General features: G+C 63.0%; 213 protein-coding genes, 5 pseudogenes and 1 riboswitch (1 of these 219 running past the window's edge). Of the genes and pseudogenes, 116 read left to right on the top strand and 102 right to left on the bottom strand.

Features of this window, described 5'->3' with window-relative positions; genetic code table 11:
- On the top strand, positions 1–290 hold the final stretch of the coding sequence (locus tag EV560_RS06555; protein WP_131854936.1) for an MFS transporter. 895 nt of this gene lie to the left of the window's left edge; only the last 290 of its 1,185 coding nucleotides appear in the window; the start codon falls outside the window, past its left edge; its stop codon occupies positions 288–290.
- A gap of 1 nt (position 291) precedes the next feature.
- Here the strand turns inward: EV560_RS06555 and EV560_RS06550 are convergent, their stop codons facing one another.
- Genes EV560_RS06550 through EV560_RS06540 form a run of 3 tightly spaced genes read right to left on the bottom strand, consistent with a single transcriptional unit; the run spans position 292 to position 1,509 of the window.
- On the bottom strand, positions 292–915 hold the full coding sequence (locus EV560_RS06550; RefSeq protein ID WP_465246979.1) for a nitroreductase family protein: 624 nt from the start codon (positions 913–915) through the stop codon (positions 292–294).
- 17 nt (positions 916–932) lie between these two features.
- Positions 933–1,244 (bottom strand): hypothetical protein, encoded by a 312-nt coding sequence (locus tag EV560_RS06545; RefSeq protein ID WP_131854935.1) that lies wholly within the window; start codon positions 1,242–1,244, stop codon positions 933–935.
- Positions 1,234–1,509, bottom strand: a complete 276-nt coding sequence (locus tag EV560_RS06540; RefSeq protein ID WP_131854934.1) for a hypothetical protein — start codon at positions 1,507–1,509, stop codon at positions 1,234–1,236. Before EV560_RS06540 ends, EV560_RS06545 begins: the two co-directional genes overlap by 11 nt.
- A 330-nt stretch (positions 1,510–1,839) precedes the next feature.
- Here EV560_RS06540 and EV560_RS06535 point away from each other — a divergent pair, with 330 nt between their 5' ends.
- The 5 genes from EV560_RS06535 to EV560_RS06515 all read left to right on the top strand — a co-directional run bounded on the left by EV560_RS06535 (position 1,840) and on the right by EV560_RS06515 (position 7,430).
- Positions 1,840–3,717 carry an ABC transporter ATP-binding protein/permease gene (locus tag EV560_RS06535; RefSeq protein ID WP_131854933.1) on the top strand — a complete coding sequence of 626 codons (1,878 nt, stop codon included), beginning with the start codon at positions 1,840–1,842 and terminating at the stop codon, positions 3,715–3,717.
- Positions 3,711–4,274: a hypothetical protein gene (locus tag EV560_RS06530; RefSeq protein ID WP_207907961.1), complete on the top strand. Its 564-nt coding sequence runs from the start codon at positions 3,711–3,713 to the stop codon at positions 4,272–4,274. The genes EV560_RS06535 and EV560_RS06530 overlap by 7 nt, the downstream gene beginning before the upstream one ends.
- A gap of 400 nt (positions 4,275–4,674) precedes the next feature.
- A complete protein-coding gene (locus tag EV560_RS06525) occupies positions 4,675–5,100 on the top strand; it encodes a GNAT family N-acetyltransferase (RefSeq protein ID WP_131854932.1) in 426 nt (141 codons plus the stop codon).
- Positions 5,101–5,422: 322 nt separating this feature from the next.
- Positions 5,423–6,217 carry a lytic murein transglycosylase gene (locus tag EV560_RS06520; protein ID WP_131854931.1) on the top strand — a complete coding sequence of 265 codons (795 nt, stop codon included), beginning with the start codon at positions 5,423–5,425 and terminating at the stop codon, positions 6,215–6,217.
- A 265-nt stretch (positions 6,218–6,482) separates the two neighbouring features.
- On the top strand, positions 6,483–7,430 hold the full coding sequence (locus EV560_RS06515; protein ID WP_165923354.1) for a lysylphosphatidylglycerol synthase domain-containing protein: 948 nt from the start codon (positions 6,483–6,485) through the stop codon (positions 7,428–7,430).
- A gap of 61 nt (positions 7,431–7,491) precedes the next feature.
- Here EV560_RS06515 and ppk2 read toward each other — a convergent pair whose 3' ends face one another.
- Positions 7,492–8,457, bottom strand: coding sequence for a polyphosphate kinase 2 (gene ppk2 / locus EV560_RS06510; protein WP_131854929.1), 966 nt, complete (start codon positions 8,455–8,457; stop codon positions 7,492–7,494).
- A gap of 150 nt (positions 8,458–8,607) precedes the next feature.
- Between ppk2 and EV560_RS06505 the strand changes: the two genes are divergently transcribed.
- From EV560_RS06505 to phoB, 7 genes are all read left to right on the top strand, one after another.
- On the top strand, positions 8,608–9,672 hold the full coding sequence (locus EV560_RS06505) for an ATP-binding protein (RefSeq protein ID WP_207907960.1): 1,065 nt from the start codon (positions 8,608–8,610) through the stop codon (positions 9,670–9,672).
- A 138-nt stretch (positions 9,673–9,810) separates the two neighbouring features.
- A complete protein-coding gene (pstS, locus tag EV560_RS06500) occupies positions 9,811–10,836 on the top strand; it encodes a phosphate ABC transporter substrate-binding protein PstS (protein WP_131854927.1) in 1,026 nt (341 codons plus the stop codon).
- 107 nt (positions 10,837–10,943) lie between these two features.
- A complete protein-coding gene (pstC, locus tag EV560_RS06495; protein ID WP_131854926.1) occupies positions 10,944–11,915 on the top strand; it encodes a phosphate ABC transporter permease subunit PstC in 972 nt (323 codons plus the stop codon).
- Positions 11,916–11,929: 14 nt separating this feature from the next.
- The gene (pstA, locus tag EV560_RS06490; RefSeq protein ID WP_131854925.1) at positions 11,930–12,811 is read left to right on the top strand and encodes a phosphate ABC transporter permease PstA; all 882 of its coding nucleotides are present in this window, start codon (positions 11,930–11,932) and stop codon (positions 12,809–12,811) included.
- A 34-nt stretch (positions 12,812–12,845) separates the two neighbouring features.
- Positions 12,846–13,646, top strand: a complete 801-nt coding sequence (gene pstB, locus EV560_RS06485; protein WP_131854924.1) for a phosphate ABC transporter ATP-binding protein PstB — start codon at positions 12,846–12,848, stop codon at positions 13,644–13,646.
- Between the two features lie 41 nt (positions 13,647–13,687).
- Positions 13,688–14,404 (top strand): phosphate signaling complex protein PhoU, encoded by a 717-nt coding sequence (gene phoU / locus EV560_RS06480; protein ID WP_131854923.1) that lies wholly within the window; start codon positions 13,688–13,690, stop codon positions 14,402–14,404.
- A 77-nt stretch (positions 14,405–14,481) separates the two neighbouring features.
- Positions 14,482–15,180, top strand: a complete 699-nt coding sequence (phoB, locus tag EV560_RS06475) for a phosphate regulon transcriptional regulator PhoB (protein ID WP_131854922.1) — start codon at positions 14,482–14,484, stop codon at positions 15,178–15,180.
- A 9-nt stretch (positions 15,181–15,189) separates the two neighbouring features.
- On the opposite strand, the gene EV560_RS06470 is transcribed toward phoB, so the two are convergent.
- Positions 15,190–15,513 carry a YnfA family protein gene (locus EV560_RS06470; RefSeq protein ID WP_465246978.1) on the bottom strand — a complete coding sequence of 108 codons (324 nt, stop codon included), beginning with the start codon at positions 15,511–15,513 and terminating at the stop codon, positions 15,190–15,192.
- Positions 15,514–15,675: 162 nt separating this feature from the next.
- On the opposite strand from EV560_RS06470, the gene EV560_RS06465 reads away from it, so the two are divergent.
- From EV560_RS06465 to EV560_RS06450, 4 genes are all read left to right on the top strand, one after another.
- Positions 15,676–16,878: a TIGR03862 family flavoprotein gene (locus EV560_RS06465; protein WP_131854920.1), complete on the top strand. Its 1,203-nt coding sequence runs from the start codon at positions 15,676–15,678 to the stop codon at positions 16,876–16,878.
- 90 nt (positions 16,879–16,968) lie between these two features.
- Positions 16,969–18,699, top strand: a complete 1,731-nt coding sequence (locus tag EV560_RS06460) for a type VI secretion system contractile sheath domain-containing protein (RefSeq protein ID WP_131854919.1) — start codon at positions 16,969–16,971, stop codon at positions 18,697–18,699.
- A 117-nt stretch (positions 18,700–18,816) separates the two neighbouring features.
- Positions 18,817–19,110: a hypothetical protein gene (locus tag EV560_RS06455; RefSeq protein ID WP_131854918.1), complete on the top strand. Its 294-nt coding sequence runs from the start codon at positions 18,817–18,819 to the stop codon at positions 19,108–19,110.
- A 110-nt stretch (positions 19,111–19,220) separates the two neighbouring features.
- The gene (locus EV560_RS06450) at positions 19,221–19,502 is read left to right on the top strand and encodes a DUF3175 domain-containing protein (protein ID WP_131854917.1); all 282 of its coding nucleotides are present in this window, start codon (positions 19,221–19,223) and stop codon (positions 19,500–19,502) included.
- Positions 19,503–19,536: 34 nt separating this feature from the next.
- On the opposite strand, the gene EV560_RS06445 is transcribed toward EV560_RS06450, so the two are convergent.
- From EV560_RS06445 to EV560_RS06435, 3 genes are all read right to left on the bottom strand, one after another.
- Positions 19,537–20,379 carry an alpha/beta fold hydrolase gene (locus tag EV560_RS06445; RefSeq protein WP_348982204.1) on the bottom strand — a complete coding sequence of 281 codons (843 nt, stop codon included), beginning with the start codon at positions 20,377–20,379 and terminating at the stop codon, positions 19,537–19,539.
- A gap of 387 nt (positions 20,380–20,766) precedes the next feature.
- Positions 20,767–21,237, bottom strand: a complete 471-nt coding sequence (locus tag EV560_RS06440) for a DUF2214 domain-containing protein (RefSeq protein WP_131854915.1) — start codon at positions 21,235–21,237, stop codon at positions 20,767–20,769.
- A gap of 9 nt (positions 21,238–21,246) precedes the next feature.
- A complete protein-coding gene (locus EV560_RS06435; RefSeq protein WP_131854914.1) occupies positions 21,247–21,621 on the bottom strand; it encodes a DUF6152 family protein in 375 nt (124 codons plus the stop codon).
- A gap of 299 nt (positions 21,622–21,920) precedes the next feature.
- On the opposite strand from EV560_RS06435, the gene EV560_RS06430 reads away from it, so the two are divergent.
- Positions 21,921–23,081 (top strand): hypothetical protein, encoded by a 1,161-nt coding sequence (locus tag EV560_RS06430; protein ID WP_131854913.1) that lies wholly within the window; start codon positions 21,921–21,923, stop codon positions 23,079–23,081.
- Between the two features lie 6 nt (positions 23,082–23,087).
- Here the strand turns inward: EV560_RS06430 and uvrB are convergent, their stop codons facing one another.
- From uvrB to EV560_RS06415, 3 genes are all read right to left on the bottom strand, one after another.
- On the bottom strand, positions 23,088–25,772 hold the full coding sequence (gene uvrB / locus EV560_RS06425) for an excinuclease ABC subunit UvrB (RefSeq protein ID WP_131854912.1): 2,685 nt from the start codon (positions 25,770–25,772) through the stop codon (positions 23,088–23,090).
- A 139-nt stretch (positions 25,773–25,911) separates the two neighbouring features.
- A complete protein-coding gene (locus EV560_RS06420; protein ID WP_131854911.1) occupies positions 25,912–26,112 on the bottom strand; it encodes a hypothetical protein in 201 nt (66 codons plus the stop codon).
- On the bottom strand, positions 26,109–27,305 hold the full coding sequence (locus tag EV560_RS06415; protein WP_131854910.1) for a GNAT family N-acetyltransferase: 1,197 nt from the start codon (positions 27,303–27,305) through the stop codon (positions 26,109–26,111). Before EV560_RS06415 ends, EV560_RS06420 begins: the two co-directional genes overlap by 4 nt.
- A gap of 74 nt (positions 27,306–27,379) precedes the next feature.
- Between EV560_RS06415 and EV560_RS06410 the strand changes: the two genes are divergently transcribed.
- Positions 27,380–28,417, top strand: coding sequence for a LysR family transcriptional regulator (locus tag EV560_RS06410; protein ID WP_131854909.1), 1,038 nt, complete (start codon positions 27,380–27,382; stop codon positions 28,415–28,417).
- A 111-nt stretch (positions 28,418–28,528) separates the two neighbouring features.
- Here EV560_RS06410 and EV560_RS06405 read toward each other — a convergent pair whose 3' ends face one another.
- From EV560_RS06405 to EV560_RS06395, 3 genes are all read right to left on the bottom strand, one after another.
- Positions 28,529–28,945, bottom strand: coding sequence for a helix-turn-helix domain-containing protein (locus EV560_RS06405; RefSeq protein ID WP_131854908.1), 417 nt, complete (start codon positions 28,943–28,945; stop codon positions 28,529–28,531).
- 123 nt (positions 28,946–29,068) lie between these two features.
- Complete coding sequence (locus EV560_RS06400) at positions 29,069–29,350, bottom strand: hypothetical protein (protein WP_131855481.1); 282 nt, start codon at positions 29,348–29,350, stop codon at positions 29,069–29,071.
- A complete protein-coding gene (locus tag EV560_RS06395; protein WP_131854907.1) occupies positions 29,328–29,618 on the bottom strand; it encodes a hypervirulence associated TUDOR domain-containing protein in 291 nt (96 codons plus the stop codon). Before EV560_RS06395 ends, EV560_RS06400 begins: the two co-directional genes overlap by 23 nt.
- A 90-nt stretch (positions 29,619–29,708) precedes the next feature.
- Here EV560_RS06395 and greA point away from each other — a divergent pair, with 90 nt between their 5' ends.
- The 4 genes from greA (at position 29,709) to EV560_RS06375 (ending at position 31,279) form a co-directional block, all read left to right on the top strand.
- Positions 29,709–30,176, top strand: coding sequence for a transcription elongation factor GreA (gene greA / locus EV560_RS06390; protein WP_131854906.1), 468 nt, complete (start codon positions 29,709–29,711; stop codon positions 30,174–30,176).
- A gap of 114 nt (positions 30,177–30,290) precedes the next feature.
- Complete coding sequence (locus EV560_RS06385; protein WP_131854905.1) at positions 30,291–30,749, top strand: tetratricopeptide repeat protein; 459 nt, start codon at positions 30,291–30,293, stop codon at positions 30,747–30,749.
- A gap of 109 nt (positions 30,750–30,858) precedes the next feature.
- The gene (locus tag EV560_RS06380; RefSeq protein ID WP_131854904.1) at positions 30,859–31,044 is read left to right on the top strand and encodes a hypothetical protein; all 186 of its coding nucleotides are present in this window, start codon (positions 30,859–30,861) and stop codon (positions 31,042–31,044) included.
- 13 nt (positions 31,045–31,057) lie between these two features.
- Positions 31,058–31,279 carry a hypothetical protein gene (locus EV560_RS06375; RefSeq protein ID WP_131854903.1) on the top strand — a complete coding sequence of 74 codons (222 nt, stop codon included), beginning with the start codon at positions 31,058–31,060 and terminating at the stop codon, positions 31,277–31,279.
- Between the two features lie 84 nt (positions 31,280–31,363).
- Here EV560_RS06375 and EV560_RS06370 read toward each other — a convergent pair whose 3' ends face one another.
- Positions 31,364–31,750, bottom strand: coding sequence for a SpoIIAA family protein (locus tag EV560_RS06370; RefSeq protein ID WP_207907959.1), 387 nt, complete (start codon positions 31,748–31,750; stop codon positions 31,364–31,366).
- 71 nt (positions 31,751–31,821) lie between these two features.
- Positions 31,822–32,544 carry a hypothetical protein gene (locus EV560_RS06365; protein WP_131854901.1) on the bottom strand — a complete coding sequence of 241 codons (723 nt, stop codon included), beginning with the start codon at positions 32,542–32,544 and terminating at the stop codon, positions 31,822–31,824.
- Positions 32,545–32,661: 117 nt separating this feature from the next.
- Here EV560_RS06365 and EV560_RS06360 point away from each other — a divergent pair, with 117 nt between their 5' ends.
- Entirely contained in the window at positions 32,662–33,297 is a 636-nt protein-coding gene (locus tag EV560_RS06360; protein WP_131854900.1) for a glutathione S-transferase family protein, read from the top strand.
- Positions 33,298–33,448: 151 nt separating this feature from the next.
- Positions 33,449–34,687, top strand: coding sequence for a multidrug effflux MFS transporter (locus tag EV560_RS06355; RefSeq protein ID WP_248311923.1), 1,239 nt, complete (start codon positions 33,449–33,451; stop codon positions 34,685–34,687).
- Positions 34,688–34,846: 159 nt separating this feature from the next.
- Here EV560_RS06355 and fdhF read toward each other — a convergent pair whose 3' ends face one another.
- The gene (fdhF, locus tag EV560_RS06350) at positions 34,847–37,621 is read right to left on the bottom strand and encodes a formate dehydrogenase subunit alpha (RefSeq protein WP_131854899.1); all 2,775 of its coding nucleotides are present in this window, start codon (positions 37,619–37,621) and stop codon (positions 34,847–34,849) included.
- Entirely contained in the window at positions 37,618–39,336 is a 1,719-nt protein-coding gene (locus EV560_RS06345) for an NADH-ubiquinone oxidoreductase-F iron-sulfur binding region domain-containing protein (RefSeq protein WP_131854898.1), read from the bottom strand. Before EV560_RS06345 ends, fdhF begins: the two co-directional genes overlap by 4 nt.
- A 244-nt stretch (positions 39,337–39,580) precedes the next feature.
- On the opposite strand from EV560_RS06345, the gene EV560_RS06340 reads away from it, so the two are divergent.
- The 5 genes from EV560_RS06340 to EV560_RS06320 are packed head-to-tail and all read left to right on the top strand — an operon-like array spanning position 39,581 to position 44,287.
- Positions 39,581–40,240 carry a GntR family transcriptional regulator gene (locus EV560_RS06340; protein ID WP_165923353.1) on the top strand — a complete coding sequence of 220 codons (660 nt, stop codon included), beginning with the start codon at positions 39,581–39,583 and terminating at the stop codon, positions 40,238–40,240.
- Between the two features lie 53 nt (positions 40,241–40,293).
- Positions 40,294–41,292, top strand: a complete 999-nt coding sequence (locus tag EV560_RS06335) for a TRAP transporter substrate-binding protein (RefSeq protein ID WP_131854896.1) — start codon at positions 40,294–40,296, stop codon at positions 41,290–41,292.
- A gap of 9 nt (positions 41,293–41,301) precedes the next feature.
- Entirely contained in the window at positions 41,302–41,814 is a 513-nt protein-coding gene (locus tag EV560_RS06330; RefSeq protein WP_131854895.1) for a TRAP transporter small permease, read from the top strand.
- A 5-nt stretch (positions 41,815–41,819) separates the two neighbouring features.
- Positions 41,820–43,094, top strand: coding sequence for a TRAP transporter large permease (locus EV560_RS06325; protein WP_131854894.1), 1,275 nt, complete (start codon positions 41,820–41,822; stop codon positions 43,092–43,094).
- A gap of 11 nt (positions 43,095–43,105) precedes the next feature.
- A complete protein-coding gene (locus EV560_RS06320) occupies positions 43,106–44,287 on the top strand; it encodes an enolase C-terminal domain-like protein (protein WP_131854893.1) in 1,182 nt (393 codons plus the stop codon).
- A 58-nt stretch (positions 44,288–44,345) separates the two neighbouring features.
- Here the strand turns inward: EV560_RS06320 and EV560_RS06315 are convergent, their stop codons facing one another.
- The 8 genes from EV560_RS06315 to EV560_RS06280 all read right to left on the bottom strand — a co-directional run bounded on the left by EV560_RS06315 (position 44,346) and on the right by EV560_RS06280 (position 56,016).
- A complete protein-coding gene (locus EV560_RS06315; RefSeq protein ID WP_165923352.1) occupies positions 44,346–48,776 on the bottom strand; it encodes an Ig-like domain-containing protein in 4,431 nt (1,476 codons plus the stop codon).
- Positions 48,777–48,911: 135 nt separating this feature from the next.
- Positions 48,912–49,808, bottom strand: coding sequence for a LysR family transcriptional regulator (locus EV560_RS06310; RefSeq protein WP_165923351.1), 897 nt, complete (start codon positions 49,806–49,808; stop codon positions 48,912–48,914).
- 376 nt (positions 49,809–50,184) lie between these two features.
- On the bottom strand, positions 50,185–50,394 hold the full coding sequence (locus EV560_RS06305; protein ID WP_131854890.1) for a cold-shock protein: 210 nt from the start codon (positions 50,392–50,394) through the stop codon (positions 50,185–50,187).
- A gap of 219 nt (positions 50,395–50,613) precedes the next feature.
- Positions 50,614–51,369, bottom strand: coding sequence for an SDR family NAD(P)-dependent oxidoreductase (locus EV560_RS06300; protein ID WP_131854889.1), 756 nt, complete (start codon positions 51,367–51,369; stop codon positions 50,614–50,616).
- Positions 51,342–52,385 (bottom strand): ketopantoate reductase family protein, encoded by a 1,044-nt coding sequence (locus EV560_RS06295; RefSeq protein ID WP_131854888.1) that lies wholly within the window; start codon positions 52,383–52,385, stop codon positions 51,342–51,344. The genes EV560_RS06300 and EV560_RS06295 overlap by 28 nt, the downstream gene beginning before the upstream one ends.
- Positions 52,385–53,350 (bottom strand): isoaspartyl peptidase/L-asparaginase family protein, encoded by a 966-nt coding sequence (locus EV560_RS06290; RefSeq protein ID WP_131854887.1) that lies wholly within the window; start codon positions 53,348–53,350, stop codon positions 52,385–52,387. Before EV560_RS06290 ends, EV560_RS06295 begins: the two co-directional genes overlap by 1 nt.
- Positions 53,351–53,684: 334 nt before the next feature.
- Positions 53,685–55,277, bottom strand: coding sequence for an ABC transporter substrate-binding protein (locus EV560_RS06285; RefSeq protein WP_131854886.1), 1,593 nt, complete (start codon positions 55,275–55,277; stop codon positions 53,685–53,687).
- A 196-nt stretch (positions 55,278–55,473) separates the two neighbouring features.
- The gene (locus EV560_RS06280) at positions 55,474–56,016 is read right to left on the bottom strand and encodes a MarR family winged helix-turn-helix transcriptional regulator (protein ID WP_165923350.1); all 543 of its coding nucleotides are present in this window, start codon (positions 56,014–56,016) and stop codon (positions 55,474–55,476) included.
- Positions 56,017–56,115: 99 nt separating this feature from the next.
- Here EV560_RS06280 and EV560_RS06275 point away from each other — a divergent pair, with 99 nt between their 5' ends.
- The 12 genes from EV560_RS06275 to thiE all read left to right on the top strand — a co-directional run bounded on the left by EV560_RS06275 (position 56,116) and on the right by thiE (position 68,740).
- Positions 56,116–56,817 (top strand): creatininase family protein, encoded by a 702-nt coding sequence (locus tag EV560_RS06275; RefSeq protein WP_131854884.1) that lies wholly within the window; start codon positions 56,116–56,118, stop codon positions 56,815–56,817.
- Positions 56,818–56,842: 25 nt separating this feature from the next.
- Entirely contained in the window at positions 56,843–57,814 is a 972-nt protein-coding gene (locus EV560_RS06270; RefSeq protein WP_131854883.1) for an ABC transporter permease, read from the top strand.
- Positions 57,814–58,692: an ABC transporter permease gene (locus EV560_RS06265; RefSeq protein WP_131854882.1), complete on the top strand. Its 879-nt coding sequence runs from the start codon at positions 57,814–57,816 to the stop codon at positions 58,690–58,692. The genes EV560_RS06270 and EV560_RS06265 overlap by 1 nt, the downstream gene beginning before the upstream one ends.
- 130 nt (positions 58,693–58,822) lie before the next feature.
- Positions 58,823–60,529 carry a dipeptide ABC transporter ATP-binding protein gene (locus tag EV560_RS36655; protein ID WP_131854881.1) on the top strand — a complete coding sequence of 569 codons (1,707 nt, stop codon included), beginning with the start codon at positions 58,823–58,825 and terminating at the stop codon, positions 60,527–60,529.
- Between the two features lie 124 nt (positions 60,530–60,653).
- Positions 60,654–61,553 (top strand): polysaccharide deacetylase family protein, encoded by a 900-nt coding sequence (locus tag EV560_RS06255; RefSeq protein WP_131854880.1) that lies wholly within the window; start codon positions 60,654–60,656, stop codon positions 61,551–61,553.
- A gap of 488 nt (positions 61,554–62,041) precedes the next feature.
- Positions 62,042–63,646: an OmpA family protein gene (locus EV560_RS06250; protein ID WP_248311922.1), complete on the top strand. Its 1,605-nt coding sequence runs from the start codon at positions 62,042–62,044 to the stop codon at positions 63,644–63,646.
- 102 nt (positions 63,647–63,748) lie between these two features.
- Positions 63,749–64,033 (top strand): hypothetical protein, encoded by a 285-nt coding sequence (locus tag EV560_RS06245; RefSeq protein ID WP_131854878.1) that lies wholly within the window; start codon positions 63,749–63,751, stop codon positions 64,031–64,033.
- A gap of 56 nt (positions 64,034–64,089) precedes the next feature.
- Entirely contained in the window at positions 64,090–64,287 is a 198-nt protein-coding gene (locus EV560_RS06240) for a hypothetical protein (protein ID WP_131854877.1), read from the top strand.
- A 130-nt stretch (positions 64,288–64,417) separates the two neighbouring features.
- Positions 64,418–64,521, top strand: a riboswitch (TPP riboswitch).
- Between the two features lie 76 nt (positions 64,522–64,597).
- Entirely contained in the window at positions 64,598–66,496 is a 1,899-nt protein-coding gene (gene thiC, locus EV560_RS06235) for a phosphomethylpyrimidine synthase ThiC (protein ID WP_131854876.1), read from the top strand.
- 87 nt (positions 66,497–66,583) lie between these two features.
- On the top strand, positions 66,584–67,303 hold the full coding sequence (locus EV560_RS06230; protein WP_165923349.1) for a CPBP family intramembrane glutamic endopeptidase: 720 nt from the start codon (positions 66,584–66,586) through the stop codon (positions 67,301–67,303).
- 25 nt (positions 67,304–67,328) lie between these two features.
- Positions 67,329–68,075 (top strand): hydroxyethylthiazole kinase, encoded by a 747-nt coding sequence (locus EV560_RS06225; protein WP_131854874.1) that lies wholly within the window; start codon positions 67,329–67,331, stop codon positions 68,073–68,075.
- Positions 68,072–68,740, top strand: coding sequence for a thiamine phosphate synthase (gene thiE, locus EV560_RS06220; RefSeq protein WP_131854873.1), 669 nt, complete (start codon positions 68,072–68,074; stop codon positions 68,738–68,740). The genes EV560_RS06225 and thiE overlap by 4 nt, the downstream gene beginning before the upstream one ends.
- A gap of 3 nt (positions 68,741–68,743) precedes the next feature.
- On the opposite strand, the gene EV560_RS06215 is transcribed toward thiE, so the two are convergent.
- A complete protein-coding gene (locus EV560_RS06215; protein ID WP_131854872.1) occupies positions 68,744–69,637 on the bottom strand; it encodes a hypothetical protein in 894 nt (297 codons plus the stop codon).
- Between the two features lie 465 nt (positions 69,638–70,102).
- On the opposite strand from EV560_RS06215, the gene dnaK reads away from it, so the two are divergent.
- The gene (dnaK, locus tag EV560_RS06210) at positions 70,103–72,031 is read left to right on the top strand and encodes a molecular chaperone DnaK (protein WP_131854871.1); all 1,929 of its coding nucleotides are present in this window, start codon (positions 70,103–70,105) and stop codon (positions 72,029–72,031) included.
- 152 nt (positions 72,032–72,183) lie between these two features.
- Positions 72,184–73,323, top strand: coding sequence for a molecular chaperone DnaJ (dnaJ, locus tag EV560_RS06205; RefSeq protein ID WP_131854870.1), 1,140 nt, complete (start codon positions 72,184–72,186; stop codon positions 73,321–73,323).
- Positions 73,324–73,491: 168 nt separating this feature from the next.
- On the opposite strand, the gene EV560_RS06200 is transcribed toward dnaJ, so the two are convergent.
- Together EV560_RS06200 and EV560_RS06195 are read right to left on the bottom strand one after the other, a co-directional pair.
- Positions 73,492–73,683: a CsbD family protein gene (locus tag EV560_RS06200; protein WP_131854869.1), complete on the bottom strand. Its 192-nt coding sequence runs from the start codon at positions 73,681–73,683 to the stop codon at positions 73,492–73,494.
- A 186-nt stretch (positions 73,684–73,869) separates the two neighbouring features.
- On the bottom strand, positions 73,870–74,682 hold the full coding sequence (locus EV560_RS06195) for a helix-turn-helix domain-containing protein (RefSeq protein WP_131854868.1): 813 nt from the start codon (positions 74,680–74,682) through the stop codon (positions 73,870–73,872).
- A 142-nt stretch (positions 74,683–74,824) separates the two neighbouring features.
- Between EV560_RS06195 and EV560_RS35710 the strand changes: the two genes are divergently transcribed.
- Positions 74,825–75,244, top strand: coding sequence for a hypothetical protein (locus EV560_RS35710; protein ID WP_165923348.1), 420 nt, complete (start codon positions 74,825–74,827; stop codon positions 75,242–75,244).
- A gap of 144 nt (positions 75,245–75,388) precedes the next feature.
- Positions 75,389–77,590 (top strand): esterase-like activity of phytase family protein, encoded by a 2,202-nt coding sequence (locus EV560_RS06185; protein ID WP_131854867.1) that lies wholly within the window; start codon positions 75,389–75,391, stop codon positions 77,588–77,590.
- A 342-nt stretch (positions 77,591–77,932) separates the two neighbouring features.
- Here EV560_RS06185 and EV560_RS06180 read toward each other — a convergent pair whose 3' ends face one another.
- The 5 genes from EV560_RS06180 to EV560_RS06160 are packed head-to-tail and all read right to left on the bottom strand — an operon-like array spanning position 77,933 to position 80,963.
- Complete coding sequence (locus EV560_RS06180) at positions 77,933–78,733, bottom strand: MetQ/NlpA family ABC transporter substrate-binding protein (protein ID WP_131854866.1); 801 nt, start codon at positions 78,731–78,733, stop codon at positions 77,933–77,935.
- Positions 78,734–78,778: 45 nt separating this feature from the next.
- Positions 78,779–79,444, bottom strand: coding sequence for a methionine ABC transporter permease (locus EV560_RS06175; RefSeq protein WP_131854865.1), 666 nt, complete (start codon positions 79,442–79,444; stop codon positions 78,779–78,781).
- On the bottom strand, positions 79,434–80,540 hold the full coding sequence (locus EV560_RS06170; RefSeq protein WP_131854864.1) for a methionine ABC transporter ATP-binding protein: 1,107 nt from the start codon (positions 80,538–80,540) through the stop codon (positions 79,434–79,436). Before EV560_RS06170 ends, EV560_RS06175 begins: the two co-directional genes overlap by 11 nt.
- Positions 80,541–80,547: 7 nt before the next feature.
- Positions 80,548–80,751, bottom strand: coding sequence for a hypothetical protein (locus EV560_RS06165; protein ID WP_131854863.1), 204 nt, complete (start codon positions 80,749–80,751; stop codon positions 80,548–80,550).
- The gene (locus EV560_RS06160) at positions 80,748–80,963 is read right to left on the bottom strand and encodes a hypothetical protein (protein WP_131854862.1); all 216 of its coding nucleotides are present in this window, start codon (positions 80,961–80,963) and stop codon (positions 80,748–80,750) included. Before EV560_RS06160 ends, EV560_RS06165 begins: the two co-directional genes overlap by 4 nt.
- A 481-nt stretch (positions 80,964–81,444) precedes the next feature.
- Here EV560_RS06160 and EV560_RS06155 point away from each other — a divergent pair, with 481 nt between their 5' ends.
- Both EV560_RS06155 and EV560_RS06150 read left to right on the top strand, forming a co-directional pair.
- Positions 81,445–81,774: a hypothetical protein gene (locus EV560_RS06155; protein WP_131854861.1), complete on the top strand. Its 330-nt coding sequence runs from the start codon at positions 81,445–81,447 to the stop codon at positions 81,772–81,774.
- Between the two features lie 92 nt (positions 81,775–81,866).
- On the top strand, positions 81,867–82,358 hold the full coding sequence (locus EV560_RS06150; protein WP_131854860.1) for a copper chaperone PCu(A)C: 492 nt from the start codon (positions 81,867–81,869) through the stop codon (positions 82,356–82,358).
- A gap of 268 nt (positions 82,359–82,626) precedes the next feature.
- Here EV560_RS06150 and EV560_RS06145 read toward each other — a convergent pair whose 3' ends face one another.
- The 3 genes from EV560_RS06145 to EV560_RS06135 form a co-directional block, all read right to left on the bottom strand.
- Positions 82,627–83,556 carry a dihydrodipicolinate synthase family protein gene (locus EV560_RS06145; RefSeq protein ID WP_131854859.1) on the bottom strand — a complete coding sequence of 310 codons (930 nt, stop codon included), beginning with the start codon at positions 83,554–83,556 and terminating at the stop codon, positions 82,627–82,629.
- A 108-nt stretch (positions 83,557–83,664) separates the two neighbouring features.
- Entirely contained in the window at positions 83,665–84,351 is a 687-nt protein-coding gene (locus EV560_RS06140; protein ID WP_131854858.1) for a fumarylacetoacetate hydrolase family protein, read from the bottom strand.
- Positions 84,352–84,549: 198 nt separating this feature from the next.
- Complete coding sequence (locus EV560_RS06135) at positions 84,550–85,017, bottom strand: Lrp/AsnC family transcriptional regulator (protein ID WP_131854857.1); 468 nt, start codon at positions 85,015–85,017, stop codon at positions 84,550–84,552.
- A 154-nt stretch (positions 85,018–85,171) separates the two neighbouring features.
- On the opposite strand from EV560_RS06135, the gene EV560_RS06130 reads away from it, so the two are divergent.
- The 3 genes from EV560_RS06130 to EV560_RS06120 are packed head-to-tail and all read left to right on the top strand — an operon-like array spanning position 85,172 to position 87,719.
- Positions 85,172–86,194, top strand: coding sequence for an ABC transporter substrate-binding protein (locus tag EV560_RS06130; protein WP_131854856.1), 1,023 nt, complete (start codon positions 85,172–85,174; stop codon positions 86,192–86,194).
- A 20-nt stretch (positions 86,195–86,214) separates the two neighbouring features.
- Positions 86,215–86,967: an ABC transporter permease gene (locus EV560_RS06125; RefSeq protein WP_131854855.1), complete on the top strand. Its 753-nt coding sequence runs from the start codon at positions 86,215–86,217 to the stop codon at positions 86,965–86,967.
- The gene (locus tag EV560_RS06120; RefSeq protein WP_248311921.1) at positions 86,955–87,719 is read left to right on the top strand and encodes an ABC transporter ATP-binding protein; all 765 of its coding nucleotides are present in this window, start codon (positions 86,955–86,957) and stop codon (positions 87,717–87,719) included. The genes EV560_RS06125 and EV560_RS06120 overlap by 13 nt, the downstream gene beginning before the upstream one ends.
- Here EV560_RS06120 and EV560_RS06115 read toward each other — a convergent pair whose 3' ends face one another.
- Positions 87,720–88,571: an SDR family NAD(P)-dependent oxidoreductase gene (locus EV560_RS06115; RefSeq protein WP_131854853.1), complete on the bottom strand. Its 852-nt coding sequence runs from the start codon at positions 88,569–88,571 to the stop codon at positions 87,720–87,722.
- Between the two features lie 183 nt (positions 88,572–88,754).
- Between EV560_RS06115 and EV560_RS06110 the strand changes: the two genes are divergently transcribed.
- Together EV560_RS06110 and EV560_RS06105 are read left to right on the top strand one after the other, a co-directional pair.
- Positions 88,755–90,926, top strand: coding sequence for a protein-disulfide reductase DsbD family protein (locus EV560_RS06110; RefSeq protein WP_131854852.1), 2,172 nt, complete (start codon positions 88,755–88,757; stop codon positions 90,924–90,926).
- A gap of 135 nt (positions 90,927–91,061) precedes the next feature.
- On the top strand, positions 91,062–91,700 hold the full coding sequence (locus EV560_RS06105) for a redoxin domain-containing protein (RefSeq protein ID WP_131854851.1): 639 nt from the start codon (positions 91,062–91,064) through the stop codon (positions 91,698–91,700).
- A 167-nt stretch (positions 91,701–91,867) separates the two neighbouring features.
- Here the strand turns inward: EV560_RS06105 and EV560_RS06100 are convergent, their stop codons facing one another.
- Complete coding sequence (locus EV560_RS06100) at positions 91,868–92,074, bottom strand: hypothetical protein (protein ID WP_131854850.1); 207 nt, start codon at positions 92,072–92,074, stop codon at positions 91,868–91,870.
- 264 nt (positions 92,075–92,338) lie between these two features.
- On the opposite strand from EV560_RS06100, the gene EV560_RS06095 reads away from it, so the two are divergent.
- The gene (locus EV560_RS06095) at positions 92,339–93,001 is read left to right on the top strand and encodes a peroxiredoxin (RefSeq protein WP_131854849.1); all 663 of its coding nucleotides are present in this window, start codon (positions 92,339–92,341) and stop codon (positions 92,999–93,001) included.
- A 246-nt stretch (positions 93,002–93,247) separates the two neighbouring features.
- Positions 93,248–94,117: an MBL fold metallo-hydrolase gene (locus EV560_RS06090; protein ID WP_248311920.1), complete on the top strand. Its 870-nt coding sequence runs from the start codon at positions 93,248–93,250 to the stop codon at positions 94,115–94,117.
- 33 nt (positions 94,118–94,150) lie between these two features.
- Here the strand turns inward: EV560_RS06090 and EV560_RS06085 are convergent, their stop codons facing one another.
- The 5 genes from EV560_RS06085 to ugpB all read right to left on the bottom strand — a co-directional run bounded on the left by EV560_RS06085 (position 94,151) and on the right by ugpB (position 99,269).
- Positions 94,151–95,230, bottom strand: a complete 1,080-nt coding sequence (locus tag EV560_RS06085) for a sn-glycerol-3-phosphate import ATP-binding protein UgpC (RefSeq protein ID WP_131854847.1) — start codon at positions 95,228–95,230, stop codon at positions 94,151–94,153.
- A gap of 7 nt (positions 95,231–95,237) precedes the next feature.
- Positions 95,238–96,086, bottom strand: a complete 849-nt coding sequence (ugpE, locus tag EV560_RS06080; RefSeq protein ID WP_131854846.1) for a sn-glycerol-3-phosphate ABC transporter permease UgpE — start codon at positions 96,084–96,086, stop codon at positions 95,238–95,240.
- Positions 96,087–96,249: 163 nt separating this feature from the next.
- Positions 96,250–97,008, bottom strand: a complete 759-nt coding sequence (locus EV560_RS06075; RefSeq protein WP_131854845.1) for a creatininase family protein — start codon at positions 97,006–97,008, stop codon at positions 96,250–96,252.
- Positions 97,008–97,889 carry a sn-glycerol-3-phosphate ABC transporter permease UgpA gene (gene ugpA / locus EV560_RS06070; RefSeq protein ID WP_131854844.1) on the bottom strand — a complete coding sequence of 294 codons (882 nt, stop codon included), beginning with the start codon at positions 97,887–97,889 and terminating at the stop codon, positions 97,008–97,010. Before ugpA ends, EV560_RS06075 begins: the two co-directional genes overlap by 1 nt.
- A 60-nt stretch (positions 97,890–97,949) precedes the next feature.
- Positions 97,950–99,269 carry a sn-glycerol-3-phosphate ABC transporter substrate-binding protein UgpB gene (gene ugpB / locus EV560_RS06065; RefSeq protein WP_131854843.1) on the bottom strand — a complete coding sequence of 440 codons (1,320 nt, stop codon included), beginning with the start codon at positions 99,267–99,269 and terminating at the stop codon, positions 97,950–97,952.
- Between the two features lie 352 nt (positions 99,270–99,621).
- On the opposite strand from ugpB, the pseudogene EV560_RS36850 reads away from it, so the two are divergent.
- A pseudogene (locus EV560_RS36850) lies at positions 99,622–100,017 on the top strand (TniQ family protein); the annotation flags it as partial.
- 189 nt (positions 100,018–100,206) lie between these two features.
- Complete coding sequence (locus tag EV560_RS36305) at positions 100,207–101,064, top strand: hypothetical protein (RefSeq protein WP_248311919.1); 858 nt, start codon at positions 100,207–100,209, stop codon at positions 101,062–101,064.
- Positions 101,065–101,207: 143 nt separating this feature from the next.
- Here the strand turns inward: EV560_RS36305 and EV560_RS06055 are convergent, their stop codons facing one another.
- The gene (locus EV560_RS06055) at positions 101,208–102,026 is read right to left on the bottom strand and encodes a metallophosphoesterase (RefSeq protein ID WP_248311918.1); all 819 of its coding nucleotides are present in this window, start codon (positions 102,024–102,026) and stop codon (positions 101,208–101,210) included.
- A 584-nt stretch (positions 102,027–102,610) separates the two neighbouring features.
- Between EV560_RS06055 and glgX the strand changes: the two genes are divergently transcribed.
- Entirely contained in the window at positions 102,611–104,683 is a 2,073-nt protein-coding gene (gene glgX / locus EV560_RS06050; RefSeq protein ID WP_131854841.1) for a glycogen debranching protein GlgX, read from the top strand.
- A 90-nt stretch (positions 104,684–104,773) separates the two neighbouring features.
- Here the strand turns inward: glgX and EV560_RS06045 are convergent, their stop codons facing one another.
- Entirely contained in the window at positions 104,774–105,871 is a 1,098-nt protein-coding gene (locus EV560_RS06045; protein ID WP_131854840.1) for a 5-(carboxyamino)imidazole ribonucleotide synthase, read from the bottom strand.
- A gap of 191 nt (positions 105,872–106,062) precedes the next feature.
- Here EV560_RS06045 and EV560_RS06040 point away from each other — a divergent pair, with 191 nt between their 5' ends.
- Positions 106,063–106,332, top strand: a complete 270-nt coding sequence (locus EV560_RS06040; RefSeq protein ID WP_131854839.1) for a hypothetical protein — start codon at positions 106,063–106,065, stop codon at positions 106,330–106,332.
- Between the two features lie 840 nt (positions 106,333–107,172).
- On the opposite strand, the gene EV560_RS06035 is transcribed toward EV560_RS06040, so the two are convergent.
- From EV560_RS06035 to treZ, 5 genes are all read right to left on the bottom strand, one after another.
- Positions 107,173–107,457, bottom strand: coding sequence for a hypothetical protein (locus EV560_RS06035; protein ID WP_131854838.1), 285 nt, complete (start codon positions 107,455–107,457; stop codon positions 107,173–107,175).
- Between the two features lie 236 nt (positions 107,458–107,693).
- Positions 107,694–108,206 (bottom strand): DUF2243 domain-containing protein, encoded by a 513-nt coding sequence (locus EV560_RS06030; RefSeq protein WP_131854837.1) that lies wholly within the window; start codon positions 108,204–108,206, stop codon positions 107,694–107,696.
- A gap of 313 nt (positions 108,207–108,519) precedes the next feature.
- Entirely contained in the window at positions 108,520–108,930 is a 411-nt protein-coding gene (locus tag EV560_RS06025; RefSeq protein WP_131855478.1) for a DUF4126 domain-containing protein, read from the bottom strand.
- Between the two features lie 321 nt (positions 108,931–109,251).
- Positions 109,252–114,123 (bottom strand): malto-oligosyltrehalose synthase, encoded by a 4,872-nt coding sequence (gene treY / locus EV560_RS06020; RefSeq protein WP_131854836.1) that lies wholly within the window; start codon positions 114,121–114,123, stop codon positions 109,252–109,254.
- A 4-nt stretch (positions 114,124–114,127) separates the two neighbouring features.
- The gene (gene treZ, locus EV560_RS06015; protein WP_131854835.1) at positions 114,128–115,930 is read right to left on the bottom strand and encodes a malto-oligosyltrehalose trehalohydrolase; all 1,803 of its coding nucleotides are present in this window, start codon (positions 115,928–115,930) and stop codon (positions 114,128–114,130) included.
- Between the two features lie 270 nt (positions 115,931–116,200).
- On the opposite strand from treZ, the gene EV560_RS06010 reads away from it, so the two are divergent.
- The 4 genes from EV560_RS06010 (at position 116,201) to EV560_RS05995 (ending at position 126,518) form a co-directional block, all read left to right on the top strand.
- Entirely contained in the window at positions 116,201–119,392 is a 3,192-nt protein-coding gene (locus EV560_RS06010; protein WP_131854834.1) for an alpha-1,4-glucan--maltose-1-phosphate maltosyltransferase, read from the top strand.
- A gap of 14 nt (positions 119,393–119,406) precedes the next feature.
- On the top strand, positions 119,407–122,676 hold the full coding sequence (gene treS, locus EV560_RS06005; protein ID WP_207907974.1) for a maltose alpha-D-glucosyltransferase: 3,270 nt from the start codon (positions 119,407–119,409) through the stop codon (positions 122,674–122,676).
- On the top strand, positions 122,669–124,861 hold the full coding sequence (gene glgB, locus EV560_RS06000; RefSeq protein WP_131854832.1) for a 1,4-alpha-glucan branching protein GlgB: 2,193 nt from the start codon (positions 122,669–122,671) through the stop codon (positions 124,859–124,861). Before treS ends, glgB begins: the two co-directional genes overlap by 8 nt.
- A gap of 1,087 nt (positions 124,862–125,948) precedes the next feature.
- The gene (locus EV560_RS05995; protein WP_207907958.1) at positions 125,949–126,518 is read left to right on the top strand and encodes a Crp/Fnr family transcriptional regulator; all 570 of its coding nucleotides are present in this window, start codon (positions 125,949–125,951) and stop codon (positions 126,516–126,518) included.
- Here EV560_RS05995 and EV560_RS36845 read toward each other — a convergent pair.
- Entirely contained in the window at positions 126,478–126,765 is a 288-nt protein-coding gene (locus EV560_RS36845) for a DUF6894 family protein (protein ID WP_465246977.1), read from the bottom strand. The two genes, EV560_RS05995 and EV560_RS36845, sit on opposite strands and share 41 nt — an antisense overlap.
- A 224-nt stretch (positions 126,766–126,989) precedes the next feature.
- Here EV560_RS36845 and EV560_RS05990 point away from each other — a divergent pair, with 224 nt between their 5' ends.
- Both EV560_RS05990 and EV560_RS05985 read left to right on the top strand, forming a co-directional pair.
- Positions 126,990–127,766, top strand: a complete 777-nt coding sequence (locus EV560_RS05990) for a Crp/Fnr family transcriptional regulator (protein WP_131854831.1) — start codon at positions 126,990–126,992, stop codon at positions 127,764–127,766.
- Between the two features lie 263 nt (positions 127,767–128,029).
- Complete coding sequence (locus EV560_RS05985; RefSeq protein WP_131854830.1) at positions 128,030–128,482, top strand: NUDIX hydrolase; 453 nt, start codon at positions 128,030–128,032, stop codon at positions 128,480–128,482.
- A 325-nt stretch (positions 128,483–128,807) separates the two neighbouring features.
- On the opposite strand, the gene EV560_RS05980 is transcribed toward EV560_RS05985, so the two are convergent.
- The 12 genes and pseudogenes from EV560_RS05980 to EV560_RS05925 form a co-directional block, all read right to left on the bottom strand.
- Positions 128,808–129,677, bottom strand: coding sequence for a DUF6551 family protein (locus tag EV560_RS05980; RefSeq protein WP_131854829.1), 870 nt, complete (start codon positions 129,675–129,677; stop codon positions 128,808–128,810).
- Between the two features lie 216 nt (positions 129,678–129,893).
- Entirely contained in the window at positions 129,894–130,277 is a 384-nt protein-coding gene (locus EV560_RS05975; protein ID WP_131854828.1) for a hypothetical protein, read from the bottom strand.
- Positions 130,274–131,460, bottom strand: a pseudogene (locus EV560_RS05970) (zinc-dependent alcohol dehydrogenase). The gene EV560_RS05975 and the pseudogene EV560_RS05970 overlap by 4 nt, the downstream one beginning before the upstream one ends.
- Positions 131,461–132,230: 770 nt before the next feature.
- Positions 132,231–132,518 carry a hypothetical protein gene (locus EV560_RS05965; RefSeq protein WP_131854827.1) on the bottom strand — a complete coding sequence of 96 codons (288 nt, stop codon included), beginning with the start codon at positions 132,516–132,518 and terminating at the stop codon, positions 132,231–132,233.
- Between the two features lie 90 nt (positions 132,519–132,608).
- Positions 132,609–133,184 carry a DNA-3-methyladenine glycosylase gene (locus EV560_RS05960; protein ID WP_131854826.1) on the bottom strand — a complete coding sequence of 192 codons (576 nt, stop codon included), beginning with the start codon at positions 133,182–133,184 and terminating at the stop codon, positions 132,609–132,611.
- A gap of 100 nt (positions 133,185–133,284) precedes the next feature.
- Positions 133,285–133,791, bottom strand: coding sequence for a YciE/YciF ferroxidase family protein (locus EV560_RS05955; RefSeq protein ID WP_131854825.1), 507 nt, complete (start codon positions 133,789–133,791; stop codon positions 133,285–133,287).
- Positions 133,792–134,280: 489 nt separating this feature from the next.
- Positions 134,281–134,883 (bottom strand): peptidase S14, encoded by a 603-nt coding sequence (locus tag EV560_RS05950; RefSeq protein WP_165923347.1) that lies wholly within the window; start codon positions 134,881–134,883, stop codon positions 134,281–134,283.
- Between the two features lie 181 nt (positions 134,884–135,064).
- Positions 135,065–135,670 carry a cysteine hydrolase family protein gene (locus EV560_RS05945; RefSeq protein WP_131854824.1) on the bottom strand — a complete coding sequence of 202 codons (606 nt, stop codon included), beginning with the start codon at positions 135,668–135,670 and terminating at the stop codon, positions 135,065–135,067.
- Positions 135,671–135,809: 139 nt separating this feature from the next.
- Complete coding sequence (locus tag EV560_RS05940; RefSeq protein ID WP_131854823.1) at positions 135,810–136,097, bottom strand: SemiSWEET family sugar transporter; 288 nt, start codon at positions 136,095–136,097, stop codon at positions 135,810–135,812.
- An 18-nt stretch (positions 136,098–136,115) separates the two neighbouring features.
- Entirely contained in the window at positions 136,116–136,973 is an 858-nt protein-coding gene (locus tag EV560_RS05935; protein ID WP_131854822.1) for an SDR family oxidoreductase, read from the bottom strand.
- A gap of 18 nt (positions 136,974–136,991) precedes the next feature.
- The gene (locus EV560_RS05930; RefSeq protein WP_131854821.1) at positions 136,992–137,180 is read right to left on the bottom strand and encodes a DUF3008 family protein; all 189 of its coding nucleotides are present in this window, start codon (positions 137,178–137,180) and stop codon (positions 136,992–136,994) included.
- Positions 137,181–137,296: 116 nt separating this feature from the next.
- Entirely contained in the window at positions 137,297–138,814 is a 1,518-nt protein-coding gene (locus tag EV560_RS05925; protein WP_131854820.1) for an FAD-dependent oxidoreductase, read from the bottom strand.
- 270 nt (positions 138,815–139,084) lie between these two features.
- Here EV560_RS05925 and EV560_RS05920 point away from each other — a divergent pair, with 270 nt between their 5' ends.
- Positions 139,085–139,387, top strand: coding sequence for a con-10 family general stress protein (locus tag EV560_RS05920; RefSeq protein ID WP_131854819.1), 303 nt, complete (start codon positions 139,085–139,087; stop codon positions 139,385–139,387).
- A gap of 189 nt (positions 139,388–139,576) precedes the next feature.
- On the opposite strand, the gene EV560_RS05915 is transcribed toward EV560_RS05920, so the two are convergent.
- The 3 genes from EV560_RS05915 to EV560_RS05905 form a co-directional block, all read right to left on the bottom strand.
- Positions 139,577–140,086: a DUF4142 domain-containing protein gene (locus tag EV560_RS05915; protein WP_131854818.1), complete on the bottom strand. Its 510-nt coding sequence runs from the start codon at positions 140,084–140,086 to the stop codon at positions 139,577–139,579.
- A 78-nt stretch (positions 140,087–140,164) separates the two neighbouring features.
- Positions 140,165–141,088, bottom strand: a complete 924-nt coding sequence (locus EV560_RS05910) for a manganese catalase family protein (protein ID WP_131854817.1) — start codon at positions 141,086–141,088, stop codon at positions 140,165–140,167.
- 208 nt (positions 141,089–141,296) lie between these two features.
- Entirely contained in the window at positions 141,297–142,208 is a 912-nt protein-coding gene (locus EV560_RS05905; protein ID WP_131854816.1) for an NAD(P)/FAD-dependent oxidoreductase, read from the bottom strand.
- A gap of 193 nt (positions 142,209–142,401) precedes the next feature.
- On the opposite strand from EV560_RS05905, the gene EV560_RS05900 reads away from it, so the two are divergent.
- On the top strand, positions 142,402–143,526 hold the full coding sequence (locus EV560_RS05900; RefSeq protein ID WP_131854815.1) for an extracellular catalytic domain type 1 short-chain-length polyhydroxyalkanoate depolymerase: 1,125 nt from the start codon (positions 142,402–142,404) through the stop codon (positions 143,524–143,526).
- Positions 143,527–143,554: 28 nt separating this feature from the next.
- Here EV560_RS05900 and EV560_RS05895 read toward each other — a convergent pair whose 3' ends face one another.
- Both EV560_RS05895 and EV560_RS05890 read right to left on the bottom strand, forming a co-directional pair.
- A complete protein-coding gene (locus tag EV560_RS05895) occupies positions 143,555–144,343 on the bottom strand; it encodes a transglutaminase-like domain-containing protein (protein ID WP_131854814.1) in 789 nt (262 codons plus the stop codon).
- A gap of 78 nt (positions 144,344–144,421) precedes the next feature.
- Positions 144,422–145,291 (bottom strand): hypothetical protein, encoded by an 870-nt coding sequence (locus EV560_RS05890; RefSeq protein ID WP_131854813.1) that lies wholly within the window; start codon positions 145,289–145,291, stop codon positions 144,422–144,424.
- A 1,158-nt stretch (positions 145,292–146,449) separates the two neighbouring features.
- On the opposite strand from EV560_RS05890, the gene EV560_RS05875 reads away from it, so the two are divergent.
- On the top strand, positions 146,450–147,091 hold the full coding sequence (locus EV560_RS05875) for a hypothetical protein (RefSeq protein WP_248311917.1): 642 nt from the start codon (positions 146,450–146,452) through the stop codon (positions 147,089–147,091).
- 149 nt (positions 147,092–147,240) lie between these two features.
- Here EV560_RS05875 and EV560_RS36840 read toward each other — a convergent pair whose 3' ends face one another.
- Positions 147,241–147,708 (bottom strand): DUF6894 family protein, encoded by a 468-nt coding sequence (locus EV560_RS36840; protein WP_465246989.1) that lies wholly within the window; start codon positions 147,706–147,708, stop codon positions 147,241–147,243.
- Between the two features lie 729 nt (positions 147,709–148,437).
- Between EV560_RS36840 and EV560_RS05870 the strand changes: the two genes are divergently transcribed.
- Positions 148,438–148,680: a hypothetical protein gene (locus EV560_RS05870; RefSeq protein ID WP_131854811.1), complete on the top strand. Its 243-nt coding sequence runs from the start codon at positions 148,438–148,440 to the stop codon at positions 148,678–148,680.
- A gap of 78 nt (positions 148,681–148,758) precedes the next feature.
- Here EV560_RS05870 and EV560_RS05865 read toward each other — a convergent pair whose 3' ends face one another.
- Positions 148,759–149,583, bottom strand: a complete 825-nt coding sequence (locus EV560_RS05865) for a transglutaminase-like domain-containing protein (protein ID WP_131855474.1) — start codon at positions 149,581–149,583, stop codon at positions 148,759–148,761.
- Positions 149,584–149,821: 238 nt separating this feature from the next.
- Between EV560_RS05865 and ligD (EV560_RS05860) the strand changes: the two genes are divergently transcribed.
- Complete coding sequence (ligD, locus tag EV560_RS05860) at positions 149,822–152,443, top strand: DNA ligase D (protein WP_131854810.1); 2,622 nt, start codon at positions 149,822–149,824, stop codon at positions 152,441–152,443.
- A 76-nt stretch (positions 152,444–152,519) separates the two neighbouring features.
- On the top strand, positions 152,520–153,308 hold the full coding sequence (gene ku / locus EV560_RS05855; protein ID WP_131854809.1) for a non-homologous end joining protein Ku: 789 nt from the start codon (positions 152,520–152,522) through the stop codon (positions 153,306–153,308).
- On the opposite strand, the gene ku (EV560_RS05850) is transcribed toward ku (EV560_RS05855), so the two are convergent.
- Entirely contained in the window at positions 153,309–154,148 is an 840-nt protein-coding gene (gene ku / locus EV560_RS05850; RefSeq protein ID WP_131854808.1) for a non-homologous end joining protein Ku, read from the bottom strand.
- 102 nt (positions 154,149–154,250) lie between these two features.
- On the opposite strand from ku (EV560_RS05850), the gene EV560_RS05845 reads away from it, so the two are divergent.
- A complete protein-coding gene (locus EV560_RS05845) occupies positions 154,251–154,538 on the top strand; it encodes a hypothetical protein (protein ID WP_131854807.1) in 288 nt (95 codons plus the stop codon).
- 183 nt (positions 154,539–154,721) lie between these two features.
- On the opposite strand, the gene EV560_RS05840 is transcribed toward EV560_RS05845, so the two are convergent.
- The 3 genes from EV560_RS05840 to EV560_RS05830 all read right to left on the bottom strand — a co-directional run bounded on the left by EV560_RS05840 (position 154,722) and on the right by EV560_RS05830 (position 157,170).
- Positions 154,722–155,483: an SDR family NAD(P)-dependent oxidoreductase gene (locus EV560_RS05840; RefSeq protein ID WP_131854806.1), complete on the bottom strand. Its 762-nt coding sequence runs from the start codon at positions 155,481–155,483 to the stop codon at positions 154,722–154,724.
- A 41-nt stretch (positions 155,484–155,524) separates the two neighbouring features.
- Positions 155,525–156,697: a zinc-dependent alcohol dehydrogenase gene (locus EV560_RS05835; protein WP_131854805.1), complete on the bottom strand. Its 1,173-nt coding sequence runs from the start codon at positions 156,695–156,697 to the stop codon at positions 155,525–155,527.
- A 290-nt stretch (positions 156,698–156,987) separates the two neighbouring features.
- Complete coding sequence (locus tag EV560_RS05830) at positions 156,988–157,170, bottom strand: DUF3606 domain-containing protein (RefSeq protein WP_131854804.1); 183 nt, start codon at positions 157,168–157,170, stop codon at positions 156,988–156,990.
- 729 nt (positions 157,171–157,899) lie between these two features.
- Here EV560_RS05830 and EV560_RS05820 point away from each other — a divergent pair.
- From EV560_RS05820 to EV560_RS05810, 3 genes are all read left to right on the top strand, one after another.
- A complete protein-coding gene (locus EV560_RS05820; protein WP_131854803.1) occupies positions 157,900–158,199 on the top strand; it encodes a PepSY domain-containing protein in 300 nt (99 codons plus the stop codon).
- A gap of 35 nt (positions 158,200–158,234) precedes the next feature.
- Positions 158,235–158,771 carry a general stress protein gene (locus EV560_RS05815; protein ID WP_131854802.1) on the top strand — a complete coding sequence of 179 codons (537 nt, stop codon included), beginning with the start codon at positions 158,235–158,237 and terminating at the stop codon, positions 158,769–158,771.
- Positions 158,772–158,927: 156 nt separating this feature from the next.
- Positions 158,928–159,167 (top strand): hypothetical protein, encoded by a 240-nt coding sequence (locus tag EV560_RS05810; RefSeq protein WP_131854801.1) that lies wholly within the window; start codon positions 158,928–158,930, stop codon positions 159,165–159,167.
- 827 nt (positions 159,168–159,994) lie between these two features.
- Here EV560_RS05810 and EV560_RS05805 read toward each other — a convergent pair.
- The 3 genes from EV560_RS05805 to EV560_RS05795 all read right to left on the bottom strand — a co-directional run bounded on the left by EV560_RS05805 (position 159,995) and on the right by EV560_RS05795 (position 161,674).
- Entirely contained in the window at positions 159,995–160,546 is a 552-nt protein-coding gene (locus tag EV560_RS05805) for a dienelactone hydrolase family protein (RefSeq protein WP_165923346.1), read from the bottom strand.
- Positions 160,547–160,668: 122 nt separating this feature from the next.
- Positions 160,669–160,908, bottom strand: a complete 240-nt coding sequence (locus tag EV560_RS05800) for a DUF2171 domain-containing protein (RefSeq protein ID WP_165923345.1) — start codon at positions 160,906–160,908, stop codon at positions 160,669–160,671.
- Positions 160,909–161,293: 385 nt separating this feature from the next.
- The gene (locus EV560_RS05795) at positions 161,294–161,674 is read right to left on the bottom strand and encodes a hypothetical protein (protein ID WP_131854798.1); all 381 of its coding nucleotides are present in this window, start codon (positions 161,672–161,674) and stop codon (positions 161,294–161,296) included.
- An 884-nt stretch (positions 161,675–162,558) separates the two neighbouring features.
- Here EV560_RS05795 and EV560_RS05790 point away from each other — a divergent pair.
- Positions 162,559–162,810 (top strand): DUF768 domain-containing protein, encoded by a 252-nt coding sequence (locus EV560_RS05790; RefSeq protein WP_131854797.1) that lies wholly within the window; start codon positions 162,559–162,561, stop codon positions 162,808–162,810.
- 1,177 nt (positions 162,811–163,987) lie between these two features.
- Here EV560_RS05790 and EV560_RS05785 read toward each other — a convergent pair.
- Positions 163,988–164,416, bottom strand: coding sequence for a Ros/MucR family transcriptional regulator (locus EV560_RS05785; RefSeq protein WP_131854796.1), 429 nt, complete (start codon positions 164,414–164,416; stop codon positions 163,988–163,990).
- Positions 164,417–164,917: 501 nt separating this feature from the next.
- On the opposite strand from EV560_RS05785, the gene EV560_RS05780 reads away from it, so the two are divergent.
- From EV560_RS05780 to ligD (EV560_RS05760), 5 genes are all read left to right on the top strand, one after another.
- Positions 164,918–165,349, top strand: a complete 432-nt coding sequence (locus tag EV560_RS05780) for a low affinity iron permease family protein (protein ID WP_131854795.1) — start codon at positions 164,918–164,920, stop codon at positions 165,347–165,349.
- Positions 165,350–165,559: 210 nt separating this feature from the next.
- Complete coding sequence (locus EV560_RS05775; protein ID WP_131854794.1) at positions 165,560–166,126, top strand: phosphatase PAP2 family protein; 567 nt, start codon at positions 165,560–165,562, stop codon at positions 166,124–166,126.
- Positions 166,110–167,024: a DUF6328 family protein gene (locus EV560_RS05770; RefSeq protein WP_131854793.1), complete on the top strand. Its 915-nt coding sequence runs from the start codon at positions 166,110–166,112 to the stop codon at positions 167,022–167,024. Before EV560_RS05775 ends, EV560_RS05770 begins: the two co-directional genes overlap by 17 nt.
- 37 nt (positions 167,025–167,061) lie before the next feature.
- Positions 167,062–167,262 (top strand): hypothetical protein, encoded by a 201-nt coding sequence (locus EV560_RS05765; RefSeq protein WP_131854792.1) that lies wholly within the window; start codon positions 167,062–167,064, stop codon positions 167,260–167,262.
- Positions 167,263–167,864: 602 nt separating this feature from the next.
- Complete coding sequence (gene ligD / locus EV560_RS05760) at positions 167,865–168,923, top strand: non-homologous end-joining DNA ligase (RefSeq protein WP_131854791.1); 1,059 nt, start codon at positions 167,865–167,867, stop codon at positions 168,921–168,923.
- A 30-nt stretch (positions 168,924–168,953) separates the two neighbouring features.
- Here the strand turns inward: ligD (EV560_RS05760) and EV560_RS36295 are convergent, their stop codons facing one another.
- A complete protein-coding gene (locus EV560_RS36295; protein WP_131854790.1) occupies positions 168,954–169,367 on the bottom strand; it encodes a DUF3606 domain-containing protein in 414 nt (137 codons plus the stop codon).
- A 981-nt stretch (positions 169,368–170,348) separates the two neighbouring features.
- Between EV560_RS36295 and EV560_RS05750 the strand changes: the two genes are divergently transcribed.
- From EV560_RS05750 to EV560_RS05735, 4 genes are all read left to right on the top strand, one after another.
- Positions 170,349–170,543 (top strand): heme-binding protein, encoded by a 195-nt coding sequence (locus EV560_RS05750; protein WP_248311916.1) that lies wholly within the window; start codon positions 170,349–170,351, stop codon positions 170,541–170,543.
- Positions 170,544–170,559: 16 nt separating this feature from the next.
- Complete coding sequence (locus EV560_RS05745; RefSeq protein WP_131854789.1) at positions 170,560–171,054, top strand: nuclear transport factor 2 family protein; 495 nt, start codon at positions 170,560–170,562, stop codon at positions 171,052–171,054.
- A gap of 726 nt (positions 171,055–171,780) precedes the next feature.
- Positions 171,781–172,125 (top strand): hypothetical protein, encoded by a 345-nt coding sequence (locus tag EV560_RS35705; protein ID WP_165923344.1) that lies wholly within the window; start codon positions 171,781–171,783, stop codon positions 172,123–172,125.
- A gap of 493 nt (positions 172,126–172,618) precedes the next feature.
- Positions 172,619–172,873, top strand: coding sequence for a DUF1127 domain-containing protein (locus tag EV560_RS05735; protein ID WP_131854788.1), 255 nt, complete (start codon positions 172,619–172,621; stop codon positions 172,871–172,873).
- 179 nt (positions 172,874–173,052) lie between these two features.
- Here the strand turns inward: EV560_RS05735 and EV560_RS05730 are convergent, their stop codons facing one another.
- Positions 173,053–174,105, bottom strand: coding sequence for an AraC family transcriptional regulator (locus tag EV560_RS05730; protein WP_131854787.1), 1,053 nt, complete (start codon positions 174,103–174,105; stop codon positions 173,053–173,055).
- A 320-nt stretch (positions 174,106–174,425) separates the two neighbouring features.
- Here EV560_RS05730 and EV560_RS05725 point away from each other — a divergent pair, with 320 nt between their 5' ends.
- The 6 genes from EV560_RS05725 (at position 174,426) to EV560_RS05705 (ending at position 183,849) form a co-directional block, all read left to right on the top strand.
- Positions 174,426–175,577, top strand: a complete 1,152-nt coding sequence (locus tag EV560_RS05725; RefSeq protein ID WP_131854786.1) for a helix-turn-helix transcriptional regulator — start codon at positions 174,426–174,428, stop codon at positions 175,575–175,577.
- Positions 175,578–176,002: 425 nt separating this feature from the next.
- Positions 176,003–176,164, top strand: a complete 162-nt coding sequence (locus EV560_RS35700) for a hypothetical protein (protein ID WP_165923339.1) — start codon at positions 176,003–176,005, stop codon at positions 176,162–176,164.
- A gap of 167 nt (positions 176,165–176,331) precedes the next feature.
- The gene (locus EV560_RS35695) at positions 176,332–177,372 is read left to right on the top strand and encodes an autotransporter-associated beta strand repeat-containing protein (RefSeq protein ID WP_165923338.1); all 1,041 of its coding nucleotides are present in this window, start codon (positions 176,332–176,334) and stop codon (positions 177,370–177,372) included.
- A gap of 47 nt (positions 177,373–177,419) precedes the next feature.
- Positions 177,420–182,219 (top strand): autotransporter-associated beta strand repeat-containing protein, encoded by a 4,800-nt coding sequence (locus EV560_RS05715; RefSeq protein WP_131854784.1) that lies wholly within the window; start codon positions 177,420–177,422, stop codon positions 182,217–182,219.
- A gap of 1,214 nt (positions 182,220–183,433) precedes the next feature.
- Positions 183,434–183,643 (top strand): hypothetical protein, encoded by a 210-nt coding sequence (locus EV560_RS05710; RefSeq protein ID WP_131854783.1) that lies wholly within the window; start codon positions 183,434–183,436, stop codon positions 183,641–183,643.
- Positions 183,643–183,849, top strand: a complete 207-nt coding sequence (locus EV560_RS05705) for a hypothetical protein (RefSeq protein ID WP_131854782.1) — start codon at positions 183,643–183,645, stop codon at positions 183,847–183,849. Before EV560_RS05710 ends, EV560_RS05705 begins: the two co-directional genes overlap by 1 nt.
- A 218-nt stretch (positions 183,850–184,067) precedes the next feature.
- Here EV560_RS05705 and EV560_RS05700 read toward each other — a convergent pair whose 3' ends face one another.
- Positions 184,068–184,490, bottom strand: coding sequence for a low affinity iron permease family protein (locus EV560_RS05700; protein ID WP_131854781.1), 423 nt, complete (start codon positions 184,488–184,490; stop codon positions 184,068–184,070).
- A 52-nt stretch (positions 184,491–184,542) separates the two neighbouring features.
- Positions 184,543–185,049 (bottom strand): YciE/YciF ferroxidase family protein, encoded by a 507-nt coding sequence (locus EV560_RS05695; RefSeq protein WP_131854780.1) that lies wholly within the window; start codon positions 185,047–185,049, stop codon positions 184,543–184,545.
- 222 nt (positions 185,050–185,271) lie between these two features.
- On the opposite strand from EV560_RS05695, the gene EV560_RS05690 reads away from it, so the two are divergent.
- The 3 genes and pseudogenes from EV560_RS05690 to EV560_RS05680 form a co-directional block, all read left to right on the top strand.
- Positions 185,272–185,583 (top strand): hypothetical protein, encoded by a 312-nt coding sequence (locus tag EV560_RS05690; RefSeq protein WP_131854779.1) that lies wholly within the window; start codon positions 185,272–185,274, stop codon positions 185,581–185,583.
- The gene (locus EV560_RS05685) at positions 185,555–185,974 is read left to right on the top strand and encodes a phage holin family protein (RefSeq protein ID WP_165923343.1); all 420 of its coding nucleotides are present in this window, start codon (positions 185,555–185,557) and stop codon (positions 185,972–185,974) included. Before EV560_RS05690 ends, EV560_RS05685 begins: the two co-directional genes overlap by 29 nt.
- A gap of 38 nt (positions 185,975–186,012) precedes the next feature.
- Positions 186,013–186,958: pseudogene (locus EV560_RS05680) on the top strand (alcohol dehydrogenase catalytic domain-containing protein); the annotation flags it as partial.
- Between the two features lie 527 nt (positions 186,959–187,485).
- Here EV560_RS05680 and EV560_RS05675 read toward each other — a convergent pair.
- From EV560_RS05675 to groES, 6 genes are all read right to left on the bottom strand, one after another.
- Positions 187,486–187,827 carry a hypothetical protein gene (locus EV560_RS05675; RefSeq protein WP_131854777.1) on the bottom strand — a complete coding sequence of 114 codons (342 nt, stop codon included), beginning with the start codon at positions 187,825–187,827 and terminating at the stop codon, positions 187,486–187,488.
- Between the two features lie 191 nt (positions 187,828–188,018).
- Positions 188,019–188,225, bottom strand: a complete 207-nt coding sequence (locus tag EV560_RS05670; RefSeq protein WP_131854776.1) for a glycogen debranching N-terminal domain-containing protein — start codon at positions 188,223–188,225, stop codon at positions 188,019–188,021.
- A 14-nt stretch (positions 188,226–188,239) separates the two neighbouring features.
- Positions 188,240–188,464: a hypothetical protein gene (locus EV560_RS05665; RefSeq protein WP_131854775.1), complete on the bottom strand. Its 225-nt coding sequence runs from the start codon at positions 188,462–188,464 to the stop codon at positions 188,240–188,242.
- Positions 188,465–188,477: 13 nt separating this feature from the next.
- Entirely contained in the window at positions 188,478–189,575 is a 1,098-nt protein-coding gene (locus tag EV560_RS05660; protein ID WP_131854774.1) for a glycosyltransferase family 4 protein, read from the bottom strand.
- A 147-nt stretch (positions 189,576–189,722) separates the two neighbouring features.
- Positions 189,723–191,348: a chaperonin GroEL gene (groL, locus tag EV560_RS05655; RefSeq protein WP_131854773.1), complete on the bottom strand. Its 1,626-nt coding sequence runs from the start codon at positions 191,346–191,348 to the stop codon at positions 189,723–189,725.
- Between the two features lie 56 nt (positions 191,349–191,404).
- Positions 191,405–191,719 carry a co-chaperone GroES gene (gene groES / locus EV560_RS05650; protein ID WP_131854772.1) on the bottom strand — a complete coding sequence of 105 codons (315 nt, stop codon included), beginning with the start codon at positions 191,717–191,719 and terminating at the stop codon, positions 191,405–191,407.
- Between the two features lie 262 nt (positions 191,720–191,981).
- Here groES and EV560_RS05645 point away from each other — a divergent pair, with 262 nt between their 5' ends.
- Positions 191,982–192,251, top strand: a complete 270-nt coding sequence (locus tag EV560_RS05645; RefSeq protein WP_131854771.1) for an usg protein — start codon at positions 191,982–191,984, stop codon at positions 192,249–192,251.
- 37 nt (positions 192,252–192,288) lie between these two features.
- Here the strand turns inward: EV560_RS05645 and EV560_RS05640 are convergent, their stop codons facing one another.
- Entirely contained in the window at positions 192,289–192,582 is a 294-nt protein-coding gene (locus EV560_RS05640; RefSeq protein WP_131854770.1) for a DUF982 domain-containing protein, read from the bottom strand.
- Between the two features lie 1,081 nt (positions 192,583–193,663).
- Between EV560_RS05640 and EV560_RS05635 the strand changes: the two genes are divergently transcribed.
- The 8 genes from EV560_RS05635 to EV560_RS05590 all read left to right on the top strand — a co-directional run bounded on the left by EV560_RS05635 (position 193,664) and on the right by EV560_RS05590 (position 198,582).
- Positions 193,664–194,098: an Hsp20/alpha crystallin family protein gene (locus EV560_RS05635; protein WP_165923342.1), complete on the top strand. Its 435-nt coding sequence runs from the start codon at positions 193,664–193,666 to the stop codon at positions 194,096–194,098.
- An 11-nt stretch (positions 194,099–194,109) separates the two neighbouring features.
- Positions 194,110–194,514, top strand: a complete 405-nt coding sequence (locus EV560_RS05630; protein ID WP_131854768.1) for an Hsp20/alpha crystallin family protein — start codon at positions 194,110–194,112, stop codon at positions 194,512–194,514.
- A gap of 23 nt (positions 194,515–194,537) precedes the next feature.
- Positions 194,538–195,035, top strand: coding sequence for an Hsp20/alpha crystallin family protein (locus EV560_RS05625; protein ID WP_131854767.1), 498 nt, complete (start codon positions 194,538–194,540; stop codon positions 195,033–195,035).
- A gap of 905 nt (positions 195,036–195,940) precedes the next feature.
- Positions 195,941–196,741: a peptidoglycan recognition protein family protein gene (locus tag EV560_RS36275; RefSeq protein WP_248311914.1), complete on the top strand. Its 801-nt coding sequence runs from the start codon at positions 195,941–195,943 to the stop codon at positions 196,739–196,741.
- A 311-nt stretch (positions 196,742–197,052) separates the two neighbouring features.
- Entirely contained in the window at positions 197,053–197,415 is a 363-nt protein-coding gene (locus EV560_RS05605) for a hypothetical protein (RefSeq protein WP_131854766.1), read from the top strand.
- Between the two features lie 35 nt (positions 197,416–197,450).
- Positions 197,451–197,738, top strand: a complete 288-nt coding sequence (locus EV560_RS05600) for a Pam3-gp28 family putative phage holin (protein WP_131854765.1) — start codon at positions 197,451–197,453, stop codon at positions 197,736–197,738.
- Positions 197,739–197,747: 9 nt separating this feature from the next.
- Complete coding sequence (locus tag EV560_RS05595) at positions 197,748–198,209, top strand: hypothetical protein (protein ID WP_131854764.1); 462 nt, start codon at positions 197,748–197,750, stop codon at positions 198,207–198,209.
- Entirely contained in the window at positions 198,199–198,582 is a 384-nt protein-coding gene (locus EV560_RS05590; protein ID WP_131854763.1) for a hypothetical protein, read from the top strand. The genes EV560_RS05595 and EV560_RS05590 overlap by 11 nt, the downstream gene beginning before the upstream one ends.
- A gap of 336 nt (positions 198,583–198,918) precedes the next feature.
- Here EV560_RS05590 and EV560_RS05585 read toward each other — a convergent pair whose 3' ends face one another.
- On the bottom strand, positions 198,919–199,245 hold the full coding sequence (locus EV560_RS05585) for a hypothetical protein (protein ID WP_131854762.1): 327 nt from the start codon (positions 199,243–199,245) through the stop codon (positions 198,919–198,921).
- 894 nt (positions 199,246–200,139) lie between these two features.
- Positions 200,140–200,349, bottom strand: coding sequence for a hypothetical protein (locus EV560_RS05580; protein WP_131854761.1), 210 nt, complete (start codon positions 200,347–200,349; stop codon positions 200,140–200,142).
- Positions 200,350–200,489: 140 nt separating this feature from the next.
- Here EV560_RS05580 and EV560_RS05575 point away from each other — a divergent pair, with 140 nt between their 5' ends.
- Positions 200,490–200,708, top strand: coding sequence for a hypothetical protein (locus EV560_RS05575; RefSeq protein WP_131854760.1), 219 nt, complete (start codon positions 200,490–200,492; stop codon positions 200,706–200,708).
- A 673-nt stretch (positions 200,709–201,381) separates the two neighbouring features.
- Here the strand turns inward: EV560_RS05575 and EV560_RS05570 are convergent.
- Complete coding sequence (locus EV560_RS05570; RefSeq protein WP_131854759.1) at positions 201,382–201,675, bottom strand: hypothetical protein; 294 nt, start codon at positions 201,673–201,675, stop codon at positions 201,382–201,384.
- Between the two features lie 30 nt (positions 201,676–201,705).
- On the bottom strand, positions 201,706–201,897 hold the full coding sequence (locus tag EV560_RS05565; protein ID WP_131854758.1) for a hypothetical protein: 192 nt from the start codon (positions 201,895–201,897) through the stop codon (positions 201,706–201,708).
- A gap of 169 nt (positions 201,898–202,066) precedes the next feature.
- On the opposite strand from EV560_RS05565, the gene EV560_RS05560 reads away from it, so the two are divergent.
- Both EV560_RS05560 and EV560_RS05555 read left to right on the top strand, forming a co-directional pair.
- A complete protein-coding gene (locus EV560_RS05560; protein ID WP_131854757.1) occupies positions 202,067–202,480 on the top strand; it encodes a helix-turn-helix transcriptional regulator in 414 nt (137 codons plus the stop codon).
- A gap of 510 nt (positions 202,481–202,990) precedes the next feature.
- Entirely contained in the window at positions 202,991–204,106 is a 1,116-nt protein-coding gene (locus EV560_RS05555) for a PAS domain S-box protein (RefSeq protein ID WP_248311952.1), read from the top strand.
- Between the two features lie 195 nt (positions 204,107–204,301).
- Here the strand turns inward: EV560_RS05555 and EV560_RS05550 are convergent, their stop codons facing one another.
- Positions 204,302–204,502 carry a hypothetical protein gene (locus EV560_RS05550; protein ID WP_131854756.1) on the bottom strand — a complete coding sequence of 67 codons (201 nt, stop codon included), beginning with the start codon at positions 204,500–204,502 and terminating at the stop codon, positions 204,302–204,304.
- Positions 204,435–205,328 carry a non-homologous end joining protein Ku gene (gene ku, locus EV560_RS05545; protein ID WP_131854755.1) on the bottom strand — a complete coding sequence of 298 codons (894 nt, stop codon included), beginning with the start codon at positions 205,326–205,328 and terminating at the stop codon, positions 204,435–204,437. The genes EV560_RS05550 and ku (EV560_RS05545) overlap by 68 nt, the downstream gene beginning before the upstream one ends.
- Before the next feature lie 95 nt (positions 205,329–205,423).
- Here ku (EV560_RS05545) and ku (EV560_RS05540) point away from each other — a divergent pair, with 95 nt between their 5' ends.
- The 4 genes from ku (EV560_RS05540) (at position 205,424) to EV560_RS36265 (ending at position 209,184) form a co-directional block, all read left to right on the top strand.
- Positions 205,424–206,266, top strand: a complete 843-nt coding sequence (gene ku, locus EV560_RS05540) for a non-homologous end joining protein Ku (protein WP_131854754.1) — start codon at positions 205,424–205,426, stop codon at positions 206,264–206,266.
- Positions 206,267–207,742: 1,476 nt separating this feature from the next.
- A complete protein-coding gene (locus EV560_RS05535) occupies positions 207,743–207,997 on the top strand; it encodes a hypothetical protein (protein ID WP_131854753.1) in 255 nt (84 codons plus the stop codon).
- A gap of 396 nt (positions 207,998–208,393) precedes the next feature.
- Positions 208,394–208,837, top strand: coding sequence for an autotransporter outer membrane beta-barrel domain-containing protein (locus EV560_RS36650; RefSeq protein ID WP_282568835.1), 444 nt, complete (start codon positions 208,394–208,396; stop codon positions 208,835–208,837).
- 14 nt (positions 208,838–208,851) lie between these two features.
- Positions 208,852–209,184, top strand: a complete 333-nt coding sequence (locus EV560_RS36265) for a hypothetical protein (protein WP_248311971.1) — start codon at positions 208,852–208,854, stop codon at positions 209,182–209,184.
- A 40-nt stretch (positions 209,185–209,224) separates the two neighbouring features.
- Here EV560_RS36265 and EV560_RS36260 read toward each other — a convergent pair.
- Both EV560_RS36260 and EV560_RS05520 read right to left on the bottom strand, forming a co-directional pair.
- Positions 209,225–209,698, bottom strand: a pseudogene (locus EV560_RS36260) (ATP-dependent DNA ligase); the annotation flags it as partial.
- 180 nt (positions 209,699–209,878) lie between these two features.
- Positions 209,879–210,178 carry a DUF982 domain-containing protein gene (locus EV560_RS05520; protein ID WP_165923341.1) on the bottom strand — a complete coding sequence of 100 codons (300 nt, stop codon included), beginning with the start codon at positions 210,176–210,178 and terminating at the stop codon, positions 209,879–209,881.
- A gap of 377 nt (positions 210,179–210,555) precedes the next feature.
- Between EV560_RS05520 and EV560_RS36835 the strand changes: the two are divergent.
- Positions 210,556–210,645: pseudogene (locus tag EV560_RS36835) on the top strand (DUF433 domain-containing protein); the annotation flags it as partial.
- Between the two features lie 296 nt (positions 210,646–210,941).
- On the opposite strand, the gene EV560_RS05510 reads toward EV560_RS36835, so the two are convergent.
- The 4 genes from EV560_RS05510 to EV560_RS05495 form a co-directional block, all read right to left on the bottom strand.
- The gene (locus tag EV560_RS05510) at positions 210,942–212,327 is read right to left on the bottom strand and encodes an IS1182 family transposase (RefSeq protein WP_131854749.1); all 1,386 of its coding nucleotides are present in this window, start codon (positions 212,325–212,327) and stop codon (positions 210,942–210,944) included.
- Positions 212,328–212,405: 78 nt separating this feature from the next.
- On the bottom strand, positions 212,406–215,825 hold the full coding sequence (locus tag EV560_RS05505) for a TM0106 family RecB-like putative nuclease (protein ID WP_131854748.1): 3,420 nt from the start codon (positions 215,823–215,825) through the stop codon (positions 212,406–212,408).
- A 162-nt stretch (positions 215,826–215,987) separates the two neighbouring features.
- Positions 215,988–216,779: a metallophosphoesterase gene (locus EV560_RS05500; RefSeq protein ID WP_131854747.1), complete on the bottom strand. Its 792-nt coding sequence runs from the start codon at positions 216,777–216,779 to the stop codon at positions 215,988–215,990.
- A gap of 7 nt (positions 216,780–216,786) precedes the next feature.
- A complete protein-coding gene (locus tag EV560_RS05495) occupies positions 216,787–217,797 on the bottom strand; it encodes an HAD family hydrolase (RefSeq protein ID WP_282568844.1) in 1,011 nt (336 codons plus the stop codon).
- A 1,325-nt stretch (positions 217,798–219,122) separates the two neighbouring features.
- Here EV560_RS05495 and EV560_RS05490 point away from each other — a divergent pair.
- From EV560_RS05490 to EV560_RS05475, 5 genes are all read left to right on the top strand, one after another.
- Positions 219,123–219,989 (top strand): TnsA endonuclease N-terminal domain-containing protein, encoded by an 867-nt coding sequence (locus tag EV560_RS05490; protein WP_131854745.1) that lies wholly within the window; start codon positions 219,123–219,125, stop codon positions 219,987–219,989.
- The gene (locus EV560_RS05485) at positions 219,970–222,111 is read left to right on the top strand and encodes a Mu transposase C-terminal domain-containing protein (protein ID WP_131854744.1); all 2,142 of its coding nucleotides are present in this window, start codon (positions 219,970–219,972) and stop codon (positions 222,109–222,111) included. Before EV560_RS05490 ends, EV560_RS05485 begins: the two co-directional genes overlap by 20 nt.
- A gap of 14 nt (positions 222,112–222,125) precedes the next feature.
- Entirely contained in the window at positions 222,126–223,196 is a 1,071-nt protein-coding gene (locus EV560_RS05480; RefSeq protein WP_131854743.1) for a TniB family NTP-binding protein, read from the top strand.
- A gap of 5 nt (positions 223,197–223,201) precedes the next feature.
- A complete protein-coding gene (locus EV560_RS36830; protein ID WP_465246976.1) occupies positions 223,202–224,479 on the top strand; it encodes a TniQ family protein in 1,278 nt (425 codons plus the stop codon).
- An 815-nt stretch (positions 224,480–225,294) separates the two neighbouring features.
- Positions 225,295–225,570 carry a hypothetical protein gene (locus tag EV560_RS05475; RefSeq protein ID WP_131854742.1) on the top strand — a complete coding sequence of 92 codons (276 nt, stop codon included), beginning with the start codon at positions 225,295–225,297 and terminating at the stop codon, positions 225,568–225,570.
- Positions 225,571–226,316: the final 746 nt, after the last annotated feature.

Raw genomic sequence — 226,316 nt, 5'->3', positions numbered from 1 at the left:
TCGTCTCCGTCGGCATCATCATCGCGCTCTTCGGCCAGGTCACGATCAACGACGCCATGGTCGGGAAATATACCAGCGACCGCTGGCGCTCGCGGGCCTATGCGGCGCGCTATTTCATCGGCTTCACTGCGGCCGGCGGGGCGGTCGCGCTGGTGGCCGGCCTGCATGCGCGCGGCGGCTTCACCCTGGCCTTCGAGGTGCTGGCGGCGCTCGGCCTGCTGGTGATCGCGGGCGGGCTGATCTTCCCGGCCGAGCGCGCGCCGGAACCGGCCGCCCAGGCGGCCGAATAGGCTACCAATAGGTCGTGATCGCCGCGAGATCGGGCCGCTTGCGGTCCGGCGGGATGTCCTTCGCCGTGCCGATATGGATGATCCCGGCGACCCTCTCGGCTTCGCCGAGCCCGAACAGCTCCGCGACGCCCGGGCTATAGGCGGCCCAGCCCGTCAGCCAGGTCGCGCCATAGCCGCTGGCCTGCGCCGCGACGAGCAGGTTCATGCAGGCCGCGCCGGCCGAGAGCTCCTGCTCCCAGGCCGGAACCCGCGCTGCCGCATCGGCCCGGCTGACGACGAGCACGATGACCGGCGCATAGGTCAGCGCCCGGCCCATGATCGCCGTGAATTTCTCGCGCCGCTCCGGCTCCATCGCCGCATTCTCGGCGGCATAAAGCGCGGAGACTCCGGCGCTCGCGCGCTGGCGCGCCTCCCCGGCGAGCACGATGAAGCGCCAGGGCTCGATGCCGCCATGATCGGGCACCCGCGCCGCGATGCCCAGGATGCGGCGCAATTCGCTTTCGCTCGGCCCCGGCTCGCCGAGGGCGGTCATGCCGACCGAGCGGCGGGTCTCGAGAAACGACAGCAGCGCCTCGCGATCATCCGCGGGGACGCCCATGCTGGCGGCGATCTGACTGTTGCTCATACTCATCCTTGATGGCCTTAGGCCCTGCCGGCGGCCTGCACCATCAGCAGGTCGGTCATCGGCGCCGGCCGCGCCGCACGTTCCAGCGCCGCCCGCAGCGTCTCGATATCGGCCTCGACCTTCGGATGCCAGCCGCAGGGGCAATCGGTATCGAGGCGATGCGCCTCGGCGACCTCCCGGTAGACCGCACCGAGCGCCTCCGCGGTCAGTCCCATCACCTTGAGCGGCGAGAGCTGCGATTGATGCAGAGCGTCGCAGAAAGCCGTCATGACCGCCTGCTTGAGCTCGGCGCGCAGGATCTCTGTCTGGCGGCTCGGATCATGCGGCACGGTGACGGGCCTCCGCTCTGGCGCTGCGGCCGCGCGGATGTTCGGGCCGCTGCTCCAGCGCGACGGTCAGCAGATCGACCAGCCGCTGCATCGTCTCGGCAAGGGCGCCATAGGCGATCGGATCGGCATTGCCCGGCCCCTTGGCGAAGATGAGCGCCCGCTTGAGCTCGAGCTGCGTCGCCCTGGTTCGGAGCACTTCGCGCAGGATGATCTCATCGACCGGCCCAAGCGCCGCGATCACGTCGCGGCCCGAGATCTCGCCCATACCGAATCCTCGCGTTGAGTCGGTGTATTGTACCATGAAGAGGGATAGGCGCGTATGTGGTTTCGCGCAAGCTATTGTTTTTGTTAGATAAATAGAACAATTCGAAACTGGCCCCGCCAGGGAAGGCCAATCCTTGCGGCCGTTGGCGAAGCTCATCGGTACGCGAAGGCTACGCCATGGCGGCCCGATTCGGCTCCAGGGACCGTCCTGCATTCTGCATTCAGCCGCGGTTCATCCAGCCTGCGCTAGGCGCAATCTCGGGGATATCCGCGGCAAAGGAAAAATCCGGCCGCGGACGAAGCTGTGTTCGCGTTCGGGGGAAATCCGCTTGTGCTGAAGCCGGTCGATGCGCCCGGTATGGAACCGCGCCTGCCGACTGACAGGCAGGTCGCGCGGGGCTTTGCGCGGCTCACCGGCGGCTTCTGGCGCGGGGCCACGGCGCGCACCGCCTGGTTCTGGACGCTTGCGCTCGCCGCCTCCGTCATCTTCAGCGTCTTCGTCAACGTCACCGTCAATCGCTGGAACGGCTGGTTCTTCGACACGCTCGAGAAGAAGGACACCGAGGGCGCGCTGATCGCCATGGCGGTCTTCCCGGTGCTGGCCATCACTGTCGCCGGCGTCGGCGTCGGCATCCTGGTGACGCGCGAGACGCTGCAGGTGCATTGGCGGAAATGGGTCATGGCCAAGCTCGCCGATGGCTGGGTCGGCGAACGCCGTTTCTATCGCCTCTCGCTGTCCGGCTACGAGCCGGCCAATCCGGAATACCGCATCGCCGACGACGTCCGTTGGGCGACAGAGCCCCTGGTCGATTTCGCCATCGGCCTGCTTTCGGCCCTGATCACGATCATCATGTTCATCGAGATCCTCTGGGAGATCGGTGGCGGGCTGACATTGCCGCAATCCTTTGGTGGCGTGACCATTCCGGCCTATCTCGTCCTGGCGGCGATCGTCTACGCGGTCCTCGTCTCCGGCCTGATCACGATCGTGGGCCGGCATCTGCCCAGGCTCGCCGCCGCCCGCAACGAGGGCGAGGCCAGGCTGCGCTTTTCGCTTATGCGCATCCGCGACCATGGTGAGGCGATCGCGCTCGCCCGCGCCGAGACCGGCGAGCGCCGTGCCGTCGCCCGCACCTATGACAATCTCGCCCAGCGCTGGCTTGCGATGATCCGCTGGCGCGGCCGGCTGACCTGGATCACCAATGGCAGCAGCGCGCTGGTGCCGGTGGTGCCGCTGCTGCTGGCGGCGCCGAAATATCTCTCGGGCGACATGTCGCTCGGCGGCGTCGTCCAGGTCGCGGCGGCTTTCGTCGCGGTCCAGAACGCCTTCAACTGGGTACTCGACAATTTCATGCGCATCGCCGAATGGCTCGCGGCGGCGCGCCGGGTCAACGAGCTCGCCGACGCGCTGGAGCGGCTCGGCACCAGCCGGCCCGACGACCATCTCACGGTGATGCCGAGCCCGGACGGTATGCTGCGCCTGGCCGAGGTGACGCTGACCGATCGCGGCGGCCGCAACCTTGTCGCCGATCTCGACATCACCGCGCCGCCGGGCGCGACCTTGCATGTCTCGGGCGAGCTGGGCCTTGGCAAGGCGGCGCTGATCCAGGCTGTCGCCGGGCTCTGGCCCTGGGGCAGGGGCGAGATCGCGCTGCCGGCGCAGGCGCAGGTCACGGTCGTTCCGCACAGCCTGCACCTGAGCGAGGGCAGCCTGCGCGCGATCCTCGACACGGCGCAGTCCCTGTCGACGGAGCGCCTGGCCGATGCGCTGCGCCGCTATGGCCTGTCCAGCCTGGCCCAGCGCCTCGATGAGCATAATGACTGGGACAAGGCGCTTGCCACGGGCGACCGCCAGCGCCTGGCGCTCGCCCGCGCCGAGCTGGAGGCCCCCGACGTGCTGCTGCTCGACGAGGCGACGAGCGCGCTCGAGGTTGATGCGGCGCTCGACCTGATCGCCGAGCTGCGCGCCGCCCGCCCGGACGCGATCATGCTGCTGATGGGCCAGAGCGCCGGTTTCGCCGAGGCAGCCAGCCACCGGCTCCTGATGAAGCGCGCCGGCGGCGTCGCCCGCATGGCCGCGCATGACGCGAATTCAAGGGCCCATGGCCCTCATCCCGAGGAGGGCTCGCATGGCCCGTCTCGCAGGGGGAAAACCGAACTTCCAATTGGCCCCGACGGGGCCGCCATCACCCACGGAGCTGATCGATGCTGAACATTTGGGATGCCTATTGGGGCCTGGAGATCGAGCAATGCCCCTGCGACGTGCATTTCGTCGAATGGCTGGAGGAGCAGCGTCTTACCGGCAAGCGCATCTACCATTTCGGCACCGGCGGGCATCACTATGTTGGCATGCGCTGCGCCGAGCCGGCGCTCGACAATACCGTCCTCGGCATCACCGCCTCGCCGCAGGAATATGAATCCTTCATCAAGCTCGCGACCGAGAACCCCACCCTCACCAAGACCTATTCGGCCTATTTCGGTGACATCTACACCAGCAATGCCAGGCTGCTGCCGCGCTTCGACATCGTCACGCTCTTCCATTGCGGCGAGTTCCGCAGCGAGAAGAACGATGCCTATGGCGCGCTGACCGATCTCGAGGTGATGAAGCTCTTCGCCGATCAGACCGATGCCGGCGGCCATATCTTATTCTACACCGGCTCCTATGCCTACGACATTCCCGAGCGGCTGATCGCAGACTGGATGAAATCGTGCCCGGTCGAGGAGGTCGAGGGCTTCAAGACGCTGCGGATCTTCCGCAAGACCGCCTGAGGCGATTCCGCTCAGCCGGTGCCGGCGTCACCTCTTCGGTGCCGGCGCCGGACAGGGCAAGCAGCCCGTATTGGCCGTCACAGAGAGCCCGTCGCGTTTCAACCCGCAGCTGACGAGTGCAAGCCGTCATTTAGCCGGGCCTGGGTAAAAATATAGGACGAGGCGGCTCAGGTCTGCAAAAGAACTGGCGCTAGAACAGAGCCTGTTCCGCTAATTCCTCTTGTCGTAAATAATGTCGAAACAGGGCTCTAATCTTACGACCGAGTGGCACATTCCCGCATCGATCCCGCTATTTTATCGCGCTCCCGTTGCGCCATCTGCGGCAACCCTTTTGGTCAATCTTCGGAAAAAACGGTCAGAACGGCTTTGAATTTCCTGCCCGATGGTGCAGCCTCGCCATATGAGTGAGCTATCCCGCATCATTTATGCCCAAGAGCCCAATCTGGGCGTCTTCGATTTCCGGCGCGTGCTGGTTGAATCCGGTCTCGGCAAGATCCGCCCGGTCGGTGACGAACCGCGGCTGGAGAAAATGCTCTCCTCGGCCAACCTGATCGTCACCGCGCGGCTCGATCAGCCGGGCCGGCAACTGGTCGGGGTCGCGCGCTGCATCACCGATTTCGCCTGGTGCTGCTATCTCTCGGAGCTTGCCGTTTCGCCGGCCGCACAGGGGCTCGGCATCGGCAAGGGGCTGCTCGACGAGGTGCGCTGGCAGATCGGGCCGAGCGTCAGCCTCATCCTCGCCTCGGTTCCGGAGGCCGTCGGCTTCTACGAGAAGGCCGGCATGGCGCGCGTGGAAGACTCCTTCTGGTACAAGCGCGAATTCTAGCGGATCGGCCCGAAAAGTGCATCGCGGTTTTCGGAAAAGTCGATGCGAAAACAACAAGCTAGATCATCGGCCCGAAAAGTGGATCGCGGTTTTCGGAAAAGCCGATGCGAAACAAGAAGCTAGATCATCGGCTCGAAAAGTGGGTTGCGGCTTTCGGAAAAGCCGATGCGAAAACAAGAAGGCATATCATCACCGCACGGCGGCGCGGCGCCTTTGTCCGATTGTAGCGCCACAGAAATGTTGCTGTGGTAGGAGCGTATAGTCGCCTGCAATCCGGCTCCCGGCTCCACTGCCGGGCCATAAACGCGATAGGAAGCGCCCGATGAGCATCAAGACAGCTGTCATAGTGATTGCCGCGACGGTCTTGAGCCAAGTCTCCATGACGGGTGATGCCCTTGCCGCGCAATGTGGTCGGAGCGCCGCCGGTTTTGAGGCCTGGAAGCAGGACTTCGCCGGGGAGGCACGAGCCCGTGGTGTTGGACCTACCGCAATCGGCGCCTTGATGGGCACGCGCTATGCGACGGCCACGATCAATGCCGATCGGGGGCTGAAGAGCTTTCGGCTTTCGCTGGACCAGTTCCTCGCAAAGCGCGGCGCCAACGCGATCATAGCCCGCGGGCGCCAGCTCAAGACATCCCAGGCCGCCCTCCTGGCATCCATCGAGCGTCGCTATGGCGTGCCGGCCGGGCCGCTGCTGGCGATCTGGGGGCTGGAATCGGCCTTCGGATCCCAGCGGGGCAACCAGAACATGCTCTCGTCCGTGGCAACGCTCGCCTATGACTGTCGCAGGCCGGAGCTCTTCACCGATCAGCTCTATGCCGCCCTCAAGCTGATCGATCGCGGCCAATTCACGGCACAGACACGGGGTTCCATGCATGGCGAGATCGGTCAAACGCAATTCATGCCGAAGACGGCTCTGGAATATTCCGTCGGGGATCTCGACACGACGCAGGGCGCGCTCAATTCCACGGCCCACTATCTGAAGTCCCATGGCTGGACGGCCGGAGCGGGCTACCAGGTAGGCGAGTCGAACTTTGCCGCCATCCAGGCCTGGAACGCCGCGCGCGTCTACCAGCAGGCGATTGCCTATATCGGCCAACGAATTGACGGCGAATAGCCGACCTGCCGTCGGGGCTTGACCCGGAAGTCGCAATTTCTCCGATTACGCGGCGCATGCCTTGTGACGGATCTGCGACAGCTCCGCCCTGCGCAGGCCTCATGGCGCATATTCAGCGCGCCATCCCGGCTTGTGCATCGTGCATGAGGCGCTATCTGTCGGGCCGGGGCGCTTCGCCCTCCCGCCCGTAATCGGCGTCGTCGCGACAGGCTGCGCCCGTAACCGACCATGAGACCGTATGTCGTTCGGCCCGCATGAGCCAGGAATGCCGTTGCGGCGGCGCAGTCGCTGGTGGTGGCTCGGCCCGCTGGCGAGCATCATCATCTTCAGCGCCTCGCTGGTCGTGCTCTGGCACATCGTAAGGGAGATGGACCCGGCCGCGATCACCCGGACCTTCTACCAGACGAGCTGGCGCCAGATCGGGCTCGCGCTCGGCTTCTCTGCGCTGAGCTATCTGCTGCTGACCGGCTATGATGCGCTCGCCCTGAAGCGGCTCGGCCTCTCCATTCCCTATCGCACCACGGCGCTGGCCTCCTTCACCAGCTATTCCGTCTCGTTCACGCTCGGCTTCCCGCTCGTGACCGGCGGCACGGTGCGCTACTGGATCTATTCGGCCAAGGGCGTGCGCGCCTCCGAGGTCGCGAGCCTGACCGTCATCGCCGGCCTGACCTTCTGGCTCGGCCTCGGGGCGATCCTCTGCGCCTGCCTGTTTTACGCCACCGATTCCGTCGCCACGCTGGCGCGGACCTCGCCGCTCGTGGTCCAGGGCGTCGGCGCCGCGGTCGCGCTCGGCACGCTGTTCTATCTCGTCTGGGTCGCGACCGACGAGCGCAACCTGCGCCTCAGCGGCTGGAACCTGCCGCTGCCGGGCCTCGGCATCACCCTGGCGCAGATGGCGCTCGGCGCCTGCGAGGTCTGCGCCGCCGCCGCCGTGCTCTTCGTCCTGCTGCCCGGTGGGCATAATCTCGATTATCCGGCCTTCCTTGCCGCCTATATCTTCGCCTGCCTGATCGGCATCGCCAGCCATGCGCCGGGCGGGGCTGGGGTGTTCGAGGCGACGATGCTGCTGGCGCTGAACCGGCTGCCTTACGAGCAGGTCGTCGGCGCGCTCGTGCTCTTCCGCATCATCTACTACCTGCTGCCCTTCATTCTCGCGCTGGTGCTGCTGGCGCTGAGCGAGATGATCAAGCGCATCAAGCGGCACGATATCTGAGGCTGCGAGGCCCGGGATCGGTTACGGCATTCTCGAGCAAGTGCGCACCGGTTCGCGTGCTCTATGTCTCGCCGCCATCGTCGAGATAGGCCCTGGCGCTGAGCACGATCTGCGTGTCGGTCTCGCCGATCGCGGCCTCGTCCTTGTCCTCATAGGGAATGGCATGGAGCACATGGCGGATGGCGTTGAGCCTTGTGCGCAGCTTGTCATTGGCCCGGATCACGGTCCATGGCGCCCATTCGGTCGAGGTCCGCATCAGCATCTGCTCGAACGCGTCGGAATAGGCGTCGAAGCGCGGGATCGCCTCGAAATCGATCGGCGACAGCTTCCAGCGCTTCAGCGGGTCGTGCCAGCGCGCGTGCAGCCGGCTCATCTGCATCTCCCTGCCGATGCTCAGGAAGAGCTTGATCAGGCGGATGCCGTCGCGCGCCAGCATGCCCTCGAAGGCGGGCGCCTCGCGCAGGAAGGCGTCGGTCTGCTCCTGGGAGCAGAACTCCATCGCCCGCTCGACCCCGGCCCGGTTGTACCAGGAGCGGTCGAAGAACACGACCTCGCCGGCAGACGGCATCTCGGCCGCGTAGCGCTGGAAATACCATTGCCCCTTCTCGATATCGGAAGGCTTGGGCAGCGCCACGACGCGCGCCTGGCGCGGATTGAGATGCTGGGTGAAGCGGGCGATCGCGCCGCCCTTGCCGGCACCGTCGCGACCTTCGAAGACGATGACGATGCGCTCGCCCTTGTCGCGCGCCCAGCTCAGCAGCTTGAGCAGCTCGATCTGCAGCGGCACGAGCTCCCGCTGGTAGCGCTTGCGCTTCATGCGCTTGTCATAGGGATAGTCGCCGCTGCGGAAGGCTGCGCCCTCGATCGCGGCCGGCAGCTCCTCCGCCTCGATGTTGAAGCTCAGGCGTGGCGTCGTCTTGCGCCGCAGGGTCGGCGTGGTCACGGTCTTGGCCAGGCGCTTCGCCTTGGCTTTTGCCCTCGGCCGGCTGGCCCGCTTCGCCTTGAGACCGGAAGCTGGTTTCGCCATCGCCTCACTCCTTTGCTGGCTCGTCAAGCTAGACCGGCAGTCGACTGAAGGGAAATGGCCGTTCGCATTTATCCTTAGGCGGCACGATTGGCAGAGCCGTCGCCGCGTCCTATAGGGCACCACCTCTACCCCCCGGAAGGCATGGGCTCCATGTTCGATGTCGTCGATCCTCAGGCACCGGTTACCGCCGCGCTGGTCGAGGCGCTCGGCTCGGCCGTGGTGCTGCTCGACCCGCAGGGCGTCGCACAGGCCTTGAGCCCGGCAATGCTGGCGCTGATTCCGGCGCTCGAGAAGGGCCAGCCGCTGACGCTCGTCCTGCGCGATCCCGATCTGATCGACGCCATCGAGGATGTCTCGCGCGATGGCGGACGCCGCGTCATCGAGCTGGTCGAGCGCGTGCCGGTCGAGAGGACCTTCCGCATCCATATCGCCGCGCTCAAGGGTGCCGGCTGGCGTCGCTCGGTCATGCTGACCTTCGAGGATCTCAGCGAGCTGCGAGTCACCGAGCGCATGCGCGTCGACTTCGTCGCCAATGCCAGCCACGAGCTGCGCACGCCTCTGGCCTCGCTGCTCGGCTTCGTCGAAACCCTGCAGGGCCCGGCCCGCAACGATGCCGGTGCCCGCGACCGCTTCCTCTCGATCATGCGCGAGCAGGGCCTGCGCATGGCGCGCCTGGTCGACGACCTCCTGTCGCTCTCCAGGATCGAGCTGCGCGCCCACCTGGCGCCGGAAACGCCGGTCGATCTCGCCGGCATCTCCCGCGAGATCGTCGATTCCCTCACCCTGATGGCGCGCGAGCGCAAGGTCGCCTTGCACCTCCACCTGCCGCCCGAGCCGGTCAAGGTCGCTGGCGACCGCGACGAATTGCTGCGGCTGATGGAGAACCTCGTCGAGAACGCCATCAAATACGGGCGCGAGAATGGCGAGGTCCAGATCGACGTCGCCGCCGGCCCGGCCGAGGCCAGCGTCAGCGTCCGCGATGACGGCCCGGGCATCGCGCCCGAGCACCTGCCGCGCCTGACCGAGCGCTTCTACCGGGTCGATACGGCGGCGAGCCGCGAGGCGGGTGGCACCGGACTCGGTCTCGCCATCGTGAAACATATCGTGCTACGCCACCGCGGGCGGCTCACCATCGAGAGCGCGCTGGGCAAGGGCGCCACCTTCAAGGCCATATTGCCGCGCCTGGAAGCGCAGAATCGGCCCCTATCGGCCTGAAAAGGTTAACGAGCCGCGTCCGGACACGATGTCACATGACGGATATAAGACGGCTAACATGACGATCTGTCATGTGACTGTCATAGAGAGGGTGTTTGAGCAAAGCCGCTAAACCTGTGACCCACAGAGGGCTCCTCAATGCGCAAAATTCTCATTCTCGCGGCTGCGACAGTCGGTCTTGCCGGCGTTGCCCAGGCCGCTGACATCACCGGCGCTGGCGCCACCTTTCCCTTCCCGATCTATTCGAAGTGGGCTGAAGCCTACAAGAAAGAGACCAATGTCGGCCTGAACTATCAGTCGATCGGCTCGGGTGGCGGCATCCGTCAGATCAAGGCCAAGACCGTCGCCTTCGGCGCGACCGACGCCCCGCTCCCGGGCGACGACCTCAAGAAGGACGGCCTGATCCAGTTCCCGACCGTCATGGGCGGCGTCGTTCCGGCCATCAACGTCGCTGGCGTCGAAGCCGGCAAGCTCAAGCTCTCGGGCGAGCTGATCGCCGAGATCTACATGGGCAACATCAAGAAGTGGAACGATCCCAAGATCGTCGCCCTGAACGCCGACATCAAGCTGCCCGACGCCAACATCAACCCGGTCTATCGTTCGGACGGCTCGGGCACGACCTACGTGTTCACCGACTATCTCTCGCGTGTCTCGGCTGACTGGAAGTCCAAGATCGGCACCAACCAGTCGGTCCAGTGGCCGGTCGGCATCGGCGGGAAGGGCAACGAAGGCGTCTCGGCTTCGGTCAAGCAGGTCGCCAACTCGATCGGCTATGTCGAGTACGCCTATGCCAAGCAGAACAAGCTGGCCTACGCTCTCGTCAAGAACGCTGACGGCAACTTCCCGGCTCCGGACGACAAGGCCTTCCAGGCCGCTGCCGCCAACGCCAACTGGAACGAGGCTCCTGGCTTCGGCATCTCGCTGAACAACCAGAAGGGCGCTCAGGCCTGGCCGATCACCTCCGCCACCTTCCTGCTCGTCCACGCCAAGCCGGAGAAGCCGGAAGAGGTTCAGGCTGCCCTGAAGTTCGTCGACTGGGCCTACTCGAAGGGTGACCAGCTCGCTCTCGACCTCGACTACGTGCCGCTTCCGGCCAACGTCAAGGATCAGGTCCGCGCCGCCTGGAAGGGCGTCACCGACAACTCCGGCAAGCCGATCTTCTGATCGCTGCTGCGGGATTACACGGAACGGGGGCCAGTCCGGCCCCCGTTTCATGACAGCACGTTAAGATTTACACTTTCGCTTCTCCCCTGCGACCGGAGTAACCACGGATGGCTGCCGTGACAGATCACATGACCGCGCCCGGCGCGCCCGCCATTCGTCGCACTCCGATGGCGACATTCGACCTGATTTTCCGCAATGCCAGCTTCCTGGCGGCGCTGTTCGTGCTGGTGCTGCTCGCCGGCATCATGCTGTCGATGGTCATCGGCGGCTGGCCCGCCTTCCGCGAGTTCGGCCTCGGCTTCATCACCTCCAGCGTCTGGGACACCCAGCGCGAGCAGTACGGCGCCTGGCCGGCCATCGTCGGCACCCTGTCGACGGCGCTGATCGCGCTTCTCGTCGGCGTCCCGCTTTCGCTTGGCATCGCGGTCTACCTGACCCAGCTCGCCCCGGCCTGGATCAAGCAGCCGGTCTCGACGGCGATCGAGCTCCTCGCCGCGGTGCCCTCGATCATCTACGGCATGTGGGGCCTCTTCGTCTTCGTCCCGCTCTTCGCCGCCTATGTGCAGATCCCGGTCTCGAACCTCGTCGAGGGCATCCCGATCCTCGGCACGGTCATGTATTCGCGCTCGCCGTCCGGCCTGGGCATCCTGACGGCCGGCATCATCCTGGCCTTCATGATCATCCCGTTCATCGCCTCGATCACGCGCGACATGCTCGACCAGATCCCGTCCGTGCTGCGTGAATCGGCCTACGGTATCGGCGCCACGACCTGGGAGGTCGTGCGCCACGTACTGGTGCCTCAGGCCGGTGTCTCGATCATCGGTGCGATCATGCTCGGGCTGGGCCGCGCGCTCGGCGAGACCATGGCCGTCACTTTCGTCGTCGGCAACGCCAACCGCCTCTCTGCCTCGATCATGGATCCGGGCTCGACCATCGCTTCGCGCATCGCCAACGAGTTCAACGAGGCCATGGGCCTGCAGCTCAACTCGCTGATCGCGCTCGGCTGCATCCTGTTCTTCGTCACCTTCGTCGTCCTCGTCGCTGCGCGCATCCTCGTCGCGCGCGTCAAGTCGTTCTGAGCGGAGCCGGACCGATGACCATGACCACTCCCGCCGGTTCGACTGAAGTCGTCTGGGGCCGCGTCCGCCAGGGCCGGCGCACCGCCGACCGCGCGATGAAGCTGATCGCCACCGGTTTCACCTTCCTCGCCATCTTCGTGCTGTTCTGGATCCTCGGCTTGCTGATCGTGAAGGGCATCGGCGGGCTCTCGCTCGCCACCTTCACCCATGTCACGCCCGGCCCCGGTTCCGAGGGCGGCGGCCTCGCCAACGCCATCGTCGGCTCGTTGGTGCTGACCTTCCTCGGCATCGTCGTGGCGACGCCGGTCGGCGTGCTCGCCGGCACCTACCTGGCCGAATACGGCCGCGGCTCGAAGCTTGCCGACCTGATCCGCTTCATCAACGACATCCTGCTCTCGGCCCCGTCGATCCTGATCGGTCTGTTCGTCTACGTCATCCTGGTCGAGCCCTTCCGCGGCTATTCCGGCTGGGCCGGCGGCGTCGCGCTCGGCATCATCGCGATCCCGGTCATCGTGCGCACCACCGAGGACATGCTGCGCCTCGTCCCCGGCGGCCTGCGCGAGGCGGGTTCGGCGCTCGGCGCGCCGCCCTCCGTCGTCATCACCAGCGTCACTTGGCGCGCCGCCAAATCGGGCATGGTCACCGGCATCCTGCTGGCGCTCGCCCGCATCGCCGGCGAGACGGCGCCGCTGATCTTCACCGCGCTCAACAACAATTCCTGGTTCGCCTGGAACCTGTCGGGCGGCGTCGCCAACCTGCCGGTCACGATCTACCAGTTCGCCTCGGCTCCTTACGAGAACTGGCAGGAGCTCGCCTGGGCCGGCTCCCTGATCATCACCGTCTCCATTCTGATACTGTCGGTCGTCGCACGTCGTATCGTGCGCGGCGGCAAGTGATCGGCCTTTAACCCTCGTCTGAAGGAACAAGTCGATGCTTTCGACGCTGGAACTAAGCCCCCAAACCCTTGATGCCAACGCCCCGGTCCGGATCGCGGTCAAGAACCTCGATTTCTACTATGGCGAGCACCGCGCGCTGAAGAGCATCAACCTGGACTTCCGTGATCGCCACGTCACGGCGCTGATCGGCCCCTCCGGCTGCGGCAAGTCCACGCTGCTGCGCATCTTCAACCGCATCTACTCGCTCTATCCGGAGCAGAAGGCGACCGGCGAGATCCTGCTCGACGGGCGCAACGTCCTCGACCCGAAGATCGATGTGAACGAGCTGCGCTCGCGCGTCGGCATGGTCTTCCAGAAGCCGACGCCCTTCCCGATGTCGATCTATGACAACGTCGCCTTCGGCATCCGTCTCTACGAGAAGCCGCCGAAATCCGAGCTCGACGACCGCGTCGAGGGCGCCCTGCGCCGTTCCGCGCTCTGGGACGAGGTCAAGGACAAGCTCAAGAGCTCCGGCATGGGCCTCTCGGGCGGCCAGCAACAGCGCCTCTGCATCGCGCGCACCATCGCGCAGAAGCCGGAAGTGATCCTGTTCGACGAGCCGACCTCGGCGCTCGACCCGATCTCGACCGGCAAGGTCGAGGACCTGCTCGAGCAGCTCAAGACCGACTTCACCATCGTCATCGTCACCCACAACATGCAGCAGGCGGCGCGTATCTCGCAGTACACCGCCTTCATGTATCTTGGTGAGGTGATCGAGTTCGATGCGACCAACACCATCTTCATGAACCCGAACAAGAAGCAGACGCAGGACTACGTCACCGGCCGTTTCGGCTGATCCGTGATGAAGCCAGTTTGCCGACAAAGGATTTAGCCGAGATGTCCGAACATATCGTCCGCTCCTACGACGCCGACCTCGAGGGGATCCGTCGCAGCCTTGCCGAGATGGGTGGCATGTCCGAGCGCATGCTCGGCGATTCCACCGTCGCCCTGGTGCGCCGCGACACCTCGCTCGCCCAGAAGGTGATCACCGCCGACCAGCGCCTGGACAATCTCCAGCGCGATGTCGAGGAAAAGGCGGTGCTGACCATCGCCCGCCGCCAGCCGCTCGCCAATGACCTGCGTGAGCTGATCTCGGCGATCCGTATCGCCGCCGACATCGAGCGCGTCGGCGATCTCGCCAAGAACATCGCCAAGCGCGCCGTCGCCATTGCCGGCCAGTTCCAGCCGCCGCATCGCGCCGTCGTCGGCCTCGAGCATATCAGCCGGCTGGTCCAGTCCCAGCTCAAGGACGTGCTCGATGCCTATGCCGCCGGCAACGAGCAGAAGGCCATGGAGGTCTGGCGCCGCGACGACGAGATCGACGCGCTCTACACCTCGCTCTTCCGCGAGCTGCTGACCTATATGATGGAAGATCCGCGCAACATCACCTTCTGCACGCATCTTCTGTTCTGCGCCAAGAACGTCGAGCGCATTGGCGATCACACCACGAATATCGCCGAGACGATCCACTATCTCGTCACCGGCGAGACCCTGGACTCCCGCCCGAAGGTCGACACGACCAATATTCTGGTCGACGTCGCGCCTGGAAAGTAAAGTCAAGTCAAAACCCCGGAGCAATGACGGGTCCAAGCTGGGCCGGTCATTGCTCTGGCCTTCTGGATTCTTGAAACATGCCCGCACGCATCCTGATCGTGGAGGACGAGGAGCCGCTCACGCTGCTCCTGCGCTACAATCTCGAGGCTGAAGGCTTCGAGGTCGACAGCGTCGCTCGTGGCGACGATGCCGAGCTGCATCTGCGCGACCACACGCCCGACCTCGTGCTGCTCGACTGGATGCTGCCGGGCTTGTCCGGCATCGAGCTGTGCCGCCGGCTTCGCGCCCGGCGCGATACCGAGCGCGTGCCGATCATCATGCTGACCGCCCGCGGCGAGGAGACCGAGCGCGTGCGCGGCCTTGCCACCGGCGCCGACGATTACGTCGTCAAGCCGTTCTCGCTGCCCGAGCTGATCGCCCGCATCCAGGCGCTGCTCCGCCGGGCCAAGCCCGGCCATGTCGCGGGCCTGCTGGCCGCCGGCGATCTCGAGCTTGACCGCACGACGCGGCGCGTCCGCCGCTCCGGCATGGAGCTGCATCTCGGACCGACCGAGTTCCGCCTGCTCGAATTCCTGATGCAGGCGCCGGGCCGGGTCTATTCCCGCGCCCAGCTGCTCGACGCCGTCTGGGGCCGCGACGTCTATATCGACGAGCGCACCGTCGACGTTCATGTCGGGCGGCTGCGCAAGGCGATCACGCCCGAGAACGCCAAGGATCCGCTGCGCACGGTCCGCGGTGCCGGCTACGCCTTCGACGAGACCTTTGCACGTAGCTGAGTGTCCCGCTTAGCGCGGCGCTGCGATGATGATCGCAGCGCCGGCGAGGCAGATGATCCCGCCGGCAATGTCCCAGCGATCGGGCCGAGAGCCCTCCGCAAGCCAGAGCCAAAGCAGCGAGGCGACGATGTAGATGCCGCCATAGGCGGCATAGGCGCGCCCGGCCGCCTCGCTCTCGACCAGCGTCAGCAGCCAGGCGAACAGCGCCAGCGAGACGAGGCCCGGCGCCAGCCACCAGGCCGGCTTGTCGAGCCTGAACCAGGCCCAGAAGGCGAAGCAACCGGCGATCTCGGCAAGTGCCGCCGCGGCATAAATGGCAAAGCTCGGCATCATCTCTCCAGCATGCGCCGGCTTTGCCAAACGCGCCGGGAAGTTTAGAGCCTATTCCGGCGGAAACCTATCCGCGTCATCCCGGTACAAGCCCTGAGAGCGGTGTCGGCGCTACGCCGTGCTTCGGCTGGGATGACGGGGCTAGAGCGAGGATAGGCCGGGACCATGGCACGTGACATCGCGATCATTGGCGCAGGCCCGGCCGGCCTGATCGCGGCCGAGCGCCTCGCCGAGGCAGGCTACGCGGTAACGCTCTATGACCGCATGCCCTCGCCGGCGCGCAAATTCCTGCTGGCCGGGCGCGGCGGCCTCAATCTCACCCATTCCGAGCCGTTCGAGACCTTCCTCACCCGCTATCGCGAGGCCGCTCCCTGGCTTGAACCCGCCCTGCGTGCCTTCCCGCCGCAGGCGCTGCGTGACTGGGCCGATGGGCTCGGCCAGGAGACCTTCATCGGCAGCAGCGGTCGCGTCTTTCCCAAGGCGATGAAGGCCTCGCCGCTGCTGCGCGCCTGGCTGCGCCGGCTCGAAGGGCTCGGCGTCGCCTTCGCCCCGCGCCACGATTGGCGCGGCTGGGGCGAGAACGGCGCGCTACTCTTCGAGCATGACGGCGCAACCGTCGAAGCCCACCCCGCCGCGACACTGCTGGCGCTCGGAGGCGCAAGCTGGCCGCGGCTCGGCTCCGATGGCGGGTGGACGCCCCTGCTTGCCGAGCGGGGCATCGCGCTCTTGCCTTTGCGCCCGGCCAATGGCGGCTTCGCTGTCGCCTGGTCGCAAATCTTCCGCGAACGTTTCGCTGGGGCGCCATTGAAGCGCATCGCCATCTGCTTCGCCGGCGGGGAGGCGAGGGGCGAGGCGATGATCGATGCCGACGGGCTGGAGGGTGGCGCGGTCTATGCGCTCTCCGCCCCACTGCGCGAGGCGATACAGCGCGACGGCAAGGTCGCCATCAGGCTCGATCTCAGGCCGGATCTCGACGAGGCCCATCTTGCGGAACGCCTCGCCGCCCGTCGCAAGGGGGAGACCCTGAGCAACCACCTGCGCAAGGCTGCCGGTCTCGCGCCCGTTTCGGTCGCGCTGTTGCGCGAGCCCGGCCGCCTGCCGGAAGAGCCTGCAGCGCTCGCCGCTCTGATCAAGGCCTTGCCGCTGATGCTCACCGGCCTGCGCCCGATCGAGCGCGCCATCTCGACCGCTGGCGGCATCGCGACGAGCGAGCTCGACGAGAACCTCATGCTGAAGCGTCTGGCGGGCACGTTTGCCGCCGGCGAGATGCTCGATTGGGAGGGGCCGACCGGCGGCTATTTGCTCCAGGCCTGTTTCGCCACGGGCGTCGCGGCAGCGCTGGGGATCGAAAGCTGGCTTCGCAGTTAGGGGCGCATTGTCGAAAGACTGTCGGATAAGCCTGCTAACCACCTGAACGGCCGCGCTCCGCGGCGCGTTTCCAGGGCAGGGGCAGGACAGATGACGGGCGAGGATCGGCCGCTGGGCGGCGTTCACCTGAATGCCGGGTTCGGTGGGTTGCAAAGCCGCACCCCACATGAGGTGGCGGCGGCGCCCCGTTTCGAACTGCTGATCGTCGGCGACTTCGGCGGGGAGAGCCGGATGAGCGACCTCACCAGCGAGGATATCGCCTCCGCGCTCGCCGGCCACGGCGCCGTCATCCGCTTCGATGTGCCGAACCATCTCGGCAGCGAGCCGCCTGCGCTCGCCATCGCCCTGCCGGTTCGCTCGCTGCGCGATCTCGACCCGGGCACGATCGCGGCCCGCGTGCCCGAGATCGTCAAAGCCGAAGCGATCGCGGCCGAGATCGCCCGCAGCGGCTCCGTCGCCGGGCTCGATGCCGAGGCGAAAGGCCCGCGCTTCGACAAGCTGACCGCGGCGCTCGCCGGGCAATTGCGCACGCCGCGCCAGGCCGCCGCTGCCACCGCACCGGCTGCGGCCGAAGACAATTCGCTAGACAGCCTCCTCTCGCTGGTCGATGTGCCGGGTGCACCGCAGCAGGCCGACCCCGCCAGCGCCGCCATCTCCGCCTTCCTCTCCTCGACGCGCGGGCCGCAAGCCGCGCCCTCCGGCGCATCCGCCGCCCGCCCCGACGCGGTCACCCGCCAGATCGAGGCGATCACCCGGCATCCCGCCTGGCTCACGGCCGAGGCCGCCTGGCGTGGCCTGAAGCTCGTGCTCTCCGCCCGCGGTCGCGGCACGAAGCCGGCGCTCAAGCTCTGGGATCTCGGCGGCGAGAGCATCACCGACGCGCTCGCAAATGACGGGTTCATCGGCGCGCTGGCCGAAACTGCGCAGGAGGCGCGCTGGAGCGCGATCCTGGTCGTCGGCGCTTTCGGCACCTCAGCCGCCGATTTCGAGGCGCTGCGCCATCTCGCATTGCTCGGCTACGCCAGCCAGACTCCGGTCATCGTCTCGCTCGCGGCCGGTTTTTTCGGCAAGCCTGCCGCCGAGGTCGCGGCGATGGACAATCCCGCCGCCCTGCTCGACGGCCCGGCCCATGCCGCCTGGCGTGGCCTGCGCGACCGGCCGGAAAGCCAGTTCCTCTTCGCAGCCTGGAACGACGTCGTGCTGCGCGCCGGCGAGGGACAGGCCCCACTCTGGGGCGACGCCGGACTCGTCGTCGCCGCGCAGATCCTCTCCAGCCTGTCGCGCAGCGGCTGGCCGACCGAGATCCTCGGTAACCAGAACCCGGTCGAGGGTCTCGACGTGGTCGAGCTTTCCGTCCGCGGCGGCAAGACCATCGCGCTGCCGCTATGCGCTGCGCTCGATGGCGGCGTGGCCCGCGATCTCGCCCGCGATGGGCTGATGGCGCTGGTGGGCCGGGCCGATCGCGACCAGGCCTGGCTCGTGCGCGCCGCCGCCGTCCACCAATACGGCGCCGTCACCGATGAGATGAAGGCGGCGATGGAGGGCTTTGCCGGGTTGCCTTTCCGCTTCGTCTCCAGCCTGCTCGAATCCGTCAGCCGCGAGCGGGTCGAGACCTTGCCGCGCGGCATCTCCGATCACGATGCCGCCCTGCTGATCGAGCAGGCGCTGAGCGATCTCGTCCAGACGACCGGGCCGGGCGCGGCGGTCACCGTCGCGCCGACCGCAGCTTCTCAAGACGGGGCTCGCGCCTTCGAGGTCTCGGTCACGCTCGGCCGCGAGGTCATGGGCGGCTTCGGTTTCTCCTTCGATATCGAGGCCTAGACAAATCGATTCCTCCTTCCGACGCAGCCGCGAAGATGAACGGGAGCAAACCTTTCCGTTCAGGCGCGGTTGCAGTTCCGACGGCTCTACTGGAGCCAACAGACGAAGGAGGAACTCATGCGTCAGTTACTGATCGCCGCAGCCATCGCGCTCGGAACGGCCGCGACGCCGTCCGTCGCGAGCGAGGTCTTCAAGGGATCGGCCGCGCTCGACAAGACCGAGGCCACCTATGTGCGGCACACGCGCGAGCACCGCATGTGGGAGATCCAGCGGAACATGGAATGGCAGGACCGGCGCCGCCACTATGATCGCGGCTACGGCTATGGCTATCGCCGCCATCATGGCCCGCCGCCCTGGGCGCCGGCCTATGGGCGCCGCTATCAGGAGGAGCGCTACTACGACCGCTTCTGATCCCGCTTCCGACAGGGCCCGGCCGCAAGGCCGGGCCTTCTCGTGTCCGGCGCAACCTCGCCGGTCTCACCGCGTTGCCTCAAGACCAAAGCAACGCAGGGAGGCCCGCGATGGCGCAGAGCAAGCGCAAATGGTCGGGCGAGGTAACCCGCCACAGCGACGCGCTCGACCTTAAGAGCTCGGTCTTCAAATCCGACGATCCGCGTCGCATCGCCGGCTCGCTCAAGCGCTCGGCCGAGGGCAGCCGGCGGCGCAAATCGAGCCCGTTCCGCTCGGCCATGTCGATGCTGACCTTCTACGTCAACCGCGCCGGCAGGAACCTGCCGAAGGAGAAGTTGAGGACGCTCGACGCCGCCAAGCACAGCCTGCGCCGGCTCTTCCATCGCGAATAGGGGCGGAGATCCTCCGCCCCTGCAATGGTGAGCCTCAGCCCTTCACGAAGGCGAGCAGGTCGGGATTGAGCACATCGGCATGAATGGTCAGCATCCCGTGCGGATAGCCCGGATAGGTCTTGAGCGTGCCCTTCTTCAGCAGCTTGACCGAGAGCAGCGCCGCGTCCGCGATCGGCACGACCTGGTCATCCTCGCCGTGGAGCACGAGCGTCGGCACGGTGATCGCCTTCAGATCCTCGGTCTGGTCGGTTTCCGAGAAGGCCTTGATGCCTTCATAGTGCGCCAGCGCGCCGCCGATCATGCCCTGGCGCCACCAGTTCTGGATTACGCCCTGCGAGACCTGCGCGCCCGGCCGGTTGAAGCCGTAGAACGGGCCCGAGGCGACATCGAGATAGAACTGCGCGCGGTTGGCGGCGAGCGCGCTGCGGAAATCGTCGAATACCGAGATCGGCGTGCCCCCAGGATTGGCTTCGGTCTTCAGCATCAGCGGCGGAATGGCGCTGACCAGCACGGCCTTGGCGACGCGGCCCTGGGGCTGGCCGAATTTCGCGACATAGCGGGCGACCTCGCCGCCGCCGGTCGAGTGGCCGATATGGACAGAATTGCGCAGGTCGAGATGCTCGGCCACGGCCGAGGCATCGGCGGCGTAATGGTCCATGTCGTTGCCGGTATCGACCTGCGATGAGCGGCCATGGCCACGCCGGTCATGCGCCACGACGCGATAGCCATGCTGCAGGAAGAACAGCATCTGCGCGTCCCAGTCGTCGGAGGAGAGCGGCCAGCCATGGTGGAAGACGATCGGCTGGGCGTTCTTCGGCCCCCAATCCTTGTAGAAGATCTCGGTGCCGTCCTTGGTTCTGACGAAGCCGCTGCTCATGGGATGGTCTCCTCTTGGGTGCTGGTTGGAGGCGAGGGATTGCGCGAAGGCCCCGGTGGGCAGCAGGCTCGCCACCGAGGCGCCGGCCGCGGCAGCGACGACGCTGCGTCGGGTAAGACCGGGATGGGGTACGCTGTGGCTCATGGCTTGCTCCGCAACGGGTTTAGCGATGCGGAAAAGCTAGGCGAGCGACTCGTGGCCGAGAATCCTACATAGGGTTCGGCGGATCATACGAAGGTGTGGGGCGGCCGCGCCAACAGAGTCATTGCGAGAAGCGTAGCGACGAAGCAACCCAGGGGGACGTCGAGCGAGACCCCCTGGATTACTTCGCTGCGCTCGCAATGACGGGGTTGGCTCAGGGCCCGAACGTCAGTGGCGTACAATTCCTCAGACGAAGCCGATCCAGCGCCCGGCGACCAGCGCCGCCAGCCAGAGCGCGAGCGAGGCCGCGGCTCCCGCGCGGATCCGCGCCGAGGGGCGGTCATCGGCCAGCGCCTCCCGAAAGCCAGCGCCATGGTGCTGCAGCGCGATATTGCCAAGTGCCAGCGCGAGCAGGCCGAGCTTGTAGAGGAAGGCCGGGTTCGCCGCATATTCGGTCGGCTTGACGGTGAACAGCCAGAACCCCGTGACCAGCGCGAGCGCCAGGCCGAAGCCGGCCGCCCGCACCAGGAACGGGCCGATCACCGCGAGCGGCGCGCCGCGGATCACGCCGACGAGGCGCAGGTCGAGCGGCAGGATGGCGCCGAGCAACAGGCCGATGCCAAGGATATGCGCGGCATTGACGAACAGATAGACGGTGCCGGAGCGCTGCAGCAGCAGCGCGCCCGGCCACTGCCCGAGCGCCTCGATCACAGCCACCGCGCCGCGTCAGTTCGTGCGGATGCGCTCCGGATACATGTCGTAATTCTTGCCGGCGATCGTGATGCGCACCGCCTTCATATGCGCCTTCTCCTTGTCGAGATGGCGGTTGCCCAGCGCGGTCACCTTGTCGCCGGGCTTGGCGGTGTCGCCGCGGAAGCCGGAGCGTTCGGTCTGGTTGGGATTGCCGAGGTCGACCTGCCAGAGCTTGCCGCCGGATTCGACCATCAGCAGCGGGTGCGGCGGCGCCATCGAGATCTTGCGAATGGTGCCGTCGAGCGTCATTTGCTCGCCCTCGGCCCAGGACCAGCCGTGATGCGCCAGGGCCGGGGCGGCGAAGGCGACGAGCCCGAAGGCAATGAGACTGCGGCGGTTCGGCGTCATCTGGTCTCTCCCTTCCGCGCCGCGCTTCTGCGGCTTGTGGGCTATTCAACCACGAAACCGGGGCGGTGTTGCAGGGGATTGGGTCACATCTGCGTTGTGGAGTGATTTTCGGCCCCTCTCGCGCCACATTCGCGCTTGTCACGCTCATCCGCCAGCCCCGGCGACTAGGCTCTCGGATTGCAACAAGCATCGCGTAACGCAACTATCAATTAACCGGGGGTGAATTGAAGTTGCATCTGCATACAAATCGCGCAACTATGCACTCTAAAGTTGAAATTCAATGCTGAGGCTGTGTTGATATGGCTAAGGTCAATGAGAAAATTGCAGAACCTACTCCAGCCACGCAGATTGCCGAAGCCGCACTAAAAAAGAAGCGGACTCAGCGTTCTTTTCCTGCCTCATCATTTGAGGAGCCGTTGTCTTTTGCCAAGGCTATTTTTCAAATTGGCAGTGGGCAGGCTGTAAAACGACTCACTCTCTTCGATCAACTGGGAAAATCGCCGGAGAGTGGAGGGTCGAGGCAGCTAATTGTTAACGCCGGTCGTTACGGATTAACGAAAGGTGGGGTTCAAGCGGACAATATCGAGCTCACCCCCGAAGGATTGAAAGCCGTCGATGAGCAGGTATCGGGGCGAGAGCAAGTCAGGACTAGAGCAAATCTAGCAATTTTGGGCATCGAGCCATTTGAAAAGCTGTACCAAAAATTTGTTGGGAATAAATTGCCAGCACACGCTGTTCTTATTGATGCCGCGAAGGACATCGGAATCGAGAGCGAGCATGCGCCGGAGGCAATCGATACTTTTGTCGTTAATTTGAGATTTGTTGGATTGCTAAAGACATTATCCGGAGCTGAAAGAATAGTATCTCTGGATATGTTGCTCGATGAGTTGCCTGCATCCGGTGTCAAGGCCGGCATCGAAGTGCAAACGGTGCGGCAAACAACAAGTGTTATTACATCTGAGCATGCGCACTTCGAACAAACTTGCTTTTATGTTGCGCCAATTGGCGAGGAGGGGTCCGAGGCTCGAAAACATTCCGATCTTTTCCTGGGAACTTTAGTGGAGCCTGCTGTTGAGAATTTTAAACTAAAGGTAGTCCGAGCTGACGCGATTGATAAGCCTGGGGTAATCACACGTCAAATAATTGACTACATAATGCGTGCGAGATTGGTCATCGCAGATTTGTCTTTTCACAATCCTAACGTGTTTTACGAATTGGCCCTCCGACATTCTGTTAAACTACCGATCGTTCAGATTATTAGATCGGCTGATAAGGTTCCGTTTGATGTAAATCAAATGAGAACAATTCAAATTGATACTTCAGATATATACTCGTTTGCTCCGAAGATCGAATCTTACCGAGCCGAGATTGCAAATCAAGTTAGGCGCTCGCTCGAGGCTGATCATATCGTTGATACCCCGATATCAGTTTACTTTCCGAGCATGACGGTGAAGCTTTAGGGACGCCTATCTCCGTCCCCGCCGCTTGCGCTCTTCCCCCGCCCCGAGCGGCCGTGATTCCGGCACCGGCCCCATCTCATCCAGCGTCGGCTTGCGGACGCGCGAATTCCCCGCGCCGAGCGGGCTGAAGCGCTCTCCGCTTCTCGGCTTCGCCTCGCCACCACCCCAGTTATGCGGGCCCATATCCGCATCGGTCGGCTTGCGCGCCCGCGTCGGCAGGTTGGCGCTGGCGCCGTAACTGCGCTCACCCTTGTACTTTCCGGCACTCGCCTCGACATCGCCCTGCCGGGCCAGCGGGTCGTCGGCGATGGCGAGCTCGGTCGCCTGCAGGCGCTTGATCTCGTCGCGCAGCCTGGCGGCGGTCTCGAATTCGAGGTCGGCCGCGGCCTCGCGCATGCGCTTCTCGAGATCGGCGATGGCCGCCTTGAGGTTGTGGCCGGCGACGGGCGCCTCGACCAGCCCCCTGTCGACCGTGACATGGTCGCGCTCATAGACCGAGCCGAGGATGTCGCCGATATTCTTGCGCACCGTCTGCGGCGTGATGCCGTGCTCGAGGTTATAGGCCTCCTGCTTCTCGCGCCGGCGATTGGTCTCGGCCATGGCCCGCTCCATCGAGCCGGTGACATGGTCGGCATAGAGGATGACCTTGCCGTCGACATTTCGGGCCGCGCGGCCGATCGTCTGGATCAGCGAGGTCTCGGAGCGCAGGAAGCCTTCCTTGTCGGCGTCGAGAATGGCGACGAAGCCGCATTCGGGAATGTCGAGGCCCTCGCGCAGCAGGTTGATGCCGACGAGCACGTCAAAGGCCCCGAGGCGCAGGTCACGCAGGATCTCGATGCGCTCGATCGTGTCGATATCGGAGTGCATGTAGCGCACGCGCACGCCGTTCTCGTGCAGGTATTCGGTCAGATCCTCCGCCATGCGCTTGGTCAGCACGGTGACCAGCGTGCGATAGCCTTTCTCGGTGACCTCCTTGATCTCGTCGAGCAGGTCGGCGACCTGGTGCTTGGCCGGCCGCACCTCGACCGGCGGGTCGATCAGCCCGGTCGGGCGGATGACCTGCTCGGTGAAGACGCCGCCGGTCTGGTCCATTTCCCAGCCGCCGGGCGTGGCCGAGACATGGACCGATTGCGGGCGCATCGCGTCCCATTCCTCGAAGCGCAGCGGCCGGTTGTCCATGCAGGAGGGCAGGCGGAAACCGTATTCGGCCAGCGTCGCCTTGCGGCGGAAGTCGCCCCGGTACATCGCGCCGATCTGCGGCACGGTGACGTGGCTCTCGTCGGCGAAGACCAGCGCATTGTCGGGCAGGTATTCGAACAGGGTCGGCGGCGGCTCGCCCGGCTTGCGGCCGGTGAGATAGCGCGAATAGTTCTCGATGCCGTTGCAGGAGCCGGTCGCCTCGATCATCTCGATATCGAAGGTGCAGCGTTGGTCGAGCCGTTGCGCCTCGAGATAGCGGCCCATGCGGTTGAGCTCGTCGAGCCGACCCTTGAGCTCCTCCTTGATCGACTTCACCGCCTGGTTCAGCGTCGGCCGCGGCGTGGTGTAGTGCGAGTTGCCGTAGACCTTGACGAATTCGAGGTCGCCGGTCTTCTGGCCGGTGAGCGGATCGAATTCCGAGATGCTCTCGACCTCGTCGCCGAACAGGCCGATGCGCCAGGCCCGGTCCTCATAGTGCGCCGGGAACAGCTCGATGACATCGCCGCGCACGCGAAAGGTGCCACGGGCGAAATCGCCGAGCGTGCGCTTGTATTGCAGGGCCACGAGATCGGCGATGAGCTGGCGCTGCTCGATGATCTCGCCGACCTTGATCGAGAAGGTCATCGCCGTATAGGTCTCGACCGAGCCGATACCGTAGATGCAGGAGACCGAGGCGACGATGATCACGTCGTCGCGTTCGAGCAATGAGCGCGTCGCCGAATGGCGCATGCGGTCGATCTGCTCGTTGATCGAGGATTCCTTCTCGATATAGGTGTCCGAGCGCGGAACATAGGCTTCCGGCTGATAGTAGTCGTAATAGGAGACGAAGTACTCGACCGCGTTGTCGGGGAAGAAGCTCTTGAACTCGCCATAGAGCTGCGCGGCCAGCGTCTTGTTCGGCGCCAGGATCAGCGCCGGACGCTGCGTCTCCTCGATCACCTTGGCCATGGTGAAGGTCTTGCCGGAGCCGGTGACGCCGAGCAGCACCTGGTCGCGCTCCTGCCGGCGGATGCCGTCGACGAGATCGCTGATCGCACCCGGCTGGTCGCCCGAGGGCTTGAACTCGGTCTGCATCTGGAAGCGGATGCCGCCTTCCGACTTTTCCGGCCGGGCCGGGCGATGCGGCGTCCAGGGCTTGCCGGCATCGATGAAGGGGCTGCCGCTTTCCAGGAGGCCGCGCAACGCCAGCGCCGTCACCGAGGCGGCGGTCTGGCTCTCCTCGTCGTCGAAGGCGGAGGCCGGATCGTTCTTGCGCTTCGGCTTCCTCTTGGGAGCGTCCTCGACCTCGCCATAGCCGGCCTGCGGCCGGTCGCTGAAGCCCGAGGCGCCGCCGGGCACCGCCGTGCCGCGATTGATCGCCGGGTTGAGCAGGTCAGCGAGATAGCCCTCGAGCGGCTTCAGATCCGGCTTCGACGCCTTGGATTTCGGCGTGCGGGCGGAGGCGGGCTTCTTGGCGGGCTTCGCCTTGGTCGTATCGGGAGCTTTCGGCATGGCCGCAATATGGGCCCGAACCGGCTCCGATGCGAGGGGGGAGCGATCTATTGATGACAGGAGCTGACAGGAGACAATCCGGCGAACGGCCCGGCGATGGCGCGGCGGCCGCCGTCTCTGCGACGGCGGCCGCACGTCTTCATGTCCCGAAGCGCATCACCTTGTTGCTTCGGATCGCTTCCTCGACCTGAAGCTCCTCCTTGGCGAGGTAGAGATGGAGCACGGCCATCGGGCTGAGATCACGCACCTGCGGGATGAGATAGTCGATCATCGCGATCAGGGCAGAGAGCTCTGCCGGAGCTTCCGGCTCTGAGCGCTCGGGTGCGGCGGCTTCCCTCATGATGCGTCCGCCCCGTCGAAAGCGCCGGGCCGATGCCATTCGCCCTCGCGCCGAACCAGGAGCGCGGCGCCGGATTCGTGGGTGATCGGCTCCGCGAGCGGCGGCATCACCAGATCGATCTCGTAATAGACTTCGTCGGTCAGGTAGGTGACCCCGTCGCCCGCGCGTTGCTCGAAGCCGAAGCGCTTCCACATCGGCAGGAACGGCTCCGCCGCCTGGCCGTAGATGCGGCGATAGCCCTTGGTGCGGATGAAATCGACCGCGGCATGGACCAGCGCCGAGGCGAGCTTTTCCTTGCGCTGCGGCTGCAGCACCGCAAGGCGTTCCAGCTTCACGAAATCGGCGAAATAGCGGATGCGGATGCAGCCGGCGGGTTCGTCCCCGACATAGCCGATCAGATGCGTTGCCGTCATATCGTTGCCGTCGATATCCTCGAAGACCGGCAGGAAGCGCTCGCCGACGAAGGCCGCCCCGCGAATCGAGATGGCCAGCAGCAGATCGTCGAGCCCATGCGCGACCTTGATGCCGAGGCGCGTGCCGGCCAGGCCCGGCATGTAGCTGTCATAGCGCGGTCGCTCGCCGGCCGGGTCGGGAGGCGACAGGCTGAGCATGCCCGGCGCAACCCAGTCCTTGTGCTTTGCACCTTGCTTGAAGCCGGAGCGGACGAAGAAGCTATGGGCCGTCGCCGTCGCGGCATGGCAATACATCGGCAGGCCGCGATAGCGCGGCAGCGAGAAGCGTTCCATGACGAGTGCCAGGCCACCGGCGACCGCGGGCGCCATATCGGTGTACCAGTGATAGATCGCCGCCGGCCGCTCCCAGGGACGCGCGATGAACGCCACGTCCGGATCGCGGGTGACGAGCCGTCCATCGAACAGCGCGTCGTGGCCCTCGGGATTGAGCGGCAGATGGCACCAGAAGCCGAGTGGATCATTACCCGGCTCGTCTCGCCATGCGCCCTTAGCCATGGTAACAATCGTGTCGGGATTGTGGCGGAATACGCGCATGACGGCATCGAGCGAGGCAGGCTTGGAAATATATGTGCGCGCCCGCTCGACCATCCGGGCGACAATGCTTTCGGATGGCGTGAAGATGACGAAGCCCCGGCTGTATTTCTCGAAATCGAGGTTCAGGAGGTTGCGGACCTCTTCACGAGAAATCTCTTTCCCTTCTGGGAGGACGTGAACGCCCATGGCAATTACTCCGTTTAACGCTAAGGGTTTGTTGCCGGCGTTCTCAATTTACTCTCAAACTCAGGGGCTAGGTGATGTCGAAATCGCCTAACCCGATGTTGGAATCGCATCACTCCAATCTCACTGTGGGTGCAGACATAAACTGGGAAGACATCAGGATTTTCCTGAAGGTAGCGGAGGTCCGCAGTTTCCGAACGGCTGCGGCTCAGACCGGCTATTCCCCGAAAGTCGTCACGGCGCGCATCAATGCGCTGGAGCACCAGATCGGTGCAGTCCTGTTCAACCGCGACGCCCGTGGAGCCGAGCTCACGACTGCCGGCACGGTCGTTCGCGAGCGCGCCAACCTGATGCTCGCTTCCGCGCAGAGCCTGCGGGCGCTATGCGACCGGCGCCAGCCTATTCGGCGAACGGTCAAGGTCGGCTGCACCGAGGGCATCGGCACGTTCTGGCTGTTGCCGCGCCTGATCGAATTGTCGGAGAGCTATCCCGGCATCCACGTCCAGCTCGACTGCGAGACGAGGCCGAGAAACGTCAAGACGCTCGATGTCGATATCGCCGTGCAACTCGACCGGCCGGAGGTCGACCCCGACCTCAAGATCGTTCGTCTCTGCAGCGTCCATGTCGTCCTCTTCGCGGCGCAACGCTATATCGAGAAGCACGGAAAGCCCGAGCGTCGGGCCGACCTGGTCGATCACAATGTTCTGGAGATCGCCGGCGCGCAAATCCGGAGCGAGGCCCTGGAACTCGACAAGCTCGGACGCGACCCGCGCGAATTCGTGAACCTGTCTCTGAACACCGCCTCGGCACAGCTCGTGGCTGCGAAGCACGGTGCCGGTATCACCGCCATGCCTACTTTCACGGTTACGCTGACCGACGGCCTGGTCCATGTCGCCGAGGATTGGGCGCTGCGGCGCGACGTCTGGCTGGTGTTTCACAGGCAGGCAGCCGAACTCCCGCATGTGCGCAAGACGATCGACTGGATCAAGCAGGCCTTCGACCCCAACCGGTATCCCTGGTTTCGCGACAGCTTCGTCAAGCCTGGCGAGATTGCAACGATCACGCGCGACCGCGAGACTCGGGCGGTGCGAGAGGGTTACGACCAATACGCGTGAGCTTGTTCGCTAGCGCATCGGCACGAAAAGTGGATTGCGGTTTTCGGAAGAAGCCGATGCGAAAACAAGAAGCTAGATCATTGCAGCGTATACGATAACCGGTCCAATGATCTAGCGCGACGATTGCTCGCCCTCGACCAGCGCCTCCACCAGATCGACGATCCGCCGGCGAACCATGCCGCTGCGGATTTGCGAAAAGGCCTGATTCAACTGCACGCCTTCCGCCGTCGCGAGGAAGGCGGAGATATCGGTCGCAGGCCTGCCATCCTGGACAGGATTCGACGCGCCAATATTCGACGAAGGCGCACCCTCGAAGAAGAACGCCACCGGCACCTGCAAGATGTTGCTGATCTGCTGCAGACGACTCGCACTGATGCGATTCGTGCCCTTTTCGTATTTCTGGATTTGCTGAAAGGTCAGCTCCAGTGCCCCGCCCAATTTTTCCTGACTCATGCCGACAAGCATGCGGCGCATTCGAACGCGGCTGCCGACATGGCGATCGATGGGATTGGGCACTGTATTTGGCATTACCCGTATGGAGCCGCAACCGCATGCTTTATGTCAAGCACATAAACAGCGACCGGAATACGTCATAGCAATTCACAGCAAAGCCGCGCCGCTTCTCCATGGATCGCAGGCGGGTTTACAGGCTTACCCTGTTTGCCCCATCCGCTCGATCTCCGCCTTCTTGCGCTCGGCCCAGTCGCGTCCTTCGTCGCCGCCCCAGAGCAGCCACGCGATATAGCCCGCGGAGGGGTTGCGTCTATTGCCGAAATCCGCGGCCTGCTTGTCGACCGAATGGCGGGCGAAATAGCTCGCCATGCGCCTGATCGTGTCCTCGCTCAGGCGCTTGCGCGCACGCAGGTCACGCGCCCGCGCGATGCCGATCTGCGTGCCGCCGCGGTGGAATTCACGCCGCAGGCGAAGACCCATTTCGGCGTTCTCCGCCAGTGTTTGCGGCGGGACGAGATCGATATGTTCGCTCACGGGCCCTCTCCACTTCACTCTCGGATTTCAGAGCGCGACCGCCATCATCCTGCCGGATGAGGTAGGCCGGATGCTCCTTCGAGGCGTTGCGCCTGATGCGCTTGCCCTTGATGGTACGGCTGACCGTGCGGGTGTAGACTCGCTCGATCTTGCCTTCGGCGGTGTAGGCACCCCATCTCCAGGTGACCGCCGTTCCAAGTTCCAACGCTGTCATCGTGCTGCTCCTGAACGGCCATGATGAAAGAACGCAAATAGCGTGGTTCGGTTCGCCCGATCCGCGCAGGATCAGGGGAGGAGGCCTAGGATGAGCCGTGCCTTCGTCAAGGAAGCGGAAGAGGGTGAGGCCTATGAAGACCTGCCGGACAGGCCGGTCTCGCCGCATCCCAACCTGGTGACGCCGGAGGGCCTCGCCCAGATCGAGGCCGCGTTCGAGCGCTGGCATGACGAGCACGCAGCCGCCCTGGAAGCCGAGGACAAGGCCGAGATCGCCCAGACCAGGCGCGAGCTGCGCTACTGGACGGCGCGCCGTGCCACGGCCGAGCTCGTGCCGCCGCAGATCCGGCATGACGAGGTCCGCTTCGGCTCTACGGTGACGATTGAGCGCGGCGATGGCAGGCAGCAGAGCTGGCGGCTCGTGGGGGAGGACGAGGCCGAGCCGGCGCAGGGCACCTTGCCCTATGTCGCGCCGCTGGCCCGCGCCCTGATGGGCAGATCCGTGGGCGATCAGGCCGCGATCGGCACCGAAACGGTGACGATCGTCGCGATCGCGTAATACCGCTGCGCTAATCCGATCTCAGCCAAAATGCCGGACAGCCCGGCGAGGGTGATCCCGGTCGCGTGTTTCGGCGCGGCCATGACTGTCGCCGCGCATAATCCCGGAGGTCCGATGCGCCCTCGCAGCCTGTTTCGCCAGATCGTACTTCCGGCCGTGCTGCTCGCCGGCACACAGGCTTTCGCCGTCGGCTCCGACTGGACCTATCTCGACGACAATCCCGATTACCGCCAGGCGAGGCGCTGGATCGAGGAGAAGAACTATGCGGCCGCGATCGACAAGCTGATGGAGCTGGCCAAGACCCAGCCAAATTCGCCGGAACTGCTCAACTGGATCGCCTTTTCGCATCGCAAGCTGAAGAACTACCCGGTCTCCAAGCAATTCTACGACGCGGCGCTACTGCGCGATCCAACCTTCCTGCCGGCGCTCGAATATCAGGGCGAATGGTTCATCGAGACCGGTGACATGGCCTCGGCCAAGGCCAATCTCGAGCGGCTCGCCAAGCTCTGCGGTCGCTGTCACGAATGGCAGGATTTGAACGAGGCGGTCACCAAGGCAGAAGCCGCGAAATGACGGCGCGGCCTCCGCGATCGTCGCGTCAATTGGCCGCCGGCCAGCGAACTTCCCCGTCACCGCTGCGTTGACCTCCAGACAGGCCAAGTGGCCGAGCAAGGAGGACGCGATGAGCAAGCTGCCCCCTATTCCCCCCGAGAACCGCAGCTCCAAGGGACCTGGCGAACCCGCCACACCTGAACGGGAGGCACCGCGCCGCCCGGCGGGCGAGCGGCCGGCGAACCCTGATCAGCATGGCCGCCAGGCCAATATCAAGCAGAACACGACCCATCAGGGCCATCAGCAGGATCGCTGATCGGGAGGGAGCGATGTCGACATCGACCAAATCGCCGCGGACCATTCGCCAGGGTGGGCCGGGCGCCTCGCATGAGAACGCGAAGAAGCCGCTCGAGATCCGGAAGCCGCCAGCCGACGAGGATAACCGCCGGCGCGCCAGAATTTCCGGCGGAGGCGGCGAGCGCGACAGCCATCATACCCACGACCCCGAGAGCAAGGGCGGCGGAAGCCGCCCGGCAAGAGCGGAGCGATGACAAGACACCGCAAAATGCAGAGGCCCGGCGATGCGGACCCGCGTGGTCGCAGCGGACATCGCTGGCGGATCATCGCCTGAAAGATCAGGCGTTTGGCCCGCCCTCGATCTCGGTGACCCAGGCCAGCGCCGCCTCCATCTGCTCCGGCCTGAAGGCGCGGATCTCGACGAAGGGCACGAGCGGGCTCGCGATCGCAGCCAATGCCGCGATCCAGCCCTTGTCGCTGATCAGCGCCTCGCGCGGAAAGCGCTTGAGTTCGAAGAGCTTGCTCAGGCTGTAGCGCAGGTCCTTCGCCGTCGCCATGAAGGTGATGTCCTTGAAGGCAGTGAGGTCGACGAGGACGCCGATCTTCTCATGCCGCGAGAGCCGCGCCTCGATATCGGCGATGAGCCCCTCATAATCCTCGGCCGTAAGCGTCTCGGACAGGCGATAGGCCGCGACATGATCGGGCGCGGCGAGGATTTCGAACATGATCGTCTCCTGGCGATATCTGCCAGGGTCGAACGCGCAGGTGCGGCCGAGGTTTCCGCGCCGCGATGACGCTATTTGATCGCGAGGACGATCAGCAGGAAGGCCAGCACCAGGATGAGCTGCTTGAAGCTCCAGTTGATCCGCCGCAGCTCGTCGGAGACCGGGTCGTCGGGCTCCTCGTCGTCCTGAGCGGCGGCAGGAGGCGGTTCCGTCGGGCTTTCGGCCAGCGCGCTGCTCCAGTCGATGCTCTCGACCAGCCCGCGCGCACCGGCGCTACGCTGTCCGTCCGGCTCCAGGCCGAGATTCCAGACCACGGGCAGGGCCGGGCTGGCGTCGCGCTCGTCCTCGCGCACCCAGAGGCTCGTCGTCGCATTGAGCGAGAGGCGCCGGGCCGCGCCGGCAACGACGTCGCGCTTGAGTGCTTCGAACAGCACGACCGGAGTCCAGAGCTCGGCCAGATAGCTGTCATCCTCGTCGCGATAGCCCAGCGTCAGCAGGATGCGGGTCTCGCTGCCCGCGGGCAGCGGCCGCAGCACGAGCACGATCGTCGAGGCCACGCCCTCGAAGCCGACGCGCCCGAGCCTATCGCCGGCGACATGTGCCTCGCCCTCGATCCGGCAGCTCTCGCGCAAGCGTTCTGCCGTGCTGGCGAATCCGCTGACGAGACGCAGATTCTGCCCCTCCAGTCGCAGGTGCCGGCCGATGCCCTGGACGAAGCGCCCCGCCACCCCGGCAATCGTCATCCGGCCCTCGCTGACCGAAACGGCTCGTGCTGTCCCGTCCTGAATCATCACGCTCCTGCCTCGTCCCGGCGCCAAGCTCACAGAACTTCGCGCCCGGGGCAACCGGACATGGTCATTGCCCTGCCAGGATCAGGCTCTAGCTTCGCGGCGAGCCAACGGAGGAAGCCCATGTCGGATGAACTCGTCGTCTATTCGAATCCCATGTCGCGTGGCCGCATCGTGCGCTGGATGCTGGAGGAAGTCGGCCAGCCCTACCGCATGGAGGTCGTCGCTTTCGGTCCGGCGATGAAGGGGCCCGCCTATAAGGAGATCAACCCGATGGGCAAGGTGCCGGCGCTGAAGCATGGCGACATGGTCGTCACCGAATGCGCGGCGATCTGCGCCTATCTCGCCGATGCCTTCCCGCAGGCGGGCCTCGCGCCCGAGCCCGGAAGCAAGCTGCGCGGCCCCTATTACCGCTGGCTCTTCTTCGGCGCGGGGCCGACCGAGGCGGCGGTGACCAACAAGGCGCTCGGCTTCGTCGTGCCGGAGGAGCGCAGCGGCATGTGCGGCTATGGCAGCTTCGGCGACGTCATGGACAGCCTGGAGGGCGCCGTGAGCCATGGCGACTACCTGCTCGGCGACAGGTTCAGCGCCGCCGATGTCTATCTCGGCGCGCAGATTTCCTGGGGCCTGCAATTCGGCTCGATGGAGCGACGCCCGGCCTTCGAGGCCTATGCCAAGCGCCTGCAGGCCCGCCCGGCAGCGATCCGTGCCAACGAACTCGACAACGCGCTGATGCCGGAGCAGCAGAAGGCGGGTTGAACCGACTTGCGCCGGGCGCATGCCGCGCCCGGCCGCAGCCGGGTTGCCGGGCATTTCCGGTTGCTCTTATTCTCAAGAGATCGGCCGGCTATTTCGCCGGCCGCTCCCGTTTCGCGGGATAGCGGGACATGGCTCCCGGCAGCAGGCAGATATGAACGAGACTTCCGTAGCCGCCATGCCGCGCCATGGCATGGGCTTCTATCCTTTCGTGACCTTGATGGCGGCGCTGATGGCGACGAATGCGCTCGCCATCGACGCGATGCTGCCCGCTCTCCCGGAGATCGGCGACGCGCTCGGCATCGCCGAGCCGAATGACCGGCAATGGATCGTCACCGCCTATCTGCTCGGCTTCGGCGTCACCCAGATCATCTACGGCACCTTGTCCGACCGTTTTGGCCGCAAGCCGATCCTGACCTTCGGCCTCGTGATCTATGTCGCCGCGAGCGTGCTGGCTTCCTTTGCTGGCTCTTTCCAGGCGATGATGTTCGCCCGCGTGGTCCAGGGCGTCGGCGCGGCGGCGACGCGCGTGCTCGCCATCTCGATCGTGCGCGACTGCTATTCCGGCCGCGACATGGCCCGCGTCATGTCGCTGGCGATGATCGTCTTCCTGGCGGTGCCGATCCTGGCGCCCTCGATTGGCCAGGCGATCCTCTGGGTCGCGCCCTGGCGCTGGATTTTTGGCGTGCTGACGACCTTCGGCGCGGTCGTCCTGCTCTGCTCGGCCCTGTTCCTGCCGGAGACGCAGCACCCGGAGGACCGCAAGCCGATCGAGCTTCGCACGATCGTCGCGGCCTTCCGCACCACGCTGACGACGCGGATCTCGGTCTTCTACATGCTGGCGATGGGCTTTGTGCTCGGCGGGCTGTTCGGCTTCGTCAACAGCGCCCAGCAGATCTTCGATGTCGTCTTCAAGGCCGGAGACTGGTTCACCATCGTCTTCGCGCTGATCGCGATGTTCATGGCGGTGGCCTCGCTGGTGAACGCCCGCATCGTCGTCAGGCTCGGCATGCGCCGCGTCTCGCATGGCGCGCTGCTCGGCTTTATCGGGCTGACCAGCGTGCATGCGGCGCTGGCTGCGAGCGGGCACGAATATATCTGGCTCTTCGCCATCCTGCAGGGCGGCACGATGTTCTGCTTCGGCCTGATGGCGCCGAATTTCAACGCCATGGCGATGGACCCCCTCGGCCATGTCGCCGGCACGGCCTCCTCGGTGCAGGGCTTCGTCACCACGGTCGGAGGCGCCTTGCTCGGCTTCTATATCGGCCAGCATTTCAACGGCACGGTGGTGCCGCTGACGCTCGGCTTCGCGATCTGCGGCACCATCGCGCTCGGCATGGTGCTGATCGCCGAGAAGGGCCGGCTGTTCCACCCGACGGCCGGTAGATCCTAGAGCATTTTTGAGCGAAGTGGATGCCGGTTCGCGTGAAGAAAATGCGTCGAAACAAATAGATAGAGCATTTTCGCGATTCGAAGAAACGCGGAAATGCTCTAGAGCAGGCGCCGATCTGATCGGATCCGGCTCGATGAGCGCGGCCGACCACGATGACGGTTATTCCGCGGCAGTGCTCAGCGACTCCGCTGCTGGCCGCGCCCTGACCGCGCAGAACTTGAATTCCGGGATCTTGCCCATCGGGTCGAGCGCCGGGTTGGTCAGCAGGTTCGCCGCGGCCTCCGCATAGCAGAACGGCATGAACACCATGTTCTGCGGCACATCGCGGTCGGAGCGGACCTTGACGGCAATCGCGCCGCGGCGCGTCTCGAGCTGGACGAGCCCGCCCGGCACCAGGCCGAGCCGGCCGAGATCGCGCGGCGACATCAGCGCCACTGCCTCAGGCTCGAGATCGTCGAGCACACCGGCGCGCCTTGTCATCGAGCCGGTGTGCCAATGCTCGAGCACCCGGCCGGTCGAGAGCACCATCGGATACTCCTCGTCCGGCAGCTCGTCCGGCGGCACGATATTCGCCGGCACGATCTTGGCGCGGCCGCTCTCGGTCGGATAGCCCTGCGCGAAGATGATCTCGTTGCCAGGCTTGTCCGGCGCATCGACCGGATAGGTCACGGCGCCCTCGCGCTCCAGCCGCTCCCAGGTGATGTTGTTGAAGGAGGGCATCACCAAAGCCATTTCGGCGAAGACATCGGCCGGCCCGCCATAAGTCCAGTCGCAGCCGATACGCCTGGCGATCTCCTGGATGATCCACCAATCCTGGCGCGCATCGCCCGGCGGCCGCACGACCTGGCGTGCCATCTGAACGCGCCGGTCGGTATTGGTGAACGTGCCGACCTTCTCGGCGAAGGCCGAGGCCGGCAGCACGACATCGGCATGGAAGGCGGTCTCGGTCAGGAACAGGTCCTGCACCACGAGATGGTCGAGCTTTGCCAGCGCGCCGCGGGCATGGTTGAGGTCGGGGTCCGACATCGCCGGGTTCTCGCCCTCGATATACATGCCGGTGATCTCGCCGGCATGGATCGCGTTCATGATCTCGACGACGGTGAGCCCCTTCTTGGGATCGAGCGACTGGCCCCAGAGCGTCTCGAAGATCGAGCGCACCTCTTCCTTCTCGACCGACTGGTAATCCGGATAGACCATCGGGATCAGCCCGGCATCGGACGCGCCCTGCACATTGTTCTGGCCGCGCAGCGGATGCAGGCCGGTGCCCGGCCGGCCGACCTGGCCGGTGACCATGGCGAGCGCGATCAGGCAGCGGGCATTGTCGGTGCCGTGGATATGCTGGCTGATGCCCATGCCCCAGAAGATGATCGAGGCGCGCGAGCGGGCATAGGCGCGCGCGACCTCCTTCAGCTCCTCGGCCGGGATGCCGCAGACCGCCGCCATCTTCTCCGGTGGGAAGGCCTGGATGCTCTCCTTCAGGCGCTCGTAGCCCTCGGTATAGCCGGCAATATACTGCTCGTCGGTCAGGCCCTCGCTGATGATCGTGTGCAGCAGCGCGTTCAGCATGGCGACGTCGCTGCCCGGCTTGAAAGCCAGGTGCTTCCAGGCATGGCGCGAGAGCGCCTGCCGGCGCGGGTCCATGACGATGAGCTTGGCGCCCTTCTTCACGGCATTCTTCATGAAGGTCGCCGCGACCGGATGGTTCACCGTCGGGTTGGCGCCGATGACGATGATGACCTCGGCGTCGAGCGCGGCGGCGAAGGGCGCGGTGACGGCGCCGGAATTGACGCCCTCCATCAGCGCCGCCACCGAGGAAGCGTGGCAGAGGCGGGTGCAATGGTCGACATTGTTCGAGCCGAAGCCGGTGCGGACCAGCTTCTGGAAGAGATAGGCCTCCTCGTTCGAGCCCTTGGCCGAGCCGAAGCCGGCGAGCGCCTTGCGGCCCTTCGCGTCGCGGATGCGCTTCAGGCCCGCCGCGGCCAGATCAAGCGCCTCCTCCCAGCTCGCTTCGCGGAAATGCGTCCAGGGATTGGCCGGGTCGACCTGGTCCCAGGCATCCTTCGGCATGTTCGGCAGGCGCACCAGCGGCTTGGTCAGCCGGTGCGGGTGATGGATATAGTCGAAGCCGAAGCGCCCCTTGACGCAAAGCCGGTTATGATTGGCCGGCCCGTCGCGGCCCTCGGCATAGACGATCTCGTTGTCCTTGACGTTGTAGGTGACCTGGCAGCCGACCCCGCAATAGGGGCAGAGCGAGTCGACCTTCTTGTCCGGATAGACCGCGCGGGTCTGGTTGGCGTCGAGGAAGGCGGACGGCATCAGCGCCCCGGTCGGGCAGGCCTGGACGCATTCGCCGCAGGCGACGCAGGTCGACTGGCCCATCGGATCGTCGAAATCGAAGACGATCTTGGCACCGGCGCTGCGATAGGCCATGCCGATCACGTCGTTGACCTGGACCTCGCGGCAGGCGCGCACGCATAGGCCACATTGGATGCAGGCGTCGAGATTGACGCTCATCGCCGTGTGGCTGGTGTCCGAGTGCCAGCGCTCGACCGCCGGGAAGCGGCTCTCGCTGACGCCCGTCCTGTCCGCCCAGCTCCAGAATTTCGAGCTGGGGTCGTGCGAGGTCTCGCGGGCCGGCTGGTCGGCGACGAGCAGCTCCATCACCATCTTGCGCGCCTTCTCGGCTCGCTCTGTCGCGGTGTGGACCTTCATTCCGACCGTCGGCTTGCGCATGCAGGAGGCAGCGAGCACGCGCTCGCCCTCGATCTCGACCATGCAGGCGCGGCAATTGCCGTCGGCGCGGTAATCCGGCGCAGGCGAATAGCACAGATGCGGAATCTCCGTGCCGAGCCGCTGCGCCACCTGCCAGATCGTCTCGCCAAAGGCGGCTTCGACGATTTCGCCATTCAGTTCGAAGCTGATGCCGTTGCTCATTCCGCGGCTTCCTTCGTCATGAATTCCTCCGGGAAGTAACGCATCACGCAGGTCAAAGGGTTCGACGCCGCCTGGCCGAGGCCGCAGATCGAGGCGTCGCGCATCGCCTGCGAGAGCTCGCCGAGCAGTTCCTGGTTCCAGGTCGGCCGCTGCATCAGCATCACCGCCTTCTGGGTGCCGGCGCGGCAGGGCGTGCATTGCCCGCAGCTCTCATCCTCGAAGAAGCGCATCAGGTTGAGCGCCGCCCCGCGGATATCGTCCTGGTCGGAGAGCACGACGACGGCGGCCGAGCCGATGAAGCAGCCATGCTTCTCCAGCATGCCGAAATCGAGCGGGATATCATCCATGCGCGCCGGCAGGATGCCGCCCGAGGCGCCGCCAGGCAGATAGGCATGGAAGCGGTGGCCCTCCTCCATGCCGCCGCAGAATTCCTCGATCAGCTCGCGGATCGTGACGCCGGCCGGCGCCAGCTTGACGCCCGGTTGCTTGACTCGCCCCGAGACCGAATAGCTGCGCAGGCCCGTGCGGCCATTGCGGCCATGCGCGTTCCACCAGGCATTGCCCTTCTCGATGATGTCGCGGATCCAGTAGAGCGTCTCGACATTGTTGATCAGCGTCGGCTGGCCGAAAAGCCCGACCTGAAACGGGTAGGGCGGCTTGTGCCGTGGCAGCCCGCGCTTGCCTTCGAGGCTTTCGAGCAGCGAGGATTCCTCGCCGCAGATATAGGCGCCGGCCCCGCGCCTGAGATGCAGCTTCGGGCCGCCTTCCGGCAACCTGGCGATCTCACGCTCGAGGATCTCGCGCGCCACCGGATACTCGTCGCGGATATAGATATAGACCTCGTCGGCCTCGACCACATGCGCGCCGATCAAGGTGCCCTCGAGGAAGCGGTGCGGGTCGGTCTGCAGGTAGAGCCGGTCCTTGAAGGTGCCGGGCTCGCCCTCGTCGCCATTCACCGCCATCAGCCGCGGGCCGGGCTCGCCGCGCACCGCGCGCCATTTCCGGCCGGTTGGGAAGCCGGCGCCGCCGAGCCCGCGCAGGCCGGAATCGTCGAGCACCGTCAGGATCGAGTCGATGCTGCGCTCGCCTGAGCGCAGCGCGTTCAGCAGCGTATAGCCGCCGCCGGCGATATAGGCATCGTAGCCGACATACTCTTCCATATGCGGATGCGTGTCCTCGGCCTCGATCGCGGCCAGCACGCTCTCCTTCGTCGCCCCGAGCAGGAAGTTATGGCCGACCTCGACCGCCGGCGCGTGGTCGCACAGGCCGACGCAGGGCGCCCGCACCACGCGCACGCCGGGACCGACCGAATCCTGCAGGGTCGCGAGCAGCTCTTCCGAGCGGAACATCGCGCACGTCAAGCTGTCGCAGACCCGCACCGTCAACGGCGGGATCTCGGGCTCGCCCTCCTTCACGATGTCGAAATGGGCATAAAAGGTCGCGGTCTCGAAGACCTCGGCGAAGGACAGCTTCATGATATCCGCCAGCGCCGCCAGATGCGCCGCGGTGATCTGGTGGTAGCGGTCCTGGATCAGGTGCAGATGCTCGATCAGCAGGTCACGCTGGCGTGGCCGCTCGCCGAGCAGGGCCTCGACCTCCTCCAGTGCCTGGGGTTCGACCTGGCGGCCCTTCGGCGTGGATTTTGCCCGCTTTCGGCCCAGACCCGGATGCTCGAAGGGCTGGACATGCTGAGTCTGATGATCGTGCGCAGTCATCGCTCGGACCGTTTCTCCCTCGTCGGAGCCTGGGCTCCGCCTATCCGCGCCGTTGATCCGGCTGCTTGTGATAAGGCGACGTTATCGGAACGATTCTAAGTTGCCAATCCCTGGCATGCAAGATGCCAGAATGTGATCAAGCCATAGGCAGCATACGCCCTGGCAGTCCCTGATGCGAATGGGATTGACTCTCGAAGGCTGCCATCCGTAGATCATGCACGATCCAAGATGCAGGATGCAGCCTTTGAGCGGCGCACGAAAAATCGAGCGGGTCGTCCTCGGCGACCAGGTCTATGAGGCGATCAAGGAGCGCATTCTCGACCAGGCCTATGCGCCGGGTGAGAAGCTCAATGTCGACGGGCTGGTGCGCGAGCTGCAGGTCTCGTCGACGCCGATCCGCGAGGCGCTGACGCGGCTCGTCGCGGAGGGGCTGGTCAAGGCCGAGCCTTTCATCGGCTTCGCCACCGCGCCATTGCCGGACCAGCGCTATTACGACGACGTCTACAGCTTCCGCGGCGTGATCGAGCCCTGGGCCGCCGGCGAAGCGGCGCGGCGCCGGCCTGACGCGGACATCATCAAGGCCCTGCGCGACGAGGTCGCGACCATGATGGCCGGCGCGCCGTCGCGCGAGTATCGCAGCCACCGCTCCTTCACCGAGGCCGACGACCGCTTCCACCGCATCATCCTGCAGGCCGCCGGCAATCAGGTCGCGCTCAAGAGCTATGACGACCTGCGCTTCCACCTGCACATCTCGCGCCTCTACCTGACGCGCGAGCAGGATGTCGGCCTGACCCATGCCGAGCATTTCCGCATCGTCGACGCACTCGAAGCGGGCGATGCCGATGCAGCGGCCGAGGCCATGCGCCTGCACCTGGAAGGCTCCTACGAGAGGCTGATCAAGTAACCGCAACCACCCGAGGCCGAAAACGGCCCGGTTCAACATCAGGGAGAAAACGCATGTTGCTCAAAAGGATTGCCGCGGCGGCGCTGATCGCCGGCAGCGTCATCGCCAGTGCGGCGCAGGCGCAGACCCTGCGCTTCGGCCACGCCAACACCACGGCCGAGATCGCCGGCGAGCTCTTCCAGGAATTCGCCGACCGGGTGAAGAAGGGCACGGGCGGCGCAGTCACCATCAACGTCTTCCCGGCCGAGCAGCTCGGCAAGGAGGTCGATCTCTTCAAGCAGGTCAAGGAAGGCGCGCTCGACATCTCCGCGCCTTCGATGGCCGCAGCCTCGGCGCTGGTGCCGGCGCTCGAAATCCCGAGCGCGCCCTTCCTCTGGAAGGACTGGACCGAGGCCGAGGCGGTGATCCGCTCCGACGCCTTCGACCCGATCTTCGACGAGCTGCGCGACAAGCACAACATCGTGCCGATCACCCGCATCTGGTACTGGGGCTGGCGCAACATGACGACGCTGGACCGGCAGGTGAAGAAGCCGGAGGACCTGCACGGCCTGAAGATCCGCGTCCCCGAGAGCCCGGTCTGGGTCGAGATGATCAAGGCCTATAGCGCCTCGCCCACGCCCGTGCCCTTCGGCGAGGTCTACACCGCGCTCCAGCAGAAGACGGTCGACGGCCAGGAGAACCCGATCCCGACGATCTTCTCGCGCAAGTTCTATGAGGTGCAGGGCTATGTCGCGATGACCAAGCACATGCTCCAGAACAATATGATCGTCATCAACAAGGACAGCCTGGCCCGGCTGAAGCCCGAGCATCGCGAGGTCTTGTTCGCGGAGGCCGCACGCGCCTCGGCGATGAACACCTATCTCCAGCAGAAGCGCGAGGCCTCGATGCTGGAGGACATCCGCAAGTCCGGCCGCTCCAAGATCATCGAGGATGTCGATCGCGACGCCTTCGCCGCCAAGTCCAAGGTCGTGGCGACTGCCATGGAAGGCCGCTGGGGCAAGGCCCATCTCGACCGCGTCGTCGCGGCCATCGACACCCAGCGCAAGCGCTAGTCCGAGACGATGACCGGCCTCACCATCATCCGGCGGCTCGACGACTGGTCGGGCCGCGTGGAGAGCGCGTTCCTCGCATGCCTCCACGCCGCCATCGCGACGCTCGTCTGCGCCGCCGTCGTCTTCCGCTACGTGCTCAGCGACCCGCTGACCTGGTCGGAGGAGCTGATCCTCATCCTGTTCGGCTGGATGATCTTTCTCGGCATCGCCAACGCCTTCCATGCCCGCACGCATATCATCATCGACGTCGTCGTGCTGTTCGCGCCGCGCTGGCTCGCCTTCTGTTTCGGCCTGCTCGCCTTCACCGCCACGGCCGTGGTGCTGGCCACGCTGGTCTTCTTCTCCTGGCGCTATCTCCAGCGTGAGCTGCCGAACCTGACGCCGATGCTCGGCATCTCCGCCGGCTGGGCGATCGCGCCGCTCTTCATCGGCAGCGTGCTCTCGCTGCTGCACCTGCTGCGCAACCTGATCGATGAAGGCGTCACCGGCGTCCTCTGGTCCGACATCACGACGCGCGAGTAACGGCCATGGTGACGACCCTTCTCCTCACCTTCGCCGTCCTGCTCGTCGTCGGCACGCCGATCTGGATCGCCATGGCCGGCTCGGCCCTGCTGGCGATCTTCATGGAAGGCATTCCGCTCACCGTCGCGGCGCAGCGCATCGTCGCCGGCGTGCAATCCTTCCCACTGCTGGCGATCCCGCTGTTCACGCTCGCCGGCTCGCTGATGAACGCGTCCGGCATCTCGGAGCGGCTGTTCAGCTTCACCAAGGCGCTGGTCGGCCATATTCGCGGCGGCCCGGCCCATACGCTCGTCGTCGGCGAGGTCTTCCTCTCCGGCATTTCCGGCTCGTCCGTGGCCGATACGGCGGCCGCGGCGCGGGTCTTCGTGCCGCAGCTCGAGAAGATGGGCTATCCGCGCGCCTTCGGCGCCGCGCTCTCCGCCATCGCCGGCACGCTCGGGCCGATCATCCCGCCCTCGATCCTGATGGTGGTCTATGCCTGGCAGGCCAATGTCTCGCTCGGCAAGCTCTTCGTCGCCGGCATCGTGCCCGGCCTCGTCATGGCCGGATGCATCATGGCGACCATCGCCATCCTGGCGCTGAAACGCGACTTCAAGCCGGCCGGCGCCTTCTCGCTCGGCAATCTCTGGAAGGAGTTCAAATACGCCTCGCTGGCGCTGCTGATGCCGGTACTGATCATTGTCGGCTTCCGGGCGGGGCTGTTCACCGCGACCGAGATCGCGGGCGTCGCCGCCGCCTATTCGCTGCTCGTCGGCATGTTCATCTACCGCTCGATCAGGCTCGCCGACCTGCCGGCCATCCTGATCGGCACGGCGCGCGAGACGGCGGTCATCCTGGCCATCGTCGCGGCGGCCTCGCCCTTCAGCTGGATCCTCGCCGTCGGCCAGGCGCCCCAGCTCGTCACCGCCTACATGAGCTCGATTTCGACCGACCCGCTGGTCGTGCTGCTGATCCTGAACATCGCCCTGCTGATCGCCGGCATGTTCATGGAGACGATCGCGATCATGATCATCCTGGTGCCGATCCTGCTGCCGCTGCTCACGTCGCTGCAGATCGACCTCGTGCATTTCGGCATCGTGCTCCTGGTCAACCTCGTCATCGGCCAGGTCCATCCGCCGGTCGGCGTGCTCTGCTTCGTCGCCATGGCGATCACGAAGGTGAAGCTCGGGCCGCTCTTCCGCGAGCTCTGGCCCTTCCTGATCGCGCTCGTCGTGGCGCTCGCCATCATCACCTACGTGCCCAGCCTGAGCCTCTGGCTGCCGCACATCGCCGGATTCTGAGGAACTGACCCATGACCAAGATCACCGAAGTCGAGATCGTCGAGTTCTCGTTCAAGGCCAGGAATATCGGCCGCTCGGCCGAGAATGCCCGCGCCATCTACAATATCGGCTACAAGCCGAATTCCGAGCTCGAGCTCACCAAGTTCGCGATCGTTATCCGCAGCGACGATGGGGCCGAGGGACAGTATGTCATGCACTGGGGCGGCACCCGCGCCACCATGGCCCAGACCCTCTCGCTCGCGCCCAACATCCTCGGCCGCAACCCCGATCACCGCGAGGAGATCTGGAACGACATGAAGCGCGAGCTGCGCCAGCATGACGGCATGGGCATCGGGCCGATCGACATCGCGCTCTGGGACCTTGCGGGCAAGCGCTTCGGCGCCTCGGTCTCGCAACTGCTCGGCGGTTTCCGCTCGAAGCTGAAAACCTATGCATCGACCTATCACGGCGACCGCAATGGCGGGCTCGACTCGCCGCAGGCCTTCGTCGATTTCGCCGAGCATTGCTACGATCTCGGCTATCGCGCCTATAAGGTCCATGGCTGGCACGATGGCGATCCGCGCGAGGAGGCGGCCAACGTGCTGCATGTCGCGAAAGCCGTCGGCGACCGCATGACGCTGATGCTCGACCCGGCCAACGAGCTGCGCACCTTCGCCGATGCGCTCTATGTCGGGCGCGCCTGCGACGAGGGCAATTACTTCTGGTACGAGGATCCGATGCGCGATTGCGGCACCTCCGCCTTCGCCCATAAGAAGCTGCGCGAGGCGCTGAAGACGCCGATCCTGCAGACCGAATATCTGCGCGGCTTCGAGCCCAAGGCCGATTTCCTGATCAATGGCGGCACTGACGCGCTGCGTTCCGATCCGGAATATGATCTCGGCATCACCGGCGCGATGAAGATCGCCCATCTCGCCGAGGCCTTCGGCGTCGATGTCGAGATTCATGCCTGCGGCCCGGCGCACCGGCACTGCATGGCGGCGACCCGCAACACCAATTTCTACGAGCTCGCGCTGGTCGGCCCCGACTGCCCGAATGCCGTGCCGCCGGTCTATGCCTGCGGCTATAGCGACCAGCTCGACGGCGTCGACAAGGATGGCTGCTTCCCGGTCCCGACCGGGCCCGGCCTCGGCGTGACCTATGACTGGGACTATATCCGCGCCCACGAGACGGCGCGGGAAGTGTTCAAACTCTAAGCCGGAATAGGGAAGGGCGCCTCGCGGCGCCCTTCTTGTTTGGTCGATATTCCGTCGCTCAGACGAAGCGGAAATCGTCCTGGGCGAGGCTGGCGAGCTGGACGCCCTTGAGGGTGAGGCTCGTATCGGCGTCGATGGTGAAGACGGTGTCGGCTCCGAGCTGGTGGGCGGCGTCCATCGCCTCAGTGAAACCGGCGAAGATATCGCTCGCGAATTCCAGCACGTCCGAGCTTGAGCCCGTCGTCTTGAAGTCGGCGATCGTGTCCTTGCCGAAGCCCACGGCGAAGACGAAGGCGTCGTGGCCTGAGCCGCCGGTCAGCGTATCGTCGCCTGCGCCGCCGGTGATCCGGTCGTCGCCCGAGCCGGCGTCGACCACGTCGTTGCCCGCACCGGCGAGGATGGTGTCGTCGCCCGAACCAGCGTCGACATTGTCGTTGCCTGCGCCGGCATCGATCGCGTCATTGCCGGAGCCGGCCTTGATCGTGTCGACGCCGTTGCCGCCATTGACGCTGTCGTCGCCCGAGCCGCCGTCGAGCAGGTCGTCGCCGTCGCCACCCGCGAGGCTGTCGTCGCCGGCGCCGCCCTTCAGCGTGTCATTGCCGGCGCCGCCGTCGAAGGCCTCGTTGCCGTTGCCGCCGGTGACCACGTCGTTACCCGCACCGAAGAGAAGCTTCTCGATATTGCTGAAGCTGTCGGTGCCGATGCCGGCGCCCGAGACCATGCCGCGGGTGATGTCGACCGAGATCGCTCCGGTCGCCGCCGAGAGGTCGAGCGTGTCGAAGCCCGCTCCGCCGTCGATCGTGTCGTTGCCGGCGCCGCCGACAAAGAGATTGTCGCCGTCATCTCCGATCAGGATGTCGTTGCCCGCGCCGCCAATGACGTTCTCGATGTCGACGAGTTCATCCGCGCCGATGGCCTCGCCCTCGGCCGTGCCGGCCGAAAGGTCGACCATGATGCCGGAGATGTCGCCGGAGTAGTCGACCGTGTCGACGCCGGCGCCGCCGTCGAGCAGATCGTCGCCCGCGCCGCCGATCAGCACGTCGTTGCCGCTGCCGCCGAAGAGCGCGTCATCGCCGGCACCGCCCTTGAGCAGGTCGTTGCCGTCCTCGCCAGCGAGCGTGTCGTCGCCTTCGCCGCCGTCGACGCTGTCGTCGCCGGCGCCGGCCGAGACCGTGTCGTCGCCAAGGCCGGCCAGGATCTCGTCTGCGCCCGCAGTCCCGACAAGCTCGTCATCACCGGGCGTGCCGACTGGTCCCTGATCTTCGACAGTGAAGTTCCAGGCGGTCGAGCCGCTGATGCCGGCAAAAGCGTTGCCATGCGGCTCCGGCGTGTGGCCGGTGACGCTGATATTGTCGAGCGCCCACCACCAGTTATTGCCGGACTGCATCATGTCGAAGGCGATATTCGCCTTGGTCGCGCCCTGCGGAATGTCGATCGTGAGCGTGACGGTCTCGTTGGTCGCCGGACCCTTGTAGAACGGGCTGCCGGAGGTTGAATTCCAGTGCAGGAGCTCCGCGGTCGCGCCATTGTCGAAGGTCACGACGAGGCGGACCTCCTGCGGCGCTTCCGGCAGCCAGGAGCTGTCGAAGGTCAGGGTCGCCTTGTTGTCCTGGAGGCCGGCGACACCGAAATCGGAGGTGCGCAGCAGCGTGCGGTACAGGTTGGGGCCGATCGAACGGCCGTCATCGTACTCGTCGCCATCCGCCACCGCGACGACGCCCTGGCCCTTGGTGAAGCCGGAACGACCCTGGTCGCCGGCCGTCTGGGTCCAGGCGTCCTTGTCGTGGAAGGTCCAGCCGAAGAATTCCTGCGGACCACCGGCCGGCGTGCCGTTGACATGGGACCAACCCTCGGGAAGCGTCGCGGTCCAGTCGGTCGGGTCGCCATCCACGACCTCGGTCGGGCTGCTATAGGAATGCAGCAGCGGGGTGAGCTCCTCGAAATTCTCGCTGAACAGCACCTTCTCGGTATGCAGGGCGAGGTCCTCGAAGGCGCCTGCGGTGACGGTGACGTAATAGCCGCCGGCGGCCAGAGCCGTGGCCGGCTGGATCGTCACCGTCTTGCCGTCGAGCGCGACCGCGTCGGAGGCGACGTCGATCGTCTCGAGGACGCTGCCATCGGCACGGTGAAGCACGATCGAGCCGGCGCCCTTGCGCACCGCCTCATCGAAGGTGATGACGAGCGGGGCGTTCGGCGCGATGTTACCGGCCTCGTCGGCAGGGGTCAGCCCGGCGACGTCCGGCCCGTAAGTGTCGGCCTCGGTCGTGAAGTTCCAGCCCGTCGCGTCGGCGAGACCCTCGAAGGCGCTGCCTTGCGCCGTGTCGAAGTCGCGGAAGGCGCCGGCATCGATGGTCACGTAATACTCGCTGCCATAGGCCAGCCCGGCAGTCTGCACCGTGACGACAGCGCCGTCGACGCTGACCCGGTCCGAGCCGACGGAGATCGTTTCGACCACGCTGCCATCGGCACGGTGGATGACGACCGAGCCATCGCCGGCACGCACCGCCTCGTCGAAGGTGATGACGAGCGGAGCGCCGGGCGCGACATTCCCCGCCTCGTCGGCCGGGGTGACGCTGACGATCTGCGGCAGCGGCGTATCCGACGAGGTCTTGAAGTTCCAGGTCGTCGCGTCGTTGATCCCCGCGAAGGGATTGCCCTCGTTGGCGCTCGGGCGCAGCGCGTCGACCGCGATATTGTCGATCGCCCACCACCAGTTATTGCCGGCATTCACCATGTCGAAGCCGATGGTCGCGGTGGTCGCGCCTTCCGGAATATCGATCGTGAGCGTGACCGTCTCGTTGGTCGCGTCGGCCTTGAAGACGCCGCCGGCGCCGGCCCGGCCCGAGTTCCAGTGCATGAGCTCGACCGTCTGACCATTGTCGAAGGTCACGATCACACGGGCTTCCTGATAGGTCTCCTGCCGCCAGGAGCTGTCGAAGGTCAGGGTCGCCTTGTTGTCGACCAGGCCGGCGACATTGATCGCGGAGGTGGTCAGAAGCGTCTTGTAGCCGCCATTGGCGAGAATGCCGCTGGTGCCACCGCCGCTGCTGGCGGTGATGTCGTCATATTCGTCCGGGTCCGCTACGGCGACCACGCCCTGGCCCTTGGTGAACTGGGAGCGGTTCTGGTTATAGGCCGTATCGATCCAGGCGTTCTTGTCGTGGAAGGTCCAACCGTAGAATTCCTGCGGGCCGCCGGCAGCGCTGCCGCCGCTCATCGTGCCCCTCGGCGTGGTGCCATTGTTGATCGTCCAGCCGTCCGGCGCGTTGGCGGTCCAGTCGGTCGTGTCCGCGTCCTTCTTTTCCGTCGCGCTCACATAGCCCTGGAGATCATCGGCCAGCTCCTCGAAATTCTCGCTGAACAGCCGCACCGGCTCGTTGCCGCTGGTGGCGAAGTCGACGAAGGCGCCGGCATCGACATTCACATAGTATTCGGTGCCGATGGCGAGCGGCGCCGAGAGATGCACGGTCACGAGGCCGGCCGAGATGCCGACCTGGTCGGAGTTGACGTCGATGGTCTGGACGATCGCGCCGTCGCTGGCGCGGTGGATCGTGATCGCGCCCTCGCCCTTCTGCACGCGCTCGCTCAGGATCAGCGTCAGCGGCGCATCGACCGGCATGGTCTGCAGATCGTCGCCGCGCGCTTCGAGCAGATAGGGCGCGCTTGTGTCGGTTGCGTCTTCGTCGAGCAGCGACGGTCCGGCGACGCCGGTGGCGTCGATATCGAGGAAGTCGAGGATCGTGGCTGCGACGGAGGTCTGGGCCGCGGCGCCGTTCGAGGAAATCGCGACGTTCGAGGCGATCAAGATCTGGCGCTCGCCGGCCGACTGGCCGCCATGGCCGAAGCCGTTCGCGTCGCGGCCGTGGTCGGTCGAGACGATGACCATCCACTCCTCGTCGGGATTGGCGGCCTGGCGCTCCGCCACGGCGATCATGATGTCGTTGACCTGGTCGGCCGCGGTGCGCAGCTCCTGGTCATAGGCGTCGCCGAAGCCCAGGGAATGGCCGACGCCGTCCGGGTCGTCCAGATGCAGGAAGGTGAAGTTCGGCGCCTCCGTCTTGATCAGATCGACGCCTCGCTGGGTGACGGCCGCGTCGGAGAGGCCGTGCGCCTCGTAGTCGACGATGGAGGTGCCGTCCCTCAGGCCGGTCTCGTCACCGAAATGACCGGTATTGATGTCGCCCCAATGCACGATCGAGGCGATTTTCGCATCGGGAATGGCGCCGTCGATGCGCTCGAACAGGCTCTGCACGGCCGGGTTGATCGGGGAATTCGAATTGCCGGTGATGCCGTGCTGGTTGGCCCAGACGCCGGTCAGGAGCGTCGACCAGCCGGGGCCGCTGACGGTGCCCTGCTGGGTCGCGGTGCCCTGGACGCCGCCGGCATACGCCTCGAGATGGTCGAGATTGGTAATGCCGTTCTGGCCGAGCTGCAGCAGCTCGCTGTATTGGGCGCCGTCGAGCCCCACGAAAACGACGTGTTTGGTCATCTGCTCTTCCCCGATCGATCGCGCCTGAGAGATATGGTTAAGGCGGGGTGTATCGGCCGGGCTGTGGGCGGACCAATGCATATTGGCTATCGTGGCGATGGCCAGAAGGACCGCAAATCGGAGGCTATCGCGGCGCTATCGTCTTGCCTCGGTCACATTCGAATCCAGCATCGCCCTGCCGACTTCGAGCGCCGTGCGGATCAGCGGGATGCGTTGATGCTCCGTCCGCACCGCGAGATAGCCCTTGGCGTAGAGCGCAAGCGAGGTGGAATCGATCGGAACGACGCGGATCCGCGAATCCGGCGGGCATTCCTTCTCGAACATCAGGCTGATGCCGAGCCCCTGCGCGACCGCTTCGCGGATCATTTCACGGGTATGCAGCTCGACGAGCCGCTGCGGGACGAGCTCGGCCTCGGCGAAGAGGCGCTTGATCGCCGCCAATGTCCGCGAGGTCGGCTCGCGCACCAGCAGCGTCTGCTCGACGATGTACGGCAGCTGGATCGGCTCCGGCACGTTCCACGTGGCCGGCACGATCGCGACGAGGCGATCGACATAGAGCGGGATATAGCTGTATTCGCTCTGGATGATCGGCTCGCAGATGATGCCGAGATCGATCTGCGCGTTCATCAGCAGGTCGGTCGTCTGCGATGCATTGGCGATCGTGACGCGGAAATGCAGCTGCGGCACGCGGGCCGTCAGCGCGGCGAGGAACGCGGCCGCATAAGGCGGCGAATCCGTCCCGACCCGCAGCAGCCTGTCGCTGTCGATGGCGGCGGCGCCGAGGATCGCATCGATCTCGTTGGCCGTGCCGAACAGCACCTCGGCCTTTTCGAGCAGGGCATGCCCTGCCGGCGTCAGCGAGAGCGGCGGGCGCCGGCCTTCGAGCAGCTTGATCTTGTGGCGTTCTTCCAGTGCCTTGATCTGCTTGGAGAGGGTCGGCTGCGATATGTTGAGCCGCCGGGCAGCCTTCGAGACGCTGCGTTCGTTAGCCACGGCATAGAACGACCGCAGATGGAGCAGATTGACGTTCATCTTGCTCGATTGCCCTGCCACCCCCTGCACGCTCTCTATGGTGCAGACGCCGTATCTGAGCTGCGCGAATATCAAGCTTCGGCGAACGGCATGTGACAGTCGGGTAACGCGCGCGGCGCAGGGGCGAGCCTGTTTGCCGGCTCCATAGCGGCGCATTCGCTCCGGCACGGGGTGGCTTCGCCCGCGTGAGGCTCAGGATCGGGATCGCGCTGGGTGGGGAGGCTTGGCCATTCTGGGCTGGCCTTGGGGCCCTCTGCCGCCGCCTGATGGCGACGGTGATGCCGGGAATCGTCTTCGAGTCGAGATGGATCGATATAGAGAGATTCAGTGGCTCGGGAAGCGACGCCGCCGATCGGCCTCCCGCGATAGGCTTGGCTCAGACGGTCTTGAGATTGACCGCGGCCGACTTGCCGGTCTTGCGATCGGCTTCGAGATCGTAGCTGATCTTCTGGCCCTCGTTCAGGCCGCGCAGGCCCGAGCGCTCGACTGCGCTGATGTGAACGAAGACGTCGCTCCCGCCAGCGTCAGGCGTAATGAAACCATAACCCTTGGTTTCGTTGAACCATTTCACGGTACCCGTGCTCACGTGCTCTTCCCTTCAGTCGCTATACGAACCGCCTCATGCCGGCTCGAAAGCGTAGTGTAGGAGCGAAGCTGCACGTGTGGCAATCATGCACCGCACCCATAACCGCCTTGGTTGCGCCGCTTTTACTAATACTAAAGTCGTAGTTCTCGAAGAATCTGCGATATTAGACGGTTCGCACGCGGGCAGGGGCACCTTGCCGCCGCTGCCCGCGCCCGCTCGTCAGGACCGTCCGCCGTCGACCGAGAGCACCTGCCCGGTGATCCAGCTCGCCTGCTCGCTCAGGAAGAACAGCGTGGCATTGGCGATGTCCTGTGCCGTGCCGAGCCGGCGGGTATGGATGCCCTCGACCAGCTTCTTCTGGCCCTCCGGACCATAGCTTTCCCATTGCCGCTCGGTCGCCGGATTGGAGCGCACGAAGCCGGGCGCGACCGAGTTGACGGTGATGCCCTTCGGCCCGAACTCCCAGGCGAGCTGCTTGGTCAGTCCGACCAGCGCATGCTTGGCGCTGGCATAGGCCTGGATGCCGGTCAGGCTCGGACGCAGGCCCGCGCCGGAGGAGATCATCACGATCCGGCCGTAGCCGGCTTGCTTCATCACCGGCGCTGCCGCCTGCGCCAGGAAGAAGGCGGCATCGACATTGGCGGCGAAGATCACGCGCCAGTCGCTCTCGGAGATCTCCTCGATCGAGCGGCCGACCTGTCCGCGCACGCCGCCGGCTGCATGGACGAGGATGTCGAGCGTGCCGCTGGCCGCGACGATCTCGGCAATGAGCTTCTGCGCCGCCTCGGGACTGCCGAGATCGACGGCATGGGCGGTCGCGCCGATCGCCTTGGCGGTCGCGGCGACGCCCTCGGCATCGATATCGGCGAGATGGACCTTGGCGCCGGACTCGACCAGAGCCGTGGCGATGGCGCGGCCGATGCCCTGGGCTGCGCCGGTGACGAGGGCTACGCGGTTGTCGAAGCTAAGTTGCATTGGTCGATCAGCACCTTCAGCGTGTCGAAGGAGAGCGGCCGCTTGCCGTCCTCCACCTCATGGATCAGCTCGACCAGCGTCTCGATCGTGGGCGTCGGGACGCCGGCCTCGCGGCCGAGCTTGGCGATGATGCCGATCTGCGGATCGACCTCGGTCTTGCGCTTGCGCACCGCAAGGTCGCGCCAGATTCCGGAATGGGTCTTGGCCGTCTTCGAGGTGTAGTCGGCGAGCCAGGCGATCGTCTCGATCTGCGGATATTCCGGCTGGCCGGGCGCGAAGACCATCGGGTCGAACTCGCCGAAGCCGAGCGATTTCACGCCGCGCGCCGCAGCCACCGCGCCGACCTCGCGGCCGAGCTCGAGCCAGACGCCGAGCCGCTGCGGATCGGCGAAATTCGCCGACATGGAATCGTCGGTCAGCGCCGTGCCGAACAGCATCGCGCCATAGGCGAGCTTGCCCCAGAGATAGCCCCAGATATTGTCTGTCAGCACCGAGGCCGGCTCGAAGATCAGCCCGAGCCGGTGCATTTCCAGCGCCCGCGGCGTCATCTGGCCGTCGAGCTCGCCGATCACCAGCGCCCCGCGATTGCCGTAGAGGATCTCGCCCGGGCCGTGCCAGTCGGCGCCGAAATTGACGAAGCAGCCCATGGTCCGCTTCGCGCCGACCCGCTCGGAGATCGCGATCTCGTTGAGGCCGTTCTGGGCCGAGAAGATGAAGCCGTCCTCGGCGAGATGCGGCACGAGCGCGTCGAGCGCCGCTTCCGTCGCCTGCGCCTTCACCGCCAGGATGATGCGCTTGTACTTGCCCGTCAGCTCGGCCGGGGTGACGGCCGGGATGACCTGCGTGAATTCCTCGATCGGCCCGGTGATCCTCAGGCCGCTCGTGCGGCAGGCCTCGACATGCTCGGCGACGATGTCGACGAGCAGGACCGGAATGCCCGCCCGGGCCCAATGGGCCCCGATCGTGCCGCCGATCGCGCCGGCTCCCCAGATGACGATCGGTTCGGCTGTGCTCATCAGGCTGCTTCCAGTTGTCCGGCGAGTTCGACTTCGCCATGGGTCGCGACATGGATGAAGCCATCCGGCGTGACCCAGCCGCGATACATGCCCGCGGAATTATAGGGGGCGACGATCGCGCCGTCGGCGCCGACGGCGACGAGACCGGCGCCGATCTTATGGGCGGTGAGCTCGGCTATGGCCTGGCGGGTCGCCTCTTCGAGGCTCAGGCCCTTATAGGCCATCAGCGACGCGATCTCGTGGCCGATGCAGTAGCGGATGAAGAACTCGCCCTTGCCGGTGCCGGAGACGGCGCAGCGTCCGTCGCGGGCATAGGTGCCGGCGCCGATGATCGGCGAGTCGCCGACGCGGCCGGAGGGCTTGTTGGTGTAACCGCCGGTCGAGGTCGCGGCGGCGAGATGGCCGTCCTTGTCGCGCGCCACGGCGCCGACCGTGCCGTGCTTCTCGGCCTCGCTCGCTTCCGAAGCGCTGCCGACCAGCTCGCGGATCTTCATCGAGGACAGGTTCTTGCGGCGCCGGTCGGTCGAGAAATACTCGTTGTCGACCATGTCGAGCCCCTCCGCCTCGGCGAAGGCGTCCGCGGCGTGTCCGGCGATCAGCAGCGGGTCGCCGCGGCGCATCAGGGCCTTGGCGGCGCTGACCGGGTTGCGGATGCGCTTGGCGCAGCACAGCGCGCCGGCGGCGAGATTCGAGCCGTCCATGATCGAGGCGTCGAGCTCATGCTCGCCATCGGTGTTGAAGGCGGCGCCGTGGCCGGCGTTGAAATGGCCGGAATCCTCCATCACCAGCACGGCCGCCTCGACCGCGTCGACGGCGGAGCCGCCCTTGCTGAGGATATCCCAGCCTGCCCGGAGGGAGCGGGCGAGGTCGGCCTTGGCCTCGGCCCATTCGGCCTCGCTCATCTCGGATTTGGGCAATGTGCCGCAGCCACCATGAATGGCCAGGGCGATCGGGTGCGTTGTCATGAATTCATCCTGACGCGTTTCCCTCTCCATCCTTGGGGAGAGGCCGAAACGGCGAAGCCGGGTACGGGTAAAGGCAAGCGGCGGCGCCTTTACATCACCTCGCCCTGTCGCCGTTAGTCTCCCGTTGCATGCCGGATATCCGGTCAGCGCGTTGTTGCCGGTCCGGGCGCATGACCGGGACCTCGAGTATGCAGAGATCGTTTGAGAATTCGCCAGTGTGAGTCGACTGGCGCGGTCGTCGAGAACCGGAGCGGAGCGTACTTTTGTACGTGAGCACCGGAAGCCCAGACGGCCGCGTCAGACGGCCTCACTGGTAGAATTGGCAAACGATGTCTCATTTCTTGACGGGCTTGATGTCCATCGCCAGCGTGTCCTCGTCGACGCGCGGGGCGATCGTCACCTTGTCCTTCTGCATCGCCCAGGCCGAGCCGATCGCGACGATCGGCAGGCGCGGTCGGTCCTTGGCGACGATGGCGTTGACATCGGCCAGGAACTGGTTGCGCTTCGGCTCGTCCATCTCGATCGAGGCATCCTCGATCAGCTTGTCGACGGTCGGGTTCTTGTAGCCCTGCAGGTTGAAGGCGCCGAGCTTCTTGTCCGGATCGTAGGAATGGACCAGCGAGGACAGCGTGTAATTGGCCTCGCCCGTCAGCGTGCCCCAGCCCGACATCGACATCGAGTATTCGGCGCGGGCGCGTGTCGGGAAATAGACCGCGGCCGGCTGAGCGTTGGCGTTCACGTCGAGCCCGATGCGCGCCAGCATCTGCGCGATCGAGGTGCCGACTTGCCGGTCGCCGGGCAGGCGGTCATTGGTGAAGGAGAAGGTGATCTTGAAGCCGTTCGGATAGCCGGCTTCGGTCAGCAGCGCCTTGGCCTTGTTGACGTCGGGCTTCAGCGCCGGCAGCGACTTGTTGAAGCCGGCGATGCTGTCGGTCACCAGCTGGTTCGCCGGGGCGCCGAGCTCCTCCATCGCGATCTGCGCCAGCGCCGGCCGGTCGATGGCGAGGTCGATCGCCTCGCGCACCTTCGGATCCTGCAGCGGGTTCTTCGGCAGCGCCGAGCCGTCCTTTGCGCTGATCTGCGGGCTCTTGTCCCGCATGTCGAGTTCCATGTTGAAAACATAGACCGTCTCGATCGTCGCGACGGAGAGCTTTGGATCGCGCTTCAGGGTCGGCACGTCGGAAGCGGGCGCGCGCACGATCAGGTCGACCTGGCCGGCCTTGAGCTGGGCGACGCGGGCGGCATCGTTCGGCAGCTCCTTGCGCACGACGCGGGCCCAGGGCTCCTTCGGGCCCCAGTAGCCGTCGAAGCGCTCGAGCACGAGCTGGTCCTTCGGCGTCCAGGAGACGAACTTGTAGGGGCCGGTGCCGATCGCGGCCTTGCCGGAATTGAAGGCCTCGTTGGCACTGTCCTTGGTCAGGCCGGCTGCGGCCTTGTGCGAGACGATGAACAGGCGGATGAAATCGTTCGGCAGGTTCGGGGCCGGCCCGTCGGTGACGATATGGACCGTCAGCGGGTCGATGATCTTCACCTCCTTGACGCGGCGCACATAGATCGTCGTCGGGTTCGGGCCGGCGACGACCGGGATGCGCTCGATCGAGAACTTCACGTCCTCGGCGGTGAAGTCCGAGCCGTCATGGAACTTGACGCCCGGGCGCAGCTTGAACTCCCAGACATTCGGCTCGATCGCCTTCCAGCTCGTGGCGAGGCGCGGCTCGATCTGCAGCTTGTCGCCCGACCAGGTCAGCGTGTCGAAGACATGCTTCAGCGTTTCGGCATGGGTGCCGGTCGCGGTGTAGTGCGGGTCGATCGATTCCGGCCCGGCGCGCACGCCGATCGTGAGGGTCTGGGCGAGCGCAGCGCCGGAGACGCCGGCGCTGAGCACGGCTGCGAGGGCGAATGTGCGGAAGGTCGGAGCGAAGTTCATGGCGGATTCCCCTGAAGATTAGGATTGGTTGTTCGGTTGTCGTTGCGGCGCGCCGGCTGTCAGCTTCTTCGGTTCTGCTTCGCGGCGGCACGATAGGCGATCTCGCCATGCCGATCCTTCTCAATCGAGGCGGGCCGGCAGTGACATATCACCCTATTTTCGGGGGTCTTTGGAAAGACCGTTCGTCTCCTCCGGACTAAGACTGGTTGTCGAGATCTGCAGGCCAGGTCGGCGAGGCGATCACGAGCTTGTCCATCAGCTCGCAGAGCGTGCGCTGCTCGCTCTCGGTGAGGGCCGACAGCATGGCGCTCTGCTGGTCGACCATCATCGGCATCGTCTCGTCGAAGATGGCGCGGCCGGCCGGCGTCAGGCGCAGCACGTAGCTGCGCAGGTCGTCCTTGTCGGTCTCGCGCTTGAGCAGGCGGCGGTGCAGCAGCTTCTGGATGGCGCGGCTGAGCGTGTTCTTGGGCAGGCCGGAGGAGGCGACGATGTTTTTGGCCGCGACGCCCTCCTTCAATCCCACCGCATAGAGCGCTACGAATTCGGGGCGGACGAGCCCGTAACGCGTCTCGATCCAGCGATAGACCGGGTCGTTGAAGCGGAAGGCGACGAAGTTGAGCCGGAAGGACAGCCAGCACGGATTGTCCCAGAGCTTGGTGATGGTGAGCGGGTCGAGATCGCGTAGCGCGGCCTCGCGCTCGCGGTCGAGGCGTGACAGGGCAGTCGGAGCACGGCGCATCATCAAGCCCCCACTTGATTTAGTTCCAAATGGAACTTGACGGGCTTCGAGGCCAGAGTCAAGGATGGCGGCGTTCTGGATGCTAGCAAGGAACGGGCCGTGCGTATTGCCGAAATGAACTGGATGCAGGTCGAAGCGCAGGCCAAGCGCGACGATCGTTGCATCCTCCCCCTCGGCTGCGTCGAGCAGCACGCCTATCTGAGCCTCGCCACCGACGCGATCCTGGCCGAGAAGGTCGCCAATGACGCGGCCGAGCCGCTCGGCCTGCCGGTCTTCCCGGTTCTCGCATACGGGATGACGCCGAGCTTCGCCGCCTATCCCGGCACGGTCTCGGTGCGGATGAGCACCTATGTCGCGCTGATCGAGGACATGCTCGAGGGCTTCTACCGCTCCGGCTTCCGCCGCATCGTGCTGGTCAACGGCCATGGCGGCAACAACCCGGTGATGACCTTCTGCACGGAATGGATGGGCAAGCGCACCGATGCCAGCGTCAAGCTGCACGATTGGTGGAACGGTCCGCGCTTCCAGGCCGCGGTGAAGGCGGTCGATCCGGCTGCCTCCCATGCCTCCTGGATGGAGAATTTCCCCTGGACCCGGCTCGAGGGCGTCGCGATGCCCGACGCGGTCAAGGAGCCCTTCGACCGGCCGCTCTACCTCGCCTCGAGCCCGGCCAAGAAGCGCGAGATCCTCGGCGACGGCAATTTCTGGGGCCGCTACCAGCGTTCCGACAACGAGATGCTTAGCCTCTGGCAGATCGGCGTCGAGGAGACGCGGGCGGTGATCGCGGAGGGTTGGCCGTGATCACGCGCGGGGGGCGCACCATCACATGCTGACCCACATCATCGAGCGCGTCCTGCAGGCGCTGCTCGTCATGCTCGTCATGTCGGTGCTGGTCTTCGTCGGCGTCTACGCGATCGGCAATCCGATCGACGTGCTGATCAGCCCGGATGCGACCCAGGAGATCCGCCAGCAGACCATCGCCTTCTACGGGCTCGATAAGCCGCTCTGGGAGCAGTACCTCACCTTCCTCGGCCGCGTCTTGCACGGCGATTTCGGCCGTTCCTTCGTCTTCGGCATGCCGGTGCTGGAGCTCATCCTGTCGCGCCTGCCGGCGACGCTGGAGCTGACCCTGACCGCGGTCATCGGCGCGACGCTTGTCGGCGTGCCCGCCGGCATCTATGCGGGCTACAAGCCCGACAGCCTGCTGTCCAAGCTGATCATGGCGATCTCGATCCTCGGCTTCTCGGTGCCGACCTTCTGGATCGGCCTCGTGCTGATCATGGCCTTCGCCGTGGAGCTGCAGATCCTGCCGGCGGGCGGCCGCGGCGAGACCGCGACGCTCTTCGGCATCGAATGGAGCTTCCTGACGCTGAACGGCTGGAGCCATCTGCTGCTGCCGGCGCTCAACCTCGCCTTCTTCAAGCTCGCGCTGATGACCCGCCTGGCGCGGGCCGGCACCCGCGAGGTCATGCTGACCGACACGGTGAAATTCGCCCGCGCCGCCGGCCTCTCGGAATGGACCGTGCTGCGCCGGCATGTGCTGCGCCTGATCGCGATCCCGATCGTCACCGTCTTCGGTCTCGAATTCGCCTCGACCCTCGCCTTCGCGGTGGTGACGGAGACGATCTTCTCCTGGCCGGGCATCGGCAAGCTGATCATCGACTCGATCACCTCGCTCGACAGGCCGGTGATGGTCGCCTACCTGATGCTCGTCGCCTTCGTCTTCATCACCATCAATTTCCTGGTCGACCTGACCTATGTCGCGCTCGATCCGCGTCTGCGGAAGGGGAGGGCCTGATGGATCGTGCCTCGCCCTTCGCCCGCTTTGGGCGCGAATTCGCCGAGAGCCGGACGGCGCTCGTCGCGCTGATCGTCGTGCTGCTGATGATCGGGCTGGCGCTCGCCGCGCCACTGGTCGCGCCGCAGGATCCCTATGACCTCGCCAACCTGCCGCTGATGGATGCACGCCGCCCGCCCGGCTATGTCGGCTCCGGCGGCTATACGCACTGGCTCGGCACCGACGCGCAGGGCCGCGACCTGCTCTCCGCCATACTCTACGGCCTGCGCATCTCCTTGCAGATGGGCCTCGTCGCCGGCGCCATCGCGCTGACGCTCGGCGCGGCGCTCGGCATCACCGCCGCCTATCTCGGCGGGCGCTGGGAGGCCTTCATCATGCGGGTCGTCGACCTGCAGCTCGCCTTCCCGGCGATCCTGCTCGCGCTGGTGATCTCGGCCATGCTCGGCCAGGGCAAACTCCAGCTCATCGCCGCGCTCGCCGCCGCGCAATATGCCTATTTCGCGCGCACCGCCCATGGCGCCGCTTCGGCCGAGCGCGGCAAGGACTATGTCGAGGCTGCCTTCTCGACGCCGTTGCCGGCGAGCCGTGTGGTCTGGCGTCATATCCTGCCGAACTGCCTGCCGCCTCTGATCGTGGTCGCGACCGTGCAGGTGGCGAGCGCGATCGCTCTGGAGGCGACGCTCTCCTTCCTCGGCGTCGGCCTGCCGGTGACCGAGCCTTCCCTGGGCATGCTGATCTCGAACGGCTTCCAGTACATGCTCTCCGGCCGTTACTGGATCTCGATCTATCCGGGCATCGCGCTCATCATCCTGATCGTCGCCATCAACCTCGTCGGCGACCAGATCCGCGACCAGGTCAATCCGAGGCTGAAGCGATGAGCGCTCGGCACCGACGGTTCCCGTCATGGTCGGGCTTGTCCCGACCATCCACGTCTTCGCTGGTTGAGGGCGATGTTCAAGACATGGATGCTCGGCACAAGGCCGAACGTGACCGCAGGGGCACGCGCCGATGACCGACGCAGCCCCGCTCCTCGAGGTCACTGACCTCGCCACCCATTTCCACACGCGCAACGGTGTGGTGAAGGCGGTCGACGGCGTCTCCTTCTCGCTGAAGCGCGGCGAGGTCATGGGCCTTGTCGGCGAGTCCGGCTCGGGCAAGAGCATTACCGGCTTCTCGATCATCGGCCTGATCGATCCGCCTGGCCGGGTCGAGCACGGCTCGATCAAGCTGGAGGGGCGCGAGCTGGTCGGCCTGCCGGTCCAGGACCTGCGCGCCATTCGCGGCAAGACCATCTCGATGGTCTTCCAGGACCCGTTGATGACCCTGAACCCGGTGCTGACCATCGGTGCGCAGATCCTGCTTGCGCTGGAGGCGCATGAGAAGGTCTCGGCCGAGGAGGGCAGGCGCCGCGCCATCGCGGCGCTCGCCCAGGTGCGCATTCCCGAGCCCGACGCCAAGGTCGATTTCTACCCGCACCAGTTCTCGGGGGGCATGCGCCAGCGCGTCGCCATCGCGATCGCGCTGTTGCATCGGCCCAAGCTGATCATCTGTGACGAGCCGACCACCGCGCTCGACGTCTCCATCCAGGCCGAGATCCTGGCCGAGATGAAGGAACTCGTCGCCGAACTCGGCACGGCGCTGATCTGGATCAGCCACGACCTCGCCACGGTCGCCTCCATCGCCAGCAAGGTCTGCGTGATGCGCTACGGCAAGATCGTCGAGGCCGGCCCTGTCCTCGACGTGCTGACCAAGCCGCAGCATCCCTATACGCAGGGCCTCCTCGACTCGCTGCCCTCGCGGGCCGAGCCCGGCCAGTTGCTGGCGCGCGGCGCCGGGGTCTCCGATGCCGCCCCGCCGCCGCGGAAGACGGCTGTCGAGCGTCACGAGCCCAAGCCGGGCGTGCCCTATTTCACCATGGAGCTGGTCAGCAAGCGCTTCCAGGAGCAGCCGAGCCCGCTGCGGGCGCTGCTGCAGAAACTCGGCGTCGCCAAGCCTCCACACGGCGTCCAGGCGGTCGATTCGGTGAGCCTGACGGTGACCCGCGGCGAGGCGCTCGGGCTCGTCGGCGAATCCGGCTCGGGCAAGTCGACGCTCGGGCGCATGGCCGCCGGCATCTACGCGCCGAACGCCGGCACCGTGCTGCTCGACGGCGAGCGCGTGATGAGCGCGGGCGAGCGCCCGCACAAGACCACGACCCGCGTCCAGACCATCTTCCAGGATCCGTTCGCCTCGCTCAATCCGCGCATGCGCGTCAGTGACAGCATCGCCGAGGGGCCGGTGACCCATGGCATCGTCACCAAGGCGGAATCGGCCGAGTATGTCCGGCAATGGCTCGCGGCGGTCGGGCTCGATCCTGCCTTCGCCGAGCGCTATCCGCACCAGTTCTCTGGCGGCCAGCGCCAGCGCGTCGCCATCGCCCGCGCCCTCGCCATGCAGCCGGATGTCGTGGTCTGCGACGAGCCGGTCGCCTCGCTCGACGTTTCCATCCAGGCGCAGATCATCAACCTCCTGATCCGCCTGCGCTCAGAGCTCGACCTCACCCTGATCTTCATCTCGCACGACCTCTCGGTGGTGCGCCATCTCTGCGACCGGGTCGCGATCATGTATCGCGGCCGCATCGTCGAGGAGGGGCCGGCGGGCGAGATCTACGATCACCCGCAGCATGACTACACCAAGCGCCTGCTCGCGGCCGTGCCCGTGCTGCCGACGGCCTGACCATGCCCATCCGTCATTGCGAGGAGCGTAGCGACGAAGCAATCCAGCGCCCCGCGCAATTCCCTGGATCGCTTTGCCGCGCTCGCAATGACGTCCATTCCCTGACTGCGGAAGGAGCCTGACCATGACCCAACCCGAGCTCGAATGCTGGCAATGGCCGGAAGAGGTCTGGCGCGGCAAGGTCGATCGCGTCCGCGCCGGCCGCAGCCTCAAGCCGAAAAAGTGGAAGAATGGCGCCCGCTGCGCCGTCGCCCTGTCCTTCGACGCCGATCACGAGACCAACGAGCTGCGCGATGGCGGCCAGTCGGTCGGGCGCCTCTCCTGGGGCCAATACGGCACCCGCGTCGGCGTGCCGCGCATCCTGAAGATGCTGAAGCGCGAGGACATCAAGGCGACCTTTTTCGTCCCGGCGGTCGCGGCGCTGCTGCATCCGGAAGAGCAGAAGCAGGTCATCGCCGAGGGCCACGAGATCGGCCTTCACGGCTGGATCCACGAGGTCAATACCCGCGTGCCGCCGCAGAATGAGCGCGAGCTGCATTTCCGCTCGGCCGATACGCTGGAGAAGATCACGGGCGTTCGTCCCGTCGGCATGCGCACCCCGTCCTGGGATTTCTCCGAGGTGACGCTGCAGATCCAGCGCGAGCTCGGCCTGCTCTACGATTCCTCCCTCTTCGCCGATGAGGATCCCTATGAGCTGATCGACAAGGGCGAGGCGACCGGCATGGTCGAGCTGCCGGTCGAATGGATTCGCGATGATGCTGTTTATTTCAACATGAACCGCTTCCAGGCTCTGCGGCCCTATACCGGCCCGGAGACGGTGTTCGACATTTTCCGCCGCGAGTTCGATGGCGCCTATGAGGATGGCGGACTGTTCCTGCTGACCATGCATCCGCATGTCATCACCTACCGCTCGCGCTTCTGGATCCTCGAGGAGCTGGTTCGCCATGCCAAGGCGAAGGGCGATGTCTGGTTCGCCAGCCATGCCGAGATCGCCCAGTATGTGAAGGACGAGGCCGGGCTCTAGCACCGGAATAACGTTGGGGCAGGGCCGATTCGCACGGAACCCTGCCTCATTCCGGCCGTTTTCGGTTCAGCGGGGGTTCACGGCGGTGACGCTGTGATCCCGGCAACTGAAACCGGACGGAACTCATGACGCGCACCAAAAGTTGGCTCCTGATCGGCACCATCCTGCCCGCACTGACCCTCGCCCAGAGCGGCCAAGCACAGGAACCGCCGCGCGGGCCAATAAGGGTCGCGCAGGCTCCAGCTCCTTCGGACGACCAGCCGGACGGCCGGCAGCGGCAGCGCCAACCGGGCCAACCGCCGCGTGGTCCGGGCGAAGGCCGACCGGCCCCGGGCGCAGCGCCCGGTGCTCCTCCGCCAGCGCAGCGTCCCGCGCCCGGCGCGCCGCCTGCCGTCCAGCGCCCGGCGCCGCCTTCTGCCCCAGGCGCTGCGCCCCCGGGCGTCCCCACCGCGCCGCGCCCGCCGGCCGAGCCGCGCCGCGAGCCGGCGATGCCGCGTCCCGTGCCGCCGATCGCGACGCCTGAGAGCGCTCCGGCCCAGCGCCCCGCTCCGGCGCCCGGCCAGCCGCCGGCCTTGCGCGGCGCGCCCGGACAGAGCGCGCCTGGCGCTGCCCCCGAGCAGCGCCGCGCCACGCCGCCGACCCCGCCTGCCACGGCACCGCAGCAGCGGCCGCAGGCCGCGCCCGCTCCGGTCCAACCTCCCGTCACGGCGCCGCCGGCGGCACGCACGCCGGGCGCGCCTGCGCCGGCGACCACGCCCGGAATTCCGCCCGCGGCCCGTCCGACGCCGGCGCCGGGACAGCCATCGGCGATCCCGCCTGCGCCGGCGCAGCGTCAGCCCGGTGCCGAGCCGCCCATGCCGCGTCCCGTGCCGCCGATCATCGCGCCCGGCGCGCAGCAGCCTGGCCAGCAGCCCGGCGCACGGACGCAGCCCGCGCCCGGCCAGCCGCCGACCGTCGCGCCGGGTCAGCCGCCGGCTGTTGCGCCCGGTCGCGCGCCGGGAGCCCCCGTGCCGCCACCTGCAGCCCAGCCCGGCCAGACGCAAATGGCGCCGCCGGCTGTCGGCCAGCCTCCGGCTCCCGGCCAGCAGCCCTTGCCGCCCCCTGACCGACAGGGCCGCCGCGGCGGTATCGGGCTCGGTGGAGCGGCCGCGATCGGCCTCGGCGCCGCCGCGATCGGCGGCATCATGGCGACGCAGGGCGCCGACCGGATCGATGACGTCCGCAGCCGGCGCGAGGAGCGTCGCGAGGGCGATGTCACCATCATCCGCGAGCCCGGACGCACCATCATCCGCGGCGACGACGATCGCTACGTCATCCAGCGCGACGAGACGCAGCGCTTCCGCGATCTCGGCTATCAGGGTCGGACGGAGCGGGGCGACGGCGAGACCCGCACCGTCTTCGAGCGGCCCGATGGGACACGCGTCGTCACCGTCACCGACGAGAGCGGCCGCCTGATCCGGCGGACGCGCTTCGACCGGGACGGGCGCGAGGTGGTGATCATCGACAACAGGCGCCGTGACGATGGCCGCCCGCGCTTCGCGGAGGATGTCGTGGTGCTGCCGCCTCCGCCGCTCCCGCTGCCACGCGAGCGCTATATCGTGGATGCCGAGCGCGCCGACGAGAACCTGATCTACGAGACGATCACCGCACCGCCGATCGCGGCGATTCCGCGCCGCTATACGCTCGACGAGGTCCGCTATTCGCCCGACCTGCGCGCGCGTATGCGCAGCGTCGATATCGACACGGTGAATTTCGATTCCGGCTCCTGGCAGGTCGCGCAGGGCCAGGATCAGAAGCTCGCCATCATCGCCGCCTCGATCCGCAAGGCGCTCGAGCGCTCGCCGAACGAGGTCTTCCTGGTCGAGGGCCATACCGATGCGGTCGGCAACGATGTCGACAACCTGTCGCTCTCGGATCGCCGCGCGCAGTCGGTCGGCGAGATCCTGACGCGTGACTTCCAGGTCCCGCCCGAGAACCTGACGACGCAGGGCTATGGCGAGCAATATCTCAAGGTCCAGACGCAGGAGGCCTCGCGCGAGAATCGCCGCGTCACGCTCCGGCGCATCACGCCGCTGCTCGCCGGGCAGAACTGACCTGAGCCAGGCCGCCGCGTTCGAGGGAACGCGGCGGCTTCGGCTGCGTTGCACGCATGAGCCGCCGCATGGCCGCGGCGGACGCCTCTGGGGGAGGTTGCCATGCGTGGAAGCCGTTGGATTTTTCTGGGTCTCGTCCTGATCGGGCTGGTTGTGGCGGAGGCTGCAGCTGCCCAACAGGGCGGGGTCGAACGTCAGCGGGCGCCCGGCGTGCCGCTCGCGCCCAAGCCGGCGGATGTTTACGAGGACATTGCGCGTGACGGCATGCGCCCGGGCACCGATCGGGCGGGGCCGCGCCTTGATGCGCAGCAGGAGCGCAAGGCGGAGCGTGGGGCGGACCGGGAGCTGCCGATGCCGAAGCCGGTGCCGTCGATCATTGCCCGGTAGCCGTTCACCTTCGCGAAAGATTTGGCTCCTAAGGCTGGGGTGACAGGAGTTCCCCCATGAGCGACGCCGTTGCCCTCGCGCAGAGCTATGCCGCGACCGAGGCCGTCAAGACCCAGCAGGCCCTGCAGATCGAGATGCTGAAGCAGCAGGCGGCGTCCGGCGACGCGGCAGTCGAGTTGCTGCAGCAGAGCGCCGATCAGCAGAAGGCCATGCTGCCGGCGGGGCAGGGTGGCAACGTCGATATCACGGCCTGAGCCTGCCGCACGCGAAGCCCTTCAGCGCACATCCTTCGAGACGCGCTCTGCAAGCCCCTCAGGAGGGGGCTGGCATGACGCCCGCTCAGGCATGCCAGTTGCGCTTTCCCTGGAAGCCGCATAACCTTCGCCTCGTTCCGAGGGGTGCCCGCAAGGGCTGAGACGGCGTCACAGCCGAACCCATCGAACCTGATCCGGGTCATACCGGCGGAGGGACTGGAACGCGGCTGCTTCCCCGCATCCGCAGACAGCGCTGAACCGCTTCTAAACCCCGGATCTCCTGCACCTTGGACCAAGGAGGAGATCCTCAGTGAATACCCATACCAATCCGCAGAAGAACAGCGTCAAGGCCGCGCCGCATAGCGTGACCACCGGGCCGATCATCGGTTCGCGCAAGATCTATGTCGCCGCGCCCGAGCATCCGCAGATGCGCGTGCCGTTCCGCGAGGTCGTGCTGACCACCGACGCCGAGCCGCCGGTGCGCATCTACGATCCGTCCGGCCCCTATACCGAGACCGAGGCCAGGATCGATCTCAATGCCGGGCTCATTCAGCCGCGCCGCGCCTGGCTCGATGCCCGCGGCTTCCAGACCGTGCCCGGCCGCGCCGTCACCGATGCCGATAATGGCAACATCTCCATCGAGCAGCTCGTCCCGGCCTGTCCGGCAGAGCGCCCGATCCTCGAGGCGAAGCCCGGCCAGATGGCGACGCAATACGAATTCGCGAGGGCCGGCATCATCACGCCCGAGATGATCTATGTCGCCCATCGCGAGAATCTCGGCCGCGCCGCCATGCTGGACGGCGCCCGCGAGCGCCATGCCGATGGCGAGAGCTTCGGCGCCGCCGTGCCGGAATTCGTCACGCCGGAATTCGTCCGCGAGGAGATCGCGCGCGGCCGCGCCATCATCCCGGCCAACATCAACCACCCCGAGCTCGAGCCGATGGCGATCGGCCGCAACTTCCTGGTCAAGATCAACGCCAATATCGGCAATTCGGCCGTCACTTCAGGCGCAGCAGAAGAGGTCGAGAAGCTGGTCTGGGCGATCCGCTGGGGCGCCGATACGGTCATGGACCTCTCGACCGGCCGCAACATCCACAACATCCGCTCCTGGATCCTGCGCAACTCGCCGGTGCCGATCGGCACCGTGCCGATCTACCAGGCGCTGGAGAAGGTCGGCGGTGACCCGATCAAGCTCGACTGGGACGTGTTCAAGGATACGCTGATCGAGCAGGCCGAGCAGGGCGTCGACTATTTCACCATCCATGCCGGGGTGCGCCTGCCTTACGTTCCGCTGACGGCCTCGCGCGTGACCGGCATCGTCTCGCGCGGCGGTTCGATCATGGCGCGCTGGTGCCTGGCGCATCACAGGGAGAGCTTCCTCTACGAGCGCTTCGACGAGATTTGCGACATCATGCGCAAATACGACGTCTCGTTCTCGCTTGGGGACGGCCTGCGTCCGGGCTCGATCGCCGACGCCAATGACCGCGCCCAGTTCGCCGAGCTGGAGACGCTGGGCGAACTCACCAAGCTCGCCTGGGACAAGGGCTGCCAGGTCATGATCGAGGGCCCCGGCCACGTGCCGATGCACAAGATCAAGGAGAACATGGACAAGCAGCTCGTGGAGTGCGGCGAAGCGCCGTTCTACACGCTCGGACCGCTGACCACCGACATCGCGCCGGGCTACGACCACATCACCTCCGGCATCGGCGCGGCGATGATCGGCTGGTATGGCTGCGCCATGCTCTGCTACGTCACGCCGAAGGAGCACCTGGGTCTCCCGAACCGCGACGACGTCAAGACCGGCGTCATCACCTACCGGATCGCCGCCCATGCCGCCGACCTCGCCAAGGGCCACCCGGCCGCGAAGATCAGGGACGATGCGCTTTCGCGCGCCCGCTTCGACTTCCGCTGGGAGGATCAGTTCAACCTGGCGCTCGACCCGGATACGGCCCGCTCCTTCCACGACGAGACCCTGCCGAAGGACGCCCATAAGGTGGCTCATTTCTGCTCGATGTGCGGGCCGAAATTCTGCTCGATGAAGATCACGCAGGATCTGCGCGCCGAGGTGCTGGCCATGGGCGACAACGAGCGTGCCGCGCTCGATCAAGCGGCAGCGCAGATCGAGAACCAGAGACTCGAGGGCATGGCGGCGAAGTCGGAGGAGTTCCTCGAGAAGGGCGGCAAGCTCTACCTGCCGGCGGCGGAGTGAGCCGGGCGTCACGGGCCTCTGCTGTGACGCAGCAACGCCATGATCGTCGGCGACAAGGGCCCTCCGCCACCGCCGACGATCACCGCCATGACCTCAGACGCTCCGCCCGCAGCCGGCTTGCAGGCCCATGGCAGCCTGCCCGTGGCGCCGCGCCTGCCGGTCCGCCGCCTTCGGCTCGTCGCCGAGATCGGGCTGTTCTATCTATGCTTGCCGCTGCTCTACGCGCATCTGATCCAGACCTACCGCATCTCGCTGATCGTGCTGATGCAACCGCTGCTGCTTGCCTTGCTGGCCTATCTCCTCTGGTCCCGCGATTTCAGCCTGCAGCGGGAATTCTCGCGTGGAGTGTCCGGGCGCGTCGTGGCTGGCATCATCGGCCTGTTCGTGCTGGTGGCGGGCGCGATCTCGGCCTGGGTCTCTATCAACGAGCCCGGTGGCTTCCTCAGCTTTCCGCTCTACAACACGCGGATGTGGCTGCTGGTGATGGTCTTCTACCCGCTGCTTTCGGTGCTGCCGCAGGAACTCGCCTTCCGCAGCTTCTTCTTCCATCGCTACGGCCCGCTTTTCGGCGATCGGCTCTGGCTGCTTGCCCTGGTGAACGGGGCGCTCTTCGGCTTCGCCCATATCATCTATGGCGGGCCGGTCTCGATCATCCTGAGCGGGGCGCTAGGCGTGCTGCTCGCCTGGCGCTATGCACGGACGCGCTCGCTTCGGGCGATCTGGCTGGAGCATGCACTCTACGGCCAGATGATCTTCACCGTTGGGCTCGGCCGCTATTTCTTCACCGGCGTCTCGACGCTTCAGTAGCGAGGCCCTTCCGATGAGCGCGATCATGTCCGGCATGGCTAGCCTCAGCGCCACCAGGGTCGCGGCCGTGCTGGCGCGCGTCGCCGAGCGCAGCCCGCGCGTGCACTGCCTGACCAACACGGTGGCGCAGAACGTCACCGCCAACATGCTGCTCGCCTTCGGCGCCATTCCCTCGATGGCTGTTCATGTCGACGAGGTCGCGGCGGTGGCGCAGGGCGCCGGCGCGATCCTGATCAATCTCGGCACGATCAGCGCCGATGGCGAGCTCGCCATCCCCAAGCTGCTGGAAGTCGCGCGCGATCGCCACAAGCCGCTGGTGCTCGATCCGGTCTTCGTCGAGCTCTCGCCCTTGCGCCGGCACATCGCGCGTGAGGTGCTGCGCCTGCCCGATGTCGTGGTGCGGGGCAACGCCGCCGAGATGCAGGCGCTCGCGGCCGAGCTCGATGGCGCGGGGCGCGTCACCCGTGTCACCACCGGCAGGATCGACGGGATCGAGGGCGCGAGCGGGTCGCTGGCGATTCCTTACGGCCATCCGCTGATGACCAGAGTCACGGGCCTCGGCTGCGCCTCCAGCGCGCTGGTCGCGGCCTGCTGCGCGGTCGAGCCCGATCCGGTCATTGCCGCCGGTGCGGCGCTGACCGCCTATGGCATCGCTGGCGAGATCGCTGCCGCGAAATCGGCCGGCCCGGGCAGCTTCGCCGTCAACTTGATCGACGCGCTCGCCGGCATCGACGAGGCGCTGCTGCGCCGGCATATGGGAGAGAATGCGTGAAAGTCGACGTCCGTGTTTATGGCCTGGTCGATCCTCAGATCGGCGCCGGCCGCTCGCTCGCCGAGCTGGCGCGTGCCGCCGCCGATGGCGGTGCGACGCTGATCCAGCTTCGCGCCAAGGAGCAATCGACGCGCGAGATGGTGCGCGAGGCCAAGGCCATTCACGCCGCGCTCGCCGGCAGCAATGTTCCGCTCCTGATCAATGACCGCGTCGATGTCGCGCTCGCCTCGGGCGCCGAAGGCGTCCATCTTGGCGCCGACGACATGGAGCTGGCCGACGCCCGCCGCCTGCTCGGTCCGGACGCGATCATCGGCGCGACTCTGAAGAAGGCCGGCGAACTGCCCTATCTGGCGTCGGCTCCGATCGACTACGCCTGCATCGGCGGCGTTTTCGGCACGGTGCACAAGGATAACCCCGACGCGCCGGTCGGGCTCGACGGCCTGGCGAGCCTGCGCCGCGAGGCGGCCCGGGTGCTCGGGCCGATCCCGATCGGCGCCATCGCCGGCATCAACGCGACCAACGCCGCCTCGGTGATCGCGGCCGGAGCCGATGGCGTCGCGGTGATAGGTGCGCTGTTTGCGGGCACGGATACCAGGGCGGCAGCCCGGGAATTGCGTGCGATCGTCGACGCGGCGCTTGCTTCTGACCGGGCTCGCCCGGCCTGAGACCTATTGCGTCGGCACCGGCGCCGGCGCAGCCGGACGGGCCACCGCCGGACGCGGCGGGCGCGGCCGCTCCGGCTTCGGCTCGGGCAGGCCGAGCCGGGCGCGGATCGAGGCGGCCTTCGCCTCTGTGAGGCGCGCCGCGCAGAAGCCGATCTGCCCCTCGCGCTGGAAATCCCGGCAGATCCGCTCGCGCTCCGACGAGAAGCCGGCCTGCTCGCGCGCGATCGAGCGCTGGTCGACGGCGTCGGATTTGGCGGTCAGCGCCTTGTAGCCCTCGAGCACGGCACGTTCCGCCTTGCCCCGATCGGCCTCGATTTCCTTGGTGCGGCTGCTCAGGGTGCGCGCATCCGGCCCCCACAGGCCGCGCGGGTCGATCCGGCAGGCCGCGGCCGTGATCACGCAGGGCTCGGTCGGCTCGACCACGAGGAAGGCGCCGTCGAGCACGTCGAACACGATCGGGCAGGCCGGGGCTTCGAGCTGGTAGCGCGGCACGCCGGCTGGCTTGCCATGCGGCGTCACCGGGATCGGCGCATCCCCGAAATTGACCACGCAAGGCTCGGTCAGGTTGTCGGACTGGTAGCCGTCGGCGCTGAATTTCAGGCCATAGCCGGTCCCGAGCTTCTCGAGGCTCGCCTGGCCGAGCGCGCCATTATGCCGAAGCGGGCGGCCGGCGATCGAGTCCTCGGTCGGCAGCTTGATCGGCGGCATTGAGGGCGTGCGCGGCTTCGGCGGTCCGCTGGGAGTGGCGGATGGCGGCGCGGCCTGCTGGCTGCCGGCCGGATTGAACGGCTGCGCGCCGGGCAGTTGCAGCGGCTGTGCCTGCGCAACACCGGCCAGGCCGGCAAAGGCCAGCATCGCAAAGGTCTTGCAGGTTATGCGGCGTGAATTCGTCAGCATTGTCCGCCATGCGACTGGGAACGTGATCTTCTGCATGAAGTGCCATGCCGCCGCGCGCAAGAGCAGCCGCGCAACACCTTGCGTGAATGATGCTGCCTTTCGGCCTCCGGTAGGCTTTGCCTGAGCGGGCACATCGGCGAGACTTGCCGATACGTCAGGGGCTCACTATGCGCTTCCTGCCGATCGGTTTCATCCGAAATCGATCCGGCGGGTGTGGATTCGGACGATGCTCGTAACCACGACCGCGATTATCCCCGCTATCGCCGATTCTTAATCCGGCTCCGTGTCTTGCAAGGGGAGGAACACCCTCACTATATACGCCGCCAAGAGGCGGTCCTTGTGGCCGCGAATCGTGGAATGCCGGTATCGTTCGCCGCGTGAGGTGGGGGCGGGCCGGTCCATGGGCCGGCCGGCGGCGCTTGCGTCGCAGGTCGGCGATCTGCTCAATCGAAAGGGATCCCATCCATGGGTAAAGTCATTGGTATCGACCTCGGCACGACGAATTCATGCGTCGCGGTGATGGAAGGCACCACGCCTAAGGTCATTGAGAATTCCGAGGGCGCCCGCACCACGCCTTCGATCGTCGCCATCACCGATGACGGCGAGCGTCTGGTCGGCCAGCCTGCCAAGCGCCAGGCCGTCACCAATCCGGAGCGCACTTTCTTCGCGATCAAGCGTCTGATCGGTCGTACCTTCGACGATCCGATGACGCAGAAGGACGTCAAGCTCGTCCCGTACAAGATCAAGAAGGCCTCCTCGGGCGATGCCTGGGTCGAGGCTGACGGCACCGACTATTCGCCCTCGCAGATCTCCGCCTTCACGCTGACGAAGATGAAGGAGACCGCGGAGGCCTATCTCGGCCAGCCGGTCACGCAGGCGGTCATCACCGTCCCTGCGTATTTCAACGACGCCCAGCGCCAGGCCACCAAGGATGCCGGCCGCATCGCCGGCCTCGAGGTGCTGCGCATCATCAACGAGCCGACCGCCGCCGCGCTCGCCTATGGCCTCGACAAGAAGTCGACCGGCACGATCGCGGTCTACGACCTCGGCGGCGGCACCTTCGACGTCTCGATCCTCGAGATCGGCGACGGCGTCTTCGAGGTGAAGTCGACCAATGGCGACACGTTCCTCGGCGGCGAAGACTTCGACATGCGCCTCGTCGAGTATCTCGCCGACGAGTTCAAGCGCGAGCAGGGCATTGACCTGAAGAAGGACAAGCTCGCCCTCCAGCGCTTGAAGGAGGCGGCCGAGAAGGCCAAGATCGAGCTGTCGAGCGCCTCGCAGACCGAGATCAACCTGCCCTACATCACGGCGGATGCGTCCGGTCCCAAGCACCTCGCCATCAAGCTTTCGCGCGCCAAGTTCGAGAGCCTGGTCGATGACCTGATCCAGCGTACCATCGAGCCCTGCAAGAAGGCGCTCAAGGATGCCGGCCTCTCGGCGGGCCAGATCGACGAGGTCGTCCTCGTCGGCGGCATGACCCGCATGCCGAAGGTCCAGGAGGTCGTGAAGCAGTTCTTCGGCAAGGAGCCGCACAAGGGCGTCAACCCGGATGAGGTCGTCGCCATCGGCGCCGCGATCCAGGCCGGCGTGCTGCAGGGCGACGTCAAGGACGTGCTGCTGCTCGACGTGACCCCGCTTTCGCTCGGCATCGAGACGCTGGGCGGCGTGTTCACCCGCCTGATCGACCGCAACACCACGATCCCGACCAAGAAGAGCCAGGTCTTCTCCACCGCCGAGGACAACCAGGGCGCAGTGACGATCCGGGTCTTCCAGGGCGAGCGCGAGATGGCGGCCGACAACAAGCTGCTCGGCCAGTTCGACCTGATGGGCATCCCGCCGGCCCCGCGCGGCATGCCGCAGATCGAGGTGACCTTCGATATCGACGCCAACGGCATCGTCTCGGTGACGGCGAAGGACAAGGCCACCAACAAGGAGCAGCAGATCCGCATCCAGGCATCCGGTGGTCTCTCCGAGGCCGACATCCAGAAGATGGTCAAGGACGCCGAGGCGAATGCCGCCGAGGACAAGAAGCGCCGCGAGCTGGTCGAAGCGAAGAACCAGGGCGAGAGCCTCGTGCACTCGACCGAGAAGTCGCTGAAGGACTATGGCGACAAGGTTTCCGCCGCCGACAAGACGGCGATCGAGACCGCGGTCGACGCGCTCAAGGCTGCTCTGGCCGAGGACAATGCCGAGACCATCTCGGCTCGCACCACGGACCTGATGCAGGCGTCGATGAAGCTCGGCGAAGCCATGTATGCGGCGAGCCAGGCCGAGGGCGCAGCCGCTGAAGGTGGCGAGGCCGAGACCGCTGAGGCCAAGAAGGACGACGTCATCGACGCCGACTTCAAGGATGTCAGCGACGACAAGGGTGACAAGAAGAAGAGCGCCTGATCGGCGTTCGGCCCTCCCTGCGATACCGTGGCCGGGTTCGACCCGGCCATTGCCTTCGGGGATGGCCTCTTGAATGACAGGACGTTCTCATGCCGCCATGGCCGGGTCGATCCCGGCCATGATTCGGAAGGGAGCGGAGGGGCCGCGGATTCATGTCCAAACGCGACTATTACGAGATCCTCGGGGTTTCCCGGACAGTGACGGAAGTCGAGCTCAAATCGACCTTCCGTAAGCTCGCCATGCAGCATCACCCGGACAAGAACCCGGGCGACACGGCTGCCGAGATCAAGTTCAAGGAAATCAACGAGGCCTACCAGATCCTGTCCGATGGGCAGAAGCGCGCGGCCTATGACCGCTACGGCCACGCCGCCTTCGAGAATGGCGGCGGGCCGGGCAACGGCGCCGACTTCTCCGACTTCATGTCGGATATCTTCGATTCTTTTTTCGGCGACGCGCGCGGCGGTCGTGGCGGGCCGCGCGGCGCAAATGGCCGCGAGCGCGGCGCCGATCTGCGCTATAATCTCGAGATCGGGCTGGAAGAGGCTTTCGCGGGCAAGACCGCCTCGATCCGTGTGCCGACCTCGATCGCCTGCGAGGTCTGCACCGGCACCGGCGCCAAGCCGGGCTCAAGCTCGCGCCAATGCCCGACCTGCGGCGGCCATGGCCGCGTCCGCGCCAACCAGGGCTTCTTCTCGGTCGAGCGCACCTGCCCGACCTGCGGCGGCCGCGGCGAGGTCATCGACGATCCCTGCAAGAACTGCTCGGGCTCCGGCCGTGTCACCCGTGAGCGCACGCTCTCGGTCAACATCCCCGCGGGCGTCGAGGACGGGACCCGCATCCGCCTTGCCGGCGAGGGCGAGGCCGGGCTTCGCGGCGGGCCGGCGGGTGACCTCTACATCTTCCTCTCGATCAAGCCGCACGCGATCTTCCAGCGCGACGGCGCCGACCTGTTCTGCCGCGTCCCGCTCGGCCTGACCTCGGCCGCGCTCGGCGGCGAGATCGAGGTGCCGACCCTGACCGGCGAGAAGGCGCGGGTGAAGGTTCCCGAAGGCACCCAGAGCGGTAAGCAGTTCCGCCTCAAGGGCAAGGGCATGAGCGTGCTGCGCTCGCGCGAGGTCGGCGATCTCTATATCGAGGTCGTCGTCGAGACGCCGCAGAAGCTCACGCCGCGCCAGCGGGAATTGCTGATGGAATTCGAGCGCGAGAGCTCGCACTCGACCCATCCGGAAACCGCCGGCTTCTTCGGCCGGGTCAAGGATTTTCTTGGTGGCATCAGCGGCGGGGCAGCCTGAATCGTCCTTGCCAGCATAGCGATGCTATCCACGAGCGGCGGCCCTCTACGTCCTCCTGGATTGCTTTGTCGCTGCGCTCCTCGCAACGACGGCGGGACTTCCATAAGAAAAGGGCGGGTGACCCCAGAGGTCACCCGCCCTTTTTCGATCGCAGGTCGCCGACTTCCGTCAGGCCTTGTCGATCACTTTCTTCACCGCGTCCTTGGTCTTGCCGACGGCCTGTTGGGCCTCGCCCTTGCGCTCCTGCGCAAAGCCTTCGGCTTGCAGGTCGGGTTTGTTGAGCGCCTTGCCGACGCCCTGCTTGACGTTGCCGGCGGCCTCGTTGGCCATGCCCTTGATCTTATCGGCAGTGCTGCCCATTGGTCGTTTCCTCGTTCTGAACTCGTGCCGCCATGGCGGCTATGAGGAAGAAACGGACCAATCGGGAGAAGGTTCCCCAATCGGGCTTGTCTTGGCATCCACGTCTTGAGCTGGTCGAGGGGGTGAAGACCTGGATGCTCGCCACGAGGGCGGCCATGCCTGCGAGCGTTACATGGACGCCATCCGTTACCCGGACGCCATCGCCCGCAACGCGTCCGCCGTTTGCGCGTCGGCGGGAAAGAACGTCTCGAGCGCCAGCTCCGACAGGGTGATGTCGACAGGCGTGCCGAACACGGTCGTGGTCGAGATCAGCGAGAGGATGCGGTCGCCGAGCCTGAGCTGCATCGGCACCACGATCGCCGCCTCCGGCTCGATCTCGGCCGCGTGCCCCTTCCTTGTCGGCAGAACCGGGGCCGGATAGGTCAGCAGCTCCGCGAGCAGATCGGCCAGCACCGGATCGGCCGTCGCCCTGATCTGCTGGCGCAGCCGTGCGAGCAGATGCGAGCGCCACTCGCCGAGATTGGCGATGAAGGGCGCAAGCCCGCCAGGCGCCAGGCTCAGCCGGAGCACGTTGACCGGCGGCCGCAGCAACTCGGCCTCGGCTGCCAGCCCCATCAGCGGCGCCACGGCGGCGTTGGCGGCGAGCAAGGTCCAGTGCCGGTCGACCGCGATGGCCGGATAGGGCTCGTGACCCCTGAGCACGAGATCGATCGCCGTCTTCGCGGCCTGAAGGCCAGGGTCTTCCAGCGAGCGCTCGAGATAAACAGGCGCATAGCCGGCGGCGAGCAGGAGCGCATTGCGCTCGCGCAGCGGCACGCCGAGATTCTCGGCGAGGTGCAGGACCATGTCGCGGCTTGGTTGCGAGCGGCCGCTCTCGATGAATGAGAGATGCTTCTGCGAGATCTCGGCCTCGAGGGCGAGATCGAGCTGGCTCAGCCGGCGCAGCTGGCGCCAATCGCGGATGAGATGGCCGACGGTGGGTCTGTAATGCTCGTTCATGCCGGCAAACCTAGTCGGTCGTGCGCCGCTGTCCAATTACCTCCCGCTTAATCGACCGGCCGCCTCGTCTTCGTCAGCATGACCCCATCAGCAACGGCCCGGGACCGGATGGCGGTCTCGGGCACAGCCAAGGAGACCAGTCATGTCGTCGATCCGCTCCTCGCGTTTCCTGCGCAACGCCCTCGCCCTCGATGCCGCCGCCTGCGCGACGACGGGGCTCCTGCTCGCTCTCGGGGCCGGTCCGCTCTCCGGCCTGCTCGGCTTCCCCGCCTCCTTCCTGATGGGCGCCGGGCTCGTGCTCTTGCCCTGCGCGGCGCTGCTCGCCGTCTTCGCCGGCCGCGAGGCCTTGTCGCGCCTTGCCGTCTACGCGGTGATCGGCGTCAATATCCTCTGGGTCGCGGACAGCATCCTGATTCTGGTCGCCGGCTGGTTCGCGCCGACCGGGCTTGGCATCGCCTTCGTCCTGGCCCAGGCTGCGGCCGTGGCGGCGATCACCGAGCTTGAGGTGATCGGGCTGAAGCGCTCTCTCCCGGTCGGCGGCGCGGCGCGTGCCGCCCTCTGAGCCCGGACCGGCAGGGCCGTGCCGTTCCTTTCGGAATGGCCGGCTCTTTACATCGCTTCAGCCGGCAAACTGTCACGAAACTGTCGTCACCGCTCACTAGCCGATGCCTGCCAGTTTCATGCTCCAGCCGGACAGGATCGACCCATGCGCAAGCCCTTGATTCTCGCTGCTCTCGCTTCAATTCTGCTCGGCGGCACCGCGCTCGCCGAGCCGATGTTCAATCGCGTCGCCACCTTCTCCGTGCCGCTCAACCTCCCGGCCGACCGTGACGCCTCGAAGAAGACCGTCTCCGAGATCATCGCCGCCAACGAGGCCGGCACCATGCTCGCCTATACCGATGCCGAGCAGCAGGCGATCGGCCTCGTCGACATCACCACGGCGAGCGCGCCGAAGCCCGCCGGCTTCGTCCCGGTCGGCGGCGAGCCGACCTCGGTGGCCATCCTCGGCGACAATGTTTTCGCCGTCGTCGTCACCTCCGGCAGCAATTTCAAGGAGCCGACCGGCTACCTCGCCACGATCGACCTCAAGACCAAGCAGATCACCGCCAAATGCGAGCTCGGCGGCCAGCCGGACTCGATCACCCTGACCAAGGACAAGGGCAAGCTCGCCATCGTCATCGAGAACGAGCGCGACGAGAAGTTGAACAAGGGGGACCTGCCGCAGCTCCCGGCCGGCAACCTGACGCTGGTCTCGATCAAGGATGGCGGTGCCGACTGCGCCTCGCGCCAGGTCGTCGACCTGACCGGCATCACCGCGGTCGAGCCGACCGATCCGGAGCCGGAATTCGTCGACGCGAACCAGGACGGCCTGATCGTGGTGACGCTGCAGGAGAACAACCACATCGCCGTGGTCGACTCGAAGACCGGCAAGGTGGTCGCCAATTTCTCGGCCGGCTCGGTCGATCTCAAGGGCATCGACAAGACCCGCGACGGCCAGATCAAGCCGACCGAGGAGATAAAGGGCGTCGCGCGCGAGCCCGACGCCGTGCGCTGGCTCGACAATGACCGCTTCGTCACCGCCAACGAGGGGGACTGGAAAGGCGGCTCGCGCGGCTTCACCATCTTCCGCAAGGACGGCACGGTCGAGTTCGATTCCGGCAACATGGTCGATCGCACCGCCATGCAGCTCGGCCACTATCCCGAGCGCCGCTCCGCGGCCAAGGGCAGCGAGCCGGAGGGCATCGAGGTCGGCACCTATAATGGCGAGCGTCTCTTCTTCGTCGGCCTCGAGCGCGCTTCGCTCGTTCTCGTCTTCAAGGACGAGGGTGCCGGCCGCGCGCCGCGCTTCCTCCAGGCGCTGCCGACCGCGATTGCGCCGGAAGGCCTGCTCGCTATCCCGCAGCGCAACCTCTTCGTCACCGCCTCCGAGGCCGATGTCGGTGACAAGGGCGGTGCCCGCGCCGCGGTGATGATCTACGAGCGCTCGGAAGCGCCGGCGAATTATCCGATGATCGCCTCAGTGGACGTCGACGGCGCTCCGATCGGCTGGGGCGCGCTCTCCGGTCTCGCCGCCAGCCCGACCACGGCCGGCCGCCTGCATACCGTCACCGACAGCGCCTATAGCCCGACCCGCATCCTCGATATCGACGCCACCCAGAAGCCGGCGAAGATCGTCTCGGCCCTGACCGTCACCAAGGACGGCAAGCCGGTCGGCTATGATGTCGAGGGCATCGTCGCCCGCCCGGCAGGCGGCTTCTGGCTTGCCTCCGAAGGCGCTCCCGAGGCCAAGGAGAAGCCGACGCAGAACCTGCTGCTGCGCGTCTCCGCCAAGGGCGAGGTCGAGGAGGAGATCGCTCTCCCCGAGGATTTCGCCAAGCAGGCGATCAACCAGGGCTATGAGGGCGTCACCGTCACCGGCAGCGGAGACAACGAGACCGTCTGGATCGCCGTGCAGCGCGAGTGGAAGGACGACCCGAAGGGCAAGGTCAAGATCCTGACCTACAAGCCTTCGACCAAGAGCTGGGGCGTTCTCTACTACCCGCTGACCGCTCCGGCGGCCGGTGCCTGGATGGGCCTGTCTGAGCTGACCTATCTCGGCGACGACCGCTTCGCCGTGATCGAGCGCGACAACCTCTTCGGCGCCAAGGCGGTGAAGACGCTCGCGACCTTCTCGGTCAAGGGCCTGACGCCGGCGCCGTTCGGCTCCTCGACGATCCCGACCGTCGAGAAGAAGCTGCTGCGCGACCTGACGCCGGACCTGATGAAGCTCGGCGGCTACGGTCTCGACAAGGTCGAGGGCATGGCTGTCGACAAGGACGGCAACCTCTTCGTCGTCACCGATAATGACGGCGTCGACGATTCCTCCGGCGAGACCGCCTTCTTCGCCTTAGGCAAGCTGGCGCATTGAGGCCATCCCCTTCTCCCACCCATCTCGGGCTTGCCCGAGATGGGCAGATGGAGGCGGCGAGGTCGGGAACACCCGACTTTGGTGCGGGAGAAAGCAGACAGGCGAAGCCGGGACGGATGAGGGCGCGCGCGACGATTGCCGCGCGGCCCTTTTTTGATTTCACCGATAACAGGCGGCGCGACCCCTCATCCGCCGCTGCCGCGGCACCTTCTCCCGCAAGGGGAGAAGGGAAGGCGCGCTCTCACTGAGCATTCCGCCCAATGAAAAGCCCCGGATGCTCGTCGCATCCGGGGCAGGTGCCCGGCCTCGCTGCGGGCCAGGTGGGAGGAACGTGTTCAGGCCTTACCAGCCCGCCAGGACCGAACCCTTGAAACGATCGGCCACGAAGGCCTTGATCTCCGGCGAGTGGTAGACTTCGAGCAGCGACTTCACCCAAGCTTTATCCTTATCGGCCTCGCGAACTGCGATCAGGTTCACATAAGGACCTTTCGGATCCTCGCGCAGGATGGCGGAGGTCGGCTCGATCTTGGCGTCGACGGCGTAATTGGTGTTGATCGCGGCAGCCGCGACGTCGGAGAGCGAGCGCGGCGTCTGGGCGGCGTCGATCTCGATGATCTTCAGCTTCTTCGGATTGGCGGTGATGTCGGCGACGGTCGGCTTGAAGCCGACGCCGTCCTTGAGCTTGATCACGCCCTTGTCCTGCAGGAGCAGCAGCGAGCGGCCGCCATTGGTCGGGTCGTTCTGGATCGCGATGGTCGCGCCGTCAGGCACCTCCGACCAGTTCTTGTACTTGGACGAATAGATGCCGAGCGGGAAGTTCACGGTGAGGCCGACGCTGACCAGCTTGTAGCCGCGATCCTTCACCTGGTTGTCGAGATAGGGCTGGTTCTGGAAGGAATTGGCCTCGAGCTCGCCGGCATCGAGCGCCTGGTTCGGCACGACATAGTCGGAGAACTCGATCACCTTGAGGTCGAGCCCCTTCTTGGCGGCGAGCGGCTTCACCTTCTCCAGGATCTCGGCATGCGGACCGGGCGAGGCGCCGATGCGGATGACCTGGTTCTGCTGGGCGAACACCGGCACGGACAGGGTGAGCGCAAGCGCAGCCGAGGCGAAGAGCGCAGTGCGGCGGGTGATGACGGACATGGAAGGCTCCTTGAGCTTGGTCTGAACGGGAATGGAAAAGGAGGGTCAGGCGTGGCGCAGGCGCTTGTTGAGCCGGCGCGCCAGCCGGTCGCCGATGCTCTGCACGGTCTGGACGAGGACGATCAGCACCGCGACGACGACGCCCATCACATCGGGCATGAAGCGCTGGTAGCCGTAGCGGATGCCGAGATCGCCGAGCCCGCCGCCGCCGACCGCGCCGACCATGGCCGAGAAGCCGAGCAGGCTGACGATCGCGAGGGTGAGGCCGAGCGTGATCGCCGGCAGCGCCTCTGGCACCAGCACCTTGCGCACGATCTGCAGCGGCGTCGCGCCCATCGAGCGCGCGGCCTCGACCAGCCCCTGGTCGACTTCGCGGATCGCGCCCTCGATCAGCCGGGCGATGAAGGGCGTGGCGGCGATGGTCAGCGGCACCATCGCGGCATTGGTGCCGATCGAGGTGCCGGCGATCAGCCGGGTGAAGGGGATGATCGCGACGACGAGGATGATGAAGGGCGTCGAGCGCGTCGCGTTGACCAGCGCGCCGAGCGCGGCGTTGACGGCCGGGGCCGCGAAGAGCTCGCCGCGCTTGCTGGTGGCGAGGAAGACGCCTAGCGGCAGGCCGAAGACCGTGCCCAGGCCGGCCGCGACCGCGACCATCAGCAAGGTGTCGCCGGTCGCCTGGACGATGAGACGGATGATCTCAGGAGACATGGCCGATGACCTCCGCCTTGAGGTTGAGACTGTTCAGCGCGCCGAGGATGGCGCTGAGCGCCGGCTCCTGCGCCGGCACGGAGACGAGCAGGCTGCCGAAGGGCTGGCCGGCGATCGCGTCGATCCGCCCGGCCAGGATGTTGACGTCGACGCCGATCGTGGTGCTCAGCCGGCTGATCACCGGGGCGGTGGCGTTCTCGCCGGTAAAGGTGATGCGGACCACGGCGCTATCGCCGGGCTGCGCCTGCTGGTGCAGGCGCTCAGTGAGATGCGCCGGCAGCTCGACACCGGTCACGGTCTCGACGAAGCGCGCCGTGGTCGGATGCTGCGGCCTGGTGAAGATCGGGAAGGTCTCGCCTTGCTCGACGATGCGCCCGCCTTCGATCACCGCGACCCGGTCGCAGATCTCCTTGATAACGGGGATCTCGTGGGTGATCAGCAGGATGGTGATGCCGAGCTCACGATTGACGCGCTTCAGGAGCGCCAGGATCGATTGCGTCGTCTCCGGGTCGAGGGCTGAGGTCGCCTCGTCGCAGAGCAGGACTTTCGGCTCGGTCGCCAGCGCCCGGGCGATGCCGACGCGCTGCTTCTGCCCGCCGGAAAGCTCGGCCGGGTAGCGCCCGCTCTTGTCGGCCAGACCGACAAGGTCGAGCAGCTTCTCGACACGGGCCTTGATCTCGGCCTTCGGAATGCCCCCGATCTCCAGCGGCAGTGCCACGTTGTCGAACACCGTGCGCGAGGAGAGCAGGTTGAAATGCTGGAAGATCATCCCGGTCGAGCGGCGGCGCGCCCGCCAGCCGGCCTCGGTCAGGTTGGTCACGTCCTCGCCGTCGAGCAGGACACGGCCGGACGAGGCGCGCTCCAGCCCGTTGACGAGGCGGATGAGCGTCGACTTGCCGGCGCCGGATCGGCCGATCACGCCGAGGATCGCACCCTTGGGCACGGCGAGATCGATGCCTTGCAGAGCTGCGACCTCGCCCTGGCCGGAGCGGCCTGGAAAAACCTTGCCGACGCTCTCGAAGCGGATCGCCGCGTCGGCAATGGGAAGGGGAGCGGCGCCGACGCTGAAGGCGTCGCGCCTGACTGGGGCGTTCATCATGTCCTCAGAATTGGCTGTGGCAGGACCAGTGGGTCAGGCCCAGCTGTTCGAGCGTGACCTCGTGGATCGAGCGGCGACGGGCCTCGTCATCGTCCTCCGTCGGCGCCTTCTCCGGCCCCCGGTCAAGCTCGGCCGGGAAGGCGTGCTCGAACCAGTCGGCCAAATGGGCGCGGAAGACACCGAGGAAGCTGGCGCTGTCCTCGTTCATGACGCCAGCCGCGTCCGGTTTGCCGGACGCTTGCCGAGCTGGCGCGCCGCGAGCTCGGCTGCGCTCGGCGTCGCGAAGCGCTGTCCCTCCAGCGCCCGGAAGGCGGCGGAGGCCGAGATGAAGGTGAAGAAGCGCTCATCGGCACGGCGGTTGACGAGTCCGGCCTGGGTCTCGCCGATCTCGATGACATAGCTTTGCTGGCTGGTGGACATGATCTGCCTTTCGCCGCTGATGCGGCGCTCGAATGGGATCTGACTGGAAAGGAGCCCGGCTCTCGGCGCGGGCAGTCGTTCAGCGCTGGATCTGCATTCGACAACAGCAGGCGGCCGGGATGATCGCGACGGCTGGCTGGGGCGGCTTCGAAAGGGTCATGTCAAACTCCGCTTTAGCGTTTGGTGACGCGGCGCAAGCTGCTCGCTCAAATCTCCGCGGCCACCGGGCTCGCCCGATGACGACGCCAATCTGGTCGAGACTGTCCTCTTTGTCAACCCAATCGTTCTTTTAAAGAAACGTTGCGCCGGAGAAGGATTTTCTTCGGAGCAGGCCCGCCGGCGAAATCTCCCTGCTCCTTGTCGTAGCGCAGCCTGCGACAGCACTCCGCTTGACGCCGGCTGCGACAGCAGTCCATGTCAGGGCATGCCGGCCACCGCCTCCATGCTTGCGCGCTTGCGCCACTCCGTCCTCGGAGCCTGGTTGGCGAGCGCCTATGCGCTGGCGGTGCTGGCGGCGGCGCTCGCGCCGTCAACGGCCTTCGCCGCGCATCCGGCGCTCGATGGTGCGGTGCTCTGTTCGGGCCAGCCGGCTCCGGACCAGAACCTGCCGGCCTCCGATGCCGGCCAGCAGCATTGCCAGGGCTGCCCGACGAACCCCATCGTCGCGGCCCCGCCCGAGGCGCTCCAGCCTGCCGGCAGCCGGATCGCTCTGCTCGTCGCCGCACCGCAACTGCTCGCCGCCGGACTGCCGCGCGGCGTCTTGCTCGGCCTGCCGCAGTCACGCGCCCCGCCGGCCACAGCTCTCAGCTGACGCATCGCTTTTCCCGCCCAAGCCGCGCCCAAAGAGGCCGCGCTCAGGGGTTCAAGGCCGCCCGGCGGCCAGCCATTTTCAGGATTTTTCCGATGAACAAGCCCGTTCGCATGCTCGCGGCCGCCCTGCTCGCGCTGTCGAGCACCGCCGCCTTCGCCCATGAATTCAAGCTCGGCCCCCTCAAGATCGGCCATCCCTGGTCGCGCGCCACGCCGGGCGGTGCCAAGGTCGGCGGTGGCTATCTCACCATCGAGAATACCGGCACGACGCCCGACCGGCTCGTCGCCGTCTCCGCTCCCTTCGCCGTCCGCGGCGAGATCCACGAGATGGCCACCAGGGACGGCGTCATGACCATGCGCGAGCTGGACAAGGGCGTCGAGATCCCGCCGGGCGGCAAGGTCGAGTTCAAGCCCGGCGGCTACCACATCATGTTCCAGGAGCTGAAGCAGCCCTTGAAGCAGGACGAGATGGTCAAGGGCACGCTGACCTTCGAGAAGGCCGGCACGATCGAGGTCGAGTTCAAGGTCGAAGGCATGGGCGCCCGCGGCGGCAGCGAGCCGGCCGGCGGCGGTCATAAGCATTGAGGCTTGGCGGCGCAGGTCTCCTTCTCCCACCCATCTCGGGCTCGCCCGAGATGGGCAGATATCGGTGCCAAAGTCGGGAACACCCGACTTTGGTGCGGGAGAAGGTGGCTCGGCGAAGCCGAGACGGATGAGGGGTCGCGCGACGATTGCCGCGCGGCGCTTCGACCAGGCTCAACGATTTCGGACGGCGCGACCCCTCATCCGCCCCTGACGGGGCACCTTCTCCCGCAAGGGGAGAAGGGAAGGGGCCGCCCGCCCGGTCGTTCGCTCAGAGCTTCGCGCGCGGATCGTGCTTGGCCAGCCGCGCCAGCAGGTAGTCGACCTCGGCCTTGGCAGCCGCGGTGAGGCCGGCACCTGGCTTGCGCTGGGCGTCATGGGCGAGGATGCCGCGCTTCGCCATCACGTATTTGCGCACGGCGAGGCCGACGCCCTGCTGCTGCTCGTAGCGCAGCAGCGGCAGATGCGCGTCGAAGATGTCATGGGCGGCGTCGCGCTTGCCTTCCTTGCTCAAGCGCACCACGTCGATCAGCAGCTCGGGGAAGGCGTAGCCCGTGTTCGCCCCGTCGACGCCGCGCTCCATCTCGAAATCGAGGAAGAGGCCGCCATTGCCGGTCAGGATCGCGATCTTGCGCAGCGAGCCTTCAGCCTCGAACTTGCGCAGGGTCGAGATCTTCTCGAGGCCCGGCCAGTCCTCGTGCTTCAGCATCACGCAGGACGGGTTGTCCATGACGATCCGGCGGATCACGGCCGGCGTCATCACCACCGAAAGCGTCAACGGATAATCCTGGATGACGAACGGGATGTCGGTGCCAATCGCCTCGACCGCCTGGGCGTAGTAGTTGACGATCTGGTCGTCGGTGCGCAGCGAGGAGGGCGGGGCGATCATCACGGCGCCGGCGCCGAGGTCCATCACCTGCCGCGCCAGCGAGCGCATCGCGGCGAAGCCCGGCGCGGAGACGCCGACGATGATCGGCTTGCCGCCCATCTTCGCGACGCTGCGCTTGACCAGCTCGACCGATTCATCCGGCTCGAGCTTGGGCGCCTCGCCCATGATGCCGAGCACGGTGACGCCATCCGAGCCGATGCTCGCATAATACTCGAACAGCCGGTCGGCGCTCGCCCAGTCGATCGCCCCGTCGGGCATGAAGGGGGTCGGGGCGATCGGGAAGACGCCGCCGGCGTCGATGGTCAGGCGCATGGTCGTGGCTCTCGCTCTTCAGGCGCCTTCGCGGCGCCGTGTTTGATAGGACAGCGGCAGCGGCCCTTCCGTCGTCTTCGCGACAGAGGGCCCTCGAAAATTCAGCGCTCAGACGATCTTGGTGCTGACCGTGCCGACGCCGGCGATGGTGCCTTCCATCAGGTCGCCGCGCTTGACGGCGGCGACGCCCTCCGGCGTTCCGGTCATGATCAGGTCGCCCGGAGCGAGCTCGACCAGTCCGGACAGGTAGGCGATCGTCTCCGGCACGTTCCAGATCATCTTCGCGAGGTCGGAGGTCTGGCGCACCGCGCCATTGACCTTCAGCTCGATCAGCCCGGCATCGGGATGGCCGGCCTTGGCGGCCGGCACGATCTCGCCGATCGGCGCCGACTGGTCGAAACCCTTGCTCATGTCCCAGGGACGGGCGGCCTTCTTGGCGGCGGCCTGCAGGTCGCGACGGGTCATGTCGAGGCCGGCGGCATAGCCGTAGACATGGGCGAGCGCATCGGCCTCGGCGATGTCCTTGCCGCCCTTCCCGATCGCGACGACGAGCTCCATCTCGTGATGCAGGTCGCTGGTCTTGGTCGGATAGCGCGTATCCGCCCCGCCGGTCACGACGGCATCGGCCGGCTTGGTGAAGAAGAACGGCTCCTCGCGGTCCGGATCCCCGCCCATCTCGCGGGTGTGCTCGGCGTAATTGCGCCCGACGCAGAAGATGCGCCGCACCGGGAAGAGCCCGCCACCCGCGACCGGCACCGTGGCGATGGCGGGCGGATCGATTACGTAATTCGACATGGCAGGCGGCACTCCTCTGACAACTTCGGTGCCGTTCATGCGGGAGCGCGAGCGCGGGGGCAAGTACCCGGAGTTAAGTGGCGGGGCTGCACGGATGTCATTCCGTCATGGCGAGCACAGCGAAGCAATCCAGGGGAGGCCGGGCACCCAGTCCCCCTGGATTGCTTCGTCGCTGCGCTCCTCGCAATGACGGCGAGGCTAAACCTTCGGCAATTCCGGCACCTTATAGGCCGTCGTCGCCTTGATCCGCTCCATCGCGAAGCGCGAGGTGACGTTCTTGAGCGGGATCGTATCGATCAGCTTCTTGTAGAAGCTGTCATAGGCGGCCATGTCGGCGACGACGACGCGCAGCATGTAGTCGACATCCCCCGCCATCCGATAGAACTCCATCACCTCCGGCATAGAGGCGACGGTCTGGGCGAATTTCTCCAGCCAGGGGCCGGAATGGTCGGCGGTCTCGATCTGCACGAAGACGGTCAGCCCCAGGCCGATCTTCTCCGGCGCCACCAGCGCGACGCGCTTGGTGATGACGCCGGTCGCTTCCAGGCGCTGAATCCGCTTCCAGCACGGAGTCTGCGACAGGCCGACCCGGTCGGCGAGCTCCGCGATCGAGATGTTGGCGTCGCTCTGCAGGACGGTCAGAATTTTACGGTCGATCGCATCCATTCTCTTCAGCCTATGCCGGCGGAGAAAATTCTTAGCACTTTCTGTGCCAGTGTAGAATTTTCTTCCTTTTGACGCATCAATCTTGTATTTAGATAGAAAATCCTTTTATGAGCAGTCAATAGGCTGAATTCACACCACACCTGAGGAATTAGAGATGGACCGCCGCCAGTTCCTGTTCGCCGGCACTTCCCTTGTGGCCGCAGCGTCGTTTGCCGGCGGCGCCCGTGCGCAGGCCGGTGTCGCCGCTCGCGTCGGCTACATCCCGGTCATCGGCACCGCGCCGGTCTTCGTCGCCAATGGCGAGGGCTGGCTGAAGGAAGCCGGCATCGCGCCGACCTTCACCGTGTTCGAATCCGGCCCGAACATGATCCAGGCGCTGGCCTCGGGCACGATCGATCTCTATGTCGCCGGCGTCGCGCCGCTCGCCGTCGCCCGCTCGCGCGGCGTCGATATCCGCGTCGTCGCCTCGACCGCGACCGGCGAGAACGTCTTCGTCGCCGCTCCCTCGCTCGCCAAGTTCTTCACGCCGGGCACCAGCGCGGCCGCGGCCTTCAAGGCCCAGAAGGCCGCGAGCGGCAAGCCGGCCCGCCTCGCCACCCAGCCGGCCGGCTCGGTGCCCAACACCGTTCTGCAATACTGGCTCTGGGAGGTCGCCAAGGCCGACAAGGGCGATGTCGAGATCGTGCCGATGGGCATCGACGCGACCCAGCAGGCCGTGCTTGCCGGCGCCGTCGAGGGCGCGATCGTGCGCGAGCCGGCGCTGACCATCATCCAGACCCGCAATCCCGGCATCAAGCTGGTCGCCGGCGGCGAGGAGATGTTCCCCGGTCAGCCCGGTACGGTGGTCGCCGCCTCCGGCGCCTTCGTCACCAAGAACCCGGACGCGGTGCAGAAGCTGGTCGGCGGCCTCGTCAGGGCAGCGGACCTGCTCGCGAAGTCGCTCGACAAGGCCGCCCCGCATGTCGGCGCAGCGCTCGGCAAGGGCATCGTCGACCCGGCCTTGATCCAGAAGGCGCTGGTCTCGCCGGCCAGCAAGTTCGAGATCGACCCGCGCAAGATCATCGAGCCTGCGCGCGCCATGCAGGCCTATCAGGTCAAGCTCGGCTCGCTCGAGAAGGAACTTCCGTTCGACGGACTGTTCGAGACGCAGTATTACGAGCGCGCCATCAAGGGCTGACGCGGATACAGGCGGCTGATTTGACTGCATTCAGGGCTCCGGCCCTCGCCCTCGCGGGCCTCATCGTCTTCCTGCTGCTCTGGGAGGCGATCCCCTATTTCGGGCTGGTCAATCCGGCCTTCCTGCCGGGGCCGAGCGTCCTGCCGGTCGCATTCTGGCGCGAGGTCACCTCGGGCGCCTGGGGCTCGGCCATCCTCGGTTCGCTCTGGCATTATTTCATCGGGCTCTTCGTCGGCGCCGGCCTCGGCGCTGCGCTCGGCATTTTCGTCGGCATGTTCAGGATCGCCGAGGAGGCGACGGCCTGGGTCGTGCGGGTGCTGCGGCCCATCCCGGGCCTCGCCTGGGTGCCCTTCGCCATCATCTGGTTCGGCGTGAATCCGTCGGCCGCGGTGTTCATCATCGCGATCGGCGTGTTCTGGATCGTCTTCTTCGCGGCACAGGGCGCGATCAAGGGCGTCGATCGCGATCTCGTCGAGGTCGCCGATGCCTTTGGCTTCCGCTCCTCCTGGCAGCGCCTCACCAAGATCCTGCTGCCGGCGGCGCTGCCTGGCATCCTCGTCGGCGTGCGCACCGCGCTCGGCCAGGCCTGGATGGCGGTGGTCGCAGCCGAGATCTTCGGCGTCGCCGGCGTCGGCCAGCGCATGATGCAGGCCTCCAGCCTGCTCGCGACCGATATCGTGGTGATCTACATGCTGACCATGGCTGCGCTTTACGGCCTGCTCGACACCTTGTTCGTCGCTCTCCAGGGATGGCTGCTGCGATGGAAAGCGTGATCGACATCAAATCCCTCTCGCTGACCTTCACCAGGGACGGCGAGGCGACGGAGGTGCTGCGCAAGCTCGACCTGCAAGTCGCGCGCGGCGAGTTCCTGGCGATCGTCGGCCCCTCCGGCGTCGGCAAGTCGACGCTGCTGCGTGTCGTCGCCGGCCTGGCCAGGCCGAGCGGCGGCGAGGTCGTGATCAACGCGAAGGACGCGACCCGCCGCCCGGTCGCGCTCGTCTTCCAGGATTCGCGCCTGCTGCCCTGGCGCAAGGTGATCTCCAACGTTGCCTTCGGGCTCGAAGGGCAGGTTCCGCGCGCCGCCCGGCTGAAGAAGGCGCAGGAGATGCTCGACCTCGTGGGCCTCGGCCATCTCGCCCAGCGCTGGCCGCATCAGCTCTCCGGCGGCCAGCGCCAGCGCGTCTCGCTGGCGCGCGCGCTCGCGGTCGAGCCCGAGATCCTGCTGATGGACGAGCCGTTCTCGGCGCTTGATGCGCTGACCCGTGAGAACCTGCAGGACGAACTGATCCGCGTCTGGCAGAGCACCGGCAAGACCGTACTCTTCGTCACCCATGATATCGACGAGGCCGCCTATCTGGCCGACCGTGTCGTCGTGCTGTCGGGCGCGCCCGGCCAGATCATCGCCGAGCATCGCATCAGCGCCCAGCGGCCGCGCAAGCGCGGCGCCGAGGGCGAGGCCGAGATCGTGCGGGCGGTCAGGCTGGGGCTGGGCGGCGAGGTCGTGACGGACGGCGCGGCGATCTGATCACTGCCCCTCGACGAAGGCCTTGAACGTCTCGCCATACGCGCCATGCCAGCGCGAGAGCGGCGGGCGGTTCTCGACGATATCGCCGATCGCCCAGAGCATGCGCTTCTCGTCGAGCGTGCGCGGCGTGTCGTTGTCCGGGCAGAGAATGTAGAAGTCGCCCGCCTCCAGCCGCTCCATCATGAACGCGATCACCTGTTCCGGCATCCAGGCGCCGGCGGGCTTCTCGGTACGTCCCTTGGCCGCCAGCGGCGTGTAGACCCAGCCAGGAATGAGCAGATGGGCGCTGACCTTGCCGCCCTCCTTCTGGCGCAGCTCGTGTTGCAGCGCCTCGGTGAAGGCCTTCACCCCCGCCTTCGAGACATTATAGGCCGGATCGCCCGGCGGCGTGGTGATGCCCTGTTTCGAGCCGGTATTGATGATCACGCCGGGCTCGCCGCTCGCGACCATGCCGGGTCCGAAGATCTGGCAGCCATTGACGACGCCGCCGAGATTGACGCCGAGAATGCGCTCCCAGCTCTCGCAGGATCCGAAGATCGCGCTGCCCGGCTGGATGCCGGCATTGTTCATCAGCACGTGGACATTGCCGAAGCGCGTCGTCACCTGCTCGTGCAGGGCGCGCAGTTCGTCCGAGCGCGAGACGTCCGTCGCGGCGGCGAGCACGTTCTCCTCGCCCACGATCGCGGCCAGGACCTGGCCGGCGGCCTTCAGGGCCTCGCCATCGCGGTCGGCAATCACCACCTTCATGCCGAGCGAGGCGAAATGCCGGGCGGCGGCGAAGCCGATGCCCGAGGCTCCGCCGGTGATCACGGCGACGCGCGAGGGGGCGAAGGCGGAAAACTCGATCGTCATGGGAGGTCTCGCGATTCGGGTGGTGGGCGGCGGCACCTAAGGGGCGGCTCGGGGCGACATCATGGCGCGTCGCGCTGTTTTGAAGAACGTCTGAAAAAGCCGGCCTCACCGGCTTGTCATTGGCCTCGGCCGCCGGATTGGGGCACTAGAGCAGGGAGTTTCGAAGGAACGATGACGGCAGTCATGGGTGATCGCAGCGCAAACCGCTTCCTCCGGCAGGGCCTGCTCGCCCTGGCGCTGCTGACGCCTGCCGCTGGCTTTGCTGCGGAATCGCCCGCCGTCACCAGCCCGCGCCTCTCCGCCACCCTGGTCTCCAGCCGCGACACGGTTCAGCCGGGCGAGCGCTTCCAGGTCGCGCTCAAGCAGAAGATCACCAAGGGCTGGCACACTTATTGGGCCAATCCCGGCGATTCCGGCGAGGCCACCAAGATCGACTGGACCTTGCCGGAAGGCTATGCCGCCGGCGAGATCCAGTGGCCGGCGCCAAAAGCCATCCCTTTCCCGCCGCTGGTCAATTTCGGCTTCGAGGGCACGGTGCTGCTGCCGGTCGAGATCACCGTGCCGGAGAGCGCCAAGCCGGGCGAGACGCTCACGCTCAAGGCCAATGCGACCTGGCTGGTCTGCGAGAAGATCTGCATTCCCGAAGAGGGACTGTTCACGCTCGACCTGCCGATCGGCCCTGCGGCGGTCGTCGATGAACAGGCGCAGCAGCGCATCGAAGCGGTGCGCGCCGCGCTGCCGCAGCCGGCTCAGTTCAAGGCCAGGCTGACGGGGGAGGGCGACAGGCTCGCGCTCGCCTTGCCCGGCATCGGCAAGGCGGCGACGGATCTGCGCTTCTTCCCGCTTTCCGACACGCTGATCGACCACGCAGCGCCGCAAGCCCTCGCGGCTGAGGGCGAAGGCGCCAGCCTGCAGCTCACCCGCTCGAGCGCCTTCAAGATCACCAGGCCGGAACTCTCCGGCGTCGTCACCTATCGCGAGGGCAGCATCCCGCGCGCGCTGACGCTGGTGGCGGATGTCGAGCCTTCCCTGGTGACCGCTGCCACCGAGGCTGCGCCGAGCGGCACCGCCGTCGTGCGGACGCCGGCCCCGCCGCCCGAGAGCGATCTCACGCTCTGGGCCGCACTCGCCTTCGCCTTTGCCGGCGGCCTGATTCTCAACCTGATGCCCTGCGTGCTGCCGGTGCTCTTCATCAAGGCGCTCGGCTTCGCGCAGCTGGCGCAGGCGAACCGGGCCGAGGTGCGCGAGCAGGGCCTGCTCTTCCTCTGCGGCGTGCTTGCGACCTTCCTCGTGCTTGCTAGCATCGTCATCGGCCTGGGCGCGCTCGGCACGAGCGTCGGCTGGGGCTTCCAGCTGCAATCGCCGCCGGTGGTGATTGCGCTCGCGGTCATCATGGCGCTGATCGGCTTCAACCTGCTCGGCGCCTTCGAGGTCGGCAGCTCGGTTCAGGGCGTTGGTCACGGCCTCGCCAGCAGCGGCGGCCGGATGGGCGCCTTCATGACGGGCGCACTCGCGGTCATCGTCGCCACGCCCTGCACGGCGCCCTTCATGGGCGCGGCCATGGGCTACGCGCTGACCCAGCCGCCGGCGCTCGCGCTTTGCGTCTTCCTTGCGCTTGCGCTCGGCTTCGCCGCGCCGGTCGTCATGCTCTCCTTCGCGCCGGGCTGGCTGCGCCTCCTGCCAAAGCCCGGCCGCTGGATGGTCATTCTCAAGCAGGCCTTCGCCTTCCCGATGTTCGCGACGGCGATCTGGCTGGTCTGGGTCGCCTCGGTCCAGGCTGGGCCGATGGGCGTGCTGGCCGCGCTCGTCGCCGTCCTCGCCGCCGGCTTCCTGGTCTGGTTGCTCGGCCTCAGCCGAGGGGCGGGCGGCCGCACCCGCGTCGCCACCTCCATTCTGGCGCTGCTCGTCGCCATCGGCGCCGGAACCTTCGTCGTCCAGAGCGCCGTGCCGAGCGACGGTCCGAGCGAGGCGCGCGCCGGCGAGGTCGAGGCCTGGTCGCCCGAGCGCGTCGCCGCGCTGCAGGCGCAGGGACGGCCGGTCTTCGTCAATTTCACCGCGGCCTGGTGCATCACCTGCCTGGCCAATGAGCGCGTGTCGCTGTCGCGGCAGGAGGTCAAGGACGCCTTCGCCTCGCTGAAGGTCGCCTATCTCAAGGCCGACTGGACCAATCGCGACAAGGTCATCGCGCAGGCTTTGGCCGAGCATGGCCGCGCCGGCGTGCCGCTCTATCTGTTCTACCCCGCGTCGAAGGGCGGGCAGGCCGAGATCCTGCCGCAGCTCCTGACGACGGACATGCTGATCACCGCGGCCGAGCGCGCAGCCGGCCGCGAGGTGAAGACGGCCGCGAGCCGGTGAGCCCGATGGCGGAAGGGAGATAGCGTTTCGCCGTTTTGCTCCGAACCAGAGCATCGCGCGGAAAAGTGGAAACCGGTTTTCTGCATGAGCGATGCGACAAGTAAGTCTATGCAACCCGAGACGACGGAGACAGACATGAAAGCCATGACCAGGCAGACTTTCATCGCCGGCCTTGCCCTCGCGGGGCTGACCCTAACCGCCGGCGCCGGCTTCGCCCAGAATGCGCCGAAGATCGGTGCCGCTGCGCCAGCCTTCTCGGTCGTCGATGCCGACGGCAAGCCGCAGAAGCTTTCGGATTTTGCCGGCAAGACGGTGATCCTCGAATGGACCAACCATGACTGCCCCTATGTCCGGAAGCACTATAACAGCGCGACCATGCAGAACCTGCAGAAGGATATGACCAAGGACGGCGTCGTCTGGCTGAGCGTCATCTCCTCGCCGCCGGGCGAGCAGGGCTATGCAGACGGACCGCAGGCCAAGAACCTGACCAAGACCCGCGACGCGGCGCCGAGCAATGTGCTGCTCGATCCGAAGGGGGCGATGGGGCGCGCCTATCACGCGCAGACCACCCCGCATATGTACATCATCAACCCGCAGGGCACCCTGGTCTATGCCGGCGCGATCGACGACAAGCCCTCCGCCAGCGCCTCCAGCCTCAACGGCGCCAAGAGCTATGTCCGCCAGGCCATGACCGAGCTGAAGGCCGGCAAGCCGATCTCGGAAGCGGCGACCAAGTCCTATGGCTGCGCCATCAAGCTGGCGCCGACGACCTGAGCGGCCACACGGCGCTGAACGCACCGTTCTTGCGATGGTCGGGCTTGTCCCGGCCATCCGTCTTCATCGATCCCATGCGGTGTTCAAGACGAGGATGCTCGCCACATGGGCGAGCATGATGCTGGCGGGCAGCGATGACCCATTGCCGGTGCTTGCCGGGCCAGTGCTTACCGGCCAGCCCCGACGCATTCCACAGGCGTGACCTGGCGGCGGCCGCCCTGCACCACGATCAGTTCCTTCTTCCCGTCGGGAGCGATGTGCAGCACGCTGCCATCCTCGTTCAGGACATAGGCCGAAAGCCCGGCCTGCCGCGTCCGCTCGATCTCCCGGCGCCGGAACTGCCTGATCTTCTCCTCGTAATAGATCGCGTTCATGTCGTGTCCCCCGCATGTCGGCGGGCTGACGCTTAGGCGCTCGGGAGCCGCGAGAATGTGCGCTAGATCACACAATGCGGCCGCAAGAAGGCCGGAGGCCGCACCCGACCAGGCCATCGAGCCCTGGACCTCCTGCGACCTGCTCAGAGGGCGGCGATCCGGGACGCCACCGGATTCGTCCCGCGCTATTCGAGAATGTAGAAGTTTATGCTAGCGTTAACCTTGCTCGCTCTCACGCATCCAGCGATGACAAGGAGGCTCCTCATGACTCTCCAGATCGGCAGCTCCGCACCGGATTTCGAGGCCGAAACCACCGAGGGACGAATCCGTTTCCACGACTGGATCGGCGATTCCTGGTGCGTGCTGTTCTCCCATCCGAAGAACTTCACGCCGGTCTGTACCACCGAACTCGGCTACATGGCCCGGATCAAGCCGGAATTCGACAGGCGTGGCGTCAAGATCATCGGTTTCAGCGTCGACCGGGTCGAGAACCATGGCCGCTGGGCCGAGGATATCCGCGAGACGCAGGGCGCTGCGCTGAACTATCCGATGATCGGCGATCCCGATCTCGCCGTGTCCAAGCTCTATGACATGCTGCCCGCGGACACGCAGGGCAGTTCGGACGGGCGCACACCGGCGGACAACCAGACGGTGCGCAACGTCTTCGTCATCGGCCCGGACAAGAAGATCAAGCTCATCCTGGTCTATCCGATGACCACCGGCCGCAATTTCGACGAGGTGCTGCGTGTCATCGACTCGCTGCAGCTGACGGCGAAGCACCGGGTCGCGACGCCGGTGAACTGGCAAATGGGTGATGATGTCATCATCGCCGGCTCCGTGCCGGACGAGGAGGCGCGAAGGCTCTATCCGAACGGCTGGACCTCGCCGAAGCCCTATATCCGCATCGTGCCTCAGCCCACCGGCTGAGCCCGCGATTCGGCCTCCGATCGAGCCGCTAAAGCATTTTCGAGCGAAGTGGGGGCCGGTTCGTGTTAAGAAAAATGTGATAAAACAAAGAGTTAGAGCAGTTCCGCGGTTCGGGGAATCGCGGAACTGCTCTGGAGCGCGGCGGAGGCCGCATCAGATCGTCTCGCGACGTGCCGGGCCATCACCGCATCCGGAGCAGCACGCATGAACGAGTCTTCGCCGAGGCCGCGGGCTCCCGATGGCCGCATGAAAAGCCCGACGGTCGATGCCTTCTTCGAACCCCGCACCTGCAGCGTCCAGTACGTGCTTTCCGATCCGTCGAGCGGCCGCTGCGCCCTGATCGACCCGGTGCTCGACTATGACGAGACCTGCGGCGCGACGGCCACCATATCGGCCGACGGCCTGCTCGCCTTCGCCCGCGAAAGGGGCCTGACGATCGACTGGATCCTCGATACGCACCCGCATGCGGACCATTTCTCGGCAGCAGGCTATCTCAGGGAGAAGACCGGCGCGAAGACGGCGATCGGCGAGCATGTGACGAAGGTCCAGACGCTCTGGAAAGCCATCTACAATCTGCCGGACACGTTCAGGACGGACGGTTCGCAATGGGATCGTCTCTTCGCGGATGGCGAGATATTCCGCGTCGGCAATCTCGATGTGAGCGTGCTGTTCTCGCCTGGACATACCCTGGCCTCGATCAGCTATGTCGCCGGCGACGCGGCCTTCATTCACGACACGCTCCTCATGCCCGATTTTGGCACGGCGCGCTGCGACTTCCCTGGCGGCGACGCGCAGGCGCTCTGGGGCTCGATCCAGCGTATCCTGGCCTTGCCCGACCTGACACGCCTGTTCTGTGGCCACGATTACCAGCCGGGAGGGCGCCCTCCGGCCTGGGAGAGCACCGTTGCCGAGCAGCGAGCCAGCAATGTCCACCTGACACAGGCCGGTGACGAGGCGACCTTTGCCGCGTTGCGCCGGGCCCGCGACGCCACCTTGCCGATGCCGAAGCTGATACTCCACGCCTTGCAGGTGAATATCGCCGGCGGCCGCCTGCCGGCGAGCGAGAGCAACGGCACCTCCTATCTCAGGCTGCCGCTGAACGCGCTCAAGCGCTGAGACAGAGAGGCTTCATCGTACCCGGCCGGGCGCTCACGCCCGCCCGAGCCGCGTTCCGCTCGTCGCGTCGAAGACATGCACCCGGTCGGGATCGACGGTGATCCAGAGCCGGCCGGGCTGTGCCGCGACCTCGCCTGTCGCCGCCTGCATCACGAAGGGCAGGCCGGAGAGCTGGCCGTGGAAGAGCTGGGTCGCGCCGAGCTCCTCGATGAACTCGACATCGAAGGGCAGCGAGCCGGCCTGCCCCTCGGTGACGATCTCGATATCCTCGGGTCGCAGGCCGACCTCGACCTTGGTCCCGGCCGCGAGATCCTGCTGCAGGTCGCGCGCCTCGAGGATCGCATCGCCGAGCGCGACGATGCCCGGCCCGTCGATCGTGGCCGGCAGGATGTTCATCGGCGGCGAGCCGATGAAGGTCGCGACGAACTTGCTTGCCGGCTTGCGATAGACCTCGGAGGGCACGCCGATCTGCTCGACCTGGCCGCCATTCATCACCACCAGCTTGTCGGAGAGCGTCATCGCCTCGACCTGGTCATGCGTGACATAGATCGAGGTGACGCCGAGCGCACGCTGCAGCTTCTTGATCTCGACGCGCATCTGCACGCGCAGCTTGGCGTCGAGATTGGAGAGCGGCTCGTCGAACAGGAAGACCTGCGGCTTGCGCACGATGGCGCGGCCCATGGCGACGCGCTGGCGCTGCCCGCCCGAGAGCTGGCGCGGCCGCCGCTGCATAAAGGGCTCGATCGCCAGGATGCGCGCGGCCTCGGCCACGCGCTTCTCGATCTCGTCCTTCGGCGTGCCACGGTTGCGCAGCCCATAGGCCATGTTGTCGTAGACGCTCATATGCGGGTAGAGCGCGTAATTCTGGAACACCATGGCGATGTCGCGATCGGCCGGCTCGATCTGGTTGACCACCCGATTGCCGATCGAGACCTCGCCGGCGGAGATCGTCTCCAGCCCCGCCACCATGCGCAGCAGCGTGGACTTGCCGCAGCCTGAGGGGCCGACGAGCACGCAGAAGCCGCCATCGGGAATGTCGAAGGAGACGCCCTTCACGGCCTCGACGCCGCCGGCATAGACCTTCTTGACGTGGGTGAGGGTGACCTGGGCCATAAGCGGGCTACTTCTCGGTTTCGACCAGGCCCTTCACGAAGAGCCGTTGCATGACGATGACGACGAAGACGGGCGGCAGCATCGCCAGCATGGCGGTGGCCATGGCGAGCTGCCATTCGGTCAGGGCGTCGGAGGTGACGATCATCTTCTTGATGCCAATGACGATGGTCAGCATCGAGTCCTTGGTGGCGATCAGCAGCGGCCAGAGATACTGGTTCCAGCCATAGATGAACTGGATCACGAAGAGCGCCGCGATCGTGGTGATCGAGAGCGGCAGCATCGTATCCTTGAAGAACTTGAACGGCCCGGCGCCGTCGATCTTCGAGGCCTCCAGCAATTCGTCCGGGATGGTCAGGAAGAACTGGCGGAACAGCAGCGTCCCGGTGGCCGAAGCGATCAGCGGCACGGCCAGGCCCTGATAGGTGTCGAGCATGCCGAGATCGGAGACGATCTTGAAGGTCGGGAAGATACGCACCTCGACCGGCAGCATCAGCGTGACGAAGATGATCCAGAAGGCCGCCATCCGGAACGGGAAGCGGTAGTAGACGATGGCATAGGCCGAGAGCACGGAGATGATGATCTTCCCGATCGCGATCGTCATCGCCATGACGAAGGAGTTGAACATCATCGTCGCGACCGGCTCGCGCGTCGTGCTGGACGTGCCGACGAAGAGGACCCGGTAATAGTTCTCGAAGAAATGCGGGCCGGGATAGAGCGGCAATTGCCCGTTGATGATGGTCGCGGCATCCCAGGTCGAGGCGACGAAGGTCAGCCAGACCGGGAAGGCGACGATGGCGACGCCGATCGTCAGGATGATATAGGCGATGAGATCGCCGAGGCGCCGGTCTTCGACCATCAGTCCTGTCCTCCGGCGGAAGTCGTCATTGCGAGGAGGCCTGGCCGACGAAGCAATCCAGCGGCCGCAGGCAATCGCCCTGGATTGCTTCGCGGAGCCTGTACCCGGGCTTGCCGAAGGCAAGACCCGGGTGCTCGCAACGACGGAAGGGTGTTGGCAACCATCAGTGCCAGGCCTCCCGGTCGCGCAGTAGCTTCGCCAGCGTCTCGGCGCAGGCCTCGAGGAAGGCCTCGCCCTTCTCCTTGGTGGCGCGGCGGGCATCGCCGATCACGCCGGTCTCGGTCATCTCGCGGAAGGGCCGGTAGCGCCCGACGAGCGGGCGGGTCAGTGCGGCGAGATCCGCGTCGAGCATGCCGAACGCCTCGGGTAGCCGGTCGTGCTTCACCGTCTGCGGCGCCAGCACCATCATCATCGACGTTTCGACCTCGCAGGCATGGAGCACGCTGACCTGGTCCTGCATGAAGGGCTGCATCGCCTCCTGCGCCAGGGTGAAATAGGTCGTGCCGAGGATGCGCAGCGTGGTCTCGCGCGCGAAATCGGGCAGGAAGGCGGCGAGCGCGGCGATATTGCCGCCATGGCCGTTGACGATCACCACACGGTTGAAGCCGTGGCGCTCGATGCTCCTGAGGAAGGCGAGCAGGACGGCGCGATAGGTCGGGATGTCGAAGGTGAAGGTGCCGCCGAAGGCCATGTGATGCTCGGCCATGCCGCACCAGAGCGTCGGCGCGACCACGACCTCGACATCGCCGGCGCGCTCGGCCGCCGCCTTGCAGACGCCGCCGCACAGGATGGTGTCGACGCCGACAGGCAGATGCGGCCCGTGCTGCTCCATCGAGGCGATCGGCAGCACGACGACGGCATCATTCGCCGCCTTGTGCCTCAGATCCTCAGCCGTGAGCTCCTGCCAGAGAACGGACGCCATCAGTAGCTCACCTTGCGCTCGATGAAACGGAACTGGATCGCCGTCATGCCGATGACCATGACCAGCAGGATGACGGACTGCGCCGCCGAGCCGCCGAGATCGGTGCCGCCCTTGCCGTCGGCCCAGACCTTGTAGACCAGCGTCTGGGTTGCGCCCGACGGACCGCCGCCGGTGACGGTGTCGATGATGCCGAACGTGTCGAAGAAGACGTAGACGATGTTGACCGTGAGCAGGAAAAAGGTGGTCGGCGAGAGCAGCGGGAAGACGATGGTCCAGAACCGGCGCATCGGCCGGGCGCCGTCGATCACCGCCGCCTCGATCACGCTTTTCGGGATCGCCTGCAGGCCGGCGAGGAAGAACAGGAAATTATAGCTGATCTGCTTCCAGGTCGCCGCCAGGATCACCAGCAGCATGGCGTGATTGCCGTTGAGCCGCGGGTTCCAGGCGATGCCGAGCGATTGCAGGCCGCGCGCCAGCATGCCGAGCGAGGGATCGAACATGAAGAGCCAGAGCACGCCGGCGACGGCCGGGGCGACCGCATAGGGCCAGATCAGCAGGGTCTTGTAGACCTCGGCGCCCCTGATCTGCCGGTCGGCCATCACCGCGAAGAGCAGCGCGATCGAGAGCGAGAGCACGCAGACGAAGCTGGAGAAGATGACGGTGTTGACGAAGGCTTTGAAATATTCCGGCCGCGAGAACAGCTCGGTGTAATTCTCGAACCAGACGAATTCGGTCGAGGTGCCGAAGGCGTCCTCCAGCAGGAAGCTTTGCCAGACCGCCTGGCTCGCCGGCCAGTAGAAGAACACGATGGTGATCGCGAGCTGCGGCAGGAGGAGCAGCAGAGGGATGGTCAATCCCTTGAAATAGGCGTTCTTCTGCATGGGCGCCCGCGGAATGAAGTGAAAGGCCGGGGCTCATGCCCCGGCCTGAATTGGTTCGGCTCAGCGCGAGGCGGTGCGCTCGAACTGGCGCAAGGCCTGGTTGCCGCGCTCGTTGGCGGCGTCCATCGCAGCCTTCGGGCTCTTCTGGCCGTTCAGCGCCGCCTCGATCTCTTCCGACCAGATGTCGCGGATCTGGACGAGGCCGCCGAAGCGCACGCCGCGCGAATTATCGGTCGGCTCCTTGTTGTTGAGCTCGAGCAGCGGCGTCTCGAGATAGGGCTTGTCCTTGTAGAAGCCGGACGCCTTGACCTTCTCATAGGCCGCCTTGGTGATCGGCAGGTAGCCCGACTCGGTATGCAACTTCACCTGACGGTCGACATCCGACAGGAAGTTGAAGAACTTGGCGACGCCCTTGTACTCGTCGGCCTTCTTGCCACCCATCACCCAGAGCGAAGCGCCGCCGATGATCGAGTTCTGCGGCGCGCCCTGCACGTCGGGATAATACGGCATCGGCGCGTTGGCCCAGGCGAACTTGGCATTGGCGTTGACATTGCCGAAGAAGGCCGAGGAGGTCAGGAAGATCGGGCATTCGCCCGAGGTGAAGCGGCCTTCGCCGGTATTGGTGCGGCCGGAATAGTCGAAGGTCTTGTCCTTCTGCAGCTCGACCAGATTGGTCAGGTGCTTCACGAACAGGTCGGAGTTGATCTTGAACTCGGTGTCGACGCCGTCGAAGCCGTTGGCCTTGGTGCCGACCGGCACGTTATGCCAGGCGCCGAGCTGCTCGATATTGGCCCAGGTCGTCCAGGCGGTCGAGAAGCCGCACTTGTCGTAGCCGGCGGCCTTCAGCTTCTTGGCAGCCTCGAACACCTCAGGCCAGGTCTTCGGCGGCGCCTCCGGCAGGCCAGCCTTCTTCAGCGCGTCCTTGTTGTACCACATCACCATCGAGGACGAGTTGAAGGGGAACGAGAGCATGTCGCCCTTCGTCGTCGAGTAATAGCCGGTGATCGCCGGCAAATAGCTCTTCGGATCGAATTTTTCGCCGGCATCCTTCATCACGTCGGCGACCGGCTTGATGGCGCCCTTGGCCGACATCATGGTCGCGGTGCCGACCTCGAAGACCTGCAGGATGTGCGGCGCATTGCCGGCGCGGAAGGCGGCGATGCCGGCGTTCAGCGCATCGGCATAGGAGCCCTTATAGGCCGGGACGACCTTGTATTCCTTCTGCGAGGCGTTGAAATCCTCGGCGAGCTTGACGACGACGTCGTTATTCGCGCCGGTCATCGCGTGCCACCACTGGATCTCGGTCTGCGCCATGGCCGGCATCGACCAGGCGGCCGTGAGCAGGGCGGTGGAAAGCACGAGGCGGGACTGGAATGTCATGTACGTTCTCCCTTCCGCCCTCCGGTGCGCGGGGGCGGCTCTTGTTGTTTGGTGCGCAAGCTAACATGAAGAGCCGGCGACATTTCAATGACAATATGACGACGGCAGCGCCATGCTCCCTTCGTACGGGTTGCCTTGGGTTCCCACCGCACGCTGGTGGTCCGAAAACCAAAAAATGAGACTTGCTAACCAAAACATGAGACCTGTAAACCAAGTCGAACCCGTCCATGGTCTCGACGGCAAAGAGGCTGCTGCTTTCAATATAACGGACAACCGTTTTGATCCTTGTGGGGCGGCCTAGGGCCTGACGAGGCGATATGCGAAAGGCAAAGAGCGAGGGGGCATCATCATTATGACTGCTCTGGGGCAAGATACTCGTCTACCAGTGCGATTTATTCCTGCGCCAGACGAAAGTATCTTGGGTTGGGTGGCTCGCGTCTGCGAGGCAGGCGGCTACCGAAATCCCAGAGCGATACTGGCGGCAGTTCAGTTATTTGGCGAAGATATTGACTCGCGGAGGAAAACTGCTGCTGCCCTCGCGAAGCTAACCGAATCAAGTGTGTCTGTTTTCAGTCGGATCGTGCCTAGCATATCTTCAGAGTACGCGCGATTTTCATCACTAAACAATATAAAGATTCCTAACCGATTTGTAGATTTTCAGATTTTCCGCATGTGCCCGGTGTGCCTGTCTGACAAGGGTTATGCGGTCTCAGCCTGGCACCTTCGCTTCTGGCGGGTGTGTCCTAAGCATTGTGTGCAAATGGTACACGCCTGCCCCGCATGTCGAGCCGTTTTGCTATGGCCACGGTCAAACATTTCGCGATGTCAGAAACCAAGTTGCCGGTATTCATTAACGAACATAGTTCCGCAAAGTGCGAACCCGGTCGCCGTCGAGCTAACTCAGTTATTGGCCGCCCGTTTCGGAGTTGGGAAGTTCGTGCCGAATTACACACTCCCCGAATTCAACGAGGCTAGCACAGAGTGCATCCTAGAGGTGGTAGGAGCGGCGCTCGCCAGAGGCGATTTGCAATCTAAAAAGCCGGACGCCCATTCCAGATACGGTGCTATTGTCAGCTTTATTGCCGCAGTCAGATCAAACCGAGCTAGATTTTTGAATGGCATAACGACTTCAAACGTCAAGTTATACGGCGGTGAACTAGGAGAATCGATGTTGCGTGTTGCGGCAGGGGGTTTCAATCGAGGAGCCTGTAATTTAGAAGTGTGCATTCAAAGGGTAAAGGACAAGATAAACAGACTTCCAGGTATCAGGTCCCGAGTAATCGTAAATAAGAAAATGTATAAATCAGGAGCTATATCGTACAAAAATGGAGACTACGCGATCAATGTCTCCAGTTATTCACCATTTGCTCGTGGAATGCCTGGCGTTAATATCAATTCCGCCACGTGGATTGATGAAGAATCGGCCGTCCATTTATTCAACGTGAGCGCTCCTAGGTTGCTCGAACTGAACCGTGCTAAAATAATAGATAAAGCAAAAACGGGCGGCATGAATTTCTACGACAGGTACCAAATCGGCAAACTAATGCTGAGGATTAGATACAAGACTAAAATTGTTGAGGGAATTAATCCTCGTTTACTTTGCAGTGTGAATGCGGGTCGAGTCTGGTACAAAATGCCATTTCAAGAGCGAATTCTCGCAATTTTGAACGGTCACGTTGTGCCATGCTACGTAGATGAGAAAGCTCGCGGTGTTGAAAGAATCCTTTTTAAGCCGTCAGATGTGCGAAACTGGTGTGCGAAGATGAGAGTTCAGAATTCCGAGACCCGGCGTTGATCTGTTTGAGGCGAACGACTACCAACGTTTCGCCCGACATGAACTTGCGGATCTAATCGCGGCGGGTACGTGCGTTCTCATGCGCGCCACCTCCCAGTTGCTGGACCAGGTGGAGCGGTCTGTTCTGGCACGTCGTAAAGGCATCATCTCACGTCAATGCAGAGGCTCGGGTTGAACCCGGATTGTTCCTCTATATGGCCGCGGGGATTAGCCAAGATGCGCGTTAATCCAACAGTGTAATCTGAGACCCTATGAACATGGCCGTGAACCCAAAGTGCTGGGGCACCGAACTCGATTAGGCTGCTTAGGTCCGAGGCGTAGCAGAAAGCCAACGGATCACTTCGATCCGCGAGTGAGTTCGGGTGTGGGGCGTGGTGCGTGACCACGACCGTCTGGCCCAGCCAAGGCATCGAGATCGCGCCGGAAATGTAGTCGCGGGTAGCGCGGTGGAGCCGCAGTGTCTCGGCCGGCCGAAGGCGCTTGTTTTGATCCGGTTTGCGCCGGATGCGCCGATAGTCCCGCATGTTCTTTTCCGCTTCGCGTAGCGCGGCATGCAGCGAATAGGTGCCTAGCCTCAGATCAGTCCAGAGAGTGCCGCCCAAGAAACGGGTTTCGCCGACCACCACGGAACTATCGAGGAGGAGGCTGACGCCAAGTCGATCAGCGAGCTCGCGACCCCGCTGCAGTTGGTCCCATATCGTGTAGCGCTCCTCGCCCTTGTCCCACCAGAAATCGTGATTGCCGGGAGTGTAAATGACGTGTAGCCCAGAAAACCTCTCATGGAGCCACGCCAGCGCCCTGGTGAGCGGCATATGCACATCGCCGGGGACCACAACGACATCAAAGCCAGCGGTAGGGGCGCTCGGAAGCGGGTCCCAAAGTTGATCGTCGAATTCTTGGTGCAGGTCGGAAAATAGCCAAATGCGCATGACGGCTCGGTTTTCCGGGCTGAGGCGACGCATTGAGCTCGAGCGCCACAGCACCATCCAGGGCAGCTAACATTAGTCTGCCGCTGCGGCAACCAAAGTCGAGCTAGCTGGATGCGAATACGAAGCGAAAAGCTCGTAAACTTCCATGTGGCACATCTCTGCGCATTCGGCGCCATTCGCCTGCTCTGCGCCGTTCAGTGTCTCTCAACTGCGAGGCTCTCATGGCGAAAAATGCAAAATCGAAGCGCCACCACAATGGAAACTACATTGCTTTGCGAGAGCGAGTACATCGACGCGCTCGCTCGCTTGGAAAGACTTACGTCAGCTCCGAGGGATGCCAAAGCTGAGACGGAACTAAAAGCTCTTCGAGTCGCAATCTGCCGATACAAAGAAGCCATCCGGCAGCCGCAAATCGTCTGTAACGACAATTATCGATGAGGAAGTAAAACCTTTAGCTTATCAGGTGGGATTTGCTTTCTCGCTGGCTTCGGTGCGGCACATTCGGATGGAGGCCGTGCTGGGAAGAGAAACCCGGAACCGGCGCGCTGCGAGGAGAGTTGACCCGCACGTTATGGATGGGCCCGCACCTGCGTAGCCCCGGAAGCAAGGGGCTACGAATGTCTGATATGGATGTCAGAGCTGGGAGTGCAACCGAACTCGGAGCCATCGCCGACCAGGAGGGTACAAACTTTGCGATATTCTCGTCGCACGCCGAGCGGGTCGAACTCTGCCTTTTCGACGAAAGCGGCAAGAACGAGATTGCCCGCGTCACCCTGCCGGAATACACGAACGCGATCTGGCACGGCTATTTGCCCGGTGTGAAGCCGGGCCAGCGTTATGGCTACCGGGTCCATGGCCGCTACGTGCCTGAGGAAGGGCACCGCTTCAACCCGAACAAGCTGCTGCTCGACCCCTATGCACGCCAATATTCCGGCGAAATCGCCTGGCACGACGCCCATTACGGCTACGACGTTGCGGCCAAGGCCGACAAGGACCTAAGTTTCAGCAAGAGCGACAGCGCGCCTTTCATGCCGAAATGCATTGTCTCCGATTTCAAGGCCGATCCGAAGGCGCCCGACAAGCCGCGCATCGCCTGGGACAGGACGATCTTTTACGAGACGCATGTGCGCGGCTACACCAAGCTGCATCCCGCCATTCCCGAAGCGAAGCGCGGCACCTTCGACGGGCTCGGCGAGCAGGCCATCGTCGACTACATCAGGAGCCTCGGCGTCACCTCGGTCGAGCTGCTGCCGGTGCATGCCTTCGTCGACGACCATCACCTCGTCGCCAAAGGCCTGCGCAACCATTGGGGCTATAACAGTATCGGCTTCTTCGCTCCCGAGCAGCGCTACGAGGGGCAGGCCGGGCTCGCGTCGTTCCGCGACATGGTCCGCCGCTTCCACGAGGCTGGGCTCGAGGTCATTCTCGACGTGGTCTACAACCACACCGCCGAGGGCAACGAGCTCGGGCCGACGCTCAGCTTCAAGGGCATCGACAACTATTCCTACTACCGGACGATCGCCGGCAAGCCGCGTTACTACGTCAATGATACCGGCACCGGAAACACGCTGAACACCAGCCATCCGCGCGTGCTGCAAATGGTGCTGGATTCGCTGCGCTACTGGGTCGAGGTCATGGAGGTGGACGGGTTCCGCTTCGATCTCGGCACCATCCTCGGGCGCGAGCCGGAGGGCTTCGACCCGCGCAGCGGCTTCTTCGACGCCATGGGGCAGGACCCGATGCTGCGCCGGGTCAAGCTGATCGGCGAGCCCTGGGATATCGGGCCGGGCGGCTACCAGGTCGGCGGCTTCCCGCCGGGCTGGTCGGAATGGAACGACAAGTATCGCGACACGGTCCGCGCCTACTGGAAGGGCGAAGAGGGCATCATTCGCGATCTCGCGGCGCGCATCACCGGCTCGGGCGATATCTACGATGAGTTCGGGCGCCGGCCATGGTCGAGCGTCAACTTCATCACCGCCCATGACGGCTTCACGCTGAACGATCTCGTTTCCTACAACGACAAGCACAACGAGGCGAATGGCGAGGACAACAAGGATGGCCACGGCCACAACCTGTCCTTCAATTTCGGTGCCGAGGGGCCGACGCAGGACGAGGGCATCATCGCGGCGCGCGAGCGCCAGAAGCGCAACCTGCTGGCGACGCTGCTGCTCTCGCATGGCGCGCCGATGCTGCTCGCCGGCGACGAGTTCGGCCATACGCAGGGTGGCAACAACAATGTGTACGCCCAGGACAACGAGATCGGCTGGATCGACTGGGAGAAGATCGGGCCGCGCGACAAGGCGCTGACCGGATTCGTGCGCCGCGTCGCGCAGTTGCGGACGGAACACGCGATCTTCCGCCGCGACAGCTTTCGCGACGGCACCGTGCTGCGCTGGGTCAACCCTGCGGGTGGCGACCAGCAGGAGGAGCATTGGGACGATCCAGGCGTGCGCGCCATCGGCCTTCTGATGCATGCGCCGAATGTCGAGGAGGGCGGCGACGAGGCGCTGATCCTGTTCAACGCCTTCGACGGCGAGGTGGAGTTCGAGCTGCCGGCGCGGGTGAAGAAGGGCTCGTGGTCGGTCGTGCTTGATACCGAGACCGGACCGAATTCCGACGAGGGCCGCAAGGGACTGAAGGCGGAGGCGACGCTGACCTTGTCGCCACGGTCGCTGATCGTGCTGATGTAAACGGCACTCGCCAACACGCCAGCTTGAGCTGCGCTCGGCTCGTAGACCTACGGGGAGATTGGTCCCGCTCCGGCGGGACTCCCTCTTTCGCTAGACGTTTTCGTCGGGCCGTACGCGCGTTACATGCCCCATTTTTCGACCGGAACGGGATTCTCTCTTGCCGTACAAATGCAGATGGGCGCCTGCCTCGGCAAGATACTCGCGCCAATTTTCGGCAGCATCTCCGATCAAGTTCTTCATCTCAATCGTGCCCAGTCGGGCCGAGCTTCCGAGTGGGAAATTACAGATCGCCCGCACATGCTGCTGAAATTGCGAGGTCTTGGCGCCGTCGCTAGTCCAGTGCCCGGAATTATGAACGCGCGGTGCGATCTCGTTGATGAGAAAGGTCTCCCGGTCCCCTTCCTCAACGACAAACATTTCGATTGCGATGATCCCGACATACTCCAACGCATCAGCAATGCGCCGCGCCGCGTTGAGGGCGCCTTCGTAGGTGTTTGTACGCACTCTCGCAGGGGCCCGCGTCACGCTCAAAATGTGATCGACGTGTTCGTTCTCACAGACATCGTAAGCTTTGAATTCGCCGTTGTAGCCGCGTGCGGCGATTACCGAAATTTCTTTGGTGAAAGTAATCAAGCCCTCTAATACCGCCTCAACACCCCCAATCTCAGCATAAGCACCGGCAGCGTCCGTTTCAGCGGAGATTTTTACCTGTCCCTTGCCATCATAGCCAAAGCGACTTGTTTTCAACACGCACGGGCGGCCGAGCTCAGCTAACGAGCTGTCTAGTTCATCGATATTGGTCACGACGCGAAACGGCGCGAGCGGCAAGCCGAGAGCTTCGATAAAACGCTTCTCTGTCACCCGGTCCTGCGTGATCGCGAGCGCTCGGGCACTTGGCTGCAACGGCTTCCGCGCGGCAAGCAACATAGCCGTCTCAGCGGGCACGTTTTCAAATTCGTAGGTGACCAAATCGACGCTTTCCACGAACTGCCGAAGCGCCGCTGCATCATCGTAAGCGGCGATCGTTGAACGACCTGCTACTTCGGCTGCAGGGCTCTCCCGCTCCGGGGTGTAGATATGGGAAAGAACGCCCAAGTCCGCAGCAGCCTGGGCCATCATTCGAGCGAGTTGCCCACCGCCCAGGATCCCCAGGACACTGCCTGGTCCAAACGTGCCGCTCGGCTGCATGATGTAATCCCTCAGATTCCTGGCTCGGGCCATGCCTGACAATCGTGCCGGAGACAAGTTGAGCACGCGGTGCCACGGGCCCGTCGAGAACGCAACGCTACGAGGTCCGGCCGCTCCGCCCGCAGCACTGGACCATCGCTATGAGGAACGCTCCCGTCTAACGGGTGTTTGTCTTCAAACAGGAGAGACGAATGCCCGTGACCATTTTGGACGAATTCCAGTATGAAGAGGCACAAAGCAAGATCGCCGAGCTGGAGCATCTCCCGAGGACCGACGAACGTCTGCGGGAGATTTCGGCGCTGACTGACGCGATCAACGCGTGGCAGCGGGACCACGGAACGCCCAACTCGCCACCGCAAGAAAAGGAAGCCTGTGACACCACCGTCGTCTCCATTCGCGAAGCGCCGCCTCCAGACGATCTAAGAGAACAAGACGAATCGACCGCCGACGGCAAATCCTAAATATGAGACGCGGCGTGTGGTTTGCTTGCCGCGCGTTCTTGTCCGAGCGCGAGCCGGCAACGGCTCCACTCGGAACGAGCTTGAGTGTCTCGCGTTCCCCCATGATCAACTTGGGAGTAGGGGCAACCGGACCGGCCGACAGCTAGCCGTCGAGATGTCTCAAAAGTTCCGTGGTCGAGACTGGATTGCCGTGCTTGCCCTAGAAAGTGGCGCCTCCCGCGACGCGGTTGAGTGGCATCTTCAAGAGGGACATGGTGCCCAGCAAGGCAAAGGAAGCCGCACTCAATATGCTTGCATCGGCCGAGGGATCGGCTGAGCAGGAAACCTCCCACCACCGGTGCGGGTCGGAGCCGCAAGACAACCTCCGACGTGAACGCGATTGAGTGGGTCAGGCTCGCCCGTCGCGGCACCTGTGAATGCCAGAGACGTTAGGTATCACTTGTTCCGAACCCGGACAACGATCGCCGCTGCGATGGCGGAGAATATGGCGCCCGCCACTCCAGAGCTTACGGCCTTCAGACGCCGCGGAGACGGTTGACCACTCAGACGGTATGAGGCCGCCCGGTCAAGAAGCGGCGCCGATCGTACGGGCCGCCGGCTAATAATACGAGCGGCAACGACTGACATGATTGCCGCCACCAGCAAGCCGGAGGCGATGATCAAGCTCGCATCAATCTCGCCGTAGCGAACGAGCAACCATTCATGAGCCGCACGGAGGACGTACCCGGCCGCGCACATGGCTAGAATGCCACCGAGGCCCATGAGGGCGTAAACAACCGCTCTGCGCTTGATTGCGTCGACAACGCCGGCTGCTAAGAAAGCGATTAGGCCGCCCACGTCCTACTTCGCCGCCCAGAAGCCGAGGACGACGCCAACGCCTAAAGCCCAACCCAGAGCTCGCATCGGTCGCGCGCGAATCTCGCTCTCGAGCATCTCCTGGAATTCTCCAGCGCGCTCTTGCGCGACATCCGTCATCTGATTGGTGTCGACGCCAATTGACTTGAGATTCGCGACTAGCCCGCCTGTTTCTTCGAACTTTTCATCATTTCCGCCACCGCTAGCCTCGGCCTTCTGCGACATGGCTTTGAAACCAGTCGATTCCGTCGATCCGTTCCCGTTTTCCATAACGTGCTCCGTGAATCTCATGCATTGTGCTTCGTAGGAAGCGATGCGATTCAAAACCGGTCGCCACCCGACCTGTTCCAGCAGCGACGGCCGATTTCGAGAGCCACGATAGTCGCGGTCAATGCCGGAGCCCGACCGGCGATACTGTGGGATCAATCGTGATGCATGTGGCATCTGATCCCACCGTGCCGCAGGCAAAGGTTTGGCAGGGCGCGCAGGGTGAATGCGTCGACGAGCTAAGATTGCCCGGCGGCTGAGGTGAGGTTCGATACGTCATGGCGACCTCGGTGCAACGGGTACCAACCGCCCCACAGCATTGCTCCACCCCAGACCAGAAACCCCACGTCCCAGTAGATTTGCATGTCGCGATCAACCGTTTCGTTGACATGATGTAAGCCAAGCAAGTGGTGATTGATCGCTCCCTCCACGCAGTTGAATGCGCCGAAACCAATCAAGATAGTCCCGGCAAGATTGCGTGCGTGACGCCAAAGCAGGAGCAATCCGGACACAAAAATATATGTCCCGATATGAAAGATCCCGTCGAAGAACGTATTGAACGACATATTTTCCAACGAATGGGCCGGATACCATGCGCTTGCAACATGATGCCACTGAAGAACCTGGTGTAGTACGATCCCATCGAAAAAGCCGCCGAGTCCGAGACCGACGAGCGTACCAGCAAGAACTGGAAACGTCGTCGCACGGGCTAAGTTTTTTCCATTCAGAAAGCGACCAGCGCTCGAAACCATCTCGCAAATTCCCTCTGATAGAACCGTGGCGCCAGCGGCCTTTGAGACGAGGATTTAATCGCGAGCGCCGTCCATCATCGACGGCGCAACGTCCCCTGAGGTTCTGCCGGAGCGCAAACGTGTGCCGCTAAGTTCTAGGACCCCGTAGCGACGCAACTCGTCGGCGGACTAATTGCGAGATGGAGTCGTCCCGCTACCTGCTATCGTATCACCCAGCTTTCGGGCCAGCACTCGGGCCAAGAAGTTCCAGGATGGCATGTCGATCCTGACGAGCCCGCACTCCCGCTCTGACTTCAAGGCCGGCGCCTGAGCTTCATCGCCCGGCCAGCACGATCAAGAGCGCGCCGAGTAACGCGAATACGTCCTCCGCGAGAGCTGCGGGAAGGTTTTTGCCGACTGCGGCTGCCAGCCTGCTCCGAATCTCCGCTCCGCTAAACGTGCCGACGATAGCGCCTACAATGCCTGTAACAGCCCCGAAAGCGAGCGAGCCCCCGGTCACTCCGAGGGCCGCGCCGGAAAGCCCACCCAAGACCAGGCGGCCGCTGAACTGCAGCGGAACCTTGCGACCGGGCGTTGACGGCAACTTATCGGCGACCAGCTCACCGAGGGCCAGCACGGTCAGTATCCACGGCGCACAGGAATATCCGAGGAAGGCAATCGGGCTCGCGCTGAGGTTAATCCAGCCGAGATAAGCGGCCCAGCTAACAGCGGCAGGGGCCGTCATAGTGCGCAGGCCGGCGATGCAGCCGATCAGCAACCCGAGCAAGACAGCCCGAATTCGCTTCCATTGGATGGCGCTAACGGTGCGGAACGTGCCAGCCGCGCCACTGGGTTCTTGCCAATCTCTTGTTCGAGGTTGGTATCACGGCGGGTGTGGCGTCAATGGCGGAAGGAGCAGCGACTGACATCGCCGATGCAACCGGCTGGGGTCTTCGAAGCCGACGAGAAATCACTCGGCTCCGCCACGCCCTAGGGCCTTCGCCCCGGGAACCCGACACCAGATGTTAAAAATGCGAGGAGTTAGAGCCGACGGCTCTACCGCTCCTCAGAACGATCTCATTACGGCGATCGGCAAAGCCCGGAAGAGGTCGCAGGCGGAGCATCCTTGCTCGGCGACCTGGATTTCCGTACCGGCAATAACATCTCTCCAGGTCCCTACGGGCAGCTCCACCATTGTGTCGCCCCAGACACCGCCCGCGGGGAGGGTCGAGCCTCCTGCGGGCGTACGGGCCACAACAACGACGAGTCGCTCGCCACCGAAACGTCTCTCGAACGCGATCAAGTCCCTGGAACGCTCTCCCGAAGCCGATACCGGCTGATAATGCCCTTGCTCGTAAAGCAGGGCGTGGGTGCGGCGATCCTCCAACAACCTAGTTATGACGCGCTGCTTGATGCGGCCGTCTTGCCAAGTTGTCATGAGATCCTCAATCGACGGCTCGATCGACAGAGATTTCTCACGGCCGACGTAATCGACTGGCCGACGATTGTCTGGATCGACCAGCGAGAAATCCCACATCTCCGTGCCTTGGTAGATGTCAGGCACCCCTGGCAAGGTCAATTTCAATGCCGTCCTTGCAAGGCCCTTGATAACGCCCCGCTCGGCCAGTTCCGCCGCCCATGTGTTGAGCTCCGCAAAAACCGCGCTCTCGGGCTTCAGCGCACCCGCCACGAGGGCCTTGACGGCGGCCTCGTACTGCTCGCGGGGGTTCGTCCAGCTGGAATTACGCTTGGACTCACGCAATGCCTTCTCCACCCAGGCGTCCATGCGTTCTGCGAACCGAGCCAGACCTTCGGGATCAGATCCAGTCAACAGCTCAAGTGGCCAAGCGGCCAGCAACTGCTGCAGGACGAGATATCGATCGAGTCCATCTGGCGCGGTTGAATCCGGCGCAAGCTGGCGGCTCAGCGTTTGCCACGACGCAGCGTAGTGGCCCCATTGCGCCGGTATGTCGGACAGCGCCAGGAGGCGTGCGCGGCTGTCCTCTCCACGCTTCGTATCATGTGTCGCCGTAGCGATCATGGCGTGCGGCCATTTTCGACACCGATCGCCATTTGCAGCATGGAAGTCCTCTGCGGAGATGCCGAAGTGTTCCGGCTCAGCCCCGACTTCGTTAAGCGCGAGAAGCACGCCGTAGCGATAGAAGAGTGTATCTTCCAAGCTCTTGGCCATCACAGGACCAGTGAGCTGTTGAAATCGCCGGCGGAACCTCTCGCAATGTTCGGCTAGGGCTGAGCCCTCTGCAGCGGCCGGAAGCTCCGCCAGCAATATCTCAGCGATGAACTCATGTAACGTTTGCTCGGGAAGCGCAGTCGCTTCACACGCGGCCGCAATGGTACTGCGGATCAGACGTCGGTCCGCAGGGGAGGGGGCTTCTGATGCAACGTAGCTGCGGTAGACCGGGAAGCGTTCGATGATCTCAGCCAGCGCCTTCCGCATGGCGTAGACGGTATAATCCCTTGTGTGGCGATCTGCGTGAGCCACCCGGACAAGGTCGGATACGAGGACCTCGAGCTCGCTGGCGAAGCCGGTCTCGAGCGTCTCACGCCTGACCTCCCGGAGCATCTCTGCATACGACTCCGTGGCTCCGCTAACCTCGCGATAAATCTCTTCTAAATTTTCAGCTGCATCCTGGTCGACCAGAACGCCGTCGATCAGGTTGAGGACATCGTAGCCAGTCGTGCCAGAGATTGGCCATGGCGGAAGTTCCTCACCAGGTCCGAGGATCTTTTCGACCAAAATGTAGAAGCCTGGGCCAACTTCCGCCTGAAGCGCTCGGAGGTAAGCTGCGGGGTCCGCAAGCCCGTCCACGTGATCTACGCGTAGCCCCTGAATTCGGTCTTGGCGAACGAGATCGATTACCGTCCGATGAGTTCGCTCGAAAACATCGGGGTCTTCAACCCGGATGCCGGCCAATGAGTTCACTTCAAAGAAACGGCGATAATTGATGTCGCTGGCGGCGACCCGCCAGTAAGCGAGCCGATAAGCCTGTGCCTCAAGAATGCGGTGCAACGTCTCGAAGCTTTCCGGAATCCCAGGCGAGCCATTTACCAGGACGATAGTGCGGTGAAGCGCCTCGGCGAGCTCTACCGATGAGGAGACCGCAGCTGCGAAGCGCAATTTAAGGTGTTCGGCTGCGTCGTGTGCGTTGCTGGCCGGGGGCCCGGCGTCAGCTATCGTGCGCAGGCGCGACGATATCGCTAGCGCCTCCCTAAAGCCGGGCTTGGTGAACTCGCCGGCGAGGAGCAACGCGCGATCCAGAATGATTGGATACGTCAGGGGGTTGATCGGGAAGCGGTGATCGCCGTGCCAGACGCTCAGTGTGCCCTCGTTCGCATCTAGCTTTAGCTCAAGGCGCCCATTTTCCAGGGCTTCGCCATAACGCTCCCCGAGGAACGGGACGACAAGCTTGCCGTTGGCGCCAAGACGTTCCCAATCGATGTCGAAGGCGGCCGCATGCGGTGAATGCTGACCCCATTCCAGCACAGATAACCACCAATTATTGTCGGCGCCCCCGATGCCCATATGGTTGGGGACGATATCCAGAACCAAGCCCATCTCATGGGCTCGGAGCGCATCAGAAAGTTGCAAAAAACCAGTCATCCCGCCTAGCTCGGGGTTTATACCCGTGTGATCGACAATGTCGTACCCATGCAGGGACCCCGGCCGCGCCGTTTGGATCGGCGACGCGTAGACGTGGCTGATGCCCAGACGAGCCAGATAGGGCACGATTGCCGCCGCCTGCTCGAACGTAAAATCTCGGTGAAACTGGAGGCGATAGGTCGCGCGCGGAGGAGGTGCCGCCAGCGCCGTGCCTGGTCTGGGCTCTCCGCTTCGACCTTCGTTGGCGAAGAGCGCAGCGAGCTTCGCGAGACTGCTCCGCGTCGCAGTGAGCGAAACAACGTCGAGAGACAGCTTGCGCTGCCAGTTTGGGTGCTGGGCGTCCATTCCCGGCAAGTTGGCTTGATTGAGTTCGCCGGCTGCATCCTCGGTCTGGATAGCGACTAGCGCCGACCTTGATCGCGCCAGATAAGCAACGGCCGCCTCGATAGGTGGTTCGACAGGAAACTGCCCTGCCGGGTCGAGTAGCTGCTGCTCTCTCATCGCATCGACGAGCTTTTCTCGGTCGTTAATACGGGCGGCGCGAGCGCGATCGGCATCCGCGCCGGTATGTTGTCCTGATGCGTGGCGCAGGTCGATGTCGAGGCCCTTCCACCAGCCTTTGAACGTCGGTAAATCGTGAGTTGTAAGTGCGGCGAGGGCGCGTTCTGGATAATCCTGCGGCGTTTTGAAGGCACCATGTTCATCGCGCTCGAAGGGAAGGACGCGGTAACTGTAGACGCCGGCGGCCATGATTGCGTCCGAGAAGCCATCGGGTCCGGTGCCGAGATCTTCCGCAATCACCATGCAGCGGGCCCGGTAGCTCTCCAGGCGCAGTAGCGCCAGGAGCGCTTTGAATGGATAGGAAATATATGCTCCGTCGCTCGCAGACGCGCCGGCCGGGATAAGAAAGAGCCGTTGCAGCTGGAATGCATGGTCGATCCGGATCGCGCCGGCATGGCGCATATTGGCTGCGAGCACGGCCCTGAATGGCTCCAGTCCTTCGTCCTCGAGCATAAGCGGATGGAAAGGGGGCAAGCCCCAATTCTGGCCGGCTGGGCCGATGGGGTCTGGCGGTGCACCGATCGATAGCGACGTCATGAAGCGCTGAGGTGCGGACCAAACCTCCGAGCCGGCTCCGTCAACTCCAACCGCGAGATCACGGAATAATCCGATGTCCATGCCGGCACCAATGGCGGCTGCTTGGGCAGCTCCCAATTGCTGATCGGCCTGCCACTGGAGCCAAATGTGGAAGTCAACCAGTCCGGGGTGCTCACCTGCGAAGCGTGCCACGGCCTCGCCGCCGGCATCCCGATAGGCCTGGGGCCAATCGCCGAGCCATCTCGCGCCGCTTTCGGCGAAAAGCTCCGATAGGGCCTCGAACGTCGCGTGCGCGACCAGCGGTTGTCCGCCCCGCGAGCGAAACGATGCGAAGGTTTCGTTCGGGCCGAGCTGGTCAAAGCTCCGCCAGATTGCTTGCAGCAGAGAGCGCTTCGCCTCCCATGACGCGCGCCGATCGACCAGACCAGACTCGCGAAGTGACGTGACATGGGCCCGTGCATGCCCGGGCCAGAGGTCGTCGCGACGCTCCTCGAATCCGTCGATATTACTTGGATTGAGATATTGTGGATCGAGCATAAGCCGCGAGGAGGGCGAGTAGGGCGATGCTTTCTCGGGGTCGGAGACGAAGAGGGCGTGGACGGGGCTCAGCCCGAGGAATGAGGCACCAAGCCTGCCGGCCCGCTCGCTCAGAGCGGCTGCATCGCCATAGTCACCCATGCCAAAATTGTTGTCGGAACGAAGTGAGTAGAGCTGTGACGTCACGCCCCAGCCTCTCTCGCCGCGACGGATGGATCCTGGCTCATGGCAGCGGTCGGGGGCGCAAATAATCCGGCACCGGCCCCGCTCCTGCCCGTCGAAGCTCACCGACAGGGTCCAGTAGCCCAAGGGTAAAGCCGGAAGCTGGAAGGCCGCCCCACCCTGGGCCACCTCACAATCGATGCGCCCTTGGCATATGCCCCCGGTCTCGTCTGTCGCGACAAACTCGACGTTCCTTGGCGGTGAACTATTACGCATCGATATCCGCGTTGGCCGCCCTTCTGCGGCGACCACGATCGGGGCGAGCAGGGTTCGTTGCCGAGTTTGAAGGCGGGCCAGGGCGTCCTGTGCCTGAGACACCGTGGCGGTATCGTATCCAAGAGCACTCAAAACCGCCCGCTTGGTCTCTAAACTCGCGGCGACCAAGTTGCCTGACGAATCTCTGTACTGCTTGGCGATCCCCGCGAGCTCCGCGATCGTCTCGATCAGTTTGTCGTGCATGTCGTCACTTCCCCACCAGCATGGTGCCCGTCCAAGGAGGAAGCGTCGCATCACCGTCTAGCGCGACACCGGGACTAGACCAGATCGCTCGTTCACCTGACTCCACCGGGAAGACGTAGATATCGGGCCCGAAATTCATCAGAAGGCGTAAAGATCCGCCACCAAACCGCCAGCAAATTTCGAGCGCATCAGCCCCCGGCGACCGCCAGCGGGCGTCGAGGAGGCCGGTTTTCGTCAGTGGAACCACCTCATCGCGACGGAGGTGCAGCAGGGCCTTAGTCTCAGCGAGCACCGAGGAATGGGGGTCGCGCAATGCTTCGTCCCAGTTGAGCCGCGAGCGGGCGAACGTCTCTTCGGTGGTCGGGTCGGGAATGGCGGCGATGCCTGTCTCATCCCCGAAGGCCGCGAACCCGCCGAACTCCTTCCGCCGACCCTCGCGCACTGCATTTGCCAGATCAGGATCGTCTGGAAAATCGACGAAGTAGACGAATGGCGTCGATGCCTGCCACTCCTCTCCCATGAAGAGCAGCGGAATTTGCGGCCCGAGCAGAAGCGCCGCTCGCGCGAGAGCCAGCTTGTTTTGATCGGTCAGCAATCCCAGGCGTTCGCCGAGAGCGCGGTTGCCGATCTGATCATGGTTCTGCAGGAACGCCACGAATGCCGAAGGCGGGAGATGCCCGGAAGGTTCGCCGCGCGCCACTCCGTCATGCTGAGAGTGTTCGCCTTGATAGATGAAACCTTCTGCTAAACCGCGTCCGAGTCTTGCGACCGGATTGTCATAATCTCTGTAATAGCCATCGGATTCGCCTGTGAGGATGCGATGCCATGCGTGGTGGATGTCATCGTTCCACTGCGCCGTATACAACCCTGGCGTCCCACTCTCCGCGGCGCCCAGCCAGCGCGCCTCGTTAGCGTTGTTTTCGAGCACAAGATGGACGTGGCGCTGAGGAAAACTCGCGCGAATACGCTCGGCGAGTTCGGCGATGATGTGCTTCTCGCTGTCGTCGGCGATCGCATGCACGGCGTCGAAGCGAAGTCCGTCGAAGTGATACTCCTCGAGCCAGTAGAGCGCATTGTTGATGAAATACTCGCGAACGGTCGCGCTCGTCTCACCATCATAATTGATCCCCGCGCCCCAAAGGGTCTGATGGCGCTCCGTAAAAAACGTTTGGGCATAGGTGGGGAGGTAGTTTCCTGAAGGTCCGAAATGATTATAGACGACATCGAGCAGGACCATCAGGCCCAAGCTGTGTGCTTCGTCGACCAATGCCTTCAACTCATCGGGCGTGCCGTAAGCGTGGTCCGGTGCATAATGCAGAACGCCGTCATAACCCCAGCTACGACTGCCGGGGAAGTCGGCGATCGGCATCAGCTCTAGGGCTGTGACACCAAGGTCGCGCAGATATTCCAGCTTGCCTGTTAGTGCGGTAAAGCTGCCCTCAGGCGTTGCGGTGCCAACGTGAGCTTCGTAGACAACCGCTTCTTCCCACAGGCGGCCGCGCCAGGATCCGTCCCTCCAGCGATAGGCGAATGGATCCACAACCATACTGGGCCCGCCGATGTCACGCGGCTGAAAGCGCGAGGCTGGGTCAGGGACCGTCGCCTCTCCGTCCACGCGGAAGCTGTAGAGTGCTCCAGCGCCCAAGGCCCGCGCGTGCAGGCGAAACCAGCCATCATCGGCAACCATCTCCTCCTCTCTGTCGTGTGTCAGCAGCGTGACGCGGGAGGCACTCGGGGCCCAGAAGCCGAAGCGGACTCCATCCGCCGCCAAAGCTGCGCCGAATGGCATTTGGTGGCCGCGCCGCATCGAGATCTCCTTATCCGTTGATGTGCATCAACGGTAAGAGCGCCACCAAGTTTCGGGCCCAGGCGGTCTAAATCTTTGAACAAGAAAGCCGCCGGTCCACCGACTTAGCCGCCAACAGGGCTCGGAACGCCAGGACAGTGGAGACTGCGACGGTCGCCTTCCGACGAGGATGCTGGTGCGGGCACCCATTCCAGATCTCAAAAAGGTTGTCGCGCCGGAACCTGATCGCCAAACACCGGTTGCTCTGGCTCAGCAGGAGTGCGGCGCCGGATGCAGGGAACAGAAACGAACACCCCTCCGGCGGCTTTTTATTGCCTTCATCCCACCCTCGGCGGTGGGGCCGAGTCCTGGGGAGCACATGCCGCTCGGGCGCGAAACATGGGGTTTACGCACCTCTTGCTGGCGTGGCCGTTCTCATCCTCCCGAGATTTGTTCCTGAGCGACGACGTCACAAGCGTGAATGGCCATGACGCCGGCGAGATCCTGCTCGGGTTGGCGGAGCAATGCCGCTCAAATGGCCTGACGTTCTGGATGGACCTCGCCATTACGCGGGCGGACGGGGAGGGTGCTCTCGTTGCAGAGCTTGACGGGTGTTGGACCGCTTCCACCCCGGCGTTCCTTGATCCCCGCATTATTCATCGGCGCACCGCGCTGCGTGCAGCTTTCGAGCAGGCAGAAGCGAGAAGACAACTAATCGCGTTCTGGCAGGAGCAGGTTGTGGCCTGGCAGCGCATGGGTGTCGCTGGTGTGCGCTGCCATGATGCTGCGGCGATAGACCTGGCCATTTGGCGGGAAATTCTTGCCCCGGCCCGCCAGGCCCGTACCTCGTTCGCAGCAATGGGTTGGATGCCGCGCGTCGCGTCCGCGCTGGTAGCGCAAGGCTCCGGCATCTTTGATGCTTTGCCATCGTCCCTGGCATGGTGGAATGGGCAAGATCCATCCCTGCTTGAGGAATACAATGATTTGGCGCCCAAAGCCGCGCTGATCGGCTTTCCCCAAGACCCATTTTCGACCGAGCGCATTGGCGACGGTCGTGATCCTGCACGGCGTCGGACAATGGCAGCAACGGTTGCCGCCCTGATGGCCGATGGGTGGCTGATGCCCATGGGCTTCGAATTCGGCATGGAAGCACCATTCGGCGACGCCGAGCCTGACGATTTCGCCGAAGCCCTCAGAAGCGGCATCGATTTGCAACCGGAAATTACGGCTATCAATGGCGTCATGTCGGGCCTGCAGGGCGCCGAACGCCACGTCCAGGCGCTCGAGCTGGGACAAAAGAAGACGATGCTGGCTCGGGGTCGCGTGGGCGGACCTTCCCGGCTCGTGGTGGTGAACCGGGACCTGATCAACTCGGTGACGGTCGATCTCCAAATCCCGTCCGCGTCTTTTGGAATGAGACCTGAGCGTGCCGACGCAACGATCGAGTTGGCTCCGGCAGCGGGAACGCTGGTGCCGCTTGTCCCACGGTTTCCCGTGACAGGCGATCAGGACGCCGCCGACGACCGCCCATTCCGCGAAGACGCGCGCATCGCCATCGAGGGAGTAATGCCGACCGTCGATGGCGGACGATTTCCCGTGAAGGGCACGGTCGGCAATACGGTCGATGTCACGGCAGACATTTTCAGCGACGGTCATGACGTGCTGGCGGCCGAGCTACTGTGGCGTGGGGCCGACGAGCAAGAATGGTCGCGCACGCCGATGCAATACGTCGTGAACGACAGATGGCAGGCTCGCTTTCCGCTGTTGCGGGTTGGAAAGCATCAATTCGCGATCGAGGCTTGGTGGAGCGAATTCGGCACCTATCGTCGTGACCTCATGAAGAAACGGGATGCCGGACTCGACGTGGCGCTCGAAGTCGTCGAGGGCAAGCTCATCCTCGAGAAATTCGTCAGAAGCGCGACCCCGCCTGACCGCGTTGTGATCGAGGCTTCTCTTAGGCAGCTGGGTGCTTCGCAGGAGGAGGGCGTCAGCGTCCTACTGATGGACGATCTGCGCGGAGCGATGGAGCGCGCGGACCCGCGGCCGCATGCGACAGGTTCTCAAACGACCTACCCGATAGAGGCCGATCGGGTTGGTGCGTCCTTCGCGAGTTGGTACGAGCTTTTTCCGCGCTCGATCACAGAAGACCCGGCCAGACACGGTACGTTTCGAGATGTGATTGGTCGGTTACCCGCGATCAAGGCGATGGGCTTCGATGTTGTTTATTTCCCGCCCATCCACCCCATCGGCAAAACCAACCGGAAGGGCCGCAACAATACGCTGACGCCGTCCGATAAGGATCCAGGCAGTCCCTATGCGATTGGGTCGCCTGATGGCGGCCATGATGCGCTACACCCGCAGTTGGGAAGCCATGAAGACTTCCGGGAGTTGGTCCGCGAAGCCGCGCGCCATGGCCTGGAGCTGGCCTTGGATTTCGCAATCCAGTGCTCGCCCGACCACCCCTGGCTCACGCAGCATCCCGACTGGTTCCAATGGCGGCCGGATGGATCGATGCGCTACGCCGAGAATCCGCCCAAAAAGTATCAGGACATCGTCAACGTCGATTTCTATGCGACGGGATCCATTCCTGCGCTATGGACCGGCCTGCGCGACGTCGTGCAGTATTGGGTCGACGAAGGCGTACGCTTATTCCGCGTCGATAATCCGCATACCAAGCCCTTTCCCTTTTGGGAGTGGCTGATCGCTGATATCCGCTCCCGAGACCCGGGCGTGCTCTTTTTGGCGGAGGCATTCACTCGGCCAAAGGTCATGTATCGTCTTGGAAAGGTGGGGTTCTCGCAGTCCTACACGTATTTCACATGGCGCAACACCAAGGCCGAGATCACCGAGTATCTTACTGAGCTGAACACCGCGCCGCCACGCGACATCTTCCGCCCGCATTTCTTCGTCAACACGCCTGATATCAATCCCATCTTTCTGCAGCGCTCCGGCCGACCCGGCTTCCTGATCCGGGCGGCGCTGGCCGCGACGCTCTCGGGTCTCTGGGGCGTATACTCTGGCTTCGAGCTATGCGAGGCAGCTGCGCTTCCGGGCAAGGAAGAATACCTGGATAGCGAGAAGTATGAGATCAAGCCGCGCGACTGGTCGTCGCCAGGTAATATTGTCGCTGAAATCACTCAACTGAACAGAATTCGGCGTTACCACCGCGCGCTACAAAGTCATCTCGGCCTCACCTTCTACAACGCTTCTAACGATAACATCCTGTATTTCGGGAAACGCGCCGAGAGAGACGATGAGATCGTCCTGGTCGCGGTAAATCTCGATCCTTTTGCCTCTCAATACGCGGAGATCGAGGTCCCCCTTTGGGAGTTTGGCTTGCCCGACAACGCCTCGGTGTCGGTGGAAGACCTGATGCAAGGCCATCGGTTCGAGTGGCACGGAAAAATTCAAACGATCCTGCTCAACCCCGATCAACCTTTTTCGATCTGGCGGATAGCCTCTTCCGAAAGTGCAGCGCGATGAACGCGACCGAAACGATCAGCGCGAGCAATGCTGATGCCTCCGATCCGCTATGGTACAAAGACGCGATCATTTACCAGCTTCACGTCAAGTCATTCTTCGACGCTAATGGTGATGGCATCGGCGATTTTCCGGGCCTTATGTCGAAGCTTGATTACATCGTCGAACTTGGCGCGACCGTAGTTTGGCTGTTGCCGTTCTATCCTTCGCCGCGGCTCGACGATGGCTATGACATTTCCGCTTATAAGGCGGTTCACCCGGATTATGGCACTGCGGTCGATGTGAAGCGCTTCATCCGCGCCGCGCATGACCGTGGCCTGCGCGTCATTACCGAGCTTGTGATCAATCACACCTCGGATCAGCACCCATGGTTCCAGCGCGCACGCCTCGCAAAGCCTGGCTCGAACCATCGCGACTTTTACGTCTGGTCGGACAATGATCAACTATACTCCGGAACACGCATTATTTTTCTCGATACCGAACGCTCGAACTGGACGTGGGACGCTGTCGCCGGAGCCTACTACTGGCACCGCTTTTATTCCCATCAGCCGGATCTGAACTTCGACAATCCCGCGGTCCTCAAGGCCGTGCTGGGGGTGATGCGGTTTTGGCTGGATATGGGAGTGGACGGGCTTCGGCTCGACGCTGTGCCCTACCTCATCGAACGTGACGGCACGTCGAACGAAAATCTGCCGGAGACGCATTCCGTACTCAAGAAAATCCGGACCGAACTCGACGCCTCCTTCCCAGACAGGATGCTGTTAGCCGAGGCTAATATGTGGCCTGAGGACACCCAGGCCTATTTCGGCGAGGGTGACGAATGCCACATGGCGTTTCACTTCCCGCTCATGCCTCGGATGTACATGGCGATTGCTCAGGAGGACCGCTTCCCGATCACCGACATCATGAGGCAGACGCCGGCGATCCCGGACAACTGCCAGTGGGCAATCTTTCTGCGCAATCATGACGAGCTGACCCTCGAAATGGTGACAGACCGGGAGCGCGACTATCTCTGGAATTTTTACGCGTCGGACCGACGCGCGCGGATCAACCTCGGTATTCGCCGCAGGCTCGCGCCATTGTTGGAAAGGGACCGCCGCCGCATTGAGCTGATGAACAGCCTGCTGCTTTCGATGCCCGGTACGCCAGTTATCTATTACGGCGACGAGTTAGGCATGGGTGACAATATCTTCCTGGGAGACCGCGATGGCGTGCGCACACCCATGCAATGGTCTCCGGATCGGAACGGTGGTTTCTCGAGGGCGGATCCGGCGGGGCTTGTGCTTCCACCCGTAATGGACCCGCTATACGGCTATGAGGCGGTAAACGTAGAGGCACAGACACGAGACTCCCATTCCCTGCTGAATTGGACCCGGCGCATCCTCGCGGTCCGAAAGGAGCATCGTGCCTTTGGCAGGGGCAAGTTGCGGTTCCTTTACCCGAAGAACCGCAAGGCCTTCGCCTACTTGCGGGAGCATGAAGGCGAGACGATCCTCTGTGTGGCAAACCTATCGCGCTCCGCACAGGCATTCGAGCTGGACCTGTCCGAGTTCGCTGGCCGACACCCTGTCGAGATGCTCGGAAATTCGGTTTTTCCTGCCATTGGGCAACTGACCTATCTGCTCACCCTTCCACCTTACGGCTTCTATTGGTTCGTTCTGGCCCGAGATGCCGAGACCCCCTCCTGGCACGCTCAGACGCCCGAACCCCTGCCGGACTATACCACTTTCGTGCTGCGCGGCGGTCCCGACGAGATGATCACGCCGCAATACCGCCGAGAGTTCGAGACCAGCATCTTGCCTCCCTATCTCGCGAAACGGCGCTGGTTCGCGGCCAAAGATCAGCAGCTGGACGTCGCTGAGGTAACCTACACCGCGCGGGTCGGGGCTAATAAAGAGATGGCGCTAGTCGCTATCGAAACGTCGCACGCCGGCGCGAAGCAGCGCTACCTCCTGCCACTGGGCATCGGCTGGGATGATGAGTTGACGCAGGCACTGCCCCAACAACTTGCCTTGGCGCGCGTCCGGCGCGGCCGCCGCACAGGATTCCTCACAGACGCATTCACGCTCCCCGCGTTCATCCACGAGTTGCTCGCGCTTCTCAAGAGCGCCGGCACGATCAAGAGCACGGTTGGGCATATGTCCTTCAGGCCAACCTCAGCTTTCGATTCGATCGACGTTCTTCCGGACGATCCCGTGAGGTGGCTCTCGGCGGAGCAGTCCAACTCATCCGTAATCGTTGACCACAAGGTCATGTTGAAGTTGTTCCGGCGCATCGCGCCGGGCCAGCACCCCGAAGCTGAGATGACGCGTATCCTCACAGAACGCGGGTTTCGCAATACGCCGGCGCTGCTCGGCGAGATCGTCCACATGCCTGATAGTGGCGACGAGGAAGTCATGGGGGTCGCCCAGGCGTTCATCCCCGGGGAGGGGGACGCGTGGGAGTGGACCGCCTCCTATTTAGTCCGAACGCTCGACGAAATGACCCGGAGTGATGTTGAGCTTCAGGACCTCCTCTCGACATATCAAAGTTTTGTTCGCACGCTCGGGCAGCGCCTGGCCGAGATGCACTTGGCGCTCGCGCAGCCGTCCGACGACGAGGCATTCAGCCCGGCGGTTGTCGGTGACGAGCAGCTTGCTATTTGGCAAGAGCGAATATGTGGAAGGGTCACGGCTGCTTGCGCGAACTTGGTGCGGAGCCGGGCCAACCTCGGACCTGAGGAACAGGCGTTGGCCGATAGCGTCGTGGCGCGCCGCGACGCGCTGCTGAACTGCGTGGCTAAACTCAGCCGGTCTGGGCAATCAACTCTGCTGCACCGTGTCCACGGCGACTTTCATCTGGGGCAAGTGCTCGTCGCTAGCGGCGACGTAATGATCATTGATTTCGAGGGGGAGCCCTCACAACCGCTGGAGCACCGCCGCGCCAAGGATAGCGGCTGGCGGGACGTTGCCGGCATCCTTCGCTCGCTCGATTACGCAGTCGCGGCTGCGCGGCGATCGGGTGCGGCCACCGGGCGCGAGGACCGTCTAGCTAAGCTTGGGGCGGCCTTTGCTGGCGTCATGCCGGTCGCTCTGCTCGACTCGTATCGCACAACCCTTGCCACCGAAGCCGAAAGGTTCGGCTCCGAAGAGACTGGCCGCGATCTACTCGACCTCTTCATGCTCGAGAAGGCGGCCTACGAGGTGAATTACGAAGTCAGCAACCGGCCCGACTGGCTAATCGTGCCCTTGTACGGCCTGGTCGAACTTGCGAACCGCCTGTTGGGGGAGGATGCGGCCGATGGCTGACGTTACCATCGACCGCGTTGAGCTCCTTGCGGGCGACGTTGCGTCCGCTTTGGCCGCCGGCCGGCTGGGAGATCCATTCGCAGTCCTCGGTCCGCATCAGGGAGCGCGGGGGCGCTTCCTCAGGGTTTTTGTGCCCGGCGCAGTTGCCGTGGCGGTGTCGCAAGGCTCGGGATTGCCCGTGGCTTTACGACCGTCTGAGCCGGCAGGCCTGTTCGTCGGTGATCTCGATCCGGGGGCTTACCTTCTGACCGTGACGTGGCCGGGGGGCGCGCAAGTAACCGAAGACGTTTACGCGTTTGGCCCGTTGCTGGGCGACCTCGACCTGCACCTGATCGGAGAAGGTCACCATCTCAAGCTTGCTGACGCTCTCGGCTCGGCGCTTGCGACCATCGACGGCATCCGCGGCGTGCGCTTCGCCGTTTGGGCGCCGAATGCCGCCCGGGTTTCAGTGGTTGGCGACTTCAACGCCTGGGACGGCAGGCGTCACCTGATGCGCCGCCGCGGTGATAGTGGCATTTGGGAAATCTTTATTCCGCGCCTAGGGAGCGGCGAACTTTACAAATACGAGATCGTAGACCGCCACGGGCATCTCCTCCCGCAAAAGGCCGATCCGTTGGCGCGGGCTGCCGAACTGCCGCCCGGCACTGCATCGGTGGTGCCACGGACTCCCTCGCATGTCTGGCGGGACGAGACCTGGCTCGCGTCGCGGGCGCGGCACCAGGACCAAGAAGCGCCGGTTTCGATCTACGAGCTTCACCCAGGTTCCTGGGTGCGGGGAGCCGAGGGCAAGCCGCTCGATTGGCGAGGCTTGGCGGATCGACTAGTGCCTTACGCTAAGGAAATGGGGTTTACTCATATCGAGCTGCTACCAGTTGCGGAGCATCCCTTCACCGGGTCCTGGGGCTATCAGCCGCTAGGCCTTTTCGCGCCGACACGACGCTTCGGCGAGCCCGAGGACTTCGCCGTATTCGTTGACGCCTGCCACCAAGGAGGGCTGGGCGTGATCATCGACTGGGTGCCCGCGCATTTCCCTTCAGACGTCCACGGGCTGGCGCGGTTCGATGGCACAGCGCTTTACGAGCACGAGGATCCCCGGGAAGGCTTCCACAAGGACTGGAACACGCTGATCTACAATTTTGGGCGACGGGAGGTATCAGGTTTCCTGATCGCTAGCGCGCTGCATTGGCTGGATCATTTCCACGTTGACGGTCTTCGTGTCGATGCCGTCGCGTCGATGCTTTATCGGGATTATAGCCGAGGTCCCGGAGAATGGTCTCCCAACATCCATGGGGGCCGTGACAATCTTGAGGCGATCCAGTTCTTGCGCCGTCTAAACGGGCTAGTGGCCGAACGGCATCCCGGAGCGATCATGATTGCCGAGGAATCAACCGCATGGCCCGGCGTAACGCGGCCCCCTCTCGAGGGCGGGCTCGGCTTTACGTTCAAATGGAATATGGGCTGGATGCACGACACCTTGGAGTATCAAAAGCGTGATCCGCTCTACCGCCGCCATCACCATCACGAAATGACCTTCGGCCTCGTCTATGCGTTCGCCGAGCATTTTGTTCTGCCCCTGTCTCATGACGAGGTCGTGCATGGAAAAGGCTCGCTCCTCACCAAGATGCCGGGCGACCACTGGACGAAGCTTGCGGCGTTGCGCGCCTACCTCTCCTTCATGTGGGGGCATCCCGGCAAGAAGCTGCTGTTCATGGGCGGCGAGATTGCCCAGGTCCGAGAGTGGGATCACGATGGCGAAATCGACTGGGATTTGCTTAATGATCCTCGCCACGCTGGAGTGCAGGCTCTCGTCAGGGATGTGAACCGGATTTATGGCGAGCAGCCAGCGCTTCACGCGACGGATTCATTGCCTGAAGGCTTCCGTTGGATAATCCAGGACGATCGGCACAACAGCGTCCTTGCATTTCTCCGCGAGAAGGCCGGACATCCGCCGGTGCTGGTGGTCGTTAACATGACACCGATAGAGCGCTCCGGATATCGAGTGGGCGTGCCGCAACCGGGTTACTGGCGTGAAGTGCTGAACAGCAACGCGAGCGAGTATGGCGGAACGGGGAGCGGCAACGGCGGCGGCGCCGAAGCGCAGGCTCTATCCCAAAGCAGTGAGGCATTTTCGCTTGGGTTACTGCTTCCGCCGCTCAGCGCACTGTTCTTCGTCAAAGGCACCTGAGCGCTGGCACGTCCGCATTACTTCGACACGGCTCACGCTCACGGTTGAGCGCTCGGCGGCGGTAACCGGAAACTGAGCCCGTCGGGTGGGGTGCGAACGGGTCGCCGTTATCCCAATTTCTGACGCCGTAACTTAGACCGTGCCCACGCGGCAATAGGGGCCGAGCACCGGTTGGCTGATCGCAACCGCCAGAACCGCCACCGTTTCGGCGCGTTATTCGGTGGAGCGAGGCCATCCAGCGAGCCAGCTGTGCGACACGCGGTTCATCGAAAGCTCTGCGCTGCATTGGGGGCGTTTGCCGTGGCAGCGGGATGCCAGCGAGAAGAGCGGGAGGTCAGGCTGCCGCCCGCGGTAGCCGAGGCCATGACCGCGATGCCCAACTAGCGGGCTTCAGAGCCATTGGCCTACGATATACCCAAAGGCTACTGCGATGGTTATTACCCCGAGTGCCGATTCCACTCTGGCACCCGCTGAGAAGAGCAAAGTGCCGGCAGCGAAGGCGGTGCCGGTTCGCTTCGCGTTTACCCCTGATTACAAGCGCGCAGTCCATCCGTCGTTCGACCTCACGGATTCAACGGATCGTCCTCCCGGGCATTAAATGCGCTGGTGGGAGGGATTCGCCCATTTTGGACGCGGGTTATCTCACGATATAGATTTTTCGCTCAAGCTCGCGAACATCGGTCGCGCCATCACTTTAACGGAGGGCGCCGTGGAAAAGAGACCGGTGGAAGCGCCGTTGATACGTGTCACTACTGCTTGGGAGTATAGAGCGGCCTTGAGCCGGGTTCGTATGCTCGAGGACGCGCCCGCCGATACCGCTGCGGGGTTGGAACGCGCGTCCCTGGAACTCGCAATTTCCAGGTTTCTCTCCGAGCCTTGCATCCCGAACGGCACGTCCTCGACCCTGCAAACGGGGCACGCTAAAATGCAGGATGTCAGCGATCCATCTAATCCGAAAGCTTGAACGATTTCGGCCTTCACCAACGAGGATAGGGCATTTCTAGAGGAGACTTGCTCTGGGCATGTCCGGCGGATTTCGCGTGGCGAAATCATCATCAGTGAGGACCAGACTCCAGGCTTGGCTCACATGATCGTCGATGGCTGGGCAGTGAGGTACAAGTCGCTGCGTGATGGTGGCAGAGCCATCATAGCGTTCCTCATCCCCGGCGACCTTTGCGACGCGCATGTCGCATTGCTAGACCGGATGGACCACTCGATCGCCGCCTTATCTGACTGCAGCGTGGCTTATATTTCTCGCGACACGATGAGGCAAATTTTTGCGGAAAACAGCCGCTTGGCTCAAGCCTTGTTCTGGGCCACCCTCGTCGACGAAGCGGTCTTGCGAGAGTGGTTGGTCAATATCGGTCAAAGAGAAGCCGAATTGCGCGTGGCACATTTTTTTTGTGAGATGTTTCTTCGCTCACGAGCCGTGGGCCTTACCGAGGACGATAACTTCTTTATGCCCCTCACGCAGGTGGAGCTCGCCGATACGCTAGGGCTTTCAGCGGTGCATATCAATCGGACCTTGAAAGATCTTCGAAAGCGCGGCTTTTTGACAGTAAAAGCCCGTCGGGCTACTATCCATGATGTCGAAGATCTGATCATTTTTTCCGGCTTTACTCCGAATTATTTACACTTGAACCCAGGGGCCCAGTAGAGGCTGCGCCTTCGGACCCGCAGCCGCTGCTCACGACCTCAAGTCGTGAGCGATGCACGACAACGCGCTCTGAGCTCAGTACTGTCATCCAAAACGTGGTGTTCGTCAGCGGAGCCTGGGCGGCGATGACGCGGAGCGTTCGATCCGCTTCGTTGCAGGCGTCATCCAAAGTTCTAAACTCCACCCCGTTATCGTCGGACCCAACATCCGCACCATTTTCAGACTCGCTAAAATAGTAGATCGGCATGGCTCCACTCCTTTGTCTCAAGTGAACCATTTTACTCCCCCTGTGGGTGAGTGCATCGTCGCAGGATAATCCCGTCCTCTGCTCTGGGTTATAGTACCGACTAAGCTATCTATGAGAGTGAGGACCACTGCTTCGCTGATTGTTCCAAGCCTTTTTATAAGGCATGATGAAGCAGGACCAAATGGAACGGTGATGCCTGTTTGCATTGCTAGGAGCTCACAGCCATGGCAGTCACCTCGCCCCCGCGATTGTCGGCACTTGTGCGAAAGTTGCAAGCCGACTCAAAGCTCACAAACGAGCAAAGTGCCGCGATCTTGGCGCTGCCGGCCATTTTTCGCGAGTTTCGTGCGGGACAGGAGGTTGTCCGAGAGGGTGATCGTCCGAGCCAATGCTGCCTGATTCTCGACGGACTCGCATGTCGTTTCAAAATTGTTGGCGATGGAGCACGGCAGATTCACTCGTATCACATTGTCGGTGACATCCCCGACCTCCAGAGCCTGCACTTGGCACGGATGGATCATAATCTCGCCTGCCTACGGTCAACCCAAGTCGCCTTTATTACTCACACTGCCCTCCGCGAACTCATCAAGGTCCATCCAAATGTTGGGCAGAAGCTGTGGCGTGAGACACTTATTGACGCCTCGATCTTCCGAGAGTGGATGAGCAATATTGGGCGCCGACCTGCCATCACTCGCATTGCTCACGTGCTGTGTGAACTCCTGGTCCGGTACCGCGCAATGGGGTTGGCACAGGACATGGTGATTCCTCAGCCTATCACCCAAACGGAGTTGGGAGACGCTCAGGGGCTGTCGACGGTTCACGTCAACAGAAGTATGCAAGAGCTTAAGGACGAAGGACTGGCTGTTCTATCAGGCCGCAACATCAAGATCCTTGACTATGAACGCTTAGCAGAGATCGGCGATTTCGATCCCGCGTACCTTCACCTGTGCGAAATGCCGGACATGATTGAAGCCCGTGCCTACACGGACCGATGCAACTGAACGCGAGCCAAACCGTTCAATGCTCGGCAAGCTGTGTAGAACGAGGTGGACATGAACCAAGTCATTGTGACGGTAGAACTACCCGAGCGTCTCGCTACGGCACTTGACCGATACTGCGCTCAGGACCACCGGACCCGGCGCCGAAGTAATGTAGTCGCGGATGCGTTCGCCCGATGGGCAACACAGAATGGTCTGGTCGACGAAGAAAATGAGGGCTGCAGGCCCGCGTCTTCCCATAAGCCCGAAGGGGTCCCAGAAGATCGATGAAACGCAAGCAGCCAGCTCTTCGTCACCAGGTCGCAGTACTGCCAATGCGCGAGGCGCGCGATGGCACGATTGAGACGTGTCTCATCACCTCCCGCGTGACGAGACGTTGGCTTATCCCGAAAGGATGGCCCGTCGAAGGGATTTCTGCGCGCCGCGCGGCGGCTCGCGAGGCTCGCGAAGAGGCGGGATTACTGGGGCGGATCGGCAGAAAGCCCGTGGGCACGTACCGCTACTGGAAACGGCTAAGGGCAGGCTGGGAACTGCTCGAGGTCATTGTTTACCCATTGAGAGTTAGGCAGACCTTGGTGGATTGGCCCGAGAAAAAACAGCGCAGTTTTCGGTGGATTCCCCTCTCCGAAGCCATGAACCAAATCATCGAACCTGAACTCCAGGAGCTGTTTGCACATGTTGCGCGAGTATCGCCCGCTCGGGAGAGGGCCGGCGGCTAGTGGAAAGCAACGCCGGCCTTTCTCGCGAACATGCGGTCGACCAAACCTCGGGGAGTTCGCCTGTCCGAGCTTGACCTCGAACTGCGCGTTGTCCGCCTCTAACATCGTCGCTGACGGACGCGGTTTTGTGGCGACGCAATGGCTCGTTTGATACGTTACGCGCCGACGCGGAGCTCGCCTGATCACCGCGGGCGAAGAAACCGACGTTCAGCGTTCCAAAGCTGAAAGTTCGCGCCGCCCAGCGCATCAGGACGCCGGTCAACCCAGCTAACTGGCAAGCGGCCATGCACAAAGCGTAATAACATCGCCGCCGACGCGCGAGACACTAATTGAAAACAATCGGTTCGCCGTTGCTCTGCGCAGGATGAGTGGCGTCCGCTACAGGACGCTTCCCCTTTTTTGTGTGTTGATAGATTAAAATTGCGAGTGCTCGCGCCTTGGGCAATTTCTTGGCAAGTGACAGCTCGATTGCCTTGGGAGCGATTGCATTTCCGAACTTCAAGATGGCGTCCAGTACGTTGGCGGGCTCGACATCGCCGTACAGTGGGCCATACAGAACCGAGTCGACGGCGTTGATCATCTCGGCGCTCACGGGCGCCAACCTCGCCTTCACCAGACATTCGATTACAACGCGAGCCTGCATTGCGGATCGGCGCTTGACCAACTTCATCAGCGCAGCAACCGCGATGATTTCGCCAGGCTTAAACGGGCGACCTGGCGATGGGTTGCGGAGGACTGTGGCACCCGCGCGCTCGCAGACCGAAAGCGCAGTCAACACATCATCGTCGCCACTGGCCGCGGCGGCAAAAAAGAGCTCGCCTGTGGTCACGGCGATGCGATCACGATTGTGCCCCAGGAACGCTTCTGCGCGCTCGCCGACGGCGCTCGACTCGACGACCATGACATCGATCTCACCTATGCCGCCGTGAGACAGCGCAGCGATCGCGGTATGCTGTCCGTCGATAACGTGCCAGGCACCATCAACGTTTGTGACGACCGGAATGCTAAAGCGGCTCCAGTCCCAAAACCGGACGAGCTTTTCGATAAGCTTCAGCGATTTCGACGAGAGATCTCGCTGGTAAAGTCCGTCGACCCAAAGCTCCGAAGGATGGATGCGCATCAAACGGGGCGGTGTACCGACCACCGCACGAGGAACATCGGGAAGGGAAAGAGGCTTGATGGGGCGAGCGGTCACGTTGCGGCCTCACGTCGTTGGAGATGAGCATTCGCAACGGGTTCTGCATCCAAACCTGAGCTGCGAGCGTAGATGCTATCCCCTGTCACAACGTAGGGCTGGGCGCCGCTGCCGCATTAACTTATGATATAGACCGGTAAGTTGGTTTGCTGCCGTTCGATTGGGGCCGTCTTCTAAAGCCGAAGCCGTTCCGGCAATCTCGGAAGCGGACCGGCTTTATCGAAACTCCCCCGAGACCACCGAAATAGCGAGCACGACGTTGCCCCGTTTCGGATTGAGCCGATGTAGCCCTCGGCTCAGCGTGGCCACGTCCAAACCATCGCCCGCGATCCGGCTCATCAGCCCAGCCTTCTTGTCCACCGAAAGGCACAGAATCCCGCTGCAAATCTCCCTGACGCCGTAACCCCGCAGAACGGCTTTTTTTGAAGGCATGCCAACTGCTGCGATGCGCTCGACAGCCACCAGCTCGGCCACGCCCAGCGCAATGCTAAACCAGCCTAGGCCACGCGTGAGCCTGTCAGAACCGCTCAGCGAGCTGCGGCCAGAACGGCGGATCCGTGGATCGGCCCGCCCGCGCATCATGTTGGCGATAAACTTCATTCTTGCCTCCTAAGGCTTTGAACGACTTTGATGCAGCTATCCTGCTTGTCGCGAAAAAGCCGGTACATCTCAGGCCCGTCCTCCAGTCCTGCAGTGTGAGTGATGAGGAACGAGGGATCGATCTGCCCGTCCTCGATCCGGCTGAGGAGGTCGTCCGTCCAGCGGTTGACGTGGGTCTGGCCCATTCTAAAAGTGAGCCCCTTATTCATCGCCATGCCGATCGGCATATTGTCGACGAGGCCGCTGTAAACACCAGGAATCGAGATAACACCGGCCGGCCGGCACACGTAGATCATTTCTCGAAGTACATGCGGTCTGTCGTTCTCCATCAAGATGGCCTGTTCAGCGCGGTCGTAAAGCGTGTCCGGCTGGGCCAGAGAGACATGACTTTCCATTCCGACAGCGTCGATGCACTTGTCTGGCCCTTTGCCGTGCGTAAGCTCCTGAAGGCGCTCGATCACGCTGTCCTCTCTGAAATCGACAACGACGGCGCCGCCGGCTTCCGCCATCGACAGGCGCTCCGGCAGACAGTCGATCGCGATCACCTGTTTCGCTCCCAGCAAGATGGCGCTCCGGATTGCCATCTGACCGTCGGGGCCGCAGCCCCAGATCGCAACCGTGTCCGACGGCTCGATCTCGCACTGCAGGCCGCTTGCCATCCCGTCGGGAAGATATCGCTCAGGAACAGAAGCTGCTCGTCACTCAGGCCGTCTGGCACCTTGATGTGCGTCGCATCGGCAAAAGGAACGCGCAAATATTCCGCTTGGCCACCCGGGTAGCCGCCCGTGAGATGCGTATATCCAAACAGGCCAGCTGTCGTATGGCCGAAAACCTTGTCCGCAAGATCTTTACGGCGGTTGGACCGCTCGCCAACAGAAAAATTCCCGCGCTTGCACTGGTCGCAGTCGCCGCAGATGATCGTGAACGGGACGACGACGCGGTCGCCCTTTTTCAGCTTCCCGGCTATTCCCGAGCCAACCTCTACGACCTCACCCATGGCCTCATGGCCCATAATGTCGCCCGGCTTCATGGCGGGTATTAGGTTTTGGAAGAGATGCAAGTCAGAGCCACAGATCGCGCAACTGGTCACTCGGATGATAGCGTCTCGCGGATGTTCGATTTCAGGATCGTCTACTTCGTCGCAGCGAATGTCCTCTTTACCGTGCCAGACCAGGGCTCGCATGCGCCTCTCCTCCACATCGGACGGCTTGCACAGGTGCCTTTATGGCCGCCCGCACTCACCGCAACAACGGGGCTGATGAGGGTTCCAGCACGCTCCTTGTGAAGGAAACAAACATGACGATTCCGAAAGGCAGAGAGGTAACAGCCCCGCCCTGCCAGCGATTGAAGGCAGCGGTCGATGCGGAGACGAATGAGGCTGGAGCTTGAGCTGTTCTCCGGGGCTCCGCGACTTTCGAGGATGCAGGCCGGACCGACAACGAGGGAAATGTTCGAACAACATTCGCAATACACCGTTCCTCATCGATCACGATGAAAGGGAGATATGCGGTGAGTGAGAAGGTCAACTCGCGCCCCAAAGTGAAGAAGGGCGCTGACGCTATTCGGGGTGACGCTGCCGGGCAGTACGGGAAAGGTAACCCTAAGCCAAATAAAGGCGGCCTATCCAGTGCCAATCCTGTCGTGCTTTCGGGCGACGGAGACGCGACGGTGGGCGGCACCCACGGTCGAGATCGAGACGGAAGCGGACCAAAATCCGGCTGAACCTCTCGTCTGAGCCCGCAAGAGGCTGCTATTTTTGAGAGTTGTGGGCTCAGCTTGTTCCCTAGACGCGTATAACTGCTTGTCGGTTCAGGGCAGACGTTGGTCGCCAATGGAAGATCGCCTCAAAGCAGTGATACCGTATTCTTCGATCGGAGCCGCTAACTGATCGGTTCTACGCTAGCGACGGCTCCCGCGCCGTGGAACTACAGTTTGAACCGGATTCCTCAGCGTTCACTCCTTATGGAGCTTACCAATAAAGTTTGGGATGCCGGCGAACGGGAGGTCGTCCGGGTTCGCATTGCCGGTCGGAAGCTCTTCGGGGAGCGTGCGGCTATCCTCGATCAACTGCAGAGCAGCGGTCCTTATGTGATCAGGAGGCGGGGCGTCCCGCTCCAGATACGCCTCCAGCGTGGCTCGCGGCGTCTGGGTTTGTTCGGCAATTTTGCCAACCCAGTCGCTGTCAGGAAACGTCTCGCGCATATGAGAGGCGATTTCAGTACCTGTTGCGAAGTCGGCCATTTCTTTCTCCCATCCAGCTACTCTGCCTGGCGCCCTGAGTGTCCAGAACCGGCAGCAGGTCATTGCGCGGGGGCGCGTCATCGCAGCCCACTATGATGAAACGGGCGCTGGCGGCATCAGTGACTTTCGTGGTGCGCTAATAAATGGCGACCCGGCAAGGGCAAAGCGCCACCGCATATCCGCCGCCTTGGTGATGCCAACGCGAGGGCCTGTCACCAGGGCAGGCGCGCCCTTCCGTTCGATGATTGTAAAAGGCGAGCTTGATAGGCTGCAACCATTATGAGCCGAGGTAATCCCGAGAGCCTGGGCTAACCGGCCGGGTCCAGAACACAGGAGCACCGAGCTCTGCCGTCGCGCCGCCATGCGCTCGATGCCGTACTCCGGAGCAATAGACCTGATCAAGACCGCTCCATGGCCCGCGCTGACGATATTGAAGCACCAGTGCAGACCATACGCGCGGTAAACATATGAGTGCCACGAGGGACCGAACATCGCGGCATTCCTCACGGTCGGGCCGCGGTAGCTGTGTGAGGCGGGGTCGTCTTGCCGATAAGCTTCTGTTTCGACGATGGTACCCCCCACGCCATCAACGAGCAAAGTCGCTCCTATGAGGCGGGCGGCTAAGGCAACCGCGTCGAGTTGCTGCAGCGGCACTGCATCGCTCATTCCGGTTTTCCGCGCAGTAAAAGTCCGTAGGAGGGACCGGATCCGGTCTGGGATGAATAAGGGCCCGCCAAGCTTTTGGCGAGCCCTCAATAGAGCGCGCCTAAGCCGCCTTGGCGACCGCCGCCGAATTCGCCGGTGCGCCCAGCTGCGTCAGCAGCTTGTCGGTTTTGGTCTCCTCAGCCAGCGTCGCGTCGAGTAGCGCAACCGCTTCCTTATGGCCGAGCTGCTTGGCCCACGCAGACAAGGTGCCGTAGCGGGTCATTTCATAGTGCTCCACAGCCTGCGCTGAAGCGACGAGGCCCGCGTCGAGAGCTGGGCTGTCCGCGTAATCCTCCATGACAGCCTTGCCTTCCTCGATGATGCCGAGGATCGCGTCACAGGTCTTGCCGCGAGGCGCCTTGCCGATCGCTTCGAAGACATCGCTGAGACGCTCAACATGTCCCTCAGTTTCGGCGCGGTGTGTCTCGAAAGCCTTCTTGAGCTCCGGCGACTTCGCCGCTTTGGCCATCTTCGGGAGGGCCTTCAGAATCTGCTTTTCAGCGTAGTAGACGTCCTTCAGCATGTCGTGAAACAGATCGTCGAGAGCCTTGGGTGCGGATGGTGCCATGGTGGTTCTCCCCGGTGGCGTTGATGGAACGACGACATAACGAGAAATTCCGCGCCCAGTTCCGGACGAGGCAGGATCCGCGTCAGGAGGCTGTGAGTTGTCAGTTGCTGAAGCATCCGCTCGCGAAGCGTATCGATGACGAAGGCGCCGCCGTGGCTGAAATAGCGGAGGCCCGTGAAACTGAACCTGGTAAGCGACGTTGACCTGAGCGGAGTTCGCGAACTCGTTGTCACGCGTGGAGGCTCGTATGTATCATCCTTCATTGGACGCCGCGATTGTCATCAGCAATTGGCGCATGCGGCCGCCGACGGGCAAGCAGGTTCGCCGCGTTTTCGCTGCGCTGGGCCACGAGGCGGACGTGGTTGGGGGGTTGGCAGCAATCTGCGGGCGTACGTCTGGCTACGTAAACTGGCACCTTTCCAACGAGGCCGTTATTCCAGCCTGCTTATTGTCAGCAGCCCTGAAGTTCGCCGCGCAGCACGTTGCCAGTCAAATCACTCCCTCGATGAGGCCGAGTGACTGAGCTTCTAACGCCTCAATATACCAGTTTTCAGGCGCCCGTTTGAGCACGTCTTCCATAGTGACGGACGAGCCGGCGATCAAGTTTGCAAACCCTTCGTTCTGTATTTGGATCGACTGGTCAATTTCGTTGAGCTTGGCTCGCAAGCTCGCGATGCATGTTGTCAAAGGGCCATGGAGCGATATTTCCGCCTGCAGCTTTCTCTCGTGGATCATCAGCCGAGTGCCCCGCGTCAGATAACGGTTCGGTTTGGCGAAGAAACTCATAAACGTCGCGCCCGCTGAATATATTGCCGCTTTTCCAAGAAATACGAACCGGCGCGATCGTTCGTGTTCGCTATGAAAACGGATGTCTTCACCCATCATCCTCGCAACCTCCGGGTCACCACCAAGGGTGCTCAATTCGACAACGACGATGCCCTCGGCAGGCGCGCTGTTCAGCTGCTCGCGGAAAGATTTGTACATTGAATAGTCGACAGCGCCCGCGAGTAATATGACCGGGTTTGCAAACTCAGCAGACGCAAGCTTGCGATCAACTGAGGTGCCAATCGACTTAACTGCTAGGGTGTTCATTAGGCACTTCCTACTTGCCTTGAGTTTCCGCCTTCAACTCGGACGAGAAGGAGCTGTTCCCGGTACCGCCGGGGTGGGCTCTCGTTCAATGCAACCTGCACCGCGGTCGATGGGGCTCAGCGCCCTCTGCTTGCGGCAGTACCGACTGTAGCGTTCTCAGCGTTAGGACTGGGCTTCCGGCTTAAGGCCGCCAGGAGTTGAGCACAGTGTCGGTATCGGCGATCGCTAGTTGTTGGCTGAGGCGGCACTCGAACATGGATACGAGAGCGTTGTGACCTTCGTCAGACGAGCTGCAGATAGCGTCGCGCACAACGACAACGAAATAACCCAGATCTATCGCGCCGAGCACTGTGGAAAGAACACAGACATCGGTTTCCGCGCCTGACACGACCAGCGTGTCGGCGCCGCGTTTCGTTAACAAAGCGGCCAATCGCTGATCCGCAAACGCCGAATAAACACGCTTGTCGAAAAGGCTGGCTGGCGGCACGAATCGCGTTAGCTCGGGCATCAGCTCGATGAGCTGAGGGTCAAGCCTCTCACGGGTCGCTTCCCGCCAACGCTCGTAGTAAGGGCGCCAAGCGCCGGGCGCCTCCTCGGGAATACGGGGCGGCATGAAGCGCGTGAAGATTGTGCGGGCCGGATCATGTTCCACCAGGGCCACACAATTCGGCAGAACCCGCGCCATCCAAGGCGTGGGCCAAGGGCCATCACGCGAAAACAGGCGTTGCATGTCAACACAAAGGTGAAGCGACTTATCGGTCAGCCTGAGCTCGCTGCCGTCCCACATTTGACGTTCCCTTGCGATCTACTTCGACGCCACAGACGACCTTGATCTCGCTGCCGTTTGCATTGGCGAAAGGCGAAGCGATAGGGCGTCACGGTGAAGTCCGGGAGAGGGCGGTTGTGTGTCCTCGCGACTTGGGGCGTCACTTCAAAGCTTTCACGATGGCGGCCTTCTGCCTTGGGGAAGCCAGCGTCATCGCCAGGATAAACCCGGCCAGGACGAAGCAAATGCCATTCGTCAGAATGAGCGGCCATTCGCCCTTCAGGATCCCGTAGAGGAGCCACAGCAGGAAGCCGATCGTCGTGATTGCGTACATGGGCGCCGAGAGCGCGGCGGTGTCGCGTGTCTTCAGGATCCGCCAGGCTTGCGGCACGAAGCTCACAGTCGAGCACAGGGCCGCGCCGAAGCCGATCACGGTGATCCAGTTCATTGATCCTTCCGATCGGGATTAAAGGATCGGCTTACCGCCGGTCACCGCGATCGTGGCGCCGGAGACGTAGCTCGACAGGGGGTCGGCGAGCATCACATAGGCGGTCGCGAGCTCCGCCGGCTGTCCCGGCCGCTTCATCGGAACTTGTTTGCCAAAATTCGCCACCCTCTCGGCGCTCATTGTCGACGGGATGAGCGGGGTCCAGATCGGCCCGGGCGCGACCGCATTAGCGCGGATCTCCTTCTCGGCCAGGAGCTGGGCTAGGCCTGCGGTGAAATTCTGGATCGCGCCCTTGGTCGTGGCGTAGGCGAGCAAGGTCGGGTTCGGCATGTCGGCGTTGACCGAGGCCGTGTTGATGATCGCACTGCCCGGCGGCATGTGCGGGACCGCCGCCTTCGTCAGGTAGAACATCGCGTGAATGTTGACCTTGAAGGTGAGCTCCCATTCGTCGTCGCTGATCTCGCTGATGTCGTCGAAGCTGGCCTGATGAGCGGCGTTGTTGACGAGGATGTCGATGCCGCCGAGTTCGGCGAGCGCCTTATCGACGATCGAGCGGCAATGGGCGGCCGACTGGATGTCGCCCGGCACGAGCACGGCCTTCCGCCCCTCCTGCTCGACCCAATGCTTCGTCTCGGCCGCGTCCGTCTCTTCGTCGAGATAGGAGATCAGCACGTCGGCGCCCTCGCGGGCGAAGGCGATGGCGACGGCGCGACCGATGCCACTATCGGCGCCGGTGATGATCGCGCGCTTGCCGCTGAGCTTGCCTGAGCCCTTGTAGGACTGCTCGCCATGGTCCGGCTGCGGATCCATCTGGCCGGTCGCGCCCGGCATAGTTTGCTGCTGCTCGGGGAAGGGCGGTTTGGGATGCTGGTTCATCACGGGCTCCGATGACAATCAGGATTTGGAGGAGTGCTCAGACTTTCCCTTCCGCTTAGTCGAAGCCAAGTCGTGGAGTTCCTTCTCGCTCATCGATTTGGCCATCGACTTCGACGCACCCTTGAGTTCGCTCTTTTTCTTGTCTCCGCGTTTGGCCGCGAGCGCCGCTCCGGCCGCTTTCTGCTGGGCCTTCGATTTTGCCGGCATGATCAACCTCTCCAAGTTGCAGGGCTAGCAACCAACCCAGTACGGGGATTTCCCGTTCCACTCCGGCAACAAGCACTCCGCACCGTCTCGTCGGGCGCTCGCACTAACTTGCCTTTCTATGCGGGAGGCAAAGGTTTGACCGCCGGCCCATTGAGGACCGTGCCGTCAGGCGCAAAGTGTGAGCCGTGGCAGGGACAATCCCAGCACTGCTCGAATGAATTCCATTTCACGTGGCATCCTAGATGCGTGCACACCGCGGAGACTTTCACGACCTCACCAGAATCGGCGCGGTAAGCGGCGATCTTGCTCAGGCCATCGCGGAGTATCGCGCCTTCGCCTTGCTTCAGCTCGTCCACGGACGTGATTTCGCTCGGCATCACGTATTGTGCAAGGTTGGAAACCGCCGTCAGATTCTCTCCGACAAACGCCCCGAAACGTTTAGCGGGGGTGCGAGAGGGATCGTAGATCGCGGCGTATTCGCTCTGTTCGTCCGCTATCAACTTCGGGATGATCAAGCTCGCAACGACGCCGTGGGTAATGCCCTGGCCGGAATCGCCTGTTGTCACGTAGACCCGCTTGCTATCTGCATCGAGCCCGATGTAGGCGCCAAAATCCAACGTATCCATGACCTGGCCGGACCAGCGATGGGTCTCCCGGCCGAGTTTGGGCACAAGGGTTTTGACCCAGGTTTCGAGCGCAGCAAAACGCTCGACGGCGTTATCGTCCTCACCTGTCTTGTGGTCTTCACCACCGACGATCAACAGGTCATTGCCATCACTTCCGCCGGTCAGCCGCACATAGTGATAGGGATCAAGCGTATCCCAGTAGAGCGCGTCGTTAACAAGCCCGCGCTCGATCTCGAACGCCATGGCGTAGGTTCGATAGGGAGCTTGTTTCGTGTGGTAAGCGTACCGGGCGTGGATCGGGGAGTTCGTCGCGACGACAGCGTGCCTGGCTGTGACCGAGATGCCGTTCGCCGCACGCACGGTCACACCATCCTCGGTCTCCTCGATTTCCTCGACCGCCGAGCGAGGGTGGAGCCTGCCCCCTTTCGCCGAGATGACATCGCAAAGCGCTCGAAGGTATTTCAGCGGATGAAATGTCGCCTGCTCGGGATAGCGAAGATACGGCGTCGCATGCAGGCCCTGTAAAGGGAGCCCTGATCCACGCATGACGTCGACTGCGATGTGTGCGGCCGCCTTGACCTCGTCATCAAGCACAGTTTCTTCGTCTGTCGGGGCGAGGAAGAGGATGCCGTCGAGCCGGCGAAACTCGCAGTCGATCTCATGCCGGGCAACGATACTCTCGATTCGATCAACTGCGGCCGCTTGGCTGGCTTGAAAGGCGCGGGCAGCATCGCGCCCTCTCTTTGAGACGAGTTCTGCAAGAGAATCGTCACAGATCGGCGCAAGATGCGCTGTCGTGCGCGATGTCATCCCGCCGGCGATTTCACCGCGGTCGATAACTAGTACCGAGACCCCTTTTTCCGCCAGCTCATAGGCAATGGAAAGCCCCGCGATTCCGGATCCTACGACGACGATCTCGACGTCTGTGTCCTGTGAGAGCGGTTCTGCCTCGGGAGCGACTTCAACATCCATCCAGACGGATTGGCTACGCTCTTTCATCGCGGTCATGGCTCTCACTCCTTTGGCGAATAGGCCAACGCATTGGTGTCACGCCCGTTCAACGTAATGCCCAGTGCAGCCGCTCTTGCAGCGTCGCGATGAAGCAAAATACGTGGCGGCCGCGGTTGCTGGTTTCCCCGCAGAGCGGGCGCCGGAACCGGCAGCGGTCACCACTGTTGACCGGTTAACCGGGTTAATGATGACCCGGCTGAACCCAGCCAATGTCGGCATCGCAAGCGACACCTCGTGGTGTGCGAGCGCTGACCTGTGGAGGAAAAAATGGCCAACAACGACAAGCGGGGCTTCGGCTCGATGGACGACGACAAGCAGCGTGAGATCGCCTCCAAGGGTGGATCGAGCGTGCCATCCGAAAAGCGCAGCTTCTCTCAGGATTCCGAACTGGCGTCGGAGGCCGGGAAAAAGGGCGGTGAGAACAGCGGCGGCGGCAACCGTCAGCAGGATGCTGCGTCGTCCGATAGAAGCCAGCAGGGTGGAGGTGGTAACGAACGTGGCGGTTCGGGCAACTTCGCCAATGATCCTCAGAAGGCCTCTGAGGCTGGCAAAATGGGCGGCCAAAGCTAGGATGCTGCGCTTGAGCCGCTAGGCTTCGCCCCGTCAGCGTCAGCTGGCGGGGCATTGTTTTTGAGGCGCCAGACCCTCGTTCTACGCCGCAGCCATATTGGCCTCACCTGACCCCGATGAGGCGCTCCGGTAGCATTGTCGGGCCTCGGCTTATAAAGCAAAAGGTAGGCGCACAGGCGGCGCTCGCAATCAACCGATCGCCTTCTGAAGTATCTCTAGATTAGCAAGGTGCTCCTTGATGTGACCGCGCGCGAGCGCCGCGATAGAGCGATGCGTGGCGTCTTTACCGGTGCTCAGATAAGCTTCCTGAATTTGCAGCAGTAGATTGTGGCCATCGATCTGCCCCTTGACGTAAGCCAAGTCGTAGGACTTGCCAGCGGGCAAGGAGGCGAGGGTGTCGATCATCGCTTTCCCGTCGCCAGATGGTTTGGGTGCGTCACTGATCCGGGCCGCATCCTTGATGACAGCGGCCACCGTCTCCTGCTCCGCGGCCTCGAACTGAGCAAACCGCTTCACGTTCGCATCCGTCGCTTTGTTCATGGCGACGCGGCTTGTCTCCAACGCCACCGTGCCGGCTTCGAGCGTCTCGCTTGCATGCTTCGCCTCGAGCGAAGTCGTGGTCTGGCTCGATTGCCCGAGGACAGACGTTGGAACGAGAGAGGCAGCCAACGCGCTTTGTATGAGGGAGCGGCGGTTCATTTGTGTCCTCCAAACGTGTTCAATCCATAGGCAAACTCGACCGCCTTCTTGAGCAGTCGAGTTCGACCCATCAGCTGATCAGCGCGACGCCTTGTAGAGCTTCGTCGCGATCTCAAACATTTCCTCCGGGGCATAGTCGGGAGTGAAAGCTGAGGGCACGCCGGTGAGTTGGTGGATCTTGCCACCCTCCGGCATGCCCTCCACAACCTCGAGCTCGCCAGGCGGATCACCCGGGAGCGCCATCTCGCCATTTCCCCAAAGGCCCGACATGCCGCGGTAGTCGGCGGGGCTAAATGTGTAGAGCCTGCGATGCGACCCTTCCTGCAGATACTTCTGGCATTCCGGAATGTTGGACAAATTGATATTGGGCGTCGGCAGCATTTTCTCGATTTCAACGCCGGTGATCTGCTTGAGCGCTAACGCGTAGGCGTGGGCATGGACCGATCCTCGAACCAACAGATAGCCGCAGACCTCGCGCCCCGTAGGATCGCTCAGCGTCTCGTATACCCGCAGTTTATGCAGCCGCGCGCCGCACTCGAGATGGAAATTATGGAGGAGGTCAGTAACGACATTGCCGGTGGTGGTGATGAAATCATTGTTCCAAGGCGCGCCGTTACTGTTGACCGGGGTCGCACCGCCCCCATTGGATAGAAAGGCGGCGGCAAGCCGGATGTCTTGCATCGCATTATACGGGGCGTCGGAGATGTCCCCACCATCAGCTTCGTCGCCGTCGTTGTCGGGACCATTGTTGAGCATTGCCACGCCATTGCTGACAAGCTCGACATGACCAATCTCTTCAGCGGTGATGCTGGCAACCAAATCGTAAAATGGCCTCAGCTTATCTTTGCTGCGGAAGTTGAAGCTCTGAAACATATAGTTTCCAAGCGTCGACATCTCACCATACTTCCCTCCTAGCAACTCCTGGAGGGCAGCGGCAGCGTTTGGATCTTTCTTCTTCGGCGCGGGGAGTTCGGTCTGCAACTTGTCGATTCGCATAAACATTTGCCGTCTCCGTTGGCCCCAGCCTGAGGAGTAGTGGCGGACTACCGTTTTGCCTCTCTCGTCGAGAAGCCATGAAGCCGGGAGCTACAATCCCGAGGCCGAACTCGCTGAGCCTGTGAGCAGGACCTGCGAGTGCTGCAGGTCCAACAGCCCATTGCTGAGGGGGTTCCGCGAGCAGCTGTTGCGCCGACAGTCGGTTCGTCCCGGCCTAGCGAAATCTAGGGTAAGATGAATCAAGATCGTTTCGTATGGCGGTGGCGGCCAGCCCGGCCTCGCCCATGGCGTGGCTGATCTGATCTAATCCAATAACGACGTCTCCCGCGGCATAGACTCCTCTAATGCTCGTGCGTTGATGCATATCGACCTTTACGCAGCCTTCCTCCGTGACGTCCGCGCCCAAGGCAGTTGCAAGATCCGAGTGTATGATCGAACCGAGCGCCGGATATATCGCATCGAATGAAATCCGCCCGGCCGCGGTGGACAAGCTCAGCCTCTTGCCATCCAGCTGAAATTGCTCCGCCGGCCCGCCGATGAGACGGACGCCAATCTTCTTGAGATGCAGGGCGGACGACTCAGCCAGTCCCTCGCGCCCGGCGAGGATGAAAGTGACTTGGTGAGTGTAGGACCTCAGGAATTCGCACTCCTTAGCTGCCCCGACTGCATCGCCGATCACTGCAACGTCTTGCCCGGTCACCTCATAGCCATCGCAGACGGGACAATAGCGCAGGCATCCAAGCGCAAGTGCTTTCGAATGAAGCGTGTCGTCCATCGCAGGGCGTCGGTTGGTAACGCCGGTGGCGATCAGCACCGAGCGCGCGTCGATGGAAAAGTCATGCCCTCGGACCACGAAGCCGCCGGTGCGCGGACGGACTTCCTGAACCCGACCATCAATGATCCGGGTGCCAAATTTGAGCGCGTGCGACCGCATGCGCACCAGGAGCTCCTCGCCCGAAATTCCCGCTGGAAAGCCGGCATGATTATGCGTACAGGCGATCTGTAGAGCTCGACTGTGCCCAGCGTCGACAACGGTCACGCTCAGATGAAATCGCGCGAGGTAGAGTGCCGCCGTTAGCCCCGCGGGTCCCCCGCCGACGACGAGACAGTCGATAATGTTTGACATCTGTTCCCGCGATCAGGTGGGGGTGCGCGCGTGTGAGCACCAAGAAAACGCGTGAAGCTCGAGATCGACCCGTCGTGAAGGACTGCGTCGCCAACAGAAGCGCATTTCGGTCATTGTGCAATGCAACATAAGCGGACGATCGCCGTTTAGGCCTTGTCAGCCATTTCGGTATGACCCGCAAAGGAATGCCGCGATGCGCAGTATCTCCGACACCTTGGTCCGCATGAAAGCATCCAGTGGAAAGATCTCGCTGGGCAGGGCAATTTCTCACCCTTCACGCCTGTCTCGGCTCAGCGAGTGGGGCGACAATCCAGGCGCGCTCCTGGCGCACAGCTATGTGCCCGAGGGCTTGTCGCGACAGGCTCCACTCGTTGTGGTGCTTCATGGCTGCACGCAGACGGCGGCCGGCTACGATCACGGATCGGGCTGGTCTCAGCTCGCGGACCGACATCAATTCGCGGTTCTCTATCCCGAGCAGCAGCGGGCAAACAATCCAAATCTCTGTTTCAATTGGTTTGTGCCCGGAGACATCGCACGTGGCGCCGGCGAGGTCCTGTCAATCGCCCAGATGGTCCGCCGCATGATCGAACTCCATGACCTCGATAAGCAGCGGGTCTTTATTACCGGGCTCTCCGCCGGCGGCGCGATGACCACGGCTATGCTTGCCACTTATCCCGAGCTCTTTGCAGGTGGCGCGATTATCGCCGGGCTCCCATACGGATGCGCAACGTCAATCCCCGAAGCCTTTGACCGGATGCAAGGGCATGGGCTGCCCTCGGGGCGGGAGCTCGAGACGCGCGTCCTCGGCGCATCGGCTCACCGGGGCTCATGGCCACGGCTCTCGATCTGGCATGGCACCGCGGACCAGACGGTCGCGCAGGCCAACATGGACGCCATTGTCGCACAATGGCGCGGCTTGCACGGCCTTCAAGCCGTGAAACATCAAGAAAACGCCGTCGGCTTGCACACCAGGCGGGCGTGGTGTGACGGCGCCGGCACCGCACGGATCGAGGCGTTCAGCGTTGAAGGCATAGGGCATGGCACGCCGCTCAACAGCGCGGATGATATAGGCGCGCTGGGACCATTTATGCTCGACGCCGGAATCTCATCCACGCGCCATATCGCTCGCTTTTGGCAACTGACGGAAACGGGGTCGGAACTATCGGTCCCCAGCCGGACCGAGGAGACGCCATCTGGTCTTGGCTCGGAGCAACTCAGGGGCAATCGTGGCAAAGCTGTTTGGGAGGTGCGAACGCCAACTTCAGGCGTCGGGAAGGTGATCGAGGATGCACTGCGAGCCGCGGGATTGATGCGATAGCAGTAGTTCGCGGCGTCGCGCAAGGTTTTCAGCTGGCCGTATCGACCCGCGACACCTGCACGGTCTGCGAAACCACCGTACACGCCTTGTCCGTGGTCAGGAAAGCCGTGTCAGCCGCATCACGGCCGTGGGCTATCCTTATTATCCCCTCGATAGGGGCGAGCCGCGTGGGATCGACGAGCCACCAGGCATTTTCAAGGTAGACCTCCATGACGGCGTGGAAGTCGGGTGGCTGAACATCAAGCGAGTACGCGCTAACGGCTCGGGCCGGGATCGAAAGCGCTCGGCAGAAGGTGATGCCCAGGTGTGTAAAGTCGCGGCAAACGCCGGCTCTCACAGTGAAGGTGTGCGCTGCTGACGACTCCGGCGTGCTAACACCAGCAACATAATCGACCTCAGCGGCGATCCACTCGAGGATCGACATCACACGGCTCACGCCATCGCCGGCACTGCCAAACTCTCGCTGGGCAAATCGCTGGAAGCTGTCGCTCGGACAGAAGCGGCTCGGCAAGAGATACGCAAGCGCCTCAGGCGGCAGTTCGTTCCACAAATGCTGCCTGCCAGACCTCGGAAGCAGACTCCGCATTCCGTTGTCAACCGTCGCCGTGTAAACGATGGAAGTCTCGGTGGACAGGCAAGTTCTGAAACGGCGATCGCCTCGAACGTCCTCGTCTTCAACGAGCGCTGCATCTGGACTCAGAATTAGCTCCTCAGACAATATCGTCTGATCCCCCGAATGAGAGGCTTGAATGAGGCCTATGACCTCTGTCGGTCCCGTAAAGTTGTAAACAAGTTTGGCCGAGGCAGTCAGCTTCACTGGAAAACCTATCTAGCGTCTGGAACACGACCGGCGGCGGACGAGCGCCTGCGAGACGCTCGTGCCTTATTGTGAAGCTCAGCCGCGCCGGATCAAGTGGCTAAGATTGAGTTCTTCATCACGATGCTTGCCGCCGAGCATTGCGCCCATCCAGGACGCCGCAGCGCTCACGAGCAGCACCGCCGCGGTTAAAAACGCTGTCAGCACAGCCATCTTGCGAGCTTTCTCCGCGGCCTGCTTCGCCGTTTCCTTGGCCTGGGTGAGCTTTGCGAAAGCGTCGTCGACACGCTTTTCAGCCTCGGGTTGAGCAATTCCGGCCCGCGCAGACAGGCGAGAGGCTAGATATTCTCGATCGCCCGCTTCCAGCTTGCCAGTGCTCAGTCCGCTAACAAACGCGCGGCCCGCTTCGGCGCGTTCATCGGGGGTGACAGGGGTCGTCCCGGTGGAGCGCATAATGCTATCGAGCGCGTTTGCCATTGGGTCGGCTTGCTGACTTAGAAGCGAGGCGGCGCCCGATGTCGCCGACGCAACGCCCTGTGCGGCGGTGCGAGCCGCACCCACCAGCGAAGAGGTCGTTAATACGGTGACGAGCAGCGCGCCCACGGCCCAAACCACGAGGCCGTGAGCGCCGTCGCGCACATCGCGTTCATGGGCGCTGGCATCGGCGACCGGCCGGCGCATCCTGCCGGCGAGATATCCGCCAGCAGCGGACGCTGAAACGGCAACCCACAAAGCCCACAGGCCCGCAACAATCGCGATTACAGTAACGCTGGTGCTCCGGCCCGGCTCGGGTGAAACCAACGTGAGGCCAATGGCGGAGCCGAAGGCGGTCATAACCGTTGAAATGGCGACTGCGAGCGCGGCACCTCCGAAAATTGATCCCCATTCGAGATAGGAATGCGTCGTCTTCGCGGCCGACGCCGGCTGCTCGGTCTGAATCATCGTCATTGTTCTATCCTTCAACGCAGGCCGAGAAACGAGAGAACGGCTAAAAGGACCACGACCAGTCCGACGAGATAAATGATGCTGTCCATGGTGCCCTCCATTGGTGGTGCGCAGCTGCGCGGGCGGTAAACGGACCGTCGGAGCGATTGGTTCCGACCGCGGACAGCGAGTGAGAAATGGGGTGGCCCGGAACCGAGGGGAGGGGATCACGTTATCCGGTGCATGAGTGCACCCGCGAAGAGGAGTAGTGAAGATGGGCCGTGGAATTCTTCTCTGGATGCTGGGTGTGCCGCTGCCGATCATCCTTCTGCTGGCATTCTTTCGGTAGCGCTGTACCGATTTTAGTGTTCGGGCGCATCGTCGCTTCGCGTGACGCGCGCTACTGGTCTGCACTAACCTAAGCTGTTTCGGCGGTGACTACGCCCGGTTCGATACCAGCCTATGCGTCTGTGCCCACTCCGCGTACGGGGTATTTTTCGCTAGCTGGCGATTATAGTCGGGCGCTCCGTCGTCCCACCATGGCGGTCCACGCTCCCCTAAAAGTATCTTCGCAGCGTTGACCGCACGTCGTGCCTGGCTTGGATCGGCACCGGCTCGCTTGGCGTCTCGGACGCCCCTCCGGGCTCGCATCAGCTCGTCCACGAGTTCGATTCGTCGATCTTCAGGCAGCGCGGGATTCGAGGACCGCCATAGGCGCCCAGCGACTAAAAAATAACGGCCATCGGGTGTGGTCGGGTGTTGAAGACGGGCCATAGTGCCTTCTGGGCGCAGGTCGTTCGCGTAGGTCAACGCTAGCGTTCAACGTCGGCGCGAAGCGCGCCTCGTCTCCTGCACAACTGTAGGTGCCGTCACTGCACCCGCCGCCCCACCCACGACCGCACCGACGGGACCGCCGACGGCAGCGCCTGTACCTGCTCCAACCGCTGCTCCGCCAACTCGCTGCTCGGTGGTGTTGCATGCTGCTACGCAAGCTGCAGATGCCGCCAGGAGCAATGCTGTCGCTATTTTCATGATCCGTATCCTCTCCTTGCGCCGCTAACGCGTGGCAGAAGGGGCCTGTTCCGCGTCGCTGCTCGGCGCGCATGGCCGATAAATTTTCCGGCCCCCCGATCCTCTCCTTCACTTGGGCGTTGCGTGTGAAGCAGTTGAGAGGAGAGCGCCATGAGAGACGGGCACGGAAATCCGCTTACCCCGGAGCAAGTTGACGAGATCAGGCGGCCTTCAGGAGCGCCTGCGGCGGCTGATCAGGATCCGACTCCTGCTTTGATAGCAAAAATCGCGCAAGACCACGGCGTGGACGCTGAAGCAGTGATGGCTGCGCTGGTCGCCCTCCGTCGCGGCCAGGGCACCATGGCTCAGTTCTCCCATCCCACCTTCGGAGGCATGGCCCAATGGTCGGCCGGCGGTATGAGCATGGTCGGTGACATGTTCAACGCGGCAACAAAGGCCAAGCTCGACGGCGTGCTTAAAGATCTCTCGGCCGCACTCGGTCGCGGGGAGATCCCGATGGCTGAGTCACAGAGGGCAGTAGGAGTAGGGGAGGAGCCATCCCTGTCCGACGCCTGGCCGGAAGGCTTGGGGTCACTCGCTGCCACCGGAAGCCAGAACAACCTTCGCTACGGCTTCTTTCCGGAAGCGCGCAAGCTGGTGATCGTCGAGGGTCTTAATCGCACGATCTACGAAACAGGCGATCACATTATTTCCGGTGTGTCACAGCAGCAAGGCGACGGTCAAACCCTGTCTTTCCAAAGTCAATTCGGCTCATTCTCCCTCACCAATCTTGCCCTAAGCGACGATCGATAGATCGTGAAAATGACTTCGATGACGCCGGGCACCCACTCCCCGAACAGCCGGTCGACGAGAACGGAGGTTAGCCCGTCTTGAGGATGGAAGGAATCACGCGGTCCCACCGTCGTCGAACCTACTCGCCGGAGTTTTGGATCACGATTGATTCAAATGGGCTTGGTCGGCAAAGGGGGAGTGGCAGCAGTGGCAAACTGAGGGATTGGTTGCGACGTTCGAGGCGGTTTTATTCGACATTCAGTCGCTCTAGCTGGCACCCGCTTCCGCAAACATTTAGCCCGCCGCGCCCGCAACCAAAGCTTTCTTGGCAAAAGCGCTGGCGAGCTACTTAGACGGGCGCGACGTGCTCTTGGAAAAGAACTCGTAACCGGGATCCGCTCCCTCTGAACACCAGCCGCCTCGCAGGACGAGCGTTGCAAAATACAGAGTTCTTCCGGCGCCGTTCCTGACTCGCACCACAAATTCCCGATTGTCTCCATAGGAAGCTTATCATTCGCCATGTCTGGAAGGCTGTCTAATGCAGCATAGCGCGCTGCTTGGTAATCGGCGAGTTCAATGCCCTCCTCATCGATGAGAATTGAATCACCGTCTGATGTGTCGATGTAAAAGCGAGGCATGACGCTCAAATGCGCAGCTCTCCGCAAAGTTCCTGCGCCGCCCTCCAGGCTTCCTGACCAACCCGGTTAGATTAGCCTCCGTCATTGCCAGCGGGCGGCGCGTTCTATCAGCAAAATCGCCATGCTTCAGGTCTCAGCTAGCGATTTTGCCAACAAACGATAGATGCCGATCGCTCTGGTTGGTCACTGCAATGTCAAGATTGGTTCCATCCTCGCACTTTAGCAGCAACGGGTAGAGGAACGCCGTCGGCTCAAATTTGGAGGTGTCACAGCGCAAATGTCCAGCCCGCCGAGGGCCGTCGACACTCACCATATCGAATATCAGTGAAATCCGGTTGCCCAAATGCGTGACAACCTCCGCTTTTCCCGAGACCATGGATTTTCTCCTACAGCATATCCACGCCGTTTTTACTGCCACCACAGCCGGCGGCATTATCTTTTGATAGGCTGCAAACGCCTTGACGTGATCTCAGCGTTCCGCCAACGGCGTCGCGGCTGCCGCGCTCTCGGAGGTCTTGCGCGCCTGGCCGCGGCGTCCAGTACGGTCCTCATGGTGTTGGGCTGGGCGCCTGACGTCTCATTGGCTTCGGGAGACATTGACTCCCTTATGGGCCATACACTGCTGAGGACATGCGGCGGAAATCGCTGACCGAAACAACCGCGTGCCGTGAATGTTAGCCCTGTAGAGCGCTTCCCTAGCGCTCCAGATTGGTTATAGGAGGAGGAAGCATGCTTGCTTTCGCTGACAAGCTAATGGCGATCCTTGCTGACGGTGGTGAGGAAGGCTTTACTGAACAGGACTTGGCCCTTGCACTTTTTGGTTCGCCTCAGGACGACCGTCAATTGCTTGCGGAAACCTGCGAGCGCCTGATGGCAAATGGCGAAATCGAACGCCGTGGCGAGGGCACGCAAGCCGCCCCCTACACATACCATCTCCCCGTAGACCGCCTGCCGCGGCTCGCTCCCCATTAGACGGCTGCGGTTGCGCCGGATCTTACCTGTGGCGCTGAGCTATCATTCCGGTTGGCTCGTAACACGGTGCCGGCTCGATTAAGCCGCCACCTCCTCGGTGATGATCTCGAATCTCTGCAGCGAGTGCGGCCCGAAAGTGTGGATCATTGGGACGTCGGCCGCGTCCCGGCCGCGCGCCACAAGGACCCGTCCGATGCGGGGAGTGTTATGGCGGGCGTCGAAGGTGTACCACTGGCCGCCGAGGTACGCCTCGAACCACGCGTTGTAGTCCATCGGTGCCGGATCGGGTGGCACACCTATGTCACCCAGAAAGCCATTGCAGTAGCGCGCCGGGATGTTCATGCACCGGCAAAGTGCAATCGCAAGGTGGGTGAAATCGCGGCAAACCCCGACCCCTTCGTTCAACGCCTGCGCGGCTGTTCGGGTGCTCCGGGCACACTGATAGTCAAAGCGAAGCTGCGCGTGCACAAAATTGCAGATTTGTTTGACTCGGTTCCAGCCAGGCTGGTAGTTCCCGAAAAGGTTCCAGGCGGTCGACGACAGTTCATCGACCTCACAGTATCGGCTGGAAAGCATATACTCGATCGTTTCCGCCGGCAGGTCGGCAGGCCAGATTTCGGGCGCATCCCTGTCGAACTGGTCCGGAACGCCCGGGTCGCGCACTAAAATGTCGCTTCTGAAAACGGCGCCGCCCTGCGGCACCACGAGCCGGCGACACCGGTTGCCGAACCCATCTGTGTATTCCTCGACCGGAATGTCGCTGCCGTCTGCGAGAGATACGACCTCCCTAAACTGTCGGCTGATGATGTCCTTCTTGCGGCTGGGATGTGGATCGAGGAGTAACAGACCAGGTATGGGCTGGGCCGTGCTGATCTCGATCCGGTAGCCGACGCGAATTTGCATTGTTGATGTCTCGGTGAGAGTTTCCGACACCGCAAACACCTCGTCATTACTCAATGTTCCTCTGCCATTTGATTAGAATTTAGACGGCATCGCGCGGATGCTGGTCCGACCGGCCCTGCCTCTGGGGGTCAGCGAAACGCGGCGTTATCCCGTTTCCATCGCGATGGCGAGCGCCGCCGCCAGGGACGGAACACGAAAAAAGGCCTGACGTTGAAGGATCGTAGAGGGGACGATCGCGGTGTCAGAAAAGCTGAAATCCTACCGCGCAAAGCGCGATTTCGAGAAGACGAGAGAGCCTAGCGATGATGTCGCCGTTGCGCCTTCAAACCGATTACGCTTCGTCATCCAAAAACATGACGCCACACGGCTGCACTACGACCTGCGCCTCGAGCTCGATGGTGTATTCAAGTCCTGGGCCGTGACGAAGGGACCTTCACTTGATCCCCAGGACAAGCGCCTTGCCGTGGAGGTGGAGGATCACCCGCTTGCCTATGGTGACTTCGAAGGAACGATTCCGAAGGGAGAGTATGGGGGCGGGACCGTCCTTCTGTGGGATCGCGGCTTTTGGGAGCCGGAAGGCAGGCTCAGTCCACAGCGTCAGCTTGCAAAGGGGGACTTGAAGTTCACCCTCCACGGGGACCGGCTCCACGGTAGCTTCGTGCTTGTCAGGATGAGGCGCGACCGCGACGGAGGCAAGCGGACCAATTGGCTCCTCATCAAACACCGCGACGCTCACGCGGTTGATGGCGAAGGAGAAGCCATCTTAAAGACCGACACATCGGTCGCCTCGGGCCGGAGCATGTCTGCGATCGCGGCGGGCAAGGGCCGCTCACCCAAGCCATTTTTGCTTTCCGAGGATGTCCTGACGCCGGATGCGGAATGGGATAGCCGAAAGGGGCTTGCCGCGAAGGAGAGGCGCTCCGCCAAGCCCACTTCGTCGCGAAAGACCGTGGCAGTCAAAATGCCATCGTTCGTCGAGCCACAGTTATGCCGGAGCGTCGAGCGCCCCGCGAACGGCAACGACTGGGTGCACGAGATCAAGTTCGACGGCTATCGCATCCAGATGCGCATCGAAGCCAGCAAGGTCACGTTGAAGACACGCAAGGGCCTCGACTGGTCCTCGAAATTCGCTGCGATCGCTGAGGCTGCCCAGATCCTGCCGGACGCCATCATCGACGGCGAGATCGTCGCGCTCGACAGCCACGGTTCTCCGGACTTTGCCGCGCTCCAGGCTGCCCTGTCCGAGGGCAAGGCGGATGACCTAGTTTTCTTCGCGTTCGACATGCTCTTCGGGGAGGGGGCCGACTTGCGCGAGCTGGCGCTCCTGAAGCGAAAGGAGCGGCTCAAGACCTATCTCGACGAGCACGCCGACGGGGTCGTCCTGCGCTATGTCGAGCATTTCGAAACCGGCGGCGACGCCGTCCTGAAATCGGCCTGCAAGCTGTCCCTGGAAGGGATCGTCTCGAAGGCGACCGATGCGCCCTACGTCTCGGGGCGCAGCGACACGTGGACGAAGGCAAAATGCCGTGCCGGCCATGAGGTCGTCATCGGCGGGTGGTCTACCACCGCCGGCAAGTTCCGGTCGCTGCTCGTCGGCGTCAACCGAGGCTCGCATTTCATCTATGTCGGTAGAGTCGGGACTGGCTACAGCGCCTCCAAGGTCGCTTCGCTTTTGCCAAGGCTGAAAGCCGTCGCTGCGACGAAATCGCCGTTCACGGGGGCGGGCGCGCCGAAGCGCGAGCCGGGCGTGACCTGGTTGAAACCGGAGCTCGTCGCCGAGATCGAATTCGCCGGTTGGACCGGCGATGGCATGGTCCGCCAGGCGGCGTTCAAGGGGCTCCGGGAGGACAAGCCGGCGGAAGAGGTCGAAACCGAACTGCCTGCCGATCCGACGGAGACCGAAACGCCGGCGCCTCCGCCCGCTCGCGCTCGTGGACGTGGCGGCAGAGCCGATGTCATGGGCGTCAGCATCAGCCATCCCGACAAGCCGTTATGGCCCGATGCAGAAGACGGCCGTCCCGTCTCCAAGCAGGAACTGGCGGAATATTTTGAGGCCGTCGGCGAATGGCTGCTGCCGCATATCAGGGGGCGGCCGTGCTCCCTTGTACGTGCGCCCGATGGAATCGACGGGGAGAAGTTCTTCCAGAGGCACGCCGGCATGGGCACTTCTAACCTGTTCGAGCTCGTCCGCGTCTTCGGCGACAAGAAGCCCTACCTCCAGATCGATCGGATCGAAGCCCTAGCGGCGGCAGCTCAGATCGGGGGCATCGAGCTCCATCCCTGGAACTGCGCCCCAGGCGACCCGGAGGCGCCCGGGCGACTGGTCTTCGATCTGGATCCAGGACCGGGCGTCAGTTTTGGCGATGTGATTGCTGCCGCGCGGCAGATGCGCGAGAGGCTCGAGGCTCTGGGCCTCCCCACCTTCTGCAAAACGACGGGAGGTAAGGGCCTTCACGTCGTTGCGCCATTGGCCGCCGGCAAACGCGCCTCCGTCGACTGGCCCAAGGCCAAGGATTTCGCGCGCCGTGTCTGTGCTGAATTAGCCGGCGAGGAGCCGACGCGTTACGTGGTCAACATGGCCAAGCGGCTGAGGAACGGCCGCATCTTCCTCGACTATCTGCGCAACGACCGGATGGCGACGGCGGTCGCCCCGCTATCGCCCAGGGCGCGGCCGGGGGCGCACGCGTCGATGCCATTGACCTGGTCGCAGGTCAAATCTGATCTCGACCCCAGCCGTTACACCGTCAGGACCGTCCCTGGCCTGCTCCAGAAGACCAAGGCCTGGGCAGAGTACGACGCCGCCGCCGGATCGATCGCTGACGCCATCAAGAAGCTGCGCAAGCGCGGCGAGGCCGCGTGAACGACTGCCGAAAGCGCTCGATAAGGAACGATCGTACGTGGCGGGGCGTTCTCCGGGACGATTGGGAGATGTGACCATGGCGCCGCGGACCTTCTGGAAGGGCTACCTGAAGCTGTCGCTCGTGACCTGTCCCGTGGCGATGATGCCGGCGCATTCCGACAGCGAGAAAGTCCGCTTCCATACGCTCAACCGCAAGACGGGAAACCGCATCCAGAGTCGCTTCGTCGATGCGGTTACCGGTAAGCCGGTCGCTGACGACGATGAGGTCAAAGGCTATCCGAAGGGCGACGACGAATACGTCGTCCTGGAGGATGACGAACTCGATGCTGTTGCCCTGGAAAGCACTCGGACGATCGACATCGAGACCTTCGCTCCACGCTCGTCCGTCGGGTGGATCTGGTACGATACCCCCCATTACCTCGTGCCCGACGCCAAAGTCGGGGAGGAGGCGTTTTCCGTAATCCGCGAGGCGATGAAACGGACCAAGACGGTCGGCATCTCCCGCGTCGTACTCTACCGCCGCGAACGCGCCGTGCTGTTGGATGCCCGCGATAATGGCATCATTCTCTGGACTTTGCGGTATGGCGACGAGGTCCGGCCGGAGAAGGACTACTTCGCGGGGATCGACAAGGCGGAGCCCGAAGCCGACCTTCGTCCGCTGATGGACAAGCTCATTACGACCCGGACGAAGGACTGGTCGCCTGAGCTTGCGAAGGATCCTGTCCAGGACGAGTTGCTCGCGATCATCAAGGCGAAGCAGAAGGGGCGCAAGCCCGCCAAGGCGGCAGCGCGTCAGCCCACCGAGGGTAACGTCGTCAACATCATGGATGCGCTCAAGAAGAGCCTCGAGCCCCGGCGGAAGTGATCAGCTCGCCTTCCTGCGCAGAGCCTGCTTCGCAGAGGCGGGCGCCTTCGCCGACTTCTTGCCATCGCCTGCCTTTGCGCTCTCCCGCAACGCGTCGAGAAGGCTGACGACCTTGGTGGGCTCGGGCCGCTTCTGCGGCTTGATCTTCCGCCCTTCGACCTTCGCCTGAACGAGCTCGGCCAGCGCGCTTTCATAGCGGTCGTCGAACTCCTTGGGATCGAACTCGCCGGCTTTGGTCTTGATGATGTGCTCGGCCAGTTCGAGCATCTCGTCGTCGATCTTGATGGCGGGCACGTCGCTGAACGCGTCCTCTGCCGAGCGAACTTCGTAATCAAAGTTCAATGTCGTAGCGAGGAGGCCGTCGCCGTGAGGCCTGATCAGGATTGACCGCATCCGGCGGAAGATCACTGTTCGGGCGAGCGCGGCCGATTTTCGGCCCTTCATCCCCTCCCGGATCAGCGCAAAGGCCTCTGACGCGACAGCGGTGCTGGGCGAAACGTAATATGGTTTGTCGAAGAAAATATCATCGATCTCGTCGCAGGGCAGAAACGTCTCGACGGTGAGGGTCTTGTCGCTTTCGGGGATGGCGGCCGCAATCTCTTCGGGCTCAAGCATGACGTAGTCGCCATCGCCCTTGTCGTACCCTTTCACCTGATCCTCAGTCTCCACCGGCTTGCCCGAGACCTCGTCGATGAATTGGCGGTGGACGCGGTTTCCGGTCTTGCGGTTCAGCGTGTGGAACGAGATCCGCTCGGACGTCGAGGCCGCCGTGTAAAGCGACACCGGACAGGTGACCTCGGCGATCTTGAGAACGCCTTTCCAGACAGCACGCGGAGCCATGCGATTCCCCTGGGTTACGTCCTTGAAATCAACGCGAGCGAGGAACTAGCCGGTGATGGCGATGGTTCCCATCCAATCGCGTGTCCGGGAGGAGCCGACTCGATGGCCCACGAAGATGTCGTCATTGCCAAGGCTCTGAATGCGGGTCTGCGCCGGCTGCTCGTAGCTGCCTTTGTTCACACGAGAGCAACGCCATCCGATTCTGAACAGGTCCCCGCGCTGCATGAGGCCTTCAAACGAGAAATTGCTCGCCTTGTTGTGCGTGGGAAAACTGAAGCCGGAGTGGATATCGAGCTAACGACGGCCGTCCGAAAGAGCCTTCGACTTTTCGTGGACGCGGCCTACCGCGAGGCTATCGACGAGCCATCGGCCGGCCTGCCACTGCAGTAACCAGGCTGGGACAGTAGCTGCAACCGACAAGAAGGTGACGGCTGGCGGCCAGCGGCATCAACCGCAAAGCTGCCTGACATTCTGCGCGCCCGGAAAAGCCGGCCGCGCGCGCCGTTCGCGGGGCGATATGAAGGCCTAGTAGTGCCACATATCGCGTTGGTCGTTGTCGTGGGAACCCTAGCATCAGCCGGCCGAACCCGGCTCCGCCATCTTCCGGTGCTGCTTGGCGAGAGTTTCCGCGGGTGTGACATTGGCAAGGGAAGACTGGATCTTGTTCTTCCACCCGCTTACGACATCGCCTTCGCCAGCCATCAGTGCCTCGTAACCCGCCTTGGCCACGTCCTTGGGGTCGTCTTTCTCATCCTGCCCGATCTTCGTGTCCAAGAGACCGGCGCGCTCGAAAAAGCGGGTTTCGGTTGCTCCTGGCATGAGGCACGTAACCGTGACGCCGGTGTCCCTGAGCTCCTCGCGCAGGGCGAAGGAAAAGGAATCGATGAAGGCCTTGGTTCCGTTATAGATCGCCTGGAACGTCCCTGGCATGAAACCAGCGATCGAACCGGTGATCAGGATCCGCCCTTCGCCGCGGTCCCGCATCTGCCGCCCAATCTTCTTGAGCAACAGCAGCGTGCCAACGATATTCGTGTCGATGACACGCAACCACTCCGCGTCGTCCTGGTCGAGGAAACCGTGTCCGAGCCCGCGCCCGGCATTGGCGAAGAGCAAATCAACCGGCCGCCCAGCTTTGGCGATTTCGGCATTCAATTCTCCAACGCCCTCCTCATCGCTGAGGTCGGCGACGACCGAAACAACCTTTGCTCCGGCGGCTCGCAGGTTCTCGGCTGCCTCATGGATGTCCGTTTCATCGGCCGCAATGATGAGGTCATATCTATCCGCCGCGGCGAGCCGCGCTAACTCTAAGCCGATTCCACTTGATGCACCGGTGATAACGGCGAGCTTTCCAAATCCTTAAGCCATGTGGTGTTCCTTCACGGGGTTAGAACGACCTTGATGCAGCCGTCCTCCTTGTCGCGGAATGTCTGGTAGAGACCCGGTCCATCCTCGAGCCCTGCCCGGTGGGTGATGACGAAGGAGGGGTCGATCTCGCCGGAGGTAATCTTCTCGAGCAGCGGCGCGAGATACTGATGGGTGTGCGTCTGACCCGTCTTGAGCGTCAGGCCCTTGTTCATAAAGGCGCCCATGGGGATCTTGTCGAGAAGGCCGAAATAGACGCCGGGCATCGAGATGGTGCCGCCCTTTCGGCAGCACATGATCGCCTCTCGGAGCGCATGCGGACGATCAGTCGCGAGATAGGCCGCAGCCTTGATCTTGTCGACAACGGCGTCGAATGCTCCGCTTCCATGCGCCTCGGCGCCGACGGCATCAATGCAACGATCCGGGCCGCGCCCAGCGGTCATCTCCATCAGCCTGTCGTAAACAGGGCCGTCATCGAAGTTGACGATCTCAGCTCGACCCTTGGTGGCCGCCAGCGCGAGCCGCTCTTGAACGTTATCGATCGCGATTACCCGGCCTGCTCCGAACATCCAGGCGGACTGAATCGCAAATTGCCCTACAGGACCACAGCCCCAGACGGCGACCGTATCGCCTTCTTCAATCTGGGCGTTCTCCGCAGCCATGTATCCGGTTGGGAAGATGTCGGAGAGGAAGAGCACCTGTTCGTCGGAAATGCCGTCGGGAACCTTGATCGGGCCGACATCCGCATAGGGCACGCGCAAATATTCCGCTTGGCCTCCTGGGAATCCCCCAAGCATGTGAGAGTAGCCGAAGAGGCCCGAGGGCGACTGGCCCATCGCCTTTCTGGCCTGATCCGCATTTGGGTTGGAGCGGTCGCAGAGAGAGAACAATTGCTTGCGGCAGAAGAAGCAGTCGCCGCAGGCAATGTTGAAGGGGACGACCACCCGGTCGCCGACTTTGAGCTGCTGAACTCCCCGGCCGACCTCAACAACCTCCCCCATTGTCTCGTGACCCAGAACGTCGCCGGCCTTCATTGCAGGCGTATAACCATCGTAAACGTGCAAATCGGAACCGCAGATCGCGCAAGCGGTCACCTTGATCACCACGTCGCCGGCGTCTTGGATTTGCGGGTCAGGAACGGTCTCGCAGCGGATGTCGCCTTTGCCGTGCCAGCAGAGTGCTTTCATGTTCGGGTCGTCCTCTTGACCCCCCGTTGCTGCCAACGCGTCGTCCCTTCTCCCGTTCCGCAGGAAATGGCGAAAACTCAATTGGTTGCCGAACAAGCCTCCCTGCCAAATTTTTGAAAAAGGGGGGCCAGCCGAGGGCCGCATACCCATTTCCCGCGGGTTATTCCTCGAGGGGTCAAGCTGCTAGGATGTCTAGGCGCGTTCGGCTTTGCCGAAGCAGACTGGTCTTGGCCAGAAAGGTCGCAGAGGACCTCCAAAAAAGTCCACTGCGACATTCTGTAATTTGTGGGCTAAAGCGGCTTCCCGAGTTCTTTGGCGACCGCAGCCGTACTGGAGCCGACTTTACTTACTGCCGCCTTTAGCTGCTCCGCGCTCACTGACCACTTTTGAGACCAGTACTTCACCTCGTGCGGTTCATTTACATTGATGCGGGAGCGGTCCCGCCCACCGCGGTTTGTAAGATCATCCGGCATTGTCGCCTCCGATTATTGAGACCGAAGAAGCGTGATGTCCGGCGAATGTTCCACGAGGGCAGCCACTGGGAATACTTGGAAGGTCACCCAGCGTATTGCCACATCGTGAATCCCGTGCTGTCGGGCCGAGGATTTCCGGACTTACCAGGAACAAAGGCTGGGCCAACCCGTCTGACTGTTTATAGCGCCAGCGGGGAGAAGGTCATGAGTAATGAATTTGAAATGCAGAAGAAAAGGACCGCGGAGCGCGCGGATCTGCAAAGCGAGCTAGCGGGAGGGCAGCCGATGACGCCCTTACTCGCGGACGATCACTCGAGCGCAAATCCCGCTCTCGAAACGCCCGTGGAAGGTCGACAAGGATTTCTTGGGCGGCCTGTCCTCGCGGTGCTTATTGGCGGCCTCATACTCGTTGGCATCGCTTGGATCGTGGTGCACTACGTCGCGGGATAATACTGAGCGCGTTATGATCCGACGCTCTCTTGGCGCCGATTTGCCAATCTCAGAGGACTGCTTTCCCCTCTATGCTTGCGAGGGCGGAGCCGTAAATCCGCAGGCGTCGCCACCGACGATTCCGTCAGTTGCCCACGGCCGGGTGGCTGGGTCCAAGTCCGCCCATATCTGGAGAGAGAGGCAAGACGAGACCTATAGCGGGACTGGGGAACCTTCCAGGGGAAGATGCCGTTTGATTGTGCATCGCGGCACGCGCCGTCCACTTCTCAGGAGACAATCATGAAGACGTTTCTCATCGCGACCCTGATCGCCTCCGCCACATCGCTAAGCGCTCTGGCTCAGACGTCGACCACGGCCCCCACACCCGCACCGAACGCCGAGGCTGACAAGAATGCGCCGCTCCCGGGAGCCAACAGTTTTACCGAAGGCCAGGCAAAGAGCCGCCTCGAATCCAACGGCTATTCGAATGTCGGCGCCTTGCAGAAGGACGATAACGGCGTCTGGAAGGGCACGGCTACGCACTCCGGCGCTCAGGTCAACGTCTCGGTCGACTACCGCGGCAACATCACCCGCAACTGAGCTGTGCCGCTCGCAACGCTAACCTGGAGACGAAAATGACCCGTACCATCACCCGTTCCTACGACAATTATGAAACCGCGCGCTCAGTCGTCGAGCAATTGGAAGCAGCCGGCGTCTCAAGCAGCGATGTCAGCCTCGTTGGTCGCAACGGCGATTCCAATGAGACTAACGCCGCGGAGGGAGCCGGCATCGGGGCAGGGGTCGGGGGGGCCGCCGGGTTGCTGGCCGGTCTCGGCATGCTGGCCATCCCGGGCATTGGCCCCGTAGTAGCGGCGGGGTGGCTTGCTTCGACAGCGGCGGGCGCCGTTGCCGGTGCGGCGGCGGGAGGCCTGGTCGGCTCGTTTGTGAAGGAAGGTCACGACAGGGACGAGGCGGAATATTACGCGGAGACGGTGCGCCGTGGCGGTTCGGTCGTCTCGGTGCGCACCGAGCCCGAGCATGAAGCCACCGTGGAAGCGATCCTCGATGGCGCGAGCCCGATCGACCGCGCGAGCCGCGAAGCGGATTACCGTGCGGGTGGTTGGAGTAGGTTCGATGAGAACGCGGGCCCCTATCGGCCGCCGGTCGTTTAACCTGGGCGCAGCATCACCGGCCCCTGGGATTCCTGGGGCCGATCCGCCGACGCACTCCCGGTTGGGTACGGCCTTTTCCATTGCGGTGAGGCCTCTTGAAGGGGATCGCCAGCGTCCTAGATTTTCCTCACGTTAGCTTAGCAACGTGAGGAGACCATGCCCTTTTCATCGTTGCACGATCCATCCGACTTGGCTCGCGCCTACGCAGCTATGGAAGCCGCCTGGAACCAGGTAGTCGACATGATCCCTGAAGCGCTACGTCAGGAAGAACGCCAGAGACTTGCCTACATTGTCGCGGCCTGTGCACCGCTTGCCTTGGATGAGGACGACCTCACTCAGAATGCGCTGCAACAGTTCCGGCAGCGTTCCCGACAAGCCGGTGCATTAGGGACGTAGTCGAAATCTGCTGTGCAGCACTGGTGAGGTGCAGAGTCAGGAGGCGGCGGCCCGATCCGCGAACGTCCGGCTGGGCCTGCCGCGACAGCCGCTTATGGAGGGACAGAATGTCGGCCGTCGAATCTCGGAGGCTTCGTGCTCACTCCGCAATCGGCCAAGCTTGGTCGATCGCCATGTTGACAGCGGCGATAAGCGTAATCGTTGTTGTGCTGTTACGCTGATCGCCACTGCAATTCTTCGCCGTTCGATAGAGTCGAGACGGAAACCACAACAGCTTCATTTATAAACTGCCGCCGAGGCCATCTTCATCAGTCACCGACCATGAACAGTGATGATGGTGTAAGCGAAGCGGGGCTGAGTAAGATGGCCCACGGCAGCCTCTGCGGCGTCGGCGAGCTACAAAGCTGCCGGGCGGCGCCTTCCGAAGCGCTGATGTTTCTTCCCATTCCTCCACGGCCGCTAGCAGCGCGACCAATTCGGCAGCCTCCGCGCCATCCAGAATCGACTGCGTTCGCAACTCCTCGGCCCGCTTCAATGCGGCCTCATAGGCTTCGTCCGTCTGGATCGTAAACACTGTCCACTCCGAGAATCGGTCCCTCAATTTTCGAAACGATTAGATTTACCGACTGTTCCGGCTCGGTTGCTCGGAGTGTTGGTCCGTCTTCTCTCATTGCTACCCAGGGGCCGTCGCACATTGGACCCGCCGCGTTTTCCATTAGGCTCGGTCGTTGTCCGCTGCGCTGCCTTGAATCCTTCCCATCGGCGCAGCGATGCTCCGACCCCATTCGGGTCGGGGGATCGCCGCGCCAGAATTGGGGACGGATGGACTAAAGATGTCGCTGCAGGAAACCTCGTGCACGCGCGATAGCATCCGGCAGCGATGCGAGTGAAAGCCCGTGACCCTCGCCGGGATAGATATGGCTTTCGACCGTACCGCCTTGCGCTTTGATGTGACGCTCGATCGCCGCCGCGTTGGCGACGGGGACGACCCGGTCCGCGCCCCCGTGCAGGATCAGTGTCGGCGGCAGCGGTCGCCCATCGCGGAGCCCGGCCGGCTCGAAGCCGAAAAAGTTGACCACAGCGTGGATCCGCGGCGAACGGGCCGCAAGCGCGAGCGCCAAGGCTCCACCTAGCGAGAAGCCAACGATGCCGACGCGGCCGTGCTGCGCCCCAAACGCTGGATCTCCGAGAACTATCTCAACCGCCTCCCGCCACAGCGGAAATTTCAAACGAATGTCGCCATAACGCGCGCGAGTATCACCCGTTGCCTCGAAATACCGAGGGAGCAGGACGGCGTGGCCGGCATCCGCAATCATCTGAGCCGCGAGCCGATAACGAGCTGCGTTGGTGAGGCCATCCGAGCCGTGCAGCAGGATCACAGTCGATGGCGCTCCCTGCGCCGGGCCGAACCGGTCAACCGTTACGCTCGCTCGCGCGCTCGTCGCGCTTGGGGCTGCTGAACTTCCGACCGCGGCGAGGAATAATCTTCGGTCGATACCACTCACTCCGCAGCCTCGGACCACCGCTGTTTGGCTTCCGCGGCCGACACAATCAGTTTGACGTTACTACTCTCGACCGCCACGACCAATCCGAGGTCGAGATAGTGGTGTGCGCCCCCAGAGTCAGTGTCGTTCTTTTTCAGCTTGAGGAGCTGCCCGCTCAGCCCGTCGATGGTCCCGACGAGGCCGCCATCCGCGCCGGTGACTTGCTGGCCTTCCTTGATCTGCTCAACGAACATCATGAACCGGCTCCATGGTGAGTGCTTCCGCTCCGGGCAACGGGAGCCAACCCAGGAGGTTCCGAACGCGGCCATCACCATGGATCCCATCGGCGACCCCGACGTCGTTGCCTTGTGCATTTCAAACTGCTGCGCGCCGTGCTCCAGCTAAAAGAGGCAATCCGAAGAGATGCTTCCCTTAGGTGCTGCGCTTTCTCCTGCGCGTGCTTCGGCAAACTTGTTGGCAAATCGACGAGCGTAACGGGCTCCGCAAATCAGCCGGGCCGGTGGCCGCCAAGCTCTTCCAGTCAACGAAACTGCAAGGCAATTTCCGTCCGTGGACAGGCGCTTTCTGGTCTAGCTGATGCTGACACTATCGGAGGTAGCCGGGGCGCGCTCGCTCTCAACACTATTCCGAGATTTGAGCGTTGGCCGGTCGCACCTTAGGGCGAAGGAGCTTGTTCAACCGAGCGATGTTTGTTCTCACCCATTGCGTTTTTCTCGCCAGCAGGCGACCGCCCGATGCTCGTTCGACGATGTACCGGCGCTCAACGTTCAGCTTGGCGGGCGATATTGCCTCGGTTGCATCGGCGATAGCCGCCTCGAATGAGTGATACGCATCATCGAGGTCGCGAAAATCCCCAATGAGCGTCGCGGAAGGCAACGGCTCTGACCGCTCACCGACCGTGACGGTGTTGGTCCATCCCCGCGCGCAAGCAGCCTCGAGGAATTTTTTGCTAGGGTCTCCAGGTGCCGCTTCTATATCAAACGTGGCGATGAAGTGCTTCAAACGGACCTCCGCTTCTCCAGGACGTCCGTATTGGAACCTGAGTAATCGGTTGGCGGGCTATCGAAGCGTGATTTTGACCGCGGTGCTGGTTCGAGCGAGATCGTCACGGCCAAGGGTCTGTTTTCCGCAGAAGCCGGCAATTGGATCGGATCTGCACTTAGCAGCATGCCGCTCCTCGCGAGAGCGGCAGAGATAGTGGCTTTATAATTCTGCCACGTTGCCAGCTGCGCTCGACACCCGGCGCATCTCACCAGCCCAATGGGGTTCAAGGGCTTCGGCAGCGATACAGCCGGCGAGCCGCAGTGCTGACATTCGAAGCTTCCGCTGCAACGCATCCCCGCTCTCCTGCGCTGCAACTACGCTGCTTCGGGAATTAGGTTCCGCCGCGTTCCTCAACCTCAATCAAGGGTCGCGAGTGCTTTCCTGTCCGCGGATGAGCTCATCGATTTCGCCTGCGATGCCGCCCGGTTGCGGCCCTTGCGGTATCGGCAACCGTTTCTCAGCGCGCCGAAGCTCGTTCACGAACGACAGGATTTCGAGCGCGCGTTTCACCGCGCCTTGGAAAGCTCGACCGGCAAAGGCGCGGTCTCAACAGTTGCGAGCGCTGGGATGGTGAAGCGCCTGTTTGAAAGAGGCGGCAGCACGGTCAACCTCACGGCCGGCATATTGGATTTCGAGGCTCTCAACCCACAAAATGCCCGCCGCTCGCGATGAACGCGCGGAACCGTACTGTGCGTTCGATTTCCCGACACGATTTCTGATGCTCGCGCCAAACCCGCCGGCATGACAATGGCGGCCGCGGCAATGCTCTTAAAGCGTCACTGGGCAACTCGCGCCACGAAAGCAAGTTGTTATTCCAGAACGTCGCGGCAGGGAGCAATCAAATGTCAGAGCGGGGTCTCGCTTTCATCGAGTCGTGGATCGCGGAAAACATATCGACCGAGGAGTTTCTCGAGGACGGGGTGGACGCGCGTTTTGATGTGTTTGCCCGACATGCCATCGACGATGCTCGGCGGTCGGGAATATCCGAGAGTGAGATTCTTGAGGAGTTTCCAGACCTTCCAGCGAGGATGGCGGAAGCTATTCAAGGCGCGGCAGATTACGAGCTTCGCCGCCAGATTGACGATGCGGAGTGAGCGGCGCGATCGACTATTGGATCGGGCTTGACGCGAGAGTTTTTGCAAGGAGTGCTGTTAGGGCCACCAGCCAGTAGATCGCTAGCCAGAGCCAAGCATCGACATAGGTGCTTTGGAGCATGGATCGTGCCTCCCGATGATGAGGGCACAATCCCCGGATCTTCTAGACGTTCCGAATTCAGTAAAATGCAGCCTATTGTGGTTAGCAAATTTCAAACTACGTTCGCAGTGAAGGCGTCTCGGGCTAGGCTCTGTCTCGCGCAAATGAGGGAGTGCTTCGATGGCGGACACTCGCATTGACCTCGCAATCGAGGCGGGAGCGAAGGCGTTTCACGAGAGCGCTCGCGAAAGGCGGCAATTCACCTGGGAGAAATCATCGGAGGAATGGCGCCGCGATCTGCGAGCCTTTGTCCGGCCGATCGTCGAGGCTGCGGTCGAGGCATCGGACGACTATTTGACCGCCGCGACAAGGAAACCGCGTCCACCTTCCAATCGGTAGCCCTGCCGATGACTCAGGCAAAGCTGCTGGCAGCGTATCACCGATCTCCGATACCCTTACCAAAGCTCAGCAACCTCGGAAACGCCGCCTCCGTCTCCCTTGCTCGTTTCGTTGTCCAGCTCGTCGATTGACTGATCTTTTCGCCTGGCGAAGGACGCCATCGGTTGGTTGGTGAGGTCGCCGGTGGGCGCATAACCGAATTTTCAGTCCATCGGGGCATGCATAAGCCATTGTGGCAGGCTTTTTGGCTACTGATCTGTCAAACGTGGAACCTGCAAGTCGGGTTGGGCTCTTTGGTGCGTTCCGCCTATCGACCTGGCCCGACTGCTGCTCGCGCACCGTATCGACGTGGTACAGGTTGAACCCCAACGAAGATTGCCGATCATGAAGCCGACAAACGCCACTACCGAGAGCGCCAGCTTTCCCGGATTTCTGGCCGGACGTGTGTGACGTCGGTGCATGGGGCCGGCCCCTTAACAAGCTTCGGTTCGACGCAGGAAACGCTAACACGCTCAAAGCGTTAAGCAAGACCGACCGCCGGCCCAGCCGCAACCATAGCGGCCTTTACGTCGAATGCTTCGACCAGCCGTTTCAGTTTTGGCAGTGTCGGTGATGGCGGATAGCGGCATGACGGGATCCGAGGTGCGCCGTGTCGGCGCACGCTCCATTCCCGCCAGCCTACGCTGCCTTGGCCTTTCGAGCCGTCTTGCGGCGCTTCTGTCCCAGCTGCATTGCTTTCGCCAGGTTGGAGCGAGCTTCAGCGTAGTTTGGAGCGACCATCGGATAATCTGGCGGAAGATTCCACTTTTCTCGGTATTGCACCGGGGTCATGTCGTAGGACGTTCGCAGGTGGCGTTTCAAAGACTTAAACTTCATGCCATCTTCCAAGCAGATGATGAAATCTGCCGTAATCGACTTCTTGACGGGGACTGCCGGCACAAGCTCCTGGGCAATAGGCGTCAAGGTCACTGTCCCCAAGGAGCGCAACGCCGAATAGACATTGGCGATAAGCCCGGCAAGCTCCGACGCAGGAACATTGTTGCTCCCCACATATGCGGTGACGATATCGGCCGACCGGTTGACCAGATCGGTGGTGTTAACAGACACTAACCCCTCCTTGGGATATCGAGCTCCGCAGGCGACTGGATCGAACGAAGTCGAGGGTCCCGCCGCCGGCTCGGCGAAGCACGACTTTAAGCGAATCAATCTGGCGTCCGATAATCTACGCGTATGCTTGCGATTGAGCAGCCAAAATTAATTCCTGTTTGGTAGAGATGCAATCTTGTGCGGGTCCGGCCGGCGGATAACGAGTGCTGGCCAACTGCGAGATTTCAGTCGCTCAATCCGATATGCGCAGCTAGCGGCGAGCACACTATTCTCGATGTAAGCGACTTTCCCTCGCAAGCGCACACAATCAGACGTGTGCTCGTCAGCGTTATAGCGGTTGGTCCATTCTTCCTCGGATAGAGCGGGGAATAGCGTGGCTCCTTTGCCCTCGCATCGAACCACTTCCTAGCCGTTCATTCATGCGTGGAGTTTGCCGAACGGAACTCGCTGAGAATGGCGCAGTTCAAACTCACGTAGAAAGTCAGGTTCGAGGTGCAGACAATGTCGGGCTACGATCACATCATCCACAAAGACAACAAGGCCTCCCTGTTCACCCGGCTTGCCCAAGCGGTTTCCAGTTGGACGGGGAAGCCAATCACATTTTTTGTCGCGGTCGGCCTCATCGTGGTGTGGGCCCTCTCGGGCCCGATTTTTGGCTTCAACGACACTTGGCAGCTCGTGATCAATACATCCACGACCATCATCACCTTTCTGATGGTGTTCATCATCCAGAACAGCCAGAACCGCGACACCGCGGCGATGCAGATCAAGCTCGACGAACTTATTGTTCGGTTGGAGGGGGCGCGTGAGGAACTCCTCGACCTAGAGGAACTCGATGAGGAAGATCTCGTCGTAATTCGGCGAGATTTCTGCAAGCGGGCATCGAAGGCACGTCGTGAAGCCGATGAAAGTAGAGCCCCTGGGACCGCCTGATGCTTCGTGATTGAGGCCAGCCGTCCCTGGAGAAGCGGCCGCCCCCAGCCCCTTGCCGCTGACATAGCTGAAGCCGGTGCCGCCGCCGACATACAAACCTCCGAGCGTGGTCGACGTTGCGCTTACGATGGGACAGCTTCGAAAAGTTGAGTTGGCGAACAAAATCTGTCCTGAGAAGTTCAGCGTTTGCTGACCAGGACCTGTTTGGACATGCGGCGCTGGCGCGTTCCGATTTTCGAATTTGACACGGCAATCGCGCGGGCAATCGCCCGGCGTGCCGCGCCTGAATGGGAGCGCCCGTTAAGGCTTGCGACGCTTCTCGCTGATGAGCGGCTCGTGCTTGGCCTGTCCGTGGGAGCGTGGCTGCTGACGCGTCCGCAGTCGCGCCACCGACGCAGGGCCGCCAGCCACATACTTCTTTCGGCTCTAGTCACTTCGGCCCTACCGCACGCGTTGAAGAACGTCCTTGCGCAGGAACGGCCAGATCGTCTCGAACTCGGTCGCAAGCGTCATGGCGTCCCGAAATCCGGGAAAGCGCTAGACTCGTTCCCGTCAGGCCATGCTGTTCACATGGGCGCGTTGGCTGCAGCGATTTCGCGCGCCTGGCCGGAGCGCGCAGGCTGGGTTTGGACCGGTGGCGCGCTGATCAGCCTGACCAGGATTGCGCTGCTTGCCCATTGGGCGAGCGACGTGCTGGCAGGGGCGGCTCTCGGGGCGGGAGTGGAATGCCTGCTCAATTCGCTCACCGAGGCGAGATCTGATGTCCCTCGTCAATAAGACCAAGACCGCGCTGGACGAGTCGCGCATGCTGATGCTGGGAGCCCAGGTCCTGCTTGGCTTCCAGTTCCAGGCACCCTTCCAGAACGCGTTCTCTGGACTATCGTCGCTCGAAAAGACGCTCGAACTTGTCGTTCTCGCGATCATCTTGGGCGTCGTAGGCCTCTTGATCACGCCGAGTTCCTACCACCGGATCGCGCTCGCGGGCGAGGCGAGCCGGGAGCTCCTGCTCCTCATCGACAGGATCGCCATCGCGACGCTCGCGCTTTTCGCGGTGGCGATGGGGATTGACCTCGGCCTTGCCGGTTCCCGGATCGCCGGCGCTGCCGTTGGAACGCTGGCGGCCGCCATTGGCTGCGCAGCATGTGCTGCGCTCTGGCTGGGGCCTTGTCTTGCTCGGGATAGGAGGGAGGAGATGCCAACATCGCACGAGAAGACGCCCATGGAAGCGAAAATCGACTACGCCTTGACCGAGGCCAGGGTGGTGCTGCCCGGCGCGCAGGCGCTGCTCGGATTTCAGCTCGCGATCGTTCTCACGCAGACCTTCGCCGAGCTGCCATCGAGCCTGAAAATGATTCACGGCCTGGGGCTGGCGCTCATCGCCATCGCTACGGCTCTCCTGATTGCCCCGGCGGCGTACCACCGGATTGCGTATGGCGGCCGCGACGATCCGGCCTTCCACACGCTTTCGAGCAGACTGATCCTGCTTGCGACGGCGTTCCTTGCTCTCGGCATTTCCGCGGACGCTTATCTCGTCGCTACCCAGATTGCGGGTGACGATGCGTTCCCCGGCGCCTTCGCAGTCGTAACCGCGGCGTCGCTCCTGGGGTTTTGGCACGCTTGGCCCTGGCTCATGCGCAGGCGAACCGCGCCAGTCGGAACGCGCGGAACCGACTAGTGATCGTCGCGGTTAGACCATGGAGGTGGGACGAGACATGGCAGCGCTGGTTCATATTGCGGGCATGATCATCGCGCAGCAAATCGCGAGAGGCCAATATCCCCGCGTCGTCGCGATCCCCTTGAGCCTGCTGATATCGCGGCTTCTTACCGCACCTTTGGCGCTCGCCGTATTCTCTTTCGTGCTGCATCAGCTTTCGAGCCGGATCGTCCAGCGCCGCGAACCTCTGCGGAGGTGAGGGTGGTCGCGCGCATGTCGTCGCAGCAATTCCGCGAAAGGCTGGCCGCCTTGGATCTGGGCGTCGAGGATTGGGCACGACTTACCGGTGTACGCCGACAACGCGTTCTGCGTTGGTGCCACGACGAAGAGCGGATACCGGCCTGGGTGCCCATCTTCACAGCCACTCTTGCGATCCGAGAGGCCAGGGACTTCGTACTAGCAATCCTGGATGCCCGCTCAGCAGCGCCGCGATCAAAGCGGGCAGGGGAGGCGGGCGCTGGGCGATCAATCCCAAGGGATTGACCACGGAAGCGCCGGCGTCGCCGAAATCCGCGACAATTTCGAGTGACTAGGATAAGGTGACGGGCGATTGCGGTGCTAGCGGTCAGCCCGCAAGAACTCGCATCGGGCGTAAGTGCTTGATCGCCGCAGAGAGAGAGCTGAAGGAGCTTCGTCATCCGCCCCGGCGAAGCGCGTTCGCGCGGCGTCATTCCGCCGGCCTACCGCCGACCCGGAGCCAAAGTACCTTACCCTAGTTAACGTGCGCACTCGGCCGTGCCCGCAGCCGGAACGATTTGTGTTGTTCTTCGTTGCCGGCTCATCCGTTGTGGAGTTGTGGTCATGGTCAAAGCGCCGGCGAGCCGGACTAGTCGCGTGCTGAGGTCTAGCCCTGTTGGCGCCACCATTCACAGCGGTGCAGTTGTGCCGGCAGCGGATCTACGCCAGCCCGGCTTCTTCGAGGATCCGATGCCCGAGCGTGTCGAGCCCTGCCTCGCGCTCCTCGTCGGCAAGCCGCCCGAAGGAGATGATTGGCTTTTCGAGGTGAAATGGGACGGCTATCGTCTCGCCATTCATATCGAGCCCGCCCGCAAGGTCCGTATCTTGACGCGCGGGGGGCACGATTGGACGCACCGCTTCCCGACCATCGCCGCTGCCGCGGCTGAGTTGGACGTCCAAACCGCGATCATTGATGGCGAAGCGGTCGTCCTGGATCAGAAGGGGGCGTCGAACTTCGCGGCTCTCCAGAAGGCGCTCGGTGGCCGTGGTGGCAAGCGCCATGCCGAGGAGGCAATCCTTTTTGCCTTCGACCTGCTATACTTCAACGGCCACGATCTGCGCGGTCTATCGCTCGAGGAGCGACGTGAGATGCTGGTCCAAGCGCACGAGGGCGCCCCACCCGGCATCCGCATCAGCGAGGAGATCGACGCGCCCGGCGCCGCGCTGCTGCGACAAGCCTGCGCCATGGGCCTTGAAGGCGTCATCGGCAAGCGGCGGGATTCGCGCTATCGCTCAGGCCGTGGCGGAGAATGGATCAAAGCCAAGTGCATCCAGTCCGAGACTTTCCTGATCGTCGGCTATGAGCCATCCTCTGTAGCGCTGGGCGGGATCGGCAGCCTGCTTCTCGCTGGTGACAGCAGCTACGGCTGGGTTTATGCGGGCGACGTCGGCACAGGCTTCTCCGTCGCGACCGGGACTGACTTGCGTCGACGGCTAGATCGCCTCACGACGACCACGCCGGCGGTCAAGATCAGAGGCCGCAAGCGCGTGGTCTGGGTAAAGCCGGTACTTGCGGCCGAGATCGAATTCCGCGGCTGGACCGATGACCACAAACTGAGACACGCTTCCTACAAAGGCTTCCGCGACAAGGCCGAAATGGGTGCAATTTTCCGGGTGGCTTGAGGCGACCCCCTGCAGTCCTCGTAAGCAGGACTATTCCCGCGACTCCCCAAGATGCCTTGCCACAGCGTCGGTGCTGGTCCCGGCGCGGGCTACCGCACGTTTGAGCTTCTCCTCTGTTATGGACCATTTCTGAGTCCAGTAGCGGACTTCGTGGGGCTCGCTGATATTGATCAGGGCTCGGTCTTGGGCGCCGCGGTCGGCCAGATCGTCAGGCACGATAGCCTCCCCGTGCTGCGCGTCGAGATGCGGCCATCGTTGATGCTCCCACCGCTCGAAGCTCTCAACGAGGATGGCGAGCTTTTGCTCTTCATCAGTGCCTTCTAGACATCCCGACAGTTCGGCAATGTGTTCGGTGACGCGTTGGCAGTCCAATTCGCACTCGATCGTTGCGACCGAATTCCACCCAGAGAGCTTGTCGCCTGAGAGTCTCGAATGGGCAGGCATAGGGTACCTCGTGATCAGTCCGATCATATCTAGTTAGCGCGCCGCTCCGGTTTTTGAGGCGCCTGGAGATCAGTCGGGGTCTTTGGTGCGTCTTTTGGATCGACGTGACCGGACCGCAGTTCGCGCGTGGTGCCGGCATGGTGGAGGTTGAAGCCGATGAATATCGCGACGATCATTGCTCCGACGACGGCAACGATTACCACGGCGCCTTTCGCGGCCTTTCTGGGCGGTGGCGGTCGCTCCGGCATAACAACGCTCCCGATCTGGCGAGTTCTCTCCTGAACGCCAAGCGGACGGTCCGCGTTCCACCAGCGCCGCGCCTTTGCGGCTATTCACCCGGGGATCGGGATAGGGTCGTGGCGTCGATTAAGCGTGCTGTCGACGAAGGATTATGAGCAGCTACGGCTCCGCCAGGCTGGTACCACTCCCGGCATGTTCGTGGACGTAACGGTTTCTTCGCCGTGCTCGGCGGGCGCGACCTCGCGCGGCGGGCTGGCCTGAGAAATGGTGAGAAGGCATTGACCGACCTCATTTCTGAGGTCGGCTTCCTTCTCGCCGACACACTCCGGAAGTAAACGTCTAGCGGCTGCCTTTAGAGCTTCCTTCTCAGGATCGGCAACGGGTTGACCCTATCCGCCGGCGGGCCCGCCCTGATCGGGATTCTTGAGATCGACAATTGATGGTGCCGCTCGGACTTGGCCGATCTGCCTCGCTACTCCCTGTTACCACGGCCTCCGAATAGTGCTTCTCCGCGGAGAGGCCTTCCGGATCCTGGGGATCGTAGGGCGCGTGCGGACCTGTCGGGTGAGCTGAGCGCGGGTTGGGACCCGCGCGCGTCTGGCGCTCCTCACCAGGCTGACCTGGACGTCGTGGGGTGGAATAGACCTCGGGCGTGAGCGTCGGGCCCTCGCGTTTTTCGTCCATCTCATTCTCCTCGTATTAACGAACGACCATCTCTCACTCCGGTTCCCGAGTCGCTCTTTGCTCCTGCACTGCGGCGGCACGTCTCCGGGGTTCGATCGCACCAATGGCGGCCTGATCGTCTTCGCGGGAGGCATCCCCGTCCGTGATCAAGACGGCCGATTGCTCGGGGCGATTGGCGTCTCGGGCGGCGCGGTTTCCCAAGATCAACAATTGGCCGAGGCGGCGGTCGCCGCGCTCGTGGCCGAGCACTGAGAAAGGAATCCTGGCAATGACAACGCTGAAGAAAATCGCCGCCGCTACCGTTTTGATTGGCGCAATGCTCGGTGCCGGCGAAGGCGCTCGCGCCGTCAACACAAGCGAAGCCGAGCGCAATCGTACGGCGGTAAGAAACGGACTGCAGGCCTGGGCGGACGGAACGGGAAGCCCGTACGAGCTCCTTGCCCCCAATGTCCGCTGGACCATCACCGGGAACTCGCGCGCAGCCAAGCTTTATCCTTCGAAGGAAGCGTTCCTGGGCGAGGTCATTCGGCCCTTCAACGCAAGGATGAAGGCTCGCCTCGTTCCAAGCGTTCACCGGCTTTACGCTGAGGGCGATACGGTTGTGGCGCATTTCGACGCCGAGGGCGTGGCAAGCGACGGCAAGCCATACGTGAACACCTACGCGTGGATCCTGCGCATGCAGAACGGGCAGATCGTCGAAGCGCATGCCTTTTTCGATGCGATCGCTTTTGACGATCTTTGGACGCGGATTACACTTGAATAACCCCGATCCGCAATGGCGCGGCACGCGTCGGTGCCGCGCCAATTGCAGAAATCCGAAATCTGCCCGAAAGCTGACGTCCTATCAGAACTGAGCTTTGGCGTTAGGGGCACGATCTGATGCTGGTCCGGCAGGCATGTGGCTACCTTTTCGATCGAACTGCACGCGAGTTCAGGATGGTGATGCCACGCCGGTTCACTGGCTCCGCCGCCGTGCTGATCTTGCTGATTGCGGCGCTCACGCCAAGACCGGCGGCGGCGCAGGTCGCGAGCGATCTCGCCACCTCCGACCGGGCCGAGCCGGAGGCTCTATCAGCTTCACCTGGCTTCGCTCGGCGCGAGCTACGCCCGGATGAACCAGGCCTGCACGGCACTGCGCTTCTTCTTCCGGGTCACGCTGGGCCGGACTGGCTTCGGTGACCGCATGGCGCGGATACCGATGCCGGAGCGACTGCCGGTCGTGCTGGGGACCGAGGAGGTCCCGCTGCTTCGCAACCCGTGCGCACGGCCCGGCATCCGAAACCGTTCACAGGAGAGGACTTTCGGACACTGCCCGATAGCAGACATTACGGGGAACGGCTCCGCGAGCATCATGTGTCCATGGCCGTCGAGCCACGACTTTGGTGGCCGCGTCGCGAGAATAGGCACCCGCATCATTGGTTCCACTGATGCGGTTGCCAGCCGACCGCCTAAACATCGCGTATCTTCCCAAACGCGGAGGCGAGAAGCGATGAAACGAGGCACAGTTGGTTGGCAAAGCATTCGAGAAGGCGGGCTGAAAGCGCTTCTCTGCGGTTCTTTCCTCACAGGCGCCTACCTCGCATCAACGATGGCTGCAAAGACGCAAGTGCAGACAGGGCACTTTGCCCGCGAGTGTGCCCTGAAGGAAATCAAGGTCATAACCCTGATCGAGGATCATGGGGCCGCCGAGGACCTGCCTGCGGATCAGCTGCACAACGCGGTGCTGATGCAACTGCGCGCGCGCTCGGCTTGCTATGAGGGTCGCATTGAGCAGGCGCTCGCGCTCTACGACAGCATTCTCGATCTCGGGCCAATCGCATCGGCTAAGCGCTAGAGCATTTTCGAGCGAAGTGGACACCGGTTCGCGTGAAGAAAATTCGTCAAAACAAAGGGTTAGAAAATTTTCAAGTTTCGGAGAAACGCGGAAATACTCTAGAAGACACGCCAACGAGGATGCTCGACAGCGAAAATGCCAAAGGCGATTTACTTCGTCGGGGCGCGCGCTTGCCGCCGCAATGTTCGCAATTGCACAACAAGCGGTGCCCTTACAGAAGTCGACCTTTGAAGCTGATCTTCCGCGGGCCGCGACCTTGACCGCCGAGCTTACGTCCAGGCCCCTGAGTCTGCGCAGGCTGTGCTCGCCTATCTTTGCGGTTCTGCCCAGATACTGCTTGCTGCCGCTGGAATGCAGCCTGGTGTAAGCCACCGGCACGCCGCGAAGTCTCTGAAAAGAAATTGGCGCCCGTATCGTTACTTCCGATGATGCAGTGGCGCCAGCAATTCACCTAGCATTGCTTCTCGGGCCAAGAATCTTCGGGAGATCATCGATGTCGGAAACGCTCTCCAACGCGCCACAATTGAACGGCTTCACGTCCGAACTGGTCGAGCCAATGACCAGCAAAGCGGCTTTCTATGTCAGCATGGCCCACCGACATGTTCGGCGGGCGCGAACCAAGAAGATACTGCGCGCGCTGAGCGACGAGCAACTCAGGGACGCCGGCATAGACAGGTCGCTGATCCATTCAGGCCCGGAATTCGAGGTCGATGTTCGCCTAATGAGCGCTCTGATGTCGCTAAGGTGAAATACCACCTGTCAAACGGCGCTCAATTGCGTACGGTAAATGCTGCGCCATCAGAAGACGCTCAATAACTTCACCAAGAGCGGGCGCCGTCAGAGGCTTTTTGAGCGTCGCTGAAGAGAGGCAGGCAAGCCGCATTGGCGCCAAGCACGCTTACGCCCCAAACGTGGCCTTTGCAGCACTTAACGGGAGGAGCGCGATAAGCGCGCGGCTTCCGATGGCATCTCGCCGAAACGGCGACGATAGGCGGTGGCGAAGCGCGCCGAATTGGTGAAACCGTAGCGGCGCGCGACCGTGGTAACCGAGGCGCCGGATGCGCCACAAGTCAGATCGTCACGCGCTAGCTCAAGGCGGATGGAATGCAACACGCCAAGGGGCGTATTGCCGCGGAAATGTTTGAACACATGGCCCAACGTTCGCACACTGCATCCGGCTGCGGCGGCGACGTGCGACATGCGGATCGGCTCCGCGCCATTTGCGCGCATAAAGTCCTCCGCGCGCCGAATATAGGCCGGGATCACACCGGAAGTTCCCCTGTCCAACTGATCGACATAGTTGTGTGGCGCGCCGCGGAGCACCAACGAGACAAGCAGATCGGTCAGAGACGCCAATGCGACGGGGTTGCTGGCCACTCCGTCGGGTCGCTGAAACTCCTGCATGACGAAATCTAGCTGGTGCTTCAGACTGGCAGCAAGCCCTCTGCCCCAATCAAGATTGGGCCCGAATTCGAGTGGCTGTCGGAGGCGCTCATCGAGCATGTGCTCCAGCGCATCCTCGACATCGGCTACCTTGAAGAAGACATTCGTGCGCGCGTTGTCATCGCTGATCAGGAGCCGGCTGCCAGGGCCGGGTCTCCAGGCGAGGCCGCGACCGTCGACGGCTGTTGTTGTTGTCGTCGTCGAATTCCCGTTTTGGACCAATGTCATGTGGCCGACGAGCATCGTCGTGAAGCAAAAAAGGTCGCCTTCGTCGCCGTCGACGGAGAGATCGGTTGCGAAGCTGCTGTCGGCGAAACTTGCCAGGATCGAGCCCGCTGCACGGGTCGCGAGCGTAAAAATCGGCTTATCAAACGTCGCGTGCCAAAGTGCGCGGTCCTGGAGTTGGTAAGTGTAGACGCGGTCCGATTTGGCGACTCGTTCGGTTACGCGCAGCCGGCCGTCCAAATCTCCCGGATGCCTCGCCCGGACAACATCGAACATCGCCAGCAGCGCAGGCTCGATCACAGGCACGGCCATCGATATGTCCCCATCCCGGCCGCGTGAGCCGTTCGCGCCCGCAACATAGACAGATTTCGCAGTGCGTGGACAGATTCGGCGACCAAGACGCAAGGTGCTTCAGAATTGGCATCCGAGACGTCCATAACGTGGCAAGTTGAGCAGGGTGTCGGGTTGACTCGCGGCGACGGCGAAATCCACTGCATTCATCAGGCGGCCGCGGTGGCCGCGGCCTACGTCGGACGGGCCTCGACTCGGAACTGGCGGGGGGCGACGGTCAGATGAGCCTGGGTCGTGAAGGTGGTGAAAACCGGCGTGCGTGGGCAGGAACCTCTGGGCCGATGATCGGTCTGGATGGTGTATCCGCCCAGGCATTATCTGACACGATCGGCGCGATCTATGACTGCGCGCTCGATCCGCAACTATGGCCTGACACCTGCCTGAAGATTGCCGATCTTTGCGAGAGCACAGGGGGCGGCATCTGCGTGCACGATCTGCGGCACGCGCGAAACGATCAGCTGTTTGTGTTCGGCTATCAGCCGCAATTCCTTGAGACGCTGGGAAGCCAGTATGCTCAAAGTCCGATGGCGGCAGCGGACATCGTCGCCAGCGTCGGCGACGTCAACATTCTCTCCACCGACCGCCCCGCCTTGCTCGAAAGCCGCTTCTACCAGGAAGTGCTCGCGCCGTTCGGGCTGACGGACATGATCTGGTTTCCGGCGTTGCGGACCGGCGGCCGCATGGCCTCGATGCATGCATCGCGGAAAGACAAGGCGCCGCATTATCAGCAGTTCGAGATCGGCCTGTTCAAGCTGCTTTCGCCGCATGTCTGTCGCGCTCTGACGATTTCGGATGCGCTCGACATCCGGACGCTGCGGTCCGAGATGCTGGAGAAGACGCTCGATGTCCTCGCCGCGGGCGTTTTCCTCACGGACCGCGGTGGCCGGGTCGTCTACATGAACGAAACGGCCGCGCGCCAGGCCAAAATAGGCACGTCGATTCGTATCCTGAACAACCGCCTCGATCCCGTCGATTCCGCCGCACGGGCCGCCTTGTCCGTGGCAATCGCCCAGGCGACGAGTCATGACGATGAAGGGGCTACAAACCCGCGTTCGCTCGCCATCCCAGCTGTAAGTGGCGCCGGCTATATCGCAACCCTGCTGCCGGTGCAGCGCGGCCAGCGACGCGACATCGTGGCCCCGTTCGCGGCTTCCGTCGCCATCTTCATGCAGGATCCGATCGAAGCCCCGATGATGCCCGGCGAGGCCTTCGCCAGGCTTCACAAGTTGACCGGAGCCGAATTGCGCGTGCTGATGGCGCTGGCGCAAGGGCTGGGCGCCAAGGATGCAGCCGACATGCTCGGCATTAGCGAGCCCACCATACGCAGCCATTTGCAGCACATGTTCTCGAAAACCAACACTCTGCGCCAGGCCGATCTGCTGCGCCTGTTGCAGAGCTCGACGCCGGCGGTTCGGGCTCCGCAAGCCCTGTGACGGCGCGTGTCATACCGGGCTTGGCCGCGATTGATCCAGCGAATCTCATCGGTTCCGATGATGCGCAGCGACGCCGAATGGCTCAGCATTCCGCGGAGCTCCGCCTAACGGGTTAGCGCGTGACCCGAGCCGCAAAGGCGCATGGAATTTCAAACGTCGCCATTTGGGCTGCGGGGAGTCTAACTTGTTCTGTATCCCGAACTCTCGCCGCAGTGTTTCACGCGGCGATCTTCGCTGCGTGGCTGTCTCGGAACGCCGCAGCGGCCTGTTTCCCGCTGCGGCGCTCGTCGGCGTCCTGTCGCTCGTCCCGATCGCCGGACTGACCCTTGGTTCGATGCCGGCCAGCGCGGGCAGTGGCGGTAGTGGCGGTACCGCTCTGGCCAATGCGCCTAGCAACGGGGGTGGGGCTGCGGGACCGGGTGGCGATGTCGGTCAATCCGGGACAGACGGTAGCACTGGCGGCGCCCCCAGTGGATGCGGCTTTTTTGAGAGGACTGGCGGTGGTGGCGGCGGCGGCGGTGGCGGCTCAGGCGGCGGCGCGGGCGCGGCAGGCGGCGCAGGCGGCATTGGTTGCGGAGCGGGCGTAAGCGGCACGGGCGGCGCAGGCGGCGCGGCCGGTGCGGAGGGGGCGGCCGGCGAGGCGGGTGCTCCGGGAACAGCGGGGAGCGGCTCTGGGACAGGCGGCGGAGGTGGCGGCGGTGGCGGCGGCGGTAACGGACTAACGACGGCGGGGCCGCTCGTTAATTCGGTACAGTTGTCCGGCGCGACCGGCGGCAGTGGCGGTCTTGGTGGATCATCCAGCGGCTTCGATCAAGCGAGCGGCGGGGGCGGCGGTGGCGGCGGGGGCGGCGCCGGTCTGGTGGTGACCGCGGCTACATCCATCACCAACCTATCGACGATCACAGGTGGCACGGGCGGTATTGGCGGAGGCGGTGGTAGTATCGATGCCTGTGTCAGCTGCGGGATTGCCGATGCCGGTCTTAGCGGTAACGGCGGCGTGGGGGTGGAATTCACGATCTCTGGAGCGGCACTGACGAATCTCGGCACCATTACGGGCGGCACGGGATCGAATAGCGGGGCTGGTGTTACGGGTTCCGGCCTGACAATCAACAACAGCGGAACGATTTCGGGTGCCTACGGCATTATTGGAAGCGACCTGTCCATCACCAACAGCGGAACAATCAGCGGAACAATCAGTGCGATTCAATTCACAGGCGGCGCTAATACGCTTGTTCTCCAGGCTGGCGCCGCGCAGGGCGTCATATCTCTCAGCGGCGGAACTCTTACATTCAATCAGTTCGACGACGTATCCTTGAGCGTACTCGGTCAACTTGGAACGACGATCATCCAAAACGGATCCGGCACGCTGACGCTGGCCACGGGCGGCAGCGACGTCAGGATTTTTAGCGGTACGGTGGCGGTGGGCTCTGGCCTCGGCGTAGGACCAGTTACGATCGATGGCGGGACATTTCAGATCTATGAAAGTATCGTCACATCCAATCTATTCAGGATCAATACGACCAACGGCACGATCGATACTCAAGCAAACTTTGTCACCCTGGCCCCCGCTTTCAGGATCATCGGCAATTGGGGATCGGGCGCCATCGTTGACGGCAACGGTCCCGGTGCCCTCACAAAAATCGGGTCCGGCCAACTGAGGCTGTTTTCGGTCAACAGTTACACCGGTTCGACTTCGGTCAACGAAGGCACCCTTGCACTCGGCGGCGTGGGCAACATCGCGGCTTCGAGTGGCTTGACTCTGTCACCGGGCGCAACCTTCGACATTCAGCTCTGATAGCCGCCGGCACCACGATCCGGTCCCTGGCAGGTACCGGTGGAACCGTGAATCTCGGCACCAAGACGCTGACATTGTCGAACGCCTCCGGCACGTTCGGCGGCGCCATCAATGGCAGCGGTGGGCTGACACTCATGACCGGGACCCAGGGCCTGAGCGGGAGCAACGACTATACGGGCGCGACTGTTATCGACGGTGGTTCGCTGGCGCTGGTTGGCGGCGGCAGCATCGCGGCTTCGGCTGGCGTGAACATCAGTGCGGGTGGGAATTTCGACATTTCTGGGTCGTCAGGCCCTGGCGCGACGATCAAGCTGATCAATGGCCTCGACGGCACCGTGACGCTCGGCGCCAACACTTTGACGTTATCGGACGCCGTACTCGCCATATTTGGCGGCGCGATTAACGGAAGCGGCGGGCTCACGCTCGCGGCTGGAACGCAAGGCTTGAGCGGGAGCAACGGCTATACGGGCGCGACCTTGATCGATGGCGGCGTGCTGGCGCTGGTTGGTGGCGGCAGCATCGCGGCTTCGGCCGGCGTGAACATCAGTGGGGGCGGGAATTTCGATATTTCTGGGTCGTCGGGCCTTGGCGCGACGATCAAGGTGCTCAATGGCCTCGGCGGCACCGTGACGCTCGGCACCAACACTTTGACGTTGTCGGACGCCTCGCTTTCCATATTTGGCGGCGCGATCAAGGGAAGCGGCGGGCTCACGCTCATGGCCGGAACCCAAGGCCTGAGCGGGAGCAACGGCTACACTGGCGCGACCTTGATCGATGGCGGCTTGCTGGCGCTGGTTGATGGCGGCAGCATCGCGGCCTCCAGTGGCGTCGGGATCGCCACTGGCGCATCCTTCGACATTTCCCTGTCGTCCGATCCCGGCGCGAGCATCAGGTCGCTGACCGGGACCGGTAACGTGGCGCTTGGTTCGAAAACACTGACGCTGTCGAACGGCGCCGGCACATTTGCCGGTGCCATCGATGGAAGCGGCGGCTTGGCGCTGACGGCCGGGACCGAGACCTTGACCGGGAGTAATGGCTACACGGGCGCGACGACTGTCAATGGCGGCAGGCTGGCGCTGAGCGGAGCGGGCAGTATCGCGGCCTCGAGCGGCGTGAACCTGGCAGCGGGCGTGTTCGACATTTCAGCCGTGAGGGGGGCGGGCGCCGCCATCCGGTCGCTGGCCGGTGCGGCCGGAAGCGTGACGCTCGGCTCTAGGACGCTGACGCTGTCGAACGCGTCGGGCACATTTGGCGGGGCGATCACCGGAAGCGGCGGGCTGACGCTGGCGGGCGGCACCGAGACCCTGACGGGAAACAGCTCTGCCTTCAGCGGCACGGTCAATGTCAATTCCGGCAGGCTGCTGATAGGAGCGGGCGGCACGCTCGGCAACGGCGCGGTCGCCTTCAACGTCAACAACGGCGGCACCCTCGGCGGAGGGGGCATGGTCGGCGGCAACGTCGCGGTCAATGCAGGCGGCGTCCTGTCCGCGGGCCTCAGCCCGGGCACGCTGACCATCAGCGGCGATCTGGTCCAGAACATCGGTTCGATCAACACTTTCGAGCTTGGGCAGCCCGGTGTCGTCGGCGGCGCGAGCAATGATTTCGTGAATGTCGGCGGCAATCTTTCGATGGGCGGCACGCTCAACCTCGTCGCGGCGACGGCGGGCTGGTACCGCCTTTACGACGTGGTGGGAACGATCTCCGGCTCGTACGGCACCGTCAATTCGGGGGCGTTGAACCATACGATCTACACGACGATTCCGAACCAGCTCAACGTGCTGCTGGCCGGGGCCGGTCAGATCGTTCAATTCTGGGATGGTGCCGATGCGACCGGCAACGGAGCCGTCGACGGCGGTACCGGCTCCTGGAGCGCCTCCAACACCAACTGGACGTCGCAGCCGGGCATGCAAATCAACGACCAGTGGCGTGGGGGCGTCGGGATTTTCGGGGGCGTGGCGGGAACGGTCACCGTCGCAGGCGCGCAGAACATTCAGGGCCTGCAATTCACGGTTGACGGCTATTCGTTGACCGGCGGAACGTTGAACCTGACCGGCGATCCCTTCAGCGATCCGGCCAAGACCTTCATCACGACCGATGCCGGTGTCACGGCGACGATCGACTCGACCATCGTCGGCGCCGGCATTGGCCTGACCAAGCAGGGCGCCGGCACGCTCATTCTCACCGGCACCAACACCTTTGATGGCGGCATGACGATCAACGCGGGCACCCTGCAGCTCGGCAATGGCGGCACCACCGGCTGGATTGTCGGCGATGTCACCAGCAACGGTGTCCTTGCGATCAACCGGTCCGACACGGTGATATTTGGCAATGTCGTTTCCGGCGCCGGCGCACTGCATCAGACCGGCATCGGCACACTCGTCCTCACCGGCACCAACACTTATACGGGCGGCACCACGATCAACGCCGGCGTTTTGCAGATCGGCAACGGTGGCACCACTGGCTCGATTGTCGGCGATGTCGCCAATAACGGCGTCCTTGCGATCAACCGGTCTGGCGCGCTGACGCTGCCCGGCGACATCTCGGGCACCGGCACGCTGCATCAGAACGGCACCGGTACGCTCGCTCTCACCGGCACCAACACGTATACGGGCGGCACCACGATCAACGCTGGCACCTTGCAGATCGGCAATGGTGGAACCACCGGCTCGATTGCCGGCGATGTCACCAACAACGGCGTGCTTGCGATCAACCGATCAGACGCGCTGACGCTGCCCGGTGACATCTCGGGCACCGGCTCGCTACAGCAGAACGGCACCGGCATCACCACGCTGGCGGGCGCGGCAAGCCATTTCGGTGCGACGGCGGTCAATGCCGGCACGCTTCGGGCGAATGCGGCCAACCGGTTCAGCGCCGCCAGCGCGGTCACGGTCGCGGTAGGAGCCGCCCTCGACGCCAACGGCTTCAATCAGGCCATCGCCTCGCTCGCCGGCGCGGGCAATGTGGCGCTCGGCGCCGGGCGGCTGACGCTCGCCAACGCCGCATCCACCACATTTTCCGGTACGATTGCCGGCAGTGGAGGGCTGACGCTTGCCGCCGGCATGCAGACCCTGTCAGGCGTTAGCACCTATACCGGCGCGACCGCCGTCAATGGCGGCACGCTCGTCGTCAACGGCTCTATCCTCTCGTCGTCCGGCGTCACCGTGGCAGCCGGCGCCACGATCGGCGGCTCCGGCCGGCTTCCCTCGATGACCGTGAACGGCACGCTCTCGCCCGGAAATTCGCCGGGTACGCTGACGGTGAATGGCAATCTCGTGGTGGGGGCGGGCTCGCTCTATCTTGCCGAGGTGCAGGGCGCGGTGTCGGACCGGATCAACGTCACCGGCACGGCTGCGCTCGCCGGCACGCTGCGGCTCGTGCCGCTCGGCGGCGCCTATCTGTTTTCCGCGCCCTATACCCTGCTCTCGGCGGCAGGCGGGCGGACCGGCAGCTTTAGCCCGGTCGACACGACAGGTGCCTTCGGCGATGGCGTCACCACGAGCGTCGCCTATACCGCGACCGATGTGCAGCTGACTTTGTCGCCGAAGCCGCTGGCACCGATCGTCGACCCCGAGCCGCCCGTCACGCCGACCGACCCTCCGGCCGAACCGCCGGTCGCGCCGCCGTCCGAACCGCCAGTCACGCCGCCGGCTCCAGGCCCCGGCACGCGGCTTGGCATTGGTCGGCTGGCCAACGCCTATGCGGTCGCTATCGGCATCGACAGGGCGGTGGCGGGCGGTGCCGACCCGTCCTCGCTGTTCGGGATCTACAACCTGCCGGCGGCGGCGATCCCGGCTGCGGTCAACCAGCTCTCGGGGGAGGTCCACACCGCCGTTCCGGCCATGGCGGTCTCGGCCGCCGACCAGTTCCTGCGCGTCATGCTCGATCCGGAAGCGGCCGGGCGTCTCGCCGGCGAGGCCGTGCCGGGGCCGGGCCAGGCCTTGTTCTCGGCTCTGGTCAGCAAAGGGGGCAACGCGCCGACGCGGCCAGCCGTGCTCGACCCCTCGCGCTTCTCGCTCTGGGGCGCGACCTTCGGCTCGACCGGGCGCAGCGAGGGCGACAGGGCTGTGGGCTCCGCGAATCGCAACCTCTCCGATGGCTTTCTGGCAGTTGGAGCCGACGTCAGACTTGGCTCGAACACGGTCGCGGGTCTCGCTGTCGCGAGCGGCCAGTCGCGCGCCTCGCTGTCGGGTGCGCTCGGCAAGGCGGAGGCTGACGTCTTCCAGGCCGGGTTATATGCCAGGACCACCCTCGGGACCGTCAACCTCGCCGCGGCTCTGGGCTATGCCAGGCTGGATGCCAACACCACCCGCGCGATCCCCGCGCTCGCCCGCAACGGCATCACCGCCTCCTATGTGACGCAAGGCTGGAGCGGCCGGATCGAGGCCGGCGTGCCGTTGGCAAGCTGGGGTGCCCTCACGTTCGCGCCGCTGGCCGCCTTCCAGGCCGTGCGCGCGAGCAGCCCCGCCGCGATCGAGCGCGAGGGGGCGGGTTCAGCCCCCGGCACGCTGACGCTGGCAAGACGTTCCGACATGACCAGTCGCAGCGAACTTGGGCTGCGGATCGACGCCACTCTGTTGGCGGGCGCCGCTCCCGTTACCGGCTTCGTTCGCGCCGCCTGGGCCCATTACTACCAGCGCGACGCCGACCTGACTGGCTCGCTCAACGGTCTTCCCGGCGCGAGCTTCACCGCCGCCGGCGCCAGACCCGACCGCAACGCGGTCTTGCTCGCTGCGGGCGCCGACATCAGGCTCAGCCAAAGCGTCAGCCTCGGCGCTCGGATCGACGCGGAGCTATCCGAGAACAGCCGCCGCATCGGCGGAACCGCTCAGCTCAGGGTCAGCTTTTGACACAGGTGAGGCCTGCGCGATCGGTTGGGTGTCGGGTGACGTCGGCTGGGCGCATCACCTAAGGCTGCATGCCACCCGACCCGCTCACTTGCTGCGGCCGCCCCCCGAGACGCCCTCGTGCCAGCCTCGACCTTCCCCCAAACCGGCAACTAAACTGGCCGAAACCGGCAGTTGTCGGAGTCTGAAATTGTGGAAAGCGGAAGTTCCATCCGAATATGATCCACCGCATGAATCCATAGAGAACCCAGAGATCGCGCCGCTGATCTGATCGAAGGTTGTAGGGGCGGGACAATCGAGAACCTCCGGTTGCAGGACGCATGGCCGGATAGCCAGCCGTCTTTGCGGTCTTCGAATTCGTTTGGTCGCTTTATCACGACTTCAAGGAGCACCTGGTTCGCGAAGAAGACCGTGCTGATCCCAACCCAGGCCCTACTGGCGACCTCTACCGGATTTCCCGGCTTCGGGTTATAATGCACTTTTCCAGCAACCTTTTCGTAACCTGGGAGGGTGTTGATTTAGCCTGTCGACTGTCCGCCACCGTGGTGACCCCAGGTGCCTGCACAATTCACGACGCGCGATCTCCCACAACACGAACAACTCCAGGCTTGGCGAGCCTGGAATGGCGGGCTCTTTCACGTAGAGGACGCAAGCGCGGCATGTCCTTACTCGACGGTAGCCTGGGCGCCCCGCAGTTCGGGGTTTCTACGGTTAAGACACCGCGCGTCACGATGACGAGAGACAGGCGACTTGTGCGCTCTAATCCTGTGGATCATTGGGTATTCACGGTCGGCAAGCGCCATACTAGTGGCCATTTTCGAGGCGAGTGCCTGAGATTCCACCTCACGTTCCGTTCATCGTGTCGCTTGGTCACTCGTTTACCAGCCAGCGTGCGCCCGACGCGGCTGTATAGAGCGCGAACGGGCACGTCAGTTCGCACTTTCGAGACCAGGAGCGCCAGGCTCGGCTCGATCCGCGCCGGCATACGATCGAAGATCAACGCACGCTGGCCGGCGGCAGAGCGGCGCGCAACCGGCCCCTTCAAGGTCTCGGCGACCGGCCCCGACCGACCGCAACACGCGACGCGCACACTGAACGAAACTCCGCAACGCTACGTAGCGCCAACGGCGGCACATCCGAATAGTTCCAACCTTCTTGACACCCTTACAGGCGATGACAACTGGTAAGCAGGTCATTCGATCTTCGGGGCGAAACCTATGCAGAATAAGCCATGCCGTGTGATTGCCGTGTCGGACGAAAAGCAGATCATTATCAGCGCTGACCCTAGCGAGGGTGCGATCCTGCTGTTCGAAGTGCCAGGGGAAGCTAGTCTGGAGCTCAAGATCCCCGCGATCGCCTTCGCAAAGCTGGAAGGCCTGCTCGCCAAAGCGAGCGCGACCCAAGCGAAGCTCAACAGGCCGCAGTGATGTCGGACACGTCACGGCTGCCACCCGAAGACCCCGCCGTCGATATGAAGACGGATGACGAGTTTCGACAAGCTCTTCAACGCGTTCGCGAACTCGAAGATGCAGAAGTTGGTACTTCCCATGACGTGGAGCGTGCCGCGCTCGAGCGTGCTATCGCCGCGTTCATGGACCGGCGGCGCGGTTCCGGCACGGATCGGTCGATTTGAAGCTTGAGCCACCGGATAAGGAAACGGCGCTCCTGATCGCAGCCGCCATTATAGCGGTGTTTGGCGCGTGCGTTGCGATCTGGTTTGGTCCGTTCTGAAAGGCGCGCAGACGAGATGCGCCCGAGTTTCTCAAAAAGCCGCCCGTGACCCAGGCGAAGCCGTAGCGCGAAAAAATCGAACGATCTGTCATCATCGAGCCTCCGGTCCATCCGCTAGAATTACGCAGCGGGCTCGCCTTTGCTCCGAGCTCGTTCGGCACGCCGCTCGAATTCGTTCCTCAGCTCCTCGAGTCGATGCTGATCCATTTCCTCGAGATCCAGGAGTTCCTCCCGCGCGCCTTCCAGCCGCACGATCAGCTCGTCGAGCTTGATCTGCATCGCGGCGGTATCGCGGTTCTGGCTGTTCTGGATGATGAAGACCATCAGGAAGGTGACGATGGTCGTCGAAGTGTTGATCACGAGCTGCCAGGTATCATTGAATCCGAAGAACGGCCCCGATACCGCCCAAATCACGATGATCGTCAGCGCCAGGAAGAAGGTGTGAGGCTTGCCGGCCCAGCGTGAGACGACCTGGGAAAGGCGCGTGAAGAACGAGGCGTTGCTCGCATTGAGCTGGTTCAGTGAGCTATCGTAGTCGGACATTGTATCTCCGGAATTGCGGGTTGCGGCGGATAACCGCAACCCGCCTCTGACATCACGCAGCCTTCGGCTGTGCCGACTTGTTGATCGATCCGACCCCAAGCTTGCTGAATAATTCGTCGGTCTTCACCTCCTCCGCCAAGGTCTGGTCGAGCAGGCTCACGGCTTCCGTCAGACCGAGTTGCTGCGCCCAGGCCTTGAGCGTGCCGTAGCGCGCGATCTCATAGTGCTCGACGGCCTGGGCCGAGGCGAGAAGGCCCGCATCAAGTGCAGGACTATCGCCATAATCCTCCATCACCGCTTTGCCCTCCTCGACAATGCCAAGGATGGCGTCACAGGTTTTGCCGCGCGCCGCCTTGCCGGCGATCTCGAACACCTGTGCGAGCCGCTCGACATGCCCCTCGGTTTCGCCGCGGTGTTTCTCGAAGGCGGCCTTCAGCTCCGCCGAGTTCGCCGCCTTCGCCATTTTGGGCAGCGCCCGCAGGATCTGCTTCTCGGCGTAATAGACGTCCTTGAGGGTGTCGATGAACATGTCGTTCAACGTCTTCGGTTCAGTGGCCATGTGACTCTCCGCGAGAGGGTTGATGGAGTCACAAACCCGGGCTTTTCAGCGCATTCCGGGGGGTGACCGCGAAGCCGCGCCGCATCGAGCGTGGCGCGCCGATAACCTGCAGGCTCGGCGCGGGTTCCGCTTGGTCCGCCATCGTACAAAACAGTACGCGCCGGATCGAAACCGCGTCCGCCACGTTTGCTTCTCGATTCACATCTGCGCGGGAGAATGAAGATGGCTGATGACATCAAGCAATCGCCCAGCAACTCCGAATCGGAATTCCAGGCATTCAGTAGACGTGTTGACGAGGGAGCGGTAGGCCGCGCCTCCGAAAAGGCGGGGGCCGGGGGCGACGACCGAAACGGCGAATTGACGGCGAACCTGAAAGAGTTCGGCATCGATACCGACCGGATGGCCGAGGCCGCGAACGAGCGCGTAGGCGATTTCCAGCAAATGCTGATAGACGAGGTTCGGAACCGCCCGATGCAAGCGTTATGCTGGGCTGCGGCGGCCGGAGTTGTCGTCGGCCTGCTTGCAGCGCGCTGACCACACGTTCGGCTCGGCATTCACCCTCGTCGCGGCCGAGTTGAAGAGCCGTCTGCAACGGCGCTTGTTGGCAATCGGTCTCGCTGCAGCCGCGACTTTCCTGCTTCTGTGCACCGGCGGCTATCTGCTTGATGCGCTCCATGCCTGGCTCTCGCTTCACTACGGTCGCGTGGGTGCCAGCCTAATCGTTGCCGCGCTCCTGCTGGTCGCGGCCGGTGGCCACGCGTTCTGGGCGTCGCGGTTGAACAAGGCTCCCGTATCCGGCAGCCTCTCCAGGGCTCTCCCGAGTGTCAATGGAACGCTGCTGGCCAAGCGTGGCCTCGCCGGCGCAGGAGGTCTCACCGCCGCCCTCGCCACGCTCGGCCTGATCCACTGGTACCGGCGGCGCTAGACGGCCGCCAACGGAGCGTCGTCATAGGAGAACGAATGATGCGAGCCCTCGTCTGGCACGGCAAGGAAGACATTCGCTGCGATACGGTCAGCGATCCCGAAATCGAGCATCCGCGCGATGCGATCATCAAGGTGACGAGCTGCGCGATCTGCGGCTCGGACCTGCACCTGTTCCACAATCTCATCCCTGCAATGCTGCCCGGCGACATCATGGGACACGAGATGATGGGCGAGGTCGTCGAGACCGGCTCCGGCGTCGGCGGGCGCCTGAAGAAGGGCGACCGGATCGTCGTCCCTTTCACCATTACCTGCGGCGAGTGCGAGCAGTGCCGGCGCGGCAATTTCTCGATCTGCGAGCGCAGCAATCGCAAGAAGAAGATTGCTGACAAGGTGTTCGGACATTCGACCGCAGGGCTCTTCGGCTACACGCATCTCACCGGCGGGTTTCCGGGCGGCCAGGCCGAATATCTGCGCGTGCCCTTTGCCGACACGACCCATATCAAAATCCCGGACGGCCTGACCGACGAGCAGGTTCTGTTCCTGGGCGACATCTTCCCGACGGGCTGGCAGGCGGCCGCCCAATGCGACATCGAGCCCGGGGACACGGTGGCGATCTGGGGCTGCGGCCCCGTCGGGCAAATGGCGATCCGCAGTGCGATCCTGCTCGGTGCCGAACAGGTCGTCGCGATCGACTGCCTGCCGGAGCGACTGTCAATGGCGGAGGCCGGCGGAGCGATCACGATTAATTTTGAAGGAGAGCGTCGTCGAGCGGCTGAACGATCTGACCAGCGGAAAAGGGCCGCAAAAATGCATCGATGCGGTCGGCCTCGAAAGCCATGTCTCCTTCGGACAGCCGGACACGCTTTACGACCGTGCCAAGCAGATGCTGCTCGCCGAGAATGACCGACCGCATGTGCTCCGCGAGATGATCTATGTCTGCCGCCCGGCCGGGACGCTTTCGATTCCCGGCGTCTACAGCGGCCTGCACGTCGCGTGTTGCGGTCGGGGCCTGCCACCGAGACCTTGAAGGGGCCGGCTGCGCGCCGCTCCGCGCGCGCTGATCTTCGATCCGATGCTGGAGCGCATCGGAGTTCCGCGGTCTTTACGGATGAGCCCCAGCTGCGACACGCCTCGTTCAAGGGCTTGCGCGAGGAAGCCGAGACGCGACGACCTCATCCGTTTCGGCTATCCGGCAACTCTTCCGATCACGGTCAGAAAATTTGAGCGTGCGTCGAGCCTAGCGGTGCGGTGTCCGGATTGCGCCTGTCGGATCACCATGCTGGGACTCGCTGCACAGGGTGAGACAGAGCCGACCCCCAAATCGGGCGTCGGCCCACTTGATGAGACGATTGGTAATGCATGTATCGCTGCTCAGCTGAGTACGACAGCCAGGATAAGCGCTGCCGAGGCGAAGAGCATTCCTGTCGCAATCGCCCGATCGACCGTGTGATTGCCGTTGCCGAACCGAGCTCGCCTGTCCATGTAATCGATCGACATCATGCCGCCTCGCTCTCAAGCAGACAATTTGTCGTCGCCAGCGCCGTTGCGGCCCGAGCGCAATTCAACGCTGGAACGAGGGAGACGATCGAGAGCCAGTAGAGCATCCATCACCTCGTCGAACGTCACTGGATCAGTGGCGAAGAGCGGGTGGCGTAGCGCGGGGCAAGATTCGACAACGCATGAGTCCGACGCCCAGGATGAAAGAAGCGCGCGCTTCTCCGCAAGACTCAGATGTTCATCCCGTAAAATGTCCCCGGGGCGTTCGTAGAACCGGTCGGGATGCAAGAGCCGATCAATTGGCTCATCGCGAAATGGGGTTTTCGTGAAAGCGGTGGCATTCGCTGGCTGCTTCATGATGGAGCTCTCCGGTTATCTCCTTTCCTCACTGCGAAGAGCAGTTGAGAAGTATTTGGTTCGCCCGACAAGCGGTTCAAGGCCGTCAACGACTCTATTCGTCGTCTCGTTTGGTCAAAGCAACGATCCAAGTAATTCGCGGTTTGAGACGCCTGGAGACGGGATGAACGTCGATTCAACCCGGTCTGATTTCAGCTCGGGAGGATACCTTTCGCCGCGACGCTCGCGCCGCGCGCCTCGAAAAGATCGGCAAAGTCGGCCTCGAAGGCGATCTCGATCGAAATGCGCCGCCCTAGTTCCCGACGACAGGCGCGAAGCAGGTCGCGGCCCAGAGAAAGCGACCGGCACAAGTGCATGAAGTCATGCTCGAGCGCGCCCGTCGGCGTCGTCGTACACATCCGGATTGGTGAGATCACAGCTGCGTGGCTGACAGATGCCGGGCGTCATGGTGGAAGATGCCCTCCGGAATGCGGGGTGAGAGCACGTCGTCGTTGTGATCGAAAGCGGCAAAGTAGCGCCATGCATTAGTGCGCAGCCTGCGCTCTTGGAGCGAAGCCATGGCAAGAATGAAGAATTGAACCAAAAGCCCCGCGGGCGCGAGCGCATGCGGTACAACTTCAGCGCGGATTGATGGCATCTCCAGAACAGCCCTAAGCTACCGCCTGCAGACCAAGCTCGCCGCCACGGCGTCGCCGGATGGACGTCGCCGCGGCGCGGACGCCCGGTAAGCCGCTGTAGATCGCAGTATACTCCTGCGTCATGCGCTCGACCGTGAAACGCTTCTCGAAGGTCGCCCGCACTTTACCACGGTCGAGCTGATCCAGACGAGAGACTGCGTCGGCGGCATCTGTGACGGATTCCACGATGAAGCCGGACACCCCGTCATCGATCACTTCCGGCACCGAACCGCTGCGGAAGGCGATCACGGGCGTGCCGCAAGCCATGGCCTCGATCATGACGAGGCCAAAGGGCTCGGGCCAGTCGATCGGGAACAGCAAGGCGCGGGCATTGCCGAGGAAATCGGCCTTCTGCTCCTCGTCGATCTCGCCGACGAACTCGACATTGGGATGCGAGGCGATCAGCCGCGCGATCGTATCGTCCCAATAGGTTTGATCGACCCTATCGACCTTGGCGGCGATCTTGAGCTTCATCCCCGCATGCGCCGCGATCTCGATGGCTCGATCCGGGCGTTTCTCCGGCGAGATGCGGCCGAGAAAGGCGAGATAGTCCCCTTTTGGCCTGGCCGTGAGCGGTAGAAGATCGCGTGGCAGGCCGTGCGCGACATTGCCCGCCCAGTTGAGGTGTCGAGGCAGGGGGCGGCGCTGGTCGCGTGAGATCGAGACCAGCGGAATCTCCGGGAAGGCCGCGTAGAGGCACTTTAAATCGGGAAGGTCGAGCCGCCCGTGCAGTGTCGTCACGGTGCGATCGGCAATGTCGCGGATGAGTGGATAATGCAGAAGATCGGTGTGGAAATGGAGGATGTCAAACTCCTCGGCCCGCTGGCGGACTTCGTCCAGCATCATGATGTGGTAGGGCAAGTGATCCTTCACCGCCGGGTTCAACCTCAGCGCCATGTCGGAGCAGCGGACCAGCCGCGCCGCGGTTTTCGAATCGCCGCTGGCAAACAACGTGACCTCATGGCCCTGTCGGACAAGCTCCTCGGTCAGGTAGGAGACAATGCGCTCGGTGCCACCATAAAGCCTGGGCGGGCAGCGTTCGGCGAGCGGGGCAATCTGGGCGATTTTCATCAGCAAAACCTCCTCGTGAGAGCGAAGCGTCGACAATGAAAGCGCGCGGCCGCGAGGCCCGCGCGGCTGAACCGCCGTTCCCGAAGGACACGGCAGAGGCAGAATAGAAAAATGAGGCCCGGAGCGGCTCCGGGCCTCAAGCCGCTATCAATAGTCCATGCCGCCAGCCGGGAGCGCGGGGGCCGCTTCCTTCTTCGGCAGCTCGGCGACCATCGCCTCGGTGGTGATCAAGAGGCCCGCGACCGAAGCCGCATCCTGGATTGCCGTGCGCACGACCTTTGTCGGGTCGATGATACCGGCCTTGACCAGATCGCCATAAGTGCCCTTCTGGGCATCGTAGCCATGGTTGTAATCCGCGGCCTCGAGCAGCTTGCCGATGACGACCGCGCCGTCATCGCCGGCGTTGTCGACAATTTGGCGGGCGGGAGCCGTGATCGCCTTGCGGACGATCTCGATGCCAGTCTTCTGGTCATCATTGGCGGGCGTCAGGCCCTCCAGTGCCTTGACCGCACGCAACAGGGCGACGCCGCCGCCCGGCAGGATGCCTTCTTCGACCGCCGCGCGGGTGGCGTTCAGGGCATCGTCGACGCGGTCCTTCTTCTCCTTGACCTCGACTTCGGTTGCGCCGCCGACGCGGATCACCGCGACGCCACCAGCGAGTTTGGCCAGACGCTCCTGCAGCTTCTCACGATCGTAGTCCGAAGTGGTCTCCTCGATCTGCGCCTTGATCTGCGAAACCCGCGCCGTGATCTCCTGCTTGGAGCCAGCACCATCGACGATGGTGGTGTTCTCCTTCTCGATGCGCACTTTCTTGGCGCGACCGAGCATCTGCAGCGTGACGTTTTCGAGCTTGATGCCGAGGTCCTCGCTGACGGCGGTGCCGCCGGTCAGGATCGCGATGTCTTCGAGCATGGCCTTGCGGCGGTCGCCGAAGCCAGGCGCCTTGACGGCAGCGATCTTGAGGCCACCCCGGAGCTTATTGACGACGAGCGTGGCGAGCGCCTCGCCCTCGACATCCTCGGCGATGATGAGCAGCGGCTTGCCGGTCTGCACGACGGCCTCCAGCAGCGGCAACATGCTTTGCAGACCCGACAGCTTCTTCTCGTGGATCAGGATGTAGGGATCCTCCAGCTCCGCAATCATCTTTTCGGAGTTGGTCACGAAATAGGGCGAGAGATAGCCGCGGTCGAACTGCATGCCCTCGACGACGTCGAGCTCGGTCTCGGCGGTCTTGGCCTCCTCGACGGTGATGACGCCCTCGTTGCCGACCTTCTTCATCGCTTCGGCGATCATCTCGCCGATCGTGCGGTCGCCGTTGGCCGAGATGGTGCCGACCTGCGCGACTTCCTCCGAGCCGGTGATCTTCTTCGAATGCTCGCCGAGCGACTTGGTGACCGCATCGATGGCAAGATCGATGCCGCGCTTGAGGTCCATCGGGTTGATGCCGGCGGCCACAGCCTTGGCCCCCTCGCGGACGATGGCCTGCGCCAGGACCGTGGCGGTCGTGGTGCCGTCGCCGGCGGCGTCGTTCTGTTTCGAGGCCACCTCGCGCACCATCTGGGCGCCCATGTTCTCGAACTTGTCGGAGAGCTCGATCTCCTTGGCGACGGTGACGCCGTCCTTGGTGATGCGCGGGGCGCCGAACGACTTCTCGATCACGACGTTGCGGCCCTTCGGACCGAGCGTGACCTTGACGGCGTTCGCCAACGTATCGACGCCGCGCAGCATCCGCTCGCGCGCGTCCTGCGAAAACTTCACGTCCTTCGCAGCCATGATTCCTCACTCCTTCAGACTTGAGGTTTCAGTTAGATGGGTTGGGATGGGCCCCCTCAGGCGGCCTGCTTCAGGGTCGCGGTCGCCTCGACCACGCCCATGATGTCGCTCTCCTTCATGATCAGGAGATCCTCGCCGTCGATCTTAACCTCGGTACCGCTCCATTTGCCAAACAGGATGCGGTCGCCGACCTTGACGTCGAGCGCGATGAGCTTGCCCTCCTCGTCGCGGTTGCCGGGGCCGACGGCCACGACCTCGCCCTCCTGCGGCTTCTCCTTGGCGGTGTCGGGAATGATGATTCCCCCTTTGGTCTTCTCCTCGGCGTCGATGCGCTTCACGACGACGCGGTCATGCAGTGGCCGAAACTTCATGAGTTCCTCCGGTTTCCATGTCGGTCACATGTCAAAGCGGGTCGGCCCTGTTCGGGTCTCGCGGCTAGTGTCCGCGCGCCCCAGAGGCGCCGTGCCCGCGCGATGATTTGGGTCGCCCGATTTTGCCTTCAAGGGGCTCGGCAGCACTTTTTTTGATCGAGTGCTAACAGCCTGATAAGGCAGCAGGAATGCAACTTTTCATCTTGCCAGGGCGTTGGAAAGCCGCTGCCATAGGCGCAGTGAAATCAGGGAGCTGAATGGAATGGCTTCGACAGACTTCGCCCGCCAACTCGCGGGCTACGGATTGACCACCGCCGGCATCCTCTACCGCCTGCCGGACCACCCTTCGATCCTGCAGGAATATGTCTGGCAGGATTACGATCTCGCTCCTCGCTTTCCCGAGCTCAACAAGTTCCTCGCCTTCTGGAAAGCCGAGCTCGACGGCAAGCTCTTTCGCATCACTGTGACGCACCGGGACTTGATCGGACCAGCCGATCTCAGCGCTCTCAACGGCGAGTTCCACTTGCAATAGAGTGGCAAGAGCCCGGCGGGCTGCTTGCCGATCGGACTCACGCGAAATTCTGCGGGGCCGCTCGAGGCCCGCGCGAAACAAGTGCGATATCCGGAGCCAGGATATCTTGCTTCTCGGCGAAGGCTGCGAAAACGCCGCGTGCCGTCTCCGCCTCGATGTCGCCGCGCACGGCCGCACGACAGGCCTTCATGGCAAAGCTGTGGGCTGGATCACGCCGTCCCGCGGGCCAATCCGCCAAGAAGACGTAAGCTTCCATCGCGGACGAGATCACCGTGGGTCGCCCGAAGGCGGTCAGCACGATGATGGGACGCTTGAACTCATCGAGCTCCATCGTGATGCTCCCCGGCCAAGCAGTGGATTGTTGTCATCACCATGTCCTCCCGATCAGGCTGACAGAGTCTCGGTGCCGCGCGACAGGCTCGCGACCTCACGATCTGGGCGGTCACCACGATCGAGTGCGATAAGCGCGTCCATGACCTCGTCGAATGAGACCGGCTCGGCGGCAAAATCAGGATGCCTCAGCTGCGGGCATGAGGTGACCGCGCAGGCATCGGAGGCCCAGGAGGACAAGATCGCTCGTTTCTCTCCCGGGGTTAAAGACCAATCCTCGAGGACATCGCGCGGCCTTCGATAAAAGCAGCTCGGCCGCAGTAACCGATCGCGATCGTCGCGTCGCCGCATGCGGTTGAGGCAAACGGAACTGGAACATTCGGCTTTGGCATCTCAGGCTCTCCCAATGACTCCTTTCAGCGCGAAGAGCTTCGCGACGGAAATCTGGGAATATGCCGGCTTGGTTCAAGAGGCCCGTGTAGTAGATTTGAAGGCAGATCGCGGTGCTCGCGGACTCTCGTTCGCCGGCCCGCCCGAACCTCTGTGCGAAGGATGCCGTTAACTGTGACGGGCACGAAGCGCCAAGTCATCTTCATCCTCGGCGATGCCCGCCAAGTCGACGGCACGCCACGCGGTCTCTAGAGCGGCCTGCGCCCGAGCAAGATCATTCGCATCCAGTGATGAGAACCGCATTTTTCCTCTGCATTCTCGACGGCCAGAGATGTGAGGTTGCCCGCCTGAGGCTGCAAGCGCATGACGCCGGCTTCAAGCGATCGATCACCCCTTGAAACGCATTTTTGCCCTTCCTAATTCGTTGTCGCCGGATGCCGCTATCGGATCCTGGCGCGGGAACGACGGTCCGACTCACGAGTGGACCGAGTTCGGCTCATGTCGCTTCGTAAGGAGGATGTGGTCCGGTGTTTGCTCGAACCCCTCCTACTCGCGTTTCGCGAGCTCATGCGATCGACCGGCTCGGACTTGGACCGGATCGCTTCATCTCGCTTGCCACTGACCGATACACGCCTCCGGAGCGCGCGTGCGCGCGAGGTGTCATGCCAGGTCATGAAGCGATGGAGGTTCAAATGCTGTTATCGGACTTTGGCCGCTTCGGGTTCGACCCGTTTCTGGAAATGCGGCGCATGCAGGAGGAGATGAACCAGCGGCTCGCCGGACTGAGCGCGGGCGCCGGTCGAGAGTTTCCACCGATCAATCTCTGGATCGGGGGAGACAGTGTGGCGGTAACTGCGGAGTTGCCTGGGATCGTGCCCGAGGACGTCGATCTTACGGTGCGCGAGAACACGCTGACATTGCAGGGCACGCGCGAACCGCGGACGGAGGACGAGAAGTCCGTCTGGCATCGGCGCGAGCGCGCCTACGGAAGCTTCTCGCGTACGGTGCAGTTGCCGTTCCGCGTCGATCCTGAGCGCGTCGAAACGCGGTTTGCCAACGGGTTGCTCGAAATCGAGCTGCACCGGCCTGAGGCGGATCGGCCGAAGAAGATCCAGATCAATAGTTAAAGGAGGCGAACATGGCTCAGGAGGTGGAGAGGCGAGACTACCTGGTCCCAAACAAGCTTGATGGCGGCGAACGGACACGCGCGCGGCCGGTCGTTGTGCCGCGGGTCGACATATACGAGACGCAGGATAACGTCGTCTTGCTGGTCGACATGCCGGGTGTTGCGCCGGATGGAGTCGACATCACGTTAGAGAAGCGGACCCTGGCTATCAGCGGCTACGCCACCGAACGGCCGCATCAGACCTATCGCCAGGTCTATGCCGAATATGGGCTGGGCGACTACGAGCGCGTCTTTACACTGTCCGAGGACATCGATCGGGACGGCATCGAAGCGTCGCAAAAGAACGGCGTCTTGCGTCTGGTACTGCCAAAAGCGGCGCCCGCTAAGGCCCGAAAGATTCAACTCAAGATGGCTTAGCTAGTGACAAGCGGAGGTTGACGATGCAAATCAGAGACCTGATTCCATGGGGCAATAATAAAGGAAGCGAAATCGCGAAGCGGGATGAGGATAATCCGGTCTTCTTACTGCAGCGCGATGTGAACCGCATATTCGAGGATTTCTGGAAACGGTTCGATCAGCCGTTCTCAGGTCTCGCACGGGCTTCCGACGGGCCGAAAGCTGATATGGTCGAGACGGAAAGCGCACTGGAAGTCTCGGTCGAACTTCCGGGGATCGATCAGAAGGAGGTCGATGTTTCGCTCACGGACAATACACTCATCATCAAAGGCGAGAAGAGGATCGAACACGACGTCAGCAAGAGGGGCTATCACCTATCTGAACGCGCTTACGGATCGTTCTACCGCTCGATCTCCTTGCCGGCGGGCGTCGACACCGAGAAGGCTAAGGCCGAATTCAGGAACGGCGTCCTGATCGTGACACTTCCAAAGACACAAAATGAGTTGTCGCGGGGAAGGAAAGTCGAAGTGAAGGCGAACTGAAGGGGCAGCAAGTCTGCGTTGGACATTGATCCGCCGCGGCAGCGAACCGCCCCGGAGTGCTTTGAAGGCCCCATCCTCGCAGGAGCCGTGGCTGAATAAGTCTTCCGGTGCGGCGTTTGAAATGGCATTCCCCTAAGATCCCACGACCTGGCCTACCGTTACGAATAGGAACGGTGGGCCTTTTGATTTGGAACATGTCGGAGACGTCGGCGTTCTGCGACGGGAATGCCAGTCCCACATCAGGAGACTATGCCCCGCTAGGTCATACTGGCGGGGTCATTTCGTTAGCCGCGCGCAGGTCGAGACTGTCATCCACTGCTTATGGTCACGTGCACGTGCACCGTAGCGGATTATCGCACCGGTCGCCCCTATCCCCACCCTCCCGAGGCGAAGGCAGGCATCAGCGTGAGCGAGGATACAGACCGTCCGGGCGCCGAGCTGCCTGAGCAGGCCTGCACGCTGGGCCTCGAAAGCATCATCGCAAAAAGCCAAACCCGCGCTATCGCTCCGGGCGCGTTGGCGAATGGGTGAAGATCAAGGCGTCCAGAGCGAGACCTTCCTGATCATCGGCTACGAGCGGTCTCCCGCTGCGATCGGCGGCATCGGCCGGCTGCTCCTGGCCGCGCGCTTCCCGGCGCCGCTGAGCGATACAGGTCAAGCTCAACGAACTCATCATCTGGCTCAAAGGGGCACGCGAGGAGCTCCTCCACCTCGAGAAACTAGACGACGAAGAAGATGGGGTCGGTATCAGGCGTGACTTCTGCAACCGTGGTCGAAGGCACGTCGGGACGCTCACGGGCCTGCCCAACCAGATTTTCTGCAGGGCGCCGACTCCTTCTGGCGGATACGCAAGCCTGGCGCTCGTGGCCGGACGTCAGCCGGGAGCTCATCGAGTTCTTTTCTTAGTGTTTCGCGGCAAGCGGGGCATCGTGCACCGCCCGCTCTCACTCACGATCTCGACCCCGATGTTGGTGTTTATGATCCCGGGGCCTGTTGACGGGCTGCCGGGCAAGAAGACGACCGCGGCCGTGGTCGCGTTCCAGCGCGCCGCGGGGCTCAAGCCGGACGGCGTTGTGGGGCCACTTACCGCCGCAGCTCTGGCCAAGGCAGTGCTAGCCAAGGGCGGACCGGTTCAGGTTGTGCCCGGAAGCAATGACCCTGGGAGCGGCGGGGGCGGCGGCCAGCGCATCGTGCCGCTCGACTGGATGCCAGCGGCCCAGATGAACCGCCTCATAGTCCACTGGACCGCCGGCAACCATACGGCGTCAGGTCTCGACCGCAGCCACTATCATATCCTCGTCGAGAGTGATGGGAAGCTCGTCCGCGGCATCCCCTCCATTGCTCTGAACGACGCGCGGGGCGCGAAGACCGGCTACGCCGCGCACACGCTCAACTGCAACACGGGCTCGATCGGAGTCTCGCTCTGTTGCATGGCCGGCGCGGTCGAGAGCCCCTTCAAGCGGGGCAGTGCGCCGATGACGAAGGTGCAGTGCAACGCTCTCCCAGCCGTCATCGCGGATCTCTGCCGGCGCTACGGCATTCCGGTCACGCCCAAGACCGTGCTCTCGCATGCCGAGGTCCAGGCCAATCTCGGCATCAAGCAAAAAGGCAAGTGGGACATTGCGCGGCTAGCGTTCGACCCTTCGGTCGTCGGCGCGGCCGCGTGTGGAGACTTGCTCCGGCGCCAGGTTCAAACGGTCCTCTGACCGGGCCGATATCTGTTCATGAGGTAGCATGATTGGGTCGGCGCTCAGGCCCACACCCAGGCGCCTCAGCGTACCGCAGATCCCCTTCTTGAAATCGTACCAAGTCCCGATCTCCGCGTGACACGCGGCGCAGCGGACCATCGCGATATCCGAGAGTTTTGTCGGCAGGGTCACCGCCGGCGAGCCGCAACTGCTGCATTCAAACTCGGTACCGAATCCCATAGCCGCTCTCTCCGCAGCAATTACGCGGATGAGTGGTTCCGGTTCCCGCAGCGGCCGGGCCAGCCGCATCCACAATCTGGAGCATCACCATGAACCGTTTCGTCCTGGCGCTCGTCGCCCTGGGCGCGCTGGCGCTCGCCGGCTGCCAAAGCATCAACAACCCCGGCGCCTGGGGCCAGATCGCCGCCGGCGTCGGCGCGATCGTCGGCGAGACCACGATCGACCCGAAGATCGAGAAGGTCAGCGCCAAGCTCGCGGAGCAATGCGCGACCGTGCAGACCGCCGCGCTCGCGGTCGACCTGCTTTCGCCTTCGAAGGTCCAGCAGGCCGCCCAGGACGCACGGATCGCCGTCGCGACCTTCTGCGCCGCCCCGCCGCGGGATGTCAGCGAGGCGCTCGTCGCCTTGGCCAACGCCTACGCCGCCATCGCGGCGGCCCGCGCCGGCGGCTGAGCTTCTGCGCAACGAAGATCATCAAGGAGAGCATCATGTTCACGATGGAGCAGTTCTGGAGCCTCGTCCGCACGCTCCTCCAGACCGCCGGAGCGGCGCTGGTGACGCGCGGCTATATGGACGACGGATCAATGCAGATGATTGTGGGCGCGACCATGACGCTGCTCACAACCGGCTACAGTCTGTACATCCGGCGCAAGGCCGGCTTGGTCGCGTCGGCCGCGGCGCTGCCTGAGGGGATCGACGTCAAGCTGAAGCCGACCGACGCGGGGCAGGCGATCAAGGAGCAGGTCGCAGACCCGACCGTTCAGGTCGCGAGGTAGGGCAGGGCGATGGTCATCCTGCGCGTCTATCGCGGCATCCCCGATCACTTCCCGGCGCGGCGCTCCGAATGGGTGCTCGCCGGGATCATGGTCGTTTGGGGCTGGATCCTGTTCGGGCCGGATGAGACGTTCGCGCGGTCGGTGTCGTGGGCGCAGATGGCCGCACTCGCCAGCGAGGGCACATGGGCGGCCTGGGCGATCGCGACCGGCGTGTTCCGCTTCGCGGCTCTGATCGTCAACGGCACGTTCCATGACACCTGGTACGGTCGCTGGTCGCCGCACGTGCGCATGGTGGCGTCGTTCCTATCGTGCTTCCTCTGGCTCCAGATCACCTTCGGCCTCCTGGCCGCCGAGACGACGACGACTGGCCTTGCCGTCTATCCCGGCCTGCTCGTGCTCGACCTCATGAACGTGGTCGCTGCCGCGTCAGACGCCGCCAAGATGGACAAGGCCCGGGATGATGGACCTTAGCTCGCTGACCGTCGAAAACGTCGCGGCCACCATCGGCGTGGGCATAGTCGCTGCCTGGCTGGCGGCGGCGAAGTACCTCAAGGAGCGGAAGGCTCCGCCGCAGCCGAGCGCGGCCGATGTCGTCGTCGCCGGCGGCACCATCGCCGACATGGGGCCGTTCCGCGCGATCGCAGCCGCGCAGGAAAAGACCGCTGCGGTGAACGAGCGGATCGCCGTCGCGTTGGAAGCGATCCGCGACCTCCTGCTCGAGTGCGCCCAGGACGAAGAAAAGGAAGAGGAGATCGTACGGAGGGCCGAGATCATGGCGCAGCAGATGTTGCGCGAGCTCGGGCCGAAGCGGGCGCCCATCCATCGCCGGCGAAAGCCCCCCTGAGATTGCCGGGCTAACCCTCGGCAATAGCCGCCCTCCTTGGGCGTTTCCTCCTTAGACTTGGCCGGTCGTCCTTTTGGGCGGCCGGCCTTTTTTGTTTGGCGCCCACCCAATCTCGGATAGGCTGCCAAGGCGTCGCCGGGGGCGTCGGGCACTGCTTCGGTGTTCCTACCCCTATCTCCGAACGGCTCAAGCCCGCGCGCACCCGGCGGCGCACCTCGACACCCTTAGATTTCGGCCCCGTCTCGCTTCGGCGCGACGGGGCTTTTGCGCTAGGAACACAGTGGGCTGGCGCGTTTATTGGGTGGTCCCTTGCATCACCATGAACTTCCGGCCCCGTCAGCTTCGGCTGGCGGGGACTTCTTTTGTTTCGCCCAAACCATCTTCCGGATCGCCGGGCTTGCGGGAAAGCCGGCGTACATGATTAAGGGTCGCTTCCAGCCTAAAGCGGGTGAGCTCTCCCTGCGCCCTGTAGCACTCCCCGCTGAGATGGGCTTCGACAGACTGCCAAGTCGCCGCTCCTTCCCGGAGCATGACTGCTAGTATGGCGTCCTTGACCCCGAAAATGGTGTTCTTCTCGTCAGCAAGCAGTTTCTTGTACCGCTGGGTTCCGTCCTCCTCCTGACGCTCGACCGCACCTCGTTGCTGATCCGAATAGTCGTTCATCCTTCTCTCCAGGCATATTCGAACGGCGGAGATTTAGGTCGCCATCGAGGCTCGGCAAGAGGTCCGATTTCACTGACCGCGATACCGAATTCGATGCAGCAGCGTCGACGAGATGAGCCGCCCGGAGCTGTGTGTCGGCACGGAAAATGGCCGAAGTGATAAGCGGCCCCACGAGCTTCGCCTCAATGTAATTTTAGAAGAAGCTATATGTAAAATTACTCATTCTGCTGCATATGAAAACTTCGAAATCTAATGATGAACACGTTGTTTGATGTTAAATTCCACCTGAGTTGGTAAGGAAATGCAGCATTATTATTCAGAAATCGCCGCGAGCGCCGGTCCTCCCGCCCGATACGGGAGACGCGCCCGCATGGTCGAATTCGCCGGCAGGAATGGCTGGACGGTATGCTGCTTCTATGAAAAGGGCGGCTCGTTCGGATATTTGGACCACTTGATTTCGCCATGGGGAGACAAAATCGAGCCGTGGACGGTCGCAGACGCCGATCCACTATTCGAACTGCGGCTTTGGAGACCCGCGGAACTCACGAGGCACTGACGCCTACCGATCGTCAGCGGCTCGTACCGCGTCGCTAGAACGGGGCGAACTGGACAATACAGAAAGCGCCAACCGCTGTGATCAGCGCAGCAGCTATCAGCAATGCCGCATCCGGGTCCGGCGGCTCAAGTTTCAATTTCTCCGATCCGTCCGGGAAACGCTGCGCCTTTCCATAAACTCGGCGATAGCACGCTGTAGAGAGGTTCGCTCCGACCATTCGGGGGTATCTGCGCGGAGCTCCTCGAGTTCGCGAACGCGTCGAAGGGCTCGTCGAAACTCGCTCTGAGAATGAATCTCGGCGACTGACTTTTCCTGTGGCATGGATAGCATGTCCGACATCACTGCGGCCCGTTAAGCTTCGCTTGTGTTGCGCTGGCTTTGGCGAGCAGGCCTTCCAACTTTGCGAACGCAATTGCCGGTATCTTCAGCTCAAGATTCGCCGCCCCGGGCAGTTCGAACAACAGGATCGCGCCCTCGCTTGGGTCAGCGCTGACGATGATCTGTTTGACATCCGACACGGCAATCACACGGCATGGTGCATTCTGCATCGGTCTCGCCCCAGATACTCGAAACTCCACCAAGATTTGTCATTGCTTGCAAAGGTTTCAAGTAGGGTGGAACGATTCTGATGTGACGCCGTTGCCGAGTCCGTAGCGTTGCGGAGTTTCAGCCGAATACGAGGAAAGCGATGGCAGACACCCGCATTGACATCGCAATTGAAGCGGGGGCAAAGGCCCTCCACGAAAATGCCCGCGAGAAGCGGCAATTCACTTGGGAGGAGTCGTCGGAGGAATGGCGCCGCGATCTGCGTGCCTTTGTTCGGCCGATTGTCGAGGCCGCGGTCGAGGCTTCCGACGATTACTTGACCGCCGCGACAAGGAAGCCGCGCCCACCTTCCGGACGATAGCCCCATATTTGCCAGGCGAGGCCGCGCGGAACCACTCGCTGCCTGCAGCGTTCGTCTCGCGGCACTCATCCAAGCGCCAGCCTACCGCCGACCTGGAAGCGAGCCGCGGATGTACCGGCCGCCCTAGTCGGAGGTAGCACCGAGATCGAAGCGACCGTTCGCACCCGCGACGACGGTCATAAGGCCCAGCGCCTCCTAAGGGACACTGGGCCTTTAATTTTCGGAACCGGCGCCATCGCTCGCCTGGGCCGAGGGGTGTCTTTTGATATTGCGGGGTCTGTGTCGAAGCGCGAGCCTAGTCCAATGGAGTTAGCAGCAGCGGCCTATCAGATCGAAGTCGTATCGCCGGTCGTCGGCCACAGGCTAGTCTACTTCGTCGGCTCGGACACCGAGGAGACGGCGCTGGCGACCCTGAGGGCGAGCAAGTTAATAGCCGCGTCATCGGAAATGAGAATCGTACGCTCGCTGAATAGGTTCGCCATACAAGAGAGGGCTCGGCAGGAGGGTGCCGGGCCCTCATCAGTCGGAACCCATCTCAAGAGCGAGCGTTTCAAAAGCGGGCATGCCAGGCCCAAGTACCGTCATGACACTGGCCTGCCGCTCGAATGGGGTGGCAGGCCTTTTTTGTCTCTGGCTCCGCTCGCGCAGCCGGCTTCGCCCCTCTTAAGGCTAGCTACTGCTTACGCCTTCTCTCCTCATCGATGATGAATACGGCTGCCTCTTCCGCGTTGTCCAGGATACCGCGCATGATCCGCGGCAACTCGTCGCCGATTCGCGCGAGTGCAGGTGTCGATGCGGGAACATGGCTGCTGATGCGCTCGACGCCGACCTCTGCCGCCCTGCGGGCTGTTCGAAGTCCCTGGATCGGTGTAGCCGAGCAAGTCAGGGCGTGCGCTGCCATCAGCTCGCTCAAGGCGCTTTGGAGCGCCAAGACGATGGTTGGTGCGGCAAGATGATCGTCGGACATTCGCGCTCCTGTTGCCAGGGGTGGCCGCGCTTAATGTTGCAGCGCAATTGACAGCGCTTCCACCTCTAAGAAATCGGCCAGTTCCCTGAACTCCGCGGCCTGGTCCGTCGCGTCGATTCTCTCGAAGGCCATGATCGCGTCCCAGACGAGTTCGTAGGCTTCGCAAACCTCAAGGAACTCAGGCGTCGTGACGCGCTGCAGCTCGACGCGCCAGGCAGGCATGCGGAGCAGGAGCCGGCTTCGCCCTCGGTCTTCGACTGGGCCCATCGTTTCGCCTTACGGGTCGCATCGACCGAGCAGTTTGGCCGCAACTTCTGGGAGAAACACTTGTCCTTAGGTACAATTCATTCGCCCTTCGAATTTTTGGTTCTTATGCGGCCGGGGGGCATCCATGACCATCGTTCATTATGGACAGAGGCATGCCGTTATTCCGTCGGACAACACCGCGAAATTTGTTTCAGCTTTCGATGAGGCAGAAATTATAAAAATATCCTCTAGTGTTAAGCTTCTTATTTCAGTTTTCTTCTTAGAAAAAACGCCGAAAGTCCTGGATGTTGCAGGCGCGTTGGGGCTGAGCGTCAGAAGTCTCCAGCGTAAACTCTCATCCGCCGGACTTACTTACTCTGAATTGCTCGATAGGGTCCGGCTTGAAATAGCCGTAGAACTTCTTCAACGCACCGCAGACAAAATAATCGATATCGCGTTCGCCGCTGGCTATAGCGATCCAGCACATTTTTCGAGAGCGTTTCGCAGAATGGCAGGTACTACCCCGCGCAATTTTCGCTGCCGTTCTCGCCACCGGTGAAATGCAGGGGGGAGGACGGGCCGAAGACGCACACCCTTCAGGCCGCCGCCCTCTAACGGTTCCGAGCCGCTTGAGCGCGCGCGGCAGCAAGTTCGCGTCCCGCGTCCGATCATGTCTCACCCGCCATCATCTCGAGCCGGGACGCGCTTATGGACGGCGGTTTGGCGCAACCAGGCTTCAATGGCTGCCTTCAGGCCCTCTCGGACAGCATCCTCGACCGAGCCGCGTTTGACGTTTGCCAATTCGGCGACTTGCCGTCGGGCTCGCTCATATTCCTCCCGGCTGTAAATCGTGAGTTGAGGCGGTGGCGGTCGAACGATCATTGAATGGCTCTGGCGGATTTTTCCGACAAACCACGCTCTCCGTCCCCGGTTCCATCGCATGTATGGCCTCAATGCACGTGTCAAACCGACGTGTCCGGAATTTCCTTCAGAGGTCAACTCCGGCCTGGGCGCCTCCCGAGGAGCGGTGCTGGTGGCTTAGCGGTTGCGTCACTGATAGACATTGAACGTGGCGCACCCAGTACAGGCGGGCATGGTGGCTAGAACGAGTGATGAGACGGCATCGGGCGACGAACTCCCGGCCAGCCCCTTAGATGTCCTGAAAAGCAGAATTGTCGGGGCAAACGGCTCCGGCCCGGTGCGGGCGATGCCACACGCGCCTGACCCCAGGGACTGGCTCGCTGCGATTATCGATGGCTCCGACGACGCGATTATCAGCAAGGATCTCGAGGGAAACATTCAAAGCTGGAATGGCGGCGCAACCCGGCTCCTTGGCTATTCGGAGGCAGAGGTCCTTGGCAGACCCATCACCATTCTCATCCCCGAGAGCCGACTAGACGAGGAGCCTGCGATCCTGGCTGAGATCCGCCGTGGTAACCGGGTTGACCATTTCGAGACCGTCCGCATGCGCAAGGATGGAAGCCTTGTTGATTTGTCGCTGACAATTTCGCCGATCCGCAATGCGGAGGGCGCGATCGTCGGGGCCTCGAAGATCGCCCGCGATATCACTGAGCGGCGCCAGGCGCAGGAAAAGCAGCGGCTGCTCTATGGCGAGATGCAGCACCGAGTAAAAAATCTCTTTGCCCTCGCTGCTGGCATTGTGTCGTTGACCGCCAGGTCAGGCGGACGTCCGCAAGACCTTGCTCGCATCATCCACGAGCGCCTCGCTGCGCTCGCGCGAGCTCACCAATTGACGATGCCAGACTGGACAGAAGAGGGGCTGAGCCCTCAAAGCACGACTCTCCTCGCACTCGTGAAGACGATCGTCGAGCCGTATGGTGGCCACAAGATCGATATTTCTGGCATTGATTCCGAGGTTGGGTCCGAAGCCGTTACCCATGTCGCACTCTTGCTGCACGAGTTGACGACCAACGCCGCGAAGTACGGAGCACTGTCCGCGTCGGAAGGGCGTCTTGAGATTCGCACGTTTGAAGCTGGCGGCTCGATAAACCTCGAATGGACTGAACTAGGTGGCCCGGTCACCACGGCGCCATCGTCCAGCGGCTTCGGAACCCGATTGGAGAATGGCGTTCTCACATCACTCGATGCAACTATCCGGCGCGATTGGCGAAACACCGGGCTTGTGGTCACAATTGAAATACCGCGCGAAAAGCTCGCCGCGTAAGGTTCGCACCTGGCGCGTGTTGTGGCCCGGGGGCGGAGGGGATCAACGGCCCTCCGTGGGCCTATCAAACAGCGGGCCTTGTCACCACCTCGTTGGGGGTTATCGCGGGGACAAGGATACGAAACTGATAGCGGCGAGGATGGCGACCGTTACGATCATCCATAACCAGAGCGCCAGTGAATTCATCTACGCCCCCTATTGGCGCCGGGGTTTATCGTCTGCACTGTTGGGCGGCAAATCCGAAGGATGAGGCGCCTTGGCTTCCCATTCCTCCGCTGCCGCCATTAGGCTGACGATTTCAGCCGCCTCCGCTCCATCCAAAATCAGCTCAGCCTTGAGCTTTTCGAGGCGCTTGAGAATGCCTTGATATTCCTGAGCATTGTCGATGGTGAACATTGGGCCGCTCGCTATTTCTTCGGGCCTTGGTTACTGTCTCTGCAGCCATGCTCTGCCGAAGCGCATCCATAATGCTGACGACCGTGCCCGAGCGCGGCGCCGGCGCGCCCTCTTTGGTCTTGGCGTGAGCCAGCCTGCGCTTCCGTTTTGAGGCGATCAGCTTAAGCAGGTGCTCTTGCACCGGGTCCTTGACCATTTCGGGCGACCACGGCTTGGTGCGGTCGGCAACCAGTTTCTTGGCGAGCTCGAGCAGCTCAGGGTCTGGCTTGGCTCGGTCGATGTTGGAGAAGTAGGCGCTAGCGTCGCGCACTTCCTCGCCGTAGCGCAGTGTCCATGCGATGATGCCCTTGCCGCGCGGCTCCAGCATGACTGCGCGCTCGCGCCGGTTCATCACAACGCGTGAGATGCCGACCATGTTGGTCGCAGCCATCGCATCCCTGATCACTGAGAACGCGTCCTCACCGACGGGGTCGTCGGGCATCAAGAAATACGGGCTGTCGAGGTAGATCCAGGCGATGCTGTCGCGCGGCACGAACTTGTCGATGTCGATGGTGCGGGTGCTGTCGAGTGCGACGGCCTCCAGTTCATCGTCCTCCAGAATGACGAAGCGATCCGACTCGGCCTCGTAGCCTTTCGCCTCATCGTCCTCGTCAACCGGTTTGCCGGACACAGCATCGACGTAGCGGCTGACCACGCGATTGCTCGTTCTGCGATTGACCGTATGGAAGCGGACCTTCTCGTTCTCAGATGTCGCCGGCATCATCGCCACCGGGCAGGTGACGAGTGAGAGCTTGAGATAGCCCTTCCAAAAAGACCGCGGCGCCATTGCAACACTACTCCACGAAACTGCCGACTCAATGCGGGGGAACGCTGGCGGTTCCGCCGGCGTTGAGTCCGGTCATGTCGAGTGGAGTTGGTGTCATGGTGGCGCCCCGGGTCAATTGGCGAGGCTTCCTCAAAATCGGTGAGCTGAGCTGCCCTGTGGCACTCTACACCGGCGCATCCACCTCTGAGCGGGTGGCGTTCCACACGGTCACCAGATCAACCGGCAATCGCGTCAGACGGGAGTTCATCGACCCCGAAACCGAGGAGCCCGTCTCCAAAGAAGATCAGATCAAGGGGTACGAGATCGATGACCAAAACGTCGTTTTGCTTGAGCCGGAGGAGGTCGCGAAGGCGGTACCGGAGAGCAACAAGACGCTCGCTGTCGGCGCCTTCATCCAATGCAGCGATATCGACACGCTCTATTTCGACAAGCCGTACTATCTCGCGCCGTCCGGTCCGCTGGCGAACGAGGCCTTCGCCGTGGTGCGCGAAGCGATGCGCGAGATGAAGGTTGCCGCCTTGGCGCATGCGGTGCTGTTTCGGCGCTACCGCGGGGTGATGATACGAGCGCAGGGGCCTGGTCTCGTCGCGCACACGCTCAACATCGACTATGAGGTTCGATCAGCGAAGGAGGCGTTCGACGAAATCCCCGATTTGAAGATCGAAGGCGAAATGCTCGATCTGGCCAAGCACATTATCCAGACGAAGGCCGGCGAATTCGATCCGTCCCAGTTTAGCGACCGCTATGAGACTGCTCTAGCCGAATTGGTCAGGGCCAAGATCCAAGGGCGGGAGATTGCACGGCCCAAAGCTACTCCGGCGGCGAAAGTGGTCAACCTTCTGGAGGCTCTGCGGGCGAGCGCTGGTGTGTCGAAGCCGCGCACGAGGAGAGCCGCTCCCGGACGCAAGATGGCGCCTCCGGACCGGAAGGCGAGTTGAGGCAGCATGCCCAGACGGCGCGGCGGCTCTCGCGTTCAGGAGCGCTCCTCAAACAGCCGAAGCCCCGAATAGCCTCGTTCAAAGCGCGCGAGGGAGCAGAGATGGGCGAGATTTACGAGCTGAATAGGAAGCTGGACCTGTGACGGAACGAGTTGTCCTTCTGCAGGTTTAGATGACGCGCTCAGTCTTCTGGCAATGCGTCCTTACAAGGCCTCGAACATGAAAACGGAAAACAAGACTCCTCCAGTTGGTCAGCCTGGTCGATCGAGCGATAGCCGCCCGCGGCCAGGCACCGGTGTGCCCGAAGAGAAGGTGGCCAAGGGCGAAGAAAAGGGGGCGCGCCGGTCTGCCGACGACAGCCTCAAGCCATCAAGCACGCCGAGCGCGCTCGATCCGGGGCGGCCTGTCAAGAAATAGCCTGCGACGATGGCTGGCGGCAATCGTTTGCGGCCGTTCGGCAGATCCTAGGCGACAGCTGCGTCGTCTGCCGGACTGCCCGGCCTGTGACTGCAAGATACCAGTCGGTGAAGTCAGCGGGGCAAATATGAAGAATTCGCCTTCAGCCCCCCGCGCCGATCATCATCGGCTCTGCCGAATTGAATTTCGAGCCCAATCTTCGTTCGCTGCGCAGGACAAGTGTCCTGTTTCAAATGATCATAACCTGTCTCCGCCTGCGCGTCGCTATCACTACTGCCGTTATAGGAGGCGCTCGCTGGCGCGGCGTGCGCGAAGGCGCACGGACAATCTGAGATGCCGCCGCGCAGGAACGAAGGCGGGTATTCAGAGCGTGTGATCGGGGTGGTTCCGCAACCGGTGCAGGTATGCCGGCCTTTGCCGGTGAGGTCTTTTGCGCGCTTGGTAGAAGCTGCCACGACCGACGATGCAATTCGTCCCTCGTGGTTAGTCATCTCGTTTGGCGGCGATCGAGCCCGATAGGACCGGTGCACCACCTTGCCGGACCTCGCTGCCGCGCGTTGCTAGTTCTTCGACGTAGCGCCGCCGATTGGACGCGGTATTTTCCAGCGAGCGTTCGGTTAGCCAACGCGATACGATGCTGGCCGCACCGTAATGACCTCGACGGCACGTCCGCTGCTAAGCATCTGGCGCAACGCCTTGGTCGCTTGAGCGAGCCAAACCGAATAGTGGGTCGGCATCTCATCTCGGTCATGAGAAAGCGCCCATAATTCGAGGTATTCCGATTCGTCGTACCACGGTATTGCGACCGTGTACGGTTCGTCCTGGGGACGCATTTGGTGCCAATCCGGTCAGTCGCGGCATGGCGGCGACGATCGAGGGATGTCAGCAACCCAATCCAGGGAACTGGCTGAGGTGAGCAGACGCCCCGAGATTGGCCATGTCAACGAAAATCGGGAAGATATTGTGCTTACAATTACTAATTCTACTTCATATGAACATTTCGAAATCTGATGATGAGCGCATTGTTTAACGCTAAATTCTGCCGCAATAGGTGAAAGCATGCAGCATTATTATTCAGAAATCATCGCGAGCGCCAATCCGCCGACGCGTCATGGCAAACGGGCTTGCATGGTCGAGTTCATCGGCCGGGATGGCTGGGAGGTGTGGTGCTTTTACGAACAGGGCGGCGCGTTCGGTTATGTGGACCACTTGACCTCGCCCTGGGGCGACAAGATCGAACCGTGGAGGGTCGCGGACACCGATCCGCTAGTTGATCTTCGTCGTTGGAAACCGGCCGCGCCCACGACCCACTGAGCTTCCCAACGTCTGGTATAGCCCTGTCGGAGCGGGGAACGATACCGTGCCACACGTCAGCCCGCTTGACCGCGGCAGCAAGTTCGGCGCCGTGTCGGATCCGGCGGGCCCTGCATAAGATCGTGTCGTTGTTTACCCTCCATCATCTGGAGCCGGGACGCGCTTGTGGACGGCGGTTTGGCGCAACCAAGCTTCAATGGCCGACTTCAAGCCCTCTCGAACAGCTTCCTCGACCGAGCCGCGTTTGGCGTTCGCCAATTCGACGACTTGCCGTCTGGCTCGCTCATTTTCCTCCGGGCTGTAACTCGTGAGTTGAGGTGGTGGAGGACGAACGATCATCGAATGGCTCGGGCGGATTTTTCCGACAAACACGCTATCCGTCCCCGGTTCCATCGCATGTATCGCCTCAATGGACGTGTCAAACCGACGTGTCCGGTATTTCCTTCCGAGCTCAACATTTCAATCGACACAGCGGATGTTAGCCGACCAGGGCAACTGAGCGCATCCGGTGGCTTAGCGGTCGCAAGCTATACCTGGCACGAGATCGAGACCTCGCGCATCGTCGCCTTTCCCGGCTTCGGCAACAGCCTGAGGGCCGACTACAATGCCGGCACCGCCCAGGTCTTCGGCGAGCTCGGCTATCGCATCGATCTCGGCCGCGTCGCGCTCGAGCCCTTCGCCGGCCTCGCCTGTGTCAACCTGCACAGCGAAAACCGAACAGCGCCGCCAGCGTTCCGACTTGGCCCGCAAACGTACAGTCACGTCGGCAACCTGGCTCGGGCGGAGATAACCCAGGTTAAAGACAGCTCGCCCTCGAGATCCCAGTTTGACTTTGTCTAGCTTGGGAGGTGCCCGTGACCCTGGAGAATTGGTCGGAGAACAGGCTCCTGCGCGCCGCCTTCGGGGCCGCGGTGCCGGCCTGCGTAATGGACGCGGAACCGGTTGCCCTCAAGCCGATGGCGCGCCTGCCCGATTCCAGTGCCGAATGGATTTATTTCCCGCTAGACGCTCTTGTAGCGGTTCAACTCGGCGGCCGCGGTCACGCGTTCCAGGTCGGCCTGATCGACAATCGCGGCGGGGTCGGCCTGCATGGTCTCTTCGCCGAGGACTTTCCGACGCTGGAGACGCTGATTCTGAAAGGCGGCCCAGCGCTTCGCATCCGGCGTGGTTGCGCTTCTTTACGATGATGCCTTCGAGGCCCAGCGCGCGGGCCTGCTCGAGCAGTTCAGCGCCCGGGCGATCGATATCTTCGCTCAGGCTGATGCCCTGGACCTTCGCCTCGCCGAGCACACCCTCGAGGAGCGCGCGGCGCTCGTCGAGCCGCAGCTGGCGCAGGTCGTGGCCGTTGAGATAGAGCAGGTAGAAGGCATAGAGCGTCGCGGCGGCCGCTCGCAGCTTGCCGCCAGGGCCGCCGAGCGCCTTCTGCAGGGCGAAGAAATCGGCTCGGCCCTGGGCATCGAGCACGACAGCTTCGCCATCGATGATCGCGCTGTCGACGCCGAGCAGACCGGCAGCCTTCGCCACGGTCGGGAAGCGGTCGCTCCAGTCATGGCAGCCGCGTGTGATGATCCGGATCTTACCGCCGGGTTCGGCATGGACGGCGAGGCGATAGCCATCCCATTTCACCTCATAGGACCAGTCGGGCCCTTCCGGCGCCTGTGAGACTAGAAGCGCGAGGCTGGGCTCGATTCGCGTCGGCATCGGATCGAAGAGCAGGACTTGCTGGCCGCCGGCAGAACGGCGCGCGGCCGGCCCTTTCAAGGTCCCGTCACCAGGCCCCGACCGCAACACGCGACGCGCACACACCGACCGAACTCCCTACGCAACTGAGCCGCCAACGGCGCTGGCGCGGAATCGTTCCGCCAGGACTGGCCTGGCTCTTCAGGCGTCTGCTCTAAAGGTCGCTTGTATTAATTTGCCACACGCTCGCGCCGCATCCTCGAATGCAGTGCGGGCTTCGCTGGCTTCGATCTTCCCGTGTAGACAGCCGAGGCACGCTATTGCTGCGGTCTCCCAAGCTGCGCCACGCTCTTCCCATAGCGTCAGGAACTCAGCCGCCTTTTTCACATGAGAAACCGAATACGCGTGGCCGCTTTTGTCGCTCTCGACCATCACCGGCGGATCGAACCAATGCAGACGCATGTCAGCGCCCCCTTTGGTGCGGTCCTTGCGATGCAGCATTGAGGAAGCCCGAGATTGCTCGCGCCAACGCTTGCATCTCCAGCCAATGCGAGGAACCGCAAGCCGCGCCCTCCAGTTCTCGAAGTCGTTGTAGCGCGACGCGATACTCACGCGGTGTCGTGATGCGGATCTCGGGCGCGGCGGCGGCATAGTCTCGTTGAATGTGCATGACAGAGCCCCTTTGCAGCTCAGAGGCTAAGGGGGCGCGCAGCGGCGTTCATTAACATTGATCAAACTGCCGCAATGTACGGAAGCGAACCGGAACCTTGTCCTTCCTCAAGGATTTTCGGGTTGCGCGACGGCAATCGTCCGGAGAGCGTTCGCGCGGCTGGCCCGCTGCTTTGGCCCCCCATTTCGGAGCGGGCCAGCCTTATGACCACATCCTAGCCGGAGCCTGCTCCCTGATCAGCTTCGACTTCGAGACCGCCAACCGGCTGACGTCGGAAGAGCGACTGCTCGCGATCCGGAATGATCAACCGGATAATAATATTAACCGAATGCGCGAACCGCTTGGCGGCGCGCCGCTCCTGGCGGACACTGCCTTGAGACGAGGCGGGTTATCCGACACCTGCGGACCTCCTCGATCGTGGCCGATTTCGCGGCCCGCAGCCCAGCCGAAGCCCACCGGTGCCATTTGGAGCGCCAAATCGGGCCATTCTTCTACAATGAGAAGAATGTCCGATAATGCAAGATGTCGTTGAAAAAGTCGGCTTGGAGGGCGATCCCGGCACGTTTCGGATTTGGCCGGTCGGGTCTCGCCCTCTCACGCGTGCCTGAACTGCGGTCCGTTCGGCAGGAGCTTTGCGAGCTTCCTGAGGTTCTGGGCTGCTGCGGCGAGGTGGAACTCGTCTCTGGCGCCGTTTGGTCCGCGTAGTCGCAGCCGATCGAGCCTCAGGATGCGCTTGAGATGGGCGAAGAGCATCTCGACCTTCTTCCGCTCTCGCCGCGAGGTGACATAGGCGTCGGTCTCGGCGATGTCCCTGGCCATGTCGCGGGCGCCCTCGTGGATCGAACGCAGGAGCTTGCGAGCGAGCATGTTAGGTGAGCATTGCGGCTTCAGCAGGCAGGCGTCGCAGTCGAACTTGCTGGCGCGGTAGCGCATCATGCCCTCGCCATCGACGAGTGGCCGCTCGGTTCGATAGGTCTTCTGCCGCGGCCTGAGCTCCTTCCCGCTCGGGCAGGTGTAGAGATCGCGGGCGTGGTCATAGGTGAAGTCGGAGCGGCTGAAGGTGCCGTCGCTGCGCTGGGACTTGTCGAAGACCGGGATATGCGGCTCGATCCCACGCTCATGGACAAGCCAGGCGAGGTTCTCGGCCGAGCCATAGGCGCTGTCGGCGGCGAGCCTCGCCGGCCAGAGGCCGAAGCGCTCCTGCGCCCGGTCGAGCATGGTTCGGGCCGAGCCGACCTCGGCCTGCCGAATGGCGCGGCTGGCCTCGACATCGACGATGACGGCATGATCGAGGTCGATCAAATAGTTGGTCGCATAGGCGAAGAAGGCATGCCCCTTGAGGGCTCCGGTCCATTGCGCAGCGGGATCGGAACGCGAGACGAACTTCGGCTTGGCCTCGCTGGCTGCGCCCCAGGCGGCCTCGTCGAGCGTGTCGAGATACTCGCGCACCGAGCGACGCGTCCGGGCGAGATCGTCCCAGTCGACAGGCTCGGAGGCCTCTGCCGAGCGCTGCTTGTTCGCGTCGGCCTTGATCAAGCTGGCATCGACCGCGAAGCCTTCGCCGCCGACGAGCCCCTCCGCGATGCAGCGCCGGACGGTCGTCTCGAATAGCTCCCTCAAGAGATCGCTCTCGCGGAAGCGGCCATGCCGGTTCTTCGAAAAGGTCGAGTGATCGGGCACGTCGCCCTCGAGCCCGAGCCGACAGAACCAGCGATAGGCCAGGTTCAGATGCACCTCCTCGCACAGGCGCCGTTCGGAGCGGATGCCGAAGCAATAGCCGATCAGCAGCATCCGGATCATCAGTTCAGGATCGACCGAGGGCCGGCCGATCTCGCTATAGAACGGCCGCAGATGCGCGCGGATCTCCGAGAGATCGACGAAGCGGTCGATGGCGCGCACCCAATGACCGGCCGGCACGTGACGCTCCAAGCTGAACTCGTAGAACAGCGCCTCCTGCGCCACCTGCCGTTCGCCCATCATCGCCCCGCCCTCCGTAAGGACGACTGAATCAGGACTTCACGACCGCAGCAACGCCGACTTTTTCAACGACATCGCAACTTATCGGACGTTAGTGTGCGGTGATACAAATTGGGCAAGCTCTAGAAAGCGGCAAAAGGCATTTATCAATTGCATCTGCCGGGGGGTTTTGCACCCGGCCTCAAAAATCTCGGGTGACGAAATCAGGATTGCGAGACACTTTGCCCGCGAGATGGCCACGTTGAAACGGTTCGAACTGTATAGGAATTCCATACCGCGTGGCGCGTCGGCGTGGCTCGAGGTTGCGATCGAATAGATTGCGATTGGAGCTTCCTGCCCCTGAAATTTATCGACTGTCCCAACGCGGGCACCAGGAAGGCGCTGCTGGATCTCGAACACCTGCGCGTTATATGGCGTGATGATCACGATATCATCGATCGTGACTGGGCGTTCGGTTCCATCTCGATCGATCCAACGCGAATTGCTTCCTAGAATCGTCATCACGATCTGAGTGACGGCGCTAGCTTCTTCGATCGAGTAGCTCTTATTCCCAGAATGCGGGACACTAACATAGCGCAGCCCGGCGCCCCTGATTGGCCCATCAGACAAGACCAACTGCTTGTCGCAGCCCCCGACAGGATGGAGCTTGCCTTCGTAAAAAAGCTCGGAATCAAAGGCGCAGATCGACGGATTCATGCGCCAGGTCTCCGCGAGGAATAGCCCGCGATCAGGCTCCATCGTTTGTCTTCCGCCGAGGACATGTTCAAGAGACGACACGCCAGTTCCATCCGGGTGCGTGCCCTGTGTCGGCTGATCGAGCTGCTGCGGATCCCCCAACAGGACGAGGCGTTTGGCTGCATGAGAGACGGCGAGAACGTTTGCCAGTGACATCTGCGCCGCTTCGTCGACAACGAGGACGTCGAGCGCGTCCTGAGCCTCGCCTCTTGCCCAAAGAAAGCCCGTTGCGCCAGCCACTTTGCATCGGCCTGATGAAAGCGCATCGAAGACGCCCGCGTTATCCTTTGCAAAAATAAGCCGAGGGAGATCGTCCTCCTTCTCTTTGGCCTTTTGGACGCAACGAAGGTCCAGGCCTATCTCGACAGAGGCTTCGATAACCTTATCGAGCAGATTGCGAATGACCTTGTGACTATTGGCTGTAATTCCGACCTTGAGGCCTTGCTGCACGAACGTGCAGATCATGCGGGCCCCGGTGTGAGATTTTCCGGTTCCAGGCGGACCCTGGATCGGTAGAATGCCGCCTTCCAGATGGCGTGCAATACGAATGGCGGCTTCCAGCGTACTTTCCCCCGCGTTCTGAACGGGCTCATCACCAATCCGCGGCAACCTGCGCAAAAGAAGGTCGCGGGCAGCAAGGTATGGACCGTCGCTCGTGAGACCATGGTCCAGAACATGCTCGCCGATGCGAAGGAGGCATTCGGCTTGTTCCTTGGCGGGAATGATCTCATGAACAAATACCGCAGTCGGATGTTCGCCGGCGGTCTTGGCTGTCTTCTTGATGTCAATCGTTCGGCTTTCCGTGGAGATCGCAACGACCTCGCCGATCGTATCTCCCCCAGCCGCGCGAAGTTTCTTGTCGGCGCGGACATCCGTGTCTTGCTGAGGGAAGGCATATCGATGGGTTGGCACTCGGCCCGTAGTCGGGACATCGCCGATAAACGTCAGGCCCGAAAGCGCAGGCCTTTCGTCAAGCAACTCCTCGGCGCTGAGCTCACTCAGCCTAAAATACTCCCACCAGGTGGCTTTGTCCTCCCGGCGGTGCCAGTCAAGGATGTTGGCTAGAATCCAGTGCGCCTGCTGCTCTTCTGAGCGTTCTGCCGGATCAACCGGTAGGTCTGCGCTGAGCGCCACGACCAGCCGATTTACACGTTCCTGGCGTTCTGAAAGCTCCTCGCTCCCAGCATCCTGGCCGGGAGGAGGCCGAGGAACATCGGTCCCGCTCGCCAAAATGTCGGCCCGGAGCTTCTCCAGCCAGTTGCGAAGGGCCTCAGTCGATTTGCAGTCGTCTTGATTGTAACCCTGCACGGCAGCTTTATCGCCGTCCGATATCGAAACGCTGTCACCAAGCTCCAGGCCTGCCTGCAAACTGGCAAGCGCAAGATTGGCATCTTGCAGCGAGACGACGCGGTCATAGCCGTAGAATGCTTCGAGCCTCTTGATCGAATAGCTCTCGACGCTCGCGCGCACGGCGTTTCGAACGACGCTATAAAGGTCGACGAAGACAAGGCCGCGCAAGAGCGCGTCAATCTCATCTTCCTTGCTCGCATAACGACCCATCAAGCGCTTCAGCGCCGCAGGTTCGTAGGGCGCGTAATGATAGATGTGGAGTCCGGGGTAGGCTCTTTTCCGCTCGGTGACGAAATCGACAAAGTTCTCGAATGCGGCTTTCTCTTCGCCCCGGTTGAATGACCAATGAGCCTGATAAACAGGAGCGCCGGTTTCATCCCGATAATGGTAGCCGAATAGATACTCCAAGCCGTGTTCACCGACGAAGGGGTCCCCTTCGAGATCGAAAAAAATATCGCCTGCGTTCGGCTCTGGTAGAGCGCAGAGCCCAAATCCCAGCATCACAGGCAGAAATTCGTGCAACAACTCGCCGCTCTCCCGAGCTTGCGCTTGAATCAGAGCCTGCCTTTTGACTTTTTCATATGACTGAACCGCGCCGCGTTGAGGCTTCCAGCCGATTGGTGTTGGCAGGGCCGCAAGCGCCGCTAGCGTGTTGACACCGTTCTCGCGAAGTTCGGTGATCTGGTTGCGTGAGATCCCGGCCACAAATGACAGGTGGTCATCCGCACGGCGACGTTTGTCGCAGCTATCGTGCCAACGGCAGATATCGCAATGATCGATAGGCTCAGGATAGGTCTCAACATCCGTCGAGCCCGTGGTCGCGCGCTCGACCGCAGCCTTCGCTTTGCGAAAATACGCGGCGTAATCCGCGATCCGATATGATTGCGGCACGTGATCGGTCCACGGCACGACGACATACGCAAATTCCGGCTGGGCTTGCTGTGTGTCGCGGAGCAGCTCTGAATAGAGACAAAGCTGCAAAACGGTGCCACTCTTGGTCTCGCGGGCGAGCTTGGTATCGATAATCTCGTAAGACCATGCACCGAATACGCTTGGTGTCTCAACACGCCGCAGAATGTCGGCACGGCCCGACCAGCGGCCCTGTCGCAGCGCACCTTGGACGATGATGTCGTATCCGGCCTTCATCGCCTCGATCGTTGCGGAAACGCTTGCATCCGCAATCTCGACGCCCTCGATCGTCACTGCTTTCAGGCCGGCCGAATTCAGATGATCGATAAACGCCCGCTCGTGGCTGAATCCCCGCTCACGGAGAATCTCCAGCAGTGGGTCCCAATGGACAGGCTTCTCAAGTTCGCCGGCAGTGACCTTGATGTCGAGGGCGGTTAAATGCCCGCAGTTTAGATGACCGACTAGGTCGGTCGCGCTCAGGTGGATCTCTTCGTGGATCTTTCTCATCGTCCTGAGTTTTATCAATGAAATGCCGGGAGAGTCACCGGCAATGCTCGCTAAACGGGTACTTCATGCACTCGTATTTTCCCTCGCGGCATATCCAGGATGAGGCACGCCCGGGGGTCAGTTTCAAAAAGACCTATCCGTCACTGTGTGTGCTCGTGCCTTTTAAACCTCGATAACACAACTTGGATCGAAGCCGCGATTCTCTCGATCTCCATGAAGGCTTGGATAGCCAGCCTGGTTCGCAAAGATACGAGTTCTGCCAACTCGGTAGTCATGTGATCCGTGGTCGTGACCATGGATCCAGAGCTCCGGCTGGAAACTCTCGATCAGGTTGCCGAGATCCGAGACGAAGGCGGGTGAAAGCGCGCTTCCCTGACGGCGCGCCTGTACGGACCTTGGGTGTGGCGCGTGGTGGGTCACGACGACAGTAGGACCGTCGTGCTGGGTCGCGAGCTCGCTGCGAATAAACGCCAGGTCGAGTCTATGCTCCGCCGCAGCATGCCACGGCATGAATCGGCTGATGTGACCGTTCTCCTCACGGTACTTGATGAGGCGATGATCGTTTAGCTCCTGCCCAGCGAAGACCATTGAGGGCTTGGGCGTTCCAAGGAGCCGATAGTCCGTCCAAAGCGTGCAGCCGATGAAGCGGACTTGTCCGATGATCACCGTTCGACGATGCAGCAGGTGGATGCCTGCCTCGTCAGCCGGCTGTCCGGCTTCGGCCAGATTGCTCTGTAGTTCACTGGCATAAAACTCGTGATTTCCCGCGACGTAGACAATTGGCTTTTCCGACAGGGGGCCGGCCTGCCGTTGGCGGGACATCCATTTGATCGCGCCTAGGATCGGCTGACCGATGTCGCCGGCGAACACCGCGACATCATATTCCGGCATTGTTTGGGGAAACTCGAAAGGGCCGAATTCGAGATGTAGGTCGGAGACCGCTAGCAACCGCATACCACCCTCACCTTGCCAGATCGTCTGAGGGAGCACCAACGACCGCAGCTGACGTCGGAAATGGATTTGCACCTGCCATGACTGCTCGACCGGCAATCCACGCAAGCTTGAGATCTCCCGGGCGCAGGCCGGCCAAGGCTGCCTCCCGGAGATTGGCCCAGGTGATCTCACCTCCTTCAGTGATCCTGGTCAGGAGCGCCTCATCACTCTCGTCGATAAACGCGCTGAGGAGGTGCTTCAGCCCAGCGTCATCGCCCTGCATGACGGCCAATGGGGACCTCAGGACTTCCAAGAGCTCGTGTCGCGAGTATTTCCGTCGGATACTGACGTTGACGTGCGCCAGCCCGGAGTCGAGGGCCTGCTTTGGGGTGTGCACCAAAGGGATCGGCCCTAGCTTCCTCAGGGCGGCAATCTGTTCGAACAGTTCTGCAATAGCTCCAGGCGTGTCGGGCGTAAGCCCTTCTGCGAGGGCCAGCTCGAACTCGCCGATGCTCATTGCGAACAGGCCGGCGCGGCGCGGGCCCAGCACGTCAGCCTCGAGGCTGTCACCGACGAACAGGATCTGACCCGGTTCCAGGTTCAGTCGCTCGCACACCAGTTGGTAGATTTCGATCTGGGGCTTCATAATTCCGGCTTGGAATGACAGGACAAGCGCGTCCGGAACACGAGGCAAACAGCCCAGCAATGCGTGCTCGTAAGCTGAAGCAAGGTTGGAGCAGACACCGATCTTGAGCCCCAGCCTCCGCAGCGTATCCCAGACCTCATCCATTCCTGGCCTTTGTCGCGTCGAGGCGCATTCCGCTTCGAGATCGGCTTCGAGCTCGGCCATCCTCTCCTCGCTAGGGGAGTTCGCAAGGTCGCGGGCAAGTTCGCTCAGGCCGGTCCGCCGGGTAAGTGCCTTGGCCGCCCACCCTGACGAGGAACCGCCCGCCAGAAGCGCCTGAAATGGGCGGCGTCGATCCCTGATTTCAACGACGGTTCCGAAGCCATCGAAGCACACGGCCCGAATCACAGGCATTCCGTCGTGCCAAATCACGTTGCCCTCCGTGTAGGTCGCGAAATCACGGTCACTCTGATTCGGAGCGGTCTGGCAGAGCCCGGCGCCAGAAGCATAGCGGCAGACGGAGAGCTGATCGTCTAACGTTCTGCGTAGTCGATCGAGCAGCAAGCTCCATTAGACCGCCAGGCCTCGTGGTGCTCCGTCAGCCAGGCTCGCTCTTCATGGGCGTACCTGAGAAACTGTAGGGGCTCCCCCCGAAGACTCTCCAGATCACGGAGGACCGTCCCTCGATACGAGTCGTTGCCCGCCGTGGGAAGGCGACTAAAGGCATGACCGACACGGCGGCGTTCTCACGGGGATAGTATTCCACGCGCAGAATTATATCCACTATATAGTTTCAGGTGGGCGAAAGGTGAGCTTGAAGCACGCGCACCCGCGAGCCTGGTTAGACCCAAAAAAATTATGGGTGAGGTCGATATGAAATAACCCCAACAAGATCTGGACCTGCGATGAATATCGCTCCGTCAGACTCCAAAGCCTCTCTTAAACGAGAGATAAGCTTCCGCTTTGGAATGATAAATCCGTTTTCAAAATCGTTAATAGTCTTCCGCGATACGCTGGATCGTTGCCACAACCACGCTTGTGATACTCCCAAGGCCTCTCTCCCGGCCTTACAGAGATACCCTTGAATTACCGATGTCGGTGGGAGTGGTGCAAATGAGAGGTTAGGGAGAGGCGTAGGCCTGGAATCATTCAGGTGGAAAATTTTTATGGCCGTGATATAGTTCCAATCGACCGAGGCAGACAAGGTCTCCGGAACGGCCTTTACCGCTTCCTTTCGGGGTTTTGGCCGCGCGTGCGGCTTATCGGGAGTTTCCGATGCCATGTACAAACTCGTTAGGCGCCGCTTGAGCCGCGCGATCTGGACGATAGAAACTGCTGCGCTCAAGTTGATGCGACTCCGGCCCGCTGCCAGATCAAGTGAGCGCTGGTTCTCATAACCAGAGCCCACGTAAGCTGGAACGAATGGCCAGTGGCGCGATCGAGGTTCCAATAACCCGTGGGGGTACAGTGAACGCTGGGCGCGACACTGGCAAGCGGTCGCGAACATGAGTTGGCAGGCGGGTGGATTGCTCTGTCAGAGTCCACCGGAGGCATAAAATGCGTCAAAATTGCAAACCCGACCGAATCAGATCATTTTCCGGGCCCATGGCTCTTGGTTTCTCATGTGCGACCGAGCTTCCGAATGATACGGGGGATTAGCGCCGTCAGTGCGTTCTTACGTAAAACTGTGATCTCAGGTCGAGTCCGTGCAAAACCTCTAGTTTCTGGAGGCTACTCGAATGAAATTACGGCAAAATCCAGAAGAAGAACTCAAAAATTGGTTTCGACAACTCCTGTCGGTGCCGGTACCAGCGCCGGCGGCACCGCTGTGCGTCGAAAAGATTCGATACTGGAGAGCTGATCACCCACCGACAGCGTTGCCCGGTGAGCACATCGTCTCGCGGCACCCGGCACTCCGCGACGTTCTGCCCGAAATTACGGAATTACCCGTCTCTCGTTCGAAACCGGGTTGGGGCCGAGGCCGTCAGTGTCGTCTTCCGAGTTGGAAGGGCGGTCACGTGCTTCGCCTGTTTTCTACCTTAGAGCTCGATCACGCAATGAATTGCGAGCTCGATCCAGCGATCGAGCGCATCGTGGAGCAGCCCCTGAAACTCCGATATGAGAACAAAAGGGGATATACCCCAGACGCTTACGTCCTCGCGAGCGGACGTCCGGAAATTCGCGAGATTAAGCTTGAGCACGACGCCGCCGCTTCCGAGAATGAATCTCGCTGGCCGTTGATTGCGAAGGCATTTAACAGCATGGGGTTCGATTTCCGTGTTCTTACCCAGGCATCGATTAGATCACCGCAGAAATTTACCAACGTAAAGCGGATCTTCGCGCATCGACTAACGCCGGTGCCGTGTCGAAGCTCGCGGATTTATATTTGTGAATTTTTGGAAAGTTCCGGCGCTTGCTCATTTGAACACCTGAAGCAAAAATTCCCTAGCCTATCCTTCGAACAGGTTCTTGCTCTTGTACGTCACGGTTTCTTGAGCGTCGACTTAACGGGGCCAATCGACGAACACACGTCTTTTCTCCGGGGGCGACGAGCGCGGGACGGGCTCATTCGCGAGGAGCGGTTCGATGGCAATGCACTGCTTTGAGGAGGGCAAGCGCGTTCTCCTTCATGGAAAGCGGTATCGACTGCTCAATGCGGTGACCTTGGACGGTCGGGAGCATTGGCAGCTATGTCCACTAGGAGCTGCACCCCACCTTTGCATAATAGAGAGTCACCCGACTGAGGAACTGCACGCGTCCCACTATCGAGGTGACTTTGAGTTTGACGAGGAGTTGGATGGCGACACGCCGGCAAAGGCTGCTGAGAGATTGCGACGCCGAGCGCGGAAAATATCTGATCGCGATGAAAAGTCGCAGAAATATATGCGCTTTTTTCGAGACGTTATCCGTGAAGTTGCTGTGATTATGGGCGAAAGCGATTATACGTCGAATTCGATCCTCAGCGTTAGGATAGCTAAACCTTTACTCGCGGAAGTACTTCGTGACCTAGGCAACAAATACGGAATTGAACACTTCGGCGCTCCCAAAAATATTAGCCGGGCTCAATATTATAGGATGCGTAAGCGTCTCATCGAGGGAGGTTTTATCGATGATTTTGCGCCGAATTGGGGCGCGCGGGGAAACCGCCAGCAAATGCATCCACTTGTTAGCTCCGCGTTGGATGCAGCAATACAAGAACGGCTCGACGAGACAAGCCAAAGGGGGCGGCCGAAGGGTAGCCCAGCGTTTTCAACCCACTCGATCGAAACGAGATTATTGTCCAAGCTTGATACTTTACGGGAAGCATATCCTGCACTTGCTGAGAAATTCCGCTTACCCTCGCGCGTGACGATTCTCAAGCGGCTGAAATTGTTTCCACAGTACCGAATCGATGTCGCCCGCGAGGGTGTGACGCGAGCTCGAATGCTACATCGACGACCGCACGGGCATCAAGAGCCGGAAGCATGTCTGAGTTTGGTCCAATATGACGAAACGCGTCTTCCATTTTACTGCGTTTCACGCTGTGGCGGAATACCGTTAGGGCGCCCCTGGTTATCTTGGCTTCTCGACGTATATTGTGGGGGGTTTCTTGGCTTCTATCTGGGATTCGAACCTGCCGGAGACACGGTATTCGCAAGCGTATTAAGGCACGCATGCAATTTCAAATCTTACGTCTCTGAACAGTATCCAGGTTTCGCGGGGACGTACAAAATGGCGGGGCGCCCCCGCTTTATAACGTTTGACAACTCGCTCAGCGCCCACGGCACGACAATACAAACCATATTGGAAGACCTCGATATTCCATGGACCTTCAGCAAGCCGTGGGAGCCGTGGACAAAGGCGCATGTGGAAAGCTCATTCGATGTGTTTAACAGAGCGCTCTTGCAGGACATGCCGGGCTTTGTGCTTTCAAAGGAGATACCCAGTCGTGACTACGATCCGGGCAAGAATGCATGCATATCATTTGATCAGCTACTTTACATAATACACTGTTGGATCGTCGATTATCACGGAACGGCGCCAGCTTATCGCCCCGAGATTGGTTCGCCCAACCAACGCTGGGAGCATGGAACCCGACTAGTTAAACCAGAATTTCTACGAAAGGGTACCGACTTGGACGCCATGTTCGGCATTGTGAGGTCAGGCAGGCTCGATCACCGCGGAGTGAGATACGAAAATATCTATTATTATAGTGACGAGCTTCATTCTCTTCGACACCACCACGGCGCATCGTTGAACGTCTCGGTCAAAGTAAATCCCGCTGATTTATCGAAGGTGTACGTACGGCATGCGCGCGAGGACGCCTGGATTCGCTGCGATTCGCTAGAACCAGAGCGTACAAACGGGTTAAGTCTGTTCTGCCACGCGTTATTTCAGCGGCACGCTAAGAAACTCTTTGGTAATGTAGACCGAGAGGCATACGTGCGCGCAAGGCTTGATCTCGAGGAGAAGATCGCGGCATGGCGCCAGGAGGATCTTGGCGTTCAAGCGAATGCTCGCGTTGCCCGCGCCCTCGGATTCGGGACGCATTTGCTCCGCTATGAGGGATCTCAGCAGAAGGGATCGATGGAGCGTAGCGGATGCGATGGATCAAGCATAAAGCAAGATGGACCCGGGCTACGGAACGGCGGTGCGCGCGCTCAATCCGTCCGGGCAGCTGAGCCTTCGAGACAAGACCGTGTTGAACACACGATCGCCCAATTCGAGGTCTCTCGAATGCCCTTCTAAGAAGGAGAATTCCGATGCTTGTCGAGGAGGCCAGCGAACGACTGCTTCAGTTGGATAAAGTATTTATCATGCATCCAGCATACAGATCCGTGATGGAGAGTATCTGCTTCAAGTTAGAGGTGCGCAAAAATTTGAGTGAGAAGCCAAATTTCTTTGTTTCGGGGCCTTCCGGTATTGGAAAGTCAACGCTTAGAAAACACCTCATTTCTAAGTACCCGATACGCCGCAATGCACGAACGATTGAGCTGCCAATTGGAGGAAAGGCTGTCTGTGACGAGATACCAGTTATTGCCGTCTCTCTTAAAGGGCAACCGACGGTTATCGCCATGATTAGACAAATGTTGAGCAAGATTGGGGATCCATTATTTAAAAAGAAAGAGGGAAAGGAAGATTTAGAAGAGCGTCTGTTCCATCTGCTGAAGGTTTGCGGCGTGCGAATGGTCATAGTGGATGAGGCTCAGCTAATTGTAGATCGGGATGGCATCGTTCGACGGTTTGAAATCGCTGAGGCCCTAAAGGACTTGAGCGAGCGTGCTCAGGTAAGCGTTTGCTTGTTAGGGATGGGGCGGACGCGTGTAATTTTTGAACACGATAGCCAGATCGCCAGGCGTTGGGACGAAGAAATTCAGTTGCAGCCGTACGACTGGGGAGCGATCGATGAAGAGGATGCGAATGTAGAAAGCCGGCTAAACTTTTTGGCGCTACTTACTGTGTATCGGGCTAACATGCCGGTTCCGCTTGCAGACGAAATTGATGTCGAAGATCGCAGGACGGCTATGAAGTTCTTCTACGTAAGCCGCGGCATTATCGGCCTATTGAAGAAGCTGATCCTTGAGGCAACAGAAATCGCGTGCAGAGCGAATCGCAGCCGCATTGACAACGCAACCTTAAGCGAAGCGTTTTGTCGTGCCTTCATCAAAGAGCGACGCCGCGATGGCCTTGGTAATCCGTTCTCATCAGGATGGATCGAGCAATTGCCTCCACCGCTCCCCGACCACTCACAGTTGCTGCTTCCATCTAAGGGCCGACGCTCATCGCGGAATGACCGGCGACGCGCGGCCAACGGTGCATTGACGAAGGTCTGAGGCTCTTGACTCGCCTCGTAGTCCGAAGTCCGCCAAACGACAATGAGATTTTGCCACATTATATTCTACGGTTGAGCGAATTGAATCGGATGAGGAATAGTTCGAATCTCTTAGAATTGGCCGGAATGCCATCGAACTTCGTAACTACGCGATGTGATGTGTCGCGATTATCCAAGCTACTCGATGTCCCAAAATATATCCTTGAGAACCGGGCGACATGGCCGAGCGAAGGTGATCCGGAGCGATTGCGCTTCGGAAGTACCCCTATGGCGATGAGTCTTGTAAATTATTCCAGGCCTCGAATCTGCATACGGTGTGTGCGAGAGGGCCGGACTAAACCGGAGTGGGACGTCTTCGGAAACCTCGCCTGTCCCGATCATTTAGCTTATCTGGTCGACGAGTGCGGATGTCGGCTCCCGGCGACCTGGTTTCGCCGGGGGCCACTCAGGTGTAAATGCCGTCGGGAGCTTCAGGAGGACCTTGGTCGGCCGGAAGATGTCTTACTTCGCACGTCGCAGCTTTTTTCCGACCTTGCGCACGGGCGTCCTCCTGCACAAGATGCGGCGCCGATTGAAGGCGTCGAAGCGGCGGCGAAGCTGTTGCGTTTTTGTGCCGCGTTTGATCACGATCCCGGATGGCGCGCGACATATATAGGCAAGCCTTCAGCCAGGAACAGCAGGACGGCGATCCAGAAGGCATCGCCAATACTTTGGAGCTGGCCAGAAGGACTGAAGTGTTGGTTGGATCGACGTCGCTTGGCGAGCGAGGGCCAGGTTTCGCTGAATTTGGCTTACGGGAGACTTTATGAAAGCATGCGGTCTACTCTCGATAATCAGGGGCTTCGAAGAGTTCGGGCTGAAGTTAATTCATATTTTGGTGCCTGTCCCGAAGCTGTTTTTCTGAAGAATCGCGCTATGTCTGCTAATATAATGGGCTCTCGACAATCTTATGTGCTGACTCAGTGGGCGGCAAAGAGGCTAGGGGTATCTTCGAAGGCCGTTGCGCGTATGGTTGAAAGCGGACAATTGAAAGGGGAGCGTCGCGCGGGCAAGCGCCGAAGGCATTATCTCGTATCCGCGAATAGTGTAAACGAATTACATTCTCGCATGCGGGTCGCATTGGGGTTTAGGCAGGTCGCCGAAAGCTTAGGAATTAGACCAGAGGAGCTAACTAAATTGATGGAGGAGAGGGTTATAGCGCCCTTTTTCGTTCTTGGTACGCAATCATTGTTTGATTGTTGCGATGTGGAGAAGTTGGCCGCGAGATTGGCGAAGGTGGAATAAAAATTCCGATAGGGATCACTGCGCAATGAATACTGCCCTGTGAGTCCTGTGTCGCTCCCGGCTCATTGTAATTCATATGGCAGTCTTGCTGGAGAAATGTGCGGTGCACCGCTCTACGTCTGAAGGAGACGGAGATGAAGACGAGCCGTTCAGCGAATAGCGGATCATTGTGGTGCTGAAGAAGCATTAGCCGGTGTCACGGTAGAGGATATCTGCCGCAAGCACGGGACCGGCGACGCGACCTTTTACAACCGGCGCAATCGCTAGCGCATCGAAGTATCCGACGCACGTCGGCTTGACGTTGGACGACGATAACCGAAAGCTTAAGAATCTTTTGACGGAATCGAGCCTGGACGTCGCGACGCTGCGCGAAGGACTCGGAAAAAACGTCACAAGCCCCGATCGCGGAGAGCATCTATGAACTGGCGATCGAAGAGAAGACCTCCTGCAGCGTGGGGCCTGCGGTCTGATCAGGCTAGATCCCGAAGACCTATCGCTATGCCTCGCTACGATCAGACGATGTGAGATCCTTGAGCGGCTGAAGACCCTTGCGGGCCAGCGGAGCGCTTCGGCTACGGGCGCCTGCACGATCCACCTGCGGCGGGATGGATCGCGTCGAATCAAAACAAGGGAGGAGCGGCTGACGGTGGGCAGGCGTGCCGGGCGCAAGCGCGCTCGGGACACGGGCCGCCGATACCCATGCCGCAGGGGCCGACCTTGCGCTGGAGCGTCGACTTTGTCCCGGAGGCCAGCTCGTTGATGGTAGCCGCTTCCGCGTGCTGGTCATCGGCTGCGACTTTACGTGAGAGTGCTCAGTGCTCATCGTCGATACCTCGCTCTCCGGCCAGCGCTCTGTCCAGGACCTCGACGCACTCATCGCGCTTCGCGGCCGGCCACTTATGGTGGTCAGTGACAACGGCCCCGAGCTGACCACGCGCGCAATGCTGCGATGGCAGGAAGACAACCCGGGTCGAGTGGCGATGCATCACACCACGTGGGCCTATACAGAGCGGCTTCGTCGAGAGCCTGACTTCCGGGACGAATGCTGGGACGAGCGCATTTTCCGAAACTGCCGAGCGCTCGCCGGCTGATCGAGGAATGGAGAACGGACTACAAGGACCACCGGCATATTCGAGCCTGGGCCTTGAAGTTCCGAGTTCAGTCGGCGTTGGAGAAAGCACCTATCAAGTCGGAAAGCCTGAAGCTGGTCGTCATTGGAGCATAGCGCCGCGTGCTGTCGGTTCCAGAAGCTGGCGTCGCCTCGCCCAGGGGACTACTCCTCCGACGGCCGAAGCCCGCGAGGCCCGGGACACTCGACTTAGGTTTTGAACCCACTAAGAGAATGAGACGGGGAGTCTCATGATTTGATTTATGGCGCATACAGAATCTCATTTTTTGATTTATGAAAGATGAGACTGCTGCTTTCTCGCGCGGAGGTAAGATATTGACTTCATTGGAAGCGCAGTCGCGCCATTTGCTTTGTCGACCAGCTGGTCCGCGAACCAAATTGGCATTTCAACAAGCAGGGTAGGGGAGCTGGGCGAGCAACTCGTCCAGTCCTGGTCGCGCTTTACCGTCTTCGCGTGATGGTCAACAGCAGCGCGGCGCAGCAGTGCGATAGCGATGGCGCGTTTCAGGCTTTGGATCTGAACTGGCTTGGGCTGGCGTTCAGGGGCGCTTCATCGCCGGGCGCGCTCCCATGGCGGCCGCCTAAGCGGGCGCATTCATGTCGGCCAGGTGCAGTGAAGCCCAGGAACGCAAAAAGGGCCCGGCGTATTGCCGGGCCCTTTTGAGATTTGGTTGCGGGGGCAGGATTTGAACCTACGACCTTCAGGTT

Source organism: Allobosea sp. BK604 (assembly GCF_004341515.1).
Lineage (GTDB): Bacteria > Pseudomonadota > Alphaproteobacteria > Rhizobiales > Beijerinckiaceae > Allobosea.
This window is presented reverse-complemented; position numbering and strand designations above follow the sequence as displayed.

Coding starts and splice junctions, on each gene's coding strand:
- EV560_RS06550 (WP_465246979.1), bottom strand. CDS start 915: ATGAGCAACAGTCAGATCGCCGCCAGCATGGGCGTCCCCGCGGATGAT.
- EV560_RS06540 (WP_131854934.1), bottom strand. CDS start 1,509: ATGGGCGAGATCTCGGGCCGCGACGTGATCGCGGCGCTTGGGCCGGTC.
- EV560_RS06530 (WP_207907961.1), top strand. CDS start 3,711: ATGCTGAACATTTGGGATGCCTATTGGGGCCTGGAGATCGAGCAATGC.
- EV560_RS06525 (WP_131854932.1), top strand. CDS start 4,675: ATGAGTGAGCTATCCCGCATCATTTATGCCCAAGAGCCCAATCTGGGC.
- EV560_RS06520 (WP_131854931.1), top strand. CDS start 5,423: ATGAGCATCAAGACAGCTGTCATAGTGATTGCCGCGACGGTCTTGAGC.
- EV560_RS06515 (WP_165923354.1), top strand. CDS start 6,483: ATGCCGTTGCGGCGGCGCAGTCGCTGGTGGTGGCTCGGCCCGCTGGCG.
- ppk2 (WP_131854929.1), bottom strand. CDS start 8,457: ATGGCGAAACCAGCTTCCGGTCTCAAGGCGAAGCGGGCCAGCCGGCCG.
- EV560_RS06505 (WP_207907960.1), top strand. CDS start 8,608: ATGTTCGATGTCGTCGATCCTCAGGCACCGGTTACCGCCGCGCTGGTC.
- pstS (WP_131854927.1), top strand. CDS start 9,811: ATGCGCAAAATTCTCATTCTCGCGGCTGCGACAGTCGGTCTTGCCGGC.
- pstC (WP_131854926.1), top strand. CDS start 10,944: ATGGCTGCCGTGACAGATCACATGACCGCGCCCGGCGCGCCCGCCATT.
- pstA (WP_131854925.1), top strand. CDS start 11,930: ATGACCATGACCACTCCCGCCGGTTCGACTGAAGTCGTCTGGGGCCGC.
- pstB (WP_131854924.1), top strand. CDS start 12,846: ATGCTTTCGACGCTGGAACTAAGCCCCCAAACCCTTGATGCCAACGCC.
- phoU (WP_131854923.1), top strand. CDS start 13,688: ATGTCCGAACATATCGTCCGCTCCTACGACGCCGACCTCGAGGGGATC.
- phoB (WP_131854922.1), top strand. CDS start 14,482: ATGCCCGCACGCATCCTGATCGTGGAGGACGAGGAGCCGCTCACGCTG.
- EV560_RS06470 (WP_465246978.1), bottom strand. CDS start 15,513: ATGATGCCGAGCTTTGCCATTTATGCCGCGGCGGCACTTGCCGAGATC.
- EV560_RS06465 (WP_131854920.1), top strand. CDS start 15,676: ATGGCACGTGACATCGCGATCATTGGCGCAGGCCCGGCCGGCCTGATC.
- EV560_RS06460 (WP_131854919.1), top strand. CDS start 16,969: ATGACGGGCGAGGATCGGCCGCTGGGCGGCGTTCACCTGAATGCCGGG.
- EV560_RS06455 (WP_131854918.1), top strand. CDS start 18,817: ATGCGTCAGTTACTGATCGCCGCAGCCATCGCGCTCGGAACGGCCGCG.
- EV560_RS06450 (WP_131854917.1), top strand. CDS start 19,221: ATGGCGCAGAGCAAGCGCAAATGGTCGGGCGAGGTAACCCGCCACAGC.
- EV560_RS06445 (WP_348982204.1), bottom strand. CDS start 20,379: ATGAGCAGCGGCTTCGTCAGAACCAAGGACGGCACCGAGATCTTCTAC.
- EV560_RS06435 (WP_131854914.1), bottom strand. CDS start 21,621: ATGACGCCGAACCGCCGCAGTCTCATTGCCTTCGGGCTCGTCGCCTTC.
- EV560_RS06430 (WP_131854913.1), top strand. CDS start 21,921: ATGGCTAAGGTCAATGAGAAAATTGCAGAACCTACTCCAGCCACGCAG.
- uvrB (WP_131854912.1), bottom strand. CDS start 25,772: ATGCCGAAAGCTCCCGATACGACCAAGGCGAAGCCCGCCAAGAAGCCC.
- EV560_RS06420 (WP_131854911.1), bottom strand. CDS start 26,112: ATGAGGGAAGCCGCCGCACCCGAGCGCTCAGAGCCGGAAGCTCCGGCA.
- EV560_RS06415 (WP_131854910.1), bottom strand. CDS start 27,305: ATGGGCGTTCACGTCCTCCCAGAAGGGAAAGAGATTTCTCGTGAAGAG.
- EV560_RS06410 (WP_131854909.1), top strand. CDS start 27,380: ATGTCGAAATCGCCTAACCCGATGTTGGAATCGCATCACTCCAATCTC.
- EV560_RS06405 (WP_131854908.1), bottom strand. CDS start 28,945: ATGCCAAATACAGTGCCCAATCCCATCGATCGCCATGTCGGCAGCCGC.
- EV560_RS06400 (WP_131855481.1), bottom strand. CDS start 29,350: ATGGGTCTTCGCCTGCGGCGTGAATTCCACCGCGGCGGCACGCAGATC.
- EV560_RS06395 (WP_131854907.1), bottom strand. CDS start 29,618: ATGACAGCGTTGGAACTTGGAACGGCGGTCACCTGGAGATGGGGTGCC.
- greA (WP_131854906.1), top strand. CDS start 29,709: ATGAGCCGTGCCTTCGTCAAGGAAGCGGAAGAGGGTGAGGCCTATGAA.
- EV560_RS06385 (WP_131854905.1), top strand. CDS start 30,291: ATGCGCCCTCGCAGCCTGTTTCGCCAGATCGTACTTCCGGCCGTGCTG.
- EV560_RS06380 (WP_131854904.1), top strand. CDS start 30,859: ATGAGCAAGCTGCCCCCTATTCCCCCCGAGAACCGCAGCTCCAAGGGA.
- EV560_RS06375 (WP_131854903.1), top strand. CDS start 31,058: ATGTCGACATCGACCAAATCGCCGCGGACCATTCGCCAGGGTGGGCCG.
- EV560_RS06370 (WP_207907959.1), bottom strand. CDS start 31,750: ATGTTCGAAATCCTCGCCGCGCCCGATCATGTCGCGGCCTATCGCCTG.
- EV560_RS06360 (WP_131854900.1), top strand. CDS start 32,662: ATGTCGGATGAACTCGTCGTCTATTCGAATCCCATGTCGCGTGGCCGC.
- EV560_RS06355 (WP_248311923.1), top strand. CDS start 33,449: ATGAACGAGACTTCCGTAGCCGCCATGCCGCGCCATGGCATGGGCTTC.
- fdhF (WP_131854899.1), bottom strand. CDS start 37,621: ATGAGCAACGGCATCAGCTTCGAACTGAATGGCGAAATCGTCGAAGCC.
- EV560_RS06345 (WP_131854898.1), bottom strand. CDS start 39,336: ATGACTGCGCACGATCATCAGACTCAGCATGTCCAGCCCTTCGAGCAT.
- EV560_RS06335 (WP_131854896.1), top strand. CDS start 40,294: ATGTTGCTCAAAAGGATTGCCGCGGCGGCGCTGATCGCCGGCAGCGTC.
- EV560_RS06330 (WP_131854895.1), top strand. CDS start 41,302: ATGACCGGCCTCACCATCATCCGGCGGCTCGACGACTGGTCGGGCCGC.
- EV560_RS06325 (WP_131854894.1), top strand. CDS start 41,820: ATGGTGACGACCCTTCTCCTCACCTTCGCCGTCCTGCTCGTCGTCGGC.
- EV560_RS06320 (WP_131854893.1), top strand. CDS start 43,106: ATGACCAAGATCACCGAAGTCGAGATCGTCGAGTTCTCGTTCAAGGCC.
- EV560_RS06315 (WP_165923352.1), bottom strand. CDS start 48,776: ATGACCAAACACGTCGTTTTCGTGGGGCTCGACGGCGCCCAATACAGC.
- EV560_RS06310 (WP_165923351.1), bottom strand. CDS start 49,808: ATGAACGTCAATCTGCTCCATCTGCGGTCGTTCTATGCCGTGGCTAAC.
- EV560_RS06300 (WP_131854889.1), bottom strand. CDS start 51,369: ATGCAACTTAGCTTCGACAACCGCGTAGCCCTCGTCACCGGCGCAGCC.
- EV560_RS06295 (WP_131854888.1), bottom strand. CDS start 52,385: ATGAGCACAGCCGAACCGATCGTCATCTGGGGAGCCGGCGCGATCGGC.
- EV560_RS06290 (WP_131854887.1), bottom strand. CDS start 53,350: ATGACAACGCACCCGATCGCCCTGGCCATTCATGGTGGCTGCGGCACA.
- EV560_RS06285 (WP_131854886.1), bottom strand. CDS start 55,277: ATGAACTTCGCTCCGACCTTCCGCACATTCGCCCTCGCAGCCGTGCTC.
- EV560_RS06280 (WP_165923350.1), bottom strand. CDS start 56,016: ATGCGCCGTGCTCCGACTGCCCTGTCACGCCTCGACCGCGAGCGCGAG.
- EV560_RS06270 (WP_131854883.1), top strand. CDS start 56,843: ATGCTGACCCACATCATCGAGCGCGTCCTGCAGGCGCTGCTCGTCATG.
- EV560_RS06265 (WP_131854882.1), top strand. CDS start 57,814: ATGGATCGTGCCTCGCCCTTCGCCCGCTTTGGGCGCGAATTCGCCGAG.
- EV560_RS36655 (WP_131854881.1), top strand. CDS start 58,823: ATGACCGACGCAGCCCCGCTCCTCGAGGTCACTGACCTCGCCACCCAT.
- EV560_RS06255 (WP_131854880.1), top strand. CDS start 60,654: ATGACCCAACCCGAGCTCGAATGCTGGCAATGGCCGGAAGAGGTCTGG.
- EV560_RS06250 (WP_248311922.1), top strand. CDS start 62,042: ATGCCGCGTCCCGTGCCGCCGATCGCGACGCCTGAGAGCGCTCCGGCC.
- EV560_RS06245 (WP_131854878.1), top strand. CDS start 63,749: ATGCGTGGAAGCCGTTGGATTTTTCTGGGTCTCGTCCTGATCGGGCTG.
- EV560_RS06240 (WP_131854877.1), top strand. CDS start 64,090: ATGAGCGACGCCGTTGCCCTCGCGCAGAGCTATGCCGCGACCGAGGCC.
- EV560_RS06230 (WP_165923349.1), top strand. CDS start 66,584: ATGACCTCAGACGCTCCGCCCGCAGCCGGCTTGCAGGCCCATGGCAGC.
- EV560_RS06225 (WP_131854874.1), top strand. CDS start 67,329: ATGTCCGGCATGGCTAGCCTCAGCGCCACCAGGGTCGCGGCCGTGCTG.
- EV560_RS06215 (WP_131854872.1), bottom strand. CDS start 69,637: ATGCTGACGAATTCACGCCGCATAACCTGCAAGACCTTTGCGATGCTG.
- dnaK (WP_131854871.1), top strand. CDS start 70,103: ATGGGTAAAGTCATTGGTATCGACCTCGGCACGACGAATTCATGCGTC.
- dnaJ (WP_131854870.1), top strand. CDS start 72,184: ATGTCCAAACGCGACTATTACGAGATCCTCGGGGTTTCCCGGACAGTG.
- EV560_RS06200 (WP_131854869.1), bottom strand. CDS start 73,683: ATGGGCAGCACTGCCGATAAGATCAAGGGCATGGCCAACGAGGCCGCC.
- EV560_RS06195 (WP_131854868.1), bottom strand. CDS start 74,682: ATGAACGAGCATTACAGACCCACCGTCGGCCATCTCATCCGCGATTGG.
- EV560_RS35710 (WP_165923348.1), top strand. CDS start 74,825: ATGTCGTCGATCCGCTCCTCGCGTTTCCTGCGCAACGCCCTCGCCCTC.
- EV560_RS06185 (WP_131854867.1), top strand. CDS start 75,389: ATGCGCAAGCCCTTGATTCTCGCTGCTCTCGCTTCAATTCTGCTCGGC.
- EV560_RS06180 (WP_131854866.1), bottom strand. CDS start 78,733: ATGTCCGTCATCACCCGCCGCACTGCGCTCTTCGCCTCGGCTGCGCTT.
- EV560_RS06175 (WP_131854865.1), bottom strand. CDS start 79,444: ATGTCTCCTGAGATCATCCGTCTCATCGTCCAGGCGACCGGCGACACC.
- EV560_RS06170 (WP_131854864.1), bottom strand. CDS start 80,540: ATGAACGCCCCAGTCAGGCGCGACGCCTTCAGCGTCGGCGCCGCTCCC.
- EV560_RS06165 (WP_131854863.1), bottom strand. CDS start 80,751: ATGAACGAGGACAGCGCCAGCTTCCTCGGTGTCTTCCGCGCCCATTTG.
- EV560_RS06160 (WP_131854862.1), bottom strand. CDS start 80,963: ATGTCCACCAGCCAGCAAAGCTATGTCATCGAGATCGGCGAGACCCAG.
- EV560_RS06150 (WP_131854860.1), top strand. CDS start 81,867: ATGAACAAGCCCGTTCGCATGCTCGCGGCCGCCCTGCTCGCGCTGTCG.
- EV560_RS06145 (WP_131854859.1), bottom strand. CDS start 83,556: ATGCGCCTGACCATCGACGCCGGCGGCGTCTTCCCGATCGCCCCGACC.
- EV560_RS06140 (WP_131854858.1), bottom strand. CDS start 84,351: ATGTCGAATTACGTAATCGATCCGCCCGCCATCGCCACGGTGCCGGTC.
- EV560_RS06135 (WP_131854857.1), bottom strand. CDS start 85,017: ATGGATGCGATCGACCGTAAAATTCTGACCGTCCTGCAGAGCGACGCC.
- EV560_RS06130 (WP_131854856.1), top strand. CDS start 85,172: ATGGACCGCCGCCAGTTCCTGTTCGCCGGCACTTCCCTTGTGGCCGCA.
- EV560_RS06120 (WP_248311921.1), top strand. CDS start 86,955: ATGGAAAGCGTGATCGACATCAAATCCCTCTCGCTGACCTTCACCAGG.
- EV560_RS06115 (WP_131854853.1), bottom strand. CDS start 88,571: ATGACGATCGAGTTTTCCGCCTTCGCCCCCTCGCGCGTCGCCGTGATC.
- EV560_RS06110 (WP_131854852.1), top strand. CDS start 88,755: ATGGGTGATCGCAGCGCAAACCGCTTCCTCCGGCAGGGCCTGCTCGCC.
- EV560_RS06105 (WP_131854851.1), top strand. CDS start 91,062: ATGAAAGCCATGACCAGGCAGACTTTCATCGCCGGCCTTGCCCTCGCG.
- EV560_RS06100 (WP_131854850.1), bottom strand. CDS start 92,074: ATGAACGCGATCTATTACGAGGAGAAGATCAGGCAGTTCCGGCGCCGG.
- EV560_RS06095 (WP_131854849.1), top strand. CDS start 92,339: ATGACTCTCCAGATCGGCAGCTCCGCACCGGATTTCGAGGCCGAAACC.
- EV560_RS06090 (WP_248311920.1), top strand. CDS start 93,248: ATGAAAAGCCCGACGGTCGATGCCTTCTTCGAACCCCGCACCTGCAGC.
- EV560_RS06085 (WP_131854847.1), bottom strand. CDS start 95,230: ATGGCCCAGGTCACCCTCACCCACGTCAAGAAGGTCTATGCCGGCGGC.
- ugpE (WP_131854846.1), bottom strand. CDS start 96,086: ATGGTCGAAGACCGGCGCCTCGGCGATCTCATCGCCTATATCATCCTG.
- EV560_RS06075 (WP_131854845.1), bottom strand. CDS start 97,008: ATGGCGTCCGTTCTCTGGCAGGAGCTCACGGCTGAGGATCTGAGGCAC.
- ugpA (WP_131854844.1), bottom strand. CDS start 97,889: ATGCAGAAGAACGCCTATTTCAAGGGATTGACCATCCCTCTGCTGCTC.
- ugpB (WP_131854843.1), bottom strand. CDS start 99,269: ATGACATTCCAGTCCCGCCTCGTGCTTTCCACCGCCCTGCTCACGGCC.
- EV560_RS06055 (WP_248311918.1), bottom strand. CDS start 102,026: ATGCGTCGCCTCAGCCCGGAAAACCGAGCCGTCATGCGCATTTGGCTA.
- glgX (WP_131854841.1), top strand. CDS start 102,611: ATGTCTGATATGGATGTCAGAGCTGGGAGTGCAACCGAACTCGGAGCC.
- EV560_RS06045 (WP_131854840.1), bottom strand. CDS start 105,871: ATGCAGCCGAGCGGCACGTTTGGACCAGGCAGTGTCCTGGGGATCCTG.
- EV560_RS06040 (WP_131854839.1), top strand. CDS start 106,063: ATGCCCGTGACCATTTTGGACGAATTCCAGTATGAAGAGGCACAAAGC.
- EV560_RS06035 (WP_131854838.1), bottom strand. CDS start 107,457: ATGGAAAACGGGAACGGATCGACGGAATCGACTGGTTTCAAAGCCATG.
- EV560_RS06030 (WP_131854837.1), bottom strand. CDS start 108,206: ATGGTTTCGAGCGCTGGTCGCTTTCTGAATGGAAAAAACTTAGCCCGT.
- EV560_RS06025 (WP_131855478.1), bottom strand. CDS start 108,930: ATGACGGCCCCTGCCGCTGTTAGCTGGGCCGCTTATCTCGGCTGGATT.
- treY (WP_131854836.1), bottom strand. CDS start 114,123: ATGCACGACAAACTGATCGAGACGATCGCGGAGCTCGCGGGGATCGCC.
- treZ (WP_131854835.1), bottom strand. CDS start 115,930: ATGCGGCGCGGCCACCAAATGCCATTCGGCGCAGCTTTGGCGGCGGAT.
- EV560_RS06010 (WP_131854834.1), top strand. CDS start 116,201: ATGCAGGGAACAGAAACGAACACCCCTCCGGCGGCTTTTTATTGCCTT.
- glgB (WP_131854832.1), top strand. CDS start 122,669: ATGGCTGACGTTACCATCGACCGCGTTGAGCTCCTTGCGGGCGACGTT.
- EV560_RS05995 (WP_207907958.1), top strand. CDS start 125,949: ATGATCGTCGATGGCTGGGCAGTGAGGTACAAGTCGCTGCGTGATGGT.
- EV560_RS36845 (WP_465246977.1), bottom strand. CDS start 126,765: ATGCCGATCTACTATTTTAGCGAGTCTGAAAATGGTGCGGATGTTGGG.
- EV560_RS05990 (WP_131854831.1), top strand. CDS start 126,990: ATGGCAGTCACCTCGCCCCCGCGATTGTCGGCACTTGTGCGAAAGTTG.
- EV560_RS05985 (WP_131854830.1), top strand. CDS start 128,030: ATGAAACGCAAGCAGCCAGCTCTTCGTCACCAGGTCGCAGTACTGCCA.
- EV560_RS05975 (WP_131854828.1), bottom strand. CDS start 130,277: ATGAAGTTTATCGCCAACATGATGCGCGGGCGGGCCGATCCACGGATC.
- EV560_RS05965 (WP_131854827.1), bottom strand. CDS start 132,518: ATGGCCGACTTCGCAACAGGTACTGAAATCGCCTCTCATATGCGCGAG.
- EV560_RS05960 (WP_131854826.1), bottom strand. CDS start 133,184: ATGAGCGATGCAGTGCCGCTGCAGCAACTCGACGCGGTTGCCTTAGCC.
- EV560_RS05955 (WP_131854825.1), bottom strand. CDS start 133,791: ATGGCACCATCCGCACCCAAGGCTCTCGACGATCTGTTTCACGACATG.
- EV560_RS05950 (WP_165923347.1), bottom strand. CDS start 134,883: ATGAACACCCTAGCAGTTAAGTCGATTGGCACCTCAGTTGATCGCAAG.
- EV560_RS05945 (WP_131854824.1), bottom strand. CDS start 135,670: ATGTGGGACGGCAGCGAGCTCAGGCTGACCGATAAGTCGCTTCACCTT.
- EV560_RS05940 (WP_131854823.1), bottom strand. CDS start 136,097: ATGAACTGGATCACCGTGATCGGCTTCGGCGCGGCCCTGTGCTCGACT.
- EV560_RS05935 (WP_131854822.1), bottom strand. CDS start 136,973: ATGAACCAGCATCCCAAACCGCCCTTCCCCGAGCAGCAGCAAACTATG.
- EV560_RS05930 (WP_131854821.1), bottom strand. CDS start 137,180: ATGCCGGCAAAATCGAAGGCCCAGCAGAAAGCGGCCGGAGCGGCGCTC.
- EV560_RS05925 (WP_131854820.1), bottom strand. CDS start 138,814: ATGACCGCGATGAAAGAGCGTAGCCAATCCGTCTGGATGGATGTTGAA.
- EV560_RS05920 (WP_131854819.1), top strand. CDS start 139,085: ATGGCCAACAACGACAAGCGGGGCTTCGGCTCGATGGACGACGACAAG.
- EV560_RS05915 (WP_131854818.1), bottom strand. CDS start 140,086: ATGAACCGCCGCTCCCTCATACAAAGCGCGTTGGCTGCCTCTCTCGTT.
- EV560_RS05910 (WP_131854817.1), bottom strand. CDS start 141,088: ATGTTTATGCGAATCGACAAGTTGCAGACCGAACTCCCCGCGCCGAAG.
- EV560_RS05905 (WP_131854816.1), bottom strand. CDS start 142,208: ATGTCAAACATTATCGACTGTCTCGTCGTCGGCGGGGGACCCGCGGGG.
- EV560_RS05900 (WP_131854815.1), top strand. CDS start 142,402: ATGCGCAGTATCTCCGACACCTTGGTCCGCATGAAAGCATCCAGTGGA.
- EV560_RS05890 (WP_131854813.1), bottom strand. CDS start 145,291: ATGACGATGATTCAGACCGAGCAGCCGGCGTCGGCCGCGAAGACGACG.
- EV560_RS05875 (WP_248311917.1), top strand. CDS start 146,450: ATGAGAGACGGGCACGGAAATCCGCTTACCCCGGAGCAAGTTGACGAG.
- EV560_RS36840 (WP_465246989.1), bottom strand. CDS start 147,708: ATGCCTCGCTTTTACATCGACACATCAGACGGTGATTCAATTCTCATC.
- EV560_RS05870 (WP_131854811.1), top strand. CDS start 148,438: ATGCTTGCTTTCGCTGACAAGCTAATGGCGATCCTTGCTGACGGTGGT.
- EV560_RS05865 (WP_131855474.1), bottom strand. CDS start 149,583: ATGCAAATTCGCGTCGGCTACCGGATCGAGATCAGCACGGCCCAGCCC.
- ku (WP_131854809.1), top strand. CDS start 152,520: ATGGCGCCGCGGACCTTCTGGAAGGGCTACCTGAAGCTGTCGCTCGTG.
- ku (WP_131854808.1), bottom strand. CDS start 154,148: ATGGCTCCGCGTGCTGTCTGGAAAGGCGTTCTCAAGATCGCCGAGGTC.
- EV560_RS05845 (WP_131854807.1), top strand. CDS start 154,251: ATGGCCCACGAAGATGTCGTCATTGCCAAGGCTCTGAATGCGGGTCTG.
- EV560_RS05835 (WP_131854805.1), bottom strand. CDS start 156,697: ATGAAAGCACTCTGCTGGCACGGCAAAGGCGACATCCGCTGCGAGACC.
- EV560_RS05830 (WP_131854804.1), bottom strand. CDS start 157,170: ATGCCGGATGATCTTACAAACCGCGGTGGGCGGGACCGCTCCCGCATC.
- EV560_RS05820 (WP_131854803.1), top strand. CDS start 157,900: ATGAAGACGTTTCTCATCGCGACCCTGATCGCCTCCGCCACATCGCTA.
- EV560_RS05815 (WP_131854802.1), top strand. CDS start 158,235: ATGACCCGTACCATCACCCGTTCCTACGACAATTATGAAACCGCGCGC.
- EV560_RS05810 (WP_131854801.1), top strand. CDS start 158,928: ATGCCCTTTTCATCGTTGCACGATCCATCCGACTTGGCTCGCGCCTAC.
- EV560_RS05800 (WP_165923345.1), bottom strand. CDS start 160,908: ATGATGTTCGTTGAGCAGATCAAGGAAGGCCAGCAAGTCACCGGCGCG.
- EV560_RS05790 (WP_131854797.1), top strand. CDS start 162,559: ATGTCAGAGCGGGGTCTCGCTTTCATCGAGTCGTGGATCGCGGAAAAC.
- EV560_RS05780 (WP_131854795.1), top strand. CDS start 164,918: ATGTCGGGCTACGATCACATCATCCACAAAGACAACAAGGCCTCCCTG.
- EV560_RS05775 (WP_131854794.1), top strand. CDS start 165,560: ATGCGGCGCTGGCGCGTTCCGATTTTCGAATTTGACACGGCAATCGCG.
- EV560_RS05770 (WP_131854793.1), top strand. CDS start 166,110: ATGTCCCTCGTCAATAAGACCAAGACCGCGCTGGACGAGTCGCGCATG.
- EV560_RS05765 (WP_131854792.1), top strand. CDS start 167,062: ATGGCAGCGCTGGTTCATATTGCGGGCATGATCATCGCGCAGCAAATC.
- ligD (WP_131854791.1), top strand. CDS start 167,865: ATGGTCAAAGCGCCGGCGAGCCGGACTAGTCGCGTGCTGAGGTCTAGC.
- EV560_RS36295 (WP_131854790.1), bottom strand. CDS start 169,367: ATGCCTGCCCATTCGAGACTCTCAGGCGACAAGCTCTCTGGGTGGAAT.
- EV560_RS05745 (WP_131854789.1), top strand. CDS start 170,560: ATGACAACGCTGAAGAAAATCGCCGCCGCTACCGTTTTGATTGGCGCA.
- EV560_RS35705 (WP_165923344.1), top strand. CDS start 171,781: ATGAAACGAGGCACAGTTGGTTGGCAAAGCATTCGAGAAGGCGGGCTG.
- EV560_RS05735 (WP_131854788.1), top strand. CDS start 172,619: ATGTCGGAAACGCTCTCCAACGCGCCACAATTGAACGGCTTCACGTCC.
- EV560_RS05730 (WP_131854787.1), bottom strand. CDS start 174,105: ATGGCCGTGCCTGTGATCGAGCCTGCGCTGCTGGCGATGTTCGATGTT.
- EV560_RS05725 (WP_131854786.1), top strand. CDS start 174,426: ATGATCGGTCTGGATGGTGTATCCGCCCAGGCATTATCTGACACGATC.
- EV560_RS35700 (WP_165923339.1), top strand. CDS start 176,003: ATGTCGGTCAATCCGGGACAGACGGTAGCACTGGCGGCGCCCCCAGTG.
- EV560_RS05710 (WP_131854783.1), top strand. CDS start 183,434: ATGCAGAATAAGCCATGCCGTGTGATTGCCGTGTCGGACGAAAAGCAG.
- EV560_RS05705 (WP_131854782.1), top strand. CDS start 183,643: ATGTCGGACACGTCACGGCTGCCACCCGAAGACCCCGCCGTCGATATG.
- EV560_RS05700 (WP_131854781.1), bottom strand. CDS start 184,490: ATGTCCGACTACGATAGCTCACTGAACCAGCTCAATGCGAGCAACGCC.
- EV560_RS05695 (WP_131854780.1), bottom strand. CDS start 185,049: ATGGCCACTGAACCGAAGACGTTGAACGACATGTTCATCGACACCCTC.
- EV560_RS05690 (WP_131854779.1), top strand. CDS start 185,272: ATGGCTGATGACATCAAGCAATCGCCCAGCAACTCCGAATCGGAATTC.
- EV560_RS05675 (WP_131854777.1), bottom strand. CDS start 187,827: ATGAAGCAGCCAGCGAATGCCACCGCTTTCACGAAAACCCCATTTCGC.
- EV560_RS05670 (WP_131854776.1), bottom strand. CDS start 188,225: ATGTGTACGACGACGCCGACGGGCGCGCTCGAGCATGACTTCATGCAC.
- EV560_RS05665 (WP_131854775.1), bottom strand. CDS start 188,464: ATGCCATCAATCCGCGCTGAAGTTGTACCGCATGCGCTCGCGCCCGCG.
- EV560_RS05660 (WP_131854774.1), bottom strand. CDS start 189,575: ATGAAAATCGCCCAGATTGCCCCGCTCGCCGAACGCTGCCCGCCCAGG.
- groL (WP_131854773.1), bottom strand. CDS start 191,348: ATGGCTGCGAAGGACGTGAAGTTTTCGCAGGACGCGCGCGAGCGGATG.
- groES (WP_131854772.1), bottom strand. CDS start 191,719: ATGAAGTTTCGGCCACTGCATGACCGCGTCGTCGTGAAGCGCATCGAC.
- EV560_RS05645 (WP_131854771.1), top strand. CDS start 191,982: ATGGCTTCGACAGACTTCGCCCGCCAACTCGCGGGCTACGGATTGACC.
- EV560_RS05640 (WP_131854770.1), bottom strand. CDS start 192,582: ATGGAGCTCGATGAGTTCAAGCGTCCCATCATCGTGCTGACCGCCTTC.
- EV560_RS05635 (WP_165923342.1), top strand. CDS start 193,664: ATGCTGTTATCGGACTTTGGCCGCTTCGGGTTCGACCCGTTTCTGGAA.
- EV560_RS05630 (WP_131854768.1), top strand. CDS start 194,110: ATGGCTCAGGAGGTGGAGAGGCGAGACTACCTGGTCCCAAACAAGCTT.
- EV560_RS05625 (WP_131854767.1), top strand. CDS start 194,538: ATGCAAATCAGAGACCTGATTCCATGGGGCAATAATAAAGGAAGCGAA.
- EV560_RS05605 (WP_131854766.1), top strand. CDS start 197,053: ATGAACCGTTTCGTCCTGGCGCTCGTCGCCCTGGGCGCGCTGGCGCTC.
- EV560_RS05600 (WP_131854765.1), top strand. CDS start 197,451: ATGTTCACGATGGAGCAGTTCTGGAGCCTCGTCCGCACGCTCCTCCAG.
- EV560_RS05595 (WP_131854764.1), top strand. CDS start 197,748: ATGGTCATCCTGCGCGTCTATCGCGGCATCCCCGATCACTTCCCGGCG.
- EV560_RS05590 (WP_131854763.1), top strand. CDS start 198,199: ATGGACCTTAGCTCGCTGACCGTCGAAAACGTCGCGGCCACCATCGGC.
- EV560_RS05585 (WP_131854762.1), bottom strand. CDS start 199,245: ATGAACGACTATTCGGATCAGCAACGAGGTGCGGTCGAGCGTCAGGAG.
- EV560_RS05580 (WP_131854761.1), bottom strand. CDS start 200,349: ATGCAGAATGCACCATGCCGTGTGATTGCCGTGTCGGATGTCAAACAG.
- EV560_RS05575 (WP_131854760.1), top strand. CDS start 200,490: ATGGCAGACACCCGCATTGACATCGCAATTGAAGCGGGGGCAAAGGCC.
- EV560_RS05570 (WP_131854759.1), bottom strand. CDS start 201,675: ATGTCCGACGATCATCTTGCCGCACCAACCATCGTCTTGGCGCTCCAA.
- EV560_RS05565 (WP_131854758.1), bottom strand. CDS start 201,897: ATGCCTGCCTGGCGCGTCGAGCTGCAGCGCGTCACGACGCCTGAGTTC.
- EV560_RS05560 (WP_131854757.1), top strand. CDS start 202,067: ATGACCATCGTTCATTATGGACAGAGGCATGCCGTTATTCCGTCGGAC.
- EV560_RS05550 (WP_131854756.1), bottom strand. CDS start 204,502: ATGTTCACCATCGACAATGCTCAGGAATATCAAGGCATTCTCAAGCGC.
- ku (WP_131854755.1), bottom strand. CDS start 205,328: ATGGCGCCGCGGTCTTTTTGGAAGGGCTATCTCAAGCTCTCACTCGTC.
- ku (WP_131854754.1), top strand. CDS start 205,424: ATGGTGGCGCCCCGGGTCAATTGGCGAGGCTTCCTCAAAATCGGTGAG.
- EV560_RS05535 (WP_131854753.1), top strand. CDS start 207,743: ATGCAGCATTATTATTCAGAAATCATCGCGAGCGCCAATCCGCCGACG.
- EV560_RS36650 (WP_282568835.1), top strand. CDS start 208,394: ATGTATCGCCTCAATGGACGTGTCAAACCGACGTGTCCGGTATTTCCT.
- EV560_RS05520 (WP_165923341.1), bottom strand. CDS start 210,178: ATGCTGCATCGCAAGGACCGCACCAAAGGGGGCGCTGACATGCGTCTG.
- EV560_RS05510 (WP_131854749.1), bottom strand. CDS start 212,327: ATGATGGGCGAACGGCAGGTGGCGCAGGAGGCGCTGTTCTACGAGTTC.
- EV560_RS05505 (WP_131854748.1), bottom strand. CDS start 215,825: ATGAGAAAGATCCACGAAGAGATCCACCTGAGCGCGACCGACCTAGTC.
- EV560_RS05500 (WP_131854747.1), bottom strand. CDS start 216,779: ATGCGGTTGCTAGCGGTCTCCGACCTACATCTCGAATTCGGCCCTTTC.
- EV560_RS05495 (WP_282568844.1), bottom strand. CDS start 217,797: ATGCCTGTGATTCGGGCCGTGTGCTTCGATGGCTTCGGAACCGTCGTT.
- EV560_RS05490 (WP_131854745.1), top strand. CDS start 219,123: ATGAAATTACGGCAAAATCCAGAAGAAGAACTCAAAAATTGGTTTCGA.
- EV560_RS05485 (WP_131854744.1), top strand. CDS start 219,970: ATGGCAATGCACTGCTTTGAGGAGGGCAAGCGCGTTCTCCTTCATGGA.
- EV560_RS05480 (WP_131854743.1), top strand. CDS start 222,126: ATGCTTGTCGAGGAGGCCAGCGAACGACTGCTTCAGTTGGATAAAGTA.